Origin of the sequence: Leeuwenhoekiella sp. ZYFB001, from assembly GCF_011784865.1 — a bacterium.
Lineage (GTDB): Bacteria > Bacteroidota > Bacteroidia > Flavobacteriales > Flavobacteriaceae > Leeuwenhoekiella > Leeuwenhoekiella palythoae.
Window position 1 is genome coordinate 1,072,843 of the sequence record NZ_CP050460.1, and the last position, 230,686, is coordinate 1,303,528.

The following is a 230,686-nucleotide window of genomic DNA, read 5'->3' on the forward strand; positions in this document are numbered from 1 at the left end:
AGCAACTCCATGGAATGGTCGCGAGCACTCGATAACTCTAGATTTAGCACCACTTGCGGTTATGGTTTTCGGTCTTAAGTAAAGCGCTTTTTGCGATCTCGCTAATTGTATAGGTATTTACAGATTTTCATCAGGCAAGTCTTGAAAAAGTATGCTGTTTTCGAGTAGCAACAAAAAGCGCGCAGTGTTAACGTTGTAGTTGATATCTTTTAGTTTTGACCCCTAGATTAACTTCGGAAACCTTTAATTTAGTAATCCTAACACCTTACACAGGCTATTATGATTATTAATACTGAGTTAGAACAAAAAGGAAATCAATTTCCAAACGAGATCAAAAGCGTTCGGCAAGAAGTCGACACATTATACTTTACCACCCAAAACAATGTAATCTTAGAATTAACCGTATTGCGTGATAGCGTGATCCGGTTTAGGTATGGGACCCGAGGGATTCTCGAGGATGATTTTTCATATGCGATAGATCCCGAAAATCACATAGGGTACAACCACTTAGAGCTTTCTGAAAACAAGAATTTCTATATTGTAACCACTTCTAAGTTGATCATTAAGATCGAAAAGATCAGCTTGCAATCAAAGATCTTAGACCGGGAAGGCAACCTGATCAATGAAGACGAAATAGGCTTTCATTATGAAGAAAGTTTTACCCTTGGCGGAAATATCGTCAAAATGAGCAAGCGCTCGCATCCGGGGGAAGCTTTTTATGGGATGGGCGATAAACCGGTGCACCTCAATCTACGCGGAAAACGCGTTTCTAATTGGGCGACAGATTCCTATGCTTTTGGGAAAGATACAGATCCCATATACAAATCAGTGCCTTTTTATATTGGTTTGAAGGATAAACAAGCCTACGGAATCTTCTTTGACAACACTTTCAAATCAAGTTTTGATTTCTGTCACGAGCGCCTTGATGTTACTAGCTTTTGGGCTCCTGGCGGGGAAATGAATTACTATTTTCTCTATGGACCTGGAATGAACGAAGTGGTAGAAAATTATACGCATTTAACCGGAAAACCTGAGCTTCCGCCACTATGGACTTTAGGCTTTCAGCAGTGTAAATGGAGCTATTATCCGGAAAGTGCAGTCAAAGGAATCGCTAAAAAGTTTAGAGACCTAAAAATACCGTGTGACGGAATTTACCTGGATATTGATTATATGGATGGGTTTCGATGCTTTACCTGGAATAAAGAATATTTTCCCGATCCTAAACGCATGGTCAAAGAACTTCTTGATGATGGGTTTAAAACCATTGTGATCATTGATCCGGGAATAAAGATCGATCCGGAATATTGGGTGTATAAAGAAGCCTTAGAAAATGATTATTTCTGTAAGCGTGCCGATGGTCCTGATATGGTAGGTAAGGTATGGCCGGGAGAATGTGCATTTCCTGATTTTACCAACCCGGAAGTACGGGAGTGGTGGGCAGATTTATTCAAAGAACTGGTGCACGACATTGGTGTGCGCGGGGTATGGAATGATATGAACGAGCCCGCCGTGATGGAGGTTCCCGGAAAAACCTTTCCTGATGATGTACGTCACGATTATGACGGGCATCCTTGCAGCCACCGCAAGGCTCACAATATTTATGGTACTCAAATGGCACGTGCAACCTATGAAGGTGTAAAACGCTACGTGTACCCTAAACGTCCATTAGTAATCACCCGTTCTGCCTACAGTGGTGCGCAACGTTATACGTCGTCTTGGACCGGCGATAATGTCGCGACTTGGGAACACTTATGGATCGCTAACAATCAAGTGCAGCGTATGTGTCTTTCCGGGATGTCTTTTACAGGAACAGACATTGGCGGATTTGCTGAACAACCTACAGGCGAACTCTTTGTGCGCTGGATTCAACTCGGGGTTTTTCATCCGTTTTGTAGAGTGCATTCTAGCGGACATCACGGGGATCAGGAGCCTTGGTCTTTTGACGATGAGGTTACTAATGTTACCCGAAAATTCATTGAATTACGCTATACCTTACTTCCTTATTTATATACTGCATTTTATGAGTATGCAACCGAAGGTGTTCCTATGCTGAAACCTTTAGTGTATTACGATCAAGAGGATGTGCATACGCATTATCGTACTGATGAATTTATCTTCGGAAACCATATTCTGGTATGTCCTATTTTAGAGCCTAATTCTAAAGGACGTCGCATGTACTTGGCGCGTGGTCGTTGGTATGATTTCTGGAATAATGAAGTTGTAGAAGGTGGGCGCGAACTTTGGGTGGATGCAGATTTTGACACCATCCCGATTTTTGTAAAAGAAGGTGCGATCATTCCGCGTTATCCCGTGCAGCAATATGTAGGTGAAAAGAAAATCGAGGAGCTCAAGCTCGATGTGTATTATGCTGAAGATACCGTTGAATCTCGTGTTTATGAAGATGCGCGTGACGGCTATGATTACAAAAAAGGGCGGTACAGTTTGAGAAATTTCAAGCTAACCGGAAAGGCAAAGGACTTGAGTATTCAACAGTTTAAAACAGGAACCTTTGAAACCGAATATGAGTATATTAAACTCAATCTCATTGGGCTGCCTTTCAGTATCAAAAAGATCACGGTTGATAATGTGGCTTACGACTTAAATAATCTGGATAAAAGGGAAAAATATTTAAAACTGCCTAAAGAATTTTCGGTAGTGCATATGATAGGATAATTTTCACAACTTGTACTAAAGTTAAGCTAATTGTTAAAATAGAATTTGGCAGAATTTGTAATTTCAACCCACTAACCTTTAATAGTTTAAAATGAAAACGAAAAAAATACTCGTCGCACTAGCGATTATATTTCTGATTATAAGTTGTAAAACAAGTCCGTTTACCGGAAAGAAAACACTTAATGCGTACAGCAATGAGACCATTTTTCCAATGGCATTTCAGCAGTATAATGAATTTCTTGCACAAAATACGGTAGTAAAAGGTACCGCCGAAGCACAAATGGTGCAACGCGTAGGAAACAAGATAGCAAAGGCTGCTGAGAGATATATGACGGCTTTAGGTTACCCCAATTATCTAGATGAATATAAATGGGAGTATAATTTAGTTCAAGATGAAGCGATCAATGCTTTTTGTATGCCGGGAGGTAAGATTGTGGTTTACACCGGGATTTTACCGGTAGCTCAAGATGAGACTGGTTTAGCGATGATTCTTGGTCACGAGTTGGCACACGCATTGGCAAATCACGGTGCGCAGCGTATGACCGCACAACAAGGACAATCAATTGTGGGTGCTGTTGGTGGCGTAGCCCTTGGAGATTCTCGTGCTGGGCAATTGTTTAATCAATATTATGGTACAGCAAGTACGGTAGGAGCGATCTTACCTTTTAGCCGTAGTCACGAAAGTGAAGCAGACGAGATCGGGACCATCATTGCCGCAATCGCCGGTTATGACCCTTATGAAGCACCAAAACTTTGGGAGCGTATGAAGGCTCAAGGAAGTTCAGGTACTCCAGAAATCCTAAGTACACACCCTTCGCCAGATACGCGTATTGCAGCGCTTACTCAAATCGCGCCGCGCGCAGAAGCTGAAGCAAAAAAATTCGGAGTTACCACTTTTAAGTAGGATAACGCAAAAATAAAAATGAAAAGCCGCTCTATTGAAGCGGCTTTCTTATTTTAGACGCTTCAATAACAACCTTAAGTTTATGGAAGCTTTACCTAAAGGAAGTAAAAAACTTTTGAATGCCTGGGCATTTTACGACTGGGCGAACTCGGTGTACAGCTTGGTGATCGCCTCTGCTGTTTTTCCTATTTTTTACGGAGCGCTCACGCTTGTAAAAGATGAAGATGGAAAAATACTGGATGACACGGTAAACTTTCTAGGATACGATTTTAATAATGATACGCTCATCAGCTACGTCACGGCCGCTGCTTTTTTGGTCGTTTCTTTTTTGAGTCCGTTTTTGAGCGGAATCGCAGATTATGTAGGGAATAAGAAGAGTTTTATGAAGTTTTTCTGCTATCTGGGTGCGCTTTCTTGTATAGGTCTTTTTTGGTTTAATATGGACTATCTCTGGTTTGGGCTGTTATGTTACTTTCTTGCATTGATAGGATTTTGGGCTAGTTTAGTGTTCTACAATTCGTATTTGCCGGATATCGCTTTTCCTGACCAGCAGGATAAAATAAGTGCAAAAGGCTATTCTTTAGGTTATATAGGGAGCGTGATTTTACTCATCGTTTGTTTAGCGATGATCTTGATGTATGAGACTTTTGGTTTTGAAGATGAAGGCTTGCCAACGCGCTTATCTTTTGTGCTTACGGGATTGTGGTGGATAGGCTTCAGTCAGTATACTTACTATTATTTGCCGAAAGGAAACAAGAAGGAGAAGCTGACCAAAAATGTTATGTTCAACGGTTTTAAAGAGCTTCGGAAAATTTGGAAAAAGCTTAAAGAAGATAAACCGATGCGTACCTACCTGAGTGCATTTTTTGTGTACAGTATGGCGGTTCAAACGATAATGCTTATAGCCACTTATTTTGGGATCGAAGAACTCGACTGGGGAACTACAGACAGCACCACCGGACTTATCGTAAGTATTTTATTGATTCAGTTGGTTGCGGTTCTTGGTGCCTGGCTTACCTCAAAAGCTTCGGCCAAGTTTGGCAATATTCAAACCTTGATCGTAATCAATTGCATTTGGATCGCGATTTGTATTTATGCTTATACGATCACCACGCCGTTTCAGTTTTATTTTACCGCTGCTTTTGTCGGTCTCGTAATGGGAGGGATTCAGTCGTTGTCGCGTTCTACGTATTCTAAATTGATTCCGGAAGGAGAGAAGGACACCGCTTCGTATTTCAGTTTTTATGATGTTTCAGAAAAAATAGGAATTGTGATCGGGATGTCTACTTATGGGTTTATTGCCGACCAATACAACATACGTAATGCGATTTTATTCTTTATTGTATTCTTTATCGTAGGTGTGATTTTACTGTTCTTTGTTCCGCGGAAGCGTATTGTAGAACAAGCGGAATAAGAAAATGGCTGCCCTTTTCGGGACAGCCATTTTCCAGATTTGATTGATGAAAATTTTCTTAATTGCTCACACTTCCTGAGCCTACAACTTTAGAATCTACTTTGTCAGGTTTACCGGTATACACGATATCTCCTGATCCTGCTACGGCTGCCTTTAAGGTCCCGCCATTGCAATTTAAGCTGATGTCACCAGAACCTGCGATGCTGGCATCAGCATCATTGCTTTTCAAATCTGAAGCGTGTAAGTCACCGCTTCCTGCTACTTTTAAATGAGATTTTTGCGTGCTTCCGCTAAGCGAAATATCTCCGCTTCCTGCTACTGATGCGGTTACATCTTGCGCATTAACTTCAAGAATCATATCGCCGCTACCAGAAACCGAACATTTAAAATCCTGTGCATTGATGACATCTTTAGAGGTAACGTCACCGCTTCCGGCTAGGTTTACCGCTTCAAGATCTTTAAAGGGAACTGTAATAATGATATCCTTATTGCGGCTGGTTCTCAAGCTAACGCCATCTTCGGTATAGATTTTAAGCTTATCGCCTTTAACTTCGGTAATAATATACTCCTGAAGATTTTCTTCGGCCTCTACAGTGATTTTTCCTTCGGCTCCTGCCACAAGAATTACATCAAATGAGCCTGCAACGCCTACTTCATCGTAGTCGCTTACGTTGCGGGTGTCAGTAATAGTATTTCCGTTTCCGGTTACTTTTTTGCCGCCCCACCATTGTGCGTTAACCGTTGAAGAAAGAAGCGCAATACCTAAGATTAGAATGATTTTTTTCATTTTTTGATTGATTAGTGATTAATTGACTTTATAAAAACTTACACCCCCGTATTCAGAGTTGATGTTCACGTTATTTTTTGCTGAAGCGCTTCCGTAATAGCCCTCGTAGTATTTATCTGAAGATTCGATCTGGCGTTTGGTGATCTCAAAATCTTCTTCGCCGTTCAGCCCTGCATAATCCAGTTTTATAATAAAATTGAATTGATAAGCAGCATTATAACCAATTTTTACTCCGGCGTATTCTGAGTTGATTCTCACATTACCGGCGCTGGCGGTAAGCTCGTCAATGCGTATCGAACCATAATCCATATTGAGGTCAACCGGGCCGCTGATTTTGCCAAGCTTTACGCTTAAATAGTCTGAACTTCCTTTAATGGCCTCTGCAGCATCCAGATTAAGACCGCCATAATCGCAAGAATACTGCAAGTTCTTAATGCTTCCGAAGGTTGACTTGGTATAATCTGCATTGAGTTCGATATTTCCGCCTTTTTCCAGTGTAAACGCACTGTAATCTGCTCTGATCTTTCCGCTCTTCATATAAGCGATATTGGAGTTGTTAGTGTAATCAAAACTCAGCAGGTTATTGTCTGCAAGCAATTCGCCTAAATCTAAATGTCCGTAATCACAAGATATTTTTGCCTGGCCTTTGATTTTGTCTATTGAAATCCCGCCATAATCGTTGCTAAGATCAACTTTGTTAGTAATAGGAACTTTGATCTTATAATTGATCTCCATATTTACATTGTTTCCTCCTGAGGTCCAGCTGCTCCACCACGAACTACTTGTGCTTTCAATTTCGGTACGTGCCGAAACCATATCTGCAGAGGCTTCAAAGCTTACTTCGATCTGATTAAGTTTTTTGATGACTTTGTCCTCGTCGTTACCGTTGGTTTTAATGTGCACCTCGATAACCACTTGATTTTGATCCCAAGAGATGACATCAACGTTGCCGTAGCTGTTGTTGATTTTAAGCAACGCATTAGCATTCACATTGTATTGCTTGTTGATCTTCTTTTCTTTTGTATACCTGCCTTTAAAGCGGTCAGGATCATTGCCGTTTGCAAAAGTTACCGCGCTGGTAACTAGAAAAAGAAAAAGATATTTATAGTAATTGGTCTTCATATACGTCGTTTTTAATTTTTTTGATTGATTCGATTTCTTCTAAAACTGTATTGAGCAGATCTATACGTGACTGAAAGTTGGCAATCATCGCATAAATCACACGCTTGTCTTCACCGCTAGTAGCGAGATCTTCGGTAAGCTCTTGGTAATCCTTTTCTAAAGCTTCAAGCTGAACAAGAGCATCCTCTACTAGTTCTTGCGTTTCAGGAGTTCGAGCCTCGTTGATATTATACAGTTCTTCTTCAATAGCTTTGGTGAAAAAATCCTGCGTCTTAGCCATTTCCGGGGAAACTGCAGCCAATTCCGCGCCGCTATTTGCAGGCTTAAGGGTTGCGTAACCTGCAAAAACGATCAGTACAATTGCAGCAGCAGAAGCAAGGTGTTTCCACCAGTCTAGCTTTTTGACGGTTTTTTCTTCTACTTGTGTCTCTTTGAGTTTGTTTAAAAAGCGCAGTTCGTGACCATCGCCGGGCTCGGCAATGTCAAAACAGTCGCGCTGTTCTTCAAACCAGTTTTCTAAATTCGGTTTCATAATTATTCGGTGATTAGCTCACTCAATTTTTTTCTTAAACTTTCTTTTGCTCGGGAAACTGTAGTTCTGCAATTGGCATAACTTATTCCTAGAATGTCGCTCATTTCTTCATAATCGTAACCTTCGATCAGATTCAGTGTAAGCGCCATTCTATAATTATCTTTGAGATGATTCATCGTTTGTAAAACGCGTTGCACCTCGAGATGGTTAGTGTCGCATTCAGTAATGCCTTGATCTTCTTCTAACTTGTAAAGCGTATCATCCAAATCGTCTTCTTTGAGTCGGTTACGTTTGTTATAACTGCTGATGCTGTTATTGACGACAATACGTTTTAACCAACTCCCAAAAGTTGCTTCTCCGCTGTACGAATCAAGCTTTGTAAAAGCACTTAAAAACGACTCTTGCATTACATCTTCGGCTTCGGCGCTATCTTTTACAATATGTAGCGAAGTATTGTACATAGCTTTATAATACCTTTTGTAAACCGTAAGCTGCGCGTGCTGATTTCCGTTTTTACATTGCTCTAAAAGCAGATCAATATGATGGTTAGTTGTGTTCAATAGGTTAATGCTTCAGTATAAAGATACGTCGGTAAGCAGTTTGTTACAGTTCTGCGGAATTTTTTTCCATCAACACTAAAAGTTAAGGTGGCATAGGAATTGAATTATAGAAGTAAAGAAAGATACTAAACAGCTTAAAAGCCCATTATTAAAGGGTTTAAATCAAATAAAAAAGATCGCATTGTTTTCAAAAGAATTGAAATCGTGACAATGTGGCGTTAAATAATATGGCTAGAACAAAATTTACAAATCTTGACAATCTGTCATTGCAGGACTTTGAAGGTGATGCTGAGTTAATTCCGTTGATGACTCCTGAGGATGAGGATGAGATCAATAGAGAAGAATTACCTGAAACCTTACCTATACTTCCTTTAAGAAATACCGTGCTATTTCCCGGTGTTGTGATCCCGATTACTGCCGGGCGTGATATGTCTATCGACTTGATCAACGAGGCGAATAAAGGTTCAAAAATTATAGGTGTTGTTTCTCAAAAGGATGGTGAAGTAGAAAATCCATCTGCAGACGATATTAATACCACAGGTGTGGTGGCGCGTATTTTACGTGTGTTGAAAATGCCTGACGGAAATGTTACCGTGATCATTCAGGGTAAAAAGCGCTTCAATATTGCTGAAGTTATCACCGAAAAACCATACTTGGTGGCGACGGTACGTGAAGTTGCTGAAACCAAACCTGAAAAAGATTCTGCTGAATTTAAAGCGATTATCGAGTCGATTAAAGAGCAGGCATTGCAGATCATTAAACAATCCCCTAATATTCCTAGTGAAGCAGGTTTTGCGATCAAAAATATTGAGAGCGAATCGTTTCTCATCAATTTTGTGAGTTCTAATATGAACTTGAGTGTTGAGGAAAAACAAGGCCTTTTGGAGATCAATGACCTTCAAGAACGTGCGTTACAGACGTTGCGCTATATGAATACCGAAATGCAAAAACTGGAGCTGAAAAATGACATTCAGAGCCGTGTGCATAACGATATGAGTCAGCAGCAGCGCGAGTATTTCTTGCATCAGCAAATGAAAACAATTCAAGAAGAATTGGGTGGCGTTTCTCAAGAAGATGAGATCGAAGAAATGCGTCAACGTGCGAAGAAGAAAAAGTGGGATGAAAAAGTGGGTAAGCAATTCAAAAAAGAGCTTGCCAAAATGCAGCGAATGAATCCACAGGTTGCGGAGTACAGCATTCAGCGTAACTATCTGGATCTGTTTCTAGACCTTCCGTGGAATAAATTCAGCAAAGATAAATTCGATTTAAAGCGTGCTAAGAAAATTCTTGACCGCGATCATTACGGATTAGATGATGTTAAGAAGCGAATTATTGAATATCTCGCAGTATTAAAACTGCGAAATGATATGAAGTCTCCTATCTTATGTCTGTACGGACCTCCGGGAGTTGGTAAAACTTCTTTAGGAAAATCGGTTGCCGAGGCGCTTGGACGCGAATATGTGCGTATGAGTTTAGGCGGTTTGCGTGACGAGGCCGAAATCCGCGGACACCGTAAAACCTATATAGGTGCGATGCCAGGTAGAATTCTTCAGAATTTAAAAAAGGCAGGAACCAGCAACCCGGTATTTGTTTTAGATGAGATCGATAAATTGAGCAACAGTAATCAGGGAGATCCTTCTTCGGCTTTGCTTGAAGTGTTAGATCCTGAACAAAATGCAGAGTTTCACGATAATTTCTTAGAACTTGGTTTTGACCTTTCTAAAGTGATGTTTATTGCTACGGCAAACAATTTGGGTAGCATTCAGCCGGCATTGCGTGACCGTATGGAGATTATCAATGTTACCGGTTATACCATTGAAGAAAAAGTTGAAATCGGGAAACGTCACTTACTTCCGAAACAATTAAAAGAACACGGCGTAACCGCAGATCAACTGAAGATTGCAAAACCTCAATTAGAGAAAATTGTGGAAGGGTATACGCGTGAATCCGGTGTGCGCGGCTTAGAAAAGCAAATCGCAAAGATGGTGCGTTATGCAGCTAAAAATATTGCGATGGAAGAAGAGTACAAGATCAAAATAGACAACCAGACGGTTATTGATGTTTTAGGTTCTCCAAAACTAGAGCGCAATAAATATGAAAATAATGAGGTAGCCGGAGTAGTAACCGGACTAGCTTGGACGCAAGTAGGCGGAGATATTCTCTTTATTGAATCTATACTTTCTAAAGGAAAAGGAAACCTAAGCGTTACCGGAAACTTGGGGAAAGTGATGAAAGAGAGCGCTACCCTTGCAATGGAATACATCAAGTCAAACGCCGAATATCTGGAACTAGATCCTAGCGTTTTTGAAAAGTACAATGTACACATTCACGTACCTGAAGGTGCTACGCCAAAAGATGGGCCGAGTGCAGGGATCACGATGTTGACTTCGTTAGTTTCATTATTTACACAGCGAAAAGTAAAACAAAGCATCGCAATGACCGGCGAGATCACGCTGCGTGGAAAAGTATTGCCTGTAGGCGGTATTAAAGAGAAGATTCTTGCAGCAAAACGCGCGCACATTAAAGAAATCATTATGTGTGCAGAGAATGAGCGTGATATTAAAGAGATCAATGAAGATTACCTTAAAGGGCTTACATTCCACTACGTGAATGATATGAGCGAAGTACTTGACATTGCTTTGACCAATGAAAAGGTTAAACGTGCTAAGCAACTTTAAACTCTTAGATACATTTTAATCAAACCCGCTAAGTCACTTAGCGGGTTTTTTAATGGGGTAGAAATAAAGTATACTTGTATACGTTTTGCGATACGGGTTGTTTGATGATTTGATATGATAAAAAAGCTACTTTTAATTTTAGCCTTGTTGACGAGCTTCAGTTTTTGGGCGCAATTGGGAGGTCGCGCGACATATCAATTCCTGAATTTAGTTTCTTCGCCAAAACAAGCTGCGCTAGGCGGAAAACTATTAACCGATTACAGTTACGATCCCACAAGTGGTTTATTCAATCCGGCGACGATCAATCCAGAAATGCATAACCAACTTTCTTTAAACTATGTCAACTATCTTGCTGATGTAAATTATGGGACTGTAGGCTATGCTTATGAATACGATCGGCGGAGTGGCGTTTTTCACGCCGGGGTCACGTATGTAAATTATGGTACTTTTAAAGGCTATGATGAGCGCGGTAATGCCACAGCAGACTTTAGTGGAGGCGAAGTGGCCTTTTCTGCGGGTTATGCTTATAATATTCCGCGAACAGATTTTTTTGTTGGAGCTAATGTTAAATTGATTTCTTCAAAATTGGAGCAGTACACTTCGTTAGGTGGCGCAGTAGATCTGGGATTTATCTACGTTAATGATGAACTGGAACTCAATATTGCCGGAGTGGTGCGCAATATTGGTACGCAGTTTATGGCTTACGATGTTACGCATGAAAGGCTTCCGCTAGAAGTGGATCTTGGTATTTCTCAAAAGTTAGAATACGTTCCGGTGCGATGGCATTTTACTTTAGAGAACCTTCAAAATTGGAATTTAGCCTTTGCTAATCCCGCACGAGCAACTTCAGACCTAAATGGAAATTCTACCCCGGAAAATGTCAATTTCTTTGATGAAGCGCTTCGCCATATGATTTTTGCAGCAGAATTATTTCCAGATAAAGGCTTTAATATTCGGTTGGGATATAGTGTGCGTAGAGCCGAAGAATTGCGTATTGTAGATCAACGTAGTTTTGCAGGTCTTAGTGCCGGTTTCTCTGTGAAGTTTAATAAATTGCGCCTGAGTTACAGCTACGCGCGTTACAACACTGCTGCCAGCTCAGGATTCTTTGGTTTAAATATAGATTTGAACTAAAGTAATTACGATACTATTTAATCTTCAAGCATAAACTTTTGAAAAAAATAACCATTGCCATAGACGGCTATTCTTCTACAGGTAAAAGTACAGTAGCCAAAATGCTGGCTCAAGAATTGGGCTACGTATATGTTGATACCGGTGCGATGTATCGTGCCGTGACACTGTATGCGATGCGTAAATTATTTATCAAAGCCGGGCATTTTGATAAAGAAGCGTTGATCAGGCATTTATTTATGGTTTCAGTAAAGTTTCAAATGAATGCAGAGACCGGGATTGCCGACGTTTATCTTAATGGCGAAAATGTAGAACGGGAGATCAGAACACTAGAAGTATCCAACTTTGTAAGTCAGATCGCTGCGATTCCCGAAGTACGAAAACTGCTCGTGCAAAAGCAACACGAGATGGGCGAAGAAAAAGGCATTGTGATGGATGGTCGTGACATTGGTACCGTGGTTTTCCCTGACGCCGAGTTGAAAGTATTTATGACCGCATCTGCAGACGAGCGTGCGCGCCGTAGATTTGAAGAGCTTAAAGCTAAAGGCGATGCCGTAAGTTATGAAGCAGTTTTAGAGAATGTTCAGAAGCGTGATAAACTTGATACATCAAGAGCCGATTCTCCGCTTGTGCAGGCAGAAGATGCGATTTTGCTAGACAATACGCATACTAATATTGAAGATCAGTTTCATATTCTTTTACAACTCGCAAAGGACCGTATCTTCGGCAGATGCTAATCTTTTGAAATTCCTTTTTTATTAATGAAAGCTACCCAACTTGATCGTGGGCTACTCTACTTGATGGCTGCAGGAGCGGGTCTGGTTGTGGCCAATAATTATTACAACCAACCGCTTCTTAATTTAATGGCCAAAACCTTCTCGGTAACCGAGGCGCAGGTGAGCAATATTCCGCTCGCAACACAATTAGGATATGCGTTTGGTTTGCTTTTCATCATTCCGTTAGGGGACAAATTTTCTAGAAGAACCATCATTTTGATCGATTTTGTGGCGATTATTGGTTCCCTGTTGGTGACTGCAATGGCGCCTTCTCTTACTGTGCTTACAATTTCTAGTTTTTGTGTGGGTTTTTCTTCTGTAGTGCCTCAACTGTTTGTGCCGATGGCTGCCCAACTCGCTTCTGAAGAAAACCGAGGTAAAGCCATTGGGATCGTGATGAGCGGTTTGCTGATCGGGATTTTAGGAAGCCGTTTTCTCAGCGGATTAGTAGGAGAGTATTTTGGTTGGCGTTTTATGTATTACGTAGCTGCCGGAATTATGCTTGTTTATGCAGCACTGCTTTATTTTAAATTACCGGATGTCGCCACCAATTTTAAAGGAACGTATTCTCAACTCATGCAATCGCTTTGGAAATTATTTAAAACCAAGCCCGAAGTGCGTATTGCCGGTTTACGAGGTGCATTGGGCTTTGCAGGATTTAGCGCATTCTGGACCACGCTAGTATTTTTGATGGAAACCAATTTTGGTTACGGTAGTGGTGCAGCCGGACTCTTTGGCGTTTTGGGAATGATAGGAGCTTTAGGCGCTACTATTTCGGGTAAGTTGAATGATAAATATCCGTCTAAGAAGCTCATCTATATTTTTACAGCTATTCTCATTGTGTCTTGGATCGTTTTTCAATTTAGTGGAAATTCTATTTTTGGTCTGGTAATAGGAGTTTTGTCGGTTGATTTTGGATTGCAATGTTTGCACGTAACCAATCAGAATATCATTTTTAATCAAAACCCAGAAGCGCGCAATAGGGTAAATACCATTTATATGGTGCTTTATTTTATAGGCGGAGCGCTAGGTACGGTTACCGGAGCTTACGCATGGCAGCATTATCAGTGGGCGGGCGTGGCGACTTTGGGGTTAGTATATTCCATACTCATTATCATACTCCAGCTTTTATTTCAGTGGAAGCATAAACGCTAATTTCATACTTCAGTCTTTATTTGAAGAATCATATGCTAAATTCCCCATAAGATGTGCTTAAGGCTTTATTAAAACCCCTTGTTTCAGTTAGGCTACTCATTAACTTTAAAATAAAAATTGCGGTTGCTTACTATTTAAGTAATACCGAAAACTATTTAAAAGAACTATTATGAGTACAGACATTTTAGATAAGCCCAATGCCACGCAAAAGGCTACAAGTAAAGATACCATTCAAACTATAAATCCTTCTACCGGTAAACCTCTTGATCGATATAAGATGATGACCGATCAAGAAGCAAGTGATGCGGTTCAAGCGACGCACAATGCTTTTCTAGAGTGGAAGACCTTTCCGTTAGAAAAACGTGCAGCGTTTATTCAGAAAATAGGTAAAAGTCTCGCTGAGCATAAAGAGCAATTGGTTAAATTGATGACTGAAGAAATGGGGAAACTCATCAGTCAGGGGGAACAAGAAGTTGATTTGTGTGTAGGTATCTGCGAATATACTGCGCAAAATGGGCCTAAAGCTTTACAGGATGAAAAGCGCACCCTGCCGCAAGGCGGAAAAGGTGTGATCACTTATGCACCACTAGGCGTGATTTACGGCATTCAACCTTGGAATTTTCCTACCTATCAAGTAATGCGCTATACCATCGCTAATTTAATGGCGGGTAACGGGATATTACTGAAGCACGCCGAAAATGTGACCGGTTCTGCATTGTTGATCGAAAAAATCATCAGGGAGGCAGGTTTACCGGAAAACATATTTACGGTGCTGAGAATTTCGCACGACCAATCTGACGCTATCATTGAAAATGATTTGGTACGCGGAGTTACCTTAACCGGTAGTGGAGCAGCAGGAAAAGTTGTTGGCGAAAAAGCCGGAAAAGCTTTAAAGAAAACCGTATTGGAATTGGGATCTAACGATGCGTATTTAGTACTAGATGACGCTGATGTTGATACCGCAGTAGAATGGAGTATTAAAGGACGAATTTATAATAACGGGGAAACCTGTGTTGCCGCCAAACGCTTTGTTGTAACTGAGAAAGTCTACGATGAATTCAAGCAAAAATTCGTTGCCGGAATGGAAAAAATCAAATTTGGTGATCCTACAGATGACACCGTGGATATTGGACCTATGGCGCGTAAGGATTTACGAGAAAAATTGCACGATCAGGTTCAAGAAAGTATTGCTAATGGAGCCGAAGTATTATGCGGTGGTAATTTGCCCAAAGGTGAAGGCTACTTTTATCCCGCAACGGTTTTAGGTAATGTAAAACCCGGTCAACCGGCTTATGATGATGAGTTGTTTGGTCCTGTTGCCTCGCTGATCAAAGCAAAAGATAATGAGGATGCTATGCGTATCGCAAATGACAGCCGCTTTGGTTTAGGTGGTGGTATATTTTCAAAAGACGAAAAGGCAGCTTTTGAACTTGCCAAAAATCATTTCGACACCGGAATGGTATTTATCAACAGTTTTGGCCTCGCACAACCTAATATGCCTTTTGGTGGTGTAAAAGCTTCAGGATATGGTAGAGAACACGGTGGTTTTGGTATTAAAGAATTTGTAAATGAAAAAGCAATTATGAGTTTAGATAGTTAATTCAAAAATTGCTTAAAGCAAAAATCCCCGTTCAATAGTGAACGGGGATTTTTTTTTAGTTACCAATAGGTGGCGGTCCATCGGGGATCATCGCTTTGTAGACGTCGTCTCCTTTACGTTCTTTAAATTCAGTTTTTACTTCTTCAACAAGTTTTGCATCTTCAAATAAATCATACATAGTCATTGACATAGCTTTTGAAGCCATTACCATTCCTTTATGGCCTATAGACATTCCGCCGCATGCGACAACCGCCCAGGAATGCCAAGGCGTATCTTTAGGAGCAACGGTTACGCCAAGATTGATATTAGGCACATTCCAACTTACGTCACCCACATCTGTAGAGCCGCCGCCGGGATTTTCTCTGGTTTCCTCAAAGGGATAGATCTTGCTGTCCATTCCTACTTGAGGTTTATCGGTCATTTCTTGAATCTTTTTACCAAAAGCGATTTCTTCTTCCGTATATTCTAAAGGGCCTAAAAGCTCCAGATTCTCTTGCATTACGGCTCCGCCGGTTCTGTTTACCAAAGTTTCTCGTATTCCGGAAACTAGCGAATATTTATAATCTACATTCGCCATAATTGCAGCACCTTCTGCCATTTTCTTTACCTGTTCAAAAACCGGAAGCATTCCTTTAGTATCGGTATTGCGCACGCGTACCCACAATTTGCTGTAATCAGGCACCACGTTAACCACTTGACCACCATCTTGAATATGATAGTGAATGCGTACGGTAGGTTTTATATGTTCACGGTAATAATTGATTCCCGTGGTATACAACTCTAACGCATCAGAAGCACTGCGCCCATTCCACGGATCTGCCGCAGCGTGCGCCGCTTGACCGTTAAATTCTACAATAAAGTCAACCATAGCCAGCGAACTTTGCACATCTGCTTTAGTATCTGCAGAAGGGTGCCAGCTTACATTAACATCTACATCATCCCAAACCCCAGCTTCGAGCATCCATAATTTACCAAAGAATTTTTCTTCGGCAGGAGTACCTATGAATTTTACGGTGCCTTTAATTTTTCCGGCTTCGATCATCTCTTTAACCGCAATAGCTGCACCCAGACTTGCGGTCCCAAAAAGGTTATGACCACATCCGTGACCTGCTGCGCCAGCTTCCAGGGGTTCTTTAGTAGGCTGCGCCTTTTGTGAAATACCGGGAAGTGCGTCAAACTCACCCAGAATACTTATTACCGGCTTGCCCTCTCCATAGGTCGCAATAAATGCGGTAGGAATATCAGCAACTCCGCGTTCTACAGCAAAACCATTTGCTTCGGCATAATCGGCAAGTAGTTTTGAAGATTCGGTTTCCTGAAAAGCGATTTCGGCATTTGCCCAAATTTGGTCACTTATCGAAATCAATTCTTCTTTGTGACTTTCAACAGAAGCAATAAGCTGCTTTTTGTCTTTAGGAATTTTTTGCCCGAAAGCAACTAGTCCTATCAGCAGAAATAATAATGTAATTTTTGTATTCATCTAGAAACATTTTAGTTAGTGCATCTAAAGTTAACAAAATCAATTTGAGCTTTTTGTAAAGTAGTTATTTCTAGATAATTCTAAATTATCAGTCTGGAAATTAGTTGAATCTTTAAAAATGTGAATTGAAATTGTTGATAGTGTAATCTGCCTCAAGAATATAAACTTATTGTGTTTAGTTATATTTTAATTAATAGTTTTATATAACTTACTGTAATTATGTGAATTATGCGAATTAGGTGGATTATGAAAATAGGTGTAATATGTTTTTTGGCTTTATTAAGTGTTTCATTTGGTCTATTTGCACAAAGCACACAGGAGGTGACCGGTTATGTTACCAGTTTAGGAACACCTGTGGTTAGTGCTAAAGTTACTGTGGTGGGTACAGAAGTTATGACCGCAACAGATAGTAGGGGATACTATACCATCGATGTGGCGCCACGTCAAGAATTACAATTTTCTTATGTAGGACTAGAAACCGTAACGATCATAATAGAAGATGTTACGAAAACGCTCAATGTAAAAATGCTGCCCGAGGTTAATGATCTTGATGAGGTAACCGTCACTACCAAAAACAAGAATCAAAGCGATTGTCAAGAAGAATTTGGTCCAAATGGTAAACCTAGAAAAATGCCAACAGCGATGGGGTATATCAGTACTGGTGGTTCTTCGGCATATGTAAAAGGAGCTAGTTTAAATCAAGCTGCGGTAGATTTAGCAAGAGCTATAGATGGTAGAGCAGCAGGATTAGAAGTAAATAGTGAAGGCGAAATTTATATTAGAGCGGGTAACTCTATAAATAACAACATACCTGCTATATGGGATATAGATGGAACAATTTATACAGAACCACCATTTATCGATATAGCGAATGTACAGGATATTCTTATTTTAAAATCATTAAGTCAGACTAATAGGTACGGGAGTATGGCTTCAGGTGGCGTAATTGTAGTACGTACTAAAGGTGCTTATTTTTCACAGCGTAAAGAAAAGGTCGGTAAGACTTATGGAAATCAAAGGGTTTACTCTGACGACGCTATTGCCATGGAAAGTCTAATCACAGTAACTCCTCAATATCAGAAGAATTTAGAAAGTTCAAATACTCTGGAAGAAGCTTTTAGTATTTATGAAAAATCGCTTGTTAACAATGCACGAGACGTCGCATTTTATGCTGATGTTGCACAGTACTTTTATGATAAAAATGCTACCGATAAAGCACATTTGGTTTTAAGCGAAATGGAAACCGCTTTTGAAACCAATGCTGAAGCCTTGAAGGTGCTCGCATATACTTATGAAGCAAACGCTGATCGTGAAAAAGCGCTTTCGGTTTATAAGAAGATATTCAGACTGCGTCCGCAATACGCGCAATCGTATCGGGATTTAGGCAATTCGTTTGCTGTTGCTGAAAATTATCAGAAAGCCTGGTTGATGTATATGGGCTATATGAATACCACAGATAGTTTGAGCGGCACAGGAATAGACGCGATTGTTTACCGGGAGATGGAAGCCTTATATTTTCAGCATAAAGATAAGATCGATGCAGATGCTAAATTTTCACTCCCTGAAAATAAAAGCGAACTCGCTTACGATGTTCGTTTAGTTTTTGAATGGAACACCTCTGAAGCCGAATTTGATCTTGAATTTGTAAATCCGCAAAATCAACCTTATGTGGTGAATCACACCTTAGAGCAAAGTCCCGACCGCATCAGAGATGAAAAACTTAAAGGCTATACTTCAGAAGAGTTTTTGATTGATGATCTAGGTTCTGGTGACTGGCTGGTGAATCTCAAATATTATGGGAATAAGCAGTTTCAGCCTACATTTTTAAAAGTCACTGCCTATTATAATTGGCAGCAACCTAATCAACGGGAAATGGTTGAGGTATTCAAATTAACCCGACAAAATATAAAAATGCAATTGCTTAAATTGAATAACCGCAATTTACGCTATTAAGAATTCGCACGATCTAGAATCCAATTGCTATAAAACTCAAGAACTTCTTCTTTGTTGAGTTCGTTGTGCGTTTCGTGTCGTAAACCTTCCCAAGATTTAAAATCCATTTGATCAGGATGACGCGAAGCCAAAGTTTTTGAAGCTTGGTATTTTGTGACGTTGTCTTCGGTCCCGTGTGCTAGAAGAAGTTTGGTTCTAAAATCAAAAGTTTTATCCATTAGGTAAACGCCGTTATCGTTTAGACCAAAAAATAATTTTATTGAAGCCTTACCGTGTACCAGCGGATCGTTTTGGTAAGCTTTTCCTACTTCAGCATTTCTGGAAAGATCCTCTGGGTTGAGTTTAGTTTCCTTAATCGGGTTTAGAGCAAAGGTCAAGGCCATTCTGCCTAGAATAATTTGCAATGCTCCGGGATTGTTGACGAGCTTTAGCCAAGGCGAAGTCACGAGGGCTCCTGCCGGTGGATCTGCTGTTATTAATAAATAGCGTAAAACAATGCCGCCGCCCATACTGTGACCATATAAAAATACCGGTGTTTCCGGGTTTTCTTCAATGGCTTTTTCATAAAGAAAGTCCACTGCTAAAATAAAATCCTGTAAGGAGCGTACAACGCCACGTTCACCGCTAGATTTTCCGTGGCCGGGCAGATCGATTGCATAGCAGGTTATGTTTTTAGTATTGAAATATTCGGCAACGTGAGTGTACCTTGCTAAATGCTCTCCAAAACCGTGAATGATGCAAACCACAGCTTTTTGATCGGGAGCTTTCCAGACCTTTCCAAAGAGTTCATGTCTAGCGGTTTGCCCCTTAAATGTGGTGTTTGATTTTTCTGCTAACATATTTTTTATTTCAGAATAGAAAATTAGAAAAGTTTATGTAATTTTGCACTCCTTTTGACAACGGTTGGAAACCCAAAAGGATGAGGGATTTAAAATGAATCTCTTGAAACCAAACATGTATTTTAAACCTCTTTTACGATTTTGAGTTGTTTAGTTTCCACAAAAGCGTAAAATACAAACTATTAATCAGCAATGGCTGAAGAAAATAAAAAACCAGAAGCTCAGGAAGAAGTTGAGCTTAAGACAAATGTTGCAGCAGCAGAAGAACTTGCTACTCCTGATGCAATTAAAGAACCAAAAGGTTACGAAAGTGCTGCTCAAGCTAATCCTGAGAAATTTCTTAAAGAATTCAACTGGCACAACTACGAAGAAGGAATTGATCCTATCGATGATGATAAGCTAGACGAGTTTGAAAAGCTGGTTGCAGAAAACTTTGTTGACACTCTTGATGACGAAGTTGTTGAAGGTAAAGTAATCAACATCACAGATCGTGATGCTATTATAGACATCAACGCAAAGTCTGAAGGTGTAATCTCTCTTAACGAGTTCCGTTACAACCCAGATCTTAAAGTTGGTGATACTGTAGAGGTATTAATTGACGTGCGTGAAGACGCAACCGGTCAATTAGTATTATCTCACCGTAAAGCACGTGTGATCAAAGCTTGGGAGCGTGTAAACAAAGCTCACGAGGATGGTACAATTGTTACCGGTTTTGTAAAAGCACGTACTAAAGGTGGTATGATCGTAGACGTATTTGGTATTGAAGCATTCTTACCAGGTTCTCAGATCGATGTGAAGCCTATTCGTGATTACGATGCGTATGTAAACAAAACAATGGAATTCAAAGTGGTTAAAATTAACCAAGAATTCAAAAACGTTGTTGTTTCTCACAAAGCGCTTATCGAGGCAGATATCGAAGAGCAGAAAAAAGAAATCATCGGGCAGCTTGAAAAAGGTCAGGTTCTTGAAGGTACCGTTAAAAACATTACTTCTTACGGAGTATTCGTTGACCTTGGTGGCGTAGATGGATTGGTACACATTACAGATCTTTCTTGGTCTCGTATCAACCACCCGAATGAGATCGTTGATCTTGATCAGAAACTTAACGTGGTTATCCTTGACTTTGATGAGGATAAAACACGTATCCAACTTGGTCTTAAGCAGCTTAAGAAGCACCCATGGGATGCTCTTAGCGAGACTTTAAGTGTAGGTGATAAAGTAAAAGGAAAAGTTGTAGTAATCGCAGATTACGGTGCTTTTGTTGAAGTAGAAGAAGGAGTAGAAGGTCTTATCCACGTTAGTGAAATGTCTTGGTCTACGCACTTACGTAGCGCTCAGGATTTCGTAAACGTTGGTGACGAAGTAGAAGCTCAAATTCTTACTATGGATCGTGAAGATCGTAAGATGTCTCTTGGTATCAAGCAATTAACGCAAGATCCTTGGACTGATATTACTTCTAAATATCCTGTAGGTTCTCGTCACACCGGAATTGTACGTAACTTCACTAACTTTGGTGTATTCGTAGAATTAGAAGAAGGTATCGACGGTCTTATCTACATCTCAGACCTTTCTTGGACTAAGAAAATCAAGCACCCATCAGAATTTACAAACATCGGTGATAAACTAGAAGTTGTAGTTCTTGAGCTTGACGTAGAAGGACGCAAATTAAGCTTAGGTCACAAGCAGATTGAAGACAATCCTTGGGACAAATACGAAGCTGATTTTGCAGTAGGAACTAAGCACACCGGTACAATTGGAGAAATTGTAGACAAAGGAGCAACTGTTGAATTCAACGAGGACATCGTGGCATTTATTCCAGGGCGTCACTTAGAGAAAGAAGACGGAAGCAAACTTGGTAAAGGTGATGAGGCAGAATTCCAAATCATTGAGTTTAATAAAGACTTTAAACGTGTAGTTGCTTCACACACTGCATTGTTTAAAGAAGAGGAAGCTAAGATTGTTAAGCAGGCAGCTAAGAAAGCAGCTGATTCTGCAGCAGCTAGCGCACCTACTTTGGGAGACGCAAATGATGCTCTTGCAGCATTGAAAAAGCAAATGGAAAAAGGCGGTAACTAAGCCCTAACATTTTCTAATATTAGAAAGCCCTTTAGCACTTGCTAAAGGGCTTTTTTTATTGGGGTTGAAAGGTTATCAATTCCCAAGTGTATCATTTTAACCTTACGCTATAAGATGGAGCAATAGCTTTTCTCTAAAGATAAATGTTTATTTTCGCTTACCCAGAAACACTACACTTATGAACTATATTCTCTTTGACGGTCCTTCGCGTAAAAAGCTCTTACCCTTTACCTATACTAGACCTGTCGCAGATCTCAGAATCGGAATTTTAACCATTCGGGAGAAGTGGGAAAAACACCTGGGAAGTACAACTTCTACAATCACTGAAGAGTATTTGTCTGAAAAATTCCCTATGGTGGAGTTTGAAGAGAATGTAATGATCAATGCATCGTATATTCCTACGGAAGTTCTGGTAGAACAAGTGCTGGATCTACAGGAAAATCAAGCCCTTTTTGATGGGGATGATATCGTTGCTTTTTATACTAAAGATAACCAGGAAGAAATAGATTTTGATACCTATGAGCAATTAGAAGTTACGGTTGAAGGTGTCTTTAAGATTGAAAATAATTGGGATATTTTCAGTAAAAATCACGAAGCCATTCAGCTGGATTATGATTTGATAACCGAAGGAAGAACTTCTGCAGAAATACCTAAAGGAGTACAAACGCTTCACGCAGAAAATATCTTTATTGAAGAAGGTGCTAAAATTAATTTTTGCACGCTTAATGCCTCAGCAGGTCCTATTTATATAGGTGAAGATGCTGAGATTATGGAAGGTGCACTCATTCGCGGTCCGTTTGCACTTTGCGAACACGCTGCCGTAAAGATGGGAGCAAAAATCTATACAGGAACGACTATTGGTCCGTATTGCAAAGTTGGAGGAGAGGTTACCAATTCGGTATTGATGGCATATTCTAATAAAGGTCACGATGGTTATTTAGGAAATTCTGTGTTGGGTGAATGGTGCAATATTGGTGCGGATTCTAACAACAGCAACCTTAAAAATAATTACGAAGAAGTGCGTCTTTGGGATTACGAGACCGAAGGTTTTGCAAAAACCGGATTGCAATTTTGTGGTTTAATGATGGGAGATCACAGCAAGTGCGGTATTAATACCATGTTCAATACAGGAACGGTTATCGGTGTAAGCGTCAATATTTTTGGAACAGGTTTTCCTCGTAATTTTGTTCCTAGTTTCAGTTGGGGTGGGGCCAGTGGTTTTACCACTTATAAAACCAATAAAGCTTTTCAAACCGCTAAACTAGTGATGGAACGCCGCAACATACCTTTTGATGAGCAGGAAGCGGCGATCTTAGAACATGTCTTTGAGGAGTCAGCTAAATACAGAAGGTATTAATGCGCTCCTGATGCCGGTTTGCCCGAACCATTTTTCATCATTAAAACAAAAGGTACGCAGACTAAAAACAGAATTCCCAAGTATAGAAATACATCCATATACGTGAGTACCGTGCCTTGAAGGCTAATGCTTCCTTCTAATACTTGGTATGCGCGGTCTAAGGCTTCATTAAAACTAAAACCTTTCCCTATAAACATTTGCTGCAAACCGTTTACACGCTGTTGCGTTTGCGGATCAATACTACTTAAGTTAGGAATCAGATCAACCCGATGCTGCTGATTTAAGCGTGAAATCATCGTTGTGATAATAGCAATACCGAACGAGCCTCCTAATTGGCGCATCATTCCGGTAAAGGCGGCGCCTTCACCAATCTCAGCTCCTTTTAACGTAGAAAGTGCTAAGGTAGTAATAGGAACAAATAACAGTCCCAGACCCATTCCGCGGAGCACTAAAGGCCAAAACATAGCCTCTGACGAGGTATCTGGAGTAAGCAGGTTATGCATCCATAGGCTATATAAGAAAAACCCAATAAAACCCAGTGCTACCAGATACTTTGCGGGGATTCCGCGTTCTAGGAGCTTCCCTATTATGGGCATCATTAAACCTGTGGTTATCGAACTCGGGATTAGTAATAAGCCGGCATCGGTTGCTGTCCACCCTAAAATGGACTGGGTGTAAATCGGGATCACGAAGGTAGAGCCGTAAAGACCAAAACCTAGAATAAAGGTCATTATAGTTCCCGTCCATAAATTGGTGTTGCGCAGTACCCTTAGGTTTACAATAGGAAACTCATAAACCAGTTCGCGCCAAATAAATGCCACAAGACCAAATAAAGAAACCACACTTAAAATTACGATCATATGGTCTTCAAACCAGTCGTCTTGTTGCCCGTGTTCAAGTACAAATTGCAACGAACCAATAAAGGAGGCAAGAAATACAATACCCCACCAGTCTACTTGATTTGCGCTCAGTTTTTCACCATATTTTGGACTTCTAACAAAGAGAATTGTCAAAAAGGTCGCAATGATCCCAATCGGAATATTGATATAGAAAATATAAGGCCACGAGAAATTGTCAACCAGATAGCCACCTAAAGGTGGTCCTAGGGTAGGACCAACGATCACACCCATTCCGTAAATGGCTTGCGCCATACCTCGTTTAGCGACCGGGTAACTTTCGGTTATAATAGTTTGTGCAGTAACCAGCAACGCACCACCACCTAGACCTTGAACAAACCTAAAAGCAACGAGCTCCCAAATGTTTGTAGCATTTCCGCAGAGAAAGGAAGAACACGTAAAAATGACGATGGAAACCGCAAAATAATTCCGCCGACCAAACTGTTTTGATAACCAACTCGTCATAGGTATGATGATCACGTTAGCAATGGCATACGCGGTGATTACCCACGCGACATCAGTCAAGGTGGCGCCCAGGCTTCCGCGCATATCATTTAATGCAACGTTTACAATGGTTGTATCTACAATCTCTAAAAGTGCGCAAAGAATCGCGGTGATCGTGATGATCACGCGTCTAAAGCCATACTCAACGAGACTGTCTTCTGCTTCTATAGCCTCAGCCATAGTATTCTAGTTTAGATGTACGTCTATTTCTGCATTCATTCCTGCGCGTAACAAAGCCAAGCGTTCCTGACTGTTAGCGTCAGTAAAATTAATCTTCACAGGTAGGCGTTGTACGGTTTTTACAAAGTTTCCGGTCGCATTATCGGGTGGAAGTAAAGAAAATCGAGCGCCGGTAGCAGGAGAGAAGTTAGCTATGACCCCTTCAAACTCTTCATCTGGATAGGCATCGATAGCAATGCCTACTTTTTGACCAACTTTCATATCGTTTAATTGGGTTTCTTTAAAATTGGCAACAATCCATTTATCTTGAGTATTTACAAGATAAAAGAGCGATTGACCGGGTTGCACAAATTGCCCTTCTTGAATTTCTATCGAAGAAAGTTGGCCGTCGATAGGAGCGATCACCACCGTGTAATCCAGATTAAGTTGTGCGGCATCTACCTGCGCTTGAGCGCTTTTAATATTAGCTTCAGCAACAGCGACTTGTTTTTCGGTCACTTCGTTTTGAGAAGTCGCCGCACGGCTTTGACTTTGCATTGCTTTTTGCTGATTTTCTAAAACCGAAAGACGTGCTTCGGCTTCTTGCTTAGCCGCTAAAGCTTGCTCGTATTGCTGAGTCGTGATGCTCTTATTGTCGTAGAGATTTTTATATCTGGTATAATCATCTGAAGCTCTCCTCAACTGAATTTTGGCCGACTCAATATTGCCGTAAGTTGAAGAAACCTGTGCATAGGATGCGCTGGCATTTGCCTTAGAGGAACCAATAGAGGACTGCGCAACAGCAAGCTGACTTTCGGCGGCTGCTAAACTTGCTTTGGCTTGTTCTAACTGAACAAGATAATCGCGCTGATCTATAGTAAACAATGTGTCTCCAGCTTTTACAATAGCGTTATCTTCAACAAAAATTTGGTCAACATAACCGCCTACGTGCGGTATGATGGCACTCATATTTGCTTCTACCTGAGCATCATCAGTTTCTTCGTGAGAGAGCGAGTGAATGAACTTAATCGTTCCGTAGGTTGCGCCGATGAGCACTAAAACGGCTGTAATGATGATGAATTTTTTATTGGTTTTTTTCTTCTGTTCCATGATTGTAGAAGGGTTAATTTTGAGAAAATTGCTTGGTAAGTACGCCTTCGGCACTTAAAAGTTGATAATAGGTTTGGGTAATGTCTGCCTTAGCGTACGTCAGATTAATGTTGGCTTGCAGTTGCTGCACATCGGCTTCCAGAAGGTCATTAGTATCAGAAAGTCCGTTATCGTATTTATCTTTTACGATGCGGTAGTTTTCTTCAGCTTGCTCCTTAGAAACTTCATAAACTTCAAAAGTGTTTAAAGCGAGATTATATTCAGCAAAAGCATTTTGTGCATTTACTTTAGCTTGGGCAGTAGCTTCGTCAATTTGGTAACGTAACTGCTGAGCCTGACTTTCGGCTAATTTAACGTTAGCCTTAGATTTAAAAAGGGATGCGAGGTTATAAGAAACGCCTACACCTACATTCATCGCATTGGTTACGGTGAGTGCATTATTGAGATCCAACGCGATGTAACCACCCACTAAAGCCAGAGACGGATAATAATCAGCCTTAGCTACTTTAATCTGATCTTGAAGAGCTTCTTCTTGAAAATCTAAAGCTTTAAGATCATTTCTATTTTCGGTGGAAGGAAGTCCGCTTGCGACCGGTGTTACTGCATTTACCTCAGTGCTGATCTGTGTTTCTTCGGGTAATTTTAGAAGGGCATTCAGCCTGTAATTCAAAATTTTGGCGTTCTTTTTTGCTTCCGCCAGAGCGAGCTCAACATTGGCTTGTTGAAGCTGTGCTTTTAATAAATCATTACGTGCTAATAAACCATTTGCTTCCATATTGCTGAAATCGGTCACCCGTTGATTGGCGCTTTTGAGATTATCTTCAAACAGCCCAATGGTCGCATTCGCCTTATACAGATTTAGATAGGTTTGTATCGCACGCAACGCCAGTTCTTCTTGATCATTGGCCGCGTTATAAATTGCAGCCTGTAATTTATTTTCACTTGCAGAAATACTATTCTTAAGCTTAAAGCCCGAAAAAAGCGGCATACTTACATTTGCAGAACCTAACAACAGCCCGTTGACATCAGGAGAAGCCGTTGCCTGCTCTTCACTGTTTTCGCCACTTGTAGTACTCACGGGAATTTGCAGTTTCACATCTGCATTGGTCAGATATCTGTATTGTCCTGAAATATCAACGTCAGGATACTGATTATTTTTTGTGACCTTAAGCGCTTGTTGCGCCTGAGTGACTTGGGCGGCGTTAATTTTTGACGCATCACTTGTGGTTAAAGCCATCTGTACAACATCATCAAGCGAAAGATTTTGGGTCTTTTGCGCTTGACTTACAAACAGGCTAAAAAATAAGGGGATAGCTGTGATTATAAATCTAGTCTTCATAGGTAATTAAAGCATTAAGCATTTTTTGAATATGCTTAGTAAGGGTGGTTTCAATGAATAATTCTTTGCTCTCTGGCGTGTTTAAACCGTAGCTTTCTTCGTAAAACCTCTGGTTGTAATGAAAATGAAAATAAGTGCCGAGAATAGACGGGATCAATAAGGGGATTTCAATATGTTTTTTAAACACGTGGACTTTTTGACCTGCCTCGATAAACTTGGTCACCGAATCAAGGTTTTTCTTTTTCTGAGATAAATAATGTTCAAAGGTGAGGCTACGAGCATTGTTGGTGAGCTCGTTATGCACAATTTTATAAATGCGGTTATTTTTATGAATGCGCTTCACATACAACGCCACAATTTCATTTAAACGATCGGGGTAGGAGCGGTCATCCTGAGCGATAATTTCATCAAGATTCACTTTAAATCCAGACATACGATGCACCACCATATGCTCTAGAAGTTTTTCTTTAGAGCCAAAATAGTAGGAGATCATCGCGATGTTAATCCCAGCTTCTTTTGCGATGAGCCGTACCGAAGTACCGTCAAAACCATATTCAGCAAATAGCTTTTCAGCTACTTGAACAATCTCTTTTTGTTTGTCATTGAGTTCCATGAACGAGTAAAAATTGAGCGCACAAAATTAAACGTTTGTTTAAATTAAACAAACGTTTAATTCCATTCTTAAATTCTTTTAACCTAAAACGATTGAGAAAATGTGCTATCGCAGCCGCTAATGGAGAACAATCGGGATTAAATTAAAGGAGTGCCTGAATCTAGAAATAGCCACAGAATAAGCGCTGCTAGCAGAACCAGACTAATGATCGTTAGCACAGCAACTTTCTTTTTATAAGCGTGTGCATTTTGTTGAATTTGCTTTTTGACTTCTGCTAAATCCTTGTCATTTGATTTTTTGAAAACCAATTTAGAGGAAGCGTTCTGGGAAGCTGTATTCGTTAGATGCTTGCTGTCAAAACGCGAGGTTCTTTCTCGCTTGTTATTTTTAAGCGTAGCCAACATTGCCGCAACCGAACCTCCAAATCCCATAATCAACAGTTTAAAAGTAAATTCTATAAAAGTATGTAGTACCTAAGTGTATTATTGGTTGAGATTTATAGCTTTTTGTTACACCATTTATTGCATTTTAGCGGATTTTCTAACCCTTTTCAATACCAGAAAATCTTGCGGATTGGCTTTAAGTCCGGTGACATTTTTAGGAACAAATTTGATAACCTGATCATAATACAAGGTTACAAATGGCGCGTTTTCTAAAATAATAGAATCCATTTTTTCATATAAGACTTTTCGTTTTTCAATATCTGAAAATTTAAAGCTCGCTTCATACAAACTATCAAAAGTTTGATTTTTAAAATGGGTATAATTGGGGCCGTTTGGCGTGAAATTTTTACTGTAATACAGCGAAAGGTAATTTTCAGCATCCGGGTAATCTGCAATCCAGCTGGCTCTAAATGCATCAAGTTTTCCGGTAGATTTTAATTGCCGAAGGGTAGAAGGAGGCATCACATCTATGATAATATTGAGACCAAGTTTGCCCAACTCGCGTTGAATATATTCGCAAATGTCTAAATATTGACTGTTTGTGCCAATGGTAATGCTAGGCGTTGCGTTGCCGGTTTCTTTAATATATTGATTGATCAAATCTCGGGCTTTTGCCGGATCATACTCAAACCCTGGGGAGCCGTAGCCGGGCAAACCTTTTGGGATAAAGCCTGCATTTGCCGGTGTACCTATGCCATTTCTGAGGTATTTGATCATTTTTACACGATCAAAACCATAGTTAACAGCTTGGCGCAACAATTTAGATCTGACTTCTTCAGATTTGCTGTCTAAAAAGAAACCTAAGTATTCTGTATTTAAAAAAGGGCCGGTTATGGTTTTTACGCGGTCTTTATAATTGTCTTTGAGCTTTCCGGTGGCGGTAAGCAATTCGTCTTTATAGGAAGGATCAAGACTGTTCAACATATCGAGATTTCCTTGTGCAAACTGCAAAAACTCACTTTGTTTATCAGGAAGAAAAGTGATCGCGACGGCTTCTAAGTATGGAAGTTGATTTCCATCGGCATCGTATTCAAAATAGAGTTCGTTTTTCCGAAGCACTAATTTCACGCCTTCTTCCCAACGCTTAAATTTAAAAGGGCCGGTGCCCACAGGATTTCTACGAAATTCATTGCCGTAAAACGCTACGATTTCCTTGGGAACCACAGAGCAGTAGCGCATAGTTAAAAGGCCTAAAAATGCCGGAAATTCTTTTTTCAAGGTAATGCTTAAGGTGGTATCGTTTACCGCACGATACTGCTCAACATTATTTAATACCCAACTTCCCGGTGAGGCTACCGCAGCATTCTTTAAGCGGTTAAAACTGTAAACAAAGTCGCCGGCAACCACGCTTCGGGTACTGTCTATGGTTTTAAACTGTTTGTGTTTATGAAAATAAACATCATCCCGTAAGGTAAATGTGTAGGTTTTAGCATCCTCGCTTACCGTCCAAGATTTAGCAATGTCTGCAACAATATTTAAAGAATCATCTTGTTGCACTAGACCATTAAATAATTGATTTGTAGGCCATATTATTGGCGGATTTCTAGCGAAAGCTGGATCAAGTGTGGCAACATTATAATGCTCATTGTATCTAAAAACGTTTAGGTCATTCTCGGCTTCTGCTTTTGAATTACATGATACAAGACATAAAAACAATATTCCGATAATAAAAAAAGGCGCGTGAGCTAAAGATTTTAAAAAAGAATTAAGCTTCAGAAAGGTTAAAGTCATAAACGAACATTTGGTCAAAGGCTCAGAGCTTTTCAATTTCGAGGGTAGTCTTGAAGGTTATGAATTCCTTCGATGCTGCCAATAAATCTATAAACTTGAGCAAGAGCAAAATTGTAGTTAACTTTGCACTTTTAAATAAACAGGGTACTAGGCGTTTTAAGCAAAACAAAAGTAACCAATTGTGAAGAAGATTGTAATGAACGAAGCAGGGAAAAAAGTAGCGTTTTACACGTTAGGATGTAAACTTAATTTTTCAGAGACGGCGACTATTTCACGCAGCTTTAAAAATGAAGGTTTTGATCGTGTCGATTTTAGTGAGTCGGCTGATATATATGTGATCAATACGTGTAGTGTTACCGAAAATGCAGACAAACGTTTTAAAACAATTGTTAAGCAAGCGCAAAAGGTAAATCCTGATGCTTTTGTAGCGGCAGTAGGTTGTTATGCACAATTAAAACCAGAAGAACTTGCTGATGTTGATGGCGTTGATTTGGTACTCGGAGCCACCGAAAAATTTAAGATCACAGATTACCTCAATGACTTATCTAAAAATGATATGGGTGAGGTACATAGCTGTGAGATCGAAGACGCAGATTTTTATGTAGGTTCTTACTCTATTGGCGATCGTACTCGTGCTTTTTTAAAGGTTCAGGATGGTTGTGACTATAAATGTACGTATTGTACAATTCCGCTTGCACGTGGAATTTCGCGAAGTGATACGCTTGAGAATGTCTTAAATAACGCACGTGAAATTTCGGCTAAAGGGATCAGAGAAATCGTGTTAACCGGGGTAAACATTGGCGATTACGGAAAGGGTGAATTTGGAAACAAAAAACACGAGCATACGTTTTTAGACCTGGTTAAAGCATTAGATCAGGTTGAAGGTATCGAGCGACTACGTATTTCAAGTATTGAACCCAATTTGCTGAAAAATGAGACCATTGTGGTGGTCGCAAATTCAAGAGCTTTTGTGCCACATTTTCATATTCCGCTGCAGAGTGGAAATAATGAGATGCTAGGTAAAATGCGCCGTCGCTATCAACGCGAACTCTATGTAGATCGTGTGGCCCAGATTAAAAAGTTAATGCCTGATGCGTGTATAGGAGTGGATGTTATTGTTGGTTTTCCTGGAGAGACAGATGAACACTTTTTAGATACTTATAACTTCTTAAATGCGTTAGATATTTCTTACCTCCACGTCTTTACGTATTCTGAAAGAGACAATACCTTAGCAGCAGAGATGGACGGAGTTGTTCCTTTAAAAGTAAGAAAAAAGCGCAGTAAAATGTTGAGAGGGCTTTCAGCTAAAAAGAGACGTGCATTTTATGAATCTCAAATAGGTACGCAGCGAACTGTATTATTTGAGGGCGAAAACAAAAAAGGATACATACACGGTTTTACCGAAAATTATGTGAAAGTAAAAGCGCCTTGGGATCCGGCACTTGTAAATACTACTCATAGTATAGAGCTAAAGGAAATAGATGATGATGGTATGGTGCGATTTGAATATTGTACCGAAACTACTGAAGTTCTAGCATAAAGAAAGCCTGTCTAAATAGACAGGCTTTTTACTTTAATGTAGAAGCGACACTTAGATATTTATACCTACCGGCAATAAATTTTTGTACTTTCTACGGTTAGACCTCATGAATTTTGCAATTTCAGGACTGGTAGGAACTAGCCTAATATTGCGATCTTCGACTTCTTTAAATACAGCAACGATAAAATCATTCATTCGATCTTCAGTGCCCTCAGGCATATGAATCTTGGTTAGAAAAATTTTCCGATCCTGAAGCGAATATTCAATTTTTGCCAACTTCTCATCAAAGGTGGTTTCAAATTGTCTTAAAAACTCGTTATCTGTTAATTCAATCGCTGTCATTACATCCATATAAATTGTTTTAAGAAAAATAGTTTACAATGCTCGATAAGGTTGTAGTTGGGGTGAAATAGGGAGCTTTTGTAATAGGCATATCAGTAAATATACAAAAAATAAGCCAAAATTTTTAGCAGTAGTCTGTTAAACCCTTAATTTTGAATGCTATGATACACGTGTATTTAATGCCGGGAATGGCGGCTAATCCTAGTATTTTTGAGCATATAAAACTGCCCGAAAAAAACTATACGCTTCACGCACTTTCTTGGAAGATCCCACAACCTTCAGAAACCTTAGAAGATTACGCTAAGCGAATGCTTGAAGAGGTTAAAGAGGCTAATCCTGTTTTGTTAGGTGTAAGTTTTGGTGGCGTACTGGTACAGGAAATGGCAAAATTTATTACGTATCGTAAACTTATTATCGTGAGCAGTGTAAAATCTAAGTTAGAACTGCCTAAACGTATGCGCTTCTGTCGTGCTCTGGGACTTTATCGCATTGCGCCTGTGAGTCTGGCGCGCAATGTAGACACGCTTGCTAACTATGCGATAGGAGATCGGTTAAAACACAAAGTAGAGCTTTATCAAAAATACCTTTCAATCACAGATCCTGTTTACCTTACTTGGGCGCTAGAGCAAATGCTGTGTTGGGATCAAGTAAAATGCAAAGAAGATCTTGTTCACATTCACGGTACCAGCGATCCTGTTTTTCCGTATAGATATATTGATAATTGCATCCCTATTCCGGGAGGAACACACGCGATGATAATTACTAAGTGTAAGTGGTTTAACAAAAACTTGCCTAAGATTATCGAGAATTAATTGCTAATTTGCGATCAAACTTCAATACAAAAATTTGCTATGATCAATATAAAAAATATACTCGCCGGTGTTGGGCTTGTTGCTACTACTGCAGTGTGTGTACAAGCTGTACAGCAAGATAACACAACAACAAATGCAGATCCTGAAATAAAGAAAACAGATAAACTGGTTAATGACTATAACGTATATGCGATTCCGTTGCCTGACCAGTTAGAGTTTGCAGGTGAGGCGGTGCCTCTTGATAACCCAGATATACGAGAGCGCTTAGATCGTGAACTTTTAGTCAATACTTACTGGCAATCCAATGGGTTGTTGTTGATTAAAAGAGCAGCAAAATATTTCCCGATTATCGAGCCTATTTTAAAAGAAGAAGGTTTGCCTGATGATTTTAAATATTTAGCTGTTATTGAAAGTGGTTTGACACAAGCAGTTTCTCCTGCACGTGCCACCGGATTTTGGCAAATTTTAAGCAGTACCGGAAAAGAACTTGGTCTTGAAGTAAATGATAATGTAGATGAGCGGTATAATGTGGAATTGTCAACGCGCGCAGCTTGTAAATATCTAAAGAAGTCTAAAGCTAGTCTAGGAAGTTGGACGCTTGCAGCAGCGGGTTACAATGCGGGTAATGCCGGAATGAGCAGAAGATTAGACCAGCAGGATGTAAATGGGTATTACGATTTGCTTTTGGGCGAAGAGACCGGAAGATATGTGTTTAGAATTCTGGCGTTAAAACAGATCTTATCAGACCCAGAACGCTATGGATTCAATTATACGCAGGAGGATTTATACAAAGATGTACCGTCATATAAGGTGAAAGTAGATACTGTAGTGACCGATTTTGTAAAGTTTGCACAACAGTTTGGGCTCAACTATAAAATTTTAAAGCTTCACAATCCTTGGTTGCGTGAAGATCATTTGAATAATGCGTCGCGAAAAGAATATCAGATAGAAATTCCTAAGGAAGGTTATTATAATGCCAATATTGGTCAGTAGAAAACCGAAGCGCAGGTGTAATAAAAAAGCGGGAACTTTTTTAAGTTCCCGCTTTTTTATTGGCGCCGCCAAAGCATTTAATATTTCGTTTTGATAGCTGTCAGGGTGCCACAAAATTATTTTTTTGCAATTAATGCCTCACTTGGTTATTAGGTAGTTTGCTGGTGCCATTAAAGTTTATGACAAACAGCGCATTACTTTAATCTAGCTTAGAAGGTTGCTAAAGATTCTGGTAGCTCATTAATGTTGATGTTGTGATCAATATTAATAGCTGCGATCTGCCGGCTTAAAAAAGTGATATTTTGATTGAATAATTGACTCTCCGAAAGATTCATTTTATTTGGAGGTCTGCGATTAATATCAAGAATTTCGCCATCTGCACCCATCACAAAACTTAGAGAAAGCCCTAAAGCGTGCTTTAATAAATTTACAGTTTGCATATGCTTATTCTTGGTTTCATCCACATATACGATGTGTATGTTCTTATCAAAGCTCTTGGCCAGTTTTCTCACAGTATCTTTAGAATCCCAGAAGAGCACAACAAAATCAACAAGATCACTATAGCGTTCAACCATCTTATTTAAAACCGGAATCTCACCCTCACTAGGAATGCACCAAGAGGCATACGTAAGCAGAATTGTAGGTTTATCAAACTCTTCGGTTGAAGCGATACCGCTATTAAAACGTTCAAATTCTAAAGCGTCAATGTAGGACCCTTGTAAATGATCTTTGACCAAAGAATCAAATAAAGATTTTGCATAGTCAAATTCGCCCGATGCTAGAGCAGCATCAACTCTAGAATTATACGTGTTGATCGTTGAATTTAAAGCTTCTGAAAAAAGTATTTTCTCATTTTCCTGAGCGTTTAAATTCCATAGCGATATAAAGAGAAGTATAAGTAAAGTTCTTGGCATATAGTTAGTTTGGTATTTTAACAAAATTAGCTTTTGAAAATACCCTGTAAAAAACTTCTCGTTCAAACGGTGTAAATACTAGATGAAAGTCTAAGGGTTTGGTTTGCAATGTGTTTTGAAACTAAAAAAGCTCCTGATCAGGAGCTTTTTTATGCTTGTGTGTTGATATTAAAATGTATCAACCTATATCAATTGTATATATATTTATGTGTAGCAGTTTTTAAAACAATTAGCGACGGCCACCGCGCCCATATTGTTGGCGTGGCATATTTGCAGCCTGCTTCATTTGCTTTTTCATCATTTTAATCTGCTCGTCAAGCATATTGTGCTTGTCTAATTTTTTAGCTTCTGCTAGCAGTTTATCTGCTTCACGTCTTCTGTTTTTGGTCATTGCGATCCCGGCAAGATTTATTTTTGCCATTGCCAGATCAGCATCCATACTTAAGCCTAGTTGTACGGCTTTTTTGAAGTATTTTTCAGACTGAATCATATTAGTCTGTGAAAGCATTAAACCATTTAGATAGTTATAATAGCCATTTTGTTTACGTACCAACGCGGCTTCAGGATTCTTAATCTTGTCAAGCCATTTTTGAGCACCGGCAAAATCCTGCTTTCTCAGGCGTAAAAATGCCAGAATTAAAATTTCATTTTTGAAATAAAGCAATACAAAAATAGCCGAAAGTAGAATGAGCATTATGCCATTACCTATTGAACGATCTATGATTTGCCATACCGCTAAACCGAAAACGAGAACGGCAAGTACTAATTTTATATTTTTGTTGAACATATTGTAGATTCTAAAAACGGAATAATACTCCGATAAATAGGGTGAAAATTGATGTTTTAATTGAGCGTGCAAATGTAATAAAAACAATCTAAAATATTTTATACTTTCTGTTTGTTGAATTAGAAAGTGTTTGTATATTTGCGCCCAGCTTTTGAGAAGGCTATTCTCAAAATTTAAACAGAGAAAAGTAAAAGGAAGATTAAAGAAGATATAAAATGAAAAGAACGTTTCAACCTTCAAAAAGAAAAAGAAGAAATAAGCACGGTTTCCGCGAGCGTATGGCTAGCGCAAATGGTCGTAAAGTCCTTGCTCGTAGAAGAGCTAAGGGAAGAAAGAAAATATCTGTATCTTCTGAACTAAGACATAAAAAATAATTGGTGATTTACCATTGTTAAAATATTAAGGTGTTACTTTTATTAGTAACACCTTTTTTTATAAATACCCCAACCGTATTTTTACATAATACTTCTAATCTGAGACTATAATGCCAAAAAACGAAAACCTTAAATCTATTTTAATTATTGGTTCTGGACCTATTGTAATAGGCCAGGCGTGTGAATTTGATTATTCGGGCTCTCAAGCTTTGCGCTCCTTGCGTGAAGATGGGATCGAAACGATTCTTATAAACTCTAACCCGGCAACGATAATGACTGATCCTGTTATGGCAGATCACGTTTACTTATTGCCCCTGACTACAAAATCTCTGGTTAAGATCTTAAAAGAACATCCTCAAATTGACGCAGTACTTCCTACAATGGGAGGTCAAACCGCTTTGAACCTTTGTATTGAAGCAGACGAAAAAGGAATTTGGGAAGATTTTGATGTAAAGATCATTGGTGTTGACATTGATGCGATCAATATCACAGAAGACCGCGAGAAATTTCGTGAGTTGATGCTTAAAATAGGTGTTGGTATGGCGCCTCAGGCTACAGCAACATCATTTCTTAAAGGAAAAGAGATCGCGCAAGAATTTGGTTTTCCGTTAGTAATTAGAGCGTCATACACTTTAGGAGGGGCAGGAGCTTCAATCGTATATAAGCCTGAAGATTTTGACAGACAACTTAGTCACGGTCTGGAGATCTCGCCTATACACGAGGTGATGATCGATAAAGCATTAATGGGTTGGAAAGAGTATGAGTTAGAGCTTTTACGTGATAAAAATGATAATGTAGTTATCATTTGTACCATTGAAAATATGGACCCAATGGGTATTCACACCGGTGACTCAATTACTGTGGCTCCGGCTATGACACTAAGTGATAGTACCTTCCAAAGAATGCGTGATATGGCGATCCATATGATGCGATCTATTGGAGATTTTGCAGGTGGATGTAATGTGCAGTTTGCGGTAAGTCCTGATGAGAAAGAAGATATTATTGCGATTGAGATCAATCCACGGGTATCACGTTCTTCTGCTTTGGCGTCTAAAGCAACCGGTTATCCTATTGCAAAAATCGCTTCTAAACTGGCTATTGGCTATACTTTAGACGAGTTAGATAATCAAATTACCAAATCTACTTCGGCTTTATTTGAGCCTACATTAGATTATGTGATCGTTAAAATCCCACGATGGAATTTTGACAAGTTTGAAGGTAGCGACCGCACTTTAGGTCTTCAGATGAAGTCTGTGGGAGAAGTAATGGGTATTGGTCGTTCTTTTCAGGAAGCGCTTCACAAGGCAACACAATCTCTTGAAATTAAACGTAACGGTCTTGGAGCAGATGGTAAGGGTTATACCAACTACGATAAGATCATTGAAAAGCTTACTAATGCAAGTTGGGATCGTGTATTTACCATTTATGACGCGATACAAATGGGTATCCCTCTAAGCCGTATCCACGAGATCACCAAAATTGATATGTGGTTCTTGAAGCAATTTGAAGAACTAGATGCGCTTGAAAAAGAGATTTCAAAATATAAAATAGATACGCTTTCTAGAGATTTATTACTTGAGGCAAAACAAAAAGGTTTTGCAGATCGTCAAATCGCACATATGCTAGATTGTCTAGAGAGCGATGTTTATAACAAGAGAGACGAACTCAAGATCAATAGAGTTTACAAGTTGGTAGACACTTGTGCAGCAGAATTTGTGGCGCAAACGCCTTATTTCTACTCAACTTTTGAAAGTGATATGGAGCTTGCTTCAGGAGAGCGTTTTTCTCAGAATGAAAGTAAGGTTTCAGATAAGAAGAAGGTAGTCGTTTTAGGTTCTGGGCCTAACCGTATAGGTCAAGGGATCGAATTTGATTACTGCTGTGTTCACGGGGTTTTAGCTGCCGCTGAATGTGGTTACGAGACCATTATGATCAACTGTAACCCGGAAACGGTTTCAACTGATTTTGATACTGCAGATAAGCTTTACTTTGAGCCGGTGTTCTGGGAGCATATTTATGACATTATTCGTCACGAAAAGCCAGAAGGTGTAATCGTTCAGTTGGGTGGGCAGACTGCTCTTAAACTTGCTGAAAAATTAGATCGCTATGGAATTAAGATCATCGGAACGAGCTATCAAGCTTTAGACTTGGCTGAAGATCGTGGAAGCTTCTCTAGATTGTTAAAAGAGAACAACATTCCTTATCCAGAGTTTGATACTGCTGAGACTGCTGAAGAAGCACTTGCTGTAGCTGATAGATTAGACTTCCCAATTTTGGTGCGCCCTTCGTACGTATTGGGTGGACAAGGTATGAAGATCGTGATCAATAAGGACGAACTAGAAGAAACTGTAGTAGATCTTCTACGCAAAATACCAAATAACAAGCTACTTCTTGACCACTATCTTGATGGTGCAATTGAGGCTGAAGCAGATGCGATCTGCGATGGTGAAAATGTGTATATCATAGGAATTATGGAGCATATTGAACCTTGTGGAATTCACTCTGGAGATTCAAATGCTACGTTGCCTCCTTTTAACCTCGGAGACTTAGTGATTCAGCAGATCAAAGATCACACGCACAAAATCGCTTTAGCACTGAATACCGTTGGTCTTATAAATATTCAGTTTGCAATTAAAGATGATAAAGTATATATCATTGAAGCTAACCCAAGAGCATCTCGTACTGTTCCGTTTATTGCAAAAGCATATGGCGAACCTTATGTAAATTATGCGACTAAAGTAATGCTGGGCGAGAAAAAGGTTACTGACTTTGATTTCAAACCAAAATTAAATGGATACGCGATCAAGCAGCCTGTTTTCTCTTTCAATAAATTCCCTAATGTGAATAAAGCTTTAGGTCCAGAAATGAAGAGTACCGGTGAAAGTATCTTATTTATAGATAGTTTGAAGGACGATGAGTTCTATGATCTATATGCTAGAAGAAAAATGTATTTAAGTAAATAATTTTTGCAACATTAAACTGCGTTGAACGTCTTTAAGTAAAGAATAGTATAATTATCACATATTTTTAGCATTTTAATGTGAGAGTTGTTATATTTTTACAATGACCTCAAACACAGTGATATGGCATGAAATTTACTTGGTTTTACATTTTTATATTCATAATTGGGACCACAATTTGTGCTCAAGAAACTCACGTAATTCAGTGGGCTTCTGGTTCTCAGGCGTTGCAATCTACACTAGAGGTTGAAGTTGGAGATAAAGTAAAATGGATTTTTGATGAGCCTATTCCTCAAAATTTATTGAACACATCTCTTAAGGCTTCTTCAGATTTTGGAACGCGTGAATTGTTGGGCAAAGGTTCGGTTTATGAATATATTTTTTCAGATAAAGGAATCTACACGTTTCAGAGTGGAATAAATAAGGAGTTGAAAGGAACCATTCGCGTTACTGATAATGCTTCGATCTTAAGTCAGACAAAAGATGGCTTTAAAATTTATCCAAATCCTGTAAAGGATAGGATCTATTTTAAAAATCCTGACTTGTCAAATTCGGTCGAAATTACATTTTACGATGTACTTGGCAAGATGGTAAAGCGAGACGCTATAAACTCCGGGATGATTCAAGGAGGAATGGATGTAAGCCGACTTAAGCGCGGCGTTTATCTGGTTCAAATAGATAACGGGGAACGCTCTTTTACACAGAAACTGATAAAAGATTAAGAATTTATATTTAGATGAAAAGAGGAGCCTTAATGGCTCCTTTTTTTATTGATGCTCCCAAGGGTTTAAATATGCTGTCTAGATAGCGATCAGGATGCCTCTAATCTAATTAGAAAATTTGTTTCCAATTAATGTTTCACAGGCTGGCTCTGAGAAATTTTGCGTTTAATATTCTAGCTGCACTTTATGTGAATTACGCAGAATTTCTAAATCTTCGATACGCAACTCGGTTTTTTTAGAAGTTTCATTGCGATGATTTTTTTTCATTTCCTGCCTGTTTAGACTTTTCAGAAAGCGTCTTACTTGTTTTTCTGTTTTTAAAATCAGCCCGGGTACAGGTACACTTTTTCCGGAGTCATCTTTGGCGACCATTGTAAAATAACTCGAATTGCAATGTTTAATGGTTCCGCTGTGAATATCTTCGGCTTCTACACGTATGCCAACCACCATCGAGGTGCGTCCCACAAAATTTACTGATGCCTTCATCACAACGAGTTCGCCAACTTCAATAGGTCTTAAAAAATCAACAGTATCTACAGACGCAGTCACACAATAATTACCAGAATGCTTAGAGGCGCACGCAAACGCAATTTGATCCATTAGCGATAAAATATAGCCTCCGTGTATCTTTCCGCTGAAATTAGTATGCGAAGGCAACATGAGTTCGCTAATCGTAACCTGCGACGCTTCAATAGTTTTAAATTGATCCAATGCGATGAGTTTTATGGGTTTTTAGTTTCGGTTAAAATGCGGTGAATTTTCTTTGGTTACATCGGTAACAAAGTACTTGGTATCTCCCCAAAAAATAAAGGTCGCATAACGCTCTACATAAGTAAGCTTCACATAATTCCCTTGATAGTCTTTCAGTTTCTGAATCATTTCTTCTTCACCATCCATCACTGAAAAATCAAAGATCTGTGCACCGCTGATCCCTTGACTGATCTGGCCTTCCCAGGTTTTTGAAAGTACACCCTTTCTACTGAATTTTATGAGTTCGCCTGCACGCGTACCTTCACTATAGGGTACAAAATAAATAAAGGAATAATAGAGTATTGCGAGTAGCACAATTCCACCTAAAACAAAACCAAGTAATTTTTTCATAATCTTTTGCTAGCCTTCAAATTTAGTCATTAGCTTTTGCAGTAGCATCGTCTTCTTCAGCAGACTTTAATAATTTTTGATCGAGTTGCTTACTTGTGATAGCTCCTAACTTCTTTAATTTCTCAACACGGTTGATCAGATTCCCCTTACCGGTAAGTTTTACCATGCTTCGGTCGTAAGTGTTGCGTACCGTATCTAGTTGCAGTCCTATTTTAGTCAATTCTTCGGTAAGCAGGGTGAATGAATCATAAAGCCGTCCCGCGTGGGTAGCGATCTCAATTGCATTTTTTTTCTGCCGGTCGTTTTGCCATAAATTTTCAACTAGGCGTAATGCAGCCAGTAGGGTAGAAGGCGTCACAATAATTACATTTTTATTAAAAGCATCTTCATACAATTGCGGGTGATGCGCCGAAGCCAGTGCAAATGCAGGCTCAATTGGGATAAACATAAAAACCGTATCCGGACTTTCTTCAAGCAGCAGTTGATAATTTTTAGCGCTTAACGTAGCTATGTGCTGTTTTACAGATGCGATGTGCTGTTTGAGGTAAACTGCTTTCTGAGTTTCTTCAGTTTCTGAAACGTAGCGCTCAAAGGCCGTTAAAGACACTTTACTGTCTATTATCATTTTTTTGCCATCGGGAAGATGAATCAATACATCGGTTTGCAAGCGTTTTCCTTGTTCATCAAGATGACTGTCCTGTACGGTATATTCTCTGTTTTTTGCAAGACCCGATTTTTCAAGAATGCGGGTTAGAATCAATTCGCCCCAATTTCCTTGCATTTTTGCATCACCTTTTAAAGCTTTGGTCAGGTTGTCTGCATCTTTGCTCATTTGCAGATTAAGTTCTGCCAAGCCTTTAATTTGTTGGCGTAATTCACTGTGTCTTACTAGACTTTCTTTGTTGGTTTCTTCAACTTTTTTCTCAAAACTTGAAATGCGTTCTTGAAGAGGTTTTAAAAGCGTATCAAGGTTTTCTTTATTCTGAAGGGTGAACTTTGAAGATTTTTCATCAAGTATTTTGTTTGCAATGATCTCAAAATCTTTAGTGAATTTTTCTTGCAGCTGCTCAAGTTCGCTCGTCTTCTCTTTAAACTGATGTTGTAAACTTTCAAAAGCTACATTGCGAGCAGTTAATTCGTTCTGAAAAAACTCTTTATCCTCCTGAAGTTGATCCTGTTTTTTGAGTAAGTCGGTTTTAGCTTGATCAAAGGTATTGCGCTGATCTTGCAATAAATTGATGCGCTCTTGAAGAATAGCGGTGTTTGTTTTTTGTTTTAAGGAAGCAATAAAATAGCCTAGCACCGTTCCGCCAAGAAGTGCCACGAAAGTTATTATAAGAAAGAGAAAACTTTCAGTCATATTTGAATTGATATAGAGGAAATTAAGCTAGAAAATCAGCATCTAGAAGTTAGACTTCCATTTGCTCTTAATATCCAAATATACTATTTGAACAGGTATTAAGTGATGCCAAAGCACATAATCCTTGAAGCTTGAAATAAACTATAAAGTAATGTTCAAATTGATTTTTTGTGAGCCAAAAAAGATTTTTTACTTTATAAAAAAATGTCGGGAATTCTGATCAAAGCCAATGCTATTGCTTGGGAATAGTTGGTTAAAAACGCCATCAGCAATGAGCAGTTGGGGAGTGTTTTGCTGTGCTTTTTCATTTTGAATTACGATCATTTCATCGCAAAGCGAAAGAACCAATTCTATATCGTGCGTAGTGCACAATACCGTTTTATGGTGCTTATGCGCGATCTCACTCAGCAACGTAAATATAGAGGCTTTATGGTGTAAATCTAGATGTGTTGTAGGTTCGTCAAGCATAATGATGGGAGTATCTTGAGCTAAAGCTCTTGCAATCAAAGCGCGTTGAAATTGCCCATCGCTCAAAGCATAACAAGGAGTGTGCTGAAGTGCTTCAAGCTGTGTGGACGCAATAGCCTGATCTATATGTGTTTTATCGTGTGCTGAAAGTTTCCCTAGCCAATTGGTATAAGGCTGCCTTCCCAGCGCAACTAATTCTAGAACGCTCAGGTTTTTTGAGATCTGCTGTCCGGTGAGCACAACGCTGATGAACTTTGAACGCGCATCGGTTGAAAGTTTGTTAAGCGGGACATCATTCAATATAATAGAACCATAGAGTGGTTTTTGTAAACCAGCAAGACTACGCATCAAAGTAGACTTTCCGGAACCATTGATACCAACCAAAGTGGTGAACATACCGGGTTTTAATTGAAGATTGGCGTCTTCGACTATTGGTTTTTCTAATGAGGAAGAGGTATAACCCACTGAAAGCGCTTCGCATTTGAGTAAAACTGATTTAGCTTGTTTCATAGGATTAGAATAATAGTTTTTTCTTCCGAACGAGTAGCCAGATTACAATGGGAGCACCTATAAGCGATGTGATCGCATTGATAGGCAGTGTAAATTCAAACCACGGCATCTGAGCGATAATGTCGCAAAAAAGCATCAGCACAGCACCTCCCAAAATACAGGCAGGCATTAAAACCCAATGATTGGAAGCGGTAAACCATTGCCGAATCAAATGCGGAACAGCAAGACCCACAAACGCGATTGGTCCTACAAATGCGGTTAAGCTTCCGGCTAAAATACTTGTAGCGATTAAAATGATGAACCGGCTTTTTTTTAGGGAAACTCCCAAAGTCTGCGCATAATGGTCTCCTAACAATAAACTATTCAGGCTTTTCGTAATGCTCAGCGCGAGTAAAATGCCAATAACATAGCAAACCGAAAGAATGCCCAAAGCGGGCCACGAAATATCTCCTAAGCTACCAAAGGACCAAAACATATAACGCTGTAAATCTTCAGCCGGACTAAAATAAGCGAGAATACTTACCACTGCCGATGTAAGGCTGCCAAACATCAGCCCGATGATGAGTAGCGCCATCGCATCGCGCACTCGGGCAGCCACGAGAATCACGATACTCAGTACGGCAAAACTGCCTAAACTCGCCGCGAGGATGGTTCCCCAGCCGTTTGGAGCAAGAATGGCCGTCAGCCCCAGAGCACTTCCACCTAAAATAAAAAATGCAACACCAAGGCTTGCGCCGCTACTGATCCCCAACACAAACGGGCCGGCAAGTGGATTCTTAAAAAGCGTTTGCATCATCAAACCCGCAACGGCTAGTCCGCTACCGGTCATCACTGCAGCTAAGGCTTTAGGTATGCGGTAATCAAGAATGATGTATTTCCAGGCTTCTTTTACGTTCGCTGGATCAAAAAATATATCAAAAATCGCCTCTATAGGAATCTTTACAGAACCTAAGGCTATATTTGCTAAAAACAGCAACAGCACCATTGCGGTTAGCAAAATAAAACGGGTGCTATGCTTTTTTTTATTAGTCAAGTGGAAAGAAAAAATGAGGTTTACCAGCCTGTTTCAACTCCGGATGAAAAATTCCGATTAAATCTTCTAAAACCCAATCAGGGCGGGAAGGAGCGAGCTCATAATACAGCATTCCGCCGGTAGCACCTTTAGCTTTCGCAAAACTGTAAATGCTTTTGTTCTTGTAGGAATCAAACTGGGTATACACATCATTAGCTTCTGCAAGCGCCTCATAACTCGCAAAAGCATTGGGAGCGATCCAGAATGCTGCGGTCTGACTCTTATCTAAAACCGATTCAACACTTAGTGCTTCGCTTCCGGTTCCCTCGGTATCTGCATATAAATATGCAGCGTTAGCATCGGCAACCAGTTGGGCCGCCCAGCTGTCGCCTTTGGGTAAATACCAGACATCTTTAAACATAGCTCCGCTTAACACAGTGGGTTTATCTTTAGCAGCTAATGCTTTTTCTTTAAGATCAGTATAGCGCGTTTCTATATGCTTAAAAATAGAGTCTGCTTCTCTTTCTTTGTCATAAAGCGCAGCAAAAAATTTGATCCATTCTGCCTGGCCTAGCGGTTGGTGCTCCGTCCAATCTCCATTGTAAAGCACAGGGATTCTGGCTCTTTGCAAAGAACTTAAAGTTTTGTTTTCGCCTTCAACGCCAAAACTTACCACCACATCAGGATCAAGATCAATGGCTTTTTCGGTGTTTATAGATTCGTTTTGGCCTAATTCGGTGATTGCTCCAGAATCAATTAAAGCGCGGGTTTTTTCTGAAGAAATGTAATCGAGATTAGGAAATCCTACCAGAGATTGTTCAACGCCTAAAAGTTCTAAAGCCGGAATATGCGTAGTTGACGTTACCACGATAGATTGAATAGGTACGTGAATCACAGCATCGACTTGAATGCTGTCTGGAACTGTCTGACCTTCTTTCAATAATAAATAATTAAAAGTCTTGTCACTTTCAGGCCAGGCATTGGTAACGCTTAGAATTGTATAGGAATTATAGGTTTTAAGTGTGAACCCTTGAGCATATTCAATCGTATTTTGAGACGCAGTCTGAAGTGTTTCAGCAGAATTTTCGGTATTCTTTTTACAAGACACAACGTTTAAAAACACAATGCAAAGGAATATTGAAAGAAGATTTTTGATCAAAATTTAAAGTTTAAAAGGATCTGGTGTCATTTCTATAAAAATTCAAAAGTAAGATTAATAAAAAAAAGGAATGCAAACTAAGCTATTTGATTAACTTCGCACCACGATTTTTGGTGGCCATTTTCATTGATGAGAATGCCTTAAAAGGGAATCAGGTACACTAAATTTTGAATAGAGAATTCTGAATTCAGAATTAATGGAAGCCTGAGCTGTTCCCGCAACTGTAAGCTTAGTTCTTTTTAGAACGGTAAAGATTGCACTTACACCACTGTCCTTTTTGTGATGGGAAGGTTTAATCTTTATACGCAAGCCAGGAGACCTGCCAGAACGCGTAGTAACAAAAGACTTTCGGGTTAAAGGTCTGGAGCAGTATGAACATAAGAGTTTTCTATTTTTTCTTAGCATTAGGGCTATGCGTTGGTTTTACGTATGGGCAAAACACTACGTTTACCGCCTTAGATTCTGTGTATATCACAGATCTAAAACTAAAGCAATACTCTACCGGGCGCGCAGTCTTACAACTGTCTGATGGCATTACCCGCCTCAACAGACCGCTGCTGACCAATACGTTAAATTTTAATTCTCCCATCTATTTTAAAGAAAACGGACTAGGAATGGTGTCTTCACCATCTTTTAGAGGAACTACTGCATCTCAGACGGCTGTTATCTGGAATGGGATCAACATCAATTCGCAGTTTAATGGGCAATTAGATTTTAATACCGTAAACAGTGGCGCTTATGATGAGATCGCTGTGCGCGGCGGTGGCGGAAGCGTTGTTTATGGAACGGGAGCAATTGGCGGAAGCGTGCACTTGAATACTCAACTGGAGTTTATAAAACAGCAGGAGCATAATTTGTTTTTGCAGTATGGAAGCTTTAATACTCGCGATGCGCGCTATCAATTTAAATTAGGAACAGAGGTTTATAGCTTGAGTATAGCTTTAGCACACAATAGTAGTGACAATGACTACGATTATCCGGATGGCGGGACAAATTTGAACGGAGATTTTCAAAACACAGCACTTAATGTAGGTTTAGGGTTTAAACTCAGTCGTCAACATAGCCTGCGGTTTTTTAGCGAAGTTTTTGACGGCGAGCGGCATTTTTCGCTGATCAGAGCTTCTGAAACCCGAACTAAATACGATGATCTCAACACGAAGAATTTACTAGAGTGGGAGTATGATTTTTCAAATTTCACGTCCATCGCGCGACTGGCCTATTTAGAAGAATATTATAAATACTTCGGAAATTTAGATTCTGATAATTTTTCCTTCGGAAAGGCAAAAACCACGATTGCTAAATACGATCTTACCTATGCTTTTTCTGAAGCGCTCTCGATAAATTCGGTGTTGACCAATACGTATACATCAGGAGAAGGGTCAAGCTTAGGTAATAACTATCGCAATATTTTTTCGGCAGCAGTTTTAATTAAGCATCAGCTAAAAAATGAGCTGGATTATGAATTGGGTTTTAGAAAAGAAATCACCAATAATTACGAAAGTCCGTTTTTGTTCTCGGTGGCTGCCAGCAAAGCATTTTCAAAGCATTTCAGCCTCAATTTAAGCGGTTCGCGCAATTTTAGGATTCCAACTTATAATGACTTGTACTGGTCAGGCGCAGGGAATGCGGAGTTGCTTCCTGAGAAATCGCTGCAAGGTCAGTTAGGAGCGAGCCTCACCATAGCCAATTTTAATCTGAATCTTACCGGATATTACAATTCAGTTACGGATATGATTCGCTGGTTACCCGGTAGCGACGGCGTATGGCGCCCGCGTAATGAAGATGAAGTACGCATTTACGGAGCAGAAGCTATCGCGAATTGGTCACAAAAAATAAATGCGCATTCCCTGAATATTTATGGAACCTATGCTTACACGATTTCTGAAAATGCACAAACGGGAAACCAATTGATCTACGTGCCTTATCATAAAGCTACGGCCGGACTTGACTATGACTTCAAGCGATTCAATACCGGCATACAAGCGATGTACGTTGGCGAAGTGTTTACACGTAGTGATAACAATAGCCGGTATAATCTGGACGCGTATGCTGTGGCCAATTTTAGCTTAGGGTATTCTTTAGGTAAAGAGAAAAATTATGAGTTGGGTGCACGCGTAAATAACGTGTTTAATGCCGAATATCAAAGTGTGGTAAACCGCTGGATGCCCGGGCGAAACTTTAGTCTGTATTTAAATTTAAAACTATAAATCAAGCAACTATGAAAATTAATAAACTAGCACTTTTTGCGCTTTTAGGCGTATTTGTACTGAACTCGTGTTCTAATGATGATGACGCGTCAGAACCACTTCCGGAAGGGGATTACACAGATGGTTTTTTTGTGTTGAATGAGGGAGGAATAGGTACGGTTACCTATATCAGTGATGATCTTAGTACCGTGGAGCAAGACATTTTTGCAAGCGTAAATCCAAATGCAGCTGATTTAGGAGCATATACTCAATCCATATTTTTTGATGATAATGATAGAGCATATATTATCTCTAATGGATCAAATCTAATTACTGTGGTAGATCGTTATACTTTTGAGTTAATTGATGTGATAGATGAAGGTTTAACCGTTCCGAAGTACGGGGTTGTATATAATGGTAAAGCCTATGTAACCAATAATAATACGTTTAATGATTATACTTATGACAATGATAATCCTCCAGCTAGTTATGATGATTTCATTGCGGTAATCAACTTAGAAACATTATCTGTAGAATCAACTATTGAGACAGATAGCTATACCGAACAAATTGAAGAAGAAGATGGACTGATCTATGTAAATGGTTCTTCTTTTGGTTACGGAAATACTATAAATGTGATAAATCCTTCTTCTAACACTGTTGAAAGAACAATTTCTACTGCTTTTGGTGTCAATTCTTTTGATATTGAAGACGGTTCTATTTATGCTCTTTCTAGTAATTCTTATGAAGTGTTTAATAAAGATAATGGAGAGCAAATAAGCGTTTTAGAATTTGCAGATTTGAGCGGAGCATCAAATTTAGTCTTAGAAGATGACCAAGCTTATTTCACCATAGATCGATCTGTTTATGTTATGGAACAAAACAGCATAACTGAGCCTACTACTACACTTCTTACCTACAGTTCAACATCTCAATATGGTGCAATGTATGGTTTTGCAGTGGAAGATGGTCGTATATATATCGCTGACGGAGGAGATTTTTCTTCTGATAGCTTTGTTGAAATCTATTCAACGAATGGAAGTTTATTAAAAAATATAACGGTTGGACTAGGTCCCAACGGTTTCTACTTTAACTAAACATATTAAAGTTTAAAACGCATAGAAAAAAAATCCGCTGAGTTATCAGCGGATTTTTTTTATGCTATATACATCAAACTTTATTTCTTGATTTGCGGCACTTCATTAGCATACATTCTTTGGAATGTAGGCTGGTTCATATCAGTCTCACCTACTAATTCATAAGCAGGACCAGCTTTCCTTTTAGAGCTGGTGTGGCTTCTACCTAGAATTTGATCTAAAGCCAGACTTAGTAATGGTTCGCTTTCTTCACCTAAAGTTCCTAGGTTAGCCAAATCTTCTTCTAACTCAAAATCAGGTACAATTCCAGTTGGAGGACCTACGGTTCCGTTAGCATTAGCATAGGTGTAGATCAAAGGTTGAATTGCATAATTATGATCTGGATTCACGTTTTGTTTAGTAAAGTTATCTCCATCATAAAGTGTTACAGATGCTTGAAACTTACCAACAGTTGTAGTTCCTATCGTTTTTACGTCAATATAAGGACGAAGACCAATAATCGTTAATTCACTCGCAGAAGCGGTACTTCCGGTTCCTATAACATAAAGTCTAGTAAGGTTTAAACTGTTAATCGCTTCGCCAGTTCTTATTTGCCCATCAAAACGGTCGATTAAGCTTTCAGGACTTTCAGACTCAAAATAAGCTTGAGCCTCTGCATTCCATTGTTGTTTAGTAATTACTTCACCTTCAAATTGTCCGGTGATCATAGAAGTCAAATCAATGGCACTTGCAACAGAACCACCACCATTGTAGCGAAGATCTAAAACAAGATCTGTGATTCCATCAGCTTTAAAATCAGCAAAAGCTGCGTTGAGTTCGTCATCATAATCGCCTACATAAGAGTTATACATTAAATACCCAATTTTTTGACCATCAATGTCTAACGTCTTTGCAATTAAAATAGGATTTTCTGAAAAACCTTCTTCTTTAGTAAGTGTAACCGAAGTTCCCGTAGCGCTCACTGTATTATTAGCAATAGTTGCCAAACCTAAAGTATAACTATCTTGAGCAAGTAATGTTTGATAGTTGCTGAGGTTCATTTGTGTTCCATCAATTGTTAAGAATAAATCTCCTCTTTTGATTGCTGTAGCCGAAGCATTAGAATTGGGCGCAACATAGCGCACGTAACCAAAAATATCATTGGAGTTTGAAAAGCGAACTAAACTGTATTTAAGTCCATTACTTTTGCTCACTCCGGAAAAACTGTTCTCTAGAGCTACATAATCATCCGTCATAAAACTAAAACGATCTTGCTCTGCAACGAGGTCGTCATAGTAAAAATCTTCAGGAACTGTATTCTCTGCAAGGTACTCTACATAGGTATCTACATCAGTGAAGTAATCATCAGCAAGCTCTGGGATATCTGCCTTGTAGAGATAATAGAGATTCATCGCCAGATACATAAAATCCTGTATGGGGTAGTCTGCACGATCAAGCGTTTCTTCCTCCTGTTCAGGTTCTTCTGGTGCGGGTTCTTCAGTTTCAGGTTCCTCAACCACTTCTGCTACATCATCATCGTTAGAACACGCAGAAAAAATCAATACACTTAATAGAAATACAAGAAAGTTCTTTTTCATGTTAAGGGGTTTAAATTAAATTATTGCGGAATATAAGATTTATTTTACATAATTAGGCAGGGCTTCAATATACATACGTTGATAGGTCGCCGTTTGGTTTTTACGCTCTCCAAAAGTTTCAAATACTGTACCAGACTTATTCTTAGAAGCATAGCTTCTTCCTAAGATCTGATCAAGCGCCAGGCTCAATAGTGGCTCATCTGCTTCTCCTAGAGTACCCAGATTTGAAATGTCTTCTCGCAACTCAAAATCCGGTGTGATCCCGGCAGGCGGTCCTACTACACCATTCGCATTAGCATATGTATATACCAAAGGTTGAATTGCATAAAAATGTCGCGGATTTAATGTTTCATCGTTTCTGCGGAAAGTCTCAGAGTCGTAAAGCGTTATCGAAGCCTGAAATTTACCTACGGTGGTGGTACCTACGGTTTGCACGTCAATATAAGGTTGCAATCCTATAATCGTCAACTCACTCGCCGAAGCGGTGCTTCCGGTTCCTATAACAAATAAACGGGACAAGTTAAGACTGTTAATCGCGCTTCCGTCAGAGATGGTATTGTCAAAACGATCGATTAAAGATTCAGGATCATCAGCTTCAAACGCCGCTTGAATTTCCGGATTCCATTGCTGTTGAGTGATAATTTTGCCATTAAACTGACCCGTGATCATTGAAGTCAAATCAATCGCAGTTTCTACTGAACCTCCACCGTTATAACGCAAATCTAAAACTAGATCAGTAACACCATCTGCCTGAAATTGTGCAAAGGCGGCATTAAGATCACTATCAAAATTTCGGCGATAGGCATTATACATTAAATACCCTATTTTGCTGCCATCAATGTCTAGTGTTTTGGCGATAAACACCGGATTTTCGGTGTATTCTTCTTGAACAAGATCAATGGAAACACCCGTAGGCTGTAGGTCTTCGTTGCTGTCAAATTCGGCTAAAACAATCGTATAACTGTCAAGATTAAGCAATTCGCGTGATCTGGCGCTTAATGAATAGGTACCATCACCATTTGCAGTAGTGGTAAGTCGCTCAGCATTGATGGTGTTAAATAACATTCCGCGGGTTACGCCATTTTGAGATGCCGAAGTGTTGGGCATTACATAACGCACGTAAGCAAATGCAAAGTTAGAATCGTTGCGATCAAGAGCTAGTCCGTAATCTATTCCTGAAGTTTTAGTCACTCCGGCAAAACTGTTTTCTAAATCACGATAATCGTCACTTAGAAAACTAAAACGGTCAACATCTGCAACCAGACCGTTGTAAAAAAGATCTTCAGGTCCTGCAAAGCCTGACAAATACGTATTAAGGTCAGCAGTGCTTTCAAAAAAAGTATTGCCTAACTGAGGTATTTCAGGTTTATAGAGGTAATACAACTGCATCCCGTTATAGATAAAATTCTCTATTTCGAGTTCAGCTAATGGAGCGAGTTCGTCATCGCGGTCCTTACTACAAGAAGCGAGTATAAGTAGGGTCAGCAATGTAAGCGATAGGGTAATTTTTTTCATTTCAGCAATTTACTAATCAACTCTAAATTTAGCGGTATTATTGTATTTATACTTTTTAATGTAACAAAATTTATAGTGGATCGTCATCCTTGTAACTAACCGCTAGTAAGAATGAATCAAAAAGAGTTTTTAGCACAGGTAACTCCTATTCAGGATCGGCTGTATCGCTTGGCAAAGCGTTTGCTGGTCTCTGAAGATGAGGCACAAGATGCCACTCAAGAGATTCTTATCAAACTGTGGTCTAACCGTAAGAAGATAAAAAAGTTGCGCAGTATTGAAGCTTTTGCGGTAACGATGACTAAAAATTATTGTTACGACAAGCTCAAAGCAAAAAGCAGTAGCAATTTGCAGCTAGTGCATAGCAATTATGAAGATCAGCATTACAATACGGTTAAAGCCAGTGAAAATAATGACAGTGTAAATTGGGTACTGAAATTGATGAAAGAATTACCCGAGCAACAACGATTAATTTTACATATGCGGGATGTTGAACAATATTCTAATAGTGAAATTGCCAAAGAATTAGATTTAAATGAAACAGCGGTACGTGTTACGCTGTCTAGAGCTCGAAAAACAATACGCGAACAATTGTTAAAAAAACACAACTATGGAATTAAATAAAATAGAACAACTGCTTGAGCTTTACTTTGAGGGGGAAACGACCTTAGAGCAAGAAGCACAGTTGCAGGAGTACTTTACTAGTGATAAAGTGGCTCCGCATCTGGCAGAGTACGTGCCCATCTTTGGGGCTTTTGCCAAAGCTAAAGAGGAGGGCTTCGATCGTACCATAGTACTGCCGGAAACAAAAAGATCCTGGCGCTGGGTGCCTGTGGCCGCAAGTATCATCCTATGTGTAGGACTCTTTTTAACCTTTAATCAAAAGCAAGCTTCTGAGAACGACTTGGGTACTTATAAAGATCCTGATGTAGCAGCCTTAAAAACAAAACAAGCGCTGTTTATGATGGGTAACTTTATGAATAAAAGCACCGGTCAGCTTGATAAGCTAGACACTTTTGAAGAAACCGCCAATGAAATTAAAAAATAATCAAAATCAAAAAACGATGAATAAATTAGTAATTACTCTAATGTTAATAGGCTTAAGCCTTAGCACTTATGCTCAAAAGAGCTTTGACAGATTTGAAGATATGAAAGACGTGACCTCATTGGTCATGAATCAAAAGATGTTCAAATTGCTAGGAAAGATGGATCTTGATTCTAACGATCCTGAAATGAAAAATTATATCGATATGGTCAATAGCCTTGAAGATATAAAGTTATTTTCTACTAAGAATGCTAATGCAGCAAAAGCGATGAAAGCAGAATTTAGTTCATATAAAGCAAGCGAAAAGCTAGAGCAACTTATGAGCGTGAAGGACGATGGTAAAAACGTGAATTTTTACTACAAGCCAGGCAAAAGCGATGACTTTGTAAGCGAATTTTTAATGTTTATTGACGGAGAAACTAATGATGACGATACCGTTCTTATCAAGATCACCGGAAATATAGACCTTAAAGAAATCGGCAAAATTGCCAATAGCATCAACTTTAAGGGAAGCGATGAGTTGAAAAACGTAAAAGTCAATTAAGATGAAACTATTCAAATTTAGTTTGCTGATTGTAGTTGTTGCGACGTTGATGAGCTGCAATAACCAGCAGTCTTTGCAAGAATATTACATAGACAGTAAAGAAAACGACGACTTTATTATGGTTGATCTGCCTACCAGTTTGATCAGTCCTAAGAGTGAAACGCTTTCACCTGAACAAAAAAAGGTGATAGCGTCAGTAAAGAAAATTAATTTGTTGGCATATTCGCTTAAGGATACTGCTTTTTATACTTCGGAAACCGGAAAGGTAAAAGCAATTTTAAAAGGAGATCATTACGATGAGTTGATGAAGCTGGGTAGTACCGAACAACGTATGCGTATTTTTATCAAAGGAGACGAGGACGCAATTGACGAGGTGGTGGTTTTTGCTCAGGATAACAATAAAGGTTTTGTTTTAGCTCGTGTTTTAGGAGATGACATGAACGTAGCAGATATGGTACGCTTCGCAGAAACGATGGATACAAGCAGTGCAGGATTAAACACCGGCCAGTTTGAAGGTATAATGGATGTTTTCAATTAGTGAAAATCCAAAGTAGATAGTAAAAAGAGCTCTAAAGGAGCTCTTTTTTTTATTTAGAATTAGTTTAAACAATGACTTAAATCAGGTTCTTCTTTGCTTATGAAATCGTAATTTTACACAAACAATTCTCCTCTCCATGAATAAAGGTATTTATATCGCGACACTCGAACCCAATAGCGGGAAATCTATTATTTCACTAGGTTTGATGCGTACGCTTTTAGGTAAAACTGCAAAGGTGGGTTATTTTAGGCCTATCATTGATGATAGCAAAAGCACGGGTAAAGATAATCACATCAGCACTGTGCTTTCTTTTTTTGATATCAAGCTTGATTATGGAGATGCCTATGCGTTTACCAGCAGCCAACTGATCAAAAAACGGAATAAAGGGAAGTCTGGTGAAATTCTTGACACCATTATTACGAAATATAAAAATCTCGAAGATCGTTTTGATTTTGTGTTGGTAGAGGGTTCAGACTTTACAGGAGAAGGAAGCGTTTTTGAATTTGATACGAATGTTCTTATCGCTAAAAATCTTGGACTGCCGGTGATCCTCGTTGGAAGTGGCGTAAATAAAACCGAAGATGAACTTATGGGCAGTTTGCAGATTGCCTATACTTCTTTTTTAGAGCGTGATGTTTCGGTGTTAGCGGTGGTTGCTAACAAGGTTCAGGAGGAAAATTTAATGGTGGCTAAAAATGGCCTTAGCAACTTTTTGCCGGATTCGGTTGAAGTTTTTGCGATTCCATATACCGAAAAATTAGCGCATCCAACTATTAAAGAGATTGTTGAAGAATTAGATGGTGAAGTTTTATTTGGTGCTGAATTTCTTGATAATCAAACCGGAAATTTCGGTGTGGGAGCGATGCAACTGCGCAACTACTTAACGCATCTTAAACAAGATAGTCTGGTGATTACGCCCGGAGATCGCGCCGATATTATTCTTGGTGCGCTTCAGGCAAATATTTCTACCAATTATCCGCGTATTTCAGGGATCATCTTAACCGGTGGACTCAAGCCAGAAGAACCTATTTTACAACTTATTCAAGGACTGTCGCAAATTGTTCCGATCGTTTCGGTAAATGACGGAACGTTTTCGGTGACCAACAGAGTCGGGAATATTAAATCTAAGATTTACGCCAGTAGTAAACCAAAGATCGAAACCTCGCTAACGGTGTTTTCTAAAGAAGTTTCTTTTGATAAACTCATAGAGCGTTTGATCAATCTTAAACCAAAAGGAATCACGCCAAGAATGTTTCAATACGGACTGATGAAACGCGCGCGTACGGCTAAAAAACATATCGTGATGCCAGAAGGTACTGATGATCGTATTTTAACCGCTGCCATTCAATTGGTAGAGTTAGATATCGTTCAGATTACGTTGCTTGGCGAAATTGAAAAAGTCAAAGAAAAAGCCGTTCAACTAGGTTTAGTCTTAGACTTAGAAAAAATTACAGTTATCAATCCTGTACAATCTGAACAGTTTGATGATTACGTAGAAACTTTTTACGAGCTGCGTAAACATAAAAACGTGAATCGTGATATCGCCCGGGATTGGATGGCTGATGTTTCGTACTACGGTACGATGATGATCTATAAAGGCCACGCCGACGGGATGGTAAGTGGTGCGGCGCATACGACGCAGCATACGATCAGACCGGCGCTTCAGTTTATTAAAACCAAGCCGGGTGTTTCGGTGGTTTCTTCGGTGTTTTTTATGTGTCTTGAGGATCGCGTATCAGTATTTGGAGATTGTGCGATTAACCCGAATCCTTCGGCTACAGAACTGGCTGAGATCGCTATTTCTTCCGCAGAAAGCAGTCTCGCTTTTGGTATAGAACCTAAAATTGCAATGCTCTCGTATTCTTCCGGTACTTCCGGGAAGGGTGCAGATGTTGATCGCGTACGGGAAGCTACCGAAATTGTAAAAAAAGAACGTCCTGATCTTAAAATCGAAGGGCCTATTCAATATGACGCCGCCGTTGATGCTGCTATTGGGAAAAGTAAATTACCCGATTCTGAAGTTGCGGGCCAGGCAAGCGTTTTGATTTTCCCTGATTTGAATACGGGTAACAATACGTATAAAGCGGTACAGCGAGAAACCGGCGCTTTGGCGATCGGTCCAATGTTGCAAGGGCTCAATAAACCGGTGAATGATTTGAGTCGCGGTTGCACTATTGAAGATGTGTTTAACACCGTGATCATCACTGCTATCCAAGCGCAAGGTTTTAACTAATTTCCAATAAAGATTTTTAAATGAATATACTCGTAATCAACTCCGGAAGCTCTTCGATCAAGTTTCAGCTTATTCAAATGCCCGAAACGCATGTCTTGGCTAGTGGAGTGGTAGAGCGCATAGGCATCGAAAACGGAAGCATTTCCTATAAAACCAAGACCGCAGATTTTTCTGAAAAGGTAGATATTAAAGATCACGCTGAAGGACTTCAAAAAGTTGCAAGTCTTTTAATGAGCACAGAAATCGGAGTTATCAAGAGTGCTGATGAAGTGGATGCGGTGGGGCATCGCGTGGTACATGGCGGAAAGCAGTTTACCAAAACCATAAAAGTGAACGATGAGGTTAAAGCTAACATTAAGCGCTTGTTTTCACTGGCTCCTTTACACAACCCTGCGAATTTAACCGGAATAGAAGTCGCAGAGCAGTTATTTAGTAGAGCGCCGCAAGTCTGCGTTTTTGATACCGCCTTTTTTGAGAGCATTCCACAGAAGGCGTATCAATATGCGATTCCGCAACATTTGATGGAAGAATCACGCATTCGCGCTTATGGCTTTCACGGAACCAGTCACAAGTATGTGAGTAATAAAGCCCTTGAATATCTTGATAATCCATACGCTAAGCTGATTAGCATTCATTTAGGAAATGGCTGTAGTATGACCGCGATTAAAGACGGTAAGGCCATTGATACTTCGTTGGGTTTTGGCCCCGCAAACGGACTCATTATGGGTACAAGGGCCGGAGATATTGATCAAAGTGTGGTGTTTTTTATGCAAGAACATTTAGGCTATTCTGTCAAAGAAGTCAGCGATTTGCTTAACAAAAAAAGTGGAATGCTAGGTCTTACAGGCCATAGCGATTTGCGTGATATTGAGGCTGCAGCAGCTTCTGGAGATCGTACTTGTGCGCTTGCTTTAGATATGAACGCGTATCGAATCAAAAAATACATCGGTGCGTATGCGGCTGCTTTAAACGGTCTGGATGCTATAGTATTCACCGCCGGAATAGGAGAGAATAGTAGTACGATACGCAGCAAAGCCTGTAAGGATATGGATTATTTAGGTATTGCTCTAGATGAAAGTTTAAATGGCCAGCGTTCTAAAAATTTACGCGAAATTCAGGCTGAAGCATCTAAAGTGAAAGTACTGGTAATCCCCACAAATGAAGAATTAGAGATCGCCAATCAAGTATATGATTTGATCTAAATAAAAACGAGACGCAGCTTATTTGCGTCTCATTTTTATTAAGTTGATGATCAAAATCAGAAAAATAAGCGCTAAAACTATAAGCACCGGTGTTTTTGTAAGTATTCCGGTGAGTCCTGCGATGAGTATTCCTGCGTAAAGCAGTACTACCAGAACTAGATTTAGCGAAAATTTATACTGCATTAAATACCGGTATAATTAGCCGGAGTAATCGCTTTTAACTCGTCTTTAATTGCGCTACTCACCTCTAAAGTTTCTATAAAAGCATGCATAGAATTCTGGGTAATCGCCTCATTGGTACGTGTAAGTCCTTTTAGAGCCTCATATGGATTTGCGTATCCTTCTCTACGTAAAATAGTCTGGATCGCTTCAGCAACCACCGCCCAGTTATCTTCAAGATCTTCAGCAAACTTACTTTCGTTAAGCAATAATTTGTTCAAGCCTTTTAAGGTGCTTTGTAAACCTATCAAAGTATGCCCGTAAGGCACGCCAATATTTCTTAAAACCGTACTATCTGTAAGATCTCGTTGTAATCTTGATATAGGCAATTTTGCCGAAAGATGTTCTAAGATCGCATTGGCGATTCCTAAGTTTCCTTCGCTATTTTCAAAATCAATAGGATTCACTTTATGCGGCATCGCGGAAGAACCTACTTCACCTTTTTTGATCTTCTGCTTAAAATATTCCATAGAAATATATTGCCAGAAGTCGCGGTTTAGGTCAATCAGAATCGTATTTATACGCTTTACCGAATCAAACAAAGCCGCCATATGATCGTAATGCTCAATTTGTGTAGTAGGGAAGGAGTGATGCAACTTTAGTGTCCCGTTTACAAAAGAATGTCCAAAAGCTTTCCAGTCAATTTGTGGATACGCCACGTGGTGCGCGTTGTAGTTTCCGGTTGCGCCACCAAATTTTGCAGCACTTGGTACTGCTTTTAAAAGTTTTATTTGCTCCTCAAGACGTACGATGAATACTTGAATTTCCTTGCCTAAACGGGTAGGAGAAGCCGGCTGTCCGTGTGTACGCGCAAGCATAGAAATACCATCCCACTCATCTGCAAGTTGTTTGAGATGATCTACAACTTCTAAAAGCTGCGGAAGATAAACGTGATTAGTGGCGTCTTTTAAACTCAGCGGTATAGCCGTGTTATTGATATCCTGAGAGGTCAGACCAAAATGAATAAACTCTTTAGATTCGTTAAGCCCTAAAGCATCAAATTTTTCTTTGATAAAGTATTCTACCGCCTTTACATCATGGTTGGTAACGCCTTCAATTTCTTTTACTTTAAGCGCATCTTCGGTAGTGAAGTCTTCATAGATCGCACGCAGTTTAGGATACGTTTCTTTAGGAAATTCGCTAAGCTGTGGCAGCGGAATTTCGCAAAGCGCGATAAAATATTCTATTTCAACTTTTATGCGGTACTTTATAAGCGCTTTTTCTGAAAAGTATGCGGAGAGCGCTTCGGTTTTACTGGCATATCTACCGTCTATAGGTGATACGGCTTCTAAAGATAAAGACATAATTGCTTTTTGGTTAAAAGCGCAAATATACACAGCTCATTGGTAGCAACAAACGAGAAACTACAAGAATGTAGCCAGAACGCAGCAGCTAGAGTAGCGCCAGGATTTTTGAAGCTCTCGACTTAAAAGCAGCGGTACTGTTTTCAAATTGAAGCGTTAATTGGGCCTTGAGCTCCGGTTTTATCCAAGGTTCGGTGTCCCCCAAATTATAAATGCTTTGCATTGCAAAAACCTTGACAGCGACTTTTTCGTCGTTTATTAGCCAATCAAAGCATCGGGTAATCAGTTGCTGTTGCTCTTTTTTGTTCAATGCTATAGAATTATTTTTTGTGTGAGCAATGGTTAAAAGTTCGCAGCTTTTAGCCAAGATTCTCGAGACCGTTGCGATGGTATTGCGGTCGAGAACCTCAAGAAACTCCTTTAAATAAGGCTTAAGCAAAGTAATATCTTTTCTGAGGGCGATGTCCAGACCGTAAGCGGCGTTGGTGGCTATAAGCGGATCTTGTTGTTGTATCAGTTTTAGCGAAAACTCTATGTAGTTGGGATTGTTGAGTATTCTGTTTCCTAAAGCTTCACGATCCTTCAGTCGGGCAGAAATCAATGCAACTTCATCTTTCCATTGTTTTTCGGTCATAACTTTATAGCCTGATTAGAGTAGTTTAAAAATAACATTATGATTTGGATTAGACGTCTGTTAGTTCTCGCCTTGATTGCTCTTGTATTGATTCAATTTATTCCAATCAACAAAAATGAAGGAGGATACGAATCGCTAGAACCTTTTTTAAAAGAGACAAAACCAACCGCTGAAGTAGCGGTACTTTTAAAACGTGCGTGCTACGATTGCCATAGCGATCAAACGGCCTATCCCTGGTATGCTCACGTGGCGCCTGCAAGTTTTTATCTTGATGAACATATAAAAAATGCTAAACAACGGCTCAATTTTTCAGAATGGGAGCAGTATTCCGCAAAGCGGAAGAACCGGAAATTGAATCAAATTATTGAAGCACTAGCGCATAAAACGATGCCGCTAGAATCTTATACTTTAATTCACACCGAAGCGCAACTAGAAACTGCTCAAACCGAAGTATTGCTCAACTGGGCCACCACGGCCAGACTTAATTATTTAGGAGCTGCGTTACCACAGTAGGAACACCTGTGGAAGCCTTTTCGGCATAGACCTTTAAATTGGATTGTGAGTGAATATTGGGTTTGGGATCTATAAAAAAGATCTGTGCATCAGGCTTGGCATAGTTGATCAAAGATGCAGCAGGGTACACCTGCATTGAAGTTCCTACAATAAGAATATAATCAGCTTGAGCCGTTAACGCAGCAGCGGTATCTAAAAGCGGCACCATCTCACCAAACCAAACAATATGCGGCCGCAGCTGACTTTTTTTAGGACAGAGATCCCCTTCCTTGATATCTTCATGCCAATCGAGAACCAGATGTTCGTCTTGAGTACTTCGGGCTTTTAGAAGTTCGCCGTGCAAATGAATCACAGACGAGCTTCCGGCGCGTTCATGTAAATCGTCAACATTTTGAGTAATGATATCCACTTTAAACGCGTGCTCAAGTTTTACTAAAGCGTGATGCGCAGCATTAGGCTGTACTTCTTTTAACTGCCTTCTACGCTGATTGTAGAAGTCAAGTACAAGAGTTCTGTTTTTATGCCAACCCTCAGGACTTGCCACTTCCATAACATCATGGCCTTCCCAAAGTCCGTTTGCATCTCTAAAAGTTTTGAGACCGCTCTCGGCGCTGATTCCCGCACCAGTAAGTACAACGATTTTTTTCACGATAGCAATTTTCATCAAAAATAATTAACATTTCGGAAAACCCAAAAGTTAAACTATTCGTAATTATTATAGCCTTAAAATGTGTTTTGATAAATTTTAAGGGTTAATAATTAATAAATAATCAAAAAATTCATTTATGAAGAAGTTTTATTTTTTGCTATTTGTCGCGCTAATCGCAGCATCCTGTGATAATGATGACGATAGCCTTGACGTGATTCCCGGAGAATCTACCGGAAACACTACAACCTATGATCTAAGTGCTGTGGCTGACCCAGACGTTAGCGGGACAGTAACGTTTAGTGAGAAAACAGATGGCTCTACAGACATCAGTATTCTGCTCTCAACACCTACCGAAGGTTCCCATCCTGCGCACATTCATTTGAACACGGCAGCAGAAGGAGGTGAGATCGCAATCGATTTAGAAGCCGTAGATGGCCCTACCAGAAGAAGCCTTACCAATGTTACACAAACTAATGCGGGTACTGCGGTTTCGTATGATGATCTGATCGACTTTGACGGTTACGTCAATGTACACGCAAGTGCAGATGATCTGGGTACATTATTGGCCCAGGGAGATATTGGTCAAAATGATCTTACCGGAACTACAAAATCTTATGATCTTGTAACTAAAGATGTCGAAGGAATTAGTGGTACTGCTACATTTTCTGAACGTATAAACGGCGAAGCGCTGTTAGAAGTTATGCTTGATGGAACCCCTGATGGTGGGATGCATCCGGGACATATTCATAAAAATTCTGCTGCCGAGTCAGGTGAAATAGCACTTACCTTAACGACTCTTGACGGCACCACCGGAATGAGTAAGACCAATATTAGTGCACTGAATGACGGGACGCAAATAGGTTATGCCGGGATTTTGGATTACGACGGTTATATCAACTTCCATTTGAGTGCAGATGAGCTGGCGACTTTAGTTGCTCAGGGGGATATTGGTGAAAATGAATTGACCGGAGATACTAAAGAATACGAACTGATGACTAAAGATGTTGATGGCATCAGTGGTACGGCAACGTTTGCTGCGCGTAAAAGTGGAGCAGCATTGGTAACAGTTATGTTAGACGGAACCCCTGATGGCGGAATGCACCCGGGACATATTCATCTTAATTCTGCTGCGGAAAGTGGAGGAATTGCTAAAACCTTAACCACTCTTGACGGAACTACCGGAATGAGTGTTACGCATATCGAAGCCTTAAACGATGGTACCGAAATTGGCTACGACGGACTCTTAAATTTTGACGGTTATATCAACTTCCATTTGAGTGCTGATGATCTGGCGACTTTGGTGGCTCAGGGCGATATAGGTGCTAACGAGTTGACCGGAGATACTAAAGAGTATGAACTGATGACTAAAGATGTACCCGGAATTAGTGGTACGGCAACGTTTGCTGCGCGTAAAAGTGGGGCGGCCTTAGTTACGGTAATGTTGAATGGAACTCCTGATGGCGGAATGCATCCGGGACATATTCATTTAAATTCTGCTGCGGAAGGTGGAGGAATCGCCAAAACCTTAACCACGCTTGACGGAACTACCGGAATGAGTGTTACGCATATCGAAGCCTTAAACGATGGCACCGAAATTGGCTATGAAGGTCTTATAGACTTTGATGGGTATATCAATTTTCATCTGAGCGCAGATGATTTGGCAACTTTAGTGGCTCAAGGCGATATAGGTGCTAACGAGTTGACCGGAGAAACTAAAGAATATGATCTGATAACTAAAGATGTTCCCGGAATTAGTGGTACGGCTACGTTCGCTGCACGTAAAAGTGGAGCAGCTTTGGTAACGGTGATGTTAGACGGAACACCTGACGGTGGAATGCACCCGGGACATATTCATTTTAACTCAGCAGCAGAAACCGGAGGCATTGCTAAAACCTTAACCACGCTAGACGGCACCACCGGAATGAGTGTTACGCATATTGAAGCTTTAAACGATGGTACCGAAATAGGTTATGAAGGTCTTCTAGATTTTGATGGTTATATCAATTTCCATTTAAGTACAGATAATTTGGCTACGCTAGTGGCTCAAGGTGATATAGGTCAAAATGAACTTACCGGAGAAAGTATGAGTTATGATCTAGGAACAAAAGACGTACCCGGTATTAGCGGTACGGCAACTTTTGAAGAGCGCCTAAGCGGTGAAACACTTGTAACTTTAGATATTGAAGGGACACCCGTTGGCGGAATGCATCCTGCGCATATTCACGCAGGTGCCGTAGCAGATGCACCCGGTGATATTCTAATCACTCTGGCTACTGTTGACGGATCGTTAGGAATGAGTCAAACTCATGTTGCAGCTTATAACGCAGCAGACGGAACCGCTAATGGTGGTGCCGCAATTACTTACGATGAATTAATTGACATTGATGGTTATATCAATGTGCATTTAAGTGCAACTGAATTAGCAACTATAGTTGCTCAAGGTAACGTAGGTGCAAACGCGCAGTAAGTAAATTTTTAATTCTTAAATATAAACCCGGCCATTTATTGGTCGGGTTTTTATATTTTCGGCGGTTATGAGTGAGGATTTAATCAACTATTTAGAAACCTTTTTAACCCCACGCAGGCAAGACTTGTTTCAGCAGGTTATAAAAGAACGTACACGCTTTTTAACGGTTGTTATTGAAGATGTTGGGCATCTGCATAATACAAGTGCCGTTATGCGTAGTTGCGATGCTTTTGGTGTTCAGGATGTGCACGTGATCGAAGAATTAAAAGGCAAGCGTATAGATAGAGAAATCGCGATGGGCGCTCAAAAATGGACGAGCGTTAAGCGTTACGATGCTACAAAAGAAGCTTTAGCTCAATTGAAGCAGCAAGGGTATCGCATTGTCGCAACCACGCCGCATCATACGGCTCATAAACTAGAAGATTTTAAACTAGATCAGCCTACTGCACTTTTCTTCGGAAGTGAAAAAGATGGTCTCACAGAAACGGTGATCGAGGTCGCTGATGAATATATTTATATTCCGACTTATGGCTTCACACAAAGTTTGAATATTTCGGTTTGCGCTGCCATTTTACTTCAGGAGTTAACGCATCGTATGCGCAATTCTACTTTGGATTGGCAATTAAAGCCAGAGGATATAAAGGAAATCAAAACACTTTGGCTACATCGTAATCTAAAAGACTATGAAGCTTTAGTAAAGAACTATAAAGCAGAAAAAGAATGAATCTAGTAGATTGGTTAGGTGCTATAGGAGTTTTTCAGATATTACTTGCATACATTTTAAATGTTACAGGCAAGATCACACCAGAAAGTTGGAGTTTTATTCTGCTTAATTTTATAGGAGCAACCATCGCTTGTACTGCAAGCGTTCTGCTAGATTATTTGCCGTTTGTGATTCTTGAAGGCGTATGGGCACTCACTTCACTAATAACGTTGATCAAGAAGATCATTTCTCCAAGAAATAAAAATCTTGAAGTTTAGCGATCCCTATTAAGCACTTTGTATTCTTCGTAGCAGCTGCTTAATGCATCTAAAATCTGAAGGTCATTGGCGGTTTTTACAAAGCTTTCAGAATAATCACAACGTCCTAAGATCGCTTCAATATCCTCGCGTGGGATTTGAAGTAAAGCAGATAGCGTTTCGCGATCAAATTTAGTAACCAGAAGATCTCTAATATTATCATCTTCTTTCATCTGACGCAATTTTCGCATTTGCGAACCTTTGTTTGAAAATACTTTGTTGAGAAAATCAGCCGGATTGAATATTGCACTCATTACCTTGTCAAAAGCTCCGGGTTGCGAGTTCCCCGCTTCATAGACGCTTTCTAAGCCCGAAATACTATACCGCACGTTTTTGTATACCGGTACATTTTTAGCATCGATCTCAAGATATCCTGTAAGCTCAACATCTTTTACAACTACTTCCTCAAGTGCGATACCTGTTTCAGTCATTTTAACTTTAACATCCCCAAAACGCTTCCAGTCATTGGTTACGCGCACTTGAAGACTTTTAAAACCTAAAAACGAAAAATATAAGGTATCTGTTGAAGTTGCTTTGATTCTAAACGTTCCATCAGGTTTGGTGATGGTTCCTTTTACCGTATTTAGGTTAATGATGTTAACGCCTTCCAGCGGTTCTTCGGTAGAAGAGTTTAAAACGGTTCCTTCTATAAATGAGGCTTCTTCCTGTTGCGCTGAGGTAGGGGTGGTTTCCTGAGCAAAAATGTAAACAGGTGCTGCGATTAAAAGCAGTAGAAATAGGATTTTTTTCATAGAGGATGCCAATTTAGAAAAAGAGACGGAAAAATCATACCAAACGTGACAAATCCGTCTCCTTTTTTTCAATTATTATCGGTCTCTTCTTCGGCGTTTGCCTGAAAACGGACTTTTATTCTCTTTTTTGTTCGGTTTGCTTTTTCCGCGACGTTCACCAGAGCTTTTAGACTTACCTCTAAACCCGTTATTGCTATCGCCTTTTTTGCTACGACCACCGCTAAAGCCATCATCGTTTCTTCGGCCTTTGCCTTTTCCGCCCCGTTTGCGTTTACCGCCGCCACCGCCACCGCGTGTGTCTTTGGTGATCTCTACATGAATCTGTCTTCCTTGAAGTTTAAAATCTTCAAACAGCGCAAGAATAGTGTCTTTATGTTCTGTATCTGTATTAAAGAAAGAGAACGAATCTTTACAATCTACTTTATAAATTCCGTCACCAAGACCTGTAGTTTCCTTAAGGAAATCTTTCAGATTCATCCAGTCGAAGCCATCCTTGGAGCCCACATTGATGAAATAGCGCGTAGATTCTCCTGATTCTTCTTTAAGGTCTGCCTGAACGGCAACATTAAGATCTTTAGCTTTCTGATAGTAATTGAAGAAACGCGTAAATTCTACTGAAAATACCTTCTTGATAACCTCTTCACGGCTCAATCCTTCTAATACTTCATTGATGCTGTATAAGTACGGATTGATCTCTTCGTTGATCTTGGTATTACGAATGTCATTCGCCAAGTGCATCAACTGTACTTCGCAAATTTCCATCCCTGTCGGAATTTCTTTCTGTGTGAATTTCTTATTGATGATCTTTTCTAAAGTTCTGATCTTTCGCATCTCACTTTTAGAAACGATAACCATCGAAATTCCGGTTTTACCCGCACGACCGGTACGACCGCTTCGGTGGGTGTAGGTTTCGATCTCGTCAGGCAACTGGTAGTTGATCACGTGAGTTACGTCGTCAACGTCAATTCCACGTGCAGCAACATCCGTAGCAACCAGCATTTGAATTTGACGATTACGGAAACTTTTCATCACCAGATCACGCTGGTTCTGACTAAGATCTCCGTGAAGCGCCGAAGCATTATAACCGTCTTCTATAAGGTTTTCTGCAACTTTCTGCGTGTCTCTTTTGGTACGACAAAAGATCACCGAGAAAATCTCAGGATTCGCATCAGCAAGACGTCTTAATGCTTGATAGCGATCTCTGGCGTTTACCATATAGTATTCGTGAGAAACATTCTCAGCACCCATATTTTTGGTACCTACTGTAATCTCAATAGGTTTTTTCATAAACTGCTTAGCGATCGCAGCTACTTCCTTAGGCATAGTTGCTGAAAACAACCACGTCTTTTTATCTTTTGGGGTGTCAGCAAGAATAGTGGTGATGTCTTCATAAAAACCCATATTAAGCATTTCATCAGCTTCATCAAGCACACAATAATCTATACCGGTAATGTCAACCATATTGCGGCGCATCATATCCTGCATACGCCCCGGAGTTGCAACAATAATCTGAGCACCACGACCTATCTGGCGCGCCTGCTCTTGAATGTTAGCTCCACCGTAAACTGCTACGGTATTTAAGCCTTTAACAAACTTAGAATAGTTTTTAAGTTCGTTGGTGATTTGTAAACAAAGTTCGCGGGTAGGCGAGAGGATCAAGCCTTGGGTATTGCGGTTGTTTACATCAATTCTTTGAATAAGCGGAAAACCAAATGCGGCCGTCTTACCCGTTCCTGTTTGTGCGAGGGCCACGACATCGGTCTCCTCTCTAAGTAGGACCGGGATGGCTTTTTCTTGCACTTCTGAAGGAGCTGTAAAACCCATATCGGTTACAGCTTGCAAGATGGCATCATTAAGTCCTAACGCTTTAAATGTACTCATATAAAAAAATTATCTCAAATCATCGTCGATTTAAGAGGGCGCAAAGATACAGTTAATTGGCGTAAGAATAAGAGATTGACTAAATTGATTTAAATAATTGTAAATCAAAAATTTAGCAACTTGTTTTGGCTTGATTTTAAGAAGTGTTAACTCCTTGTAAATGAGTAAACCGCGAGTTAAGCTTAGTTTTTTAAAAAATTGAGTAAGAGTTGAGTAGCTTTTCCTCGATGTCCGATCTTATTTTTTTCAGAAAGTGGCATTTGAGCAAAGGTTTGCTTGTAACCCACAGGTTTGAAAACCGGATCATAACCAAAGCCGCCCGTTCCGGTCCTTTGTAGTGTAATTTCACCTTTACAAATACCTTCAAAATTGTGCTCCTCTCCATTTAAAATCAAGGTGATTACAGTTTTAAAATGCGCTTTTCTTGTGGGCGCATCTGTGAGTGCTTCTAAGAGTTTGTCAATATTGTCTTCTGCGTTTTTTTGCGGACCCGCATACCTTGCGCTGTACACTCCGGGTGCGCCATCTAAGGCATCAACCTCTAAACCGGTATCATCAGCAAAACAATCAAAACCATAATGTTTTTTTACATAGCGTGCTTTGATCTGCGCATTACCTTCAATAGTTGCGGCATCTTCAATAATATCTTCTGTGCAGCCAATATCAGTTAAACTTTTCAGCTGAATTTCCGAAGGCATAAGCGCCTGAATTTCTTGGAGTTTATTGGCATTATGTGTGGCAAAGACTAAAGTCATGGGCTTTGGTTTTAAACGAAGCAAGTTAAGTAAATGCTTAAATTTTGAAGAAGTTTTCGTGAGCAACTGAAACGCTACGGTTAAAATAAAGTATTTTAGAACTATGAACATCGCTATTCTAATTCTTGCTGGGGGAGCTGCCTCGCGTATGGGAACTGTAAAGCAAAACCTAGATTTTAATGGAACGACCCTGCTAGGAAATGCCATTGATCAGGCGCTGGCTACCGGGATGCAAAATGTATATTGTGTGCTAGGGGCTCATTTTCAAACAGTAGCAAATAGCATTCAAGATACGGCTGTAACCGTAATTGAAAATAAGAATTGGAAAAACGGACTGGGTAGTAGCATCGCTTGCGGAATAAAAAATGTTGAAGTGAATAATTTAGACGCCGTGTTGGTGATGCTTGCTGATCAACCTTTGATTGATGCGGAATATTTAAAGCAGTTAATTCAAACCGCAACTGAACATCCCCAGAGCTGTGTAGCTTCAGACTACGGAAAAAAAAATGGAGTTCCTGCCGTTTTTCCGAAGCAGTATTTTAAAGAATTAGAGAGACTTTCTGGTGATCAAGGAGCAAAAGAACTACTCAATAGCCCTGCCACATCAGTGATCAAAGTTGATGCTCGTGATCGCGTTTGGGATATAGATACTCCTGAAGAATATGCTCGATTGCTAAAAAAATAACCCTATTTTTAAGCTCAAATTTTCATAAGCTAAAACAATGACTGCTGATCAGGAAAAAAAGCAAGCCGCACTTGAGGCGGTAAAACACATTAAAGATAATATGGTTGTAGGTCTGGGTACCGGCTCTACGGCTAAGCATATGATCGAGGCGGTGGGCAAACTGGTCGCCGATGGAATGAACCTTACTTGTGTACCCTCGTCTGATGCTACCGAAAAACTTGCAAAACAGCTGGGGATCAAAATCGTTGCGCTTGACGAAATTGAAAAAATTGACATTACCATTGATGGAGCCGATGAGTTTGACGGCGATTTTCAGCTTATAAAAGGAGGCGGCGGAGCTTTACTACGCGAAAAAATTCTAGCTTGGAATACCAAGTATAATATTATTATCGCAGATAGCAGTAAAGACGTAAAAAAACTAGGAGCCTTTAAACTTCCTGTGGAAGTGATTCCGTTTGCGACGAAGCAAATAGTAAGCTTTTTAAAGGATGAAGGTTTACAGCCTGTTCAGCGAATGAAAGGCAATGACCCATACCGTACTGACGAAAACAATAATATCATTGATATTGATATTTTCAAGGTTGATGATTTAAAAGCCTTAGAAATAAAGCTATTAAAAGTTCCCGGGATTGTAGAAACCGGACTTTTTCTAGATACGACTTCCTTGATCATCGTGGGTAAAGAAGGCGGCCCTGAGATCAAAGAGCGCTAGGTTTAATCATTATGAAATTAAAAGAGCTGTCCTTTTTAAGACAGCTCTTTTGGAATAAGTCCGGTCTAAGCGTACACTTCGCTTAGGAAGCTTTTTAAAGTCTGAGGTTTTCTGCCTAGTAATTTTTCGAGATCTTTTATTTCAGAATCAAATTCGCCTTGCGCGATTCCTAAAGAAAAAGAAAGCATCATACCAATAGCATCTTCGGGAACTCCGTAAGTAGTCATCGTAGTTTTAAACGTCTCAAGATCAGGAGAAACATAACTTATTTCTTCTCTGGTAATCTCGCTCAAGATAGCAGCGATTTTAGTAAAGTCAACTGCTTCTAGACCATCAAGTGTATAGATCTTATTTTGGTGCGCTTTGTGATTTTTTAATACAAACGCACCTGCTTCAGCTAAATCGTTACGAGACGCAAAGGCGGTTTTGCCATCCCCCGTAGGTAAGAATACCGTTTTACTGTTTAGTAAAGATTCTTTGTCGCCTAAAAACATCGGTACTACCTCTGTGTATAAATTGTGTCTCAAAATGGTATATAGCATTTCTGATTCTTGTAACCATTTTTCGGTTTTGATGTGTGCATCCATAACAGCCGCAACAGGAGATTCTGGGCTTTCGACTTTACGACCTGCGCTTGTGTAAATCACGTGTTTGATCTTTGCCTTTTCAGCAGCTTCGATAACATTCTTATGCTGAGCGTCTCTTGAAAAAATATCATTTGCGGATACAAAATATAGAACTTCGATTCCTTGAAATGCTTTGGTCAAAGCATCGGCATCGTTGTAATCTGCTATACGTAAATCGAAGCCCTGAGTTTTATATTCTAGGGCTTTTTCGCTTTGCGCATCTCTTACTAGGACCGCGATCTCGTTTGGGTTGACATCTTTAGAAAGTGCTTTGATAACACTACTTCCTAAACCTCCGGTTGCCCCGGTTATTAAAAACGTACTCATTATTTTTATTTTTGGTTATTAACTAACTTTTGGTAAGCAAAGATAAAACGTATCTTTGACCAATGGAAGAACTTACGCTTGCGTAGTCAACTAACATTAAAGTAAGTAATGTTGAAAATGAACCTGTTATGAGCGAAAAATCTTTAAACTTTTTTAGTGATGCCGAAAATTGCCCGGTACGTAATGTGATGGATCGATTTGGTGACAAATGGTCTACCTTGGTATTATTGCTGCTTGAAGACCAAGGAGTCATGCGGTTTAATGAATTACATAAAACCATAAAATCAGTGTCTCAAAAAATGCTTTCAGTCACTTTGAAAAGCTTGGAAGCAGACGGACTGATTCTTAGAAAACAATACCCCGAAATTCCACCTCGGGTTGAATATCGACTTTCAGAGCGCGGACAATCGCTTATTCCGCATATTCAAAGTTTGGTGGCGTGGGCCAATCAACATATGCCTGAAATAAAAAAATCAAGAGCCTCTTATACTTCTTAATAATATTTTGATCTAAAAGATTTCAGCCTTAGGATCGTAACTAAAAACGGCTCAAAAGCTATTTGCTTTGAGCCGTTTTATATTGGTTATTCTTCTGTTAACAGCTAAAATAAAACGTGATCGTTTACTGATGATTTTTCTCTGTCGCTTTCGTTTCGCTTGATGAAGTCCAATTGAGATAACCACCTTCAAGATCATAAATCGCTTTAAAACCAAGCTCCTGCATAAGCATTGCAGCTTTTCCGCTGCGATTTCCAGAGCGGCAGTAAATGTAAACCGGCTTTGATTTGTCAAGCGTTTCTATTTGCTCTTTAAAGGTTTCAGGTTCCAAGACATTCATATTGACCGCACCTTCGATCTTGCCCGCTTCAAACTCTTCCGGTCTACGTACATCTACCAACTGAATATCTCTTTTTAAGTTTTCGGAATTAGTCTGAATGCTTGCTTCAAACAATTCTTTACTGAGAATAAAGTGATTGCTTTCTTGGGCAAAAACATCAAGACTCATTAAAAACATAGATAGAAAAAGGATGGTTCTCATAACGTTCAGAAATTAGTTGGTTTTAAGTGCTTCTGGGCTCGTCCAGAGGTGATTTATTTCAGCGTTGAAGGACAAACGTAATTGGTTCTTTTCAATTCAGTTTCTTTAATTGCTTTGTAGCCTCCTTTTACATCAATTAAATTATGAATTCCGCGACTTTTTAAAATACTTGCTGCGATCATACTGCGGTAGCCTCCTGCACAATGCACGTAAAAAACTTTATCTGAAGGAAACTCAGTCAAGTGCTTGTTGAGAAAATCCAGAGGAGTGCTTTGGGCAACTTCAAGGTGTTCAGACTCAAATTCGCCCGGTTTGCGTACGTCAAAAATCGGAGTAGCAGCATCAGATTGCACTGCTTCTTCAAGATTTGAGGCTTCAACAGAGGTTACGGTATCAATTTCTTTTCCTGAAGCTTTCCAGGCTTCAAAACCACCCTTTAGATAGCCTAAGGTTTGATCAAAACCTACACGAGATAAACGGGTAACGGTTTCTTCTTCACGTCCTTCTGGTGCTACCAAAAGTATAGGTTGGGCAGTATCTGCAATTAAAGCACCAACCCAAGGAGCAAAACTTCCGTCAATGCCAATAAAAATAGAACGTGGAATGTGGCCCTTTGCAAAATCTGCTGCTTTACGTACATCTAAGATCACGGCGCCGGTCTCATTTGCGGCAGCTTCAAACGCTTCGGGAGTTAGTTGTTGTGTGCCGCGTTCCAGTACCTCGTCAATATGATCGTAGCCCTCTTTGTTCATTTTCACGTTGAGCGGAAAATAGGAGGGAGGCGGAAGCAAACCATCAGTCACTTCTGCGATAAATTCGTCCTTGCTCATATCGGCACGCAGCGCGTAGTTGGTTTTCTTTTGGTTACCCAAAGTGTCCACCGTTTCTTTGCTCATATTTTTACCGCAAGCAGAACCTGCACCGTGCGCAGGATATACGATAACCTCATCAGCCAGTGGCATAATTTTATTGCGAAGGCTGTCGTATAAATAACCGGCAAGATCTTCTTGTGTGAGTTCTTTTGCTTTTTGAGCGAGATCCGGCCGTCCTACATCTCCCAAGAATAGGGTGTCTCCGCTAAAAATCGCGTGATCTTTCCCTTCTTTATCTTTAAGGAGGTAAGTGGTACTTTCCATAGTGTGACCGGGAGTATGAAGTACTTTTATCGTTACTTCACCTAAAGAGAATTCCTGATTGTCTTTAGCGATCACAGCGTCAAAAGCCGGGTTTGCATTTGGCCCGTAAATGATCTGTGCGCCGGTTTCTTTAGCGAGTGTTACGTGACCACTCACAAAATCTGCATGAAAATGAGTTTCAAAAATATATTTGATTTTTGCATCTGCGGCTTCAGCTTTGTCAAGATAGGGTTTTACCTCTCTTAACGGATCTATGATCGCAACTTCACCATTACTTTCTATATAGTAAGCACCTTGGGCTAAGCAGCCGGTATATATTTGTTCAATTTTCATGACTTTATAATTTCAATTATAGAGCAAATATAAGACACCCAAAGCAGTGTTAGGGTAACACGTGTTACATTCCTAAAATGCCTGAATTTTGTTATCGTGCCCCGAGTACAATACTAAACTGAAACCTGCCACCTTCACTACCGGTAAAATAGCCAAAACTACTATTTAAAAATCCGCCCATACTTAAATTAAGTCCGCCCCCAAAACTGTCATGCCATACTTCAGAAGATTCTTGATTGTACCAAACTCGACCTAAATCGTAACCTAGAAAAAGATGAGATTGCAGAGGAAAAATTGCTGTTTTAATTGGTTTTATTTTATAAAGTAAATCTGCAGAACCTCGCAAAGCTTGGTCACCAGAAAATCTATTTAAGCGATAACTTCGCAATCCTGAATTCCCACCTAAAGAAGCCGACTGGTAAAATGGAATTTCATTTCCGAAGCGCAATTGACCTGCAACTTCACTTTTTAAGACTAAATTTCTAGAGGTGTCTATGGCGTTCCAAAAGGTGATTTTTGGGTCGGCGGCGACTACGGTTTCCCGATTTTCCAAATTGTCACTATAATAGCCTGAAGCTTCAAAATGCATCCCGCGTGTAGGAAAATTTAAGTCGTCTATACTTTTGTAGGAATAAATTGATTTTAAAGTGATATAGTTATTGTTATTCAGTGAATTAAATGTATCTATGTAAAGTGATTGTTCGGGTTTAAAATTTTGATATGCTATCGAAGCTTCAAATGAACTACCGTATTCACCGATGTAATACATACCTGTTTCAGCTTCATACTGCTGTAAGAAAATGCGATTTTCATCTAAATTGTTGGCAGAATTCACCGTTTCATTTCCGAAGCCAAAAAAGTTTCTGGTGTAATTATGTGTAGTTGCAAGACCGCCTATTTTTAAATTCCACTGCGGAAAAAAATTGGCTGTGTGATATGCTGTTTTGAAAATTGCCGCTTGGGTTAGCGAAAAATATTGCGCATCTAAAACAAATTGTGAAGTAAACGGATGACGTTCAAAACCTAAATTTTGACTAGCAAATCTTAGATGAGGAGCTACGCCCCAATCTGGATTATAAGGTAATTCTATGTTTATTTTTTTTGCCTTTTCGGGACGACGTTCTGAGTCATAAATATGATTTTCATAAACACTGCTAAAGCGTTTACGAGCGCCTCCTAAATTGTTAATTTTATTTCCGTCCGGCTGATCAAAAATGGTAATTCCTTTTCCGTTTTTAAGATCATATACATCGTCATTTTGACCACCTGCTATGACAATTTTTATTTTTCCGGGGCCAGAACCGGTTGCAGTGAAGATATCGTCATCATCAAGACCGTAAATCCAAATTTCTTCGGTTTCATTTGGAGTAAATTTTCGATCAAATAACTCGTAGCCATCTTCACCATCCTTGATACGATAGGCCTTTACGACGGTGCTTCCATCTGCATTGCGTGTGATGTAGAAGTGATCATCTTTATCGGTTCCTTTCAAGGTTTGAAAACGAATGAAATAATCGTAATAACGTGATACAATGTCTTGAAGGTTCGCTTTTCGTGCCAAAAGATCTTCTTGAAGTTCTAACCAATTTTCATCTTGCACTTCAACAGGCATTTCTTTAAAAGCTTTAGTCACAACCTCTGGAGTAATATTTTGCTGGATATATGCTACAGCTTCAAACCAATCTTCTTTATTTGATTTTTGCAAAAGGGCGCGGTCTAAGTTTATTGCGCTCTCACTAAATTTTTCTATATATTTTATGTCTGGTCCATAGTTACCTAACTCGCGTGTTCCCGGCATAAACTTTTGCAGGAACGCGATCATTTTTCCATCAAATTTTGAAAATACCTGATCACGATCTCGTGGGATCGCGATATAATTGCGTACCTCGTTTGCATCTTCTTGTTCAGCCCAGCGCCATTGATCTTCATGACGGTCCCAATCTCCCACAAGCATATCAAAGACGCGCGCTCTGATATAGTCTTTTTCAACAACTCTGTTTTTCTCATCTTCTCTAATCGCTTCAAATAGATCTGCGGTACTCTCTACATCTTCATTGAAGCCAAACATATGCGTGCCATTGAAGTCATCATCAGGCTTTTCTACAAGCATATACAAACGATTTCCGTGCGTTTTATTAAAGTCACCTAATTCTTTATGCTGAGGGATATAAAAGACCTTAGGATGTGTATGATTGAGATCAGCGGCACCGGCAAGACGTGGAATAGCAAATGCCCCGTAAGGATGCGATGCTGTGTAAAAATCTTCAATGATTCGGGCGGGAATTGTGCCTGAAAAATAGGATTCTGCATCCAGATTATCATAACCTGAAGATTTTAAGAATGCAAAAGGATCCTTTGCAAGAGCACGCATATTATACTCGCGATCGTCCTCGTCCACCAGTCTTAGTGATTGCGTTTGATGTCCGCCGCCTGCACGTTCTACCTGCAATCCGCCGTGTAAAGTGTCTATGGTTGCTACTTGAGCATCAATCTCTAACCCATATAAATCACGATAATGTTTACCCCAAAATTTCTCATAGCGTTCAGTAACTTCAACTTCCTCTTTGGCATAAATACTCGCTTTTTGAGTGGTATTGAATTGTTGCGGCAAACTATCTACCGGAAATGCTTCGGGTTTATCGTAAGCTAATTTTGAAAAGCGTTCTTCTATTTGGCCTTCAGGATTTATTTCGCAATAATGTACCGAAGAAGCGCCGTTTTTGTACAAGCGTAATTCGGCAAATCCCGGTTGTAATGAAGCAAATTTTCCATCTTTCCCTAAGCGTACATATTCGGTTTTGCTACCGGTTCCTGAAATCATCTGGCGTATGTTTTGATTTTCGATGTACTGCATAGAATGCTCGTGAGCAGAGAGTACAAACAATCGAGGTAAATCGATCGCCATTTTTTTGATCTCTCTCATCAGATCATTCATAAGCGGATTGAATTGATCTTGTTTAGAAATACCGCCTTGCGTTCTTGCGAATGCCCACAAAAAGCCGGCAAATGGTACATAAGCATTCTCGGCAGTAGGTCTGTAGAACGCTCTTGTACTCATCTCTCCGCCGTAAATACCATTAGAAAATAGGGGATGATGCATCACAAGCAACACATTTTTGTGTCTGGCCTTGCGCGCTTCATCTTTTAAAAGTGTGAGAAATTGTGCTCTTGTTTTAATTGCACACTTATCATTAAATCCCGGGTGTTTACTCCAATCTTCAATATACCATTGTGAGTCAACAATTATGATTTCGGTTTGAGCATCTACCGTAATGGTTTCTATGGGGCAGCCATTTTCTGGCTGATAATGATTGTCTTTCCCCATTTGTTTTTCTATATAATCTTCTATTTTTTCCAGACCTTCTACACCGTGATCATTCCAATCATTTTCTCCCGGAATGATAAGCGTCTCTCCTTTAAAAGCTTCGGTAAGGCTAACAATGTGCTCCAATTGTTGCTTGTTTTGACCTTCGTTCAGTTTATTAGCATAGACATTATCACCTAAAATTAAAAGGTAATCGTCTTTTTTTGCCATTTGCTTTTGATGCGCATTGAAGGCTTGTAGCAAGGTTTCATTGGGACCGGTTTTTCCGGAGCCTAGATTACCTAAAAGGAAAACGCTTCGATACGTTGAGGTATCCGTTTCGGTGTTAATTATGGTGTTTTTTGGGTCTTTAAATTGCGTGAGTTTACTAGCGCAAGAATGCAGTAGACTTAGTGCTAAAAGTGTTGAAAAACAGTAAACTATTCTGCGAATGAACATAGGTTAGGGTGTAGGTTTTCAGCAAAATTATTAAATACCCTGAGTGCTAAAAGTTTTTATAGGATTGTTAACGCAAATACCTAAAGGATTTCTAATTACAGTTGGTCTTTGAAAATTGACAGTTCGGTATTTTATTCTGTAAAACCTCTTAGCGTTTGTACACTTTTACACTGCTTAATCAAAATACTATAAGGTTATGGTAAAAGTTATTCTCTTAATATTAGAATGGACATTGGCTTCAACCGGAGCACAGGCTAACTCAGAATTGCAATCTATAAAGAACAGTATATCGCAGGAAGTTACCGCAGTGGTTTACGAAGATTGTGATACTTTTAAAAGCGAGAGCACTATAGCTCCATCCATTTTTTTAATTGCAACTGATGAATAATCTGTTATCTGAATTTCTAAAGGCTGTCACCGTTGGCGTTGCCATTTATATCGTGTTTTTACTCATTCACTTGATGGGAGGCAACACTATACAATTTAATAGCGATCTAGCACTGGACTTTGCGATAAGTATGTTGTATTCTGTGGTGTTGTATATGCTCAATATGCAGGTGTTTAAGTTTTTCTTTAAAAAGTATAAGCAGCATTTATATAGTTTCAAACACTTGGTTAAAGCCATTCCGGCGAGTGTTTTCATCACGGTAATTGGGGTGTTTTTCATTCGACTATTCATTATTACCGTGCTTTACGGAAAGACGCTGCAATTCTTTTTCTCCCAGGAAGAAGTGATTAATTACAGCATTCCGCTTGTGGTAGCTTTGGTGTGTAATGCGATTTTTTATTTTTTCTTCTACTATAGATATAAAAAGGAGCGCCAGGTAAAAGAACAAAAAATCATTGCCGGCACGGCTTCGGCACAATTTGACGCCTTAAAAAATCAGTTAGATCCACATTTTTTATTCAACAGTCTAAATGTGCTTACCAGTCTGATAGAAGAAAACCCGCTTCAGGCACAAAAGTTCACCACTTCGTTGTCTAAAGTATATCGCTACGTTCTCGAGCAGAAAAATAAAGAGCTGATTTCTTTAAGCGAAGAGCTTGCTTTTGCTAAAACCTACATGACGCTTTTAAAAATGCGGTATGAGGATAGTATTGTTTTCAAACTGCCCGAAGCTGTTGCAGATCCTGATGCCAAAGTGGTTCCACTGGCGCTGCAGCTCTTGTTAGAGAATGCGGTTAAGCACAATGTGGTGAGCGGAAATCACAAGTTGTATATAAGCATCGAAGAAGAAGCCGGTTATCTGGTGGTGCGTAACAATCTTCAACCCAAAAAAGTAATGGCTAAAAGCAGTGGTGTGGGACTGATCAACATCAAACAGCGCTACGGCTTATTGACCTCAAGAGAAGTCCTTATTCAGCAAACCGAAAGTGAATTTATAATCAAAATACCAAAACTCAAACATCAATTAAAATCAACAGTTATGAATACAGAGCAGTACTTATCAGACAAAAAGTATACAATGGCTAAAAAGCACGTAGAAGAACTTAAAGGCTTCTATATTAATCTTAGTTTATATTGTATCATTATTCCGGGATTGGCGCTTTTAAACTATTATACGACCAGCTTTCCGTGGGCTATTTTCCCGGCTTTGGGTTGGGGTCTGGGAGTATTTTTTCACGGTATGGAAGTCTTTGGCTGGAATCCATTTTTGGGCAAAGACTGGGAAGATCGTAAGATTAGAGAGCTTATGAAAAAGGATCAAGACCGTTAGTTACAATTCAGTATTAAAAAATGACAGTCGGGTAAGTTATAATTCCATTCTTTATGCAATTCCCACAATTTTGAAGAGTAATTAATCATTAAAACGCTTTACAATGGAAAATTTTGACAAAGAAAACAGATACTTGCAAGCCAAAGAAAAGGTTGGGGAGATCAGAAAGTTTTATGGCGGCATCATCAGTTATATCATCGTGATCGGAGCCCTGGCCGGACTGAATTATTGGATTGATGGTTTGCGGCATCCCTGGTTTTTATGGGCTGCGTTAGGCTGGGGAATAGGCTTGATCTTTCAAGCTGCAAAAGCTTTTGACTGGAATCCTTTTATGAGCAGAGATTGGGAAGAGCGTAAAATAAAAGAATTTATGGAGCGCGATAAAAAGTCACAATCTAATATGGGAAGATGGGAATAATCAATATGGAAATTATGGAAAATCAAAAATCTTCTTTTGAACGTGCGCAAAAGCGTGTTAAAGACATCAAAGCTTGGTACAGTCACTTAAGCGTTTACCTAACTATAAATGGAGTCTATTTGCTGTTTTATTTTGGTCTTTTTGACCGTGGAGCCGTCAGCGGCTATATACCTTGGTGGTCACCGGTTTCTATGCTCGTAGGCTGGGGAATAGGTCTTATGATTCATTACATTATGGTGCATAAAGGTAATTTTATCAATAGATCGTATAAAAATTGGGAAGAACGAAAAATTAAAGAATATTTAGATCGGGAAGAAGCGCAGCGCGCAGATCTGAACAAGTGGGAATAAAACATAAAGAAATGAATGTACTGGTCATTGAAGATGAAAAACCGGCAGCACGCCGCTTATCAAGAATGCTTGAAGCTTTAGAATTAAATGTTTTGGCTCAACTCAATTCGGTTGAGGAGGCAGTAGAATGGTTTCAAAAAAATGAGCATCCTGATCTGATATTTTTAGACATTCAGCTGAGCGATGGCTTGTCTTTTGAGATTTTTGATGCCGTAGAGGTGACAAGCGCAATCATTTTTACCACTGCTTACGATGAGTATGCACTTCAGGCATTTAAACTAAATAGTATTGATTATCTCCTGAAACCCATTGATGATGAGGAATTGGAAGCTGCTGTGAAAAAGTTTAAAAAGCAACAACCTCAAAAACAAGATGTCAAACTCAATTTTGATGATATCCGGCAGTTACTCGGGGTTAATCCTGTAGAACGGGAATACAAAAAACGCTTTACAGTTAAAATTGGGCAGCATATTAAAATGATCAATATCGAAGATGTTTGTTGCATCTATAGCGAAAATAAAGGTACCTATGCGCGTACGTTAGATAAACGCGATTATTTATTAGACACCACCTTAGAAACACTCGAAGAAGAATTAGCTCCTGATGTATTCTTTAGAGTAAGCCGAAAATACTACGTCAATGTCAACGCCATTCAGGATATTATAAGCTATACCAACTCGAGACTTCAACTCAAATTAAAAGCAGCGGAAGATCAGGAGATTATTGTAAGCAGAGAGCGTGTTAAGGATTTTAAACTCTGGCTTTCTTAATCGGCTAACTCTACTAAAGCGTTTTGAGTGCCATTTATCGCCTGCATTTTAGAACGAATACTAAAGATTCCTTTTAAATCATCTTTGTTTTCAATCGCAGTTTTGGCATCTTCAAGAATGAGATTGGCTTCGTTGATAAGTATAGTTTCAGCATCATCAAGCACGCTATCGCTCTGTAGCAAAAAGTAAAGTGCGGTAAGCATCTTGTGAAGCATAACCACATCGTGTTTGCAATACGCTCTTAAAGGAGCAAAAACAAAGTAAATAAGTTCCTTGAAGTCTATGGTGCGTAGTTTTATTACCGCTTCGTTGTCTTGATTTGCTATAAAACTGAAATCTTTCTTTTTAAGGCGCAGGGCGAACAATTCTGATAGATAATCAATGCAGGTAATTGCGGTTCCGGGGTCATTGATCCCCGGACTCATAGCTTTGACAGCGATTTCAGTAAGCTGCTTAAATCCTAGAATATAATTGTGGGTGACGATTTCACTTCGCGAAAAACCGAAACACGTCAGTAACTGTTCTTGATGCTCTTCATCGAGCTCTTTACTGCATTTAGCAATGGGAATTCCCTTTAGGATAAACGTACCCTTAGGAACGCTAATTTCTATCTTACAATCTAAATTCTCGCAAAGCTCTAAGAGTGCATCTACGGCGATGGTTTGAAAATATCCCGTGCGATTCACCTCAACTGCATGCCAATTTTCGGTATCTGGAAAATTACTTTGCATCGAATCCTCATCGGTTTGTTTGATGAGTTGCTCAAGCCAGGTTTTCGCCTTTTGATAAATAGATTCAATGATCTTATTGATCTGTATGGCTTCAGAAATGGAATGAATAAAATAGATAAACAGTGCCAAAACCAGCATACTTAAAACAATACCAACAAGCACAGCAAATCCCGGTAACTGATATTTGTTATCCGTTGGTTTAATACTCAACAGAATAAGAATGCAATAAATAAGCGTGGCGATGTAAAAGCCTAAAACATTCTGATGTTTTTTATTGGAAATCAGTCCGGGAAGAATACGAGGCGAATAGTTATTAGAGGCTTGATTGAGCAAAATCATCACCATCGAAAAGCTAAAAACCATAAGCGAAATAATGCCGCCAATAAAGGTGCTTAGAAGTGTTCGCGCAGTATCTGCATCGTTGATCACAAGCTGTGGCGCGTTTTCAATCAAAAACGAACTAACGCCTTTATCTTCGGCATAAAGCATAGCGAAGCCAAAAAGTAAACCGCCAAAAGCAAAGAGTGAAGGGTAGAAGCCTATTTTGCCGGTAAGGTTGGCAATAAAGAGTTTGAATTTGGTTATAAGTTTAAGCATAAGCGAATTTCCTAAATAACTTTAGAAAGCCTTCGCTATTTGATAAACTGTTAACAGTTAGGGCGTATCGCGATCTTTATCAGCAGTGAGATCTATACGGTTATCATTAAAGGCGCTAGGGAGTAATTCCGGAATGAATTTAATGAGAAGCGGTAAAAGAACACCACCGCCCGGAAGCATAAAAATGGCCAGAGAAGGCACGCTTTTACAAATATCTAAAAGCTGTGTTTTTACCCGTTTTTTTTCGGCTTTACTCAGGTCACGCACGGTTGATTGCCCAAGCAATACTACTAAATCTTTACTCTCAGCAAGTTCTTGTAGAAGCCGCTTTTTATTTCGGAGGATCAAGACTTTTACGGTTTGGCTGGTTTGGTTATAAAAATGCTTTACCGGATTGCTGTAGTTGAGGTACGAAATTCGATGCCTGTTGTCTTGAATAAAGTCGTGCACGTAATTGGTCGATTGATCGATAACGGGTTTGGGGAGTTCTAAAATGGTACCAAAGGAATTCAGAAAAAGGAATTCGGTTTTATCCAGTTTGGCATCATCCCAGATCGCCAGGGCCGCGAGATCTAGCGCGTATCGCTTGGCAAATAGCGTATTAAAATGCTCAAGAGGCAGCTCTTGCAAGGTCTGTGCCTCTTGTTTCAAATTGCGATTGTAACGCAGTGATTTCTCAAAAAGTTTAAGCAACAGTTTATCATAATGCTCTTTTTCTTCTTTTTGCAAAAGCGCCATCCAGATCACATTCATCAACGTAGCCTCTAGCTGTATGGCATAAGCATTGAGATCTTCCGGATCTTTAAGAAAATGCTCAAAGCATAGCACATCTAAAAATAACAGCGCGTTTGTAATGAGATTGCTGAAATTTTTCTGATGCGTTGCTTCATTAGTCTGAATGCGTTCTTGAATGATTTTTTCTAAGGAAGCCGCAGTAGGTTTTGGTTTAGAAAATCCTGAAAAGTAGCGATGCGCTCTTGGGTTGAGTTCGCTGTAGAAAGCAGTGATTTTATCAAAAAAACCGGTATCGGATTGATGTTGCTGGTAATAAACGAAATACAGACAGTCAAAAAAGTTGAGTTTGGTACGCTCAATTTCTGTCCAGCGAAGCGGTTCCTTAGCGCCGTAACTCATTGTAGTAACCGAAACGCCGTAGAAAAATCCGGTTTTAAGTATGCGGTCGTACAGCTCTTGCGGTTGCAAATGCTGTTGTGTAATAAGCTGTTTTACAACCGGCTGATGCTTTGCAATCCACCCGGTAGAAGAAGGATTCATAAAAAAATGCCTTAAAAATTCATATTGTATTTGTCAGATAGTCAAAGCGTTAAGTGAATTTAATTTCAAAAATTTAAAAAAAAATCACGTTGCTAAAAACCGTCCCCTTAAATACTTCGTAAATGTAGTAAATAAGTTAAGTTGGGCATTTAACTATTTTAAATTCCAAAGAATCCAAATCTCATTTACTTTGGAGAATTATGGAAAGGAAGATTATCAATTGGTTAGTTGATTAGTTTTTTTGGATTTTTTGTTAGTTGAAGAATCACCTTGTTTTGGAGAAGGCAGGTGATTCTTTTTTTATGCCCTTATTTCAAGATATTCTTAATCGCTAAACTTATCCCTATATAGGTTGAGCGAATTTTATACAAAAAGAAAGCCTCTAGATCGAGAGGCTTTTCAATTTTAATACGCAGTTTCTTTAATTTTCATTGCTCACAATAAAATACTGCAAGACTTACAACATGTTATTATGCATTATTTTCAATTACACCTAATGTATACAATTGCTCCATTGTAGGCGTTGCACTACCACCTGCCGGTTCTAAGGTAATTCCGAAGGCTTGAGATTCATTAGGATTTTCTAGCGTAAATATCTTGTTCTCATCTTCGCTAAAATTATCTAAAAGTCCCATACTTGTTGGCGTAAGCGGGTCAAGGGTTAATGACCATACTTGGTATACCATACCTTCTGGAGGTTCCGGTAAGCCTAAAGCATCTATGTAGGCTTTGTTGTTTTCTTTGTTCCAAAACACGGTAACATAAGCATCGGGTGCAACCTGCTGTCCTGCAAGCGGAACCTTAGTAACCTGCGGATCGCGAATTACCGCAAGGATCTCTTTAGATTCTGTCAATGCTTCTTCAGAATATTGAAGCTTGCTTTCTAACTTGGTATTTTCGATCTGAACAACTTTCAGTTCATCACGCAAATTGTTTGTTCGATTGAGTAAGATAAAAATCCCGATTAGGAATATAACTGAAGCAGCCACACTTATAAAAGAGAGTAAGCGGGTACGTTTGTTTGCTGCTGCCGGCTGTAATTGAACCACACCTTTTGAGTTTAGAAGTTTTGCCTTAATCGCGGCAAGCATTTCTTCTGGATTGTATGGTGCGGCTGCTGTTGCCAGCTGTTGTAAGGCAGCTTCTATTTGTTCTACTTCCTGTTGTATTTCAGGATATTGTTTAAGCACTTTTGAAACCTCTTCACTTTCCTGTGGGGTCAAGGCGCCATAAACATATAGCTCTAGAATTCCTGATTCTATGTATTCTTGAATGTCCATTTATTTTACCAATATAGCTCTAAGTTTATTTATGCAAAGTCTGTTACGGGTTTTAATAGTACCAAGCGGAATATCTAATTCTTCTGAAGCCTCTTTTTGTGTGTACCCTTTGAAAAATAAAAGGTGGATCACATTTTTACAATCTTCGCCCAATTTTTTAATGTACTTCTTGATACCAATCGCATCGACTTTACTCGAAAAACTTGTTTTGTTTTCAAGAATATCTACGAAATATTCTTGAGTAAGGTTTTTCTTTTGATTCTTAAACGATTTCGACCGTGTTTTGTCAATAGCAGCATTTCTTGCGATATTGAGAAGCCAAGTAAAGAATCTTCCTTTATTAGAAGAGTAGGATGCGCAATTATCCCAAACTTTAATAAAAACATCTTGTAATACTTCTTCAGATGCTTCGGTATTGTGAAGAACGCTGTTGATCACACCAAAAATACTTTCAGAATACATGCTGTACAGTTGCTCAAAAGCTTTTTCGTCTTTCTGCTGTAATCTTAAAATTAAATCATCGGGCTGCATAATGGGCTTTTAGTAGATTCTAAATGTATTAAATATAAAAGAAAAAGCAGCCATAAGGCTGCTTTTATTTAATGCTGTAGCTAAGTGATCTTATTGAATAATTCCACCGCAGCTTACACGTGCTCCGGCAGCACCACTAGGCTGACTTGTAAAGTCATCAGCACCTTGGTGTACAATAACGCCTTTGCCTACAATATTTTTAGTAGCATCTTCACAATCTATACACCATTCATCAGTGGCCATGGTGATTGTTCCGTTACCGTTGTCATCTGCTTCAAAGTTACCAATGTCACCTTTGTGATAACCTTCTGCATCTCCCCATTTTCCGTGTTGTTCTTTAGTTGGATTCCAGTGTCCTCCTGCTGAGGTTCCGTCGTCTGCAGAACAGTCTGCATTCTCGTGAATATGAATGGCGTGCATTCCCGGTTCTAATCCTTCAAAAACAGCAGTCATACTAACTTCACCGTCTTCTTCAGTAAATACTACATTACCGGTTGCTGTGCTTCCGCTTTTTGAATCTAAACTAATAGTTAACTTTTTTGATACAGGTGCTTCTTCTTGAACTTCAGTAGCATCGGTAGTCATTGTTTCGTCCGTTTCTTTGTCTTTGTTCTCATTTTTACAAGAGGTAAATCCTAGTGTAAGGGCAAGAGAAAAAAGCAGTGCGTAATTTTTCATAAATGTGTGATTAGTTAATTCGTGGTCTAAATTAAGGTTTTGCTTGGCCGTAGCCAAAGGATTAAAGATAAGCTTAACATTAGTGTTAACTAGCCTCTAAAGCTTTTTGGGATCGCCAAGTTCAATTTATGGGGTGTCATTTTTGCCTCAACACGCTGCTCATCTCCTATAAATTCACCATCGATTTGAAAGGCAATAGGTTTTTTAGATACAATGTTAACATCTTTACACGGAATGACTTTTACAAAGTCAGGATCTAATTCGGCATCGTCATAAAAGGTTTCTAATATGCCTTTAATGCTAAAATTTTTAAACACTAAAACTTCAAAAATACCATCGTCCATTATTCCGGTAGGGTTGATTTGAGCTCCGGTACCAAACTTATTTGCGTTAGCGATTGCAACCAGAATGCCTTCTTCAGAAATAGTTTGATCATCACATTGAATCTCTACTTCAAACGGAAAATCGTTACTAAGCAGCGTAGGAAAAGATTGTATTAAATAGCCTAATTTCCCTCTGATCTCTGACTTTTCATAGTTTTTGATCAGCTGAGCATTAATGCCAAGGTCAGCGATATGCAAGCACGTGTAGCCGTTTATTTCGATCAAATCCATTGCGATGAAGTGATCTCCTAAAGCGATATCAAGTTGCTCTTCTAAATTGTCAGGAATGTCAAAATTAGCAGCAAGACCATTTGCCGAACCTGAGGGTAGTAAGCCAACTTTAATAGATTCTCCTTTTATGGCATCAGCAACTTCGCGTATAGTACCATCTCCGCCGCTCACCACAATGCGATCGGGATTTTGCTCTTTAATAAGCTTTTGAATGGCTTCTTTGTCGCGGTCTCCGGTAGTCTCATAAATAAAACTCTGGTTGCCATCTATCGAGACATGTTTTTCAAAAGCATTTATAATTGGCTGCTTATCTGTGCCGCCTGCAATGGGGTTTATGACCAGTAAAATGGTGTTTTGTGTTTTCATTAAGGCTCTTTCGAGCTAAAATTAGGTAATTTCAAAACCTGTTATAGTTAATAAAATACCAATAGTGAAGTTAGATTTACAACTCTACCGCGGGTACGCTAATGATGAAGAACTTGTAGTTTTTGGACATTTGTTCAAATCCTGGGCGCCTGATAAATTTCAAACCGACCGTAAAGGTTTTAAACATGCATTTTCTGTATTGCATATGTTTAGGATCTCGCCACTAAAAAATGTTGAAGTGCGTTTGCGTTTTAAAGATATTGACGTGACCACGCGTACAATGGATGACGGATTCTTTAGGTTTAATGTACCGTATGAAAACAACCTGGAAAGTGGTTGGCATACGTATGAGATCACGTGCAAACCCAAAGAGGTTGATTATGGGATCATTGAAAAAGCCGAATTTCTTAAACCATTTGAAAGCAAACTGAGTATTATCTCAGATATTGATGACACGTTTTTGATCTCGCATAGCGGAAACATTTTTAAAAAACTCTATGTGATGCTCGCCCGAAACGTAAATCATAGAAAGACCTTTGAAGATGTTGTGAGGCATTATCAGTCTCTCAGTACGAGCGGTCACGACGAAGAAGGCAAACGCAACTCATTCTTTTACGTGTCTAGCAGTGAATGGAATCTTTATGACTTCATCGTACAATTCACAAAGCTTCAAGAATTGCCCAAAGCAGTACTAAAACTTAAAAGTATAAAAACAGGTATTTCAGATTTCTTAAGAACCGGTGGTGGAAATCACGATCATAAATTCATCAAGATCAAAGATATCATTGCCTTTTATCCGCAGCAGCATTATGTTTTGCTGGGCGACGACTCCCAGCAGGATGCTTTTATTTATGAGCGAATTTGTAAAATGTTTCCGGTTAATATTTCTGCGGTTTATTTAAGACAGACTCAAAAGCATCAGCATAAAAAAATCAGCAAGGTTTTAGAGAATATTGAAGAAATGGGCGTAGCAACCTGTTATTTTAAAAAGAGTAGCGAAGCTATTAAACACTCCAAAGAACACGGAATCATAAAAGCAGAGTAATTTATCTCAGAGCAAAACCGCTAGGTTTTCGACTTGAATAACCCGCTAATTTAGTGTCAAAGTATTTGACATTTCAGCATAAAAAAATTCCCGAAAATAACTTCTCGGGAATTTTAAAAAACAGTTTTACAGTTACAGTTTATTCTAGCTGAAAACTTTTAATCTCTTTAAATGGAGATAATTCTACTTGCTTCATTTGTGCTTCGTAAGCAGCCCAATCTTCGGTAAAAAAGGTGTTTACATTTTCTAAAGCGGTTTTAAGTTCCTCTTCAGCGTGTGCTAGAAGTTGGTTTTCTGTCGCAGTCAAACCATTAGGTCTGCTGCTTACATAACTACTAGCCAAATAAATTCTGTTCAGCACGGTTACTTCAGCGTTACGCGTAATACCTTGACGATCATCTTCTCTTCCTAAAAAGGTTGCGATATGTGCATCTAGTTTCTTCACAATGGCTTTAGAGCTATCTATCTGAACTTGATACGCATCTTTATCTTTCTTTTTAAAATCTGCTAGAAAATCTTCGGCGATGGTTTTACTCTCAACCAATTGTTTAACGGCATCTGCAGCAACTTGAGTCATACGCTCAATTTCTTTTTCGGCTTCATAAATTGCGTTAGTCGCAGCTGTAGAAATATCCAATCGTGGATCACTTTTAACCGTTATCGTTTCAGTATCCTCCAGAGTTCCGTAGTTTAATACTACTTTATATGTACCAGGTTTTACGGTTGCACCTCCGGGTTCATAATTGCGATCTCGTACTCTGCGAGAAGGTCTGTCTACACCTTTTTCGTCCAGAAACCATCTAAAATGATACATCCCGGCAGAATCCGGAGCTTTGGTTTTTAAGGTTCTGATCAAGCGGTCGCCATCATAAATGGTCAAAGCTATACTGTCCCACTTAGGAGCATTTTCATCGACTTCGGTATCGGTTTCATTTGTTTCATCTTCAGTTTGCTTTTCAGCTTGCTTCGGATTAAGCATATACTTGATAAAAGCACCGCGATCTCTATTAGCTCCGCCGTAAGTAGCATCTGCGCCAAAACGACCTCCAGTAGGCTGTTGAGAAGCATTCTGATACGCCACCACCGGCGGAATCACTTCTAAGACCGTTCCTTTTTTCATACTTAAATTGATACCCAGATCTGCATTTGCAGCTAAGGCGCGCAACGGCTTGATGTCATCTAATACCCAAATGGAGCGTCCAAATGTTGCAATAGCTAAATCATCCTCTCTTGGGTGAATGATTAAATCTTTAACAGGAACTGTTGGGAATCCGTTGGTCCATTTTTGCCAATTTGTTCCTGCATCTATAGACACGTAAAGGCCATCATCAGTACCCAAAAACATCAAATTAGGTTCTTCTTTATCTTCTAAAATTGCTAAAGCATAGCTGCCAACATCTTCGCTATCTACGATGCTTTTCCAGGTTTTTCCGTAATCTGTTGTACGATATACATACGGTTTAAAGTCAAAGCGTCTGTAATTATTGGCTACAAGCAGCGCTTCTCCTTGATTAGTAGCAGAAGCTTTAATTTGGGCAATCCAGCTGCCTTCTGGTAGACCTTTGATGTTTTTAGAAACATCGGTCCAATCTTCTCCGCCATTTCTGGTATAAAATACTTTTCCGTCGTCAGAGCCTGTCCAGATCATATTTTTTTGAGCCGGGCTGGGTTCAATAACTAGAATCGTGGTATGATTTTCTGCTCCGGTAGCATCCATGGTTAAACCACCGCTTTCACTTTGCTTTTGTTTCTCAGGATTGTTAGTAGTAAGATCAGGCGAAATCACCTCCCAAGTCAGTCCTTTATCAGTTGACTTGTGCACATATTGACTTCCAAAATAAATCGTACTGTTATCAAAAGGATCAATGTTGATCGCAGAATTCCAGTTGAAGCGCAAATCTACCTCAGGGTCTGGATGCGTAGGACGTACGAGGTAATTTGCACCGGTTACCCAGTCATAACGGCTAACATAACCTTGCTGACTCATCGTCCAACCGTATTGTGAATCGTCACGATCTGGAACCACATCAAAACCATCGCCAAAAGAAATCTCTTGCCAGTATGAGTTGCGTATCCCCTGAGCTTTCCAAACATACGCGGGACCGCGCCAGCTTCCGTTGTCTTGCATTCCTCCATACACATTGTACGGAAATTCATTATCAATAGCGATATGATAAAACTGACCTACCGGAATATTCTCAGCAAAACGCCATGTATCGCCGCCATCTCGAGAAAGGTATAAACCACCATCATTTCCATCGATCATAAAGTCAGGATTCTTCGGGTGTATATACATCGCGTGATGATCAGGGTGAACGCCATTATCTGCACCGTAGGCAGGCATCAACTCTTCAAAACTTTTACCACCATCTTCAGACACGTTTACATAAGTGAAGACGCTGTAAACACGGTTTTCATTATCAGGAGCAACATAGATTTCGGCATAATAAAATGGGCGATTGCCTATTTCATTCATATCATCATTTACCAATTTCCAATTTTCTCCGCCATCTTCAGAACGATAGAGGCCGTTCTTATTCGCTTCTACATAGGCATAAACGATGTTGGGTTTGCTGGGAGCGATAGCAAGCCCCATACGCCCAAGATCACCTTTAGGCAATCCGTTTTCTGAAGTGATCTCTTTCCAAGAATCACCACCATCATAGGTGATATACATTCCAGAACCTTTGCCACCACTGGTAAAAAACCAAGGATCGCGTTTGTGTTCCCACATAGCCACAATAAGTTTATTAGGATTTGTAGGATCCATCACCAGTTCTGCAGGACCTGTTTTTTCATTAACGTAAAGAATTTTTTCCCAAGTCTTTCCGCCATTTTTGGTTCGGTACACACCGCGATCTTCATATTCACCCCAAGGCGAACCTATAGCAGCTGCGTACACAATGTCTGGATTTGAAGGGTTGATACGTACCCGATAAATGTGACGGGTATTTTCTAGCCCCATACACTTCCAGGTTTTTCCGCCATCTAAAGATTTGTAGATGCCAAATCCGCCATTAAGACTATTTCGTGGATTTCCTTCGCCGGTACCCACCCAAACAACAGAAGGATTAGACTGCTGAATCGCAACAGCACCAATTGAAGAAGTAGCTTCGTCTTCAAAAACAGGCTTCCAAGTAACACCGCCAGAAGTAGATTTCCATAGTCCGCCCGAAGCAGAACCTGCGTAAATAATGTCAGGATTGTCAGTCACCGCATCTATAGCAGTAATACGGCCGCTCATTCCTGCGGGGCCTACATTACGCGGTTTCATGTCTTTTACTAAGTCAAGATTGAGTTGCTGGGCATTGCCAATAAGGCTAATGCTCAACAAACAGAGAAGTAGAATGTTTTTCATTAAAAAGGATTAAAGTTTTTCTAAAGTTAAGAAAAACTAAAACGTATGCTTGACTATCAGCATTGATTCAACAGATTAACATAATTAAAATACAATTAACAAAAGCTTACCGAAGCTTTTTAATTTGTTTAGGGTTCTGCTGATATCTTTGAACAAAAGAAAAACCAAAAAATTTAATTATGAAAAAGTTAGTTTTAAGTATGGCTGTTCTTGCTTCAATAGCATTTACATCTTGTAAAGACAGTGAGAAGAGCGAATCTGAAGAGCCGATGGCTCAAGAAGAAATGGCAATGGAAACCACAGAAACTTCTGCGGAAGCTACAATGCCAGAAGAACAAACTATTGCAGAAATCGCAATGGCAAATGAAGATTTTAGTACGTTAGTAACTGCAGTAAAAGCTGCCGGCCTTGCGGAAACACTAAACAGTGAGGGGCCTTACACCGTATTTGCACCTACCAACGCGGCTTTTGACAAATTGCCTGAAGGTACTGTAGAAAGCTTAGTTGAGCCAGCAAACAAAGAAAAATTAGCGGGAATATTGACCTATCACGTATTAGAAGGTGAGTATAAAGCGGCTGATATTGTAAAAGCGATTAAAGACAACAACGGTAGTTTTACCGTAGTAACTGTAGAAGGTGAAAGTTTAATTGCCATGTTAGATGGTGAAAACGTAGTCTTGACCGATGCTGCCGGAAATGAATCTACAGTAGTTATGACAGACGTCGAAGCATCAAATGGTGTGATTCACCCAATTGATGCAGTTGTGATGCCTAAATCATAATGACGTAAATGATTATAGATCAAAACCCTTCAGTGATGAAGGGTTTTTTTATACGCTGATTTCTCTGAATCGCGCTTAGCGCAATTCTAAACTTCTTAGTTATAGTAGGCGTTCAGCCCTAAAACTTTTAAGATACTTCCTAAGGTTAGGACTTTAAAATGCTGTAATTTTAATACACTATGAAAAAGGAAACACTACGAAAAGGATTTGTGTTCAAAAGCTATGAAGCACCACAACAATCCTTATTTGACCGACTCTTTGAGATCTTTAAAGAACTGATCACGCATACCTCAGGTGATTTTGATGAGGCGATGGATTGGCTCAAGGAACTTGATAAAGAGTACAACTTGACTACCGAGGATTACACGCTTGATGATTTTGTACAAGAATTAAAAGATAAAGGTTATATCAGAGAAGAGATTGAACCTGACGGTAATGGCGGTATGGCTATTACAGCAAAAACAGAACGTGCGATCAGGCAACGCGCTCTTGACCAGATCTTCGGAAAATTAAAGCGCGGTGGCGCCGGAAATCATAAAACCAATCGCATAGGTCGGGGTGACGAGCATACCGGCGAGTACAGAGAATATCGTTTTGGTGATGCGCTAGAGCGTGTTTCTATGACCGAAAGTTTAAAAAATGCACAGATCAACAACGGTATTGGCAATTTTGACCTAACGGAAAAAGACTTAGTGGTTGAAGAAACTCAGTTCAAAGCACAAATGAGCACGGTTTTGATGATCGATATCAGTCACAGTATGATCTTGTATGGTGAAGATCGCATCACACCAGCTAAAAAGGTAGCGATGGCTCTCGCCGAACTGATCACCACACGCTATCCAAAGGACACACTTGATATTATCGTTTTTGGTAATGATAGTTGGCCGATTGCTATTAAAGACTTGCCGTATTTGCAAGTAGGACCGTACCACACGAATACAGTGGCGGGTTTACAACTTGCAATGGATATCTTACGCCGCAAACGCAATACCAATAAACAGATCTTTATGATCACAGATGGGAAACCAAGTTGCGTGCGTGAACCAGACGGATTTTACTATAAAAATAGCGTTGGGCTAGACGACTACATCGTAAATAAATGTTACAGTATGGCGAGTCAGGCACGCAAAGTTAAAATACCAATTACTACGTTTATGATCGCTCAAGACCCTTATTTGATGAAGTTTGTGCGTCAATTTACGCAAGCCAATCAAGGGAAGGCATTTTACACAGGGCTTCAAGGTCTTGGCGAAATGATCTTTGAGGATTACGAGACCAATAGAAAAAAAAGAATACGCTAGAGAAAGAATAAAACTTACAGTAAACTATGAGTAAACCAGCAATAAAAACCCTAGGTGAACTAAAAAAAACAGATTATAAAAGCCGAAGCATAAAAGAGGAACTTCGCAGCAATCTGGTTAAAAATATTAAAGCAGGAAAAAACTCTTTTAAAGGAATCCACGGTTATGAATACACCGTTATTCCTGAGCTAGAGCGCGCAATACTCTCTAAACACAACATCAATCTTTTAGGATTGCGAGGCCAGGCAAAAACACGCTTGGCGCGCTTGATGGTGCAATTATTAGATGAATGGATTCCGGTGGTTGAGGGTTCAGAACTTAACGATGATCCCCTAAAACCATTATCAAGATATGCGCAGCAATTGATCGCAGAGAAAGGTGATGAAACCCCCATAGGCTGGATGCATCGCGAGGAGCGTTTCGCAGAAAAACTGGCGACGCCTGATGTAACTGTTGCTGATCTTATTGGTGATGTAGATCCTATAAAAGCTGCGAATTTAAAACTGAGCTATGCAGATGATCGCGTCATTCATTTTGGGATGATTCCGCGGGCAAATCGTTGCATTTTTGTAATTAATGAATTGCCTGATTTACAAGCGCGTATTCAGGTGGCCCTATTCAATATCCTACAAGAGGGAGATATACAAATCCGCGGATTTAAATTGAGATTGCCGCTAGATCTTCAATTTGTATTTACGGCAAACCCTGAGGATTATACCAATCGCGGAAGCATAGTTACCCCGTTAAAGGACCGTATCGGTTCTCAGATTTTAACGCATTATCCTGAAAATATTCAGATCGCGAGAACCATTACTGAACAAGAAGCAAAGCGAGACGAGCGTAATGAAGAACAGGTGTATGTGCCTTCTTTAGCAAAAGATCTTTTAGAACAAATAAGTTTTGAAGCTCGCGAGAGTGAATACATTGATGTAAAAAGTGGTGTGAGTGCTCGTATGAGTATTACAGCTTTTGAAAATTTACTAAGTACATCAGAACGTCGTGCGCTAATGGCGGGTGACGAAAAAACCACTGTACGTCTTGGAGATTTTATGGGGATGATCCCGGCGATTACCGGTAAAGTCGAATTGGTTTATGAAGGAGAGCAGGAGGGAGCTGCCACCGTGGCACACACCCTAATAGGGGATGCGATACAGACCTTGTTTATTACCTATTTCCCCGAAATCAAAAAGCTGGAAAAACAGAATGAAAAAAGTCCGTATGATGAGGTGGTCACTTGGTTTTTTGACCAAAGCGACTTTCAATTGTTAGATGATTTAAATGAAGAAGAGTATAAAAAAATGCTTGATTCGGTAACGCCGTTGCAAAATTTGATCAATACGCATCAACCTGATTTACCGAAATCTGATCAATATTTTATGAAAGAGTTTATCCTTTGGGCACTGGTTGAATTCAAGAAATTGAGCAAATACCGAATGACTGACGGAATACGCTTTAAAGACCTCTACGGAAGTTATATAAGTGGCCTGTAAGCTCAGTGCGAATAAATAAAAACCCGTTAGTTTTAAATTAACGGGTTTTTTTATTGGCACCTCCAAAGTGTTTAATTTTCTGTCCCGAAAGCTTTCGGGATGTCTCGAAATTGAAAACTTGTTCCAACTAATGCCTCACGGCCTTGCCCTTAGGTAGTTTACTCGATAAAGGTTTAGTATTATTTCAAGAGTGTAAATTCACTTCTACGATTTTCATCAAATTGCGCTTCGGTACAATCTCCGGAAGGGCAGGCGTGAATAGGATCAGTCTCTCCATAACCTTTAGCTTTTAGCCTGTTACGGTCTATTCCTTTAGACACTACGTAATCAACGGTAGACTGTGCTCTGCGTTGAGAAAGCGCAAGATTGTAACTATCAGAACCGCGCTGATCTGTGTGTGAAGCCACTTCAATATCCATTTCAGGATATTTCTTCATAAGTTCTACTAATTTATCCAAAGTCACCGCTGCGTCAGGACGGATGTTAGCTTTGTCAAAATCAAAATAGATTTTTTCAAGATTCACCTGTGTCAACTGGTTGCGGTCATTTACAGTCACGATCTCTTCAGAATCAGCGTATGCAGACATCTGTAATTTGATAAGCGTTTTAGTATTCTGCGCGTATTCTATTTTAATCTCTTTTTCTACCGGTGCATATAAAGCTTTTGACGCTTTTACTTTGTACGTACTATTAGGATGCACTTCAAACTTAAAGCTCCCGTCTGCTAAAGTGGTCATTTCTTGCGTACTACCGGTTTCTGGGCGATAGAGCGTGACTTCGGCACCTTCAATGGGTTCTAAAGTTTTCTTATCATCTACATTACCAATGATTTGATAATCTAAATTAGGGAATGTAGTAAACTGATAAATCTTGTCTTTTCCGGTTCTGTTTGAAGACATATAACCGCTTGCCTGACGTTCTTTAATGATCAAAGAAAAATCATCTGCATTAGAATTGATTGAGCTTCCTAGGTTATACGCTTCCGCGAAAGCGTCACCCGAAGCATCACTGCTGTAAAGGTCTAGTCCGCCAAGACCTTCAACGCGATTAGAAGCAAAGTAAAGATTTCCATTTTCAGAAACATACGGAAACTGCTCTAGTTTATCTGAGTTGACATTTTCGCCCAAATTAACAGGAGTGCCAAAATTATTGTCCCCGTTGATACTCACTTTATAAATATCAAAACTACCATAACCTCCCGGCATATCGCTAGAGAAATAGAGCGTTTGTTCATCTGCACTCAGTGCGGGGTGTGCTACAGAATAGCTGTCAGAACTTATAGAAAGTAGCTCAATATTTCCCCATTTGCCATTTACCAATTCAGCACTGTAAAGTTGAAGCGGCGCGACTTTGGCACCATCTATTTTCTTGAATTTATTACTGGTTCGGGTGAAATACATTTTTGTACCGTTTGCAAAAAATACGGCGTTGCTTTCGTGTGTGTCAGTATTTATTGAACGCGAAAATGTTTGGTATTCAGAAAGTGTGTCAGCAACAGGTTGCGCGTAATACAGATCTAAAAAAGGTTTTCCCGTCCAAGGGTAGGTGGGGCGTGCAGTATTGCGGTCAGAAGCAAAAACGAGTTGACGGTCGTAATATGACGGCGCAAAATCTGCATAAGCTGATGCAGCATCCATCACTTCGGGCATAAAAAATTGCGATACTTCCATATCGTTTTTTTCCATTGCCTTTAAAATATCAATTGAAGTGCCGCTGTAAGTAGTCAGAATTTCATTAGCCTTGCCATACGCGTTGCTGCGTTTTAATGCATCTGCATATCTAAAATGTGCATCCATAGACCGGCCGGGATTAAGTTCCCAAGCCTTTGCATAAGCTTTAACCGCTTCTTCAGCATTAGCATTGTAATACAGTGCATCTGCCAGATTGAGAGCAGCGTCGCTGTCTAGGTGATCTTCTGCATTATATAAGGCAATAGCTTCGGCATAAGCCTGACTCGCAAAAAGTTTGTTTGCTTTTTCTATTGATTTGTTCTGTGTGAATCCTACTTGACAAACTGCTAGCAGAATAATGAGTAGCGTATAATTTTTCATAGTCGAAGTTGTAGGTTAGAAGAAACGAGGTGATTTGCGATACGATGGAAGCTTGCCAAGCAAGTCGAAGTCAAATAAAACCATGACCTCGTGGCTTCCGTTATTATATTCACCCAGATTAGATGTGGTGTAGTCGTATGCGTAGCCTACGCGAACACCCGGAGTAACTTCAAAATTTACCATTCCGGTTACGGCATCATCCAGGCGATAACCTATACCTGCTTCAAAACGCTGATAAAATCTTACGTTAGCATTTAGGTCAAGGCTCACGGGAGCACCATTTACCCAACGCGCCATAAAAGAAGGCTTGATCTGAAAATCTGCCGAAGGTTCAAAAACATATCCACCGGTTAAAAAATAATGTGTATTCTCGCTTCCTAAACGCTGCACTCCATCTTCGTCCTCAATATGCCGAGAGGCCACGAGATTAGGAGCAGAAAGCCCTATGTAGTAGTTTTCAGAAAAATAATAAGCTCCAATACCAATGGTAGGGTAGGTTTGATTAATATTCTGCGCAAATGAGGGGTCTGTTGCAGGGCCACCGCTTCCTAATTGCAATCTGCTAAAATCTGTGCTAAAAAAGGAAGCACCGGCTTTTAAACCTAGAGCTAAGGTTGCATTTTCTTGAACAGGAAGTTTGTAAGCAAAATCAGCATTTAAATTGGTTTCCTGCACCACATCGCCAATCTCATCATGTACCAGATTGACACCGATTTCTACTCTTTCAGACATTGGTAAATGCCCAAAAAATGTAGCGGTAGTAGGAGCACCGTCTATGCCCACCCATTGTGCACGGTAGAGGCCGCCTAATTTAGCTTGATTCACGGTAGAATACGCCGGGTTTATCACACTCATATTATACATATACTGCGTGTATTCCGGGTCTTGTTGCCCAAAAATGCTTCCACAAAAAAGGACAAAGGCTGCAAAAAACGTAAGTTTTGAAGTTGAATTTTTCATCGGGATTATCCTTTTATCGGTTAAGGTAAACTTTACCTTGTTTTGGGCTAGTCTGGCCATCATTATAATTTATTATGTAGAAATACACACCGTTAGGCAAGGTGTTTCCGCCCAGTCTGCTTCGGTTTGCCTGACCGTTCCAGAATCCTGTTGAAGCGTCGCCTTTAAAGACAACTGCGCCATTTCGGTTAAATATTTCTATCGTGTAGTTGGGGTAAACAATATTGATATTCTGCATTTCAAAAACGTCATTGATTCCGTCACCGTTTGGAGAGAATCCATCAGGAATAAAGACGGAATCACAACCGCTTAGGTCAGCAGTAACTGCTAGTCGTTGTGAACCTTCACAACCGGTTGCGGTATTTTGAGCAGCGATATAATACGTGGTGTTTTCCATAAGTGGTGTGGTAGGGCTAACCACCGAACCACCGCTTGCAGCATCGTAAGTAATGATGTTGAAAGACGAACTCACATTAGCTTCAAGATCTGCTACGGTAGGGTTGTCATTGATACAAAATACTCCGCCATTAGTTGCCAGGCTAGGCATCGCCGGATCTTCTACAGAAAAGTCAGTAAAAGCGGCCCCAAGATTGGTAGCACTACAACCCGAAGTTTCATTTTGAATATCAAGCAAGCTGAATGTGGTTATTCCGCCGCCGGTAAATATGTTAGCGTCAAGAACAAAACTTGCTGCACCATTAGTGATATCTACGTTCTCAGAAATTATATCAGAAGTTGTAGCTCCGGTGATCTGATAGGAGATCAAGTAGGTGTTGTTTTGTAAAGCAGAAGCTCCTGACAGCGTTACAATAACCTGCTCGCCAAAACAAACATCTGTTGCAGTTACAGTTACTCCGGTTGCATTGGGCAACGGATTTACTTCAAAACTGGTAGTAACCGCAAGAGGTAATGAAGTACATCCTGAAGCACTGCTGATTAAAGTCGCAGTGATACTGGTCGTTCCTGTGGCTGCTAAGGTAGTAGCAGGAATGGTAAAACTACCAACGCCATTACTGACTAAAGCTGTTGCGCTTTGAGCTAAAGCAGTGTTTGCTCCTGCAAGCTCGTAATCAATAGTGTACTCCCCATCAGCTAAATCTGATGAAGTAATCGTGACCAAGCCATCTTCGGCTAAGCAAATATCGGAAGCGCTAAGGTCACCGTCCGTCAAATCAGGTATAGGGTTTACGTCAAATGACACAGTAGTAGCGGTATCATTGAAGCAAAGTGATGCGGGATTCGCTATGCTGATTATTGAAACTGTTACTGACCCTGGAGTTATCAGAAGTTCGCTATCAATAGTAATTGATGCTTCGCCTCCAGCGAAAGTTACATTTTCGCTTGGCGCCAGAGTACCTTCACCAACTTGGTAAGTAATGATGTAGCTACCATCGGCAAGATCAGAATTAGTAAAAGAAATTAAAGCATCTTCGCCTAAACAAACAGAATCCACACTAATTGTGGTATTTTCTAAAGTAGGAACAGGCAACACTTCAAAATCAATAGTAATGGGTAAGCCTGTTGCATCACAACTTTGAGAAGCGGTGGTAAGTTCTTCGATCGTGAGACTGGTGGTTCCGGCTTCTGCTAGCGTTTCAGCAGTAAGTTCAAATTCGGCAACACCTGCTGTAAATGTAACATTGGTCGTTGTTTCAGCTAAGGTATTAGCACCGCCTAAGGTGTAGGTAATTACATATTCTCCATCTTGAATAAACGAAGCGTCTGTGGTTAAATTAACCGTAGCACTACGATCTTCACAAGAGTCTGTTACCGTGCCCACGAGGTTAGTAGCATCTGGAGTCGCCACAATATTGAAAGTTGCAGTCGGCATTGTAAAATTCTCTGCTTCACAGCTACTGATTGAGTTCAATAGCGAAGTCAACGTGAGTGTTGAAGAACCATTAACCAGTAAAGTTTGCGAAAGATCAAAAGAGCCTGTTCCATCTACTATGACAACGGTTGCAGTTTGATCAGTCACACTGATAGCACCAGAAATGTCGTAAATGATCTCGTAAGAACCATCAGCTAAATTGGGCGTTTCAGAAGAATCGGTTAAGGTTACTGAAACAATTTCATCTTCACAAGTATCCGCAATAGTTACACCTAGCGTCTGTGCATCAGGTTTGGGAGCTACGGTAAAAGTTGTGCTCAGTTCTACAGCAGTAGCACACCCATTGGCGTTGGTGATGCTACTAAGGCTAAACGTATAGTCGTCTGGCGTAGGTAAGTTTTCAGCAAGTAAATTTAAAGTTGCCGTTCCTGCTGCTACGGTAATAAGCTCTGTATATTCTTGTGAAGAAGTAGTGTTTGAAAGTGTGTAGGTAATGGTATAATCTCCATCGACTAACTCAATTTCCGGGGTATTGGCAGCATCAGAAAAAGTAAGCACTCCATTTTCTTCAAAACACAAGGGTTGGGCTACACTTAATTCGGTGTCTGTTACATCAGGCAGCGCTACGATGGTTAGCGTGTCACTTAGGTCACCTAATTGTGCGTCGCATACGTTTTGCGTGGTTGGATCTATGATTTGCAATACACGAACTTCAGCAACTCCGGCACCAGTGAAAAAGTCAGGATTTATAGGGAAACTACCTATCCCATCGGTCATGGTAATGGTAAGTGTTTCGGTACCGGTATTTGGCGCCGGACTAACTTCATAGGTAAGTGCGTAATCCCCATTAGGAATATCGTCCAGTTCACCGGTTATAGTCGCAATGGCTTCTATAGGAAGCGTGTCTTCACAAATAACATCCTCTTCTTCTGCAGGAACTGTCAACTCAAATGTCGCATTTGAAAAATCAATTACTTCTTCAATAATGATAGTAACAGTAACTTGGCTCAACGTACATAATGGATTGGTAGGCTGAACGGTATAGGTAAAGGGATACGAGCCGGGACCGTAAGTATCCCGTATATTTTCAATATTGATAAAGCTATCGTTGAATGCGGTAATTTCATTAGTTAGAAACCCTTCGCTCCATACTCCATTAGTATCTTCACCAACAATGGCATCTCTAAGATTAAAATTGGTCAAGCTGCTTAGATCATCGGTCTCACAGAAAATAGTAGTTTTAGCAGGATCTACCGTACCTGCTTCAGGTGCTTCGACCACATCAAGATTGACCGTACTCATAGTTGCAGGGCAGCTGCCTTGCGCATCCACCGTGTATGTAAAGGTGTAACTTCCCGGGCCTGCAATCTGGGCATTAAAAGTAGGACCATTTAGCGCTCCTGCGGGACCGCTGGTAATTACCCAAGTTCCAAATAGTGTAGGGTTGGGACCACTACCTATAAATTGAAAGAGGTTTACATTGGTTTCATCTTCACAAGCAACAGCATTGTTGTTGTCTCTACCGGCATAACCAGCAAGGGTCACTGTGACGATTGCATCGGTATCGGTGCATCCTGCTTCTCCTTCAACCGTGTAAGTATAAGTAAAGGTACCACCACGATTAATAAGCCAGGTGTTGAGTTGCCCGGTTACCGTGTTTAAACCACCACTATTGTCCTCGTCAGTCCAAGTGCCCCCGGGAACGGGAGTTCCGCCCAGTGCTGCATAGAGATCGATAAACTGGTTAGTTTCTTTGTCGCAGGAAGTAAGAGAAGCATCTTCGCCGGCACATTGGCCATAACTTTTAGATGAAATTCCCGCATTAAATAAAAGGAAAAATAGACATGCTACTTTCCCTAAAAACGTAATTGTTTTATGCATAGGAGTTGGGTTAGTAAAATTTGATACAAGTATAATCGATTAATTGCAAATAATTACGATTAAATGTAAAAAATTTATTAAAATTATCGTAACACAACTCCCTTTAAATTATGGTTTCTGCAAATTTCCGTCGGGAAAAAGTGCAAATCTACCCCGATCAGCAGCGTGGGTATGCTCGTGAGAATCCCAAGGCCATCCACCAAATTGCGTCTGCTGATAATTCATAAAAGCAGTCTCAATATCTTTTCGGGTATTCCCTACAAAGGGTCCGTGTTTTACAACTGGTTCGTTAATGGGTTTGCCCTCTAGAAGAAGTAGTTGGGCTTTTTGGTTTCCATTTTTTACTACAAGTTCTTCAGTAGGATCTGCTTTAATTTGATGCATCGGCGGAATTTCAAATTCTTCAGCATAAAGCATTTCGCCTTCATAAAAGTAAAGTGAGCGATTGGCTCCGGCAGCACCTTTAGGAAGTGTGAATGTTGCTTCAGGCTCAAGACTGATCAGCCAGATATTGATTCCATTTTCCGGGTTTGCCGCCCAAGAATCAGGTGCCGGTGCTAAAGCTTTAGCGTCTTTATAATTACCGGCAATAAGTTTAATTTGAATATGCTTACCACCATTATCTTGTGTCGATACTACCGGAATTTTTTCATTCCACATCATTCCAAAGTAGGGTTCAACATTTTTACTTGCAGCAGGCAGGTTGAGCCAAATTTGAAAAAGTAACAGCGGATTTTCTTCTTCGGTATTTATAAGAGGAAACATTTCGCTATGCTGAACGCCTTTCCCGGCGGTCATCCATTGCACATCACCTTGACCAAATCTGCCGGCAGCACCTAAAGAATCTGAATGGTCAACAAAACCTTCTTCAGCAATGGTAACCGTTTCAAAACCCACGTGAGGATGCCCCGGAAATCCAGGTACTTTTGAACCGTGATACATTGCCCAACCGTCTTTCTGAACAAAATCTTGTCCCAGATTGCGGCCTGCTAATGAAGTAGCCGGACCAAGTTGACCGTTTCCTTTAGGGTATTTATCGTTGTGAAAAGCACAAAACAAAAAAGGATCTTGTGTATCCCATTGCGCGTGTAATTGTGTGATTTTTTGAATAGCTGCCATTATTAATAATTTAGATGGAATACGAAGATACGAGTCAAAATCGTAATGAGAAAGCTTCTTCTTAGGCCTTTAGAAGCTAAGGAACGCGTAGCGTTTTATAAATTTGTAGGCTCAACAAAAGAATAGCTATGCGATTTTATCAAAAGGAAATACGGTTACAACCCAGAAGCCGTGGATTTCATCTCATTACGCAAGAAATAGAACGCAATCTTGATGATTTGCAAAACATTAAAGTTGGTCAACTGCAGGTTTTTATTAAACATACTTCGGCAAGTTTAACGATCAATGAAAATGCTGACCCTACGGTACGTCAAGATTTTGAAAGTCATATGAACAAAATGGTTCCTGAGAATGCACCGTATTATATTCATACCTATGAAGGCCCAGATGATATGCCCGCGCATATAAAAGCGTCGTTGATGGGGGCTTCGGTAACTATTCCGGTCACTAACGGAAGGTTAAATTTGGGTACTTGGCAAGGAATATATCTTTGCGAGCACCGCAATCACGGCGGAGCCCGCAAAGTTGTGCTTACGCTATTTGGTGAGTAGGGCTTCTTTAGCTGCGATGAGTTGTTCTAGAATATGCTCTACACCGCCTTCATTGTTACTTTTGGTAGTATAATTTGCTGCTTTAGTAACATTAGGATGTGCATTTTGCATTGCAAAACTGTAATCAGCTTGCTCTATCATTTCAAGGTCGTTATTATAATCTCCAAAAACCATAGTTTCGGCTTTAGACACTTTTAATTGATCTTGAAGAATTTTTAGCGCGCGGCCTTTATCAGTATCCAAGTGACTGATGTCTAACCAGTATTCACCGCTAACTTTTACTTTAACTTCTTTTTCTAAAGCTTTTGCAATAGGATAGGTAGTTTCTTCAGAACCGCCAAAGCTGTACACAGCAATTTTAAAGAAATGGTCGTCGTTAATTTCGGTGAGGTCAGGAACGCGCTTGAATTTGGTATAATATTCTTGAAAAATTTCAATAAACGGTTCGTGATCAGATTCAACGTAGGCTTGTTCTTTTCCGCATAAAACAATGTGCGCATCTTCGATCTCACGCATTTGCTTGATAAGATTATGCACGGTTTCGGTATCTACGGTACAGGTATCTAAAACTTCAGTTTTTTTGATCGTGATTCCACCATTTTCTGCAACTACGATGATCTCATCTTTAATTGCGTCAAGCTTGTGAATGATGCTGTAATATTGACGACCGCTGGCCGCGATGAATTGCACATCGTGCTTTTGCAGCTGTTTAAATAGATCAAAAAATTTAGGGCTTACTTTTCCTTCGTCATTAAGAAGGGTGCCGTCCATATCAGAAACGACGAGTTTTACTTGTGTTAAATCCATATTTACAAAAATAACCCATAAACACGAGCCGTGTTTATGGGTCTTATTAATTGATTCTTAAATTATCGCTAAGCGTTAGTGGACCTGCGCTTACTTATACATTGCTCCCTGATCAATACCTTCACTGGCTTTCTCAATGAAATCATGAAGGTCTTGATTGGCGGTTTTTAAATCTTCAGCACGCAGGTACATCATATGGCCGCTGCGGTATCCTTTGAAATCCATTCGGTCTGAAAATTTCCCGTTGATGTTGATCTGGCTCATAATATATTTTGCATTAAAATACGTACACGCCCCGTCATAATAGCCAGACTGAACCATCAAGTGTAAATTAGCGTTCATTCCCATCGCGTCTCTAAGATCTGCACCGGTGTGATTATTAGAGCGGTCCCAAGGATGCACATTACCAAACATATCATAGGTGAGATCCGTTTTAAAGCCTAATTCTTCAGACATATAGTAGTTAATTGCCGGGGTAAAACTGTGCAACCAAGACGTCAATTCACTGTTGTAATCCGGGCGCTCGCCGGCATCTGCGATGTCTAAACCTTTGTAACGCGAATCTAGACGACCTATGGTATAACCTTCTTTATCACGTAGCAAGTCTTTCCAGAAATAATTAAAAGGAACCGCCAGATTATTTTGGCTCACTGTTCTTTCTGAAAGTCCGGAGTAGTAAGCAGTTTTCTCTATTGCTTGTTGTTTTTCGGCTTCGGAAGCATAACCTCCTTTTGCCAGAACAGGAAGTAATTCTTCAACTGCATATTTTTCAACTTCCGGAAGCATTTCTGTTAAATCCTTATTTTGAAGGGCAGGAGGCAAGGCGTTATGATACCAAGCTGCCGCGGCAAAATACGGTAGACGGTTTGCGATCTCTACTGGACCGGCAAAGTCAAAACCTATTTCGGTAGGAGAAACTAAAATCACTCCGTTTAAATACATCCAATTTCCTTGTTGTAAGGCTTTTGCTAAACCTGAAACACGTGTAGTACCGTAGCTTTCGCCAATTATAAATTTAGGAGAACGCCAGCGGTTGTGACGGGTTACAAAAGTATTTACCCAATCTGCGAGATAGGAGATATCTGCATTTACTCCGAAGAACTGATCACGCTTAGGCATTTCACCTGCTGCGTTAGGAACCATTCTGCTGTATCCGGTATTTACCGGATTTACATAAACGATATCCGCCACATCTAAAACCGAATTTGGATTGTCTTTAATTCCATACGGTTGAACCGGATAACCTTCGTCGGTGATTTTTAAAATACGCGGACCGGTATATGCAATATGCATCCAAACCGAAGCAGAACCCGGACCACCATTAAAACTGATCAGCAACGGGCGCGTTTGATTGTCTTTTACATCAGTTCTGGTGTAATAGGTATAATTTAGAGTAGCCACAGGATTCCCGGAATTGTCCCAAACCGGTTGAAAACCAAGCTCTGCCTTATAGGGGATATTCTGACCTTTTATGGTCACACTGTGAGTTGAAGTAATTGTAGTATCAACAGGGGCTTTTACTTGTTGTGCGCGCAGGGCGGAAGCGAAACACACGAGAAGCGCAAGTGCGCTAAGAGTAGTTTTTAGATTCATAGAAGATTAATTATTCGTAATTCTTAAAAATACGGATATGGTTTAGTTTTTTAATAAAAGGCAACGATAAATCCTTTTACTACAATTAAAATTTAGTGCTTAGAAATTTTTGATCTAAATTTTAAAGAATTATCAATTTTTGACGGTTGAATTTAGCAGCTCTGATAATTGGTTACTGTCAAAGGTTTTTCCATTCTTAACTACCATAAAGATATCTTGGGTATTTTCAATATTTTTCAACGGATTCGCATTAAGCAATAGCAAATCAGCCTGCGCACCTGCATGGATTTGTGGCAGTTGCTTTTTGAGAAAAACGGCTCCGTTTTGCGATGAGGTTTGCAAAGCTTCAAGTGGAGATAATCCGGCTTTAACCAAAGCTTGTAATTCTTTATGCAATGAAACCCCGGGATACGTGTAGGAGTTGAATGCACCACTGTCTGATCCGGCAAGTAAACCTACGCCGTTATCAGCTAAAGTACCTGCAAGTTTTACAAATGCCGAATCTAGATTTTTACGCATAACCACAAACTCCGGTGAAGCATTTTTTGCACTGTTGATGCGACCTGCATAGGTTTTTTGAATTCCGTTGCCTATGTATTTTAAATAGTCATCTTGCATATGATCTATTTCGTCTAGATAGCTAAGCGTGTGACCAATATGAAGGGTAGGAACCACAAAAACATTGCGTTCTTTAAGTTTATTGAATGTCTGCGTCGCAACCGAATCTGAATAGGTTTGCATCACACGATCTAGGGAGGTCCAAAAGCCGGCTTCCTCATTCTTTACCGCTTCGGTGATGGCAAGTTCATCAGAAGAACAACCTTTTAAAACATAATACAAATGTTCAATTGCATCGATTCCTGCACTTGTAGTTTCATCAACCGTCACCGAGTAGGGCATATGACCACTTGTGATCATACTGCGTTTTTCAGCTTCTGAAATCACTTTTAAATAATTTTCTCCAGAAATATTACTGTCATAGATCTTAACAAAATCAACGTTCAACGCTTGTAAACTATCTAGCGCCTGCTCGATGTCTTGATCATTTTCTACTTCAAGCGAACCTGCCCAAGTTGCGCCGGGGCCATCAATTTTTGGTCCGCTGGTGTAAATGGTTGGTCCCACAAGCGTATTGGCTGCAATTTCCTTTTGCCACTTTTGAACCGCGGTAGTTAGATCGCCGCCGGCATCACGTACGGTGGTGATTCCGTTTGCGATAAAAAGTTTCAGTAAATCTTTATTTTCTTCAATTAAATCAGCACCACCTCTAAAATGCACGTGATTATCCCAAAGACCAGTCATCAGGTATTTACCGCTTCCGTCAATTTGCTGCTTGGCTGCACTGGTCATCAAATCCCGACTGTTTACAATAGAGTGAATCGTATCACCGGCAATAAAAACTGATTGATCTTGTGCAACTTTTCCATTTTGCAGGTTGATAATGTTCACATTATGAATGGCAATATCAAATTGTGGAGGAGGATTTCCGCAGGAATTTAGAAGAGTTATTAAAATAAGTAGAGGAAGTAAAGTTCTTTTCATAAATAGGGTGTTGTGATGCTTTAAAAATAGGAATAAAAAAAGAGCCTCGTTAAAGGCTCTTTTCAAATTTATTGGCATCGCCAAAGGGTTCATAGGTCTTTGATTATTTTCCCCATTCTGTATGGAAAATACCTGAACGGTCGATACGCTCATAGGTATGTGAACCAAAGTTATCGCGTTGCGCCTGAATCACATTCAATGGAAGTCGGCTTGAAGTATAGGCTTCAAAATAATTTAAAGCACTTGATAAACCGGGAACCGGAATTCCGCTTTGCGCTGCATAAGCTACCGTCTCACGAACTGATTCTAGAGTGCCTTGTACTTTTTCTACAAAAGATGGCGCTAATAATAGGTTAGGCAATTCTTTATCTGCAGTATATGCTTGAGAAATATCTTCTAACAATCCGGCGCGAATGATACATCCTGCTCTCCAAATCTTAGCGATAACAGACATATCAAGATCGTACTCGTATTCTTTAGAAGCGTCTGCCAACTGATGTAAACCTTGAGCGTAAGCGATGATAAATGAGAAATACAACGACTCTTCGGCCATGGCGATGATTTTGTCTTTATCAATAGGTTTTGGTTCTGGACGGCTGTATAATTTATCAGCAACGATGCGCTCTTCTTTTAATGCAGAGATCTCACGCATACTCACTGCGACATCAATGGTAGGAACAGGAATTCCTAAGTCCATTGCATTTTGTGAGGTCCATTTACCGGTACCTTTTTGCTTGGCTTTGTCGAGGATCATATCTACTAATCTTCCATCACCTAGATCATCTTCTTGCTTGAAAATTTCCGCGGTAATTTCAACTAAAAAAGATTGCAAGCGTCCTTTATTCCATAGGTCATAGACTTGATGCAATTCATCATTATCAAGACCAACAGATTTTTTCAAAAGATCATAAATCTCAGAAGTCAACTGCATAAGCCCATACTCGATACCATTATGCACCATTTTTACATAGTTACCGGCAGATTTAGGTCCTAAATGCGCCACACAAGGTTCACCATTAAATTTAGCCGAAACCGCTTCAAATATAGGTTTGATATGGGTATATGCTTCTGCGTTTCCGCCGGGCATAATACTTGGTCCTTTACGAGCACCTTCGGCACCACCGCTAACTCCGGCTCCAAAGAAGTTAATTCCTTTTTCTTTCAAATAAGCTTCACGACGGTCTGTATCTGTGAAGAATGAGTTTCCACCATCTATGATAATATCACCCTGGTCTAGATGAGGTAAAAGTGTCTCAATGACTTGATCAACAATTTTACCGGCAGGTACAAGCAACATGATTTTGCGGGGAGCGGCAAGCGCCTCTACAAAAGTTTCGATTTCGGTAGAAGCGTCAACCTTGTTTAGGTCTCCACCTTCTTTTTTTAGGGCATCTACTTTTTCCTGATCTAAATCGTAACCAAAGGCCTTAAAATCGTTATCTGCGACGTTTAAAATAAAGTTACGTCCCATTACGCCCAGACCTACCAGTCCAAAATCATAATTTTTATGCTCCATAATAATTAGTTATTGTTCTTTTTAATTTGACACCATAATGTTTTTATAAAGACCCCTGTGTGCCGTCAAGATGCCTTATTTTTGTATTGGTTATGGTCAAAATTAAATGATAACATTGACTTTTTACCCCTTTATTCTATAAACTCATGTTATAATTGTAAATAACCACCTAACGAATCAAAAAATAGAAAAATAATTATTCTTATGAATAAAACATCTAATCAGCTCCTGGTCATTTTTGGAGCTTCTGGAGATCTAACTGCCCGTAAACTTATTCCTGCTTTGTACAACTTATATGAGGGAGGACATTTTCCCGAAAATTTTGCAGTGCTAGGAGCGAGTAGGAGTGATATGAGTGATGAAGAATTTAGAAAACGCGTTGTTTACGAGAGTCCGTTTTTAAAAGATAAACTCAAGAAGAAAGATGACGAGTTCATCAAGAAATTTGCAGACATGATGTTTTATTCAGATCTAGGCGATGATTATGATTCTGAATACAGCAAACTCAACAAACGTATTACCTCACTAAACGAGGAGCACGGTCTTGATGGTAATTATTCTTTTTACCTTTCTACGCCACCGAGCTTGTTTGAGCCTATATCAAAAAACCTTTCTGACCAAGGGTTAACAAAAGGTTCAGGGACTGATAAAGGATTTAGACGTATCATTGTTGAGAAACCTTTTGGTTACAGTCTAGAGACTGCTAAAGAGCTTAATGCCGGGTTGCAGAAATATTTTAAAGAAAAGCAGATTTACAGAATAGACCATTACTTAGGTAAAGAAACCGTACAAAACTTAATGGTTACCCGTTTTTCAAACTCTATTTTTGAACCGCTTTGGAACCGTAATTACATTCACCACGTAGAGATCACCAATGCTGAAACTGTAGGTGTAGAAAAGCGCGGAGGCTACTACGACAAGTCTGGAGCTTTACGTGATATGTTTCAGAGTCACTTGCTGCAGATTGTTTCGTTAATAGTAATGGAACCACCCATTAGTGCTGATGCTGACGAGATCCATAATGAAAAGGTAAAAGCGCTGAAGTCTATACGTAGAATGACCGATACACAAACGCTTTTTGATCACACGATGAAAGGACAATATGTTGCTTCTAGCATTGATGGCAAACGCGTAAAAGGCTATCGTGAAGAAGAAGGAGTAGACCCTGATTCTAAAACCGAAACCTATGCAGCGATCAAATTCTTTGTAGATAACTGGCGTTGGAAGGATGTTCCGTTTTATGTTCGTACCGCTAAGCGTATGCCTACTAAGGTTACCGAAGTGGTGATTCATTTTAAAACACCGCACCATCAAGTGTTTAAAGAGCAGGACATCAATAATAAAGACAATAAGCTGGTGATTCGTATTCAGCCGGATGAAGGTATTTTGATCAAATTTGGGGTAAAAGTTCCGGGTCAAGGATTTAAAGTAGAGCGCGCGAATATGGACTTTTACTACAGCAGTCTTGCCGACAAAAATATTATGGATGCTTACGAGCGTCTATTGCTGGATGCGATGCAAGGAGATACAACCCTTTATGCACGTGCCGATGAGGTTGAAGCGGCTTGGGCATTTGTTGATCCTATTTTAGAATACTGGGCAAATGATAAAGATGTACCTACCTACGGTTATCCCGCCGGAACTTGGGGCCCTAAGAATTCTGATGATTTGATCGAAGATAGTAATGGTTGGAGAAATCCGGGAGAGTTGCTTACCGATGAAACCGGATTCTGCATTATTTAAACTGAAATTTTAATTAAAATTATTCCAGAAATGGACTTACATATTAAAGAAACGAAGCAGCTTGTAGCTGAAGAATTTTCTGAATTTTTTAAAGAAAAATGTACCACCGGAGAAGATGTGCATATCGCACTTTCCGGCGGAAGCACTCCAAAGATTGTTTTTGATCATTTAGCCAAAGAATACGGTGCAGATATTGATTGGACCAAAGTGTTCTTGTATTGGGGAGACGAGCGTTGCGTGCCGCCTTCTGATGATGAGAGCAACTACAAAATGACCGTAGAACACCTGATTTCTAAAATTGATATTCCTGAAGAAAATATCTTTAGAATTAAAGGAGAAGATGATCCTGAAGAGGAAGCAAAGCGCTATTCAAAAGTGCTTGATGAGCAATTACCAAAGGCTAACGGTATTCCTTATTTTGATGTTGTCATGTTAGGAATGGGAGATGATGGGCACACCGTTTCTATTTTTCCTTACAATATTGAATTATGGGATATGCCAGAAAATTGTCGTGTGGCTAAACACCCTGATTCTGGTCAAAAGCGCGTGACCTTTACCGGTAAGATCGTGAACAATGCAAAAACCATTGCGTTTTTAGTTACCGGAGCAGGAAAAGAAGAAAAGGTAACTGCGATTCATAAAAAGCACGATGGTTATAAAGAATTTCCTGCGAGTTTAGTAGCGCCTAAACAAGGCCAATTGCATTGGTTTTTAGATCAAGACGCTGCTGCAGGTTTATAACGTCTAGCTACTTCAATAGCTTAAATTTCTGAGGGATTCCCAGGCTCAACGTGTATTAAAATAAAGTTGAGGTTGGGAATTTCTTCTTTTAAATAGTCTTGTAATCGATGGGCGATCTCGTGCCCTTTAGCCACCGAAATGCTTCCGTCTACAATGGCGTGCAAATCTAAGTGATAACTCATTCCGGCTTTTCGAATAAATGCTTTTTCAGTATCTAAAACTCCCGGAACTTCTAATGCTTTGATGCGTACCAATTCGATAATATCATCATAGCGATTTTCGTCCATAATTTCGCCTAAAGCAGGCCTGAAAATGAGATAGGCGTTATACAGAATAATACCCGAAGCAAAGAGGGCAGCCCAATCATCTGCAGTCTCAAAGCCTTCCCCAAAAATCAAAGCAACAGAAATCCCTATAAAGGCCATTACCGATGTTATTGCGTCACTGCGGTGATGCCAGGCGTCAGCTTTAAGTGAAGAACTATTGGTTTCCTTGCTGCGTTTTAGTACAATTCTAAAGGAGATTTCTTTCCATACGATGATTACTGCCAGCACAATGAGTGTCCAGAGTTTTGGTGGTTTTTGAGGCGCTACCAATAAAATATTTTGAACGCTCTCGTAAGCGATCACCGTTGCAGAAGTCACTAAGAAAGCAACGACCATAAAGGTAATGAGCGGTTCAATTTTACCGTGACCGTATGGGTGATTGTCGTCTGCAGGTCTTTCAGCATATTTTAAACCGAATAGTACCAGAAGTGAAGCAAAAATATCTGCGGTAGACTCAATGGCATCAGCGATCAATGCATAAGAATTGCCAAAGATCCCGGCCAAAGCTTTAGCGATCGCCAGCACAGTATTGCCAATAATACTGAAGTACGTAGCGCTTACTGCAGATTCTGTTTTACTCATAATTTAAATCTAAGGGGAGTGCAAAGTTCTGTTATTTAAATTGCCTATCCCGTTAAGATCTCAATTATTTATCTCTGAGTAAATCTGATTTGTCTGGTTCTTTAGTTGCTTTTTCAACCTTATCACTATCCTTACGCGATTGCATTTCTACACGAGTACGCGGTAAACTATGCGGATAATTTTCTTGAATAAAAATGACCAATTTTTCTCTTACGTGTACACGTAGATCCCAGGCAGTAGGGGAGTCAATGGCGCTCATTAGGGCTCGGGTTTCAACCATTTCGTTATTGGTATCAGTCACCTGAAGCACGTTAACTTCACCATCCCATAAGTCAGTATTTTTAAGAATTCTGGTGAGTTCTTCGCGAAGTGCATCAAAAGGCACGTTGTAATCTGTGTAGATAAATACAGTACCTAAAATATCTGAAGAATTGCGTGTCCAGTTTTGAAAAGGTTGTTCGATAAAATAGGTGGTAGGCAGTACCAGACGGCGTTTGTCCCAGATTTTTACAACCACATAGGTAAGATAAATTTCTTCAATACGGCCCCATTCTCCTTCAACGACCACCACATCGTCTAAACGAATAGGCTGCGTAAACGCAATTTGAATCCCCGCCATCAAAGTACCTAAGGCTTTTTGTGCAGCAAAACCAATGATGATCCCTGCGATTCCGGCGGAAGTCAACATACTTACACCTATAGAGCGAATGCTATCAAAACTCATCAAGGCGATACTTACTGCAAAAAGAATGATTAAAAACATAAGCACGCGTTCGAGTACGGTAAATTGCGTATAGACTTTACGCGCGTGAACATTGTCTGAAGCACTCATATCATATTTTAAAAGAATATTTCTTTTAAATGCTTTGAGAATGACGATTAAAATCCAAGTGATGCTTAAAATAAAGAGTAACGTACTTACATGACTCAAAAAGTTCTCCTCTATAAATTCTAAAATACGATCGTTTGTTTTGATGATTTTTAGCACAAGCGCCAACATAAATAGCGCAAGCGGAAGTCTCATTTTTCCGGCGAAATTGACTGGTAGAATATTCTTAGGGCTTTTGCCTAATTTCTTTAGAAAATAGAAAATCAAGCCGAAAAAGACCATTCCTGCAAGAATGGTAATGAGCAAAAATTTTGAGGTTTGCGAGTCAAAATAGTCTAACATAAGCCCAACGTTTTGTAGAATTTACTTTGAAGTTAAGCGGAAGCAGGACATATTTCCGTTAAGGATATTTAAAACTTTTGAGATCAAGCTACTATAACGATAGTAAATTAAAGAGCTGCTATGCTAAACTAGCATTAATAAAAAAAGCGCTGTTTTTACACAGCGCTTCACACAAACAAATTTTAACCCATTGATTAACTCCCAGTATAACCAGGATTCTGAGTTAACTCTGCTTCTTTATTAAGTTGAATCTCGCGAAGAGGTATGGGGAACAACTCGTGAAATTCTTGCAGTCCTTCAATACGCATTGTTTGAGGTAACGGAATACTCTCATCTTGAATGTTAAGTCGTGTAGCACGCTCTACGAGCATTTTGGTTCGCATTAAGGTCATTCTCCGGTTTTCCTCAGCGAGCAATTCACGTACGCGCTCATCGAGTATAAAATCAAGGCTCATTTCTCCTGCAGTTACTTGAGGAGCATTTGCGCGTGTTCTTAAAATATTAATAGTAGTTGCAGCACCACCCGGATTGTTCTGAGCCACTTGCGCTTCTGCCTTTAGTAAATAGGTTTCACCTAAACGCATAATCATGAAATCTTTCCACATCCCAAAACCAAATACATCTGCAGGATCAAAATGCCCCCATTTTAACGAATAAGGTTGAATTCGGGCAAGCGTATCAATCCCTTCATAAGGCACGAGTTCGCCATAAATATCAGAAAAATTAGGATCAGGATTATTGTATCTAAATCGCTTGTGGATGTTATGTTTAGAGTTACGCATGTCTCCTTCATCATATAGATCATAGATGACCCAGTTGTTAAGACGAATACGTGCAATTCCTCTACCACCTAACGAATCTGCCGGGATCATACCATTTACGTTATGGTAGCCAGCACCCCAAATACGACGTTGTTGAGGAGAACCACTTGAACCACCACGCACATCTGCAGGGTTCTCATTTTCTAAGACCCAAATCGCTTCAGTATTTCCTTGTGAACGGCGCTGATTTCCTTTAAAGAACATATCAGAAAAAGGATCTCCTTCTTCACCTGCTTTCACACCATAACGTTCTGTAACTAATTGAAAGGCATTGCTATTTATAATAATATCGGCTTGATCTTCAGCCAGATCAGGTTGTCCAGATCTTAGGTAGAATTCTGCAAATAATTGATGCGCCACATATTTATGCACGCGTGCTTCAAATTGAGGAGCGTTTGTAGGATCTGCAAGATTTGCGGTAGCGTATTGCAAATCTGTTTCAATCTGAGCATTTATTTCTTCCAGAGAATTCCGGGTGTAATCAAAACGAGCTTCAGTAACCGGCTCTGTAATCAAGGGAACTCCACCAAAAAGAGTAGCTAAATTATTATACGCATAAGCTCTAAAAAAGCGAGCTTCGGCATTAATAGCATCTTTTTCTTCTTGAGAAAGTTCTTCTGAAGTGTTGGCCTCGATGCTGGCGATAATACTGTTTGTATTTTCAACCATATTGTACCAAAGCTCCCAGCTTTGATATGCTGCACTATCATCTGTAGTTAATTGATTGTACTTGTAATACGGCACTTCAACTCCTTGCGGTGCTGTAGGCCATACGATATCTGTACCGGCTTGCCATACAGATAACCAACCTTGTTGCCCGCTTCGGGTATAAAAAGTACTCAGCATTTGATAAAGTCCCACGAGCTGGGCTTGATACCCCAATTCATCGTTAAGTGTTTCTGGAGTAAAGTCAGAACGAATTTCTTCTTCTAGAAAGTCATCACCGCAAGAACTAAATATGAAGATATTTAGACTAAGCAGTATAAGTGTAAGTTTAGATATATTTTTCATAAAGTGTATCTTTTTTCGATTAGCCATTTTAAAGCGAAACATTAAGTCCTATAGAGTATGTTCTCACAACAGGGTAGTTGTTGGTCCAATCTCCAGACCCTCTATACGATTGGCTACTTTCTGGATCCCAGCCTATCCAATCTGTCCAGGTATATAAATTTCTTCCTGCAACGTAGATCATTAAATTATCTAGGCCAAAACGTTCAATTTTTTCAATAGGAAATCTATAGCTAAGACGCGCATCTTTTAATCTTACGTAGCTTGCATCTCTAGGATAGCCGTAGCCCAAAGTATTGCGATAAACAAGAGAAGGAAATTCATTGCTTTGGTTTTCAGGTGTCCAGTACCCTACGTTAGAAGGGGTGTTACGTCTTGATAATTCATCCCCATAGTTGATATCAGGGTTACCTTTTAAAACTCCCTGAACGGTCTGAATAAAGAACGATAAATCAAAGTTTTTGTAAGAGAAGGTATTTGTCAAACCGCCGGTCCATTTAGGGAGGCTTGAACCTAAATAGACGCGATCGTTTTCTGGCTCAATCACTCCATCACCATTAATGTCTTCAAATTTTAAATCTCCTGGATTGGCATTAAAGCTACCAGTGTCTTCACCTTCTTGCCAAACACCAACCATTTTGTAATCATAAATAGTACCTAGTGATTTACCAATAAACCATCTACTTGGGATGTCATCTTCGCCATCACCATAAAGATCAAGAATCTCATTTTTATAGGTAGAAAAGTTGATGTTGCTCTCCCATCTAAAATCACCGGTGTCAATATTGGTGCTGTTTATAGTAAATTCAAAACCTCTGTTTTCTACCGCACCTATGTTTTCAATAATACTAGTAGTACCTGTCAGAGCCGGTATGCTTCGGTTAAGAAGAAGATCTTCGGTTTTTGATTTATAGACTTCAAACGATCCGTTAATGCGGTTATTTAGTAAGCCAAAGTCAACACCAAGGTTTCCAGAAACCGTAGTTTCCCACTTTAAGTTTGGGTTACCTAAACCGGCGATGTAAGTCCCGGTATAGGACTGCCCACCAAATGGATAAAGCAATGTACCTGCACGGGTTTGAGTTTGGTTAATTCTTAATCCACGATTACCGGTTTCACCAATAGAAAATCTTAGCTTCAAATTGTTAATGACGTCAGCATTTTCCATAAATGCTTCCTTGTGAATATTCCACCCTAATGCTGCAGATGGAAATACACCATATTTACTGGTATTTGAACCAAAGGCTGAATACCCATCGCGACGTACCGTAAACGTAAGTAGATAACGACTGTCATAATTATAATTAAGTCGTCCCATTTGTGATAAGAGCGTAGATCTAGTGCTATAAGTATCACCGGTGATATTTTCTGCTGCCGAAATATTATTGTACGACAACTGGTCGTTTACAAAACCTGTACCTGTAAGAGACTCTTGGAAAAACTCATTGGCTTGCGCACTATATAAAGCGGTTAAATCAAAATTATGTTTCCCGAAGCTCTTAGAGTATTTTAGGATATTTTCAATAATCCATACTTTTTCTTCATCACCGCCTACATTTGCTGTACCTCTGTTATTATTTGCAGCACGACCGGTATAGTTGCGATATAAATACGGATTGAACGTGTACGAAGCGTTAATTCTATAGCTTAAACCTTCGGCAAATGCCGGAGTAACTTCAGCAAAAACATTACCTGATAAAGTACGCTCGCGCTGTACGCGGTCTGTAGTTAGACCCAACAACGGATTTTCATAAAGCAACTCTGGCAACATTGGGTTGATAATGAGTTCGCCGTTCTCATCATAAGGAACAGAGTAGGGGCTCATAGCGGTTGCCAAAAGTAAATTTGCGCGACCACCATCAAAATTGTTATTAGCAAAAAATGCATTAAGGCCAACCTTTAAATAATCGGTGAGTTGAACGTCTATATTAGAACGCAGAGTGAATTTTTGATAATCATAACCTTCAATAACCCCTTTTTGATCCAAATAACTACCTGATACAAAATATTTGGTTTTCTCGCTTCCACCGCGAATACTTAAGTTATGCTCCTGAATAACACCGCTTCTGGTCGCAATATCAAACCAATCTGTAGTGATCCCGGCATTGTAATTGTCGATTTCAGACTGATTTTCAAGAATACGATCTTGTTCTGCTCCAGGATTATTTTGGCTGAAAAAATCTGCGTATTTCTGCACATAAGCATCAGGACCTAAAGGTTCAAGCACATTTGCAAATTCTTCAATCGCGCCATACGTGCTGTAATTGATCACAGGATCACCGCTGGTTCCTCTTTTAGTTTGAATAAGGATAACTCCGTTAGAACCACGTGTACCATAAATTGCAACGGCAGAAGCATCTTTTAGAATTTGAATAGACTGAATATCTCTAGTGTTGATATCGTTTAAAGTACCTGTAAACGGAACACCATCTAAAACAATAAATGGACTCGTACTTCCTGTGATTGAATTGATACCGCGCACTTGAATAGATCCGGTAGAACCTGGCACCGAAGAACCTTGACTTATATTTAGTCCAGCAGTAGTACCTTGAATAGCTTGGGTTACGTTAGTCACCGGAAGGTTTTCTAGACGTTCTTCAGGAACCGAAGCCACAGAGCCCGTTACATCAGACTTCTTTTGACTACCATACCCAACGACAACGATTTCGTCTAAAACCCCAAGATCTTCTTCTAGTTGGGCATTAATCGTAGATTGACCGTTTACAGGAATATCAATCGTTTTCATTCCTACATAAGAAAAAGAGAGCACAGCGTCTGCAGCAACTTCAAGTTCGTAATTTCCGTCAAAATCAGTTGTGGTACCGTTAGAAGTACCTTTTACAACAACCGTAACTCCGGGAAGTGGCATACCATCTGCCGCTGTTGTAACTGTACCGGAAACAGTCTGTTGTGGTTGCGATATCGTTGTAGCTTTAACATCAAAAGAAAAGCCTAACAACAACATTACAAGACTGCAAATCGCAATTGATTTTAATTGTAACATGTTTTGTTTCATAGAATAAGTATTAGTTGAACATCTAGCTTAATGTGTTTAATTGTTTATAAGCGTTTAATCAGAGTTCAATGTTCTATAAAATGCGTTTTGTGTATCGGGGGCTTATCAATTAATAATAGGGGGTTGATGGTGCAGGATAGGTATAATGGGGACTTTTGGCCCTAATTCTATGCATTTGAAATGCATAATTCATCAAAATGAGCTTTAAGAATTTGTTATTTCAAGCCTAAATTTTTTGTTATAAATAAACTTTTAGAGTCGTTTTGATGAGGAATAAAAAATTGGAAATTTAAATTTTCGCATTATAAATGTATAAAACACATTTATTTTTATTTTATTTGTAAAGTCGATTTTAGAATTTTTGAAAATTGGCTTGAATTTGGTTTCAGAACTTTCTGAGACTTATACAAACACTCTAAATTTTATAACATGTTTAAATTTCGATTGGTCTTTATTCTCGCGCTGCTCGTTTCATCTCAAGTCTTTTATTCTTGCGATACTACAAAGACTGCCGACGATTACACCGCGTATCTTTTTGTTTACTTCACTGGTAATAGGGCTGGGGAAGAAGCCGTGCATTATGCCTTAAGTAGAAATGGCTTTGATTATTACGCCTTAAATAATGACAAACCTATTGTGAGTACAGACAGTATAAGTACTACCGGAGGTGTTCGCGATCCGCATATTTTAAGAGGAGAGGATGGAAATTTCTATATGGTTTTAACCGATTTGAAAACTGATAACGGCTGGAGCAATACCGAAATTATTTTGGCAAAGTCTACAGATCTATTAAACTGGGAAACGTCGCAAATCAATCTTGCTGAAGAATTTTCTGAGTTTAGTGATATTAGCAGAGCCTGGGCTCCGCAGACCATTTACGATGCAGAAGCAGGTAAGTATATGGTGTATTTCTCTATGTTACAACCGGGCGGATATGATATCATTTATTACGCGTACGCCAATGAAGATTTTACAGGGTTAGAGAGCACTCCCAAACAACTTTTTTACAGTCCGGATGAGAAATCCTGTATCGATGCAGACATCATTAAAAAAGACGATAAATACTATATGTTCTATAAAACAGAAGGAACTGCGACTAAAGGAATTCGTGTGGCTGTTTCAGACAGTTTAACTTCTGGTTATGTGCCTGAAGAGGGCTATAAAGATCAAACTGATCGCGCAGTAGAAGGTTCTTCAGTATTTAAAATGATTGATAGTGATAAGTATATTTTGATGTATGATATGTACGTTGATGGGAAATATCAATTCGCAGAGTCAACCGATTTATTAAACTTTAAAGCTTTGGGCGCAGATAAGGTTTCTATGAATTTTCATCCGCGTCACGGTACGATCATTCCGGTGACAGAAGCCGAAGCAACGCAGTTACTAAAAGCGTTTCCATCAGAAAATTTACCGCTTATTGTAGGTTCAAAATCGGGTGCTGTACGCACTCAGAATATGGTAACTAATGCAGAGAATGCTTCGGTATATTTACCGGTTTATACAGATAGTAGCGTAGCAGCTCTTGATCCGCAATTGATCACTTTTCCGGGAGTAAAATTGGTAGATTCCGGAGCTAAAGATTTCTCAGGAGCGGCACAGTCGTATACGCTTGAATTACCTGACGGAACTCAAAAAACCTATTCGGTAGAAGCAGCAGTAGCGAATAATCCGGTTCTTGACGGATATTATGCTGATCCTGAAATCATTTATTCTTCTAAAGATCAAAAATTCTATTTATATCCTACCAGCGATGGTTTTGATGGATGGAGCGGAACTTATTTTAAGACCTTTTCTTCAAAAGATCTGGTACATTGGGAAGACGAAGGTGTCATTGTAGATTTACTTGAGGATGTTTCCTGGGCTACCCGTAACGCGTGGGCGCCTTGTATTGCTGAAAAAGAGATTGATGGGAAGTTGAAATACTTCTACTATTTCTCTGCGGCGCAGAACATAGGTCTTGCTACAGCAGATGACCCGGCCGGCCCATTTACTGATTCTGGAAAAGCTTTTGTAGGGGAGAAGCCCGAGGCGATAAAACGCGGCGGCGGTCAAATCATTGATCCTGATGTTTTTGTAGATCCAAATGATGGGAAAGCTTATTTTTATTGGGGTAACGGCTATATGGCTGGTGCAGAACTCAATGACGATATGATGTCTTACAAAGAAGAAACACTAAAAGAAATGACTCCTGACGGCACTTTTAGAGAGGGGACCGAAGTGTTTTTTAGAAAAGGTAAATACTACTTCCTGTGGTCTGAAGACGATACCCGAAGCCCCAATTATCGTGTGCGTTATGCGACGGGAGATACTCCGTTAGGACCTCTAAATATTCCGGAGGAGAATTTAGTGATCAAAAAAGATGAGGAAAACGAAATTTATGGAACCGGTCATAATTCGGTGATCAATGTGCCGGGTACAGATGACTGGTATATTGTGTACCATCGCTTTACACGTCCACGTGGAATCACGATGGGTGGTCCGGCTGGCTTTCACAGAGAAGTTTGTATAGATAAGCTGACTTTTGCTGAAGATGGTTCAATACTTGAAGTTACCCCTACCGTTGAGGGAATCAATCCCGTGACGATCCCTGCACAATAAATATTTTGATAGTTTAAAATGTAAAAGCGCTCAGTATTGAACAGAGCGCTTTTTTTATAGTGTTATGCTTTAGTTCGGTTTAAAGGCAGAAGGAGTCTTCCCAAATCGTTCTTTAAAGATTTTTCTAAAATACTTTGCATCACCAAAACCTACTTCGTACGCTGCCTGTGAAATAGTAAACTGTTCTTTTTCGATGAGTTGCGCAGCTTTGTCCAGTTTGATATTACGTATATATTCGTTGATGTTTTTGCCGGTGATCGCTTTGATTTTTCGGTAAAGAGAGGAGCGGCTCATACCTATTTCTTGCGCTACAACTTCAACGGTTTTAATACCTTGTTGCATTTGCCCCTCAACTATCTGGTGGAATTCTACTAAAAATTTCTTCTCAACATCAAGCAGTCGTTTTTGATCATCATCTACGGTTTCTAGCGTATTTTCATTTTCAGAATATGCTTTTAAAAGCCGCTTGCGCGAATCTATTAGATTTTCTATCCTGGCTTTCAATAGCTGTAAATTGAAAGGTTTTAAAATATAATCGTCAGCACCTTCAGTATATCCTGTTGCGATCATCTCCGTATTGCTTTTAGCCGAAAGTAAAATAATAGGAATATGCGAAGTTTCTTTTCTGTTCTTGATATAATTACACAGATCTATTCCATTTTTTATGGGCATCATAACGTCGCTAATAATTAAATCAGGAACGTGTTTGCAAGCTTGCGCAATACCTTCTTCACCATTTTCAGCTTGAATCAGATCATAATTCTGAGAAAGCGAGGTATCAAGAAAGTCTAATATATCTGGATTGTCATCAATTACTAAAATGAGTGCGCGCTGACTTTCTGGTTTAATGCGCATAGCTTGCGTCGTCTGCGTTTCAATACCATTCTCGGTGGCACTTTGAATAGAAGCTTCAATGAATTTTTTGTTTTCAGTAGCGTGTATATTTTCTTCGAGATAGGCATCAACTAAGCTATCATCTTTAGGTAGTTTGAGGGTAAATGTACTTCCTGCGCCTAATTTACTTTCTACGGCTAAGGTGCCGTTATGCAGTAAAGCAAACCTTCGGCTGAGGGCCAGCCCAATTCCGCTTCCGTCTTTTTTCAAAGTGGTATTGGCTTGATAGTACCATTCAAAGATGTGCTCGAGATCTTGCCTATTAATACCGCTTCCGTGATCAATAACTTTTAAAAACACCGCTTCTTCATCTTGAGAAAGTTCAATATTAATTGTGCTGTTTTCAGCACTATAATTGATAGCATTACTGATCAGATTGTTTACAATTACCTGAATTTTCTCGAGATCACAGTAGATGTAAACAGGTGTTTGGGACATTTGAATCACCAGGTCTAAATTTTTCTTTTTTAGCAGCGGTTCATAGACCCCAAGCCAATTAGACAAATTTTTAGTTAGGTTATAATTGTTTAAGGTCAATTGACTGAGTCCTTCTTCACTTTTTCTGAATTCTAGAAGTTTGTTGATGAATTGATGAAGATTATGCGCATTACGCTTGATCAGTTTGAGACTTTTACGATGTTGTTTGTGAACAATTTCATCCAGTAGATTTTCTAAGGGCGCGAGAATAAGGGTCAGAGGAGTTTTTAGTTCGTGACTAAAACCCGTGTAAAACCGTACCCGCTCTTCATTCAATTCGTGTTCTAGTTTGCGTTGCTTCTGCTCAAAGTGTAATGAGTTTTTGAGGTAAACGCGTTCTGAATAGTACCTTAATCCGCTGTAAATTAATATAATTAACGTGACGATATAGAAGAGATAAGCAGGCCAGGTTTGCCAAAACGGAGGTAAAATGGTTAAGACTAATTCTTTATACAAAGGAGTTGATGCGAGTGTTTCGGCTTTAATTTTTAGCGTATAATAACCCGGAGAAATATTACTGAAGTTGATGCGGTTGCTATTTTTAAGATCGATCCAGTGGTCGTTATAACCTTCTAAAATATACGAGTATTGGGTATTGTTAGCGATCGGAAAATCTAAACTTGTGAAATCTATAGAGAAGACCGTATTTTCTGCGTTTAATTGTATCGATTCTTGAAAAGGCATTGCCTGATTGAGTATGGCCTTTTTATTCGTGGGTTCTATTGCAACCGACTCATTAAAAACGAGTAAGTCTTTAATTACTAAGGCTTCAGAAGTGGTGTAGTTTTTTAAATTTTCAGGGCGAAATTGATTCAGACCTTTATTACTCCCAAAATAAAGCGCTCCGTTTTCTGCCTTGAGCGCAGCACCGGGATTATACTCACTTTTATGAATATTATTAAAACGGGTTAGATTTTCTATTTTCTGACTGATGGGATCGTATTTACTTATTCCCTTAAAGGTTCCTAGCCAAATAGAATTGCTGTCGTGCGCAATGATGCTGTTGATGGTATTATTACTCAACCCATTATCTTCTCTAAGATTGAGCGCTTCTTTCGATTCCGGATTAAAATGGACAAGGCCTCCGTGCTTAGTACCGGCGATAATCGCATCATCTTCTGTGACCACAATACTAAATACCACATTGGTTGTTAGCCCCTCAAGATTTTCTGAATTATAATGTGTGCTACGTTTATTTTCTAAATTATAATGAATGATCCCATTTCCATAGGTTGCCAACCACAGATTGCCTCGACTATCTTCAGCTATATCACGTATATCAACCTTTCCCAGTTCAGTAATGTATTTGAAGGCGTCCCTCGCGTTGTCATATACAAATAGGCCACCTCTGTTTGTGCCTACCCAAATATGTTCATTTTTAGCCTGGTATAACACGCGAACATCATTCCCGTCTTTTTGCTCTCCTTGTAGATAATGCTGCCATTGTTTAGTGGTCTTATTATAACTGCTTAAACCACCCAGGTAGGTACCAATCCATAATTGATTGTTAGTGTCCTGAAGTAAACTTAAAACGTGGTTACTTTTTAGGGCGTTGGCTTCGTTAAAAACAGCATACGCATAAGTATTAGTTTTAGGATCGTATTGATCCACACCGCCGCCGTCTGTACCTATAAACAATTTTCCGGAAGCATCTTCTGCAATAGCATTAATGCGGTTGTGCGTTATGCGTTCGGTTCCATTTAAACTGTTTGTGATCAATTTCACCGGCTCGCCCCGGGGATTCACATAATTTATACCGGCATACGTGCCCAGCCACATATTCCCACTTCGGTCTTTTTTAATCGAAAAAACGGTTGCGTTAAACACACTGGTACCATCATCTTTCGGTAAATAATTGGTTATACTAAGATCATTGAATCCTCTTAGTGGTTTAGATTTACTTATGATCTTAAGTCCTTCGTCATAAGTACCTACCCAGATTCTTCCATAGGCATCCTCTTCAAAACTTGTAATGTCGCTTCCTGCTAAACCTTCTATAATTGTTGGGTTAAGAGCAGTGGTTTGGGTAAGTATTTTGATTCCTTCATTCGTGCCTAGCCACAAGTGATCATCGCGATCTATAAAAAGTGCATTTACCCTGAAGTTTGTGCGGTCATGTATTGGTATTCTCGCAACCTCCTGAGTTTTTAGGTTTATTTTGTTTAAGCCGTCGTGACGCGTACCTATCCAAAGGGTCGAATCATTTTGCACGTGAAGTGAAATGATTTCATTTGAGGATAAGGAGCGTGAATTTTGAGCTTCGTGTTTAAATACTTTTTGTTGACTTTGATCTTTAAAAACGCGGATGCCAATTCCAAAATCTCCGGCATAAATCGTTCCTGATTTTGTGAAGGCGAATGAATTCACACTGTTAGAAAGAATGGTGTTTGCAGCGTTATAATGCTCAAATGAATTGGTTTTTAAGTTAAAAAGATCAAAACCACCATCACTACCTACAAGAAGATTTCCTGTATTGGTGTGATGTACAATATTCTGAAGATAATTGTTTGCAAGCGCTGAATTTTCTTTTCTAAAAACCGTAAAATCATTACCGTCATATCTGTTGATACCATCGGCGGTGCCAATCCAAATAAAGCCAAGCGTATCTTGTTCTATTACACGCACGAGATTGTTAGAAAGCCCATCTTCGGTATCGAGCTTATAAAAGGTAAGTTGTCTGTCGTGATTATCATTTTGGCCAATGCATACCTGTGTAAGGAGGAGTATAAATAGGCTTATTTTCTTAAACATAAAACTTGAGATTACGTTATACTTGAGATCAGCCGCCGGCTAGTCTTGCTTTGTATTCCAGTGTTTATAGCGGTTTGAACAGTTAACCCCCTATAAAAAATCATTTCCTACCCTTTAATAGCCAAAAGGTTTTAAGAAAATTGTACAATGACTTTAAAACTATTTCGATTTCGTAAAAAATAGTTTTGAGTAATCAAAATCAGTATTTAGATAATATACTATAATTCATGTTTTCTTAAAGAAACTATCTTGGGAAAACAAGTATAGTTAAAATTTATAAATGTTTTCGATACATTTATAAGCCAATATATGAAAAATCAAAGATTTTTAATTGTTCTAGTTTTAGCAAGTGCGCTTGCCCTCAACGGCTGTAATGCCTTAAAACCTAGTACAACTTTACAAGAAAAGGAAATTGGCCTTGGGTGGTCTGCAAATTCTGTAAATACGGTAATTTTTAGACAGAACGCGGTTACTACATTTAATACCACTCAGTTTACAGCATATTACGATCAGGATGCGCACGTAGTTCTGGCCAAGCGTAGCCTGCCTGATGGGGATTGGGAACTCAATAAAACCAAATATACCGGTAAAACTACAGATGCGCACAACGCGATAAGCCTGGCGGTAGACGGTGAAGGCTATCTACACGTAAGTTGGGATCATCACGACAACCCGTTGCGGTATGCAAAAAGTGTTGCTCCACTGAGTCTTGAGTTAGGCGAAAAGCAAGAAATGACAGGTATTGAAGAAGAAAAAGTTTCTTACCCGCAATTTTATAATCTTCCTGATGGGGATGTACTGTTTATGTATCGGTCAGGGCAGTCGGGTAGAGGTACTTTGATTTTAAACAGATATAACGCAGCGCATAAAACGTGGCGACAGCTGCACAATAATTTAATTGATGGGGAAGAGCAGCGTAATGCCTATTGGCAAGCCTATGTAGATGTTCAAGGTACGGTGCATCTTTCTTGGGTCTGGCGCGAGACTTGGGACGTAAGCACCAATCACGACATCGCTTATGCGCGATCTCTTGACGGAGGAGAAACTTGGGAGCTTTCAACAGGTAAAATCTATAACGGACCTATAACTGAAAGCACTGCTGAATATGCCTATAGGATTCCGCAAAACAGCAGTTTGATCAATCAAACCTCGATGACTACTGATAAAGCGGGAAATCCATTTATTGCCAATTACTGGAATGAAGAAGGAAAAACGCAATACCAAGTCGTCTATCTAGAAGATGGAATCTGGAAAAAGGAGAATACGGCATTCCGTAACTCTGGTTTCGAGCTTGGCGGTGGCGGTACTAAGAAAATACCGATCTCTCGCCCCGAACTTTTTATCTATGAGAATCAAGGGAAGAAGATTTTGGGGTTAATTTTTAGAGATGATCTTCGAGGAAGCAAAATTTCTCTGGCCTACAAGGATCTCAAAACCGATACTCAATGGCAGGTAAAAGACCTTTCTGATGAAAACATTGGTGATTGGGAACCCAATTTTGACAAAGAATTATACAAGCACACCAAAGCGCTTCACCTGTTTAAACAAAAAGTTACTCAGATAGATGGAGAAGGCCTCTCTAAAGCGCCTGCAACTCCCGTTTCCATATTAGAAATTATTTTACAAAATATACTCACTAACCCTAAATAAGCCCAATACGTGTTTCAATGAAAAAAACAGTTTTAAGTTTACTAAGCATACTATGTTTGTGGGGAGCTACCGCCCAGCAAGCACAAAATGAATGGGAGAATCCCGAAATTATAGACCGCAATAAAGAAGAAGGTCGAAGCGCTTTTGTGCTTTATGAGTCTACACAAACAGCAAAAACACGCGAAGCCTCAGCGTCTCAACTTTACAAAAGCCTCAACGGTACGTGGAAGTTTGATATTGTAAAAACTCCGGCTGAGCGTCCTACAGATTTCTATGAGGTAGATCTTGATGATAGTGCGTGGAGCAACATTCAAGTACCGTCTAACTGGGAGACCGAAGGTTTTGACATTCCTATTTACACCAATGTAAGCTATCCGTTTCCTAAGAATCCGCCATTTATTGACGATGCGTACAATCCTGTAGGCAGTTATCGTACTACATTCAGCGTTCCTAAAAACTGGGAGGGTAAAGAAGTTTTGTTGAGTTTTGGATCTATTTCAGGATATGCCCGCATTTTTGTGAATGGCGAAGAAGTTGGGATGACCAAAGCTTCTAAAACTCCGGCAGAATTCAATATCACCGAATTTTTAGAGGAAGGCGAAAATCTTCTTGCAGTGCAGGTGTTTCGCTGGCATGATGGTAGTTATCTAGAAGATCAGGATTTCTGGCGTTTAAGCGGAATTGAGCGCGATGTATTCCTTCAGGCGATGCCAAAAACGACGATTTGGGATTATAAGGTTGTTAGTGATCTGACTTCAGATTATAAATCAGGCGAATTTTCAGCGGAAGTTGATCTGCGCACTTTTGAAAAAAGTAAGATCAAAAAAGCACGCGTAGAAGTAGCGCTTTTTGATGCGGAAGATAATTTAGTTTTTGCCGAGAAAAAAGAAGTTCCTAAAGATGGAGGTACACTTTCTTTTGAAAAATCATTGCCTAATATCCAATTATGGAGCGGAGAAACTCCAACTCTGTATACCTACACAATTACGCTAGAAGATAAAAAGGGTAATCCGCTTGCGGCTACTTCAGGCCGCACCGGCTTTAGAAAAGTCGAACTCAAAAACGCGCAACTTCTCGTAAACGGAAAAGCGGTAACGGTACACGGAGTAAACCTTCACGAGCATCACCCTGATAAAGGCCACGTTCCAGATCTTGAAATCACGCGCAAAGATTTTGAGTTGATGGCACGCAATAATATCAATGCGGTGCGTATGAGTCATTATCCACACGGCCAACAGGTTTATGATCTGGCTGATGAGTTTGGTTTTTACATCGTGGATGAAGCGAATATTGAAACGCACGCAATGGGTGCTGAATGGCAAGGAAATTTTGATAAATCAAAACATCCGGCGTATTCAGAAGAATGGGCTGCGGCGCATCTTGACCGCATAAAAAGAATGTATGAGATGGATAAAAACCATACTTCGATCATTTTATGGTCTATGGGTAATGAGTGTGGTAATGGTCCTGTTTTTTATGACGCGTACGATTGGTTGAAGGAAACTGACCCAACCCGTTTGGTAACTTTTGAACAAGCAGGTCAAAACCGAAATACAGACGTGGTTGCACCTATGTATCCGGGAATAAAACATATGAAAGAATATGCGGCACGCACCGATGTGACCCGCCCTTTCATCATGTGCGAGTATTCACACGCGATGGGTAACAGTAGCGGAAACTTTAGAGAATACTGGGACATTATTGATAGCAGTCCGCATATGCAAGGTGGATTTATCTGGGATTGGGTAGATCAAGGACTACGAGCCGAAACCGAAGATGGTCGTGAGTTTTGGGCCTACGGTGGAGATCTTGGCGGTGAAGATCTGCAGAACGATGAGAACTTCAACGCAAACGGACTCATTACAGCAGATCGTGAAGCGCATCCTTCGTTAGCCGAAGTAAAAAAGGTGTATCAAAACATCAATTTTACTTTAGCCGGATCAAATTTAAGAGTGGAAAATAAATACAACTACACCAATCTTGAGGCATTCGATTTTAAATGGGAGCTCCTAGAAAATGGTAATGTGGTTAAAACAGGAACTTTTGATGCCGCTGTTGCGCCCAATTCATATAAGTTGATCAATTTAAATCTTCCGCAAACTGCTGATGCTGAATATTTCTTGAATGTCTATGCAAATACAAAAGCTGCTACAGCTTTAGTTCCGGCAGGTTTTGAGTTGGCTAAAGAACAATTCAAACTAGGAGCAACCGATTATTTTACTGAAGAAACAATTTCATCAACCGAGACTCCACTTAGTTTTAAGAAAGAAGGAGACCAACTCCGTTTTACTGCTGCTGAGGTTTCGGGTGTATTCGATCTGAAAAAAGGAAAATTAAGCCAATACCAATTGACAGACGGTTCTGCGGTGATCGCTCAATTTCCGCAGCCGTATTTCTGGCGTGCGCCAACGGATAACGATTTTGGGAACGGAATGCCAGGTCGTTTAAAAGCTTGGAAAGATGCCACTGCAAATGCTGTGGTGACCAAAAGCCAAGTAAGCGTGCAGACTAAAGAAGGGCTACCTGTTTTAGTAACTTATCAACTTCCGGAAATTGATGCAGCTTATACCGTTGAGTATTTTATAAAAAATTCAGGGGATATAAAAGTTACCGCTTCGATCAAAATTAATGATGATAAAACTCCTGAAATTCCACGATTTGGAATGCGTATGGTTTTAAATAAAGACTTCGATCAATTGCAATATTACGGTCGCGGACCTTGGGAAAATTATTCAGATCGAAAAGAGTCTGCCTTCTTGGGAGTGTATCAAGACGATGTGAAAAATCAATTTACGTGGACGTACATTCGTCCGCAAGAATCAGGTTACCATACAGATACGCGTTGGCTAAGCCTTTCTGACGGAAACAGCAACGGTTTAAAAGTTACCGGAGCACAACCTTTAGGGTTTAGCGCGTTGCATATTTCAACCGAAGATCTTGATCCGGGAGCGACCAAAGATCAGAAGCATCCTACAGATTTAACCGTTGAAGATGAGGTTTATCTGCATATTGATTTAAAGCAACGCGGCTTAGGAGGTCTCAACAGTTGGGGACAATACCCTTTTGAGCAGTATCGCCTGGAAGATAAAGAATATACGTATAGCTACACTTTATCTCTTTTAAACAACTAAAAGCATGCAGAAATTTAGAATAGCAAGTTTAGTAAGTCTTTTTGTTATACTCACGGGTCAAACTGCGTGGTGCCAGCTTCCGGTAAAAGTTAGTAGCCCTGACAAACATATTGCGGTTGAGGTAGGGCTGCAAGATCAAAAGCCGGTATATTCTATTCATTTAGATGATGTACTCTTTATGGAAGACTCACCTTTAGGGTTAAAAACTTCGATAGGTGATTTTTCTGAAGGCTTGTCGTATGCGGCACAGGGTACTTCAGCAATAAAAGAAACGTACGATCTTAAAAAGGCTAAAGTAAGTCACGTAGAATATCAAGCGAATGAGCTGATTGTAAAGTTCGTAAATGCAAACCAAGATACCTTGGCGGTTCAATTTAGAGTGAGCAATAGTGATGTGGCTTTTGCTTACAAACTCACCGCAAAGGAGCGCAATACTAAAGTGAAGATTCTTGAAGAAGCAACCGGTTTCAATTTACCTGATGATGCTACTTCGTTTATCACTCCTCAAGCTTTACCGATGACAGGCTGGGAGCAAACCAAACCTTCGTATGAGGAAGAATACACCTTTGATGAAGCTTTGGGAACTCAATCTCAGTATGGTGTAGGCTATACCTTTCCGGCTTTATTTAAAAATGCTGAAAAGGGATGGATTCTCATTTCAGAAACCAATGTAGATGGAAGCTATCCCGGGGCACGCTTAGGAGAATCTGATAAAAACGGATTGTTTCCGATAGCGTTTCCTCAAGAAGGAGAAAATAATGGATTAGGAGATGCTTTTGCCGCTATGGCGATGCCAGCACAAACACCATGGCGAACGATTACTCTGGGAAAAACTTTAAAACCTATTGTAGAAACAACAGCTTCGTTTGATCTCGTAGAACAACGCTATGAGGCTTCGCAAGATTATACAATGGGAAGAGCGACGTGGAGTTGGATCGTGTGGCAAGATAACAGCATCAATTATGAAGATCAGGTAAAATTCATTGACCTGGCGGAAGCTTTAAATTTTGAATATGTGCTTATTGACAATTGGTGGGATGCTAATATTGGCCGCGAGAAGATGGAAGAATTAGTAGCCTACGCTAATTCAAAAAATGTGGATGTGGTGCTTTGGTACAACTCTAATGGTTTTTGGAACAATGCTCCACAAACGCCGCAAGACTTTATGAACACCGCCTACAAGCGCCAGCAGGAGATGGCGTGGTTACAAGAAATAGGCGTAAAAGGTCTGAAGATCGACTTTTTTGGCGGAGACAAACAGATGACAATGCAGCTGTATGAAGAAATTTTAAATGATGCCAATGATTATGGTTTAGCAATTACATTTCACGGCTGTACACTTCCCCGAGGCTGGGAAAAAATGTATCCCAACTATGTTACTTCAGAAGCAGTTAGAGCTTCAGAAAATTTGATTTTTACGCAGTATGCGTTAGACAAACACGCGTATTACAGCACGATTTTACCCTTTACACGTAACCCTGTGGGAGCGATGGACTTTGCACCGGTGTTTTTAAATAAGCGCTTAAGCAGAGATCAAAAAGGTGGAACTGTGCGTAAAACTACAGATGCTTTTGAATTGGCTACAGCCGTACTTTATTTTTCACCTATTCAGCATTTTGGTTTAACGCCAAACAATCTTGACGAGCAGCCAGAATTTGTTTTAGACTTTTTAAGAGCGGTCCCCACCGTATGGGACGAGACGGTTTATATTGGCGGCGAACCCGGCGATTATGCTGCAATAGCCCGAAGAAAAGGAGATACTTGGTATTTGGCAGTTACTAATGGTGAGCAAGAAAAGAAGACACTTGAACTAGACTTACCAATGTTTAAAAATGCTGAAGCAACGTTGATCTATGATGCAAAAGATAAAACTGCAGCTCAAAAAACAGTTAAAGTCCAATCAAACGGAAAATTGAAAATTGATGTCCTTGGTGAAGGCGGCGCATTATTGATCTCAAAATAAAATGAAGCTACACATCCTATATAGCGCTGGATTAACAAGAGTACTGTTCACTTTGGTGTTAACTGTTTTAGTCAGCAGCTGTAAATCTTCGTCAGAAAAGTCAACCGAAGATCCTAATCAGGCTCCCAGTGGGTATGAGTTGATCTGGCACGATGAATTCGATTCTGGTGATAAGCCAAATGCGGCATATTGGAGTTATGAAGAAGGATTTGTGCGCAATGAAGAATTACAATGGTATCAAAAAGATAATGCGTCGGTAGCGCAGGGTAATTTGGTCATTACGGGAAGAAAGGAAAAAATCCCTAATCCAAATTTTGAGGCGGATGCTACTAACTGGAAAAAGAACCGCCAGCATGCCGAATATACTTCGTCAAGCATCAATACCCGTGGGAAATTTCAGTTTAAATATGGAATTCTAGAAGTGCGTGCAAAAATTGATACGGCAAGCGGAATGTGGCCCGCGATCTGGACTTTAGGTGTCGAAAAAAGCTGGCCTTCTAATGGAGAGATTGACGTGATGGAATTCTATCAAATCAATGGTAAACCTCATATTTTAGCAAATGCCGCTTGGGGAGCGGATTGGAGAAATGTATCGTGGGATAGTGCTAAAATTCCCTTTTCTGAATTTATAGAGAAAGATGCACAATGGTCTGAAAAATTCCATATCTGGAAAATGGATTGGAGCGAAGACGCTATTAAACTCTATCTCGATGATGAATTACTAAACGAAATTGATTTAGCAGAAGCTATTAATCCTGATGGATCTAACGGTTTTCAGCAGCCTCATTATATTTTGCTCAATCTCGCGATTGGTTCTAACGGTGGAGATCCTTCAAACACCCAATTCCCTAAAGAATACCTGGTAGATTATGTTAGGGTATTTCAAAAAACTAAAAAAACTAACTAATAGATTAGCAATGAATAACCAATTTAAAACACTTCTTTTTTCGGCAGTATTAGCCGTTGTGCTCAGTAATTGTAAAAGCAATGGCGACAGTACATCTCAGGCGCAAGATGCTGATGTTGAGGTTACCGCGATACCACAGGAGAAGGATTCGGTTTTAGCCATTATTGAAAAGGTAAACACGCACTGGCAAGAAGCGCATCCCGAGCCTAATTTTGCATTTTGGCATCCCGCAGCCTATCATACAGGAAATATAGAAGCTTATAAGGTGACCGGCAATGACGACTTTTTAGACTACTCTAAAGCTTGGGCTGAACACAACCAATGGATGGGAGCCAAGTCACAGGATAAATCCAAATGGAAATACAACTACGGAGAAACCGACGAGCACGTACTTTTTGGAGATTGGCAAATTGCATTTCAAACCTATATTGACCTCTACACGCTTGAAGGCTCAAAAGATCCTACAAAGATTGCCAGAGCAAAGGAGGTGATGGAGTATGAGATGAGCACTCCTAACAATGATTATTGGTGGTGGGCTGATGGATTATATATGGTGATGCCTGTGATGACCAAATTGTATAAAGTGACCGGAAACGAACAGTATCTAGGAAAACTCAACGAATACTTAGCGTATGCAGACAGCATTATGCTTGATGACGAAACCGGATTATACTTTCGCGATGCGAAATATGTTTACCCTAAGCATAAAAGTCTCAACGGAAAAAAAGATTTCTGGGCACGTGGAGACGGTTGGGTGTTTGCCGGTTTAGCTAAAGTGCTTCAGGATTTGCCGCAAGATGCGCAAAACAGACGGACCTATATTGAACGCTTTAAAAAAATGGCAAAGACACTCAAGAAAGCGCAGCAACCTGAAGGCTATTGGACGCGCAGTATTCTTGACCCTGAGCACGCTCCGGGACCGGAAACCAGTGGTACTGCATTCTTTACCTATGGATATCTATGGGGAATAAACAATGATATCCTAGAGGAAGAAACCTATTTGCCTGTAGTAGAAAAAAGCTGGGAATATCTCACGGAAGTTGCTTTGCAAGATGATGGTAGCGTAGGCTATGTGCAACCCATTGGTGAAAAAGCCATTCCCGGACAAGTGGTAGATGTCAATTCTACTGCAGATTTTGGAGTTGGAGCGTATTTGCTTGCAGCTTCAGAAATGGCACGCTTTGTCGATTCAGAATAAATAACAATTATGATTTTAGTAAAACAAATAAGATACCTCACCGGTTTTTGTGTGGTGCTCTTCACTATGGCTTCTATGGAAGCTCAAGAAATAAAACCTGCAAAGCAAGTTGATGGTGAAATGCCGCTTTTTGAAGTAGAAGCTCCCGATTATGAGTTGAGTCCAATGACGGGAATGACGCGTAAACATTGGGAAGATGCAGCGCGCTATTTGCTAGAAGGAGCTTTTAGTTATATTGATGATCTAGATGACCCGATGAAGTTTCCTAAACTTCCCGGTAAAAGCTATCCGCATTCCGTAGATCGTGTTCCTACCGAAAAACTAGAAGGTCTTGTACGTACCTTATTTGTTGCCGCACCCTTACTTAAAAAGGAACCGGATCTTACCTTAAACGGAATAAAAGTAGCCGAATATTACCAGCATCAAATTCCAAAGTTGGCAAATCCCGAAAGTGAGGCGTTTATCAAACCACGAGGCAATGGCGGCCCAAGTCAGAATCTTGTTGAATACGGTGCTTTGGCGATTTCCTTATTTATTTCTCCGGAAACCCTTTGGGAACCTTTAAGTCAGGAAGATAAAGATGCGCTGGCAGCTTCTATGCTTAGTTATGGTGATGGACCAACGGTAGATTCTAACTGGAAATTCTTCAACATTTTTGTGTTAAGCTTTTTTGATGCGCAAGGATATGAGGTAAACAAACCTTTACTTGAAGAATATCTGAACAAATCACTAGCAGATTATCGCGGCCAAGGCTGGTATAACGATCATCCTGCGTACGATTATTACAGTATGTGGGCATTTCAGGTATATGGACCTATGTGGGCATCGGTTTATGGAAACACGCATTACCCGGAGATCGCTAAGGCTTTTAAGACCAATTTTCAAGATTTGGTGTATCACTATCCGTATATGTTTTCTGAAGACGGCCAAATGATCATGTTCGGGCGAAGTATAAGTTATCGCATCGCGTCTATGAGTCCGTTTCCTTTTGCAGGAACACTTGATGACGACACGATTAATTTGGGCTGGTTGCGTCGTATTTCTTCGGGGGTGTTGCTTCAATTTTTAAAGAATCCTGAGTTTTTAAAAGACCGAATTCCAACTCTTGGTTTTTACGATCATTTTGAACCCGCAGTACAGAATTACAGCACGCGCGGTAGCGTATTCTGGATGGGGAAAGCCTTTTTAGGATTATTACTTCCTGAAGATAATGCGTTCTGGACCGCGACCGAAAATGAAGGACCCTGGGCATCACGCTTTAAAGATGATGCGGTGTATAACAAATTTCAAGCAGCTTCAAACGTTTTGCTAACCGATTATCCCGGGATTGGAGCTTCAGAGATCAGAGCCTGGTGTCACGAGCGAAAAGCAGATGATTGGCAAGGCTTCCGCAGTAGTGAGAACTATAATAAGTTGTCGTATAACTCGGCATTTCCTTGGCAAGCTGATGACGCGGACGGTACCATCTCGATGAATTACGTTTTTAAAAATGCAAAAGAAGAATGGGAGCCGTGGCGTCTATATACTTTCAAAAAATATGAAGACGGAAAATATTACCGCGATGCGGTTTTGGAAACCAATGATCAGGTGCATATGCAGTTGGTTGACATTCCCTTAACTAACGGTATTTTGCGTATAGATAAGCAGACCAGTGAGGTGCCTGTTGCGATGCGCCTTGGTCATTATGCACTTCCTGAGATAGATGGAAAAACCATTGAGCAAAGCACTCAAAAAGTTGGAGATTACACTGCGGCCATCATTGATAATGGGCAATATCAACTTGCTATGGTGCCGCTTTCTGGGTGGGAAGATGTTGATGTAATAGAGAAAACCGACTTGCATCCGGTGGCAGATGACAGCGCTGTGATCAATGTGTCTGCAGAATTTTCGCCGGAGGCTAAAAACAAAATCTATGCAACGCTTATGCTTTGGAAAAAATCAGATGAAGCTTGGAGCGCTGAGGATCTACTTCCCGTGAAAGATTTAAAGACCGAAGGAAATGAGGTTGAGGTAGAAATGATATCGGGTGAATTACATAGTATCAATTTTGATTAATTCTTACGAAGTCAAGCCCTTGCGCAAGTCTTATATTTCAATTCCTTAAAAAATATGATATGCGTATTCTTTCTTTGAGTTTTCTATTAGGCTTGGTTTTTTTGTGCTCGCCAATTTTAAATGCGCAGGAATTGCCCGAATGGCAAAATCTGAGTGTGGTTACGCAAAACACCGAAGCACCGCGATCTACGTTCTACGTTTATGATTCTGAGGAAGAAGCTGTTGAAAATGCATATTACAAATCTAAAAATCTGTTGCTCCTAAACGGAACTTGGAAGTTTAATCTTGCAGATACTCCAGAGCAGCGTCCAAAGGATTTTTATCAGCCAGATTTTAAAACTAACGATTGGGATGATATCAACGTTCCGGGAGATTGGCAGATGCAGGGTTACGATTTTCCGTTGTATGTGAGTGCCGGTTATACGCACGCGATCAATCCGCCTTTTGTAGATACAATTTATAATCCTGTTGGCTCGTATAAGCGAGAATTTATCATTCCGAAGGATTGGAAGGATAAGCAGATCAAACTATATTTTGGAGGAGTTACCAGTGCTTTTTATGTTTGGATCAACGGAAAAAAAGTGGGGTATGACGAAGATGCAAAAACACCTTCTGAGTTTGATATCACATCATTTATAAAACCGGGAAACAATGAGATCGCTGTGGAAGTTTACCGCTGGAGCGATGGCACCTATCTTGAAGATCAGGATTTCTGGCGCCTGAGCGGAATAGAACGCGATGTGTATGTTTATGCGCAATCTAAAGCGCATATTCAGGATTTCTTTTTCAAAGCGGGACTTGATACTGAATATATTGACGGAATTTTTGATGGAAAAATTGCCGTAAAAAATGACGGTGCAACTACTGAAAATCTTCAGCTTGATTTAAAAATCCGCGATGCTAATGAGGAACTGTATAGTGCAACACAAAGCCTAAAACTTGCTTCATCTAAAACTGATACACTTCAGTTTCAAGAAACTTTTTCAAATATAGAGCCTTGGAGTGCTGAACATCCTAAGTTGTTTCAAGTAGTACTTTCCCTGCGAAAAGGAGACGAACTTTTGATGAGTACTTCGTCTAAAATTGGCTTTAGAACCAGCGAGATCAAAAACGGAAATTTACTGGTTAACGGGAAACCTATTCTGCTAAAAGGGGTCAATCGCCACGAACATGACCAGCATACGGGTCACGTGATTTCAAAAGAATCGATGCTGGAGGATATCAGGCTTTTTAAAGAAAATAACATCAATGCGGTGCGCAATTCGCATTATCCTAACGATCCGCTATGGTACAGCCTCTGTGACGAATATGGGATTTATATGGTGGATGAAGCCAATATAGAAACGCACGGCTTTGGTTATGATGAAGATAAAACGCCCGCCAACAAACCGGAGTTTGCCTTGATGCATCAAGACCGACTTGAAGCAATGGTGGAGACCAACAAAAATAACCCGTCGATTATCATATGGTCTATGGGGAACGAAGCCGGTGATGGTCCTGCTTTTATTGATGGCTATCACTGGATCAAAAACCGCGATAACACACGACCGGTGCAATATGAGCGTGCAGAGCGTGGTAAGAGTTTTCAAGAACCGCACACCGATGTCATCCCGTGGATGTACGCGCGTATGGATTATATCGAAGAACATTATTTGGGCAAATATCCCAACCGCCCGTTTATCTGGTGTGAATATGCGCACAGTATGGGGAACAGCACAGGAAATCTGAGCGATCTGTGGGATTTTGTCTATAAACATGACCAAGTGCAAGGCGGCTTTATTTGGGATTGGGTAGATCAAGGTTTTGTGAAAAAGGACAGTACCGGAACTGAATATTGGACGTATGGCGGTGATTACGGTCCCGACCGATATCGCAATGATGGAAATTTTGTGTTGAACGGTTTGGTCAATCCTGACCGCAGTCCGCACCCGGCTTTAGCAGAAGTAAAGCATGTATATCAAAATGTGAAAATTAGTCTAGTCGATACGCTAAAGCGGAAGTTTAAACTGGAAAACCGATTCTTCTTTACCAATTTAAATAACTATACGATCAGTTATGAAGTGTTGAAGGATGGAAAAATTATCGCTGAAGATAACCTTCCTGCTTTTGATGTAGCACCACAGCAGTCGGTAGATTTTTCAATAAAAACACTTGAACTTCCTGAAGATGGAAGCGAGTATTTTATCAATTTCAGTATAAAAACCAAAGACGCATCTGCAATGCTTCCTGCTGGTTTTGTTATTGCACAAGATCAGATTTTACTTCAAAAAGCAGCACCGCTGGTATTTACACTGGATTTAGAAAATAAAAAGCTAAAAACAAAAGATACACGAAATGCGCTGGAAGTTTCTGGTGAAGACTTTAGTTTATATTTTGATAAAACAACCGGAAGCTTAACAAAATGGACGTATAAAGATCAGGATTATCTATTGGAAGCGCCACGAGCGAACTTTTGGCGTGCGCCTACAGACAATGATTTTGGTAATAATTATCAAAGGCGAGGTAAACTCTGGAAAGACGCTTCAGAAAATCAGAAGTTGATCCAATTTGAAACCTTGGCAAAAACTAAAGATTCTGTGATTTTAGAATCGGCATTTGCATTAGACACGCTTCAGGCCAAAACAAAAATACGCTACACGCTTTATAAAGACGGAAGCTTAAAAATCAATGAGAAACTAGAATATTCCGGCGCTGAAGATATTGCTGAGCTTCCACGGTTTGGAATGAATTTGATACTTCCGGCGCAATTTGATCAGGTAAAATGGTATGGCCGTGGACCCTTTGAGAATTATCAAGATCGTAAAGAAGCGGCTTTTGTGGGTATTTATGAAGCTTCAGTAGCAGATTTATATTACCCTTACATTCGGCCACAAGAAAATGGCTATCGCACCGAAAACCGCTGGCTGCAACTTACAGACGGTCAAGGAAATGGTTTTAAAATACTGGGATTACCGGAATTTTCATTCAGTGCGCATCACAATTATACTGCTGATTTTGACCCGGGAACTCGTAAAGCACAGCGTCATACCACAGATATAAAACCTCGAGATTTGATCAGTCTTCATATTGATTATAAGCAAACTGGAGTAGGAGGCGATAACAGCTGGGGTGCAAAACCACTAGAAAAATATCAATTGAAGCCTGAGGATTATGAATTTAGTTTTATCATCAAGCCATTGGAATAAGAAAAGCCTGATTCATTGTGGATCAGCCTTTTTGTTTTTTCTTCAGATTCGAAAAAACTAAGGCAAATCTTCGTCTTTAGAAGCGATATAGATTTTATACCACTGCTCCAGACTTAATTCGATTTTAAGGGCATCAACAGCACTTTTAATTCGGTTGATATGTTGTGATCCCACAATAGGCATAATGCCTGTTGGATGCTTTAAAAGCCACGCATACATCACCTGATCTATATCTGTATTCAATTCGGCAGCGATGCTTTTCAATACGGCAGTTAAAAGCTGATCTTTTTCCGTTTTTGGGTTAAAGATAGCTCCGCCCGCAAGTGGCGACCACGCCATCGGTTTGATTTTATGTTTTAAGAAATATTCGGTATTCTCATTCTCAAAATGCTCTAAACAACTCACAGAAATCTCAACCTGATTGGTGGCTAAGGGCATATCGAGATAACTTTGTAGGGTATCAAATTGCGCCGGACTAAAGTTTGAAACGCCAAAGTTGAGCACTTTGCCACTGCTTCTAAGCTGATCAAAAGCCTTGGCAACTTCTTCCGGATTAAAGAAAGGTGCAGGGCGGTGCAGCAATAAAAGATCAAGACGATCTGTGCCTAAGTTTTTAAGCGAAGTTTCTGCTTGTTTAATAATGTATTCGGTGCTGTAATCATAGATTTTAATATCAAGCTCCGGATTGTAATCTGTAGCCATTTTGATTCCGCACTTGCTTATCAATTCCATCTTTTCACGCAGCTCCGGTCTCTTAGCTAATGCTCGGCCAAAATAGGCTTCACAGGTGTGATTTCCGTAGATATCTGCGTGATCAAAAGAAGTGATTCCTAACTCCAAAACTTGCTCAATAAGCTTTAAAAGGTGGTCATCGCTCAAATTCCAATCGCGCAAACGCCAGTATCCGTGAACGATGCGTGATAAGCTTAAGTTGTCATTAAGTGCTATTCTATTTTCCATAATTATTGAATCAATTTTAGGGTTTCAAAAAGTCCGGCATCCAGGTCTATGCGTCCCTCGTAATCTTCGGGAATCGCAACAGAACCAAGAACCGTGTTGGTAGCTTTGGCATCAGCGTATTCAAAAGCGAGCGCAAAGCCCATTAATTTTTCGGGTTTTAAAGATACGGCTTCGTGCGGAGCGTTGGGATTAAATGTGGAATCAAAATTGGTTATTCTTAATTCCCAATAGGATATAATCCCATAGTTTTTTACAGCGGAATAAACCGCGTGATTAGCAGTTCTTGGCTTCTTATTTTGATCTAGAAAGACTGAAGTGTTAGACGGAGAAATTTGATAGTTAAAAGCATTATAAGAACTTTCATAGCTTCCGGCGCTGTTGTCTTCGTCAACATACACACTTAAGTGATCTTCGCTGTTGAAGTGCTCCATCGGATTGCCAAAAGTAGACTGAATTGTAATGTTTTCTAATCGAAGCAACACGTATAGCGCATCAGGCGTCCACGTAAGTTTGTATTGAATATTGGCATCTGCTGAAGCTTTTCCGCTCCAAATATTGTTCATTTGCTTCCATTCTAAATGCTGCCAAGCGGGATCGTGATGTTTACCATCAACACGTGGAGCGATGATCGCTTTTTGAACCGGCGTAAAAGTTTTTTCAGACTTTTGAAACAATGGCGGCGGGCCCTCATTTTTGCCACACGCTATAAAAATCAGAAATAAACAGCAGTAAAAAATTCTCATAGTTTAGACCGGTACAAACTCAAAATTCCAAAGATAGGCCCCAGACTTAAAACCAAAAAAAGATAATCAATATCAAAATGAATAACCCAATAATTCAGCAGTTGAATACTAACGACGGTAATCGCAAATCCTATGCAATTAACGAGCGTCAGTGCGGTTCCGCGATATTCGGGTGGAGCATTTTGTGCGACCAATGTTGAAAATTGCGGACTGTCAGCAACCACGGCAGCACCCCAGATTAATAGAAAGACACCAAAAATAACCGGTGTAAATTCAATACTAAAAACAGAAATCAAACAGCACATTCCTGAGATCACGAGTGCGTAAAAGGCAACTTTTTTACTGCTTATTTTCTGCGTCAAAATGCCTCCATACGCGCAGGAAATTGTACCGATCGCAATAGCAAAAAAGGACCAAAGCGAAGTGTTGAGATAGACTTGATGTTCTGCTTGATAATAGTTGATAAAAACAGGTAGAAATCCCCAAAAGGCGTACAATTCCCACATATGTCCCCAATAACCAAAAGCTGCTCTTCTGAATTTTTTAGTCTGAAAAATAAAAGGAATCGCTTTTATCGAGAGTTTTTGCTGCGCTTTTCGATACGGACCATCAGCAACCAAAAAACCGATTAATAGTCCGCCAACAGCAGCTAAGCCCGATGTAGCGATGGTAATAACCTTATAATCTACGGAAACTTCAAAGCTGTTCAAAAAGTGGGGGAGTGCGGTGCCAAGAACCAAAGCGCCAACTAAAAAACCAAGAACTTTACCTAAACCTTTTTCAAAATAGTCGGCTGCGATTTTCATACCAACAGGGTAAATTCCTGCTAGGAAAAAACCGGTGCTCAATCGTGAGATTAATAAAGTGCCGCTTTCGGCATGAGGTAAGAGTAAAGCCAGATTTGCGGCTGCTCCCAAAATGGCACTTACGGCAAAAACTTTAGACGGCGAGAAGCGGTCTGCAATCGCGAGCATTGCAAAAACAAGTGTTCCAAGAATGAAACCAAGCTGTACTGCGGCAAGTAAATCTCCTAAGAGATCAGGATTTCCCAAACGGGCGACAGGAAGTTGCGGAACCACGATATTGCCTACAAACCACAACGATGTTCCCAAAAACTGAGCGAGAACAATGAGAATTATGATTTTGGTTTGCTTCGGCACCTATTGAGTTTAGTTTTCTACAGATTCTGCCGCTACTGCCAGATATTTTCCGTCGGGACTCACAGTCATTCTGGTAATATTTTTAAGTCCGTAGCTGTTTAAACTTGCAGCAAACGTCCAGGCAGGTTCTCCAAATAGATCATAGACAAAAAGACTATCGCCGCTACCTACAAGAATCCGGTTTTCATCGAGCCACGTGTAATCTTGCCGACCAATGGGCATCTCGCATACGAAATAGCTTGTAGGTTCGTCACCCGAAAAGTCGAGTGTATAGAGATCCATATTTTTGGTTTCATTTTCCACCGTATAACTCATCGAGTTGCTATTGGGTATTTTTTGTAGTGACCTTCCGGAATTGGTGATGATGCTTTCTGAAGTTCCTTTTTCTGAATTTATAAGGAAGAGATCCATCTGATTTGGCTGTAAAACCGAAGCAATAAAGGTTTGCTGATCGTAAAAGGAAAAATAACCAACTTGACTGCTATCTAAAAGTTTTTTGAAAGCTTTGGTTTGAAAGTCATACTGCGCCAAGCGCTGACGACCTTGAGGATCTTGACGTACCGCAACGATCGTTTCAGTATTTGGAATGCGTTGCGGAGAGAAAAAACCGCTATTCGGTTCGTTAGTGAATACCGAATTTTTAGAAGTAGTTATGTCATAAATCCCAATAGCAGTGAGACTGTCTTGCGTACGACTGTAGAGTAAGGTGTTCTCATTATAAAATGAAGGTTGATTGTCATAACCTGCATTTTGAGAAATGTTTTTACCATTTACTATGTCAATGGTGGTGGGGGTTGTTTTGATCTCAAAAAGAAAAACCTCTGTGTTTTCCTGCGCTTGAAGTGAAAAGCTCATCACAAACGCAAGCAGTATAAATCCTATTTTTTGCATAAACTAAGTTGAAGTTTTAAAGATACAATGTTTCTTATATCACAACCAAAGTAAACAAGATTTGAGCCATTGTTTATCTCATTCTCATCAATCTTAAAAAACAAACCCCAAAGCAAAGCTTCGGGGTTGAATTCAAATCAAAATGTAATAATTAGGGCAAAACCTTAGAACGGATAGGTGTTTTCTTCCGTTACTTTTTCAGCGATGGTGTTGCGTAAAGCAACAACATTAGGCTGATTTTGATATTTAGTGAAACGCTTAAGACCCATAAGCATCATACGCTGCTCATCACCTTCAGCAAAAGACACAATGCCTTCTTTTGCTTTTTGGTTAATAGTATCTACAGCGTGATACAGGTACAATTGCGCCATTGCGATTTGCTCTTTCTGAGTGTCTTCGCCAAAGCGTTTTACGTTCTTTTCTGTACGTAAAATGGCACTTTCTGCCATATAGATCTCAATCAAGATATCTGAAGCTGCCATCAATAATTGCTGGTGCTCTTCTAGTGCTGGCCCATATTTTTGGATTGCACTTCCTGCAACCATCAAGAATACTTTTTTCAGTTTAGCAATCATCGCTTTTTCTTCAGAAAGGACTTCAGAATAATCTGGGGTATCAAAAGAAGGGATTCCGGTTAATTCATCGGCAACTGCCATCGCAGGGTTCAATAGATCTACGTGACCTTTCATCGCTTTTTTCACAAGCATTCCTACTGCCAGCATACGGTTGATCTCGTTGGTACCTTCGTAAATACGCGAAATACGAGCATCTCTCCAGGCAGCTTCCATCGGCGCATCGGCACTGAAGCCCATACCACCATAAATTTGGATACCTTCATCGGCACAATTCTGCATATCTTCTGAAGCGGCAACTTTAAGAATAGAACACTCGATCGCATACTCTTCAACACCTTTCAATTCGGCTTCCTGATGGCTGTTACCATCGGCCATTCTGATTGCGATTCGATCTTCAATATTTTTAGCTGCGCGGTACGAAGCACTTTCGCACACGTAAGCATTCGTAGCCATTTCAGCCAACTTATACTTGATCGCACCAAATTTGGCAATCGGTGTTTTAAACTGAACACGCTCATTTGCATATTTTACGCCCATATCAATGATACGGCGTTGCGCGTCAAGACAGGCAGCAGCAAGTTTGATACGACCTACGTTAAGCGCATTCATCGCGATCTTAAAACCTTCGCCACGACCGGCAAGCATATTTTCTACAGGAACCACGGTATCATTAAAAAATACCTGACGGGTAGAAGAGGAGTGAATACCTAATTTTTTTTCTTCCTCACCCAGTGAAATTCCGTTGGAAGGGTCATTTTCTACAATGAAACCGGTGATGTTTTTGTCATCTTCAATGCGGGCGAAAACAATAAACAGATTACAGAAACCGGCATTGGATATCCACATCTTCTGACCATTGATCTTGTAGCTTTTTCCGTCTGCTGAAAGTTCAGCTTTGGTTTTACCACTGTTGGCGTCAGAACCAGCTCCTGGTTCAGTCAAACAATAAGCACCAAACCACTCTCCGGTAGCCAATTTGGGAACGTACTTTTTCTTTTGCTCTTCGGTACCATAAAGGGTGATCGGCATCGTACCGATCCCGGTGTGTGCACCAAAGGCCGTCGCGATAGAACCGGTAGCTCCTGAAATGTAATCGCAAACAAGCATTGTAGAAACAAAGCCCATTCCCAGACCATCATATTCCTCAGGGACAGCGATACCAAGAAGACCAAGTTCACCCGCTTTACGCATCACTTCTTCGGTAAGCGCATAGTCTTTATGTTCAAAACGTTCTTTGTTAGGAACAATCTCACGGTCAACAAATTCTTTAACCGTTTCCTTCATCATTTTTTGCTCCTCGTTAAAATCTTCGGGAGTAAAAACATCTTCACAAGCGGTTTCTTTCACTAAGAATTGCCCGCCACGTAGAATTTCTTTTTTATCTGCTGTTTCTGCCATTGTATTGTATTTTAAGAATATAGAATAGAGAAAAAAGAGAAGAGATCATCGGTTACAAGCCGTTTTGAAATCCCATTGTCATTTTTTGCCATTCCTGTATTTTGGTTTCTAATTCAACTAATTTTTTATCGTCTATATAACTTTTATGCCTCGCTATCAGTAATTGAGTACCCAATTCAAATGAAGATCCCAGAGCATAATCAATAAAAGTGCTGAAAGCTTTATCTGTTCTAGATGAACCTTCTGAAATATTGCTTGGGATTGATGTACTAGCTCTACTCATTTGTGAAGCGAGATCAAATCTTTCATGTTTAGGAAAAGATTCAATTACATCTGAAATATCACAAGCTATTTCCAATCCTAAAGACCAAATTTTTAAGTTTTTATAATTATGCCTTCTTTTGCTCATAATTAAAACTCTTTTATCTCTGTTCTTTGCTCTCTATTCTAAGATTTCTAATTAAGGAACTCATAAACCCCGGCTGCACCTTGACCGGTACCTACGCACATTGTAACAACGCCGTATTTACTTTTCATTTCGCGTTTGCGCATTTCATCAAAAAGCTGAACGGAAAGTTTGGCTCCTGTACAACCCAGCGGGTGACCTAAAGCGATGGCACCACCGTTTACGTTTACGATATCTGGATTAAGATCTAGTTCTCTGATTACGGCTAAGGATTGCGAAGCAAAAGCTTCATTCAATTCGATAAGATCGATATCCTTCTGCTGCAATCCGGCTTGTTTTAGAGCTTTTGGAATTGCCTTAACCGGACCAATTCCCATTATACGGGGTTCTACACCAACGGCTGCGAAATTCACCAGGCGCGCTATAGGCTCTAATTTGAGTTCTTTCACCATTTCTTCGCTCATCACTAGTACGAATGCTGCACCGTCGCTCATTTGTGAAGAGTTCCCTGCGGTTACGCTTCCGCCTTCGGCGAAAACAGGGCGCAATTTTGCCAGAATCTCAAGCTTGGTATCTGCACGTGGACCTTCATCTTTACTTACCGTATAGGTTTTAGTTTCTTTTTTTCCGGCACCGTTTACAAACGTGTGTTCGACATCAATTGGAACAATTTGCTCTTTAAAACGATCTTCTTTCTGCGCTTTTAAGGCTTTCTGGTGCGAGTTGTAAGCGAACTCATCCTGATCTTCCCGAGAAACATTAAACTGATTGGCCACCGCTTCTGCAGTAAGACCCATTCCCCAGTAATAATCCTCATTTCCGGCTTTTGCCACTTTATAATCTGGAACCGGTTTGTAACCACCCATCGGGATGTAACTCATACTTTCGGCACCCCCGGCGATGATACAATCTGCCATTCCTGCTTGGATTTTAGCCGAAGCCATTGCGATGGTTTCTATTCCTGAAGCGCAATAACGGTTCACCGTTACTCCTGGAACGTCTTCGATCTTTAATCCCATCAAAGAGATCAACCGACCAACGTTAAGGCCTTGCTCTGCCTCAGGCATCGCATTACCCACCATCACATCATCAATGCGCTTCTTGTCAAAGTCAGGAAGCTCCTTCATCATGTAATCGATGGTTTCTGCGGCGAGTTCGTCTGGTCTTTTAAATCGGAACAAACCACGCGGTGCTTTTCCGACGGCTGTTCTGTATGCTTTTACGATATATGCTGTTTTCATTTTTTAGATTTTTTTGAGAGAAAAGAGAAAAGATATAAGAGGATAGATTTTGTAATCTCTTAATCATCTCTGATCTATTATCTTTTTTCTAATTTCTACTTTAGTTTCTTAGCGGTTTCCCTTTCTTGATCATATGCTCTAAGCGCTCTAATGTTTTACGCTCTCCGCAAAGACTTAAGAAGGCTTCACGCTCCAGATCTAGCAAGTAGCGCTCGCTTACATACGAAGCCTCCGATAAATCACCACCAGCCATTACATAGGCTAGTTTATTAGCGATTTTCTGATCGTGATCACTGATGTATTTCCCCGCGTTCATTTGATCGGTTCCTACTAAAAATGCACCCAAAGCTTGTTTACCTAAGACTTTAATGTCAGTACGTTCAATGGGTTTGGTGTAGCCTTGATCTGCCATAAACTTCGCTACTTCTTTAGCTGCAGCGATCTGGCGATCTTTATTGACCACAACAATATCTTTGCCCGGTTTTAAAATCCCTAAGTCGTAAGCTTCATAGGCTGAAGTCGAAACTTTTGCCATACCAATTGTTAGGAAATATTCGCGTAGTCGGTTTAACTCGACGTCGTCTTTTTTATAGGTTTCAGAAGCTCTTAAAGTCATTTCTTTAGAACCACCACCGCCGGGAATTACCCCAACACCAAATTCTACCAAACCAATATAACTTTCAGCAGCGGCCACAACGCGGTCTGCGTGCAAAGTCATCTCACAACCACCACCTAAGGTCATCGCCTGTGGAGCAACTACGGTAGGAATAGAAGAGTAGCGCAAGCGCATACAGGTATCCTGGAAGTACTTTACGGCAGCGTTCAGTTCATCATATTCCTGCTCAACGGCCATCATAAAGATCATCCCGATATTGGCACCCACAGAGAAGTTCTTCCCTTGATTGGCAACTACGAGTCCGGCGAAATCTTTTTCTGCTAAATCGATGGCTTTATTTAAACCGCTCAGAACATCACCGCCAATAGAATTCATTTTAGAACGGAATTCAACATTTAGGATTCCATCGCCGAGGTCTTCAACAACAACGCCGCTGTTTTTAAATACCTCTTTAGATTGACGGATGTTATCGAGAATGATAAAGCCATCCTGACCCGGTTTTTTCAAATATTCTTTCTTCGGAATATCGTAGTAGAAGGTGTTTCCTTCTTTAACGGTATAGAAGGAATCTTTTCCGGAAGAAAGCATTGCAGCAACCCAATCAGCTACTTCATAACCTTCGGCTTTCATCAATTCGATTCCCTTCTCTACACCAACGGCATCCCAAATTTGAAACGGACCGTGCTCCCAGCCATAACCGGCACGCATCGCGTCATCAATTTTATATAATTCATCTGTGATCTCAGGAATACGATTTTGCACGTAAGCGAATAATCCGGCGAAATTTTTTCGGAAGAATTCTCCGGCTTTATCTTTTCCTTTAACTAGAACCGGAAAGCGATCAGCTACATTATCAATAGACTTCGTCATCTCAAGTGTACTGAAAGAGGCGCGCTTGTTAGCTCTATATTCCATAGAATTCAAGTCTAGCGTTAGAATCTCGCTAGAGCCGTCCTCCTTTTTAATTTTCTTATAAAATCCTTGTCCGGTTTTGCTTCCTAACCATTTATTCTCGTGCATCGTGTTGATGTAGTTAGGTAGCGAAAACAACTCAGCACGCTCATCGTTTTCTACGTTTTCACGAATACCATTCGCCACGTGAACTAAGGTGTCAAGTCCTACAACATCAACGGTACGGAAGGTAGCCGATTTTGGACGACCAATTACCGGTCCCGTTAATTTATCAACTTCCTCAACGGTCATCCCGAGTTCTTCCACGGTGTGGAAAAGGCTCATAATACTATACGTACCTACGCGGTTACCGATAAATGCCGGAGTATCTTTAGCAACAACCGAAGTTTTTCCGAGGAATTTTTCGCCGTAGGCATTCAAAAATGCTAAAACTTCTTTATCAGTCTTAGGTCCCGGAATGATCTCAAAAAGATCTAAGTAACGCGCCGGATTGAAGAAATGCGTTCCGCAGAAATGCTTCTGGAAATCATCGCTTCGACCTTCACTCATAAATTTGATTGGAATTCCTGAAGTATTTGAAGTGATCAGTGTTCCCGGGGTACGGTGTTTATCAAGCTTTTCAAAAACTTGTTTTTTGATATCTAAACGCTCGATCACCACCTCGATGATCCAGTCGTAGTCTTTTACTTTAACGATATCATCTTCCATATTACCTGTTGTGATGCGATTTGCAAAATCTTTGTGGTAAATAGGAGAGGGCTTAGATTTTAACGCATTTTGAAGATGGTCATTTACCAGCCTGTTGCGTACCGCTTTATCTTCAAGCGTTAAACCTTTTGCTTTCTCTTTGTCGTTAAGTTCGCGAGGAACTATATCGAGTAACAGCACTTCAACTCCTATGTTTGCAAAATGGCAAGCGATGCCGCTTCCCATAATACCAGAGCCAATTACTGCAACTTTATTTATACGTCTTTTACTCATTGTTTTATAGTAGTTTCAGAAGTGTTATAAATTTTTTTATTCTGTATTAAATCATTGATGACGTGGATCACTTCAAAAAAGTGATCTACTTTTTCTGCATCAATGTTAGCGCGAACCGCTTCGTTAAATTTCAATACACGGTCTTTACTAAAGTCTCTGTTTTCCTTTCCAAATTCCGTCAGGAAAATCAATACGCCCCGACCATCAGCCGGATTGGGTTTACGTTCTATAAGTCCGCGTTCTTCCATCGATTTCAGGGTTCTAGAGAGACTGGTCGCTTCCATTCCCATTCTAGGTCCCAAAGCTGTTGAAGGCGTTCCTTCCTCAGGGTCTATACTCAATAAAGCAAAACCTGTAGCCATCGTACTGTCTAACTTTGCAGCTTGCTCATTATACATTTTAATAACGGCTTGCCAGGTCGCTCTAAGGGCGTGATCTATTGTGATATCTTTTTTACTCATACGTTTTCGTAAAGTTAAAAAAATAATACTATGCACGCATAATAAATTAAGGAAATTTTATAAGATTATTATCTCACAAGGTGATTGCTGGGTATATTCATAAAAAAACTCCTTATTTCTAAGGAGTTTAATAGATTATTCACGCTCGTAAATTTTATTGTAAAGGTCAAGATACTTCTCCTTAACGATACGTCGCTTAAGTTTCATAGTAGGAGTGAGGTGACCTGCTTCAATACTCCACTCGTCGGGAGTAAGCTCAAATTTCTTGACACGTTCCCACTTACCGAATTTCTCATTGTGAATATCAACATCCTCTTGAATGCGTTTCTTCACTTCCTCGTTTGAAGCGATTTCCTTAGGAGTAGTACCTACGTTAATATTTTTGAGTTTTGCCCATTCGGTCACAAATTCAAAATTAGGCTGAATTAGGGCAGCCGGCATTTTCTCACCTTCACCTACCACCATTATATGTTCGATAAAGCGGGATTGCTTCATCATATTTTCAATGATCTGAGGCGCTACATATTTACCACCGCTGGTTTTGAACATTTCCTTTTTACGGTCTGTAATTTTCAGGAAGCCTTCGCTGTCGATCTCACCAATATCTCCCGTGTGGAAATAACCGTTCTCTAAAACCTCATCAGTTTTTTCTTTGTCTTTATAATAGCCGATCATCACCTGCGGACCTTTAATAAGAATCTCACCATCTTCGGCGATCTTGACTTCAGTCTGCGGAATAGGTTTTCCTACGGTACCTATTTTAAAGCCCTTATCACGCATATCATTTACTGAAATTACCGGCGATGTTTCGGTAAGACCGTAACCTTCCATGACGCCGATATCTGCAGCATTAAAAACGCGTGCAAGTCGGGGTTGTAAAGCAGCACTACCCGAAGCGATCACTTTTAAATTTCCGCCTAAAGCTTCCTGCCATTTACTGAAAATAAGTTTACGGGCAATACCTAATTTTTTCTCGTACCACCAGCCGTTTTGACCGTAAGGCTCGTAGTCAAGACCGGTTTCTACAGCCCAGAAGAACAGTTTCTTTTTGATTCCGGTTAAATCTGCACCTTTTGCAATGATCTTATCATATACTTTTTCAAGTAAACGCGGGACAGCTGTCATTACTTCAGGCTGAACTTCTTTAAGGTTTTCACTTATTGTGTCTAGACTTTCAGCAAAATAGATAGAAACTCCAGTATACTGATATAAATACATCAACATGCGTTCGTAGATGTGGCATACCGGTAAGAAACTCAACGCTTTACTTTGCCCCGGCACAATAGGAAAACGCGACGCGCTATTCAATGCATTGGACACCACATTTTTATGGCTCAGCATCACGCCTTTAGGTCTTCCGGTAGTTCCTGATGTATAAATAAGAGTTGCAAGATCATCTTCTTTAACTGCTGCCTTTAATTTTTCAACTTCAGGCTGAAGGCTGTTATCTTTTTCTTTGACCTCCTCCCAACTTTTGCATCCGTTAATCGCATCAAAACTATAAACCTCCTTAAGTGTTGGTACATTTGCTTTTATTGTATTTAGCTTATTAAGTACTTCTTCATCAGAAACAAAGCAGAAAATAGATTCGCTATGGTTTAGTACGTACTCGTATTCTTCTTCCGAAATCGTTGGATAAATAGGAACGTTTTGTGCGCCTAATTGCAGGATACCTATATCCATGATATTCCACTCCGTACGGTTTGTAGAAGAGATCACGGCAATTTTATCATTGGGTTTTACACCTAACTTTAATAGCCCCCGACTTATAGCATTAGCTTGATCAAGATAAGATTGAGTAGTTGTTGCTACCCATTTGCCATCATATTTAGTTACTAAGGCTTCTTTTAAATTATACTGTTCAAGTTGATGGTAGGGGAAGTCAAAAAGACGTTTAATTTCCATAGTTATGAAATAGGTTTACTCGATGCTCGAGAGTGAATAATTAAGGGTTCTGTCCCGATAAACTATATTCTTTATAAGTTTTCTTTAAAGCGTTTCTTCAGAAAATATTCTAAGTGTGAACTAATGCTATTAAGGTACAGACAAAATACAATTTAAGTTATTGATATTTCGGTTTTGAAAGTCCTTTGAGGTATTTGCTTACTGCAAAATAGCGAAATTATAGACTTTTTTATATGATTTTAGAAAAATTTACAACGTTGTATTATTAAAATCAAAATAGCACAGATTTTTTAGTTCTGTGCTATTGGCTATTCAGAATTCTATAATTCCTTAATGCCCGGGCTCATAGATCAAGCGTAAAAACGAACTAAAGCGCTCAGTTTCTCTATTGATCGGAATACCGGTTACAATACCTATTAGTAAGTTTTCGGCTACATCAAGCCGCAACTGCGGTCTTATAGTCATGTCAAAATCACCTTGGTTGAATTCCTTATTAAACTCAAGACCAATAAAATTTCGGGTTCCCGAAATCATATAATGAATATTACTATTGATCTGCCAACTGGTGTGAAGTGCTCCATCACTAAAATGATGAGCAATCGCGGGTCCTGTGTAGATCAAACTATGAAAATTAGAGCCCAATCTTTTAGCAGCAATAAAAAACGGATTATAGACATTACCGGTAAACAATTTCCCTGCGCCGTAGTTATTAAAATTTGTGAGTTCAAACTCTTGAATGTAGCCAAATGCCATACTTGTTTTGTGCTTTTCAGAAACCCAAAATGTGTATTGACCGGCGATCTTGATGCTGTTTAAGCGGTTTCCGGGTGCGTTGCCATTTTCTCCAACCGGGTAATGTAAAGAGAAAGGCACTTCTATTTCTAACCCCAACCGGTCTGCGGGTGCCCATTCATATTCTACAAGGGCCAGATATTCATCATAACGATCGCGATCGGTAAGGCCGAGTCCAATATTCCATTCTTTTTCTCCTTTACGAGCCCCTAAATCACGAATTAGGTCGATGTACAGCGGTTCGGCATGTAGAATTTTTAAAGGCTCTTGGCTTCCTTCAACTTCGGCAATATATAAACTGTCTTTAATAGCATTTTGCTCGGTTTCTTGAGCATAAGTATAGTGTGTGAGTACTGCCATGAGCAGCACTAATGGTAAGTGTTTCATTTTAATTTGTTTAATGAATGTATTGAATATGAGAATGCACCTCAGGCGCTGAGGTGTTCAATAATGTGGTATAAACAAATTAATATTGGGGTGGGGGAGCGTCAACTTCCAGTGATAAAGTGCAGAAATTTGCTAAGGCAAAAAGCGTATTTTGTTTTTTTAAAAGACTGAAATTTTGCTGAAATGCAATTGCCGATTGGTCAACGATAAAGTGATCCAGATTTACCGAAGTTTTAGAAGAAGTGTGCTCTTCGGTGTCATTGTCGTCGTATTCAGGAATAATATCACCAAGATCTAGAACTTGCTCAACAACTAATTCTATAACACTTTCCTGATCATTATAATTTAAATTTTCAGCGCGATTAGGAAACAGGTCTGGGCTGTCTACACAAATATTAAGCATATAGAGCGCAATAAGCCCCCAAAATATGCGAATACTAGTATGTTTACGGTTCAGACCTGTCATTTAATTCTTTGAGTTTACTGCTTCTCAATCCATTTGCGGGCATTTTCAAAAGCTTCGATCCACGGGCTTACTTCATCCTTGCCTTTGTGAGAAAAATTTATATCAAAACTAATAAAATAGAGGTGTAGTATCGGAAAATATTAATCCTTTTTAATTTCTAAAATGCAAGACCAATTTCTTTGCCTAAAACCCAATTATTATTCTTGTTTTCGTAAAGATGAATACCAGATTCAAACTCCATTTCAGAACCTCTATAGTAATATATTAAAGCGTATTTTCTATTTTTAGATATAATAGGTTGTCCTAGGAATAATTTTAATAAGGAGTGATATCTTATTGATTCATTACTATTATTCATTATTTTTTGTTGTAGGGCTTCAAAGTCTTCCATTTGTGATTTATATTCCTTAGGAATAACCTGAATAAGGCTGGATTGATTTTCTAATTGTTTCAATAGAGTTTTTCCTTCATCAATGTCAAATAGTGCTGTATTTTCATCAGGATAAAAATCTTCTAAATACTGTTTAGGGTCATTTACTCTGGTTAATATAAAATTATTGAATTCATCATTTTGAATAAATTCATAGTTTATTCCAAAGTTTTTCGTTCCAAAGTAATCTCTTTGTAGCTTTATTTCCTCATTTAATATATTGCTATAGGCTGATTTTTTAAAACTTTCAACAGATTTACAATTTTGAAAAAATATGCAAAGTTTAATTACAATTGCCAGACGCATTATTAGTCGCAGGTTTGCCTTTTGGCGATGTGGTCGTCTTTGTTCCATTTGGGTAAGTATAATTACGAATTGAATTAGTTAGTTCTGCGTCAATTGCTTCTTTTATCTCAACAAATTCAGGATTTCTATTGTTAGGATTATTGAAAGCATCATTTGCATTTAAGTATTCGGGAAACATTCCTTTGAATGTTGGGGTTAATGAGATTGCCCCTGCATAGCTCAATTTTTCATAGTACGAAAAAGGTAAGTTGTATCCCCTGTTCTGACCATAAACAGATAAAGATGAAGCCATTTCAGCGACTAATTCAGACATTATTTCATGGTGAGCTTTACCATAGTTGCTGGGTTTATTGGCGTTGAAGTTTATAAATGCTTCTACCAGATCTTTAAATTCTGGGTCGGGATTTCCTGTTACCGAAGTAAACTTACCTTCTTCAAGCATATAAACTAAAATCGCGTGAACCGATTCATGTATTGTTGTTCTTGCTATGGATAAATCCGTGGCTGTTGAAAGGTAAGACTCATTTAGCCAGATATTAATATCCATTGTTTTAGTCGCTGGATTAAAAGTATAGGTTTGAGATGTTCTACCATTACCAGGTATCGTAGAAGAGACAGCATAAACAAGGTTAACCTTATCATTAGCTTCAAAAATATCTAATAATAATTGATTTAATGGAGAGCAAACACCATAAGCCTGTTCTACAATGATTTTGGCACATGGATAATTTATAAAGTTTGGATCGGTAATAATATTGTCGTCATTTATCTTTTCAATTGTACGCTCCTCCAAACTCACTTTTCCATCATAGTTAGCACCTATATTAGAGTCATAAGCTCCTCCGCCAGCTTGGAAAGTAGAAAAATTTTGGTAAGAATCATATCCCGGAGTATTTGAAAAAATGACCTCTCTTGTCAACCCTTGGTATGTTGTGTGCGTATAAACTAAACCACCGCTAGTAAATTTATACCAATCCTGAAAGTGTTCAGTTTCAATAAATATATAGCTTCTGTCTAAAGCAAAGCGTTTAGAATTAATTTTAATGATTTCTTTTGCGTCCAAGAGCTTTTCATATATACCTTCAATATAATGAAACGAGTCAGTTTCTCCTGCCGTATTTATAAACCGTACAATAGCTGTATTTTTCTTTTCGCTTAGACGATAGTGGGCATCACCGGGTTTAATATCAATTATCTTTGCTAGTGTTATTTGTTTCTGGTCATCCACCAGAATCGTGAAATGAATGTTGGGATTTATTTGATCTGTAGGATTATACTGAATTAAATACTCGGTGAAAATCTCGTCATTAATTTCTACAATTTTGGCACTAGTGGGTAAAATCTGACTGTTTTGTGGAAGCCATTTCTCAAATCTTGAAAGATTATACAACTTCTGATTTGGTTCCCAACTTGTTATATCTTCATTTTGGCAGCCTAGAAAAAAATGAATACTGTCAGTAAAACCGTAAAATAATTCTTTATCATAAAATTTTTAGTATTAAGATTTAAATTTACTAAAAATTTTATTAGTAATTATAAATTAATTATCATAGATAATCATTTAAGTTAACTGCTTCTCAATCCACTTGCGAGCATTTTCAAAAGCTTCGATCCACGGGCTTACTTCATCTTTGCGACCCTTTGGATAGTTGGCCCAGTTCCATTGAAAAATAGAGCGCTCAATGTGCGGCATTGTTACCAAATGACGTCCGGTTTTATCGGTCATCATTGCGGTGTTGTAGCTACTTCCATTAGGATTTGCAGGGTAGGCATCGTAGCCATATTTAGCCACAATGTTGTATTCTTTTTCGCTAAGCGGAAGTTCAAATTTTCCTTCTCCATGAGAGATCCAAACACCAAGAGTAGCTCCTTCTAAAGTAGAAAGCATTACCGAATCGTTTTTCTGAATCTTCACACTGGTGAAGCCACTTTCGTGCTTGTGCGAATCGTTATGCAGCATTTTTGGCTTTTCGTCGTGTTCCGGGTTGATCAGGTCTAATTCAACAAAAAGTTGACAACCGTTACAGATTCCTACCGAAAGCGTATCAGGGCGTGCGAAGAAATCTTTTAATGCTTTATTGGCTTTCTCATTGTATAAGAAAGCTCCTGCCCAACCTTTTGCCGAACCTAAAACATCGGAGTTTGAGAAACCACCCACAGCACCAATAAACTGAATATCTTCAAGCGTTTCACGACCGGTGATCAAATCGGTCATATGCACATCTTTTACATCAAAACCTGCGAGATACATCGCATTGGCCATTTCGCGTTCTGAGTTACTTCCCTTTTCGCGTAAGATTGCCGCTTTCGGTCTTGGTTTAGAAGCATCAATTGTTGGTTTGATTCCGGTGAAATGCTTCGGAAATTCAAACTTCAAATCTTGCTGATCAAAGTTGTTGTAACGATCTTCAGCCAATCCATTAGCCGTTTGTTTCTGATCTAATAAATAAGAAGTTTCAAACCATTTTCTTCGCAATGACGGAATATTTAAACCAATTTCTACCGAATCTTTTTTGATCAATAATTCGTCTGAAGTATTAGTCGAACCTATTTTAAAGAATTCCACTTTGTTTTCAGTCAAGGCGGCTTCAAAAGCAGCATCATCAGTTGCCTGAACGACCACACCAGCATTTTCAGCAAATAAGATTTTGATAATATCTTGTTCAGCAAATGCAGAAAAATCAACTGAAGCACCCAGTTTATTTTCAGCAAAACACAATTCTAAAAGCGTCGTGATCAATCCGCCCGAAGCTACATCGTGACCGGCTGCAACAAGATCCTTTCTAATTAGGCTTTGTAAGGTATCGAAAGCGGTAGCAAAAGCAGCATCGTCTTTAATGCTTGGTGCTTCCATTCCCACTTTATTCTGAATTTGGGCAAACGAAGAACCTCCCAATTTAAAGTTATCTTGAGATAAATTTAGGTAGTAGATCGATCCTGCTTCAGCATCTAGCACTGGTTCAACCACGCGGTTGATATCATCACAGCTTCCTGCCGCAGAAATAATAACCGTTCCAGGAGCAAGCACATCACCTTCAGGGTATTTTTGCTTCATCGATAAGGAATCTTTTCCGGTAGGAACATTGATTCCTAAAGCGATCGCAAATTCTGAAACAGCTTCAACCGCCTCATACAAACGCGCATCTTCACCTGCATTATTACAGGGCCACATCCAATTTGCAGAAAGCGAAACCGATTTTAAACCCTTTTCCAGCGGCGCCCACACAATGTTGGTAAGGGCTTCTGCGATACTGTTCTTACTTCCTGCAACGGGGTCGATCAATCCGCTTACGGGAGAATGCCCAATAGAAGTAGCAATTCCGTTTGAAGATTTAAAATCAAGTGCCATCACACCCACGTTATTCAGCGGAAGTTGCAGCGAACCAACACATTGTTGTTTTGCCACACGACCACCTACACAACGGTCCACCTTATTGGTCAACCAGTCTTTACAAGCAACGGCTTCCAGCTGCAATACGTTCTCTAAATACTCGTGGAAGTTTTCTAAAGAATAAGAAACATCGCTATAAATACGATGGATTTTAGTATCAACCATGACCGTTTTTGGCGAGCTGCCAAACATATCGTTCATAGCCAAATCCATTGGCGCAGCACCGGTAGTGGCCGACTTGAACGTGAAACGGTGATCGCCGGTCACGTCGCCCACTTCGTACATTGGAGAGCGCTCGCGATCTGCGATGGTTTTTAAAGTTTTAATTTGTTCGGCACCTATCACAAGACCCATACGTTCTTGCGACTCGTTACCGATTATTTCTTTAGCCGAAAGGGTAGGATCACCCACCGGCAATTTATCAAGATCGATCAATCCGCCAGTTTCTTCAACCAATTCAGAAAGACAGTTCAAGTGACCACCGGCACCGTGATCGTGAATAGAAACGATGGTATTCTCATCGCTTTCTACCATTCCGCGGATGGCGTTAGCCGCACGTTTTTGCATTTCAGGATTAGAACGTTGAATCGCATTCAACTCAATTCCTGAGCTAAATGCACCCGTATCTGCCGAAGATACCGCAGCACCGCCCATACCAATACGGTAGTTGTCACCACCGAGAATTACAATTTTATCTCCGGTTTCCGGTTTTTCTTTTAAAGCTTGTTGTTTCTTGCCATAACCAATTCCACCGGCTTGCATAATCACTTTATCAAAACCCAGTTTTCTTCCGGCTTCATCGTGCTCAAAAGTAAGCACCGAACCTGCGATAAGCGGTTGGCCAAATTTGTTTCCAAAATCTGAAGCTCCATTTGAGGCTTTGATCAAAATATCAATAGGCGTCTGGTATAACCATTTACGCGCCGGCATCGCATCTTCCCAAGGACGTTCTTCCTTGAGGCGAGAATAGGCAGTCATATAAACAGCGGTCCCTGCCAGCGGAAGCGAACCTTGACCACCTGCCAGACGGTCGCGTATTTCACCACCGGCTCCCGTTGCAGCACCGTTAAAAGGCTCAACAGTGGTAGGGAAGTTGTGGGTTTCCGCCTTAAGCGAGAGCACACTGTCAAATTCCTTTTCGGTATAAAAATCGGGTTTATCTGCAGTTGCAGGAGCAAACTGTGTCGCTTTAGGACCTTTTACAAATGCAACATTGTCTTTGTAAGCCGAAACAATCTCATTTGGATTTGCTTCGGAAGTTTTACGAATCATTTTGAATAGGGAAGAGGGCATCGTTTTCCCGTCGATCACAAAGGTTCCGTTAAAGATCTTGTGGCGGCAATGTTCAGAATTCACTTGGCTGAAACCAAACACTTCAGAGTCGGTAAGGGGGCGGCCTATGCGTTCTGCAACACTTTCCAGATAAGTGACTTCTTCTTCGCTTAAGGCTAAACCTTCCTGCTCGTTATAGGTTTGAATATCTTCAATAGCCTTAATGTCTTCAGGCTCGATGTCGATGGTATAAATTTCCTGATCGAGCTTGCTGTATTCCTGAGAAAGCATCGGGTCAAAGTCGGCCTTTCCGGCAACAAATTCTTCAATTCTAATAATGCCTTCAATTCCCATATTTTGGGTGATCTCAACAGCATTGGTACTCCAGGGTGTGATCATCGTCGCACGCGGACCAATAAAAAAAGCGTCGATTGCAGACGCTTCTATTTTAGGCTGGTTGCCAAAAAGCCAGATGAGCTTGTTTGTAGTTTCTTCTGAAAGTTCAGCTTTAGCTTGAACTGCGTAAATTTTGGTGTCTTGTGAACCGAAAAAATGAATCATAGTGCTTTTACTAAGGAGCCACAAATTTAAGGATTTTTAACGGTTAGAAACACGCTTGGATTGAAACAAAATTCAACAGAAAAATGACTGTTTTTGTTGATAACTGAAAAATGGATGATGCCTATTGCCACAAAAAAGAAAAGCCTTAAAAGAGTGAACTTTTAAGGCTTTAAAATGCTATTGTTTTCAGTAGCTAGGCTTTGTCTTTTTTGACCATTAAGCACATATAAAAGCCGTCATAACCGCTTTCGCTAGATAATACTGTTTTCTGCTTTTCTATGCTGAAGTCGCTTCCTTCCTCAGTTTTTAGGAACTTTTTGATCTGTTCTTGATTTTCTGAAGGTAGAATAGAGCAAGTAGCATAAACCATTTTTCCACCAGGCTTAACGATCTTAGAATAGTCTTTTAAAATGCTTTGCTGCGTAGCCTGGATTTTTTCAACGAAATCCGGTTGTAGTTTCCATTTTGCATCCGGGTTACGGCTTAAAACACCAAGTCCCGTACACGGCGCATCAATAAGCACGCGGTCTGCCGAATTGTGAAGCTTCTTAATTACTTTAGTTGAATCGATCACTCGGGTTTCAATATTAAAAGCTCCTGCACGGCGCGCACGACGCTTGAGCTCTTTTAGTTTATTTCCGTAGATGTCAAGTGCGATTAACTGACCTTTGTTATCCATTTGTGCAGCGAGATGCAAGGTTTTACCCCCAGCACCTGCGCAAGTATCCACCACACGCATTCCCGGCTCTACGTCAAGATATGGAGCGACCAATTGTGAAGAAGCATCCTGTACTTCAAAGAGTCCGTTTTTGAAGGCTTCAGTAGTAAAAACATTGCCGCGTTCTTGAAGTTGAAGCGCGTCTTTATAAGGTTTGATATTTTCGGTCTCGTGACCTTCTTCGGCTAAAGCGGTTTGCAACGCACCGATATCAGATTTTAACCGGTTTACGCGCAATACTACCGGAGCTTGCTTGTTTAACGCAGCGAGTTCTGCATCCCATTTATCACCTAGTTCCTTTTCGCCAAGAGCATCCAACCAGTCAGGAATAGATTCTCTAAATTTTCGAGTGTTCGATAATTCGTCAAAACGTCCTTTGATTCTTCGGGTAGGCGTTTCTTCAAACTGAGGCCAGTCTGGTAGTTTAATTCCGCGTAGCGTACACCAAACAGCAAAGAGACGCCAAAGGTCTTTACGCTCAAAAGGTTCTTTTACATCAGCGATTTCTGCATATAGTCTTTTCCAGCGTACAATATCGTATGTGGTTTCGGCGATAAAACTGCGGTCGCGAGAGCCCCAGCGTTTGTCACGTTTCAGTTGTTTAGCGATCACTTTATCAGCATAGCCGCCTTCATTAAAAATTTCGATTAAGCCATCAATAACAGCAAAAACCAGATTGCGATGTAAACGCATAACAAATGTTTTTAAAATGCGCGCAAAGGTACAGGATTAAAAAGGAATAGTTTTAAATTCGAGAAAATTTTAAATCTATGAGATATTTATTAGGAGTGGCGCTCAGTTTAGCAGTTTTTGGTTGTAAAAATACTCCAGAACCTAAAGAATTGACTGCGATTCAAGCCGTTGAAATAGAACGTATTTATGAAGATTCGGTAAGTGTGAGAGCGCTCGAAATTCTTGATGATGGCAGCCTGGCTTTTGCAGGTTCTAACGGAAAATACGGTTTGTATAATCCTGCTACTAAAGTTTGGAATACAGCGGTAATGAAAAGGGATAGTATTACGCCTAGCTTTAGAGCGGTAGCACATACTGCAGAAGATTTTTTTATGCTCAGTATTGAAAGTCCGGCGTTGTTGTACAAAACAGGAGATTCCGGTGCTATGGAATTGGTTTATGAAGAAAATGATCCTAAAGCTTTTTTCGACTCTATGACCTTCTGGAATGATCAAGAAGGAATAGCTATGGGAGACCCTACCGAAAATTGTATCTCAATAATTATCACCCGAGATGGAGGGAATACGTGGACTAAAGTTTCTTGCGAGAATTTACCTGAAGCAGCAGAAGGGGAGGCGGCGTTTGCAGCAAGCAATTCTAATATCGCTGTGTATGAAAATAACGCGTGGATCATCACCGGCGGAATGAAATCAAGGGTTTTGCATACCGGTGACAAAGGAAAAACTTGGGAAGTATTTGACACCCCATTAAAACAAGGAACTTCAACTACCGGTGGATATTCAATTGATTTTTATGACGAAAATACCGGGGTGGTAATCGGCGGGGATTACACTAACGCAGAAGGTAACGAGGCAAACAAAGCGATCACGCAAGACGGAGGAAAAACTTGGGCGTTGCTAGCAGATAAGGCAGCACCGGGCTACCGTAGCTGCATTCAGTTTATTCCAAATTCTGAAGGCAAAGAATTGTTGGCGATAGGCTTTGAAGGGATCGACTATTCTAGTGATCAAGGAGCCACTTGGAAAAACTTGAGTAGTGAAGGCTTTTTTACGGTACGCTTCTTAAATGATTCAACAGCTTACGCAGCAGGAAGCAATAGGATAGCAAAGCTTAAGTTTAAGCGCTAGGCCAAAAAAAATGCGACTCTTTTGAGTCGCATTTTTCGTTTTAACGCTAATAAAACTAAATATATAAATCAATAGGTAAATCGTTTTGAAACGGAATCAAAGGTTTAATCTTTCCCTTTTCGTTTTTTGTATTCCTCCCAAAGTTTTCTGCCAAATTTATGCTCGGCTTCCGGAAGGAAAACCATTTTAGAAGCAGGAAGCTTTTGCGTAAGATCAGTCATCAACTGACTTTCAATCTCATACTTACTTCTTTGAATGTCATTATACTCAGCCATTAATTTATTGGCTTCTTTTTCCGTCAGATTTTTTTTAGAGCCTGATTGAAAGAATTTTTCTTCAAACAAAGCACGTTCTCTAGAGCGTAAATCCACCATCTTACAATCGTAAGTGTTATAAATAGGCCAGAATTTTTCGGCTTCAGCAGGAGTCAGATTCAGCTCTTCTGTTAAAAACGGAACCCGAAGCGCCTTAATTTGCTCGTGTCTATCTTTCTTTTGTGCCTGGCCACTAAGACCCAAACACAACACGAAAATGATTATTAAATTTTTCATAGTTTTTTGTTTATTGATCAAGTAAAGAACTCTGAACAATGTCTTGATCTACATACTCATAGATCAGTTCTTCGCTCACAGTTTCGTTATCAAATATCGAGGTGCTATTCTCGATGGTGCTCAACTCTTCAGCAGAAAGGTAGTCTTGAACACGCTCTTCTTCTTCAAAGTAGTTTTCAAGACTGGTTATGCTAAGGGAGTCAAACTGCATTTCTTTTTCTATGGGATTCACCACATTAAAGAGTACAAGCAACACCGCTGCAATCGCCGCAACTGTAGCTGCTATAGTTTTAAAATTATATTCAACAAGCTTTCCTTTAGGCTTATTTTGATTAAGAATAACCTGTTCTACTTTTTCAAAGTATTGTGCAGGTACGCTAAATCCATCATTTTTATTAGGGAAAAGCTCTTGAAATTTGAGTTCAGTAAGCAGCCTATTCTCAAAAGACTCAAAGTAGCCTAGAGGAATATTAAACTGCTGCTTGTTATTTTCTTTTTTGCTTTTCATCGTTTTTTAGACTTTATTGGTCTTAAAAGGTTTAATGTGCTGTCACGTATTCTGTTATCTTTTTTACCGCGTGATGGTAGCTCGCTTTGAGTGCTCCTTCTGAAGTTCCTAATATTTCAGAAATTTCATTGTATTGCAATTCATCAAAATACTTCATCACAAAAACCTGCTTTTGTTTTGTAGGTAGCGTGTCTATCGCCTGTTGTAATTTAAGCTGCGCATCATCACCATTAAAATACGGGTCACTCGTAAGATTAGTAACTAAACTCTCTTGCACCTCTTCATTACTTATATGCGTTGTACGTTTTCTCTTTTTAATAAACGTTAGGCTCTCATTAGTTGCAATACGGTAAAGCCAGGTGTATACTTGACTCTCTCCATTAAAATTATGCAGGTTTTTGTAAACCTTTATAAAGGTGTTTTGCAGCACGTCATCTGCGTCATCATGAGAAATCACCATGCGACGTATGTGCCAATACAAACGCTCTTTGTATTCAGAGACTAAGTCCTCAAATTTTAAACTTTCGATGGTATGGATTTCTAAATTATTCAATGCTGCTCTTTAGTGACCTTTGTATGACTATTTATTTATCCAATGGTTTAAAAGCAAAACGATAAAAAATAGTTAAAGCCTCGAGATCTTGAAATTTACAGATTATTCCTTTAAGAATTACAAGTAATAAAACTTATTAGAATCGATTAAAAGCATAAAAACGAGATTAAATACATTAATTTTTTGTTTGAACGAAAAAATGAATCTATATTTGGAAGGTTAATAATAGTAAATGAGTTAATTGATATTGTTGTAAAGGCCCAAAACATTGAAATCCTTTTTTGCCCCAAGTATTAAAGTTGATTTTAAACTGCGTTTAAAAAACCCAACAAAAGCATTCACAGCAATAAAAAAATCCGCATCATCTGATGCGGATTTTTTAGTTTAGTAACATATTGTATTAAAACGGTTATGAATTGCAATACCATAAACCAATTACTCAAAAGACTGCATTTCTACCAGCTTTTTATAGGTTCCGTTTAAGGCGAGCAATTCTTGATGCTTACCTTGTTCTACAATTTTACCTTTTTGCATTACAATGATTTGATCTGCATTTTGAATGGTCGAAAGACGATGCGCAATCACAATAGAGGTACGATTCATCATCATATTTTCGAGTGCTTTTTGAACCAGACGCTCGCTTTCGGTATCTAATGCCGAAGTTGCTTCGTCAAGGATCATAATTGGCGGATTCTTCAATACAGCGCGGGCTATTGACAAACGTTGTTTTTGACCACCACTTAGTTTGTTTCCACTGTCCCCAATATTGGTGTCTAGTTGTAGCGGAAGCTCACTTACAAATTCCCAAGCATTGGCAACTTTAAGTGCAGCGATCACCTCGTCATCGCTGGCATCAGGTTTACCTAGTAAAATGTTGTTGCGTACCGTATCATTAAAAAGAATAGAGTCTTGGGTGACTAAGCCCATTTGCGCCCGTACCGAAGCTTTAGTGAGCTCTTTAATATTTTTTCCGTCGAGCTTTATGGCACCTTCGTTTACATCATAAAAGCGGGTAACCAAGTTTGCGATGGTACTTTTACCGCTACCGCTTTGTCCAACCAATGCAATGGTTTTTCCTTTAGGAACCACTGCGTTAAAGTTAGTAAGTACATTCTCATCTTCATATTTAAAGGAAACATTTTCAATATGTACTGCATCTTGAAACTCTTGCGCAGTTTGTGCATCAGGAGCATCTTTGATAGTCGTTTCTGTATTTAAGACCGAAAGAATGCGTTCTGCTGCGGCGTTTCCTTTTTTAACGCTATAAGAGGCTTTACTAATTTGTTTTGCTGGAGTTAGGATTTGGTAAGATAATCCTAAAAATGCGATGAATTGGGAAGCTTCAAGCGAACCTTCTACAAGTACCATCTGGCCTCCAAACCATAGGATCACAACGATCACAAAAATTCCTAAGAACTCACTTGTGGGAGAAGCTAAATTTTGACGATTGACCAAGCTGTTTAAAATACCGTTCAGTCGTGTAGTACTTGCTCTAAATTTCGCTCTAAATTGATCTTCTCCATTAAAGCCTTTAATGATTTTAAGGCTCGAAAGCGTTTCTTCAACAATAGATAAAAACGCACCATTTTCTTCCTGCGCCTGATTAGATTGTTTTTTAAGCGATTTCCCAATACGTGAGATAATGATCCCGGAAATTGGTAAAAACACAAACACAAACAACGTGAGTTTACCACTGATCACCACCATCGCAAGAATGGTAAAAATGATGGTAAGCGGCTCGCGGACCACCATTTCTAAAATAGATAGAAAAGAAACTTCAACTTCTTGCACATCTGCTGTGATTCTTGATATGGTGTCGCCTTTGCGCTTTTCAGAGAAATAAGCGACCGGCAATTCTAAGAGTTTATCATAGATCGCATCGCGCACATCACGCATCACACCATTACGTAAAAAAGTGATGAAAAACGTAGCGAGATAGCCAAAGATATTCTTCAGAAAAAACAATACTACCACAATGGCACAGATAAAAACAAGTGCCGAAAGTTCGTTGTCTGCAACTTGCTGACTTACATAATAATAAAAGGAATTGAACACGTAGTCTTTTACACCGCTCCAGCCTTCCCATACCGGTAATTCGTTGATACGCTTATTTTTATCAAATAAAATATCAATAACTGGAATGAGCGCAAGAAAAGACAACGTGCTAAAAATTGCATATAGAATGTTGCAAACAATATTTAAGACCGCATACTTTTTATAGGGTCTTGCAAATTGCATGATTTGTTTAAAGTAATTCATAAAGTAAAGTTCCCTGAAAGGGGTTTAAAAAAATTCGCCTCATTGATTTCTGGTGAAACAGAAATAATGAGGCGAATTTACTTCAATTCTTCTGGAATCGATATTTGTTTAGCTTAAGATTCCTTCAGAAGAATATTTATAGGTAAAAAAACCGACTTTTAAAGGCCAAGTTCTTTACGTATTCCGGCGATTTTAGCGTCTAACTTTTCTTCGGTTTTATCAAGTGCGTCAAGACTTTCAACAGACTCGTTTACGCTGATGTAAAACTTGATCTTTGGTTCTGTACCACTAGGACGCGCAGCGATGCGAGATCCTTCTTTAGTGTGGTATATTAAAACATTAGATTTAGGAATAGTAATATCTACAGATTCTCCGGTAGTTGTTTTCAGCGATTTTGAAGATGCATAATCATCAATTTGCACAACTTGCTCCCCGTTGATCGTCGTTAACGGATTTTCACGAAGATCGATCATCGTTTGTTTAATTTCTTCGGCACCAGAGATTCCTTTTTTAACTAATGAAGTCAAATCTTCTTTGTAGAAACCGTGTTTTACATAAAGTTCCTGCAGTTTTTTATAGAACGAAGATCCCTCGCTTTTAGCTTTAGTTACGATCTCGCAGGCGAGTAGAGTAGCGGTAACCGCATCTTTATCACGCACAAAATCACCTACCATATACCCAAAACTTTCTTCACCACCACCAATGAAATTTTGATTAGGATAGTCTTTGATCATTTTAGCGATCCATTTAAAACCGGTTAGGCCTAATTTACATTCTACATTGTAAGACTCTGCCAAAACATCCATCATAGGCGTAGAAACAATCGTAGAACCAATGAATTCGTTTCCTTTAGCTTTATTCTTAGAGAAATACAGGTCTAGTAAGAAATCGGTCATCACGACCATGGTTTGATTTCCGTTAAGGAGTTGAAGTTTGCCTTCGTTGTTACGTACGGCAATACCCAGACGGTCACAGTCAGGATCTGTACCAATTACAATATCTGCATTTTTTTCTTCGGCTAGTTCCAGCGCCATTTTAAGCGCTTCAGGCTCTTCCGGGTTGGGAGATTTAACCGTTGGGAAATTTCCATTTGGAGTGCGCTGTTCTTCAACAACATAAACATTTTTATATCCAGCGTCCTTCAGTACATCAGGAATTATGGTTACTGAAGTTCCGTGTAACGGAGTAAACACAATAGTCACGTCATCGCGATGCTTGTCAAGTTCAGCGAAGCTTCCATTTTTCAGCGAAGCTTCAATAAAAGCCTGATCAACATCTTTGTCAATGTAGGTTATATGTTCTTTTTTAGCCGAAAAGTTCACAGCGTCGTAATCTAGACTTTCAATCTCAGCAACAATCTCAGAATCTTGTGGTGGCACTAACTGCCCACCATCTTGCCAATACACTTTATAACCATTATACTCGGGAGGATTATGGCTTGCTGTTAATACGATTCCGCAGTGACATTCCAAGTGTTTTACCGCAAAACTCAACTCTGGAGTTGGTCTCAAATCACTAAATAAATAAACCTGAATATCATTTGCAGAAAATACATCTGCTACCACCTGAGCCAGCTCTTTACTATTGTTTCGGCAATCATAAGCAATGGCCACTTTAGGTGTTTCGCCTTTAAATGTTGCTTTTAAATAATTAGATAAGCCTTGTGTGTTTTTGCCTAATGTATATTTATTAATCCGATTGGTGCCCACACCCATAATACCGCGCATTCCACCGGTACCAAATTCTAGGTTTTTGTAAAAACTCTCGTTGAGTTCGTCACCATTAGCATCGATTAATTGTTGTACTTTTTCTTGAGTTGTCGTATCAAAAGTAGAAGAAAGCCAAGATTTGGCTTTAGCTATAATTTCAGAGTTCATAGATTATAAAAAGTTGATTGAACCAAAAATAGGGATTTCAAACGGAGTATGCTTTAGTTAAAACCCTTTTTGTCTTTTATTAAATATCGAGGCCGTTCATGCTTGGTGCGTTGCACGAGTTCGCCAAGAAATCCTGCAATAAATAGTTGCATTCCAATGATCATACTGGTGAGTGCTAAGTAAAATTGCGGACGCTGCGTTAACAGCCGAGCGGTTGGGTTGATGAATAATTTATCAATGCCTAAATAAGCTGCGAGGCCAAAACCAATGATAAACATGATTGCGCCTAACGTGCCAAATAAATGCATGGGGCGCTTCACAAAATGCGTCGTAAACCAAATGGTTAAGAGATCAAGAAATCCTTTAATAAAGCGGTCTGCACCAAATTTTGTCTGACCGTATTTGCGTGCCTGATGCTGTACCGGTTTTTCAGTAATGTTGATGAATCCTGCATTTTTTGCGAGTAGTGGAATGTAGCGATGCATATCACCATAAACATCAATATTTTTAACTACCTCATTGCGATAAGCTTTAAGACCGCAATTAAAATCGTGTAGTTGTAGTCCGCTGGTTTTACGCGCGGCAGCGTTAAATAATTTAGATGGAAGGTTTTTAGTAAGCACTGCGTCGTAGCGCTTTTTCTTCCAGCCGGAAACAATATCGTAACCTTCTTCAGAAATAAGACGGTATAGTTCAGGGATTTCGTCAGGACTATCTTGTAAGTCGGCGTCCATTGTGATAACCACATCTCCTTCAACAGCTAGAAAACCTGCGTTGAGCGCCTGGCTTTTTCCGTAGTTGCGATTAAAGCAAATACCTTTAACATTAGGATTGTGAAGTGCTAATGCCTCTATTTTCTGCCACGAACCATCGGTACTGCCATCATCTACAAAGAGAAGCTCATACGCATAACCTTCTTTTGAGATCACACGTATGAGCCAGTCATATAATTCTTGTAAAGATTCTTTTTCGTTAAGTAAGGGTATAACTACCGATAGCTGCATATATAATTTATTGGTGCGGATTGTTGCGCTTCAAAATTAAGCCACTTATAAGAGAAATGATAAAGCCAAAGAAAATTCCTGCAACGATCTGAAATGAAGATTGTACCCAAGGTTGTGCAAATTTCCCTGCAAATTCTACCGCTTGGTCTATTTGAGCTTCGGTCATATTGGGTTGCGTGGTAATCATAGCTTCTCTTTGTTTTTCGATGATCAATTCCGTAAACCCGGGCTCAATTACTGTCAAGAAGATATAATTGTAAAGCGCTCCTATGATAGCACCAATTAGAGCAATACCTACACCAACTTTTAAGGCATCTTTAAGGTCCATGTAACCTCCGTTACCATTTCTAAAAACTTTCTGTCCATAAGAAATACAACCTATCATAATTAGAAAACTTACCACAGCAGTGATCCAGCTTTGCTCGAGTAAGTTATTGGTTACATAAAGTACTACTGCTAAAATAATAGTAAGAAGTCCTAGTAGTCCGCCATAGGTTAGGGCTACTTTTCCGGTGGTTAGTTTTTGATCTTCCATAAATAAAGGATTAAGTTTGTAAATGTACATATAAGGGTCCTATAGACCTACGTTTTTATAACTGCTGATAAGTAATCTTCACGGTAAAATTGTTACAGAAAAATTCTTTTAGAATAAAAATGTAATTTATTATTTAAAACCCCTTGTCAGATTATAATTTATTTCTAAATTTGCACCTCAAAATTGAGCAGATTTTAAAGCATTTACGATGAAAAAAGAGATACATCCAGAAAATTATAGAGTAGTAGCATTTAAAGACATGTCTAATGACGAGGTTTTTTTAACTAAATCTACTGCTAATACAAAAGAAACTATTGAGGTTGATGGTGAGACTTATCCTTTGGTAAAATTGGAGATCTCTAGAACTTCACACCCATTTTACACCGGTAAATCTAAATTGGTTGATACTGCTGGTCGTATTGACAAGTTCAAAAACAAATACAAGAAATTCGCTAAATAAGCGATTTGAATATACTTTAAAAAGCCTTTGCAAATGCAAAGGCTTTTTTTATGCCGAATAGTGAGGTATTTTAGTTTTTATCAAACAAGGCGTTCATTATGCGGTTAATTCCTTTAAAGCCAAAGTAGATGGCTAACGCCGCCGCTACAAAACCTAAAATAAGCACGGGGATGTACAGCGGATGCTCACTATTTTTAAACGCTTGATATATAATACTCGGACCTAAAAACATAAATAGGAGTGAGGTGGCCATTGTGCGTACGCCTCTGGCTAAGGCTTCTTTATTGGTTGCCATTTAAATAGGTATTTACTGCGGCTCTAACTGAACCATTTTCTTTTAAAAGTTGCGCTGCTTGTTCAGCGTTTACCGGAATTTCAGACTGAATCATGCGTATACCGCGATCTACAAGTTTGTCGTTGCTGAGTTGCATATCTACCATTTTATTGCCTTTTACTTTTCCCAGCTGAATCATCGCCGTAGTCGAAATCATATTCAATGCCAACTTCTGTGCGGTTCCTGCTTTCATTCGGCTGCTGCCGGTTACAAATTCTGGCCCCACGACAATCTCTACCGGATATTTTGATTCAATTGCAATTGGGCATCCTTTGTTGCAGGTAATGCTTCCGGTGGTGATATTATTTTTATTACAAGCTTCTAAAGCGTGTAAAACATAAGGTGTCGTACCCGAAGCTGCAATACCAATAACCACATCTTGTTCAGAAATGTTATGTGCCTTAAGATCTTCCCAACCTTGCGTGGTGCTGTCTTCAGCGTTTTCAACAGCTTTTCTGATGGCCGTTTCGCCTCCTGCGATTAAACCTATGACCAGATCGTGTGATACACCAAATGTGGGCGGACATTCAGAAGCATCCACGACTCCTAGTCTTCCGCTGGTGCCTGCACCCATATAAAAAAGCCTACCACCTTCTTTCATTTGAGCAACCAATTGATTGACCAAAAGTTCTATTTGTGGAATCGCTTTTTCAACTGCTTGAGGTACGGTTTTATCTTCAGTATTGATACTATGGAGCAGCGTAGTGACGCTCATCTTTTCTAAGTCTGAATACTTAGAGTCTTGTTCTGTAGTTTTTGTAAAGCTCATAATGCTTTTCAGTAGAAATTAATGGATACGCAAGTTACATTATTCAATAATTATCGAAGCAGTGTAGACTTGGCTTATCGAAAAATAACCGATGGGATAATGCGCATCATTTGTTTCGTTGACAATATTTCCGCGAATGACCGAAGGAGCCGGAACAAACGGATTTCCTGAAGCCTGGCCTGATTGATTTATAGTCACAGTCATAAAATCTGAGAAGGCTTTATTGACGCCTAGCAATTCTATATTCAGCGTGTCGTTGGGTTTCAAATCTTCATAGAAAAAGGAAAATGAAAACTGCTGATTTTGATAAAATGTATCTTCGCTGGTAAGATATTGCCCTTTATCAAGGTCAAAAAGATAGTAATTGGTTTGATTAGGAGCATCGGTATAGGTGATGATCACTTCGGTCTCATCACCAGCAAAAAGACTTCCGTCACCTTGTTCAACTTGATCTATAGGCACAGCATTTACAAATTGAGTAGTGGCGCTGTAAAACTCTTCTTCATATTCAATTGCTAAGGAAACAGGCCCTTGCGTTAACTCTTTTCGCGGAAGAACAGTGCTGTAAAATCCGTTTTCTTCTGCTTGCAATGTATAAGTTTGATTGCTGGTTGTTAAGCTAACCAAAGCATCATTTACTTTAGGAATGCTGTCGGCATAGTAATCTGTGGTTTTAGAAAGTTTTAGATAGGCTTCTACAAGAAATGTATCAGTATCCGGTATGCGCATAACGGCGTCAATTACCAGCCGCTCTTGGGTGGGCGGAAGATCTACCTCAATGGTGTCTTGACAACTTACTAGAAGAGTCATCAAGAGCAAAAAGATATAGCAATTTTTAAGGCGTTTCATCAAAATTTAAAATTATAGGTTACTGAAGGCAGAATACCGAAAATGGTCGTTCGTACCGCTTCATTAGCGCCGGTATCGTCGTTGGTTCTAAACGTGATCGAAGCTGCATTCATACGATTATAAGCATTGTAAATACTAAAAACCCACGAGCCTTTAAACTTCTTGTTTTGATTTTTTGGCGTTAGCGTAGCAGAAAGATCTAGTCGATGATAGGCCGGCAAGCGCTGTTGATTGCGCCCGTCATAATTAGTGATGTTTAGCCCTTGAAATTGCGACTGACTCACCGGAAAATTTGTAGGTTGTCCTGTTTGAAAAATGAAATTGGCATTAAAGGTCCATTTTTTATTGGCCTCGTAGCTTAAATACGCGCTAATGTCGTGGGTTTTGTCATACGCTGAAGGATACCAGTTACCGTCGTTGATACCGGTTTCTTGCGGTGTTCTGCCCGGTGTTTGTTGTTCGCTTCGGGATAACGTATAGGCTAGCCAACCTGTAAATTGCCCCTTGTTCTTTTTAGCCAAAAACTCCAGACCATAAGCACGTCCTTTTCCTGCCAGTACTTCGGTTTCTATGTTTTCATTGGCGATAAGTTGAGCGCCGTTGCGATAATCCAGTCGGTTTTGTACATCCTTATAGAATACTTCAGTTTCTATTGAAAACTCATTATTTTTTATTTTTCTGAAATACCCCAAGGCATATTGATCTAAAATTTGTGGTTTTAAATACGGGCCGCTAGGTGCATAAACATCTAATGGAGTAGGAGCATTGGTATTTGATATAAGGTGTAAATACTGCGCCATTCTGTTATAGCTGGCTTTTACAGAACTGTTATCATTCAGCAAATAAGACAAGGATGCTCTGGGCTCAATATTGGTAAAATCAGCTAATCGACCGGTATTAGACTGAATTTCTACAGGTTCAGCAGGCTGGTAAATACTAAGTGAAGCATTATAAGTAAGCGGTTGATCGTTTTGATAGACTGCGAAAGAATCTTGCCCCAAACGGGTAAAATGGCTCAATCGGGCGCCGTATTTTAAAATCAATTTATCGCTGAGATCTTGTTCAGCTTCGATATAAGCCGAAAATTCATTAGCGTATTTATGCGTCAGCTGCGATGGAATGATTCCGCTGTCTGGGCGGTTTGGCGTGATCGTCGCTGGGTTAAAACGGTAATAGATGTTGTTGACACCATAGCTAAGCTTGATTTCGCTATTTAAATAATGCTGAAAATCGTACTTCAAGTTAAAATTGCGAATGCCCGAATCGTACTGAAAGCCCACGAAATCCAGCAATAAACCGTAGTAATAATCAGAATAGATCAAAGAAAGATTAGAAAAAATCTTGTCTGAGAAAATATGATTCCATCTTAGGTTAAGAGTTGAGTTTCCGTAGGTGTTGACAAAACTTTCGCTTACGCCAAAGAGATCACGACCAAAATAGCCGGAAAGAAAAAGACTGTTCTTTTCGTCGAGATTGTAATTGAGTTTTGCGTTTAGATCGTAAAAATAGGCTTTGTTATCTATGTCAAACAACGGAAGAAAAAGATGCGCATAAGAAGCTCTTCCACCAATAAGAAAAGCTGATTTATTCTTTACAATGGGGCCTTCTACAAGCAATCTGCTGGCTACTGCGCCGATGCCGCCATTTGCATGAAATTCTTTGCTGTTACCTTCTTTCTGATAAATATCAAGCACCGAAGACACCCGCCCGCCATACCGCGCGGGGATTCCTCCTTTATAGAGTTTGAGATCTTTTATCGCATCTGGGTTAAAGACAGAGAAAAACCCAAAGAGATGCGAAGAATTAAATATGATAGCTTCATCAAGAAGGATCAGGTTTTGGTCAACAGCTCCGCCGCGTACATTAAACCCGGAAGCGCCTTCGCCGGCGCTGGTGACTCCGGGAAGAAGCAAAATTGATTTGATCACATCTGCCTCGCCCAGAACTACAGGAATCTGTTTTATAGTTTGAGCAGTTAGCGTATTCACACTCATTTGCGGCTTTCTAATGCTCAGTTGTTCTACATCCTCTTCAATCACGACTTCGTCTAAAGTCTCAGTACTCGCATTAAGCGAAAAATTAAGTTTTTGATTGGCGTCAAGTACCAAAGGTTGCGAAATGTTTTCAAATCCTAAAAAGCTAATTTGAAGCGTGTATGTTCCTTCGGGCAGGGTAATGGAGTAGAAGCCGTATTCATTAGTAACAGCACCTTTATTGAGTTCGGGGATGATGATATTAACTCCAATTAGGGTCTCGTTAGATTCCGCAGATGTTATGACACCGCTGAGCGTATGATTTCTTTGTCCTGAAACCAGATGGCACATCAAGAGGAAGAAAACCAAAAAGTATGTTTTTCTCAAGCTTTTTTTCTCAAAAATAAGAGACTTAGTGCATTGAAGCACAACTTTGTGAAAATAAAAATGGGTTACCGTCAAGTAACCCATTTTAAAATTCTAAATATTAAAAACGCTAAGAGTTGATGATTGCATTTAGCGTTGCACTAGGTCGCATTGCAGATGAAGATTTGTCTTCATCCGGGAAATAATACCCACCAAGTTCTACCTCAGATCCTTGTGCATCTAATAATTCTTGAAGTATTTTTTCTTCATTGGTTTCCATTTCGCTAGAAATTTCAGCAAAGTGTACTTGCAATTCTTTATCCTTATCCTGCGCAGCTAAAGCTTGAGCCCAGTAAAGAGCCAAATAAAAATGACTTCCGCGGTTGTCTAATTCATTTACCGCACGAGAAGGTGATTTCTTATTGTCCAAAAATTTAATGGTTGCTTCATCTAAAGTTTCCGCTAATACTAAAGCTTTAGGATTGTCATTGGTAGTACCCTCGTGTTCGAGAGAAACCGCCAAGGCTAAAAATTCACCTAAAGAGTCCCAGCGTAAATGACCTTCTTCAACAAATTGCTGTACGTGCTTAGGGGCAGAACCTCCTGCACCGGTTTCAAATAAACCACCACCATTCATTAAAGGAACAATTGAAAGCATTTTTGCACTCGTACCAACTTCAAGGATAGGGAAGAGGTCTGTGTTGTAGTCACGCAATACATTTCCGGTAACTGAGATCGTATCTTTGCCTTCTTTCATACGCTTTAAGCTGAAGCGCGTTGCTTCAACAGGTGACATAATCTGAATGTCTAAACCTGCAGTATCGTGGTCTTTAAGATACACATTTACTTTTTTGATCAACTCTGCATCGTGTGCACGATTTTTATCTAACCAAAAGATCGCAGGAACACCGGTAGCTTTAGCGCGATTTACCGCTAATTTTACCCAGTCTTGTACCGGAGCATCTTTCGTTTGGCACATTCTCCAGATATCACCTTCTTCAACGCTATGCTCAATAAGAACTTTGCCCGAAGCATCAACTACCTGAACTTTTCCGGCAGTAGCAATCTCAAAAGTTTTGTCGTGAGAACCATATTCTTCAGCTTTCTGAGCCATTAGCCCCACGTTAGGAACCGTACCCATTGTAGTTGGGTCAAAAGCACCATGTTCTTTACAGAAATCGATTGTTTCTTGATAAATACCGGCATAGCTACTATCTGGAATAACTGCTTTTGTATCCTGAGATTTACCTTCAGCATTCCACATCTGACCGCTATTTCTAATCATTGCCGGCATAGAAGCATCAATGATCACGTCACTAGGTACGTGTAGGTTGGTAATCCCTTTATCAGAATTTACCATAGCAAGATCAGCACGTGTTTCAAGAGTGTCTAAAATCGCTTTTTCAACTTCGTTTTTCTTCGCTTCCGGCAGTTTATTGATGTCATTTAATAAATCTCCAAGACCGTTTCTAGTGTCTACACCTATTGATTTTAAATCCTCACCGTACTTCTCAAAAACCTCTTTGAAATATACTTTCACTGCGTGACCAAAAATGATAGGATCAGAGACCTTCATCATTGTCGCTTTCATGTGAATAGAGAATAGAATCCCCTGTGCTTTAGCGTCTTCGATCTGCTCGCTTAAAAATTTAAGCAAAGCCGCTTTGCTCATTAAGGTAGCATCAATAATCTCACCTTCTTTAAGAGCTAATTTTTCTTTTAATGTTTTCTTGGTTCCGTTGTTGTCAACGTGTATGATGTCAACCGAAGTAGCTTCAGGTAAAGTAACAGACTTTTCATTTGATCTAAAATCTCCGCTAGCCATAGTCGCAACGTGCGATTTGCTGTCTTTAGACCAAGCTCCCATACTGTGCGGATTCTTACGCGCATATTCCTTAACCGGTTTTGGAGCACGTCTATCTGAATTACCTTCACGCAAAACAGGGTTTACAGCACTACCTAAAACCTTAGCATAACGTTGTTTTATTGCCTTTTCTTCGTCGGTTTTTGCTTCTTCTGGGTAATTAGGAACTGCAAAACCTTTTGCTTGCAATTCTTTAATCACAGCAGTAAGCTGTGGTACAGAAGCACTAATGTTAGGAAGTTTAATAATGTTTGCTTCCGGACTTTTAGCTAATTCTCCTAGTTCAGCCAAGGCGTCGCTCACTTTCTGATCTTCTTTAAGAAAGTCAGAGAAGTTTGCGAGTAAACGCGCAGCTAAAGAGATGTCTTTTACTTCAAATTCTATATTTGCCGGTTTAGCAAACTTGCTTATAATAGGAAGAAAAGAGTGCGTAGCTAACGCCGGAGCTTCATCAGTTTTGGTGTAAGCTATTTTAGATGTTTTGGTTGACATAAAAATGAGTTCGTTTAATAAGTCTTGATTTTAATTCCGTCATTAAAAAAGGGGTAAATTCTTTTAATAAAAATAATTTCAAGAATAATTTAGTGGATTGCAAATATAGAATTTTCGGGTAGATTTTAACACTTAAATTCTTCTTAAAGCCTGTGAAATTGGGAGTAAGCTTCATTTTGAAGAATATTTCTAAATTATCTAATAAAAAAGCTCTGTTGTGATATTTGCTATCGCAACAGAGCTTCTAATGTATTGATTTTTTACCAGTGAACCCTTGAAGTTCCAAAGGCAAGAATATTAGTACTTGCACCGTAAATCAAAACATAGAGATTACAGTCTTTTGTAATCCCGCCCAATACCTTTACTTGTTTAAAAAAACTACTGCTATACAGTGGTAATGATATTGGAAACAAAGTGAATATTTAAATTCACTTTTAAACGTTTGACTACTTCAAATATAGTAAATATTCTATATCGTTATCGTAAAATATGAAATTTTTATTATTAACTGTTGATTAACAGGGGTTATCAACAATTGTTGATGGTGTACGTAGCAAAAAAAATGCTCTCAATTGAGAGCATTTTTACTATATCTTGAAAGATCAAATTATTTTCTAACTTCTTTAATTCTAGCTTTCTTACCAGTAAGACCTCTAAAGTAGTAGATACGTGATCTACGCACTTTACCTCTCTTATTGATTTCAATTTTTTGAAGTGCAGGCATATTGATTGGGAAAATACGCTCAACACCTACAGTACCAGACATTTTTCTGATAGTAAAAGTTCTAGTTACTCCAGTACCGCGTACTTGGATTACAACACCTCTAAAGAACTGAGTACGTACTTTTTCACCTTCACGAATTTCATAGTAAACAGTGATTGTATCACCAGCACTAAATTCTGGGAATTCTTTTTTCTCTACAAATTCGTTTTGTACAAAACTGATTAAATCTTCCATTTTTAAGATTTTTTAAAATTGAATAAAAGCAACATGCACGTATCTCGCCAGAGGTTGGTTCTATGAGCGTGCAAATTTACTATAAAAAATAGATTAGACAATTCTCTAAACTATTTTTTTTGAAGAATTTATCCGTTACTCGTTAAGTAGATCAGGACGGCGATTTTTTGTGTGTTTATAGGCCTGCTCTTCACGCCAAGCCTCAATTTTAGGAGTGTTTCCTGAAGTAAGTATTTCAGGGACTTTCCAGCCTTTATAGTCAGCAGGTCGGGTATACACCGGTGGAGCTAGCAAATCGTCCTGAAAAGAATCAGTTAATGCTGAAGTTTCATTGCCTAGAACCCCGGGAATTAATCTTATGACCGCGTCACACAAAATTAAGGCTCCCAATTCGCCACCACTCAAAACATAATCTCCAATAGAAATCTCTCGGGTTATAAATTGATCGCGTACACGCTGGTCAACACCCTTATAGTGCCCGCAAAGGATAATGATATTCTTCTGTAACGAAACGGTATTTGCAATTCCCTGATTAAGCGTTTCTCCATCAGGGGTCATATAAATGACTTCGTCATAATCACGTGCTGCTTTTAGCTCACTAATGCACTTGTCAATAGGTTCAATCATCATAACCATTCCGGCTCCTCCACCATATTGATAGTCATCAACCTGTTTATAAGCGTTGGTAGTGTAATCTCTAAGGTTATGAAAATGTACTTCAACAAGACCTTTTGCGATCGACCGTTGCATTATAGAAGCCTCAAACGGACTCTTTAAAAGCTCTGGGACAACCGTAATTATATCAATGCGCATAAAAAGCTGCGTTATTTTTTGTTGTTCTTAACCGCTTTGTTGCGCTCGTCCTGTAGTAATCGTCCCATTTTTTGTTCCTTCTCTAAGGCTTTTTTACGATACTCTTCGTATTCGTGCTCAGTGTCGGCTAGCTTTTGTCTGGCCTCTTGAGTATGGGCGTTACTTCCTTTAAATTTAAAGATAAAGAATACAAGAGCCAGTGCTAAAACAGCAACGATACCCCACATCATTCCCATATAACCACCTTTACTCATAGGGATTCCTAAGAAAAAGATAGAGTCTTTTTCTTCTCGGGTTTTGTCAAGAGTGCTTTGTGTATCTTCTAGCGATTTGTTCAACTCGCTGATCTTTGAATCTTGTGTTTGAATCTCATTTTGAAGATTTACAATCTGACCTTTTAAATCATTAATACTATCTGCAGCATTACTTTTAAGTTTAGCTAATGCATTTTGCTTCACTACTTTGTATTCTTGATAATTATTAGAATTTTCAAGTAGATCTTCAAACTGCTGAGAGATTGTATTTACTTTTGGCTCAGCAGGCTGCTCAGTTGTTTGTGTTTCTTGAGCAGAAACTGCTGTAATTGCAAAAAATAGGAGTAAAAAGTTGATTTTTATAGTATTCATTTCAGGCTAGTCATTTTTCTGTTTGTGGGAAAACGGAACGTAATCCTTCTTAGTATATCAAAGGGGCAAAAATAATCAATTCTACGTGTTCTGCTTCCTTTAACTTGATAAAAATCAACTTTTTACTTTAGTGGTAAACTTCTGAAAAACAGAATTTTAATAATACGTAAACCTTCTTACTTTTGAAATGTACTTGGCAAGCCTGATTACTTGGTGACTGTATCCATATTCATTATCATACCAAATATACAACACCACATTTTCTGAATCTGATGAGACCAATGTGGCCTGACTGTCATAAATAGAAGGGGCAGAAGAACCCACGATATCACTAGACACAAGTTCGTTATTGATAGAATATTTAATCTGCTCTACTAAATCACCTTCTAGCGCATACTTTTTTAAAGTGGCGTTGATCGTTTCAACTGTGGTTTTTTGGTTTAACTTGAGGTTTAGAATAGCCAAAGAACCATTGGGAACAGGCACGCGAATCGCATTAGAGGTAAGTTTTCCTTCCAGTTCAGGTAAGGCTTTAGCCACGGCTTTACCGGCGCCTGTTTCGGTGATTACCATATTGAGTGCTGCAGCTCGACCTCTACGGTATTTAGAGTGCATATTATCTACAAGATTCTGATCATTGGTATACGCATGAATGGTTTCTAAATGGCCGGTTACGATCCCAAAACTTTCCTCAATAACTTTTAATACTGGAGTAATCGCATTGGTAGTGCAAGAAGCAGCCGAGACAATTGCCGTTTCATCCGGGTTAACTTGATTATGGTTTACCCCGTGCACAATATTTGGAATTCCTTTTCCGGGAGCGGTGAGCAGTACTTTAGCAACACCTTTTGCGATTAAATGCCTGCTCAATTGCTCTTGGTCTCTGAACGCACCCGTATTGTCGATAACTAAAGCTTCGTCAATGCCGTATTGCGTATAATCAATTTCTTCAGGAGTATTGGCTGAAATTAGTCTTACGGTGGTTCCGTTGATAATTAAGGCTTCTCTTTCAACATTAACATCAATAGTTCCGGGAAAATCACCGTGAATACTGTCACTCTTTAAAAGCGAAGCTCGTTTTTGTAATACCGCTTTGTTGATGGGACCACGCACAACAATCGCGCGAAGTCTTAATTGATTTCCGCTACCGGTGCGCGTCATCAGTTCGCGAGCGACCAAGCGACCAATGCGGCCAAAACCATAAAGCACAACATCTTTGGGCGTAATGGTTTCAGCTGAATGCGCTTCTTTTAATTTATGATGAATGAATGCCGTAGCGTCTGCATACTCATTATCTTCAATGTGATATTCATACGTGAGTTTACCAATGTCGAGTTTAGCAGGAGGGAGGTTCACCTGCTGAATTGCTTTTGCCAGTTCAACGCTATCAAAAATTGAAATGGGCTTTTGTACAAATGCTCCGGCGTAAGCGTGTAAATTGAGGATTTCACTTACATTACGATCAATAAGCTGATTTCTAAAAAGTACGAGTTCAATATTATTATCGTACCAGAGATCACTTATAATCTTAATGAATTCAATAGTGGCGCGGCGTCTGTCGGCTTGAAAAGCAAGCTCTTTTTCATAAGTTGAAGACGTTGTCATAAAATAAAGTGTGTGTTTAAATTTTCGGCAAAGATACTCAACTATATCGTTTGCGTAACGTTTAAATGAAGTAAATTCTCCAGTAATGAAATAATTGAGATTAGGAGGGAATAGGTAATTGATTTTGACTACGGTCTGTTATTGCCAAAAAAAAGCCTTTCCGAAGAAAGGCTTGAAATCATTGATATATTCAGTATCATTTATTGAAAAATGATCTGTTTTTTCTCTCCTCCTTTACCTACAAAGCTTAAGCTTACCGGTTCGTTAGGATTTTTAGCATTCATAATACGCTTAACATCAGCAACCGATTTTACCGGTTCTTCATCAATTTCTGTAATAACGATGCCGTTAAGTCCATAGCGTTTTAATTTATCATTAGTCGCTTGAGCAATAACTACTCCGTTTTTAACACCATATTCTTTTAATAATTCTGAAGAAGCTTCACGCACTTCTAGACCAGGTTTGTCAATTACATACGCTTCATATTTTAGTAAAGTAACCGGTACGGTTATGCTTTCACCATCTCGCGTATATGTAACCTGCACCACATCGTTAGGTCTTTTTGCACCTAAGTAACCTGAAAGGTCAGAGAACTTGCTCACTTTTACATTATCTATTTGAGTGATGATATCACCTTCTTCGAGACCGGCCTTTTTAGCGCCACTTTCAAGTTCTACATTAGCTACATAAACACCTTCAACAGCATCCACATCAAGCTGACTGGCTATACTTGGATTAAGACTGGTTCCGCTAACACCTAATATCCCACGTTGCACATCACCATATTCTAAAATATCTTCAACGATTTTACGTGCATTATTAGAAGGTACTGCAAATGCATAACCTACGTAACTACCGGTTTGCGAAGTAATAGCCGTGTTAATTCCTATAAGTTCCCCATTAATATTGACCAAAGCGCCGCCACTATTACCCGGGTTGATCGCAGCATCTGTTTGTATAAAAGATTGCGGATTAGAATCATACTCGTTGATATCTCTAGCTTTAGCCGAAATAATTCCGGCAGTAACTGTACTTGTTAGGTTAAATGGATTCCCTACTGCAAGTGCCCATTCACCCAGGCGCACATTATCTGAATCTCCAAAAGGTAAGTAAGGTAAATCTTCATCAGCATCAATTTTAATGAGTGCTATGTCAGCTTGAGGATCTGTACCAATAACTTCGGCTTTAAAAGTTCGGTTATCATTTAAAGAGACATCTAATTCTGTTGCTCCATCGATCACGTGATTATTCGTAACGATATAACCGTCAGCAGAGATGATCACACCACTACCTGCACCTACGAGACCTTTGCGGGTTTCTCCGCCGCCATAAAAGAACTCTTGTAAATTACGCGGCTGTCTTGAAGTTTGCACATTTTTTACGTGTACTACCGCGTGAACCGTACGATCTGCAGCTTCGGTAAAGTCAGCATTTGTACTGCTTATAGGTCGCCCCTCATAAGCTACAGTATTAAAATTAGGACTTGTAGTTAGGTTAGAAACTTCAGTTTTAGACTCATCTTCCAGCAGCTTATATGCTCCCAGAGTAACACCACCACCTACGATGGCAACAAACAATAGGCTTGCAAATTTTTTCATAATACGTTTCTATTTTTTATATAACACTTTAAATACGAGTGACAGTATATCGTGTTGCAGGATTTAACTCGGTCTTAACAAGGTGTAGATTATTCGCTTTATGTATTTTTGCGAAGCTTTTAAAAAACCAGCTATGTCTATACCTTTTTATAAATACCAAGGCACCGGCAACGATTTTGTAATGATCGATAACCGTCAGAACATATTTTCCAAAAATGATACCAAACTGGTAAAGAAGCTTTGTGACCGTAAATTTGGCATAGGCGCAGACGGCTTGATTTTGCTTGAAAACCACGATACACTAGATTTTACGATGGTGTATTATAATGCAGATGGAAATCCTAGCTCTATGTGCGGTAATGGCGGTCGATGCATTGTGGCTTTTGCTAATGAACTTGGTGTAATAAACAATACAACCACTTTTGAAGCGGTAGATGGACTGCACGAAGCGCATATAGAAAACGGACTTGTGCATCTTAAAATGCAGGATGTAGCTGAGATCAAGGAATTTGATACACATTTGTTTTTAAATACCGGTAGTCCGCATCACGTGCAATGGGTTTCTCAAATTGAAGACTTTGATGTTAAATCGGAAGGTGCAACGTTGCGGTATAGTGAGTTATACGGCAAAGCCGGAAGTAATATTAATTTTGTTGAAGTGACTACCGATGGATTTCGCTTGCGCACGTATGAGCGTGGAGTAGAGGATGAGACGTTGAGTTGTGGTACAGGAGCAACTGCTGTTGCTTTGGCCATACATAAGCAAGGTAAAGTAGATCAAACAAGCGTACCTCTTCAGGTTGAAGGTGGTAAGTTGACCATAAGTTTTGAGCCGGAAGATGAAGGATATAAAAACATTTTTCTCATTGGTCCTGCGCAAAAGGTATTTCAAGGAGTATGGACGGACTAACCCTAAAAGGAGAACTTGTTTATTTAAGAGCATTAGAGCCTGAAGATCTCGATCTCATTTTTAAGATTGAAAATGATGAGGATCTTTGGGAGTTGAGTACCACGCTAACTCCGTTTTCTAAGTTTTTACTTAAGCATTATCTAAAAAACGCACATAAAGATATTTATGAAGCTAAGCAGTTGCGATTGGTAGTCTGTAAAGCCGCAAATGATGAAGCTTTGGGAATGATAGACCTTTTTGATTTTGATCCCAGAAATCATCGAGCCGGACTGGGAATCTTGATTTTCAGCAAGGTTGAACGCGGAAAAGGTTATGGCGCCGAAGCGCTTAAACTTATTACCAAGTATGCATTTAAGCGTTTAGAGCTGCATCAATTGTACGCTAATATTTTAGAAGAAAATGCACCCAGTATTAAGCTTTTTGAGAAACAAGGGTTTGAACGTGTGGGTCTAAAAAAAGATTGGACGCGCGTGGGCGGAAGCTTTAAAAATGAATATTTATATCAATTAATACATAACGATGTACATTAAAAAAATTATTGCCGCTACCGCAGTGATTGGGATGATCGTAGGCGGCATCTTTGCTTATACCATTTACGGTAAGTTTTTTTCACCAAATACTGCATTCAATAATGAAGAGGCGCACCTCTACGTAAAAACTGATGCTACTTATAGTGATGTACGGGCAGATTTAGAGCCTTTAATAGACGATATCGAGTCTTTTGATCAAGTTGCTGAGCGCAAAGGATATGTGTCGAATATCAAACCTGGGCATTTTATAATTGAGAAGGGAAGCAATAATAACGAAATCGTCAATGCTATTCGTAGCGGTAATATTCCAGTTAAGATTTCTTTCAATAATCAAGAGCGTTTAGAAAATCTAGCAGGGCGCATAAGTCAGCAGATTGAAGCAGACAGTACAGCACTTCTTGAAGCTTTCACAGATGCTGAATTTTTAAAGGCAAATGGTTTTTCAGAAGAAACAGCCTTGACTATGTATTTACCCAATACCTATGAATTGTATTGGAATACAACCGCCGAAGAATACCGTAAGCGTATGTTGACTGAATATAATAGATTTTGGACAGATGCGCGCAAAGCGAAAGCTGAAGCGCAAGGCTTAACACCTACTGAAGTTTATGTTTTAGCGTCTATTGTACAAAAAGAAACAGCTAAAAATGATGAGCGTCCCCGCGTTGCCGGTGTCTATTTAAACAGACTTCACAACGGCTGGAAACTTGATGCAGATCCCACCGTTATCTATGCTGTTAAAAAACAACAAGGAGATTTTGATCAAGTAATTAAACGTGTTTTATATAAAGATCTGGAAACAGATTCCCCTTACAACACCTATAAATATGGTGGTTTGCCACCGGGTCCGATCTTTATGCCTGACCTTTCGGCGATCAATGCCGTATTAAATCCTGAATCGCATCAATACTATTTCTTTGTCGCAGACGTTTCTAATCCCGGCTATCATCTTTTTGCAAAGACTGTAGCTCAGCATAATGCAAACAGAAAGCAATATATAGACTGGATCAATAAGCAGGGGATAACCCGATAATTTAACAAATGTTAAATGTTTACATAATCTTCAAAAAGCAGATTTGTAAATGTTAAAATCGGTAATAAAATGTAGCAATCGCTTGAGAATAGCGGGTATTTTGCGAGTTTTATTGACTTTGGGAAAAGCTTAACCAATTCATTATCAATCGCTTGAATTCTTATCGTATATTTGCGCGGTAATATAGGCAGGTATTTCAGTAGCGCGTTACTACCGGTCTGAAAATTATTTTATGACGAAAAACATCGTAAAACTAGCGGCGCTTCCTTCTGTATTCGGGCTTGTGGCATTAAGTATGTCAGTTAAAGATGCAGATAAGCCACGCGAAAATTCTACAGAAGGTTTAGAGTTATTTTATACAGTTCCACAATTTGACGAAGCTGATGCTTCGGTCTTGGACAACACTTCAAATTTAAATCTGGCAACTACCGGTAAATCGTTTACCGGATTTAAAGAAGCCTTAGGATTTAAAGAATCTCAAAACGATTACAAGCGTATTAATCAATTGGGTTATCTAGGAAAATATCAATTTGGTAGAAGTACCTTATTGCTTTTGGGGATAACCGATACTGATGAATTTTTAAATAATCCGGTGTGGCAGGAGGAGGCTTTTGTAGCCAATGCTTCTCGCAATAAGTGGGTTTTAAGAAAAGACATCAAACGCTTCAATGGAAAGGTGATCAACGGCGTAAAAGTTACCGAATCCGGTATTCTTGCTGCGGCTCATTTAGCCGGTCCCGGTAGTGTAAAGAGCTATTTACGCTCAGGTGGAGTGGAAGGTTTTAGAGATGCATTTGGAACTTCCATACGCAGTTATATGAAGAAATTTGGTGGATATGATGTTTCATTCATTGAACCCAACCGAACAGCAAAAGTTAAGCTAGATAGTTAGAAAACCGATTCAAAATAAAAATCAAAAAGCGACCAAACGGTCGCTTTTTTAATGTTGTATTATAAATAGTGCCGGGCGCTTATGTAAATCAGGTTTATTTGATTTCCATGCCGATATGGGTTTGGTCACTATAAATTCTGTAGGTAGTGTAATATCGCAAGCAATACATAATCTGGTGTTCCCGTTAAGCGTATTGCACAATTCATCAAGCATTTTGTTGTTGCGGTACGGGGTTTCAATAAAAAGCTGCGCCTGATTATAATCCTTAGAAAGGCGTTCTAAGCGTTTGAGTTCATTGCGTTTTTCTTTTTGATCAATGGGTAAATATCCGGTGAAGGCAAAATTTTGACCATTCATACCGCTGCTCATCATAGCCATTAATATCGAAGAGGGCCCCACTAAAGGAACCACTTGAATGCCTTTTTCGTGAGCGATACGCACCACTTCGGCACCGGGATCTGCGACACCCGGAACTCCTGCTTCAGACATCAACCCCATAGAAGTACCCGACAGGCAGGCATCCAGAAAATTTGGGATTTCTGTAGGATCAGTATGTTTATTTAATGCGTGAAGTTTTAGCGAAGGTTGCGGCTTCTTGGGGCAAATTTGTTTAATAAAACGTCTTGCCGTTTTTTCATTTTCTACGACGTACTGGTCAAGCGTTGCTATGATGTTCTGTACCATTCCCGGCATAACCTCTAAAGGCGGCGTGTCCCCTAAAGTCACCGGAATGAGATAGAGTTTTCCAAATTCAGATTTAATATGCATAGTAGCGGGAGTAAAATTTAGCTAAGACGTTCAGCGATCTTAGTGGTGGCTTCGTCAAGCATTTCATAAACGCGGTCAAACCCACGCTGACTATCATTATAAGGATCAGGAACATCAACACGTTCTCCCGGAAAAATTTCATCTAAAATCAGCTGTACTTTAGCTTTATCTTCTTCCTTAGGCGCCTGCGCTACCACATCCTCATAATTGTAATTATCCATCACAAAAATGTAATCATAACGCTCAAAAAAAGCAGGTTTAAATTGCATCCCGCGTTGATCTGTGATGTCTAAACCATTCTTTTGTGCAACGGCAATGCTTCTAGAGTCTGGCAGATTTCCTACGTGCCAATGCCCCGTACCGGCAGAATCTACCTGAAATTTTTCAGCATCTAACTTTGATTTGAGTAATCCTTCGGCAAGTGGTGATCTGCAAATATTCCCTAAGCAAACCATTAAAATGTGCGTTTTCATACTGTAATAGTTAAGAGATTTTCGACTTCTTTAATACTGTTCAGCAGCTTTAGGGAAGCAATAAAAAGCTTTACATCGTAAGCTTTTTATTGAGGTCTTCAACATACTTCCTGAACTGTTTGTCAGTAGCAGAAAGATTGTCAACGGTCTTGCAGGCGTGAAGTACGGTCGCGTGATCGCGTTTACCTATTTGCGAGCCAATACTTGCCAGAGAAGCTTTGGTAAGTTTTTTAGCAAAGAACATAGCCAGCTGACGCGCTTGTACAATATGACGCTTACGGGTTTTAGACTGTAAGGTATCAACATCCATCTGGAAGTAATCGCTCACCACTTTCTGAATGTAATCAATAGAAACCTCGCGCTTAGTGTGCTTAACGTAGTTGTCAACAATCTTTTTAGCAAGCTCTAGGTTGATTTCTTTTCGGTTGAAAGAGGAATGGGCGATAAGTGAAATAATAGCACCTTCTAGTTCGCGAATGTTTGTCTTGATATTATTGGCTAAAAACTCAACAATATCTTCAGGCATTTCTACACCGTCTTGGTATAGTTTGTTTCGGATGATAGAAACGCGGGTTTCAAAACCTGGCGATTGCAATTCTGCTGAAAGTCCCCATTTAAAACGAGACAATAAACGCTGCTCAATGTCTTGCATATCAACAGGAGCTTTATCACTAGTCAAAACAACCTGTTTTCCGTTTTGATGCAGGTGGTTGAAGATGTGGAAAAATACATCTTGTGTACCAGCCTTTCCTGAAAGTAACTGAATGTCATCAACAATTAAAACATCAATCACTTGATAGAAATGAATAAAGTCATTTCTGTTATTCTTTTTAACCGACTCTATATATTGCTGCGTAAATTTTTCTGCTGAAATATAAAGTACTGTTTTGTCTGGATAACGGTCTTTGATCTGAACACCAATAGCGTGTGCTAAATGCGTTTTTCCTAATCCAACACCTCCAAAAATCAATAAAGGATTAAAGGATGTTCCTCCGGGTTTGTTGGCAACTGCCATTCCTGCCGAACGAGCAAGGCGGTTAGAATCTCCTTCTAAAAAGTTGTCAAAATTGTAATTAGGATTGAGCTGCGACTCGATTTCCAGATTGCGAATCCCGGGAATCACAAACGGATTTTTAAGCTCAGGATTTTTATTCTTTAAAGGAGCATCAACTTCCTGCGATTTCATCGTATTAGGACGGTTGGTACTCGGTATTTTTTCGGTAAAAGGTTGTTTGTTTCCGTAGGTGTTTTCCATACGGATCACATAGACCAATTTTGCTTGTTCACCAAGCTCTTTTGTAAGAGAAACTTTAAGCAGTTTTACATAGTGTTCCTCGAGCCATTCATAGAAGAATTTACTGGGTACCTGTATGCTTAATGCGTTATCTGTAAGTTTAACCGCTCGTATAGGTTCAAACCAGGTTTTGTAGGCCTGCGGGGTTATATTGTCCTGAATAAATGAGAGACAATTATCCCATACTGTTTGCGCAGTCATACTCATTCTTGTGGTGAAGTTTTTAGTTATTTTTGGTTTAGGACGACCGAAAAGTGAGAAAATAAAGAGATCTTCGTTTCATTCAGTGCGGGGCAAATATGTGAACAAAAATTGTAATAAAAAAAGAAAATTAGATTGCTTTTTTAGAATTTTTTCCGCATAATCTTTTCCTTCTTGAAAGTATAAATTTATTTGTTAATAACTGTATGAAAACGCATAATAGTTCTGTTAAAGTTAGGTATGGAGAAACCGATCAAATGGGAGTGGTTTACCATGGTAATTACGCTAAATATCTGGAAGTTGCGCGTATAGAATGGTTGTCTGATTTAGGGGTTTCTTATAAAAAAATGGAAGAAAATGGCGTGATGCTCCCTGTTTATGACATGCGATATTCTTTTTTAAAGCCTGCTTTTTTTGATGATCTTCTAACGGTTAAAACAACGTTGCGAAAAATACCCCGAGCGAGTATAGTTTTTGACTATGAAATTTATAACCAAAATCAAGAATTATTAACAAGAGCCGAAACAACTTTAGTCTTTGTTGATATGAAAACCAACAGGCCCACGCGTTGTCCACAATATATATTAGATCTACTTTTAAATCAAGATGCTAAAGAATAGTAGTTTGGATTCCGAAGACGGCATCAAAACGTTCTTGAATGCGTTCTAAATCATTTTTTCGAACCGAAACAGTTACCGCACAGCTCAGTTCCATTTTTTGATTAGCAATAGTTAGTTGCTCTTCTTTAATGATGCGCATCACGGTATGTAGCAACGCATATTCAAATTTTAACTGAAGTTCTTCAGTAATAGTTTTGACTACAATCTTCGCGGTCTCTAAAGCGAGTTGCGCTGCAGTTTTATACGCTTGAATCAAGCCGCCAACGCCTAGATTGGTTCCGCCGTAATAGCGAATCACGGTTACCAGCGTGTTGGTTACTTCAAAAGATTGCAATTGCCCGTAAATGGGCGGTCCGGCAGAGTTTCCCGGTTCGCCATCATCATTAGCTCTGTAGTGTTCATAATTTTTGCCCAATTGCCAGGCGTAACAAATATGTGATGCTTTGTTGTGTTGTTGATGCAAAGAAGTCAGGATTTCTTCTATTTCTTCCTCAGTGCGTACGGGATGCGCTTGACCTATAAATTTGCTTCCACGGTCTTTAAACAAGGATTCTGCACTTGTTTTGGTGATGGTTTTGTAAGTGTTTCTTTGAGATTCTTCCTGCATAGTTATGATTTTACTACGGCTATAAGTATAATACTTACAACAGCGATTGCAATCCCGATCCAGTTTTTTGTTGAAAGCTTTTCCTTAAAAAATAAAATGCCAATCAAGGTCGCGACCATAACAATACCCACATTGTTTAGCGTGAAAACCGTACTGCTTTCTAGGGAAGGGTGGCGCAACGCCTGAACCAAAAAGTAGATAGAATAGTAATTAGGGATTCCTAAAGCAATGCCTCCAACTAAATTCTTGAAGGCTAGAGGTTGTTTGTTTTTGATGATTTGATAAAATAATACGGCAATTCCTAATACAAACGCGGTAAGAAAAATCATCGCAGAGAACAAGGGTACGTCCAGTTCTGCTACAAAGCTGTCTTCGAGAAATTTTATGCTGGTATCAATGATTCCGCTGCCTAGAAATACCAAAATAGGTAAGAGCAGACCATTATTTTTTACTTTTGAAATTTCGCTTGAATTTTTCAACGAAACCAAATACACTGCAATCAAAGCCAGCACGATTCCCAGAATTTTAAGCGGGCCCGAACTTTCTTTGTAATAGATTAATCCAAAAAGTATAGGGAGAACGACACTCATTTTGGTCGCGACAGAAACCACAGATAGACCATTGCGTTGCGTGGTGATCGCCATAAGATTAAAGATCACAATAAAAAGCACTCCAAGAAAAAGCGTTCCCGGAAACCAATCATACGATGGAATTATTGTTAAGTCAATAGACTTACCATACGCTATAAAACCACAAGTGGTTGCGATCAAATAGTTGACCACAATGGCTTGAAAAGTGTTGACTTTAAATGTATCATACAATTTAAAGACTAAAAAGATGATACTTGAAGATGCTATGCTGAGCAGAAGGTAGATCAAAACAGCTGCTTCTTGATTTCAAAAAGTTGGGTAATATCTTCTTTGCCGGGTTCTAAATGCCAAGTGTGAATTCCCATTGAGGATGCTGCAGCCGTATTTAAGATGGTGTCGTCTATAAAAAGTGTTTCTTGGGCAATCAATTGATCTTGTTGTAAAACAAAATCATAGATCTCGAGATCAGGTTTGCGCATATGTATTTGCTGCGAAAGATAAAAGCGCTCAAAACAGTTTTGAAATTGAGAATACCGCATCGCATCCATGTTTTTGATTACCTGCTCGATGTGCAGATCATTAGTGTTGCTCAATAGAAAAAGCCTATACTTTTTAGATTTAGCCAGCTGGATGATCCAGTCTAAACGGTGTTGCGGAAAATCTAAAATGATGCTGTTCCAAGCCTGTTTAAAAGAAAGCGCAGTAAGTGAAGGAAATTTATTCAGGTAGTGTTCAGTAAGCGCTTCACTACTCATTAGCCCTTTCTCATAAGTGTTATGCCAATTCACCATTTCATCATCAATTTGACGAATTCCCATTTTAGCGAGGGCTTGTTCAGGGGCTTTTTTGTCCAGGTTGATAAAGACATCTCCAAAATCAAAAACAATGTTCTTAATCATGTTTGCGGGTATAATAGACCAGTAGGTCTCCGGTTAGTTTTTCGGTTTTTAGGGTCTTAGCTCTTTTAAGTTTCGGAGCGTGTATTCCACTAGTAAAACTTGTAGTTCCTTTAAACACGCGGGCTTCGTCCCAAGCTTCGGCATCAATAAACTGTTGTAAGGTAGCGCTTCCGCCTTCAATAATTACAGATTGTAAACCTTCTTTATAAAGAGAAGCTAATATCTGCTGGATCGTATTTTTTGTAAAATCGATCGTTAGGTATTTGAGATTATCGCTGTTAGACTGCTCCTTTTCAGTAAAAACAAGTGTCGGAACAGTGTGATCAAAAACAGTGCTTTCAAGATCTATTTTAAGCTTGCGATCTATAACAATACGCGTTGGAGAAGCACCACTCCAATCTCTGGTCGTAAGTGAAGGATTGTCTGCTTCCACAGTTCTTCGACCTACAAGAATACTTTGTTCTTCTGCACGCCATTTGTGTACGAGTTGCTTGCTATATTTATTAGTGATCCAAACCGGCTCTCGTGTAGAGCGCCTTTCAGCATTGGGAGCGATAAATCCGTCAAGGCTTTCGGCCCATTTGAGAATTATATACGGGCGTTTTTGTTGATGAAAGGTAAAAAAGCGTTTGTTCAGATCTATACATTCCTGCTCCAGAACACCTACTAAAACTTCGCAGCCAGCGTCCATTAATTTTTTAATTCCGCGACCGGCAACTTCAATAAATGGGTCAACCGTGCCAATCACTACCTTTTTAATCCCTTTTGCAATGATCATATCACTACACGGCGGCGTTTTCCCAAAATGACTGCAAGGTTCAAGGCTTACATAAATGGTTGCTTTTTCAAGAAGTGAGGTGTCCTTCACACTATTTACGGCGTTGACTTCGGCGTGGGGTTGTCCTGCTTGATGATGCCAGCCTTCACCAATTATTCGGTCATTATAAACGATTACGCTCCCCACCATTGGATTGGGGTAGGTGTTCCCAAGGCCGTTTTTGGCCAGTTGCAGGCAGCGCGCCATGTATTTTTCATGTATCTTCACAGCCTCAAAAATACCATTTAAAAGTAAGAATATCTATGTTGCACATTAGGGCAGTTGAAGCCGCTGATAATAAAGAGTTGGCGAACCTTTTAAGATCAATTTTGATCGAAATGGGCGTGCCAAAAGTGGGTACCGCTTATGCAGATACCGCTTTAGATTGTATGTACGAGACTTATGATGTAGATCAAGCGGAATATTTTGTTATTGAAGAAGATGGAACACTTTTAGGAGGTGCCGGTATTGCGCCTTTGGCCAATTATGAGGGACCGGTTTGCGAACTTCAAAAAATGTATATTTCTGCTTCGCTACGCGGAAAAGGAGTAGGGCAGCGCCTCATGAACACCTGTCTTGAATTTGCTGAAAACCAGGGCTTTGAGCAGGTTTATATTGAGACGATGCCATATATGGAAGCGGCACAAAAACTCTATAAGAAATCAGGTTTTGAGTATATTGATGGGCCGATGGGCTGCACCGGTCATAGTGCGTGTCCCGTGCATATGCTAAAGACGTTTTAAATGGTTTTAAAGGAATATCGTCAACAATTTTACGACGCCTTAGACGCACTTTACCCACAAGAAGAGTCTGAGACTTTTTTTAAAATTCTCTCTCAAGAATATCTCAAGTTGGCAGCATTTGAAATTCCTTTGAATTTTCAATTGGAGCTTACTGAAGCGCAGCAAACTCGTTTTGATCACGCTTTAAACAGACTTAAAAAGTTTGAGCCGCTGCAATATATTGTAGGTACTACAGAATTCTACGGATTCCCATTTGTACTTTCTCCTGATGTGCTCATCCCCAGACCAGAAACTGAAGAACTTGTCGAGTGGATTTATACAGACTTTAAAGATCAAGAATGTACAGTCTTAGATATTGGTACGGGTAGCGGCGCAATTGCGGTAAGTTTAGCTAAAGTATTGCCTAAAGCTTCGGTTACTGCGCTGGATGTTTCAGCAAAAGCTTTAAAGATTGCGGCTGAAAATGCCACGGCCAATGCTGTGAAAGTTCGGTTTATTGAACAGGATATTTTGGCCTGTGAGACGTTAGAGAAATCGTATGATGTGATCGTTTCCAATCCGCCTTATGTGCGTGATTTAGAAAAAGCAGAGATCAAGCCCAATGTAATAAATTATGAACCGCATTTGGCTTTATTCGTACCTGATGACAACGCTTTACTTTTTTATCGAAAAATTGCAGAATTAGCACTGAAAGCACTTCAGCCTAATGGAATTTTGTATTTTGAGATCAATCAATATTTGGGTGAGCAAACGGTATCACTTTTAAAAAACATAGGATTTTCAAAAGTAGAATTGCGCAGCGATTTTGCCGGAAATCCCAGAATGATAAAAGCACAACGCTAATGAATACTTTAAAATCAATTTGTGTTTTCTGCGGAAGCAGTGAAGGAAATGATCCTGCAATTCTAGAACAAGCTAAAGTTTTAGGAAACCAACTTGCAGCGCATAACATCACGCTTGTTTACGGGGGCTCTCAGTTAGGAATTATGGGGGCTGTTGCCAAAGCTAGTCTGACTCAAGGAGGTAAGGGGATTGGGATTATTCCTGAATTTCTTAAAACAAAAGAAATTGTCTACACAGATCTTGACGAAGTGATTACCACGCAAAATATGCACGAGCGCAAATTAAAAATGCAAGAAGTAAGCGATGGTTTTATAACGCTTCCGGGCGGTTTCGGTACGTTTGAAGAGCTTTTTGAGATCATTACTTGGAGTCAATTGGGTTTACATCACAAACCCATTGGTTTGCTGAATATCAATGGTTTTTATGACCACTTGATTGCAATGCTCGATGAGATGGTCAACCGGGGTTTTCTAAGTTCAAAGAATAGGCAGTTGCTCATCGTGGATGATGAGGTAGACGGACTTCTTGATAAAATGAAGCATTTTATACCAGACTTCACTTCAAAATTTCTTAAACCCGAAAACACATAGATTTTGATTCGGGTTTTTGGGATGGTATTGTTGTTAATGCTTACTTCGTGTCTTACGCGCGATGAGCGCATTAGCGAATTTCAAGATAAATTGGGTTTAGAAAAGGCTCAGGTTTTGAATGAAATGGTAGACCATTTTGAAAGGAGTTTACAAGTCGGGTACTCGAAACTCGAATTGAAGGATGCGTATCTTCAGCTGTTGGAGGATTTAGAACATCAAGCTTCGGATAATACCGAAATGTTATTTCAATGGCCCGAAGCACTTCTTTTGAAATATAAAAATTCAGGCCTGCAAGATGATTTTTATAAACAGAAGTCCAATTCGAAAACTTTGAACGAGAAAGGTGTATTTTTTAAAGCAATGCGTTCCCAAAGCTATTATGATGAACTCATCGCTGAATATTTTTGGGTTTTAAAACAAACGGGGAGAATAACTCCGTCGCAGTTTGCTTCCGGAATGCTTCGGTTTGATTTTGATCCCAATAATTTTTTTCACAAACGCATACTTGTTTTTCAGTTTTCGCCTTAATAAGCCTTTTAATCTTAAGCGCTAAAACCCGAACTTTACCAACTTTGACAAACTACTAGCTATGACCACTCAAGATAAAATTGAAGCTTTACGCGCAGAACTGCGACAGCATAATTATAATTATTACGTGCTAGATCAGCCACAGATTGATGATTATACTTTTGATCAAAAATTAAAGGAGCTGCAAGAATTAGAGTCAAAGCATCCTGAGTATCACGATCCAAACTCTCCAACCTTGAGAGTAGGTGGGCAAGTGACTAAAAACTTTGCTACGGTCAAGCATCAATATAGAATGTATTCGCTAGACAATAGCTATTCTCAAGAAGATCTTGAAGATTGGGAGCAACGCATTAAAAAGTTGGTTGATGGAAAAGTAGAATACGTGTGCGAACTTAAATACGATGGTGCTTCTATAAGTTTAACTTATGAAAACGGAGCTCTTGTACGCGCGGTTACGCGAGGAGACGGTACGCAGGGAGATGATGTTACCAATAATGTAAAAACCATACGCAGTGTTCCTTTAAAACTGAAAGGAGATTACCCTGATAAATTTGATATTCGTGGGGAGATCGTGTTGCCATTGGCCGGTTTTGCTGCAATGAATGCAGAACGGGTAGAAGCCGGTGATGAGCCGTATAGCAATCCAAGAAATACAGCTTCCGGAAGTTTGAAACTTCAGGATAGTGCTGAGGTGGCTAAGCGTCCGCTAGAATGTTTGTTGTATAGTATCGTAGGTGAAAATCTCAATTTTGACTCACAGTTTGAAAGTCTTGAAAAAGCCCGAAGCTGGGGTTTTAAAGTGCCTGATGTCGCTAAAAAAACCGCATCAACTGCGGAGACTTTTGAATTCTTGAATTATTGGGATGAGCATCGTCATGATTTGCCTTATGAGACTGACGGTGTGGTGATCAAAGTAAACAGTTTTAGACAACAGGAAGAATTAGGTTTTACTGCAAAAGCGCCGAGATGGGCGATGGCGTATAAATTTAAAACGGAACAAGCAGAAACCGTTCTTGAGAAAATAACTTATCAAGTGGGGCGTACGGGAGCAATCACTCCGGTAGCGAATTTAGTTCCGGTGCAATTGGCGGGGACTATCGTAAAACGTGCCTCGCTGCACAATGCCGATCAGATTGAAAAATTAGACGTGCGTGAGGGAGATAGAGTTTATGTTGAAAAAGGAGGGGAGATCATTCCTAAAATTGTTGGGGTTGATTTTGAAAAACGTGATGCTGATTCTGCACCCACAACCTATATTGATACCTGTCCTGAGTGTGGAACGCCGTTAGTGCGTCAAGAAGGGGAAGCGCAGCACTATTGCCCGAATGATATGGGGTGTCCACCGCAAATAATAGGTAGAATTCAGCATTTTATTTCGCGTAAAGCTATGGATATTGAAGGGCTTGGCGGGGAAACGGTTGCTTTGTTGGTAAAAGAAGGTTTGATTAAAAATTACGCTGATTTATATGCCTTAAAAAAAGAGCATATCCTGCCTTTAGAGCGAATGGCTGAAAAATCTGCCGATAATCTTATTAAAGGTATCGAAGCTTCAAAACAAGTGCCTTTTGAGCGCGTGCTTTTTGGATTGGGAATACGCTATGTGGGAGAAACCGTTGCGCGAAAACTGGCAAAACAATTTAAAAACATAGATGCGCTTGCGGCTGCTACTGAAGAAACTTTAATTGCGGTTGATGAAATTGGTAATCGCATTGCGCACAGTGTTGTCGCATTCTTTTCAGATGCGTATGCGCAAGAGTTAATTGATAGATTAAAAGCGTATGGTTTGCAGTTGGAGCTTGATGCTGCGGTGTTAGAAAATCAAACGGAAAAGCTTAAAGGTCAAACTTTTGTGATTTCAGGTGTTTTTTCAAAAGTGTCACGTACCGAACTGAAAAAAATGATTGAAGATAATGGGGGAAAGGCTTCAGGTAGTATTTCTTCAAAAACAAACTATTTAGTTGCCGGTGAAAATATGGGTCCTAGTAAATTGCAAAAAGCCGAGTCTTTAAATGTGCCTATTATCTCAGAGGATGACTTTTTAGAAATGTTAGAACAATAAATTAGGTGTGAATTTAAACTTTTTCGAGAGCGCAATTAAGCTAGCCTTGTACTTGTACTTTTATATTAAAACTGTTTGAATTTACAATTTTGTCGGTCATATTGAAACAAATACTTTGTGAGTAAGACAGATTCCTTAATTTTTAAATTAAAAAGCGATTGAATCCAAATCGGCTTCTAAACATTGTAAATGAAATACAAACACCTTCTGCTTGCATATCTCTTACTGGGGTTTTTAGAAGTTTTTTTACCTGATCGCTTTTTCAATCTTGCGGTGTCTTTGCGACCGATTAATGTAGCGATAATCTACTGTTTTTATGTTGGCAATACGAAACAGCATAATTATTTGTTGCTTTTTTATTTAGTATGTGAACTGTTAAATGAAATTTTCTTCTTAATTGATTTTACAAAGTATTTTACGCTTGTGCTTAGTTGTTACAGTATCGCGACTTTTACGATGATCTATCATTTATGGCCGATTTTAAAAAGTGCAGCAAATAAAGCTGATGCTGTAGATTGGTTGCGCCCCAGTTTAGGTTTGCTTGCTATATTTTATATGTTCTGGAAGTTGAGTCTGATGGTGTTTGATGAATTGCCCAATAATTCTATATTTTTTGTCGGGGTACTAGCTTTGGTCTGCTGGTCTGTCTTTTGTTTTCTGGTTCCGGTTAAAAACAAGCATCCAGACAATTTTGCTCTGTATTTTATGGGTGGAGCTATGGCAGTAATGGCGCCTTCAATGTTTATCTATGAATTTATCTGGACTTTTGAAGTGATTTTGTATTTCTCCTTGCTGTCTATGTTGCTTTTTAAAATTTTCTTAGTTTGGTATCTAATTCAATTTAAATATATTCTAAGTTCTCAAGAAGAGTATTTCTAGTCATAACATGCATTTAAAATAGTATGGAATTACAACCTCTAAAATCGAATACTGTTCTTGTGAGTAGCGGTTTGGCTTGCGTGTTATTTATTCTGTTATCCAGCGTTACCTCAAAAGTTGGGTATTATATTCAGCCCTTATTTTATATAGGATTTTATCTGTATTATTTTTTGTCGTTACAACGTCATAATTACGTTTTTGCGATTTTTTTAATTTCGGCGTATATCGGGGAAGCTTTTTTGATCACAGATGTTCATCGCTATTTTGTTGAGATCGTGAGCATGTTTATTATCGCTGCCGCAGCTTTGCTTTATACCTTTTGGCCTATTCTCAAATTAAAGCCTCGAAAAATTACTAAAGCCATGCTTGTAGAGCCGGGCATTGGTACCCTATTTTGTATTTACACTATCATTTATCTAATGACGATGTATTACGATTTGATACCGAATAAATTTCTATTTGTATCTGGCACAATTTTACTTTTGGTATTTACGATCGTTTGCTTTTTAATACCCTTACGCAATAGACACCCCAGTAATGTGTATTTGTATTTAATAGGAGGAGGCTTGTTAATCGAAGCGATTTTGGCTTTTGTTTTTACCTACAGTATTTCTATTCCCATAATAGCTATTGGAGCCAAAATAGCAATTTGTGTGCATAAGGCTTGTGTGACCTTATACTGCGTTAGTATAGATCACGTACGAACTGATATGAGCTACGACGAATATTAGACCGTGATCGTCTTTGAAGTTGTTTTTACGGTTCCTGAGGTGTCAAATTCAAAATCTATTCGACCTAGATTAATTCCGGCCCAACCCACTTGATTTACCAAAACATCTTCATCCTTAGCATTAGAAACAACCACTGGTTTGTCTAAAAAGGTATGAGTGTGTCCGCCAATAATCAAGTCGATCCCACTGGTTTTTTCAGCAAGTTTTAAGTCCGAAATTTTATCATAACGATATTCGTAGCCCAAATGTGAAAGGCAGATTACCAAATCACAAGCTTCTTCTTCTCTTAAAATTCGGCTCATATCTTGCGCAGCTTCAACCGGATCTAGATACTGCGTTTCTTTACTTAATGCTTTAGTGACTAAACCTTCAAGCTGAATACCAACTCCAAAAACACCTATTTTAATTCCATCTTTAATAAAAACCTCATAAGGCTTGGTAAGCCCTTCCATAGCTGTATTGGTGAAATCATAATTGGCGCTAAGCATTTTAAAAGTTGCATTAGGCATTTGTGCTGCTAAGCCGCCAACGCCATTGTCAAAATCGTGATTACCTATCGTTGCCGCGTCATATTTTAAAAGGCTCATAAGTTTAAATTCTAACTCGCCACCATAAAAATTGAAGTACGGCGTACCTTGAAAAATGTCCCCGGCATCTAGAAGTAATGTATTCGGATTTTCCTTACGAATAGCTTCAATAAGAGTCAATCGTCGGGCTACTCCGCCTTGATTAGGGAAGGAAGCATCCTCAGGAGAAAAAGGGTCTATATGACTATGCACATCGTTCGTGTGCAAAATGGTGATCTTTTTTGATTTTTCCGAAGCACCAAACAAGTCTAAACTTGGCATACCAGCAACTGCTGCCGTTGCGATCCCGGTTTGTTTTATAAATTTTCTTCTCTCCATAATTATTCCTTTGTAAATCTGTTATCTCTTACCGGTGCAATGGTATCCTGAGTTTTAAAATAGTCTACTAAAATGCTGCGTATTTTATAATCCAGAACCTCCATACTCACAGGATCGCTGAAAAAAGTCATACCATCACCACCTTGCTGTAGATAATCATTGGTGGCTATAAAATAGGTCTGACCTTCTTTGACAGGTTCACCATCAATAGACGCCTTGACTAAATTATTATTATCGTCAATACTGATTTGCATTCCGGCGATAGGATGCGCTTTACCAGATTTAAGATACTCAAACATTTCGTTTACTTTATCGCTTGTAAGTTCTACGACCACAACGCTGTTTTCAAATGGCATCAAGTCAAAAGCGGTGCGCATCGTTACATCACCTGCATTCAGCGTAGAGCGAATTCCCCCGTGATTGAGTAAAACCGCATCGATGGTGTTACCGGTACGTTTTTCAAAAACAGGATTGCTCAATTCTAAAACGGCATCAGCCATCATATTCCCCAAAGCGGTATTAAACGGTCCGTCGTTTTTAGATAAGCTTTGAGGTGCATAGGCTAGCACCGCACTCATTTCTGCATCAATGCGCGCTTTAAAAGGAGCGACATATTCTACAATAGCCGGATCACTTTTGATACTATCTGTAATTGGAATTTGCTTCCCGTCTATATGGGTTAAAGTCGCTTGAGAATCTTTGCAGCTAAACACGTGTAGCGCAAGGAAAAGGAGAATAAAATTTCTAAGCATTGAGGAATGAAATAAAAGATTTGCTTTGCGCTTTAATTAATTACATTTGCGCCAAAACAAATTTAGATGTTTTTAGACGGATTGAAGCACAATTTGGTTAAAACTAAGGTTAACAATTGGCTTGCTCAACCCACGACACATAAGGAAGTGGGGCCTATAGCTAATGTGGTGATTTTGGTTGAAGCGCGTTTTGTAAATGAAGGAAAAAACCTTCTGAAGCGCCTGGGTAAGTTGACTCAATCTTCTGAAAATAAACTTGTTGTTTTTGCTGAAAAGCGTGCAGATCAGAGTGCTGAAGATTTGCTCTATATGAGTAAAACGGACTTCAGCCTCTTTGGAAATTTGAAAAATGAAGCGGTAAAAAACCTAATAGACCAACCTTTTGGTTTACTTATAAGTTATTACACTTCAGAAAATGTATTTTTGAATTTCGTTGCAACGCAATCCAAAGCAGCTTTTAAAGTAGGCATTGATCACAAAAACACAGCGATTAATGCGCTTACAATTCAAGTAGAACCTACTGATGTAGCTGCGTTTGAAACCGAATTAGTAAAGTATTTAAAATTATTAAAACGCATAGAATAGCATGCAGGAATTGAAAGGTACCGGTGTAGCACTAGCCACTCCATTTAAAAGTGATCTAAGTGTGGACTTTGACGGTCTGGCAAAACTGGTAGAATATAATATAAACGGAGGTATAGATTATCTTGTGGTTATGGGGACTACTGCTGAGAACGCAACCTTAACCGCAGAAGAAAAAGATGCAGTGATCGCAAAGGTTATTGAGGTGAATGCAGGGCGTCTTCCGTTAGTGCTTGGAGTAGGAGGGAACAATACTTCGGCCATCGTAGCAGAATTAAAGGCGAGAGACTTATCTGCTTTTAAAGCTATTCTTTCGGTTTCACCGTATTATAATAAACCTACTCAAGCCGGGATCTATGCGCATTATGAAGCAGTTGCCGCTGCTAGTGAAGTTCCGGTAATTCTTTATAATGTTCCGGGAAGAACAGGAAGCAACATGTTACCAGAAACCGTATTGAAACTTGCAAACCAGGTAGAAAACGTCATAGGGATCAAAGAGGCTGCCGGTGATATGGCGCAAATGATGCGTATAATAAAAGATCGTCCTGAAGGATTTTTAGTGATTTCAGGAGATGATTTACTGGCGTTACCTACGGTGACAGCTGGTGGAGATGGAGTGATCTCCGTTTTAGCTCAAGGTATTCCTAATCTTTTTTCACTTATGATTAAAGAAGGTTTGCGCGACAATTATACCGAAGCTTATGAAAAGCATTACACGCTTATGCCGGCTACAGATTTAATATTTGCTGAAGGCAATCCCGCAGGAATTAAGGCGTTATTGGCATTAAAAGGCGTTTGTTCGCCGGAGGTAAGACTACCTTTAATGCAGGCCACCGAAACTTTACAGCAAAATATTGCAACATACTTGAGCGAGACTGGTCTTTAAGTTTTGTAATCCCTAGAAAAACCTTATTTTTGCCCGATGTTTTTAAGCTTAATGAAGAAAACAATTTTAGTCGTATTAGCAGTAATCACACTTGCATCTTGCAGTGAATATCAAGAAGCCCTGAAATCTGAGGATATGGGGCTTAAATATGCATTTGCAGATTCACTTTATGATGTAGGTAAATACCGTAAATCATTAAAACTGTGGGAGCAAATTGTGCCTGCATATCGCGGTAAGCCACAGGCAGAACGTGTGATGTACTTATATGCTGATGCTCATTTTCAAGTAGAAGATTATTATCTGGCCGGTTATCAATTTGACCGTTTTGTTTCGGCGTATCCTGATTCAGATAAGGCTGAAGAAGCGCAGTACAAAGCTGCTGTAAGTTATGCAGAGCTTTCGCCTAACTATCAGTTAGATCAATCTGAAACAGAAAAAGGACTTGACTATTTACAGCAGTTCATCACCGCATATCCAGATTCAGAATATGCTGCTGATGCTAACGAGCGTATTAAAGATTTAAGCGTAAAGCTTCAGAAAAAGTCATATGAAGTAGCAAAAGGATGGCACAAGATTATGGAGTATCCTGCTGCAATTGCTTCGTTTGATGACTTTTTATCAGATTATCCCGGTTCTCCTTTTCGTGAAGCTGCGTTTTTCTATAAATTAGATTCGCAGTATCAGTATGGTTCTAAAAGTATTAACGTGCTTGTAAAGCCAAGATTAGAAGAAGCGATTGAAATGTATGAGACCTTAATACGTTATTTTCCTGAAGGAGAATATCGCACTGAGGCAGATGCTATAAAAGCAGATATTGACCAAATTTTAGAAAATTATTCCTAATTAAATAAAGCGAATATTATGGATGTTAAAAATCTAGATGCACCTGTAAATACTATTACTCACAACCGTAGTGAGATCGATGCTCCTACCGGAAACATCTATGAAGCGATTTCTATCATCGCCAAGCGTGCGACTCAGATCAATACAGAGATCAAAAGAGAGCTTTTAGAGAAATTAGACGAGTTTGCTACGTATAGCGACAGTCTAGAGGAGATCTTTGAAAATAAAGAACAAATTGAAGTTTCTAAATTCTATGAGCGTTTGCCTAAGCCACACGCTATGGCCGTTCAAGAATGGTTAGAGGATAAAATTTACTTCCGCGATACGACTACAAAAGAGTAGTTCATGTCAATATTAAGCGGTAAAAAGGTTTTACTTGGAGTAACCGCCGGGATAGCTGCTTATAAAGCGGCTTTTTTGGTTAGGGGCTTTATCAAAGCCGGCGCAGAAGTGCGTGTGGTTATGACGCCTGAGGCTAAGGAGTTTGTTACTCCATTGACCCTTTCTACCCTTTCAAAGAATGAAGTGCTTTCTACATTTACCCAAGAGGAAAATGAGAATGCCGTATGGAATAATCACGTAGAACTCGGCCTTTGGGCCGATTTCTTTGTTATTGCTCCGGCCACAGCAAATACGCTTGCTAAAATGGCTTCGGGTACTTCAGATAATTTATTATTGGCGACTTATCTTTCGGCAAAATGTCCGGTCTATTTTGCTCCTGCGATGGACCTGGATATGTACAAGCATCCCAGTACCCATAACTCCTTTGAGAAGCTGCAATCTTTTGGAAATGTAATGATCCCGGCTACAAGCGGGGAATTGGCAAGTGGTCTTGAGGGTCAAGGCAGAATGGCAGAACCTGAAGATATCGTGGCCTTTATAGAGGCCGATATACTTAGCCGCCTTCCGCTAAAAGAAAAAAAAGTATTGATCACAGCCGGCCCCACTTATGAGGCTATAGATCCTGTGCGTTTTATAGGGAATCATAGCAGTGGGAAAATGGGGTATGCACTCGCTGAAGCCGCAGCCAATTTGGGTGCTCAGGTTACCTTGATTTCGGGTCCTACACATTTACAGCTTAAACACAATTTAATCAATCGAATCAACGTTACTTCAGCAGCAGAGATGTTTGAAGAAGTAAAGAAGCATTACAAAAACGTTGACGTTGCTATTGCTTCAGCTGCGGTTGCCGATTACAGGCCTGCTCTAGTGGCAGACCAAAAAATTAAAAAGAAAGAAGCTGCTTTAAAAATTGATCTGGAGCCTACAGCAGATATTCTCGCGTACATGGGCGCTGAAAAAAAGAAGCAGCTGTTAGTAGGTTTTGCTTTGGAGACGGAAAATGAAGTGGCTAATGCTCAGGGAAAATTGCAGCGTAAAAATCTGGATTTGATCGTGCTGAATTCCTTAAATGATAAAGGCGCAGGTTTTAAAACCGAAACAAATAAAGTAACTTTCATCACAAAGTCTGGAGCAGTGCTTCCGCAGGAATTGAAACCTAAAGCAGAAGTCGCTCAAGATGTATTTGAACTCATACAACAATTACTTCATGCTTAGATCACTCGTTGTATTTTGCGCTTGCCTTTTAGCTGTTGCCGTGCAAGGGCAGGAGCTTAATTGTTCGGTGGTTATTAATGCAGAACAAACGGGGCAAAGCAACCGTCAGGTTTTTAGAACATTAAAAACGGAGTTGACGGAGTTTATGAACAATACAACCTGGACTGATCTAAATGTCAAGCAACAGGAGAAAATAGATTGTAGCTTAGTCATTATCGTTTCAAATATTGATTCTGATTATTTTACAGCCTCGCTGCAAGTGCAGTCTTCGAGACCCGTATTCAACAGCACGTATACGACTCCAATTTTAAATTTTAATGACAAGCAATTCAATTTTAGATATACCGAATTTCAGCCTTTAAACTACAATCCTAATGGGTTTGATTCTAATTTGATCTCGGTGTTGGCATTTTATGCGTATACTATTATTGGTCTTGATGCTGCTTCGTATCAACTCAACGGCGGTGAACCTTATTTTCAAGAGGCGACTCGAATAGTAAACACAGCACAACAACAGGTTACCGAAGGCTGGTCGCCACAAAGCGGAACGCAAACGCGTTTCAGATTAAATAACGATTTGCTTTCTCCCAACTTTAGAACGTTTTCAGATATTATGTATGCATACCATCGCAACGGTTTGGATTATATGGCAGATAATCCGCGTGAAGCAAAGCAGGGTATCGCAGCAACTTTAGAACTGTTTAATCAAATGTATGCCAGCCGTCCTAATAATTTTTTAACGCGGGTATTTTTTGATACGAAAGCAGAAGAAGTTTCTAAAATGTTTTCGAGCGGTCCTCAGGTTAATGTAAGCAATCTTATCTCTGTGCTTAACAAAGTGGCACCTACCAAATCTACGTTCTGGCAACAAATAAAATTGTAGGTAACACGTAACTATTCAGTGTGGTAAGTTGGTTTTTTTTTGATGTGAAGAAATCATTATGAAAGAGCAAAACTCTCAATACGTTTAAGCTAGATTTTCGATTAAACTCTTTTTATATTTGTCCTAGCACAGCAGATCATACAATGGTGACAAGTGTGCATTAAACCTTAAAAAATTGCTTTAGTTGCTAACCCATTTACAGATTAAAAATTACGCTTTGATCGAAGCGGTAAGTCTAAATTTCAATGATGGATTTACGGTGATCACCGGGGAAACCGGCGCCGGGAAGTCTATACTTTTAGGGGCTTTAGGCTTGATTTTAGGCAAACGCGCAGATATCAGTAGCATCGGTAATCCTGATGAGAAATGCGTTATTGAGGCAACTTTTGATATTCATAATTACCAACTTCAAAGCCTTTTTACAGCAGAGGATCTAGATTATGAGTCGCAAACCATCATAAGACGTGAAATTCTTGCTAGCGGAAAAAGTCGTGCTTTTGTAAATGATACGCCTGTAACGCTAAGTCAATTATCTGCTTTAGGAGCGCGTTTGGTTGATATTCATAGTCAACATCAGACTTTAGAAGTTACCGATGTAGATTTTCAATTTCAGGTGTTGGATGCTTTTGCTGAAAATACTGAAACACTTCGATCCTATACACAACTTTATAAAGACTTTAGAGGAAAAGAAAATCAGCTTAAAAAACTGATTAAGCAGAAGGATGAAGCGCAGAAGGAAGAAGAGTACAAAAACTTTTTATTAGAAGAATTGCTCGCTGCCAATTTGAAGTCCGGCGAACAGGAGCAGCTTGAAAGCGCACACGATGCGTTGAATAATGTGGAGCAAATCACCGAAGGTTTGGCCGAAGCTTATCAAATTCTGAGCAGGGAAGAAGTTGGGGTTAATGAGATGTTGCTTTCAGCGAAATTACGCCTGTCTAAACTTTCTGGTTTTGGTCCAAAACTTAATGAACTGAGCGAGCGATTAGACGCCGTGACCATTGAACTGGATGATATTTCCGAAGCGATAAATGACTTAGCTTCTGAAACAGAAGGTAATCCCGAAGAGCTAACCCGATTAGAGAACAGACTTAAATTACTTTTTGATCTTCAGAAAAAGCATCAGGTAGATTCTGTAGATGCTTTGATAGCTATACGCGATGGTTTAGATGATGAAGTGCAATCATTAAATAATTTAGAAGAGTCTATTGCACGATTAGAACGAGAAATCAGCGAGGCACAAACCCAGCTAGACGTATTGGCGGGGAAACTGTCTAAAGAGCGGTCCAAAGCCATTAAACCTTTAACTTCAAAACTAGAGGCTATCCTAAGCAATTTGGGGATGCCCAACGCGCGTTTTGAAGTAAGTCTGGAGTCCAGTACTACATTTTTAGACAACGGTAAAGATGTACTTCAATTTTTATTTACAGCCAATAAAGGTATGCGTGCTCAAGAATTGAAAAAGGCAGCTTCCGGGGGAGAATTGTCACGTATCATGCTGGCTATAAAATCGGTATTAAGTGATTATGCCCAATTGCCTACGCTTATTTTTGATGAGATCGATACAGGGGTGAGCGGTGAAGTCGCCTTAAAAATGGGGCATATTATGCAAGCTATGGGCAACCGTATGCAGCTGATAAGCATTACGCATTTGCCACAAATTGCAGGTAAAGGAGCACACCACTTTAAAGTGTATAAAGAAGATGTCGCGCAAAAAACCACCACAGGAATACGAGTGCTTCCCAAAGAAGAGCGCATCGCTGAGTTGGCAGAAATGTTAGGCGGTAAGGCTTCTTCTGATGCAGCTTTTGATCACGCGAGACAACTTCTCAATGAATAAAACAGTATATTTGACCACTTAAATTAAACAACTATTATGTCCTATAATTTATTAAAAGGAAAACGAGGTATCATCTTTGGAGCACTTGATGAAAATTCAATCGCCTGGAAAACTGCAGAGCGCGTTCACGAAGAAGGAGGAACCTTTGTTTTGACCAACGCGCCAATTGCAATGCGTATGGGAAGCATTAATAAACTTGCTGAAAAAACAGGTTCAAAAATTATTCCTGCTGATGCAACTTCAGTTGAAGATCTTGAAAATTTGGTAGCAGGAGCTGTTGAAGAATTAGGTGGGAAAATTGATTTTGTACTGCACAGTATCGGGATGTCTATCAACGTGCGTAAAGGCCGTCACTATACAGATCAAAAATATGACTGGACGCAAAAAGGTACAGATGTAAGCGCGATGTCTTTTCATAAAACAATGCAGGTGCTTTATCAAAAAGATGCGATGAATGAGTGGGGGAGCATTGTAGCCTTGACATATATGGCAGCTCAGCGTGTTTTTCCCGACTATAATGATATGGCAGATAATAAAGCATATTTAGAAAGTATAGCGCGTAGTTTTGGATATTTCTTCGGAAGAGATAAAAAGGTACGTGTAAACACCATTTCTCAATCACCAACACCTACTACTGCCGGTCAAGGGGTTAAAGGATTTGATGGTTTCATCGCTTATGCAGATAAAATGAGTCCGTTAGGTAATGCAACCGCTCAGGATTGTGCAGACTATACGGTAAGTTTATTTTCAGACTTGACTAAAAAAGTTACACTTCAGAACTTATTCCACGACGGTGGATTTAGTAATATGGGAGTTAGTGATGCTGTTATGGAAGCTTTTGTTGAAAAAGAAGAGCAATAATAGCTTAACTAACTAAGAAATTAAGATGTCCGTAAGTCTTTGACTTCGGGCATTTTTTTTAAAAGGGAATTTGGCTTTGAAGTTTTAATTGATTCAGATGAATGTACATTTTTCAACTATTGTACCTGTTTATAACAGACCGCAAGAAGTTTACGAACTTCTTGAAAGTTTGAAACATCAGGATTATAGCAAACCTTATGAGATTGTTATAGTTGAAGATGGTTCCACCGAAACTTCAGAAGCAATCGTTAAGCAATTTCCTGAACTCAATTGCAGTTATTTTTTTAAAGAGAATTCCGGTCCCGGGGCGTCGAGAAACTATGGAATGCAACGCGCACAAGGCAATTATTTTTTAATCTTAGATAGTGATTGTGTGTTGCCGCCAGATTATTTGCAGGCTGTTGAAACCGGATTAAAAGCAAAATTCACTGACTTTTTTGGTGGACCAGATGCTGCGCATCTTGATTTTACTAATCTCCAAAAAGCGATTAATTATGCGATGACTTCGTTACTTACTACAGGTGGAATTAGAGGCAGAAAGGAAGCGTCTAAAAAATTTGAACCGCGTAGTTTTAATATGGGAATTTCGAAAAAAGCTTTTGAAGCCTCTCAAGGTTTTGGTACCATTCACCCTGGTGAAGATCCTGACCTCACCCTTAGATTGTGGAAGTTAGGTTTTGAATCTCAATTGCTTTCTGATGCTTATGTGTATCACAAACGCCGTATTTCATGGTCTAAGTTTTATACACAGGTAAAAAAGTTTGGCACCGTGAGACCTATTTTGACGCAGTGGCATCCAGAATCGGCACGATTGACTTTTTGGTTTCCCAGTTTTTTTGTGCTGGGTTTAGTTGTTGCAATCCTTTTTGCATTAGCTGATATCGGCTTGCCTATATTGATGTATGCATTCTATTTTGCAGCCATTGCGATTCACGCTTCAATTGTCAATAAAAGTATTTTGATCGGGCTATTGAGCGTGTGGGCAGTTTTGGTTCAGTTTGCCGGCTACGGAAAAGCTTTTTTAGTATCGAAGATAAAAATCGGTTGGTTTAAAAAGGACCCGCGTACAGAATATCCTCATTTATTTTTTGAGTAATTTTGAATCAAAAGCCTTGCGATGTCAGATAAAAAGAAGAAAAATAAAAATTCTAACCTAAGGGTTTTTCTTACCATTTTATTGGTAGTGGCTACGATTTCTGTGATGATTAAACTCAACCGAAACTTTAGTTTTTCGGTTAAAGTGCCGCTGACTTTTCAAAACTTAAGCGATGATCAGATTCTTAAATCGGCCTCCGCAAATGAGGTCAAAGTGACGGGCAAAGCAAGCGGTTATGACTACTTTAAATACCGATTTTTCTCTCAGCAATTTCCTATAGATCTTTCTCAACTTCAGAAAGCAAAAGGTAAATCTTTTTATGTTTTCAATCCGGAAGACGATGCGTTACAAGGCAGTTTGACCGGAAGCGATATTACGGCGTTTCAGCCCGATACGGTATTTTTTGATTTGGATCGAAATTATGAAAAGCAGGTTGCTGTGATTCCGGATTATCAAGTAGACTTTGCGGCAGGATACGGTAGTCTTGAAGGTTTTAAAATTAAACCAGACACGGTCACAATACGTGGGCCACAGTCTGAAGTTGATACCATTACGCGTGTGTACACTGATGCGGTGCGTTTTGAAGAAGTGCGCAATTCGGTGGCAGATAGTTTAAACCTGCGTTTTGCATCAAACATTCCAATGGTAGAAATTCAGCCTAAAAAAGTGCTGTACTCGCTTTCGGTTGATAAGTTTACTGAAGGTAGCGTTTCAGTTCCCCTTCAGCTAATAAACGTTCCGGCTAATGTTACTGCAAAAGTGTTTCCGAAGCGTATAAATGTGATCTTTAATGTGAATCTGATTAACTACGAACTGGTTAAGTCTTCAGACTTTAAGGTGGTGGTAGATTTTGATCAGGTAGATGATTCTTCAACTTCGTTGACACCTGAAGTAAAAGAAGCTCCCGTTTATGTCCGTGATATTCGATTGAGCGAAAGCACGGTGCAATATTTATTAGTAAAATAAAATGAAAACAGTAGGAATCACCGGTGGAATAGGAAGTGGCAAAAGTACCATTGCCTCTTTTTTTAATTCTGAATTTAATATTCCAGTGTATTATGCTGATGCCGAAGCCAAGGCTTTAATGCACACCGAAGCACTCAAGGAAAAAATCATATCACTCTTTGGTGCTGAAGCTTATCAAGCTCAGAAACTCAATAGAAAATTCATTTCAGAGTTAGTTTTTAAAGATGAGCACTTACTAGAGCAACTTAATAAAATTGTTCATCCTGCGGTAGGAGAACATTTCAAACAATGGAAAGAAGTGCAACACGCACCTTATGTGCTTAAAGAAGCTGCTATTCTTTTTGAAAATGGTACAGCGCAATCCTGCGATGCCATAATCCTCATAACTGCTCCGAAAGAAGTGCGTATTCAACGTGTTTTAAAAAGAGATGAAATTTCTGTATCGGCGATCAAAGACCGCATGAATAAGCAATGGCCAGACGCTAAAAAGATTCCTTTGGCAGACTTTTTGATCGAGAACATAGACCTCGAAGAATCGAAAAAACAGGCAAGAGAAATACATCTTCAACTCTTGGGAGACCGCGTAAACACATAGCTTATTCTTGTTAACATTTGGTTAAACCACCAAAGTCCTAAATGTTAAAATCATACATTTGGGCTATGAATAAAAATCTATTTGTACTCCTCGTTGTGCTGATGAGCTTGTCTCTTATAGGCATCATATTTGTGCAGGGTTACTGGATCTCAAATAGTATTGAAGCAAAACGCGGTCAATTTGCTTTTAGTGCCAAACAAGTACTCAAAGAAGTTGCTCGGGATATACAAATGAAAGAGGTAAACACCTGGTATAATCCTGTACTGCGTATGCGCGATAGTTTAGGAGTGCCTGATGATGTGAGTTTGTATGATCTGATCTACAAACAAGACGACTCGTTATCTAACGAATCGTATATTTTTAGAAACAGCATTGTTGAGCAAGATTACAAGTTGAGTGCGCCGGTTTTAGATTATGAGGTAGACAGCATCAAGTTTAAGCGCTACTTGCAGCGACAATATACACAGATCATTGATAAGAATGACCTTGACCGTTCTGAAGTTGATCGTACCACGGTGCTGACCAGAATGTCTGATCTAAGTGAGATAGAACGCTACAATATCGAGCAAGCGGTGATGTATATCACGCGGAAGATTCCTATTCATAAACGTGTTGAAGAAGCAGATTTGCAGCGGTTATTAACGATGGAATTGGCAGAGCGCGATATGGATACCAATTTTGAATATGCGGTATACAGTAACAATTTAGTCACCAGCGTGCGCTCAAAGGATTTTGATTTGCAATCTCCGGAGCAAAACTTCAGCGTACCACTCTTTACTGATGTGGAAGGAAATAGCGACTATCAATTGGTTGCTAATTTTCCCGGAGAGAAGAAATTTGTTGTTTCTTCAGTAATAGGAATGGGAGGTTTGAGTATTCTGTTTACGTTGATCATTGTCATCGCTTACAGTAGTGCCTTACAGCAATTGGTAAAGCAACGTCAAATTTCAGAAATCAAGACCGATTTCATCAACAATATGACGCACGAGTTTAAAACGCCTATTGCAACGATCAACCTTGCTCTAGACGCTATAAAAAACCCAAAAATCAGCAGTAACCCTGAGGCCTTGACACGCTATATGGGTATGATCAGGGAAGAAAATAAGCGAATGCACGCGCAGGTAGAAAATGTATTGCGCATCTCTAAGCTTGAGAAAAATGAGCTTGATATTAAGAAGGAACGCTTAAATCTTCACGATATCATCGAGGATGCGATTACGCATATTGAGTTGATTGTAGAAGACCGTCAGGGATATATCAATACGCATTTAGGAGCAGTAAAAACTTCGGTGTTGGCAAACGAGTCGCACTTTACAAATGTGCTGGTGAACATTTTAGATAATGCGGTGAAGTATTCTACAGATGTTCCTAAGATTGATGTATATACAGAGAACTTAAAAACGTTTATCCTGATTAAAATCAAAGATCAGGGCGATGGAATGACCAAACAAGTTCAGAAAAAAATATTTGATAAGTTTTATCGCGAGCATACCGGCGATATTCATAATGTAAAAGGACACGGCCTTGGTCTGGCTTATGCAAAACGCATCGTAGAGGATCACGCAGGTGAGATCTGGGTACAAAGCGATAAGGGCAAAGGCAGTACATTCATAATTAAATTACCACTAATATCTTAAACATATGGAAACTGAAAACAAAAAAATCCTACTCGTAGAAGACGATCCAAACTTCGGGACGGTGTTGAAAGATTATCTTTCAATGAATGATTATGACGTAACGCATGCCAAAAATGGTATGGAAGGTTTTGAGAAGTTTAAAAAAGACGACTTTGATCTTTGTATTCTTGACGTAATGATGCCGTATAAAGATGGCTTTACTTTAGCGAAAGAAATACGTGAGAAAAACGAGGATGTGCCTATTATTTTCTTAACCGCAAAAGCGATGAAAGAAGATGTACTTAAAGGGTACAAAGTAGGTGCAGATGACTATTTGAACAAGCCATTTGACAGTGAAGTATTGCTTATGAAGATCAAAGCAATTATGCTGCGCAAGGCTACAGATTCTGTTGCAGATAGTAAGCAATTTGAATTTCAGATCGGAAATTTCTTTCTGAATTCTAAACTGCGCTTTTTAACCTATAAAGACGAAGAGCCTAATAAACTTTCTCCCAAAGAAAACGAATTATTACGTCTTTTAGCCTTACACGAAAATGATTTGATGCCCCGTGAATTGGCACTTACTAAAATATGGCGAGATGATAACTATTTTACTTCTCGTAGTATGGATGTGTACATCGCTAAACTGCGTAAATATCTTAAACGTGATGATACTGTAGAAATACTTAACATTCACGGAGAAGGTTTCCGTTTGGTTGTAAAAACCGAAGAAGAAAAATAAATACTAGTGGTAAAGAAAGTGCCTCTGCTAAAGAGGCACTTTTTCTTTTATCCTTTGTACGATTTCTTCAAAAGGTGTGTTGTAGTCAAACCAGACAATCGTTTCATCTTTGCGGTACCAAGTCAGTTGGCGTTTAGCAAATCTTCTGGTATTCTTTTTAATTTCTTCAATGGCAGTATCTAAGTCAAATTCTTCTGCAAAATAGCTGAACAATTCCCGGTATCCCACCGTTTGTAAAGCATTCAGTTCGCGCTTAGCATATAAGCCTTTAGCTTCTTCAATCAAGCCTTTTTCAATCATCACATCTACACGCTTGTTGATGCGGTCATAAATAAGTTGACGCCCTGCATTAAGACCGATTTTTAAAGTGTTAAAAGGTCTTTGAACAGTATTTCTTGCTAAAAATGAGGAATATGGTTTTCCTGTACCCAAACAAATTTCTAGCGCCCGAATAAGGCGTTGCTTATTGTGTAGATCAATTCTTTGATAATGGTTAGGGTCTAAAATTTGAAGTTGGTCTTGTAGGCTTTCAATACCTTCAGATTCTAAACGTTGGGTAAGTGTATTTCGAATTTCTGGATCAACATCAGGAAATTTGTCTAAACCATTGATCACAGCATCTACATAAAGTCCTGAGCCGCCTACTATAATTACCACATCGTGTTCTGTAAAAAGCGCTTCGATCTTCGCAAGTGCTTCCTGTTCAAAAAGCCCCACATTATATTCTTCCTCAACCGAAATATGCTGAATAAAATGGTGTTTGGCTGCCGCTAGTTCGTCTTCATCAGGTACAGCTGTACCTATGCTCATTTCTTTAAAAAACTGTCTGGAATCTGCCGAAATGATTTCCGTATCAAAATGATTTGCAAGCTTTATTCCTAAGGCTGTTTTACCAATAGCAGTAGGTCCTACCACAGCAATAAGTAGTTTATTCATAATGCAAACTGTTTCCGCAGTTATGACAATATTTAGCCGAATCTTGATGTTTTCTCGCGCCGCAGTGATGACAAACCTGCGTGTTCATATGCAATTTTTGCGGTTCAGGTTCTTTGCGTTCTCCTTTGGCCATCTCGGCGCTTACGATGCCTGTAGGTACAGCGATAATTCCGTAACCCACCACCATAATGACGGTAGCGATAAACTGCCCTAAAGCTGTCACCGGGGCAATATCACCAAAACCCACCGTTGTCAGGGTCACAATACACCAGTAAATACTTACCGGAATACTTTTAAAACCGTGTTCTGGCCCTTCTACAATATACATCAAGGTGCCTGCAATAATTGAAAGAATCATTACCGCAAAAAGGAATACCAGTATTTTAGGTCTGCTGTCTCGCAAAGCACGCGCAAGCTTATTGCCTTCCCCAATGTATCGGGTAACTTTTAAAATTCTGAACACACGTAGCAAGCGCAGTGCCCGTATCGTGAGTAAGGCATTTGTACCCACAATAAAAAATGATAGATACAGTGGGATGGTAGAGATCAAATCGATCAAACCATAAAAGCTAAAAACGTAGGAAGAAGGCTTTTTGATGGAAATCACGCGTAAAATATATTCTATCGTAAAAAATATGGTGATGATCCATTCGCCTAAATAGAAATAATCGCCGTATTGCGCCTGCATAGGAGCAACACTTTCTAGCATGACCAGAATGATACTCACAAAAATGAGAATGAGCAGCACTACATCAAAGGTCTTTCCGGCAGGAGTATCTGCTTCATAGATCACTTCATGTAGTCGTGTTTTCCAGGTATGTTTTTGGGGTTGTGTCAAAGGGTTACAGTTAATTCTTCAAGATTTTTAGCCAAGAGTTGCTTTCTGAATGCTGGTTTATATTCTAGTTCAATAGCGCCGTAAGAAGCACTAGCACCATATTTTGCAGTAGCTTTTTTCCCTTTTAAAATTGATACTTTCGCTAGGGCTGTAATAGGAATATCTTTAAAAAAATCATCTATTTTATAGTATTTACCCTCAAGAAGCAACGCATATAAGGGGTCGGTTTTTTCAGTGGAAACTGAAACTTGACAAATAAGCTTTATTTGCTGCGTATCTGTATAATAATCCAGATCGTTGTCTTGAACAGAGCAACTTCCGAAAAGAAGAATTACCGAAAACAATAGTAGGCTTTTAATCATATCCTAATTTTCTAGTTCAGTCAGTTCCATAATTTTGATCACTTTTCGCGTACGCAAATAACTTTGAATTAAATGTCTGGCATCGCGGTTATCCTGCATCGGTGTGATGATGCGCTCTAAAATATCTAAGTTATTGATCTGAAAGTTCAAGTTATAAAAACCATAACCTTTAAATTTTCCTTCTTCAATTAAAATCACACTTCGCTCATCAACAGAACGCCCGCGATCAATGATTAAAAAGTTCTTATTTTCAAAACTATGCTTGCTGATAAACTCAGTAACTCTGGCATTATAATCTGCTGCCGATTCTTCTCCCACGCAGGCGCCATCACAGGCTTTAATGGTATAGTTAAAGCAATTGCTATCGGTAGTATGAAGCCCCATTTTGCTTTGGCACAAGTTATATTCCACAAGCATTTTTTCTAAATATTGCTTAGCAGAATGACTAGTGGCAAAAGTCGTGATGTGTTCTTTTCTGGGGTCTGCTTTTTCCAACCGAAGATTGATATACCCGGCTTCATCCCTGAATTGAACCAACTGACTTTTAAATTTTGTCCGCCGGAGCGCCCGGTTATGTTTGGGTTTTATGCTCTTGATCTCCTCATTCTCCTTAAGAAGCGCTACAAGTTCGCTACCGGTCTCCTCATAGCTAACGGCCTCAACTTCTTCTTGAATCTTTTTAGACTTGCGGTTATCGCTTGTAAAATGCTGATTCACCCGCTTTTTGATGTTGCGGCTCTTGCCGATATAAATAACCGAGCCATTTGCGTTATGCATATAATACACGCCGGTGCTGCTGGGCAGGTCTGCAATTATATCCCGAAGCTTTGTATCTATTTGCTTTTTGGGATTCAGTTTGATCGCTTCTTGTATAATGGTCTTTTTGCTGTCTTTTGCTAGCAGTAATTTGAACAACTTTACCGTAGCTAAAGCATCACCATTAGCCCGATGCCGATCGGTAATAGGGATGCCTAAGTTTCTTACGAGTTTACCTAAACTGTAACTTTCCTGCCCCGGAAGCAATTCTTGCGCAAGTTCTACCGTACATAAACTTTTACGCTGATAATCATATCCCAGTCGGTCAAACTCTAATTGTAAAATGCGGTAATCAAACTGCGCATTATGCGCTACAATGATACAATCTTGAGTGATCTCGATGATGCGTTTGGCCACCTCGTAAAACTTTGGGGCATTACGCAACATCGCATTATTAATACCTGTAAGCCCAACAACAAAAGCTTGTATAGGCCGCTCAGGATTTACCAGACTGATAAATTGATCAACTACTTTATGACCGTCGAATTTGTAGATAGCAACCTCGGTAACTCCTTCTTCATTGTATTTTCCTCCGGTAGTTTCTAGATCGAGAATTGCATACATAGGCCGTGTAGCGCTAGTTTTATAATTAGTATTTAGTTGTAGTTGCGGGCGCCAAAGATCGCGCTTCCCACACGTATCATAGTGCTGCCATGTTCAAGAGCAAGTTTGTAATCACCGCTCATTCCCATAGAAAGCACGCTAAAAGCATACTGCTCTTTAAAGGTATTGTAAATTTTCTCAAGTTGGGCAAATTCACGCTTAATCTGCACTTCATCGTCAACAAATGAGGCCATTCCCATCAGTCCTATAATATTGACGTTAGGATACTGGGCAGCCTTATTTTCTTCTAAAAACGCTTTGGCTTCTTCAGGCGGCATCCCAAACTTACTATCCTCTTCGGCAATTTTTACCTGAAGTAATACATCAATGACGCGTTCATTCTTTTTCGCTTCTTTATTGATCTCTTTAAAGAGTTTGAGTCGGTCTGCACTGTGAATCAAGTTGACGTAGGGCGCCATATACTTAACCTTATTGGTCTGTACGTGACCTATCATGTGCCATTGAATATCTTTAGGAAGCGCTTCCCACTTGTCGGTCATTTCCTGTATTTTGTTCTCACCAAAAATACGTTGACCGGCATCGTAAGCTTCTTGTAGATCCTCGTTAGGTTTGGTTTTAGAAACCGCTACGAGGGTGACTTCTTTCGGTAATTCAGATTTGAATTGTTTTAAGTTCTGCGTTATATCAGCCATAAATCACTGTGCTTTCACAATGACGTAAAGGTACATATTTGTAACGGGCTATGCTAGCTAGAGAAACTCATAAATCGTCACTCCGCTGCGCAGTTTAGGCTGAATAAAAGTAGATTTAGGAGGCATAGTAAGTCCTTCATCAGATATGTCTTTGATTTGTTGTACCGTAGCCGGAAACAAGCCAAAAGCGACAGCATATTTACCGCGATCTACTTTTTCTTTAGCGCCAAGCATGTCATTTTTACCCTTTCCGTAAGCTAAACGTGCATCTTGTCGCGGGTCTTGTATTTTTAAAATAGGGTTAAGTACCAGATCGTAAAGTATCTGAGCATCTAAACCTTCTAAAGCATCTTTAAAATTTCGATAGTGTTTGCGCAATTCTAAAGTGTAAAAGTCACCGTCGAGATACATGCTAAAGTGATGCACTTTTGAAGGCTGAATATATTCATCGCCACGATTTTCAATTTTAAAGATTGAATCCAATTTGATCAGGAACATATCTTTATCCATACCACAAAGATCGGTGATCATCCTGCTAAACGCGTGGATACGCAAGTGCGACTCGGGAATGATATACGTCATAAAATAGTTGTGTGCATCACCTGCTAAATCCGAAGCATTCAAGTCGTCTGCTAAGAGTGAAGACGAACTCGACCTATGATGTCCGTCTGCAATGTACAGTTCGGGCATATCGGCATAAATGGTCTTTATTTTTTCTATGAGATGTTCCTCGGTTACCGGCCACAGATAGTGTGTATCACGGTAGGTTGTGGTAAATTCATACTCCGCACGAGAACGCATAACTTCTTCAAAAATAGCGTTCAACGGAATATAATCAGGATGGGTGAGTAGCACCGCTTCGGCATTGAATCCTGTGGTTTTCAGGTATTCTTTAAAGACTTCTTCACGCGCTTTAATCGTGTTTTCGTGTCGCTTGATTTGATTGTTCTTATAATCAGCAACACTAGCAGCGCCGATGATCCCGGTAAAACTTTCAGCATCCCGATTTACGATCTTATACACATAAAACACCGGTTGTTCCTCTTTGATAAAAATACCTTCTTCCTTAAACTCCAGATACCGGTTGCGCACGAGTTGAAAGCGCTCTTGACCGCTCAATTCTTTGTGGTATTTATACCCGGGATTCACAATGTGCAAAAAAGAATACGGATTGTTGTCTAAACGGGCTTTACGCTCGGCTTTAGTATACGTGTCATAGGAGCGCGAGGCGATTAAACTCACTTTGTCTCGGGTAGGGCGTACGGCTCTAAAAGGAATGATCTTTGGCATTACAAAATATTTAGCTGAAAGGCTTTAGCTCAAAGTTCTTTATAATTTTAGTAAATACACAGCTTCGGCTTTTATTGAATAATGCTCTTCCCCTAAAAATATTAAAGTATCCCCTAAAGCCTTCTTCACTTCGTCATAATTACGCATATAAAAGTTGCAGCAACAAGCCACGCGTTTTCCGTTTTTGATAAGATGTATATACTTTTTAGAATAGTATTCCATTTCGGTAAAGCCGTCTAATTCTTCTAAATCGAAATGTAGCGCATAACCAATGCCGAAAAACGAACGCTTTTCGATTTGATTCTCAGACAGAATAAATACATCTGCACGTTTTCTGAATTCCGTTAGAAGAAAAAGCAAACAGAAAAAAAGCAAACCCAACATTCCATAATCACTGAAGGGGCTTAATGTTTGAAATTGCTCAATTAAAACCAATATACAGACTGCCATTAAATAAATAATGGTTACAAAACAAAACACGCCCAGCCAGGCTAATTTAGATTTTACCACAGATTATTGAAATTGAGTAGATACAGTCTCTGCTTTTCTACTTTCACTGTAATCATAAAAACCTTCACCTGATTTAACGCCGAGTTTTCCGGCTCTTACCATATTTACGAGTAACGGACAAGGCGCATACTTCGGATTTTTAAAACCTTCATACATTACCTCTAGAATAGACAAACACACATCCAGACCAATAAAATCTGCCAACTGCAAGGGCCCCATAGGGTGCGCCATTCCTAATTTCATCACCGTGTCGATCTCACGCACGCCGGCAACACCATTGTATAAGGTTTCAATGGCTTCGTTAAGCATCGGCATCAGGATACGGTTGGCCACAAAGCCCGGATAATCATTAACAGGAACAGGAGTTTTGCCCAACTGTTCGGCGAGTTTGGTCACAGTCGCTAAAGTTTCCGGCGAAGTATTGTACCCGCTAATGATCTCCACGAGTTTCATCACCGGCACCGGATTCATAAAATGCATCCCGATCACTTTATCAGCGCGTTTGGTGGCAGCAGCGATCTGTGTGATGGAAATCGAACTCGTGTTACTTGCCAAAATGGTATTGGGCTTGCACAGCTCTTCAAGCTTTTTAAAAATATCGAGTTTGATGTTTAGATTCTCGCTAGCAGCTTCAACGACCAGATCAGCTTTGGCAACACCTTCTTTAAGATCGGTAAGCAAAGCAATATTGAGCAGGGTTTCGTTTTTTTGCGCTTCGGTAAGCACTTCTTTAGCCACCTGACGATCCAGATTTTTGGTAACGTTGGCGATTCCGTTTTTCAGCGCCGTTTCAGAAATATCAATAAGGCTTACTTTAAAACCGTGTTGCGCAAACGTATGTGCAATGCCATTACCCATAGTTCCTGCACCAATAACTGCAATATTTTTCATGAATTCGTTGTATTGTGAGAATTCCGTTATTCTTATGGAATTCTTTGATTTATAATAAAATACTTAAAAAGGTTGCGATACTTAGCATCCCAACCCTCGTAAATTTACGAATTTTATAATTGAAGCTGTGCGTGTCTTTTACTCAAAAGTAATACTAACGGCATCGCGATAATCCAGTCCAAATAGGGTAGAGGCACTGCCCACTGTACTCGGATTGCTTTTGTAAATCGCGAGTTCGAGATAGCCCGACGAATTGAACAAGGCGATCTTTTTACCATCTTCTTCCCGTTTACTTTTTTCGATCTCAAAATTGATCGCATCGCTATAATGCTGGTGGATCTTTTTAAACATCGCACGCCGTGCCTGAATGGTAAACTTGCGGCCTTTACCAACATCTTCAAAAAGTCTTTTGGTGATATTGGTGATCACATTTCCGTAGTTATCAACATAGATCACATTCCCTATAATGCCTTTTTGATCGCTGTTGATCACCGGCATAATCCCGGTGATTTCTTTGATCTCTTTGATGGGTTTTCCAATCACACCCAACGTACCTCCACGGGCGATATGACACGCTACCTGAACAAAAACATCAAGCTCGGTAAAATTGGTTTTAATACGATCGTGAATGTTGATCTCGACGACTTCTTCAGGATTGATGGTCTTGGTGATCATAGACATAATCCCGTTGTTAGCACAAATAAAATACTGGCCTTCAAGCTTTACAGCAATATGCTTATTCTCGGGATTTTGCTCAGAGTCGATCCCGATGATATGGATGGTACCCGGAGGAAAGTTTTTATACGCGTTCTGAATGATGTACGCCGCTTCGGTGATATGAAAAGGCGATACATTGTGCGAGATATCAACAATTCTGGCATCAGCCATTTCGCTATAAATAGCCCCTTTAACCGCGCCGGCAAAATGATCTTTTAAGCCGAAATCTGTGGTTAATGTGAGTATAGGCATAGGTGGTATTGTTGATATTTTTAGGGAGGATAGTTACTAAATTTGGTTACATTTGTTAGAGCACAAAACTAAAGATAATTAACTAGTTTTTTTATAAAATTCTTCCGCTTTTGAACGAACTTATCATCGAACTTTCAGAGATCACACCAAGGGAATTCTTTGGTCAAAACAACGCCAATATAGAACTTCTTAAGAAGTACTTTCCTAAATTAAAACTGGTCGCCCGGGGTAATCATATTAAGGCCTATGGCGACGAAGATCTGCTGGAAGAGTTTGATAAACGCATCACGATGTTGCTGGAGCATTTTGCCAAATACAATAAGCTTGACGAAAATATGATCGAGCGGGTGCTTACCAGCGATAGCCGTGAAGATTATGAGACTTCTCCCCAAAGCGGTGAAATTCTCGTACACGGCGTTGGCGGAAAACTCATCAAAGCACAAACGGCAAACCAGCGTAAACTGGTAGATATGGCACGCAAGAACGATATGGTATTTGCCATTGGCCCAGCGGGAACCGGAAAAACCTATACCGGTGTAGCTCTTGCTGTAAAAGCCTTAAAAGAAAAACAAGTAAAGCGCATCATTCTTACCCGTCCTGCAGTAGAAGCAGGCGAGAATCTGGGCTTCTTACCGGGAGATCTCAAAGAAAAATTAGATCCGTATATGCAGCCGTTGTACGATGCGTTGCGTGATATGATTCCGCATGAGAAGTTAGAAAGCTTTATTGAGAAAGGCGTGATCCAGATCGCTCCTATGGCGTTTATGCGTGGGCGTACTTTAGACAATGCCTTTGTGATCCTTGATGAAGCGCAAAACACCACCCACGCCCAGATGAAGATGTTCTTAACCCGTATGGGGAAACACGCCAAATTCTTGATCACCGGTGACCCGGGACAGATAGACCTTCCGCGTCGCGTGATTAGCGGACTTAAAGAAGCGCTTTTGGTACTTAAAGATGTTGACGGAGTAGGGATGATCTATCTGGATGATAAAGATGTGATACGTCACCGTCTCGTGAAGAAAGTGATCGCTGCCTACAAAGCCATAGAAAACAGAGATTAAACCTAGAATACATACAATGTCAAATAAAACCATAACGGATACAAATTATACATTTCCGGGGCAAACTGATGTTTATAAGGGTAAAGTGCGCGAGGTGTACAGCCTTGACAACGACCTTTTGGTAATGATCGCTACCGACCGCTTGAGCGCGTTTGATGTGGTGATGCCTAAGGGAATCCCTTACAAAGGACAGATCCTCAATCAGATCGCGACTAAAATGATGCGCGATACCGAAGACCTGGTCCCTAACTGGCTGGCAGCGACGCCAGATCCTAATGTGGCGGTAGGGAAGAAGTGCGAACCCTTTAAAGTAGAGATGGTGATTCGTGGCTATATGAGCGGGCACGCGGCTCGAGAATATAAAGCCGGAAAGCGTATGCTGTGTGGTGTGCCGTTACCGGAAGGAATGAAGGAAAACGATAAGTTTCCGCAGCCTATCATTACTCCGGCGACCAAAGCTGAAATGGGCGATCACGATGAGGATATCTCTAAAGAAGATATTTTAAAACGCGGAATTGTTTCTGCGGAAGACTATGCGGTATTAGAAGATTATACCCATAAGCTTTTTCAGCGTGGGACGGAGATCGCTGCCGAGCGCGGACTTATCCTTGTCGACACCAAATATGAGTTTGGTAAAACTGCTGATGGGCAGATCGTACTCATTGATGAGATTCATACCCCAGATTCGTCACGCTACTTTTATGCAGACGGTTATGCGGAGCGTCAGGAAAAAGGCGAAGCGCAAAAGCAATTGTCTAAAGAGTTTGTACGCCAATGGCTTATCAGCAACGGTTTTCAGGGCTTAGAAGGGCAAACCTTACCTGAGATGACTGATGCGTACATTGAGACTGTTTCTGAGCGTTATATCGAGTTGTATGAGAATATCACCGGCGAAACTTTTGTAAAGGCAGACCTTTCGGATATTGACAAGCGTATTGAAACCAATGTGTTGAACTACTTGAACGCATAAGGTTGAGAGCAATCTAAATATTTACAAACCGAAAAGAGGTAGTACTCTTTTCGGTTTTTTTTGGTGCAATCAAATAGGAGTAACCTATCCCGATAGCTATCGGGATGCCTCGAAACTAGTATTTGTTTTTAACGCGTTCCTGAACGTTTTGTCGTGAGGTAGCTCATTGGCACCGTCAAATCGGAGTAATTTGCTGAGCCTTTCCTATTTTTAACGAAACAATCTAAACGTGTATGGACGTATTGAATCAATGGATCGCTGAAGCTGCCTCATTTGTATGGGGTTTGCCGCTTTTATTTTTATTAATTGGCGGCGGACTGTTTTTGTTAGTGTATTCGCGATTTCTTCCCTTCAAATACTTTGGGCACGCCATTCAGGTGTTGCGCGGCAAGTATGATAATCCTGACGATCCCGGGGAGATCAGTCACTTTCAGGCGTTGATGACGGCCTTGTCATCTACCGTGGGGATGGGCAATATTGCCGGTGTTGCTGTTGCTATTGCGGTAGGTGGTCCCGGTGCGGTGTTCTGGATGTGGATCAGCGCTCTAGTAGGGATGAGCACCAAATTCTTTACTTGTACCTTGGCTATTTTGTTCCGTGGGAAAGATGACTCTGGAACCCTGCAAGGCGGACCCATGTATTTTATTACCGAAGGTCTGGGCAAAGCCTGGAAACCGCTTGCGGTATTTTTCAGTATTGCCGGACTTGTGGGCGCTTTGCCGGTGTTTAACGTAAACCAACTCACGCAAGCCGTCAATGATATTTTACTGGTGCCTAATGGAATTGAAAAAGGCTTTGCTACTGATCTGAGCATCGGTATTGTACTGGCAGTCATAACCGGGATTGTGATCCTGGGCGGACTCAATCGCATCAGTAAAACGGCGAGTAAAATGGTGCCTGCGATGGTGGTCCTGTATTTTGTTGCGGTGCTGGCAATTCTATTTATAAATGCCGCTGAGGTACCGCGCTACCTGCAGCTTATTTTTACCGATGCGTTTGCAGCGAACAATTACACTGGTGATCCTATGTTTGGCGGAATGTTAGGCGCTTTGATCGTTTTGGGTATTCGGCGCGGTGCATTTTCTAATGAAGCGGGTATTGGTACCGCACCTATGGCACACGGCGCCGCAAAGACGGAAGAACCCATTCGTGAAGGACTTGTGGCGATGCTGGGTCCGTTTATAGATACCGTGATCGTGTGTACCCTGACAGCCTTGTGCATTTTGGTGACCGGGGTTTGGCAAACCAGTGAAGCCAATGGGGTAACCCTTACTGCTAAAGCCTTTAGCGACAGTATTCCCGGCTACGGACCCTATGTGTTATTGGTATGTATTGCGGTGTTCAGTATCAGTTCGTTATTTAGTTATTCATACTACGGCTCTAAATGTTTGGCCTTTATCTTCGGAACGCGCCACAAACACTGGTACAATTATTTTTACATCGCCAGTATTTTAATCGGTGCCACCACTTCGCTAGATCTAATGATCAACCTGATCGATACTTTTTTTGCATTAATGGCGATCCCAACGATGTTGGCCACGCTTATCCTCGCTCCTAAAGTGATGCAGCGGGCACGAGTGTATTTTAATAGCTTGAACTAAGCTTAGAAGGGGAATGCGACGTCATTATGTACTATTCTTGAGTCTCTAATCAAAGTAGTATATACTGAAACAGGCAAACACTAGTACAAGCGCAAAGTAAAATAAGAATCCAAAAATTCTCATCTCATTTGCTTGTTTGATTTTTCGATCAAAACCGTACTCTTTGAAGCGTTCCATTTCCGACTCATTATGATTGGTATTTTGTAATTTATTCCATTTAGCAAATCCGCTAGGGATAAAGAAAAACCAAGCAGCTTCGGAATTACTTAGTGCAGCATTTTTACGTTTTTCGGTATTTTTCTGTTCAAGACTCATGTACTAAAGGAACCAAAGATTTTGATAACCGAGGTAATTTATTTCTATTTTGGATGATTAAATATACGAGAACTTTCAAGATCATTTGGTAGGACTGTATTTTTACTAGTTTTAGTAAAACTTGAAAGAGGTACGCGATGCAATCGCGCACCAACACTAAATTAGAGCGCCATACCATCGCTCACCAACTTATGGTTTCGATTTATATACTAAATACGCTTCTTAAAAGTCTTTGTGTAAAAAGGTTGAGAGGTTTAGGACTTTTCTAGATCTTTTCTTCCAACAAAAGTTCCCTAATCTGCGTCAGCACTTCCTCATTTTTGATGATATTCAAATGATTGGCGTTAGGGATGCATTGCACCTCAGTAAATGCAGCGGCAGGTTGAAAGACTTCCTGAAAACGCTCCGGGTAGAAGCTTTCATCAGCATTACCTACGAGAAGCAGAGTTGGCGTTTTCAGTTTTATGATATCGTGTTTGTAATGAGTAGGTGCAAAGTTCACCGCCATTCGGTAGGAGTAGGAAGCTGCTTGTAAAGGATCTTCGTAAGCTTTTGGCCGATTGAAAAAGAGCACAGGTTTATCGTTGTATGCCGTAACTCCGATGCCATTAAGCATCGCCAGACCCACCCAACGTTTTACGCCTACACTTACCCAGCCACCGCTGTTGGCTTTTACCGTAGGAGCATCGTGCCCCAAGTAGGGAGCAAGTAAGATAGCTTGATCCACTTGAGGGTGTTTTGCGCTTGCAAGATACCGTAAGACCAGACCACCACCGGAAGAGTGCCCTGCGAGCACAATTTTCTCAGCTTGCAGTTCTTGCTGCGCATAGGTGATGAGGTCTTCCAGATCTTCTTCGAGTTGACCTATATGATTAATATCAGAGTGTTGTTGTAGATTACGGCCGTGGCCTCTAAGGTCAGGCGTAAGTACCGTGGCTAGATCTTCTTGTGCAAGCCTGCCGGCTAAGCTTTTCAAATACCTGCTTTCAGAACCACTGCCGTGTAGTAAAAGCAGCACCGTTTTAGAATTTGCAGCATAGCGTCGGCTGAACAAGGCAGCACCATCACGCATGCTAATCCATTATTCCTGATGCGAATAGGTCTTTACCGCTACGGTATCTATAGAAGTATAATCGTAATTCTTGGCGGGTACTTTTTGCGGAATAGGCCAGTTGATCAATACCACTACCGCGATCAGATACAAACAAACATTAACTCCTAAAAATACGAGTATACGCTTTACTATTTTCTTCATTCTTTCCTGTTTTAGAAGTGACGAAGCTAGCACGCGAACCCTGCTCCAGGGAATAAAAGATCCTCAATTGTACAGTGGTTATGCTGAACCGTGTTTTTTAGCGCTTCAGAAGGATTTTACATAATGCTAGCTTTAATCGTTTCGCACGATGGTTCCGCCTTTCATTACAAAGTGTACGCTTTTGAGATTTTTGATATCTTCAGGAAGCTTACAAGAGCTAGACTAGTGGAATAGAAAATTTTATAACACTTAAAACAGTTTTACCTTTGCATTTGCTAAGCTTTGATTCTGATGAATACATTAAAACCGCAAGAAATAGTTCATCTTGAAACCTTAAAGGATTTCAGAAGGCATTATTTACCTTTTGATAAACGGGTATATTGTGAAGGAATTCATTCTTCAGAAACAGAACAGTCAACGGGCTTTTTTGAGATCACACGGTTAGAGCAAATGGCGCTTAAGGAAACAGGGGCTTCCGGAATATTAGAACGCCGCAAGTTCTACTCGGTGATCGTGCTTACACACGGCGAACTTTGCGCGCAAATAGGGGAACACACCTATGACATAAAATTCCACAGTCTTTATTTTGTGGCGGCAAATCAATTACACGGAATTCAAAAGTGCTCCCAAGATGCTAAGGGTTATCATCTCATTTTTGACGAAGAATATTATTTGCTGTGCTTGCGCAACCAGATCAAGTTGAGCAATTTTATATTTTTTATGACAACCAAGAGTCCCATAATGTCATTAAACAAAGGGGCGTGTACAACCATTTTACCGCTTATTGAAAAGATGGAATTAGACTATTGCAGGCGCAGTACGTTTAAAGATGATCTACTGGTAAAACTCTATCTCAATGTATTCTTGGTTGAGGTTGAGCGGCTGTATGAGTTTAAGCAGGATCAAGAGACCAAGCCGCAATCTAAAGCGGCGCTATTGGTAGCTCAATTTCAAAATCTGGTAAAACAACACTATTTAAAAGTCCGCCAAGTATCAGATTATGCCGGTACGCTTTATGTCACTCCGCATTATTTAAACGATGCTATGCGGGAGCAGACGGGGCATAGTGCCAGCGCGTTTATCAATGCACAGCTAAGTACTGCCGCTAAAGCGCTCATTATTCAAACCGATTTAAGCTTTGCAGAAATCGCTGCCCAACTGTTGTTCTCTAATCCCAGTTACTTTGGCAGGTTCTTCAAGAAACAAACGGGTTTTACCCCGTTGCAATACCGTAAGCGATACCTAAACGATCAGTTGCTTTCTTAGGCTAATCTAATTTAATTCGTTTTTAAACGTATCAGTATTCCCACGATTTGTGTCATATTTTGAGCCTACCGGCGTGGTAGTTTTGGCTTGTAAAACAAAATCAAAATAAGATGACACCTGCAACACTACTAGCAAGTACCACTCCGGTACTGCTTCATTTTTACAAGGAAGGCTGCGCCGCAAGCCGATTGATGTCTCGCAGCTTACAACAATTGAATGCAGAAGAAGACCTTCGGTATCAATTGCTCAAAGTGAATTATACCGAAGAAGAAGCTTTTGCAAAAGCCTTTGAGGTGAGCGATGCTCCGGAAACTTTACTTGTGATGAATGGAGCGGTAGTTTATCGGCAGTTTGGTATTGTTAAAGCCGATGTGCTTCAAGAACAAATAGACATTCATTTAAACTCCTAAAACTATGTCGTATACAGATCGTTTTAAAGACCAAGAAAAACCAACCCTACTTCAGTTTTATGCCGACTGGTGTCCACCGTGTCGTATGCTGAGCCCAATTGTACAAGAACTTTCAGAAGAATTTGAATCACAATTGCACGTAGAGCAAATAAATGTGGATAATCATCAGGATATTGCTGCTGAGTTTGGCGTACGCAGCGTACCGGTGATGTTTCTTTTAAAAGAAGATAACATTGTTTGGGAGCACGTGGGCTATATGCCAAAAGCACAATTAACGCAAGAATTAGAACAGGCTACAGACCTTCAACTAACCCAATCTTAACCCCTTAAATAATTATAAAAAGCAATTAGATTATGAGTATCAAATTAGATTATAACAAAGGTTTAGCTCAATTAAATGAGGTTTATCCTCACTTGATCAACAATGCACCAGATGTTTTTAAAGCCTTTGCATGTTTGCAAAAAGCAAGTTTAAAAGATAGTGCCCTTGATAGAAAAACCAAAGAGCTTATCGCGTCTGCACTGGCCATAGCTGCACGTTGCGAAGGTTGTATTACCGTTCACGTTAACGACTGTGTGAAATTAGGGTGTACGCTTGAAGAATTTTCAGAAATGGTAGGTGTGGCTATCCTAATGGGAGGCGGACCTTCTCACTTTTACGCAGCAAAGGCCTTACAAGCTTTTGAAACCTTTAAAAAAGCACAAGAATAGTTTCACCCCTAAATACTTGTTGTTTTTAGTGGCTCCCAGAGGAGCTTAGCACAGGAGTCTTGTTTAAAGCAGGACGCTATTAAAAAAGAGGATAGCTTTTGGCGATCCTCTTTTTGACTTTACAATACGTTTATTTCACTAGGTACGTATATCTTAATACGTATCATTCACTAATCCTAGCAGGCTTTTCCAGCGAACTCATTTTAACCACAATAGTTTTGGCCCAAAGATCTCCAAAGCGTTGACATTTTTCAGTTCGTTTAATTAAGAGGATCGCAGGCAATCCTAAAAAAGACATATCAACCAGGTCTAAGAAATGCCTTTTAAAGGACTCTGAAAAGCTAAGCTTGCGATTACGACCATTTTGAGGAAGAACTTTTAAACCTACAATGGAGTTGCCTAAAGTGCCGCCCAATCCACTTTCTAAGCCAACGGTCATCAACAACCAAAACGCTATAGGAATAAGCATAGGAAGCCCCGTGATGCTATAGCCACCCAGAGGCGTAGGTGTACCAAAACTCATCAAAAATACATAGATAAACGTGTAGATTAGGCCATAATCAATAAGCGCTGCCAGAATACGTCTAACAATATGAGGTTGGTGATTAAATTTTTGCTGCATTATTTGAATATTAGTTTATATCGCCAAATAGCGGTTTTTAAAACCTTGTCTCCGTAGCTTCCCCAGCACCCAATTCTTCAACACCCAATTGGGGGGGCTTACTTTCCCAGCTTCGTTTAAAATAGTAATACAATAAATACGTGCCGGCAATACCAAAAGGAAGCAGCATCAAACCGAATAAAAACTCATTGATAGTATCTACGGCGCCCGGCCAGATCAGCTCTATAAAGATACCCATCAAGAAACCTGAAACTACTGCACACGCATAATAGGTAACGATTCCCAGAATCGCATAGCCCCATTTGCTTTTACCGTGGGCTTCTGCGAGTTTATAATAGTATTTTCCGATCCAATAGAGTAGTAGTATTCCGAGCATAAGAAGAGTAATTTAAATGTTGTGGTAAGTTTTTTATTTTCAATAATCTTTTCTAGAACCTTCTATGACTTCTCCTTTTTCATCGTACTCCCAAGACCTTAATAATTTCCCTTGCTCATCCCAATCTTTATAAACGCCAGTATTTAAACCATTTTCTTTAAACAATTCCGAGCGTAATGTGCCATTCTTGTAGTAATATCTGATATGCTCTTTTTTTTGATCAGGAAAATACAAGTGCTCGTCATTTTTAATTCCGTTTTGGTAATAGGTAATGTTAGAAAGGAGTTCTCCCTGTTCATTAAATATACGTTGAATCCAGAGGCTTTGCTTAGCTAGTATGCTTTTGGCTTCTTCCATAACTACGTTGTTTAGGCCTGAATATATTTTTAAACTCATATAAGACGTGTCGATTTCGTGCCAAATGAGTGTGGTGTCAACAGGAATATTATTTTTAAACGTTTCAATTTTGGTCAGCTGCTCTTTATCAGAATACCATTTAAATTTTCCGGTTTTTGCGCCATTGCTATACTGTTGAATGCTTTGAAGCGTTTCATTAGGATAATATAACAACCGCTTACCGTTTAGCACACCATTTTCATAATGCTCTTCCACTTGTTTGTTCCCATTAGGATAATACACAATGTGCGCTCCTTCGTAGGTAGGTTTATTTATTTTTTTATCAAAAACCTGTTGTAATTTTTTCTTTAAAGTGGGCTGATTAGGGTACTTCAGATCCTCAAAGCCATTGGCTCGTTTGATTCTTTTTGAACGTGTACAATACCCTGTAATTAGCTTTTTTTTATGTTCATCATAATACCCGAAAATGATCCATTCTTCATCAGCACGTTCAACCAGATCGCAAGAGGTCCAACCCCCAAGGGATGGATGAGAACCTGAAACAAGAATCTCTTTTATTGGTGCACCTTTATAAAGTTCTAAAAGTTCAAAGTTCATTTGGTGAATAGGCCATTCTGAATCAATACCGGCTGCGGCTTCTACACCCTTAACCTTTACGTGAGCTATAAAGCGATATTCTTCTAGATCTTTTTTCGTTTGGAAGTCAGGTTCATAGGCGCATTCACACGCAAGCATTTTAGCCCAACAAATAATCAAAAAGGGAAGTGTTAGTTTTAGTTTCATGGATTTTTAGTATTGTGTAGCCGCTTCTTTTGAAAGCGCTAAAGCGATCTTATCTTTAAAAGCACTCTTAACCTCAATAGCAAGATCATCTGAAAAAAGTGCTGGTCCCCAAGTGCCCATAGTTTGTGTTTTGCTAGAAGTAATTATTTATTTTAGAGAGTTGGACTATGCGTTTTTATAGGATAAACTGTTGCAGTAGTGTTTATTTCATTTTACTAACCAATAAATTAAAATCGGTGGTAGAATTATTAAAACATGATATAAAAATTGTGTGCTCCAATAATATCTTAATCTGATAATTCCGAAATTCAGCAAGTTAAGTTTGAAATAGTCATTTTTAGTAGTTTGAAACACCAAAAAATCTATGTATTTGTGATTTTCATATTTTTTCAAAACATTTGAGTATTCAATTGATAATTCTTCCGAAAGTTTATTTATATCGTCCTGTTTCATTGAACTTGTTTTCAAATAACGCAGTTTATTATAAAGTTCACTTATTTCTAAAGCGCAATCGTGAAATTTTTCTGCTCGTAAACGATAATCATTTGAACCTTCCAATTGACTAAATACGAGTATTAAAATCGAAAGACTTGTTGAGATAAGAGCAAAATGTTTTGTTGAAATCAGTAATTCTGGTCCAATTTCAAATACACTTAAAAGTCCAAGAATTATTAAGTAAGCAGACAAAAAACCTAATGAATATGAAGAAAGTTTATTTATGGATTTAAGTCTATGACTAGCAACAAATCTAGCTCCTTTTGTTGTCCAAAATTTAAAATTCAGTTCAACACTAAAATCTTTATCCAAATATTGTTGTCCTGAAGTCGTTTCTAATTCTTCGCTCATTTAATAATTATGGTTTTTGTTGGTTTATTTTACGGGCAACTGTTTTGGCTATGATTTCATTGCGGAAAACATCCGCAGGACTTTTCCGCCAGACTTAAATATAGTAAAGTTGCCCAAATAAACTGAGAGGATTATTGAAGCAATAAATTTGAGACGCTGTTATAACTGTTTTTTGTTATTAAAATGGTAAATCATCATAATCCTCTTCATTCTCTTTTTCGAAAGATTTTAAACTCAAACCTTCAAGTTCGTATTGCCAAGCTATTTTATTAAATGGGTTTAAAAATCTTGTTTCTTTTAGATTCTCGTTATCCACTATTTTATCTTGTAAATATTCCACTTTTTCTTTGGGCAAATCTTTAATCTTTTCTAACGCATTAAGTCTTTCTATCGCCTGATTTGAAGTGTTTGAAAGTAAAATTAATTCAACCAGAGTATTTAAATATTTAGTTTTTGTCTTAATGTTGGTTGATATTATCTCAAAAATTCCTTCGGCAACTTGTCCAACATTCTTACCCACAGCTTGAAATCCCTGAAATTTCCCAATAAATCCATAAGGATCAAGTTCTTTTCGAATTGGAATGATTAAAACATTTCTTCCAATTGCAACTCCAACTTCTTGGTCAGTCCAATTACTATCCTTAAATCCAGGCATAAGAACTGCACAAAGTGCATCCATCGAGAATAATCCCTTTTCGATTTCGTCTTGCCATTCTTTTGTCGGCTCGATGTCTTCGTGAGCAACAAAAGAAGAAATCCCATATTTCTCCAGTTCTTTCTTTAGAATTCCAATTGTTTTTTTAAAACTAGCTAGATGACTAATAAAGAGTTTAAAATGTCCGGGTTTCCAAAATGTAGCTTCATTTTCTTTTATAATTGGAATTTGGGAGACAGCTGGATGTTCAAGACCTAATTCCGATGCCATTTCTAATATAATCTCATCTTTTACTTTAGGTAGAACTTCTTGAACATAAACATATTTGCTGTTGTATGTTGGTTGGTGATTAGTTGGAATTCCATAACTTTCAAAATAGCCATCAATTTCTACAAACTTCATTCGGTCTTGAAGTTCTCTTCCAATCAAATTGATAATTTCTATCTTTTGTAATTTTTTCATCAAATGTGCTTCAACTTTTTCGGCTATGAGTAGTTGCGTTGGTTAGCAATTAACTTTGCAAGTACACACCAAGCTGAAAATCCGCGAGGATTTTCAGAAGTAGGCGAGAACAAGCAATTACTTATAGGCATGTTGGCAATAGTGTTTCTTTAATAAATTAATAATCTAATGTCTAAATTTTTGTCAAAAGTCATAAAGGTTTTTAATTCTAAATTTAAATTAATTAAATCCTTTTCTGCTTCGAGAAGTTCTTTAATCAATTCATTTTCAGATTGGTCAATTATTTCAACTTCGTAGCCTTTATTACTAACTAAAGACAACTTTCCATTCAGTTCTGGAATTTTCTCATTATCTGAGCTAATTTTAAAATCAATCGTTCTTTTTTTACTTGATGTTTTAGTTGAATTGACTTCTGATATTGTTATTTTTCCCTCAATTAGTCCAAACCAATTTTCAAGTATATCTTTTATCGTTTTATATTTTTGTCTTTCCTCTAATTGCCATAATAATTCTTGATAAAGGTTTTTTAATAGTTCAAAAAAGTCTTTATTGAAGTTAGAACTTACAATTCTTAAAAATTCTTTTTCTTGGTCATATAAAAAATTCGGTGAATACTTTTCTATGGTTTTTAAAATCGAAATGTCTTTAATTTCAGAGCCTTCGTGAATTATTTTATTTCTTATGGATTGAATATCTTTTAGTTTGGATATATACTTTTCAAATGGTTCAATTGGTATATCTATAACTAATTCTAAATAATTAAATGATGATATTAGATAATCTCTCTGACTAAAATGTGAAAGCTTTATTTTTTTTGTAAATGTTTGCGAAGACAACTCACATATTTTACTTAAAAAATTTTCATTTAATGAGTAAAGTCCAATTAAGGTAGACTTACTAAAAAGGTCTAAAAAATCTGAATATTTAGCTTTTATCTCTTCAATATCCTCTTGTTTTTTGTGTGCTAAATAGTCTATTCCTGAAATATGAGTAGCGTAAGCAATGTTGTTTTGGTCTTTAGGATCACTATCACCAATTGTTTCATCATATTTTTGTTGAGCACTTTTTTCCGATTTTTTATACCGTTCAGTTAAAGCGTCTAATTCTTCTTGCCAACTTTTTAAATAATTTTTAATTGTACTAGAATGTTGTTTTTCAAATAACTCAAGCTGTTCATCTATTGCTATAAATGATTTCTCGAGTTGTTCAATCTTACGTTGATTGTTCAAAAAGTGTAATGTAATTTGAAATGGTGTCATTGAGTTTTTTTAGACATTATTACCAACTCGTAATATCAAGTTAAATATACCTATTATACCCTTATAAGTTTCTTAATAACAGGAACTTTTATTATTTATAGCAATATCAGTATAAATCTTCAACCTTGCTTACGGGATTCTGTAAATTGGGTAAAAGGCACGTTCTTCGGGTCAGGGTGCAGTGTGGGTCGTATTTGGTTCGGTAATTTCCCATTTTTTAAGAACAGGCTGCTCTAAGACTCCAAACCTGCCGTTTGTCGCCCCGTTTTTGACCCGAACCAGTACCGAAGGAATACCGAACCAATACCGAAGGAAACCCCCGGGAATTTCGAACTTGCCT

The 230,686-nt window shown here is 39.6% G+C and carries 200 protein-coding genes and 1 riboswitch (1 of these 201 cut by a window edge); of the genes, 87 read left to right on the forward strand and 113 right to left on the reverse strand.

What is annotated here, in order from left to right; genetic code table 11:
- The 4 genes from glgB to HCN54_RS04760 all read left to right on the forward strand — a co-directional run.
- Positions 1-82 carry the end of a 1,4-alpha-glucan branching protein GlgB gene (glgB, locus tag HCN54_RS04745; RefSeq protein WP_167596758.1) on the forward strand. The gene continues 1,841 nt to the left of window position 1, outside the view, so the window shows 82 of its 1,923 coding nt (coding positions 1,842-1,923); its start codon lies off the left edge, out of view; it ends in the stop codon at positions 80-82.
- A gap of 197 nt (positions 83-279) precedes the next feature.
- Positions 280-2,673 (forward strand): glycoside hydrolase family 31 protein, encoded by a 2,394-nt coding sequence (locus HCN54_RS04750; RefSeq protein WP_167596759.1) that lies wholly within the window; start codon positions 280-282, stop codon positions 2,671-2,673.
- A 91-nt stretch (positions 2,674-2,764) separates the two neighbouring features.
- On the forward strand, positions 2,765-3,577 hold the full coding sequence (locus HCN54_RS04755) for a M48 family metallopeptidase (RefSeq protein WP_167596760.1): 813 nt from the start codon (positions 2,765-2,767) through the stop codon (positions 3,575-3,577).
- Between the two features lie 82 nt (positions 3,578-3,659).
- Positions 3,660-4,991, forward strand: coding sequence for an MFS transporter (locus HCN54_RS04760; protein ID WP_167596761.1), 1,332 nt, complete (start codon positions 3,660-3,662; stop codon positions 4,989-4,991).
- Positions 4,992-5,049: 58 nt separating this feature from the next.
- Here HCN54_RS04760 and HCN54_RS04765 read toward each other — a convergent pair whose 3' ends face one another.
- The 4 genes from HCN54_RS04765 to HCN54_RS04780 are packed head-to-tail and all read right to left on the reverse strand — an operon-like array spanning position 5,050 to position 7,992.
- Complete coding sequence (locus HCN54_RS04765; RefSeq protein ID WP_167596762.1) at positions 5,050-5,778, reverse strand: head GIN domain-containing protein; 729 nt, start codon at positions 5,776-5,778, stop codon at positions 5,050-5,052.
- Positions 5,779-5,796: 18 nt separating this feature from the next.
- Positions 5,797-6,900: a hypothetical protein gene (locus HCN54_RS04770; RefSeq protein ID WP_167596763.1), complete on the reverse strand. Its 1,104-nt coding sequence runs from the start codon at positions 6,898-6,900 to the stop codon at positions 5,797-5,799.
- A complete protein-coding gene (locus tag HCN54_RS04775; protein ID WP_167596764.1) occupies positions 6,881-7,432 on the reverse strand; it encodes a hypothetical protein in 552 nt (183 codons plus the stop codon). The genes HCN54_RS04770 and HCN54_RS04775 overlap by 20 nt, the downstream gene beginning before the upstream one ends.
- A gap of 2 nt (positions 7,433-7,434) precedes the next feature.
- Positions 7,435-7,992 carry an RNA polymerase sigma factor gene (locus HCN54_RS04780; RefSeq protein ID WP_167596765.1) on the reverse strand — a complete coding sequence of 186 codons (558 nt, stop codon included), beginning with the start codon at positions 7,990-7,992 and terminating at the stop codon, positions 7,435-7,437.
- 227 nt (positions 7,993-8,219) lie between these two features.
- Between HCN54_RS04780 and lon the strand changes: the two genes are divergently transcribed.
- From lon to HCN54_RS04805, 5 genes are all read left to right on the forward strand, one after another.
- Positions 8,220-10,670 carry an endopeptidase La gene (gene lon, locus HCN54_RS04785; protein ID WP_167596766.1) on the forward strand — a complete coding sequence of 817 codons (2,451 nt, stop codon included), beginning with the start codon at positions 8,220-8,222 and terminating at the stop codon, positions 10,668-10,670.
- 114 nt (positions 10,671-10,784) lie between these two features.
- Complete coding sequence (porQ, locus tag HCN54_RS04790; protein ID WP_167596767.1) at positions 10,785-11,804, forward strand: type IX secretion system protein PorQ; 1,020 nt, start codon at positions 10,785-10,787, stop codon at positions 11,802-11,804.
- A 38-nt stretch (positions 11,805-11,842) separates the two neighbouring features.
- The gene (cmk, locus tag HCN54_RS04795) at positions 11,843-12,538 is read left to right on the forward strand and encodes a (d)CMP kinase (protein WP_167596768.1); all 696 of its coding nucleotides are present in this window, start codon (positions 11,843-11,845) and stop codon (positions 12,536-12,538) included.
- A gap of 24 nt (positions 12,539-12,562) precedes the next feature.
- A complete protein-coding gene (locus HCN54_RS04800) occupies positions 12,563-13,732 on the forward strand; it encodes an MFS transporter (protein ID WP_167596769.1) in 1,170 nt (389 codons plus the stop codon).
- Positions 13,733-13,901: 169 nt separating this feature from the next.
- The gene (locus HCN54_RS04805) at positions 13,902-15,332 is read left to right on the forward strand and encodes an NAD-dependent succinate-semialdehyde dehydrogenase (protein ID WP_167596770.1); all 1,431 of its coding nucleotides are present in this window, start codon (positions 13,902-13,904) and stop codon (positions 15,330-15,332) included.
- A gap of 55 nt (positions 15,333-15,387) precedes the next feature.
- On the opposite strand, the gene HCN54_RS04810 is transcribed toward HCN54_RS04805, so the two are convergent.
- Entirely contained in the window at positions 15,388-16,812 is a 1,425-nt protein-coding gene (locus HCN54_RS04810) for an amidohydrolase (RefSeq protein ID WP_167596771.1), read from the reverse strand.
- A 270-nt stretch (positions 16,813-17,082) separates the two neighbouring features.
- On the opposite strand from HCN54_RS04810, the gene HCN54_RS04815 reads away from it, so the two are divergent.
- Positions 17,083-18,765 (forward strand): carboxypeptidase-like regulatory domain-containing protein, encoded by a 1,683-nt coding sequence (locus tag HCN54_RS04815; protein ID WP_240924946.1) that lies wholly within the window; start codon positions 17,083-17,085, stop codon positions 18,763-18,765.
- On the opposite strand, the gene HCN54_RS04820 is transcribed toward HCN54_RS04815, so the two are convergent.
- Entirely contained in the window at positions 18,762-19,604 is an 843-nt protein-coding gene (locus tag HCN54_RS04820) for an alpha/beta hydrolase (protein ID WP_167596773.1), read from the reverse strand. The genes HCN54_RS04815 and HCN54_RS04820 overlap by 4 nt on opposite strands.
- 192 nt (positions 19,605-19,796) lie before the next feature.
- Between HCN54_RS04820 and rpsA the strand changes: the two genes are divergently transcribed.
- Positions 19,797-21,680: a 30S ribosomal protein S1 gene (rpsA, locus tag HCN54_RS04825; protein WP_072982601.1), complete on the forward strand. Its 1,884-nt coding sequence runs from the start codon at positions 19,797-19,799 to the stop codon at positions 21,678-21,680.
- A gap of 178 nt (positions 21,681-21,858) precedes the next feature.
- Positions 21,859-23,037: a GlmU family protein gene (locus HCN54_RS04830; RefSeq protein WP_167596774.1), complete on the forward strand. Its 1,179-nt coding sequence runs from the start codon at positions 21,859-21,861 to the stop codon at positions 23,035-23,037.
- Here the strand turns inward: HCN54_RS04830 and HCN54_RS04835 are convergent.
- The 6 genes from HCN54_RS04835 to HCN54_RS04860 form a co-directional block, all read right to left on the reverse strand.
- On the reverse strand, positions 23,034-24,617 hold the full coding sequence (locus HCN54_RS04835) for a DHA2 family efflux MFS transporter permease subunit (RefSeq protein ID WP_072982598.1): 1,584 nt from the start codon (positions 24,615-24,617) through the stop codon (positions 23,034-23,036). The two genes, HCN54_RS04830 and HCN54_RS04835, sit on opposite strands and share 4 nt — an antisense overlap.
- A 6-nt stretch (positions 24,618-24,623) precedes the next feature.
- On the reverse strand, positions 24,624-25,706 hold the full coding sequence (locus HCN54_RS04840; protein ID WP_167596775.1) for an HlyD family secretion protein: 1,083 nt from the start codon (positions 25,704-25,706) through the stop codon (positions 24,624-24,626).
- Between the two features lie 13 nt (positions 25,707-25,719).
- Positions 25,720-27,045 carry a TolC family protein gene (locus HCN54_RS04845; protein ID WP_167596776.1) on the reverse strand — a complete coding sequence of 442 codons (1,326 nt, stop codon included), beginning with the start codon at positions 27,043-27,045 and terminating at the stop codon, positions 25,720-25,722.
- A complete protein-coding gene (locus tag HCN54_RS04850; RefSeq protein ID WP_167596777.1) occupies positions 27,035-27,658 on the reverse strand; it encodes a TetR/AcrR family transcriptional regulator in 624 nt (207 codons plus the stop codon). The genes HCN54_RS04845 and HCN54_RS04850 overlap by 11 nt, the downstream gene beginning before the upstream one ends.
- Positions 27,659-27,795: 137 nt before the next feature.
- The gene (locus HCN54_RS04855) at positions 27,796-28,089 is read right to left on the reverse strand and encodes a hypothetical protein (protein ID WP_167596778.1); all 294 of its coding nucleotides are present in this window, start codon (positions 28,087-28,089) and stop codon (positions 27,796-27,798) included.
- An 87-nt stretch (positions 28,090-28,176) separates the two neighbouring features.
- On the reverse strand, positions 28,177-29,832 hold the full coding sequence (locus tag HCN54_RS04860) for an ABC transporter substrate-binding protein (RefSeq protein ID WP_167596779.1): 1,656 nt from the start codon (positions 29,830-29,832) through the stop codon (positions 28,177-28,179).
- A 196-nt stretch (positions 29,833-30,028) separates the two neighbouring features.
- Between HCN54_RS04860 and mtaB the strand changes: the two genes are divergently transcribed.
- A complete protein-coding gene (gene mtaB, locus HCN54_RS04865; protein WP_167598836.1) occupies positions 30,029-31,372 on the forward strand; it encodes a tRNA (N(6)-L-threonylcarbamoyladenosine(37)-C(2))-methylthiotransferase MtaB in 1,344 nt (447 codons plus the stop codon).
- A gap of 51 nt (positions 31,373-31,423) precedes the next feature.
- Here mtaB and HCN54_RS04870 read toward each other — a convergent pair whose 3' ends face one another.
- On the reverse strand, positions 31,424-31,723 hold the full coding sequence (locus HCN54_RS04870; protein ID WP_084673114.1) for an N-acetyltransferase: 300 nt from the start codon (positions 31,721-31,723) through the stop codon (positions 31,424-31,426).
- Positions 31,724-31,875: 152 nt separating this feature from the next.
- Here HCN54_RS04870 and HCN54_RS04875 point away from each other — a divergent pair, with 152 nt between their 5' ends.
- Positions 31,876-32,526 (forward strand): alpha/beta fold hydrolase, encoded by a 651-nt coding sequence (locus HCN54_RS04875; protein ID WP_167598837.1) that lies wholly within the window; start codon positions 31,876-31,878, stop codon positions 32,524-32,526.
- Positions 32,527-32,565: 39 nt separating this feature from the next.
- The gene (locus HCN54_RS04880) at positions 32,566-33,519 is read left to right on the forward strand and encodes a lytic transglycosylase domain-containing protein (RefSeq protein WP_167596780.1); all 954 of its coding nucleotides are present in this window, start codon (positions 32,566-32,568) and stop codon (positions 33,517-33,519) included.
- 209 nt (positions 33,520-33,728) lie between these two features.
- Here the strand turns inward: HCN54_RS04880 and HCN54_RS04885 are convergent, their stop codons facing one another.
- The gene (locus HCN54_RS04885) at positions 33,729-34,433 is read right to left on the reverse strand and encodes a TlpA family protein disulfide reductase (RefSeq protein ID WP_072982585.1); all 705 of its coding nucleotides are present in this window, start codon (positions 34,431-34,433) and stop codon (positions 33,729-33,731) included.
- A 229-nt stretch (positions 34,434-34,662) separates the two neighbouring features.
- Entirely contained in the window at positions 34,663-35,220 is a 558-nt protein-coding gene (locus tag HCN54_RS04890) for a hypothetical protein (protein WP_072982584.1), read from the reverse strand.
- A gap of 215 nt (positions 35,221-35,435) precedes the next feature.
- On the opposite strand from HCN54_RS04890, the gene rpmH reads away from it, so the two are divergent.
- From rpmH to HCN54_RS04905, 3 genes are all read left to right on the forward strand, one after another.
- On the forward strand, positions 35,436-35,594 hold the full coding sequence (rpmH, locus tag HCN54_RS04895; protein WP_072982582.1) for a 50S ribosomal protein L34: 159 nt from the start codon (positions 35,436-35,438) through the stop codon (positions 35,592-35,594).
- 110 nt (positions 35,595-35,704) lie between these two features.
- Entirely contained in the window at positions 35,705-38,557 is a 2,853-nt protein-coding gene (carB, locus tag HCN54_RS04900; RefSeq protein ID WP_167596781.1) for a carbamoyl-phosphate synthase large subunit, read from the forward strand.
- 125 nt (positions 38,558-38,682) lie between these two features.
- Entirely contained in the window at positions 38,683-39,276 is a 594-nt protein-coding gene (locus tag HCN54_RS04905) for a T9SS type A sorting domain-containing protein (protein ID WP_167596782.1), read from the forward strand.
- Between the two features lie 165 nt (positions 39,277-39,441).
- On the opposite strand, the gene HCN54_RS04910 is transcribed toward HCN54_RS04905, so the two are convergent.
- The 6 genes from HCN54_RS04910 to HCN54_RS04935 all read right to left on the reverse strand — a co-directional run bounded on the left by HCN54_RS04910 (position 39,442) and on the right by HCN54_RS04935 (position 44,835).
- The gene (locus HCN54_RS04910) at positions 39,442-39,936 is read right to left on the reverse strand and encodes an acyl-CoA thioesterase (RefSeq protein WP_072982881.1); all 495 of its coding nucleotides are present in this window, start codon (positions 39,934-39,936) and stop codon (positions 39,442-39,444) included.
- A gap of 72 nt (positions 39,937-40,008) precedes the next feature.
- Positions 40,009-40,377 carry a 6-phosphogluconate dehydrogenase gene (locus HCN54_RS04915; protein WP_167596783.1) on the reverse strand — a complete coding sequence of 123 codons (369 nt, stop codon included), beginning with the start codon at positions 40,375-40,377 and terminating at the stop codon, positions 40,009-40,011.
- A gap of 22 nt (positions 40,378-40,399) precedes the next feature.
- Positions 40,400-41,737, reverse strand: a complete 1,338-nt coding sequence (locus tag HCN54_RS04920) for a DNA recombination protein RmuC (protein ID WP_167596784.1) — start codon at positions 41,735-41,737, stop codon at positions 40,400-40,402.
- Between the two features lie 189 nt (positions 41,738-41,926).
- On the reverse strand, positions 41,927-42,715 hold the full coding sequence (locus tag HCN54_RS04925; RefSeq protein WP_167596785.1) for an ABC transporter ATP-binding protein: 789 nt from the start codon (positions 42,713-42,715) through the stop codon (positions 41,927-41,929).
- A gap of 4 nt (positions 42,716-42,719) precedes the next feature.
- Complete coding sequence (locus HCN54_RS04930; protein ID WP_167596786.1) at positions 42,720-43,748, reverse strand: FecCD family ABC transporter permease; 1,029 nt, start codon at positions 43,746-43,748, stop codon at positions 42,720-42,722.
- The gene (locus HCN54_RS04935; protein WP_240924947.1) at positions 43,741-44,835 is read right to left on the reverse strand and encodes an ABC transporter substrate-binding protein; all 1,095 of its coding nucleotides are present in this window, start codon (positions 44,833-44,835) and stop codon (positions 43,741-43,743) included. The genes HCN54_RS04930 and HCN54_RS04935 overlap by 8 nt, the downstream gene beginning before the upstream one ends.
- Before the next feature lie 145 nt (positions 44,836-44,980).
- Positions 44,981-45,228: riboswitch (cobalamin riboswitch) on the forward strand.
- A 29-nt stretch (positions 45,229-45,257) separates the two neighbouring features.
- Between HCN54_RS04935 and HCN54_RS04940 the strand changes: the two genes are divergently transcribed.
- Positions 45,258-47,093 carry a TonB-dependent receptor plug domain-containing protein gene (locus tag HCN54_RS04940; protein WP_167596787.1) on the forward strand — a complete coding sequence of 612 codons (1,836 nt, stop codon included), beginning with the start codon at positions 45,258-45,260 and terminating at the stop codon, positions 47,091-47,093.
- 11 nt (positions 47,094-47,104) lie between these two features.
- Positions 47,105-48,169 (forward strand): YncE family protein, encoded by a 1,065-nt coding sequence (locus HCN54_RS04945; RefSeq protein WP_240924948.1) that lies wholly within the window; start codon positions 47,105-47,107, stop codon positions 48,167-48,169.
- Positions 48,170-48,249: 80 nt separating this feature from the next.
- Here HCN54_RS04945 and HCN54_RS04950 read toward each other — a convergent pair whose 3' ends face one another.
- Complete coding sequence (locus HCN54_RS04950; RefSeq protein WP_167596788.1) at positions 48,250-49,746, reverse strand: S41 family peptidase; 1,497 nt, start codon at positions 49,744-49,746, stop codon at positions 48,250-48,252.
- A 39-nt stretch (positions 49,747-49,785) separates the two neighbouring features.
- The gene (locus HCN54_RS04955) at positions 49,786-51,261 is read right to left on the reverse strand and encodes a S41 family peptidase (RefSeq protein WP_167596789.1); all 1,476 of its coding nucleotides are present in this window, start codon (positions 51,259-51,261) and stop codon (positions 49,786-49,788) included.
- Positions 51,262-51,372: 111 nt separating this feature from the next.
- Between HCN54_RS04955 and HCN54_RS04960 the strand changes: the two genes are divergently transcribed.
- The 6 genes from HCN54_RS04960 (at position 51,373) to HCN54_RS04985 (ending at position 56,820) form a co-directional block, all read left to right on the forward strand.
- Positions 51,373-51,882, forward strand: a complete 510-nt coding sequence (locus HCN54_RS04960) for an RNA polymerase sigma factor (protein WP_167596790.1) — start codon at positions 51,373-51,375, stop codon at positions 51,880-51,882.
- The gene (locus HCN54_RS04965) at positions 51,869-52,306 is read left to right on the forward strand and encodes a hypothetical protein (protein WP_167596791.1); all 438 of its coding nucleotides are present in this window, start codon (positions 51,869-51,871) and stop codon (positions 52,304-52,306) included. The genes HCN54_RS04960 and HCN54_RS04965 overlap by 14 nt, the downstream gene beginning before the upstream one ends.
- Positions 52,307-52,322: 16 nt before the next feature.
- Positions 52,323-52,847, forward strand: coding sequence for a DUF4252 domain-containing protein (locus tag HCN54_RS04970; RefSeq protein WP_240924949.1), 525 nt, complete (start codon positions 52,323-52,325; stop codon positions 52,845-52,847).
- Between the two features lies 1 nt (position 52,848).
- Positions 52,849-53,385: a DUF4252 domain-containing protein gene (locus HCN54_RS04975; RefSeq protein ID WP_167596793.1), complete on the forward strand. Its 537-nt coding sequence runs from the start codon at positions 52,849-52,851 to the stop codon at positions 53,383-53,385.
- 136 nt (positions 53,386-53,521) lie between these two features.
- Entirely contained in the window at positions 53,522-55,618 is a 2,097-nt protein-coding gene (gene pta, locus HCN54_RS04980; RefSeq protein WP_167596794.1) for a phosphate acetyltransferase, read from the forward strand.
- A 20-nt stretch (positions 55,619-55,638) separates the two neighbouring features.
- Positions 55,639-56,820 (forward strand): acetate/propionate family kinase, encoded by a 1,182-nt coding sequence (locus HCN54_RS04985; protein WP_167596795.1) that lies wholly within the window; start codon positions 55,639-55,641, stop codon positions 56,818-56,820.
- 182 nt (positions 56,821-57,002) lie between these two features.
- Here HCN54_RS04985 and purB read toward each other — a convergent pair whose 3' ends face one another.
- Positions 57,003-58,343: an adenylosuccinate lyase gene (purB, locus tag HCN54_RS04990; RefSeq protein WP_167596796.1), complete on the reverse strand. Its 1,341-nt coding sequence runs from the start codon at positions 58,341-58,343 to the stop codon at positions 57,003-57,005.
- An 88-nt stretch (positions 58,344-58,431) separates the two neighbouring features.
- Complete coding sequence (locus HCN54_RS04995; RefSeq protein ID WP_167596797.1) at positions 58,432-58,977, reverse strand: hypothetical protein; 546 nt, start codon at positions 58,975-58,977, stop codon at positions 58,432-58,434.
- 39 nt (positions 58,978-59,016) lie between these two features.
- On the opposite strand from HCN54_RS04995, the gene HCN54_RS05000 reads away from it, so the two are divergent.
- Positions 59,017-59,490: a heme-binding domain-containing protein gene (locus tag HCN54_RS05000; RefSeq protein ID WP_167596798.1), complete on the forward strand. Its 474-nt coding sequence runs from the start codon at positions 59,017-59,019 to the stop codon at positions 59,488-59,490.
- Here the strand turns inward: HCN54_RS05000 and HCN54_RS05005 are convergent.
- Complete coding sequence (locus HCN54_RS05005) at positions 59,459-60,139, reverse strand: SIR2 family NAD-dependent protein deacylase (protein WP_167598840.1); 681 nt, start codon at positions 60,137-60,139, stop codon at positions 59,459-59,461. The two genes, HCN54_RS05000 and HCN54_RS05005, sit on opposite strands and share 32 nt — an antisense overlap.
- A gap of 136 nt (positions 60,140-60,275) precedes the next feature.
- Here HCN54_RS05005 and HCN54_RS05010 point away from each other — a divergent pair, with 136 nt between their 5' ends.
- The 3 genes from HCN54_RS05010 (at position 60,276) to HCN54_RS05020 (ending at position 63,587) form a co-directional block, all read left to right on the forward strand.
- Complete coding sequence (locus tag HCN54_RS05010) at positions 60,276-62,606, forward strand: hypothetical protein (RefSeq protein WP_205881698.1); 2,331 nt, start codon at positions 60,276-60,278, stop codon at positions 62,604-62,606.
- A gap of 67 nt (positions 62,607-62,673) precedes the next feature.
- Positions 62,674-63,330: a TrmH family RNA methyltransferase gene (locus HCN54_RS05015; protein WP_167596799.1), complete on the forward strand. Its 657-nt coding sequence runs from the start codon at positions 62,674-62,676 to the stop codon at positions 63,328-63,330.
- Positions 63,327-63,587, forward strand: a complete 261-nt coding sequence (locus tag HCN54_RS05020; protein ID WP_167596800.1) for a CBU_0592 family membrane protein — start codon at positions 63,327-63,329, stop codon at positions 63,585-63,587. Before HCN54_RS05015 ends, HCN54_RS05020 begins: the two co-directional genes overlap by 4 nt.
- On the opposite strand, the gene HCN54_RS05025 is transcribed toward HCN54_RS05020, so the two are convergent.
- From HCN54_RS05025 to HCN54_RS05035, 3 genes are all read right to left on the reverse strand, one after another.
- Positions 63,584-64,378: a carboxypeptidase-like regulatory domain-containing protein gene (locus HCN54_RS05025; protein ID WP_167596801.1), complete on the reverse strand. Its 795-nt coding sequence runs from the start codon at positions 64,376-64,378 to the stop codon at positions 63,584-63,586. The genes HCN54_RS05020 and HCN54_RS05025 overlap by 4 nt on opposite strands.
- A gap of 75 nt (positions 64,379-64,453) precedes the next feature.
- On the reverse strand, positions 64,454-66,259 hold the full coding sequence (locus HCN54_RS05030; RefSeq protein ID WP_167596802.1) for a DEAD/DEAH box helicase: 1,806 nt from the start codon (positions 66,257-66,259) through the stop codon (positions 64,454-64,456).
- A gap of 182 nt (positions 66,260-66,441) precedes the next feature.
- Positions 66,442-67,014 carry a non-canonical purine NTP diphosphatase gene (locus HCN54_RS05035; protein ID WP_167596803.1) on the reverse strand — a complete coding sequence of 191 codons (573 nt, stop codon included), beginning with the start codon at positions 67,012-67,014 and terminating at the stop codon, positions 66,442-66,444.
- A 103-nt stretch (positions 67,015-67,117) separates the two neighbouring features.
- Between HCN54_RS05035 and HCN54_RS05040 the strand changes: the two genes are divergently transcribed.
- On the forward strand, positions 67,118-67,699 hold the full coding sequence (locus HCN54_RS05040) for an NTP transferase domain-containing protein (protein WP_167596804.1): 582 nt from the start codon (positions 67,118-67,120) through the stop codon (positions 67,697-67,699).
- Positions 67,700-67,736: 37 nt separating this feature from the next.
- Positions 67,737-68,411 (forward strand): ribose-5-phosphate isomerase RpiA, encoded by a 675-nt coding sequence (rpiA, locus tag HCN54_RS05045; protein WP_167596805.1) that lies wholly within the window; start codon positions 67,737-67,739, stop codon positions 68,409-68,411.
- 65 nt (positions 68,412-68,476) lie between these two features.
- On the opposite strand, the gene HCN54_RS05050 is transcribed toward rpiA, so the two are convergent.
- Positions 68,477-69,364: an SDR family oxidoreductase gene (locus HCN54_RS05050; RefSeq protein ID WP_167596806.1), complete on the reverse strand. Its 888-nt coding sequence runs from the start codon at positions 69,362-69,364 to the stop codon at positions 68,477-68,479.
- A 128-nt stretch (positions 69,365-69,492) separates the two neighbouring features.
- Here HCN54_RS05050 and HCN54_RS05055 point away from each other — a divergent pair, with 128 nt between their 5' ends.
- Positions 69,493-69,861 carry a winged helix-turn-helix transcriptional regulator gene (locus tag HCN54_RS05055; protein WP_167596807.1) on the forward strand — a complete coding sequence of 123 codons (369 nt, stop codon included), beginning with the start codon at positions 69,493-69,495 and terminating at the stop codon, positions 69,859-69,861.
- Positions 69,862-69,985: 124 nt separating this feature from the next.
- Here the strand turns inward: HCN54_RS05055 and HCN54_RS05060 are convergent, their stop codons facing one another.
- The 3 genes from HCN54_RS05060 to HCN54_RS05070 all read right to left on the reverse strand — a co-directional run bounded on the left by HCN54_RS05060 (position 69,986) and on the right by HCN54_RS05070 (position 75,634).
- Entirely contained in the window at positions 69,986-70,402 is a 417-nt protein-coding gene (locus HCN54_RS05060) for a rhodanese-like domain-containing protein (protein ID WP_167596808.1), read from the reverse strand.
- 53 nt (positions 70,403-70,455) lie between these two features.
- Positions 70,456-71,871: an MBL fold metallo-hydrolase gene (locus tag HCN54_RS05065; protein WP_167596809.1), complete on the reverse strand. Its 1,416-nt coding sequence runs from the start codon at positions 71,869-71,871 to the stop codon at positions 70,456-70,458.
- Positions 71,872-71,962: 91 nt separating this feature from the next.
- Entirely contained in the window at positions 71,963-75,634 is a 3,672-nt protein-coding gene (locus tag HCN54_RS05070) for a hypothetical protein (protein ID WP_167596810.1), read from the reverse strand.
- Positions 75,635-75,830: 196 nt separating this feature from the next.
- Here HCN54_RS05070 and HCN54_RS05075 point away from each other — a divergent pair, with 196 nt between their 5' ends.
- The 5 genes from HCN54_RS05075 (at position 75,831) to HCN54_RS05095 (ending at position 78,890) form a co-directional block, all read left to right on the forward strand.
- The gene (locus HCN54_RS05075; RefSeq protein ID WP_167596811.1) at positions 75,831-76,022 is read left to right on the forward strand and encodes a hypothetical protein; all 192 of its coding nucleotides are present in this window, start codon (positions 75,831-75,833) and stop codon (positions 76,020-76,022) included.
- Positions 76,015-77,352: a 2TM domain-containing protein gene (locus HCN54_RS05080; RefSeq protein ID WP_167596812.1), complete on the forward strand. Its 1,338-nt coding sequence runs from the start codon at positions 76,015-76,017 to the stop codon at positions 77,350-77,352. Before HCN54_RS05075 ends, HCN54_RS05080 begins: the two co-directional genes overlap by 8 nt.
- A gap of 103 nt (positions 77,353-77,455) precedes the next feature.
- The gene (locus tag HCN54_RS05085) at positions 77,456-77,770 is read left to right on the forward strand and encodes a 2TM domain-containing protein (protein ID WP_072982529.1); all 315 of its coding nucleotides are present in this window, start codon (positions 77,456-77,458) and stop codon (positions 77,768-77,770) included.
- Entirely contained in the window at positions 77,761-78,120 is a 360-nt protein-coding gene (locus HCN54_RS05090; RefSeq protein ID WP_072982527.1) for a 2TM domain-containing protein, read from the forward strand. The genes HCN54_RS05085 and HCN54_RS05090 overlap by 10 nt, the downstream gene beginning before the upstream one ends.
- Positions 78,121-78,131: 11 nt before the next feature.
- Positions 78,132-78,890, forward strand: coding sequence for a LytR/AlgR family response regulator transcription factor (locus HCN54_RS05095; RefSeq protein ID WP_167596813.1), 759 nt, complete (start codon positions 78,132-78,134; stop codon positions 78,888-78,890).
- Here the strand turns inward: HCN54_RS05095 and HCN54_RS05100 are convergent.
- The 6 genes from HCN54_RS05100 to HCN54_RS05125 all read right to left on the reverse strand — a co-directional run bounded on the left by HCN54_RS05100 (position 78,887) and on the right by HCN54_RS05125 (position 84,962).
- The gene (locus tag HCN54_RS05100; RefSeq protein ID WP_167596814.1) at positions 78,887-80,218 is read right to left on the reverse strand and encodes a DUF2254 domain-containing protein; all 1,332 of its coding nucleotides are present in this window, start codon (positions 80,216-80,218) and stop codon (positions 78,887-78,889) included. The two genes, HCN54_RS05095 and HCN54_RS05100, sit on opposite strands and share 4 nt — an antisense overlap.
- Before the next feature lie 57 nt (positions 80,219-80,275).
- Complete coding sequence (locus HCN54_RS05105) at positions 80,276-81,493, reverse strand: LETM1-related biofilm-associated protein (RefSeq protein ID WP_167596815.1); 1,218 nt, start codon at positions 81,491-81,493, stop codon at positions 80,276-80,278.
- Positions 81,494-81,963: 470 nt separating this feature from the next.
- Positions 81,964-82,773: an anti-sigma factor domain-containing protein gene (locus tag HCN54_RS05110; RefSeq protein ID WP_167596816.1), complete on the reverse strand. Its 810-nt coding sequence runs from the start codon at positions 82,771-82,773 to the stop codon at positions 81,964-81,966.
- A complete protein-coding gene (locus HCN54_RS05115) occupies positions 82,774-83,304 on the reverse strand; it encodes an RNA polymerase sigma factor (RefSeq protein ID WP_167596817.1) in 531 nt (176 codons plus the stop codon).
- 90 nt (positions 83,305-83,394) lie between these two features.
- Positions 83,395-83,982 carry a superoxide dismutase family protein gene (locus HCN54_RS05120; RefSeq protein WP_072982874.1) on the reverse strand — a complete coding sequence of 196 codons (588 nt, stop codon included), beginning with the start codon at positions 83,980-83,982 and terminating at the stop codon, positions 83,395-83,397.
- A gap of 89 nt (positions 83,983-84,071) precedes the next feature.
- On the reverse strand, positions 84,072-84,962 hold the full coding sequence (locus HCN54_RS05125; protein ID WP_167596818.1) for a diacylglycerol/lipid kinase family protein: 891 nt from the start codon (positions 84,960-84,962) through the stop codon (positions 84,072-84,074).
- A 64-nt stretch (positions 84,963-85,026) separates the two neighbouring features.
- Between HCN54_RS05125 and HCN54_RS05130 the strand changes: the two genes are divergently transcribed.
- Complete coding sequence (locus HCN54_RS05130) at positions 85,027-86,007, forward strand: App1 family protein (protein WP_167596819.1); 981 nt, start codon at positions 85,027-85,029, stop codon at positions 86,005-86,007.
- Between the two features lie 139 nt (positions 86,008-86,146).
- Here the strand turns inward: HCN54_RS05130 and HCN54_RS05135 are convergent, their stop codons facing one another.
- Positions 86,147-89,365: a WD40/YVTN/BNR-like repeat-containing protein gene (locus tag HCN54_RS05135; protein WP_167596820.1), complete on the reverse strand. Its 3,219-nt coding sequence runs from the start codon at positions 89,363-89,365 to the stop codon at positions 86,147-86,149.
- Positions 89,366-89,544: 179 nt separating this feature from the next.
- On the opposite strand from HCN54_RS05135, the gene HCN54_RS05140 reads away from it, so the two are divergent.
- The 3 genes from HCN54_RS05140 to HCN54_RS05150 all read left to right on the forward strand — a co-directional run bounded on the left by HCN54_RS05140 (position 89,545) and on the right by HCN54_RS05150 (position 92,938).
- Positions 89,545-90,147 (forward strand): fasciclin domain-containing protein, encoded by a 603-nt coding sequence (locus HCN54_RS05140; RefSeq protein ID WP_167596821.1) that lies wholly within the window; start codon positions 89,545-89,547, stop codon positions 90,145-90,147.
- Positions 90,148-90,326: 179 nt separating this feature from the next.
- A complete protein-coding gene (locus tag HCN54_RS05145) occupies positions 90,327-91,448 on the forward strand; it encodes a vWA domain-containing protein (RefSeq protein WP_072982508.1) in 1,122 nt (373 codons plus the stop codon).
- Positions 91,449-91,474: 26 nt separating this feature from the next.
- Positions 91,475-92,938, forward strand: a complete 1,464-nt coding sequence (locus HCN54_RS05150; protein ID WP_167596822.1) for a magnesium chelatase — start codon at positions 91,475-91,477, stop codon at positions 92,936-92,938.
- Between the two features lie 179 nt (positions 92,939-93,117).
- Here the strand turns inward: HCN54_RS05150 and HCN54_RS05155 are convergent, their stop codons facing one another.
- The 4 genes from HCN54_RS05155 to HCN54_RS05170 form a co-directional block, all read right to left on the reverse strand.
- Complete coding sequence (locus HCN54_RS05155) at positions 93,118-94,989, reverse strand: OmpA family protein (RefSeq protein WP_167596823.1); 1,872 nt, start codon at positions 94,987-94,989, stop codon at positions 93,118-93,120.
- Between the two features lie 15 nt (positions 94,990-95,004).
- A complete protein-coding gene (locus tag HCN54_RS05160; protein WP_167596824.1) occupies positions 95,005-95,949 on the reverse strand; it encodes a type IX secretion system membrane protein PorP/SprF in 945 nt (314 codons plus the stop codon).
- Between the two features lie 13 nt (positions 95,950-95,962).
- Complete coding sequence (locus tag HCN54_RS05165) at positions 95,963-99,661, reverse strand: gliding motility-associated C-terminal domain-containing protein (RefSeq protein ID WP_167596825.1); 3,699 nt, start codon at positions 99,659-99,661, stop codon at positions 95,963-95,965.
- A gap of 108 nt (positions 99,662-99,769) precedes the next feature.
- Positions 99,770-100,780: a pirin family protein gene (locus HCN54_RS05170; protein ID WP_167596826.1), complete on the reverse strand. Its 1,011-nt coding sequence runs from the start codon at positions 100,778-100,780 to the stop codon at positions 99,770-99,772.
- Positions 100,781-100,908: 128 nt separating this feature from the next.
- Between HCN54_RS05170 and HCN54_RS05175 the strand changes: the two genes are divergently transcribed.
- Positions 100,909-101,331 (forward strand): secondary thiamine-phosphate synthase enzyme YjbQ, encoded by a 423-nt coding sequence (locus HCN54_RS05175; RefSeq protein ID WP_167596827.1) that lies wholly within the window; start codon positions 100,909-100,911, stop codon positions 101,329-101,331.
- Here the strand turns inward: HCN54_RS05175 and HCN54_RS05180 are convergent.
- The 4 genes from HCN54_RS05180 to gndA all read right to left on the reverse strand — a co-directional run bounded on the left by HCN54_RS05180 (position 101,317) and on the right by gndA (position 106,789).
- Positions 101,317-102,138, reverse strand: a complete 822-nt coding sequence (locus HCN54_RS05180) for a Cof-type HAD-IIB family hydrolase (protein WP_072982497.1) — start codon at positions 102,136-102,138, stop codon at positions 101,317-101,319. The two genes, HCN54_RS05175 and HCN54_RS05180, sit on opposite strands and share 15 nt — an antisense overlap.
- A 90-nt stretch (positions 102,139-102,228) precedes the next feature.
- Positions 102,229-103,731: a S10 family peptidase gene (locus HCN54_RS05185; protein ID WP_167596828.1), complete on the reverse strand. Its 1,503-nt coding sequence runs from the start codon at positions 103,729-103,731 to the stop codon at positions 102,229-102,231.
- 132 nt (positions 103,732-103,863) lie between these two features.
- Positions 103,864-105,273 carry an amidohydrolase family protein gene (locus tag HCN54_RS05190; protein WP_167596829.1) on the reverse strand — a complete coding sequence of 470 codons (1,410 nt, stop codon included), beginning with the start codon at positions 105,271-105,273 and terminating at the stop codon, positions 103,864-103,866.
- 103 nt (positions 105,274-105,376) lie between these two features.
- A complete protein-coding gene (gene gndA / locus HCN54_RS05195) occupies positions 105,377-106,789 on the reverse strand; it encodes an NADP-dependent phosphogluconate dehydrogenase (RefSeq protein WP_167596830.1) in 1,413 nt (470 codons plus the stop codon).
- A 204-nt stretch (positions 106,790-106,993) separates the two neighbouring features.
- Here gndA and zwf point away from each other — a divergent pair, with 204 nt between their 5' ends.
- Together zwf and pgl are read left to right on the forward strand one after the other, a co-directional pair.
- Positions 106,994-108,532: a glucose-6-phosphate dehydrogenase gene (gene zwf / locus HCN54_RS05200; protein ID WP_072982490.1), complete on the forward strand. Its 1,539-nt coding sequence runs from the start codon at positions 106,994-106,996 to the stop codon at positions 108,530-108,532.
- A 30-nt stretch (positions 108,533-108,562) separates the two neighbouring features.
- Complete coding sequence (gene pgl / locus HCN54_RS05205) at positions 108,563-109,273, forward strand: 6-phosphogluconolactonase (protein WP_167596831.1); 711 nt, start codon at positions 108,563-108,565, stop codon at positions 109,271-109,273.
- A gap of 20 nt (positions 109,274-109,293) precedes the next feature.
- Here pgl and HCN54_RS05210 read toward each other — a convergent pair whose 3' ends face one another.
- The 4 genes from HCN54_RS05210 to HCN54_RS05225 all read right to left on the reverse strand — a co-directional run bounded on the left by HCN54_RS05210 (position 109,294) and on the right by HCN54_RS05225 (position 116,197).
- Positions 109,294-110,181 carry a cation diffusion facilitator family transporter gene (locus HCN54_RS05210; RefSeq protein WP_167596832.1) on the reverse strand — a complete coding sequence of 296 codons (888 nt, stop codon included), beginning with the start codon at positions 110,179-110,181 and terminating at the stop codon, positions 109,294-109,296.
- A 64-nt stretch (positions 110,182-110,245) separates the two neighbouring features.
- The gene (locus HCN54_RS05215) at positions 110,246-111,352 is read right to left on the reverse strand and encodes a mechanosensitive ion channel family protein (protein ID WP_167596833.1); all 1,107 of its coding nucleotides are present in this window, start codon (positions 111,350-111,352) and stop codon (positions 110,246-110,248) included.
- A 194-nt stretch (positions 111,353-111,546) separates the two neighbouring features.
- A complete protein-coding gene (locus HCN54_RS05220; protein WP_072982872.1) occupies positions 111,547-113,184 on the reverse strand; it encodes a RagB/SusD family nutrient uptake outer membrane protein in 1,638 nt (545 codons plus the stop codon).
- A 28-nt stretch (positions 113,185-113,212) separates the two neighbouring features.
- The gene (locus HCN54_RS05225; RefSeq protein WP_240924950.1) at positions 113,213-116,197 is read right to left on the reverse strand and encodes a SusC/RagA family TonB-linked outer membrane protein; all 2,985 of its coding nucleotides are present in this window, start codon (positions 116,195-116,197) and stop codon (positions 113,213-113,215) included.
- A gap of 429 nt (positions 116,198-116,626) precedes the next feature.
- On the opposite strand from HCN54_RS05225, the gene HCN54_RS05230 reads away from it, so the two are divergent.
- A complete protein-coding gene (locus HCN54_RS05230; RefSeq protein ID WP_167596834.1) occupies positions 116,627-118,798 on the forward strand; it encodes a family 43 glycosylhydrolase in 2,172 nt (723 codons plus the stop codon).
- 69 nt (positions 118,799-118,867) lie between these two features.
- Here the strand turns inward: HCN54_RS05230 and HCN54_RS05235 are convergent, their stop codons facing one another.
- Complete coding sequence (locus HCN54_RS05235) at positions 118,868-122,920, reverse strand: two-component regulator propeller domain-containing protein (protein ID WP_167596835.1); 4,053 nt, start codon at positions 122,918-122,920, stop codon at positions 118,868-118,870.
- A 309-nt stretch (positions 122,921-123,229) separates the two neighbouring features.
- Between HCN54_RS05235 and HCN54_RS05240 the strand changes: the two genes are divergently transcribed.
- Genes HCN54_RS05240 through HCN54_RS05270 form a run of 7 tightly spaced genes read left to right on the forward strand, consistent with a single transcriptional unit; the run spans position 123,230 to position 137,009 of the window.
- A complete protein-coding gene (locus tag HCN54_RS05240) occupies positions 123,230-124,570 on the forward strand; it encodes a BNR repeat-containing protein (protein ID WP_167596836.1) in 1,341 nt (446 codons plus the stop codon).
- A 17-nt stretch (positions 124,571-124,587) separates the two neighbouring features.
- Positions 124,588-127,701 carry a glycoside hydrolase family 2 TIM barrel-domain containing protein gene (locus HCN54_RS05245; protein ID WP_167596837.1) on the forward strand — a complete coding sequence of 1,038 codons (3,114 nt, stop codon included), beginning with the start codon at positions 124,588-124,590 and terminating at the stop codon, positions 127,699-127,701.
- A gap of 4 nt (positions 127,702-127,705) precedes the next feature.
- Complete coding sequence (locus HCN54_RS05250) at positions 127,706-129,664, forward strand: glycoside hydrolase family 97 protein (protein ID WP_167596838.1); 1,959 nt, start codon at positions 127,706-127,708, stop codon at positions 129,662-129,664.
- 1 nt (position 129,665) lies between these two features.
- The gene (locus HCN54_RS05255; RefSeq protein WP_167596839.1) at positions 129,666-130,571 is read left to right on the forward strand and encodes a family 16 glycosylhydrolase; all 906 of its coding nucleotides are present in this window, start codon (positions 129,666-129,668) and stop codon (positions 130,569-130,571) included.
- Between the two features lie 10 nt (positions 130,572-130,581).
- Complete coding sequence (locus HCN54_RS05260) at positions 130,582-131,769, forward strand: glycoside hydrolase family 88 protein (protein WP_167596840.1); 1,188 nt, start codon at positions 130,582-130,584, stop codon at positions 131,767-131,769.
- Between the two features lie 9 nt (positions 131,770-131,778).
- A complete protein-coding gene (locus HCN54_RS05265) occupies positions 131,779-133,824 on the forward strand; it encodes a DUF2264 domain-containing protein (protein WP_167596841.1) in 2,046 nt (681 codons plus the stop codon).
- A gap of 59 nt (positions 133,825-133,883) precedes the next feature.
- On the forward strand, positions 133,884-137,009 hold the full coding sequence (locus tag HCN54_RS05270; protein WP_240924951.1) for a glycoside hydrolase family 2 TIM barrel-domain containing protein: 3,126 nt from the start codon (positions 133,884-133,886) through the stop codon (positions 137,007-137,009).
- A gap of 57 nt (positions 137,010-137,066) precedes the next feature.
- Here the strand turns inward: HCN54_RS05270 and HCN54_RS05275 are convergent, their stop codons facing one another.
- The 16 genes from HCN54_RS05275 to HCN54_RS05350 form a co-directional block, all read right to left on the reverse strand.
- On the reverse strand, positions 137,067-137,969 hold the full coding sequence (locus HCN54_RS05275) for an aldo/keto reductase family oxidoreductase (RefSeq protein WP_167596842.1): 903 nt from the start codon (positions 137,967-137,969) through the stop codon (positions 137,067-137,069).
- 2 nt (positions 137,970-137,971) lie between these two features.
- A complete protein-coding gene (locus HCN54_RS05280; RefSeq protein ID WP_167596843.1) occupies positions 137,972-138,712 on the reverse strand; it encodes a sugar-binding protein in 741 nt (246 codons plus the stop codon).
- Positions 138,709-139,872: an MFS transporter gene (locus tag HCN54_RS05285; RefSeq protein WP_167596844.1), complete on the reverse strand. Its 1,164-nt coding sequence runs from the start codon at positions 139,870-139,872 to the stop codon at positions 138,709-138,711. The genes HCN54_RS05280 and HCN54_RS05285 overlap by 4 nt, the downstream gene beginning before the upstream one ends.
- Before the next feature lie 9 nt (positions 139,873-139,881).
- Positions 139,882-140,763 (reverse strand): hypothetical protein, encoded by an 882-nt coding sequence (locus tag HCN54_RS05290; RefSeq protein ID WP_167596845.1) that lies wholly within the window; start codon positions 140,761-140,763, stop codon positions 139,882-139,884.
- 164 nt (positions 140,764-140,927) lie between these two features.
- Positions 140,928-142,736 carry an acyl-CoA dehydrogenase family protein gene (locus tag HCN54_RS05295; protein WP_167596846.1) on the reverse strand — a complete coding sequence of 603 codons (1,809 nt, stop codon included), beginning with the start codon at positions 142,734-142,736 and terminating at the stop codon, positions 140,928-140,930.
- 52 nt (positions 142,737-142,788) lie between these two features.
- Entirely contained in the window at positions 142,789-143,145 is a 357-nt protein-coding gene (locus HCN54_RS05300; RefSeq protein WP_167596847.1) for a four helix bundle protein, read from the reverse strand.
- Positions 143,146-143,192: 47 nt separating this feature from the next.
- Complete coding sequence (locus HCN54_RS05305) at positions 143,193-144,383, reverse strand: acetyl-CoA C-acyltransferase (protein WP_167596848.1); 1,191 nt, start codon at positions 144,381-144,383, stop codon at positions 143,193-143,195.
- A gap of 100 nt (positions 144,384-144,483) precedes the next feature.
- Positions 144,484-146,892: a 3-hydroxyacyl-CoA dehydrogenase/enoyl-CoA hydratase family protein gene (locus HCN54_RS05310; RefSeq protein ID WP_167596849.1), complete on the reverse strand. Its 2,409-nt coding sequence runs from the start codon at positions 146,890-146,892 to the stop codon at positions 144,484-144,486.
- Positions 146,889-147,353 carry a MarR family winged helix-turn-helix transcriptional regulator gene (locus HCN54_RS05315; protein ID WP_072982451.1) on the reverse strand — a complete coding sequence of 155 codons (465 nt, stop codon included), beginning with the start codon at positions 147,351-147,353 and terminating at the stop codon, positions 146,889-146,891. The genes HCN54_RS05310 and HCN54_RS05315 overlap by 4 nt, the downstream gene beginning before the upstream one ends.
- Before the next feature lie 135 nt (positions 147,354-147,488).
- Positions 147,489-149,258, reverse strand: a complete 1,770-nt coding sequence (locus tag HCN54_RS05320) for an AMP-dependent synthetase/ligase (RefSeq protein WP_167596850.1) — start codon at positions 149,256-149,258, stop codon at positions 147,489-147,491.
- 330 nt (positions 149,259-149,588) lie between these two features.
- Complete coding sequence (locus HCN54_RS05325) at positions 149,589-150,437, reverse strand: HAEPLYID family protein (RefSeq protein ID WP_167596851.1); 849 nt, start codon at positions 150,435-150,437, stop codon at positions 149,589-149,591.
- A 79-nt stretch (positions 150,438-150,516) separates the two neighbouring features.
- Entirely contained in the window at positions 150,517-150,903 is a 387-nt protein-coding gene (locus HCN54_RS05330) for a hypothetical protein (protein WP_167596852.1), read from the reverse strand.
- 157 nt (positions 150,904-151,060) lie between these two features.
- Complete coding sequence (locus tag HCN54_RS05335) at positions 151,061-151,639, reverse strand: hypothetical protein (protein WP_167596853.1); 579 nt, start codon at positions 151,637-151,639, stop codon at positions 151,061-151,063.
- The gene (locus tag HCN54_RS05340) at positions 151,617-153,029 is read right to left on the reverse strand and encodes a hypothetical protein (RefSeq protein ID WP_167596854.1); all 1,413 of its coding nucleotides are present in this window, start codon (positions 153,027-153,029) and stop codon (positions 151,617-151,619) included. Before HCN54_RS05340 ends, HCN54_RS05335 begins: the two co-directional genes overlap by 23 nt.
- A gap of 171 nt (positions 153,030-153,200) precedes the next feature.
- Positions 153,201-156,863, reverse strand: a complete 3,663-nt coding sequence (purL, locus tag HCN54_RS05345) for a phosphoribosylformylglycinamidine synthase (protein ID WP_167596855.1) — start codon at positions 156,861-156,863, stop codon at positions 153,201-153,203.
- A 193-nt stretch (positions 156,864-157,056) separates the two neighbouring features.
- Entirely contained in the window at positions 157,057-158,274 is a 1,218-nt protein-coding gene (locus HCN54_RS05350) for an RsmB/NOP family class I SAM-dependent RNA methyltransferase (protein ID WP_167596856.1), read from the reverse strand.
- Positions 158,275-158,351: 77 nt separating this feature from the next.
- On the opposite strand from HCN54_RS05350, the gene HCN54_RS05355 reads away from it, so the two are divergent.
- Positions 158,352-159,401, forward strand: a complete 1,050-nt coding sequence (locus HCN54_RS05355; RefSeq protein WP_167596857.1) for a WD40/YVTN/BNR-like repeat-containing protein — start codon at positions 158,352-158,354, stop codon at positions 159,399-159,401.
- A 104-nt stretch (positions 159,402-159,505) separates the two neighbouring features.
- Here HCN54_RS05355 and HCN54_RS05360 read toward each other — a convergent pair whose 3' ends face one another.
- The 7 genes from HCN54_RS05360 to HCN54_RS05390 all read right to left on the reverse strand — a co-directional run bounded on the left by HCN54_RS05360 (position 159,506) and on the right by HCN54_RS05390 (position 166,688).
- Positions 159,506-159,952 carry a hypothetical protein gene (locus tag HCN54_RS05360; RefSeq protein ID WP_167596858.1) on the reverse strand — a complete coding sequence of 149 codons (447 nt, stop codon included), beginning with the start codon at positions 159,950-159,952 and terminating at the stop codon, positions 159,506-159,508.
- A 10-nt stretch (positions 159,953-159,962) separates the two neighbouring features.
- Positions 159,963-160,460: a hypothetical protein gene (locus HCN54_RS05365; protein WP_072982436.1), complete on the reverse strand. Its 498-nt coding sequence runs from the start codon at positions 160,458-160,460 to the stop codon at positions 159,963-159,965.
- A gap of 31 nt (positions 160,461-160,491) precedes the next feature.
- On the reverse strand, positions 160,492-161,013 hold the full coding sequence (locus HCN54_RS05370) for an RNA polymerase sigma factor (protein WP_072982434.1): 522 nt from the start codon (positions 161,011-161,013) through the stop codon (positions 160,492-160,494).
- A 435-nt stretch (positions 161,014-161,448) separates the two neighbouring features.
- Positions 161,449-163,272 carry an ABC transporter ATP-binding protein gene (locus tag HCN54_RS05375; protein WP_167596859.1) on the reverse strand — a complete coding sequence of 608 codons (1,824 nt, stop codon included), beginning with the start codon at positions 163,270-163,272 and terminating at the stop codon, positions 161,449-161,451.
- A gap of 158 nt (positions 163,273-163,430) precedes the next feature.
- Positions 163,431-165,149 carry a phospho-sugar mutase gene (locus HCN54_RS05380; RefSeq protein ID WP_167596860.1) on the reverse strand — a complete coding sequence of 573 codons (1,719 nt, stop codon included), beginning with the start codon at positions 165,147-165,149 and terminating at the stop codon, positions 163,431-163,433.
- 53 nt (positions 165,150-165,202) lie between these two features.
- Positions 165,203-166,153 carry a glycosyltransferase family 2 protein gene (locus HCN54_RS05385; protein WP_167596861.1) on the reverse strand — a complete coding sequence of 317 codons (951 nt, stop codon included), beginning with the start codon at positions 166,151-166,153 and terminating at the stop codon, positions 165,203-165,205.
- 7 nt (positions 166,154-166,160) lie between these two features.
- Complete coding sequence (locus tag HCN54_RS05390; RefSeq protein ID WP_167596862.1) at positions 166,161-166,688, reverse strand: DUF4199 domain-containing protein; 528 nt, start codon at positions 166,686-166,688, stop codon at positions 166,161-166,163.
- Between the two features lie 208 nt (positions 166,689-166,896).
- On the opposite strand from HCN54_RS05390, the gene HCN54_RS05395 reads away from it, so the two are divergent.
- Positions 166,897-167,148, forward strand: coding sequence for a type B 50S ribosomal protein L31 (locus HCN54_RS05395; RefSeq protein ID WP_072982425.1), 252 nt, complete (start codon positions 166,897-166,899; stop codon positions 167,146-167,148).
- Positions 167,149-167,218: 70 nt separating this feature from the next.
- Here the strand turns inward: HCN54_RS05395 and HCN54_RS05400 are convergent, their stop codons facing one another.
- The 10 genes from HCN54_RS05400 to HCN54_RS05445 all read right to left on the reverse strand — a co-directional run bounded on the left by HCN54_RS05400 (position 167,219) and on the right by HCN54_RS05445 (position 179,395).
- Positions 167,219-167,443: a DUF6095 family protein gene (locus HCN54_RS05400; protein ID WP_167596863.1), complete on the reverse strand. Its 225-nt coding sequence runs from the start codon at positions 167,441-167,443 to the stop codon at positions 167,219-167,221.
- Complete coding sequence (gene murQ / locus HCN54_RS05405) at positions 167,430-168,251, reverse strand: N-acetylmuramic acid 6-phosphate etherase (protein ID WP_167596864.1); 822 nt, start codon at positions 168,249-168,251, stop codon at positions 167,430-167,432. Before murQ ends, HCN54_RS05400 begins: the two co-directional genes overlap by 14 nt.
- Positions 168,252-168,290: 39 nt before the next feature.
- On the reverse strand, positions 168,291-169,061 hold the full coding sequence (locus tag HCN54_RS05410; protein ID WP_167596865.1) for a DUF4249 family protein: 771 nt from the start codon (positions 169,059-169,061) through the stop codon (positions 168,291-168,293).
- A gap of 38 nt (positions 169,062-169,099) precedes the next feature.
- Positions 169,100-171,424: a TonB-dependent receptor gene (locus tag HCN54_RS05415; RefSeq protein WP_167598843.1), complete on the reverse strand. Its 2,325-nt coding sequence runs from the start codon at positions 171,422-171,424 to the stop codon at positions 169,100-169,102.
- 145 nt (positions 171,425-171,569) lie between these two features.
- Positions 171,570-173,795 (reverse strand): NADP-dependent isocitrate dehydrogenase, encoded by a 2,226-nt coding sequence (locus tag HCN54_RS05420; RefSeq protein WP_167596866.1) that lies wholly within the window; start codon positions 173,793-173,795, stop codon positions 171,570-171,572.
- Between the two features lie 607 nt (positions 173,796-174,402).
- Positions 174,403-174,753 (reverse strand): 50S ribosomal protein L19, encoded by a 351-nt coding sequence (rplS, locus tag HCN54_RS05425; RefSeq protein WP_009779972.1) that lies wholly within the window; start codon positions 174,751-174,753, stop codon positions 174,403-174,405.
- A 135-nt stretch (positions 174,754-174,888) separates the two neighbouring features.
- The gene (gene trmD, locus HCN54_RS05430) at positions 174,889-175,566 is read right to left on the reverse strand and encodes a tRNA (guanosine(37)-N1)-methyltransferase TrmD (RefSeq protein ID WP_167596867.1); all 678 of its coding nucleotides are present in this window, start codon (positions 175,564-175,566) and stop codon (positions 174,889-174,891) included.
- 11 nt (positions 175,567-175,577) lie between these two features.
- Positions 175,578-176,192 carry a hypothetical protein gene (locus HCN54_RS05435; RefSeq protein ID WP_167596868.1) on the reverse strand — a complete coding sequence of 205 codons (615 nt, stop codon included), beginning with the start codon at positions 176,190-176,192 and terminating at the stop codon, positions 175,578-175,580.
- A gap of 156 nt (positions 176,193-176,348) precedes the next feature.
- Entirely contained in the window at positions 176,349-177,797 is a 1,449-nt protein-coding gene (locus HCN54_RS05440; protein WP_167596869.1) for a glyceraldehyde-3-phosphate dehydrogenase, read from the reverse strand.
- A gap of 200 nt (positions 177,798-177,997) precedes the next feature.
- Positions 177,998-179,395, reverse strand: a complete 1,398-nt coding sequence (locus HCN54_RS05445; protein ID WP_167596870.1) for a Do family serine endopeptidase — start codon at positions 179,393-179,395, stop codon at positions 177,998-178,000.
- Positions 179,396-179,528: 133 nt separating this feature from the next.
- Between HCN54_RS05445 and dapF the strand changes: the two genes are divergently transcribed.
- The 4 genes from dapF to HCN54_RS05465 all read left to right on the forward strand — a co-directional run bounded on the left by dapF (position 179,529) and on the right by HCN54_RS05465 (position 182,760).
- Positions 179,529-180,305, forward strand: a complete 777-nt coding sequence (dapF, locus tag HCN54_RS05450) for a diaminopimelate epimerase (RefSeq protein ID WP_167596871.1) — start codon at positions 179,529-179,531, stop codon at positions 180,303-180,305.
- Complete coding sequence (locus HCN54_RS05455) at positions 180,293-180,835, forward strand: GNAT family N-acetyltransferase (protein ID WP_167596872.1); 543 nt, start codon at positions 180,293-180,295, stop codon at positions 180,833-180,835. The genes dapF and HCN54_RS05455 overlap by 13 nt, the downstream gene beginning before the upstream one ends.
- A complete protein-coding gene (mltG, locus tag HCN54_RS05460) occupies positions 180,825-181,868 on the forward strand; it encodes an endolytic transglycosylase MltG (protein WP_167596873.1) in 1,044 nt (347 codons plus the stop codon). The genes HCN54_RS05455 and mltG overlap by 11 nt, the downstream gene beginning before the upstream one ends.
- Before the next feature lie 232 nt (positions 181,869-182,100).
- Complete coding sequence (locus HCN54_RS05465; protein WP_167596874.1) at positions 182,101-182,760, forward strand: peptidoglycan-binding protein LysM; 660 nt, start codon at positions 182,101-182,103, stop codon at positions 182,758-182,760.
- A 48-nt stretch (positions 182,761-182,808) separates the two neighbouring features.
- Here the strand turns inward: HCN54_RS05465 and HCN54_RS05470 are convergent, their stop codons facing one another.
- The 3 genes from HCN54_RS05470 to dnaA all read right to left on the reverse strand — a co-directional run bounded on the left by HCN54_RS05470 (position 182,809) and on the right by dnaA (position 185,502).
- Positions 182,809-183,528, reverse strand: coding sequence for an SAM-dependent methyltransferase (locus tag HCN54_RS05470; protein ID WP_167596875.1), 720 nt, complete (start codon positions 183,526-183,528; stop codon positions 182,809-182,811).
- Positions 183,529-183,545: 17 nt separating this feature from the next.
- Entirely contained in the window at positions 183,546-184,001 is a 456-nt protein-coding gene (locus tag HCN54_RS05475; RefSeq protein ID WP_072982402.1) for a low molecular weight protein-tyrosine-phosphatase, read from the reverse strand.
- A 70-nt stretch (positions 184,002-184,071) separates the two neighbouring features.
- A complete protein-coding gene (gene dnaA, locus HCN54_RS05480) occupies positions 184,072-185,502 on the reverse strand; it encodes a chromosomal replication initiator protein DnaA (RefSeq protein ID WP_072982400.1) in 1,431 nt (476 codons plus the stop codon).
- 200 nt (positions 185,503-185,702) lie between these two features.
- Here dnaA and HCN54_RS05485 point away from each other — a divergent pair, with 200 nt between their 5' ends.
- Positions 185,703-186,116, forward strand: a complete 414-nt coding sequence (locus tag HCN54_RS05485; RefSeq protein ID WP_167596876.1) for an acyl-CoA thioesterase — start codon at positions 185,703-185,705, stop codon at positions 186,114-186,116.
- Here the strand turns inward: HCN54_RS05485 and HCN54_RS05490 are convergent.
- From HCN54_RS05490 to ribD, 4 genes are read right to left on the reverse strand one after another with little or no spacing between them, the layout of a single operon-like run.
- Positions 186,106-186,723 (reverse strand): IMPACT family protein, encoded by a 618-nt coding sequence (locus HCN54_RS05490; protein WP_167596877.1) that lies wholly within the window; start codon positions 186,721-186,723, stop codon positions 186,106-186,108. The genes HCN54_RS05485 and HCN54_RS05490 overlap by 11 nt on opposite strands.
- Positions 186,724-186,725: 2 nt before the next feature.
- Positions 186,726-187,601, reverse strand: a complete 876-nt coding sequence (locus HCN54_RS05495; protein ID WP_167596878.1) for an EamA family transporter — start codon at positions 187,599-187,601, stop codon at positions 186,726-186,728.
- Positions 187,598-188,212 carry an HAD family hydrolase gene (locus tag HCN54_RS05500; protein ID WP_167596879.1) on the reverse strand — a complete coding sequence of 205 codons (615 nt, stop codon included), beginning with the start codon at positions 188,210-188,212 and terminating at the stop codon, positions 187,598-187,600. The genes HCN54_RS05495 and HCN54_RS05500 overlap by 4 nt, the downstream gene beginning before the upstream one ends.
- On the reverse strand, positions 188,205-189,257 hold the full coding sequence (ribD, locus tag HCN54_RS05505; RefSeq protein ID WP_240924952.1) for a bifunctional diaminohydroxyphosphoribosylaminopyrimidine deaminase/5-amino-6-(5-phosphoribosylamino)uracil reductase RibD: 1,053 nt from the start codon (positions 189,255-189,257) through the stop codon (positions 188,205-188,207). Before ribD ends, HCN54_RS05500 begins: the two co-directional genes overlap by 8 nt.
- Before the next feature lie 35 nt (positions 189,258-189,292).
- Here ribD and HCN54_RS05510 point away from each other — a divergent pair, with 35 nt between their 5' ends.
- From HCN54_RS05510 to HCN54_RS05540, 7 genes are all read left to right on the forward strand, one after another.
- Positions 189,293-189,772, forward strand: coding sequence for a GNAT family N-acetyltransferase (locus tag HCN54_RS05510; RefSeq protein ID WP_167596880.1), 480 nt, complete (start codon positions 189,293-189,295; stop codon positions 189,770-189,772).
- The gene (prmC, locus tag HCN54_RS05515) at positions 189,773-190,615 is read left to right on the forward strand and encodes a peptide chain release factor N(5)-glutamine methyltransferase (RefSeq protein ID WP_167596881.1); all 843 of its coding nucleotides are present in this window, start codon (positions 189,773-189,775) and stop codon (positions 190,613-190,615) included. It abuts the gene before it with no gap.
- Positions 190,615-191,205, forward strand: coding sequence for a TIGR00730 family Rossman fold protein (locus tag HCN54_RS05520; protein ID WP_167596882.1), 591 nt, complete (start codon positions 190,615-190,617; stop codon positions 191,203-191,205). Before prmC ends, HCN54_RS05520 begins: the two co-directional genes overlap by 1 nt.
- 3 nt (positions 191,206-191,208) lie before the next feature.
- A complete protein-coding gene (locus HCN54_RS05525) occupies positions 191,209-191,733 on the forward strand; it encodes a hypothetical protein (protein ID WP_167596883.1) in 525 nt (174 codons plus the stop codon).
- Positions 191,734-191,794: 61 nt separating this feature from the next.
- A complete protein-coding gene (gene ligA, locus HCN54_RS05530) occupies positions 191,795-193,792 on the forward strand; it encodes an NAD-dependent DNA ligase LigA (RefSeq protein ID WP_167596884.1) in 1,998 nt (665 codons plus the stop codon).
- 189 nt (positions 193,793-193,981) lie between these two features.
- Positions 193,982-194,671 carry a hypothetical protein gene (locus HCN54_RS05535; protein WP_167596885.1) on the forward strand — a complete coding sequence of 230 codons (690 nt, stop codon included), beginning with the start codon at positions 193,982-193,984 and terminating at the stop codon, positions 194,669-194,671.
- Between the two features lie 23 nt (positions 194,672-194,694).
- Positions 194,695-195,402: a hypothetical protein gene (locus tag HCN54_RS05540; protein ID WP_167596886.1), complete on the forward strand. Its 708-nt coding sequence runs from the start codon at positions 194,695-194,697 to the stop codon at positions 195,400-195,402.
- Here the strand turns inward: HCN54_RS05540 and HCN54_RS05545 are convergent.
- Both HCN54_RS05545 and HCN54_RS05550 read right to left on the reverse strand, forming a co-directional pair.
- Positions 195,399-196,307, reverse strand: coding sequence for a bifunctional metallophosphatase/5'-nucleotidase (locus tag HCN54_RS05545; protein ID WP_167596887.1), 909 nt, complete (start codon positions 196,305-196,307; stop codon positions 195,399-195,401). The two genes, HCN54_RS05540 and HCN54_RS05545, sit on opposite strands and share 4 nt — an antisense overlap.
- Positions 196,308-196,309: 2 nt before the next feature.
- A complete protein-coding gene (locus HCN54_RS05550; protein ID WP_167596888.1) occupies positions 196,310-197,059 on the reverse strand; it encodes a 5'-nucleotidase C-terminal domain-containing protein in 750 nt (249 codons plus the stop codon).
- Positions 197,060-197,125: 66 nt separating this feature from the next.
- On the opposite strand from HCN54_RS05550, the gene HCN54_RS05555 reads away from it, so the two are divergent.
- From HCN54_RS05555 to HCN54_RS05615, 13 genes are all read left to right on the forward strand, one after another.
- Positions 197,126-197,644, forward strand: a complete 519-nt coding sequence (locus tag HCN54_RS05555; RefSeq protein ID WP_167596889.1) for a DUF6913 domain-containing protein — start codon at positions 197,126-197,128, stop codon at positions 197,642-197,644.
- 1 nt (position 197,645) lies between these two features.
- The gene (dapA, locus tag HCN54_RS05560) at positions 197,646-198,527 is read left to right on the forward strand and encodes a 4-hydroxy-tetrahydrodipicolinate synthase (RefSeq protein ID WP_167596890.1); all 882 of its coding nucleotides are present in this window, start codon (positions 197,646-197,648) and stop codon (positions 198,525-198,527) included.
- A 51-nt stretch (positions 198,528-198,578) separates the two neighbouring features.
- A complete protein-coding gene (locus HCN54_RS05565) occupies positions 198,579-199,370 on the forward strand; it encodes an outer membrane protein assembly factor BamD (RefSeq protein WP_072982867.1) in 792 nt (263 codons plus the stop codon).
- 18 nt (positions 199,371-199,388) lie between these two features.
- The gene (locus tag HCN54_RS05570; protein WP_072982370.1) at positions 199,389-199,712 is read left to right on the forward strand and encodes a DNA-directed RNA polymerase subunit omega; all 324 of its coding nucleotides are present in this window, start codon (positions 199,389-199,391) and stop codon (positions 199,710-199,712) included.
- 3 nt (positions 199,713-199,715) lie between these two features.
- Entirely contained in the window at positions 199,716-200,927 is a 1,212-nt protein-coding gene (coaBC, locus tag HCN54_RS05575) for a bifunctional phosphopantothenoylcysteine decarboxylase/phosphopantothenate--cysteine ligase CoaBC (RefSeq protein WP_167596891.1), read from the forward strand.
- Positions 200,920-201,810 (forward strand): DUF4835 family protein, encoded by an 891-nt coding sequence (locus tag HCN54_RS05580; protein WP_167596892.1) that lies wholly within the window; start codon positions 200,920-200,922, stop codon positions 201,808-201,810. The genes coaBC and HCN54_RS05580 overlap by 8 nt, the downstream gene beginning before the upstream one ends.
- Positions 201,811-201,994: 184 nt before the next feature.
- Positions 201,995-203,650, forward strand: a complete 1,656-nt coding sequence (gene recN, locus HCN54_RS05585) for a DNA repair protein RecN (RefSeq protein ID WP_167596893.1) — start codon at positions 201,995-201,997, stop codon at positions 203,648-203,650.
- A gap of 36 nt (positions 203,651-203,686) precedes the next feature.
- On the forward strand, positions 203,687-204,511 hold the full coding sequence (locus HCN54_RS05590) for an enoyl-ACP reductase (protein WP_167596894.1): 825 nt from the start codon (positions 203,687-203,689) through the stop codon (positions 204,509-204,511).
- 97 nt (positions 204,512-204,608) lie between these two features.
- Positions 204,609-205,607, forward strand: a complete 999-nt coding sequence (locus HCN54_RS05595) for a glycosyltransferase (protein WP_167596895.1) — start codon at positions 204,609-204,611, stop codon at positions 205,605-205,607.
- Positions 205,608-205,628: 21 nt separating this feature from the next.
- Positions 205,629-206,573 carry a CdaR family protein gene (locus HCN54_RS05600; protein WP_167596896.1) on the forward strand — a complete coding sequence of 315 codons (945 nt, stop codon included), beginning with the start codon at positions 205,629-205,631 and terminating at the stop codon, positions 206,571-206,573.
- Between the two features lies 1 nt (position 206,574).
- Positions 206,575-207,168, forward strand: a complete 594-nt coding sequence (gene coaE, locus HCN54_RS05605) for a dephospho-CoA kinase (protein WP_167596897.1) — start codon at positions 206,575-206,577, stop codon at positions 207,166-207,168.
- 65 nt (positions 207,169-207,233) lie between these two features.
- A complete protein-coding gene (locus tag HCN54_RS05610; protein ID WP_072982362.1) occupies positions 207,234-208,805 on the forward strand; it encodes a sensor histidine kinase in 1,572 nt (523 codons plus the stop codon).
- A gap of 4 nt (positions 208,806-208,809) precedes the next feature.
- A complete protein-coding gene (locus HCN54_RS05615; protein ID WP_009780011.1) occupies positions 208,810-209,526 on the forward strand; it encodes a response regulator transcription factor in 717 nt (238 codons plus the stop codon).
- 27 nt (positions 209,527-209,553) lie between these two features.
- Here the strand turns inward: HCN54_RS05615 and miaA are convergent, their stop codons facing one another.
- From miaA to HCN54_RS05660, 9 genes are all read right to left on the reverse strand, one after another.
- Positions 209,554-210,462 (reverse strand): tRNA (adenosine(37)-N6)-dimethylallyltransferase MiaA, encoded by a 909-nt coding sequence (miaA, locus tag HCN54_RS05620; protein WP_167596898.1) that lies wholly within the window; start codon positions 210,460-210,462, stop codon positions 209,554-209,556.
- Positions 210,455-211,300: an ion transporter gene (locus HCN54_RS05625; protein ID WP_167596899.1), complete on the reverse strand. Its 846-nt coding sequence runs from the start codon at positions 211,298-211,300 to the stop codon at positions 210,455-210,457. The genes miaA and HCN54_RS05625 overlap by 8 nt, the downstream gene beginning before the upstream one ends.
- Positions 211,297-211,662, reverse strand: coding sequence for a hypothetical protein (locus HCN54_RS05630; RefSeq protein WP_167596900.1), 366 nt, complete (start codon positions 211,660-211,662; stop codon positions 211,297-211,299). The genes HCN54_RS05625 and HCN54_RS05630 overlap by 4 nt, the downstream gene beginning before the upstream one ends.
- A gap of 3 nt (positions 211,663-211,665) precedes the next feature.
- On the reverse strand, positions 211,666-213,042 hold the full coding sequence (locus HCN54_RS05635; protein WP_167596901.1) for an exonuclease domain-containing protein: 1,377 nt from the start codon (positions 213,040-213,042) through the stop codon (positions 211,666-211,668).
- A gap of 32 nt (positions 213,043-213,074) precedes the next feature.
- Positions 213,075-213,734 carry a YggS family pyridoxal phosphate-dependent enzyme gene (locus tag HCN54_RS05640; RefSeq protein ID WP_167596902.1) on the reverse strand — a complete coding sequence of 220 codons (660 nt, stop codon included), beginning with the start codon at positions 213,732-213,734 and terminating at the stop codon, positions 213,075-213,077.
- A gap of 57 nt (positions 213,735-213,791) precedes the next feature.
- Positions 213,792-215,024 (reverse strand): DUF1015 domain-containing protein, encoded by a 1,233-nt coding sequence (locus HCN54_RS05645; protein ID WP_167596903.1) that lies wholly within the window; start codon positions 215,022-215,024, stop codon positions 213,792-213,794.
- A 39-nt stretch (positions 215,025-215,063) separates the two neighbouring features.
- Complete coding sequence (locus tag HCN54_RS05650; RefSeq protein WP_167596904.1) at positions 215,064-215,474, reverse strand: hypothetical protein; 411 nt, start codon at positions 215,472-215,474, stop codon at positions 215,064-215,066.
- 63 nt (positions 215,475-215,537) lie between these two features.
- On the reverse strand, positions 215,538-216,425 hold the full coding sequence (locus tag HCN54_RS05655; protein ID WP_167596905.1) for a 3-hydroxyacyl-CoA dehydrogenase family protein: 888 nt from the start codon (positions 216,423-216,425) through the stop codon (positions 215,538-215,540).
- A gap of 138 nt (positions 216,426-216,563) precedes the next feature.
- Positions 216,564-217,394 carry an S-adenosyl-l-methionine hydroxide adenosyltransferase family protein gene (locus HCN54_RS05660; protein WP_072982349.1) on the reverse strand — a complete coding sequence of 277 codons (831 nt, stop codon included), beginning with the start codon at positions 217,392-217,394 and terminating at the stop codon, positions 216,564-216,566.
- A 110-nt stretch (positions 217,395-217,504) separates the two neighbouring features.
- On the opposite strand from HCN54_RS05660, the gene HCN54_RS05665 reads away from it, so the two are divergent.
- From HCN54_RS05665 to HCN54_RS05675, 3 genes are all read left to right on the forward strand, one after another.
- Positions 217,505-218,458, forward strand: coding sequence for a PhoH family protein (locus tag HCN54_RS05665; protein WP_072982347.1), 954 nt, complete (start codon positions 217,505-217,507; stop codon positions 218,456-218,458).
- Between the two features lie 16 nt (positions 218,459-218,474).
- Positions 218,475-219,428 carry a phosphoribosylaminoimidazolesuccinocarboxamide synthase gene (locus tag HCN54_RS05670; protein ID WP_167596906.1) on the forward strand — a complete coding sequence of 318 codons (954 nt, stop codon included), beginning with the start codon at positions 218,475-218,477 and terminating at the stop codon, positions 219,426-219,428.
- A 233-nt stretch (positions 219,429-219,661) separates the two neighbouring features.
- On the forward strand, positions 219,662-221,029 hold the full coding sequence (locus HCN54_RS05675; protein ID WP_167596907.1) for an alanine/glycine:cation symporter family protein: 1,368 nt from the start codon (positions 219,662-219,664) through the stop codon (positions 221,027-221,029).
- Positions 221,030-221,074: 45 nt separating this feature from the next.
- Here the strand turns inward: HCN54_RS05675 and HCN54_RS05680 are convergent, their stop codons facing one another.
- The 3 genes from HCN54_RS05680 to HCN54_RS17445 form a co-directional block, all read right to left on the reverse strand.
- Positions 221,075-221,344 carry a hypothetical protein gene (locus HCN54_RS05680; protein ID WP_167596908.1) on the reverse strand — a complete coding sequence of 90 codons (270 nt, stop codon included), beginning with the start codon at positions 221,342-221,344 and terminating at the stop codon, positions 221,075-221,077.
- Positions 221,345-221,609: 265 nt separating this feature from the next.
- The gene (locus HCN54_RS05685; RefSeq protein WP_205881701.1) at positions 221,610-222,416 is read right to left on the reverse strand and encodes an alpha/beta hydrolase; all 807 of its coding nucleotides are present in this window, start codon (positions 222,414-222,416) and stop codon (positions 221,610-221,612) included.
- A 9-nt stretch (positions 222,417-222,425) separates the two neighbouring features.
- Positions 222,426-222,599, reverse strand: coding sequence for a hypothetical protein (locus HCN54_RS17445; RefSeq protein WP_205881702.1), 174 nt, complete (start codon positions 222,597-222,599; stop codon positions 222,426-222,428).
- A 291-nt stretch (positions 222,600-222,890) separates the two neighbouring features.
- Between HCN54_RS17445 and HCN54_RS05690 the strand changes: the two genes are divergently transcribed.
- From HCN54_RS05690 to HCN54_RS05705, 4 genes are all read left to right on the forward strand, one after another.
- Positions 222,891-223,865: a helix-turn-helix domain-containing protein gene (locus tag HCN54_RS05690; protein ID WP_167596909.1), complete on the forward strand. Its 975-nt coding sequence runs from the start codon at positions 222,891-222,893 to the stop codon at positions 223,863-223,865.
- A gap of 110 nt (positions 223,866-223,975) precedes the next feature.
- A complete protein-coding gene (locus tag HCN54_RS05695; protein WP_167596910.1) occupies positions 223,976-224,275 on the forward strand; it encodes a thioredoxin family protein in 300 nt (99 codons plus the stop codon).
- A 4-nt stretch (positions 224,276-224,279) separates the two neighbouring features.
- Positions 224,280-224,597, forward strand: a complete 318-nt coding sequence (gene trxA / locus HCN54_RS05700; RefSeq protein ID WP_167596911.1) for a thioredoxin — start codon at positions 224,280-224,282, stop codon at positions 224,595-224,597.
- Between the two features lie 32 nt (positions 224,598-224,629).
- Entirely contained in the window at positions 224,630-224,986 is a 357-nt protein-coding gene (locus tag HCN54_RS05705) for a carboxymuconolactone decarboxylase family protein (RefSeq protein ID WP_167596912.1), read from the forward strand.
- Between the two features lie 163 nt (positions 224,987-225,149).
- Here the strand turns inward: HCN54_RS05705 and HCN54_RS05710 are convergent, their stop codons facing one another.
- The 6 genes from HCN54_RS05710 to HCN54_RS05735 form a co-directional block, all read right to left on the reverse strand.
- A complete protein-coding gene (locus HCN54_RS05710; RefSeq protein WP_167596913.1) occupies positions 225,150-225,608 on the reverse strand; it encodes an RDD family protein in 459 nt (152 codons plus the stop codon).
- A 37-nt stretch (positions 225,609-225,645) separates the two neighbouring features.
- The gene (locus HCN54_RS05715) at positions 225,646-225,984 is read right to left on the reverse strand and encodes a hypothetical protein (protein ID WP_167596914.1); all 339 of its coding nucleotides are present in this window, start codon (positions 225,982-225,984) and stop codon (positions 225,646-225,648) included.
- Positions 225,985-226,023: 39 nt separating this feature from the next.
- The gene (locus HCN54_RS05720) at positions 226,024-227,124 is read right to left on the reverse strand and encodes a toxin-antitoxin system YwqK family antitoxin (RefSeq protein ID WP_167596915.1); all 1,101 of its coding nucleotides are present in this window, start codon (positions 227,122-227,124) and stop codon (positions 226,024-226,026) included.
- 207 nt (positions 227,125-227,331) lie between these two features.
- Positions 227,332-227,970, reverse strand: coding sequence for an SLATT domain-containing protein (locus HCN54_RS05725; protein ID WP_167596916.1), 639 nt, complete (start codon positions 227,968-227,970; stop codon positions 227,332-227,334).
- 178 nt (positions 227,971-228,148) lie between these two features.
- Complete coding sequence (locus tag HCN54_RS05730; RefSeq protein WP_167596917.1) at positions 228,149-229,087, reverse strand: toll/interleukin-1 receptor domain-containing protein; 939 nt, start codon at positions 229,085-229,087, stop codon at positions 228,149-228,151.
- Positions 229,088-229,236: 149 nt separating this feature from the next.
- Entirely contained in the window at positions 229,237-230,346 is a 1,110-nt protein-coding gene (locus HCN54_RS05735) for a hypothetical protein (protein WP_167596918.1), read from the reverse strand.
- Between the last annotated feature and the right edge of the window lie 340 nt (positions 230,347-230,686).

What these genes read in the sequence shown, in the direction of transcription:
- HCN54_RS04750 (WP_167596759.1), top strand. Translation starts at nt 280, where the DNA reads ATGATTATTAATACTGAGTTAGAACAAAAAGGAAATCAATTTCCAAAC.
- HCN54_RS04755 (WP_167596760.1), top strand. Translation starts at nt 2,765, where the DNA reads ATGAAAACGAAAAAAATACTCGTCGCACTAGCGATTATATTTCTGATT.
- HCN54_RS04760 (WP_167596761.1), top strand. Translation starts at nt 3,660, where the DNA reads ATGGAAGCTTTACCTAAAGGAAGTAAAAAACTTTTGAATGCCTGGGCA.
- HCN54_RS04765 (WP_167596762.1), bottom strand. Translation starts at nt 5,778, where the DNA reads ATGAAAAAAATCATTCTAATCTTAGGTATTGCGCTTCTTTCTTCAACG.
- HCN54_RS04770 (WP_167596763.1), bottom strand. Translation starts at nt 6,900, where the DNA reads ATGAAGACCAATTACTATAAATATCTTTTTCTTTTTCTAGTTACCAGC.
- HCN54_RS04775 (WP_167596764.1), bottom strand. Translation starts at nt 7,432, where the DNA reads ATGAAACCGAATTTAGAAAACTGGTTTGAAGAACAGCGCGACTGTTTT.
- lon (WP_167596766.1), top strand. Translation starts at nt 8,220, where the DNA reads ATGGCTAGAACAAAATTTACAAATCTTGACAATCTGTCATTGCAGGAC.
- porQ (WP_167596767.1), top strand. Translation starts at nt 10,785, where the DNA reads ATGATAAAAAAGCTACTTTTAATTTTAGCCTTGTTGACGAGCTTCAGT.
- HCN54_RS04800 (WP_167596769.1), top strand. Translation starts at nt 12,563, where the DNA reads ATGAAAGCTACCCAACTTGATCGTGGGCTACTCTACTTGATGGCTGCA.
- HCN54_RS04805 (WP_167596770.1), top strand. Translation starts at nt 13,902, where the DNA reads ATGAGTACAGACATTTTAGATAAGCCCAATGCCACGCAAAAGGCTACA.
- HCN54_RS04810 (WP_167596771.1), bottom strand. Translation starts at nt 16,812, where the DNA reads ATGAATACAAAAATTACATTATTATTTCTGCTGATAGGACTAGTTGCT.
- HCN54_RS04820 (WP_167596773.1), bottom strand. Translation starts at nt 19,604, where the DNA reads ATGTTAGCAGAAAAATCAAACACCACATTTAAGGGGCAAACCGCTAGA.
- rpsA (WP_072982601.1), top strand. Translation starts at nt 19,797, where the DNA reads ATGGCTGAAGAAAATAAAAAACCAGAAGCTCAGGAAGAAGTTGAGCTT.
- HCN54_RS04830 (WP_167596774.1), top strand. Translation starts at nt 21,859, where the DNA reads ATGAACTATATTCTCTTTGACGGTCCTTCGCGTAAAAAGCTCTTACCC.
- HCN54_RS04835 (WP_072982598.1), bottom strand. Translation starts at nt 24,617, where the DNA reads ATGGCTGAGGCTATAGAAGCAGAAGACAGTCTCGTTGAGTATGGCTTT.
- HCN54_RS04840 (WP_167596775.1), bottom strand. Translation starts at nt 25,706, where the DNA reads ATGGAACAGAAGAAAAAAACCAATAAAAAATTCATCATCATTACAGCC.
- HCN54_RS04845 (WP_167596776.1), bottom strand. Translation starts at nt 27,045, where the DNA reads ATGAAGACTAGATTTATAATCACAGCTATCCCCTTATTTTTTAGCCTG.
- HCN54_RS04850 (WP_167596777.1), bottom strand. Translation starts at nt 27,658, where the DNA reads ATGGAACTCAATGACAAACAAAAAGAGATTGTTCAAGTAGCTGAAAAG.
- HCN54_RS04855 (WP_167596778.1), bottom strand. Translation starts at nt 28,089, where the DNA reads ATGGGATTTGGAGGTTCGGTTGCGGCAATGTTGGCTACGCTTAAAAAT.
- HCN54_RS04860 (WP_167596779.1), bottom strand. Translation starts at nt 29,832, where the DNA reads ATGACTTTAACCTTTCTGAAGCTTAATTCTTTTTTAAAATCTTTAGCT.
- mtaB (WP_167598836.1), top strand. Translation starts at nt 30,029, where the DNA reads ATGAACGAAGCAGGGAAAAAAGTAGCGTTTTACACGTTAGGATGTAAA.
- HCN54_RS04870 (WP_084673114.1), bottom strand. Translation starts at nt 31,723, where the DNA reads ATGGATGTAATGACAGCGATTGAATTAACAGATAACGAGTTTTTAAGA.
- HCN54_RS04875 (WP_167598837.1), top strand. Translation starts at nt 31,876, where the DNA reads ATGATACACGTGTATTTAATGCCGGGAATGGCGGCTAATCCTAGTATT.
- HCN54_RS04880 (WP_167596780.1), top strand. Translation starts at nt 32,566, where the DNA reads ATGATCAATATAAAAAATATACTCGCCGGTGTTGGGCTTGTTGCTACT.
- HCN54_RS04885 (WP_072982585.1), bottom strand. Translation starts at nt 34,433, where the DNA reads ATGCCAAGAACTTTACTTATACTTCTCTTTATATCGCTATGGAATTTA.
- HCN54_RS04890 (WP_072982584.1), bottom strand. Translation starts at nt 35,220, where the DNA reads ATGTTCAACAAAAATATAAAATTAGTACTTGCCGTTCTCGTTTTCGGT.
- rpmH (WP_072982582.1), top strand. Translation starts at nt 35,436, where the DNA reads ATGAAAAGAACGTTTCAACCTTCAAAAAGAAAAAGAAGAAATAAGCAC.
- carB (WP_167596781.1), top strand. Translation starts at nt 35,705, where the DNA reads ATGCCAAAAAACGAAAACCTTAAATCTATTTTAATTATTGGTTCTGGA.
- HCN54_RS04905 (WP_167596782.1), top strand. Translation starts at nt 38,683, where the DNA reads ATGAAATTTACTTGGTTTTACATTTTTATATTCATAATTGGGACCACA.
- HCN54_RS04910 (WP_072982881.1), bottom strand. Translation starts at nt 39,936, where the DNA reads ATGTTGCCTTCGCATACTAATTTCAGCGGAAAGATACACGGAGGCTAT.
- HCN54_RS04915 (WP_167596783.1), bottom strand. Translation starts at nt 40,377, where the DNA reads ATGAAAAAATTACTTGGTTTTGTTTTAGGTGGAATTGTGCTACTCGCA.
- HCN54_RS04920 (WP_167596784.1), bottom strand. Translation starts at nt 41,737, where the DNA reads ATGACTGAAAGTTTTCTCTTTCTTATAATAACTTTCGTGGCACTTCTT.
- HCN54_RS04925 (WP_167596785.1), bottom strand. Translation starts at nt 42,715, where the DNA reads ATGAAACAAGCTAAATCAGTTTTACTCAAATGCGAAGCGCTTTCAGTG.
- HCN54_RS04940 (WP_167596787.1), top strand. Translation starts at nt 45,258, where the DNA reads ATGAACATAAGAGTTTTCTATTTTTTCTTAGCATTAGGGCTATGCGTT.
- HCN54_RS04945 (WP_240924948.1), top strand. Translation starts at nt 47,105, where the DNA reads ATGAAAATTAATAAACTAGCACTTTTTGCGCTTTTAGGCGTATTTGTA.
- HCN54_RS04950 (WP_167596788.1), bottom strand. Translation starts at nt 49,746, where the DNA reads ATGAAAAAGAACTTTCTTGTATTTCTATTAAGTGTATTGATTTTTTCT.
- HCN54_RS04955 (WP_167596789.1), bottom strand. Translation starts at nt 51,261, where the DNA reads ATGAAAAAAATTACCCTATCGCTTACATTGCTGACCCTACTTATACTC.
- HCN54_RS04960 (WP_167596790.1), top strand. Translation starts at nt 51,373, where the DNA reads ATGAATCAAAAAGAGTTTTTAGCACAGGTAACTCCTATTCAGGATCGG.
- HCN54_RS04965 (WP_167596791.1), top strand. Translation starts at nt 51,869, where the DNA reads ATGGAATTAAATAAAATAGAACAACTGCTTGAGCTTTACTTTGAGGGG.
- HCN54_RS04970 (WP_240924949.1), top strand. Translation starts at nt 52,323, where the DNA reads ATGAATAAATTAGTAATTACTCTAATGTTAATAGGCTTAAGCCTTAGC.
- HCN54_RS04975 (WP_167596793.1), top strand. Translation starts at nt 52,849, where the DNA reads ATGAAACTATTCAAATTTAGTTTGCTGATTGTAGTTGTTGCGACGTTG.
- pta (WP_167596794.1), top strand. Translation starts at nt 53,522, where the DNA reads ATGAATAAAGGTATTTATATCGCGACACTCGAACCCAATAGCGGGAAA.
- HCN54_RS04985 (WP_167596795.1), top strand. Translation starts at nt 55,639, where the DNA reads ATGAATATACTCGTAATCAACTCCGGAAGCTCTTCGATCAAGTTTCAG.
- purB (WP_167596796.1), bottom strand. Translation starts at nt 58,343, where the DNA reads ATGTCTTTATCTTTAGAAGCCGTATCACCTATAGACGGTAGATATGCC.
- HCN54_RS04995 (WP_167596797.1), bottom strand. Translation starts at nt 58,977, where the DNA reads ATGACCGAAAAACAATGGAAAGATGAAGTTGCATTGATTTCTGCCCGA.
- HCN54_RS05000 (WP_167596798.1), top strand. Translation starts at nt 59,017, where the DNA reads ATGATTTGGATTAGACGTCTGTTAGTTCTCGCCTTGATTGCTCTTGTA.
- HCN54_RS05010 (WP_205881698.1), top strand. Translation starts at nt 60,276, where the DNA reads ATGAAGAAGTTTTATTTTTTGCTATTTGTCGCGCTAATCGCAGCATCC.
- HCN54_RS05015 (WP_167596799.1), top strand. Translation starts at nt 62,674, where the DNA reads ATGAGTGAGGATTTAATCAACTATTTAGAAACCTTTTTAACCCCACGC.
- HCN54_RS05020 (WP_167596800.1), top strand. Translation starts at nt 63,327, where the DNA reads ATGAATCTAGTAGATTGGTTAGGTGCTATAGGAGTTTTTCAGATATTA.
- HCN54_RS05025 (WP_167596801.1), bottom strand. Translation starts at nt 64,378, where the DNA reads ATGAAAAAAATCCTATTTCTACTGCTTTTAATCGCAGCACCTGTTTAC.
- HCN54_RS05030 (WP_167596802.1), bottom strand. Translation starts at nt 66,259, where the DNA reads ATGAGTACATTTAAAGCGTTAGGACTTAATGATGCCATCTTGCAAGCT.
- HCN54_RS05035 (WP_167596803.1), bottom strand. Translation starts at nt 67,014, where the DNA reads ATGACTTTAGTCTTTGCCACACATAATGCCAATAAACTCCAAGAAATT.
- HCN54_RS05040 (WP_167596804.1), top strand. Translation starts at nt 67,118, where the DNA reads ATGAACATCGCTATTCTAATTCTTGCTGGGGGAGCTGCCTCGCGTATG.
- rpiA (WP_167596805.1), top strand. Translation starts at nt 67,737, where the DNA reads ATGACTGCTGATCAGGAAAAAAAGCAAGCCGCACTTGAGGCGGTAAAA.
- HCN54_RS05050 (WP_167596806.1), bottom strand. Translation starts at nt 69,364, where the DNA reads ATGAGTACGTTTTTAATAACCGGGGCAACCGGAGGTTTAGGAAGTAGT.
- HCN54_RS05055 (WP_167596807.1), top strand. Translation starts at nt 69,493, where the DNA reads ATGAGCGAAAAATCTTTAAACTTTTTTAGTGATGCCGAAAATTGCCCG.
- HCN54_RS05060 (WP_167596808.1), bottom strand. Translation starts at nt 70,402, where the DNA reads ATGAGAACCATCCTTTTTCTATCTATGTTTTTAATGAGTCTTGATGTT.
- HCN54_RS05065 (WP_167596809.1), bottom strand. Translation starts at nt 71,871, where the DNA reads ATGAAAATTGAACAAATATATACCGGCTGCTTAGCCCAAGGTGCTTAC.
- HCN54_RS05070 (WP_167596810.1), bottom strand. Translation starts at nt 75,634, where the DNA reads ATGTTCATTCGCAGAATAGTTTACTGTTTTTCAACACTTTTAGCACTA.
- HCN54_RS05075 (WP_167596811.1), top strand. Translation starts at nt 75,831, where the DNA reads ATGGTAAAAGTTATTCTCTTAATATTAGAATGGACATTGGCTTCAACC.
- HCN54_RS05080 (WP_167596812.1), top strand. Translation starts at nt 76,015, where the DNA reads ATGAATAATCTGTTATCTGAATTTCTAAAGGCTGTCACCGTTGGCGTT.
- HCN54_RS05085 (WP_072982529.1), top strand. Translation starts at nt 77,456, where the DNA reads ATGGAAAATTTTGACAAAGAAAACAGATACTTGCAAGCCAAAGAAAAG.
- HCN54_RS05090 (WP_072982527.1), top strand. Translation starts at nt 77,761, where the DNA reads ATGGGAATAATCAATATGGAAATTATGGAAAATCAAAAATCTTCTTTT.
- HCN54_RS05095 (WP_167596813.1), top strand. Translation starts at nt 78,132, where the DNA reads ATGAATGTACTGGTCATTGAAGATGAAAAACCGGCAGCACGCCGCTTA.
- HCN54_RS05100 (WP_167596814.1), bottom strand. Translation starts at nt 80,218, where the DNA reads ATGCTTAAACTTATAACCAAATTCAAACTCTTTATTGCCAACCTTACC.
- HCN54_RS05105 (WP_167596815.1), bottom strand. Translation starts at nt 81,493, where the DNA reads ATGAATCCTTCTTCTACCGGGTGGATTGCAAAGCATCAGCCGGTTGTA.
- HCN54_RS05110 (WP_167596816.1), bottom strand. Translation starts at nt 82,773, where the DNA reads ATGGACATTCAAGAATACATAGAATCAGGAATTCTAGAGCTATATGTT.
- HCN54_RS05115 (WP_167596817.1), bottom strand. Translation starts at nt 83,304, where the DNA reads ATGCAGCCCGATGATTTAATTTTAAGATTACAGCAGAAAGACGAAAAA.
- HCN54_RS05120 (WP_072982874.1), bottom strand. Translation starts at nt 83,982, where the DNA reads ATGAAAAATTACGCACTGCTTTTTTCTCTTGCCCTTACACTAGGATTT.
- HCN54_RS05125 (WP_167596818.1), bottom strand. Translation starts at nt 84,962, where the DNA reads ATGAAAACACAAAACACCATTTTACTGGTCATAAACCCCATTGCAGGC.
- HCN54_RS05135 (WP_167596820.1), bottom strand. Translation starts at nt 89,365, where the DNA reads ATGAAAAACATTCTACTTCTCTGTTTGTTGAGCATTAGCCTTATTGGC.
- HCN54_RS05140 (WP_167596821.1), top strand. Translation starts at nt 89,545, where the DNA reads ATGAAAAAGTTAGTTTTAAGTATGGCTGTTCTTGCTTCAATAGCATTT.
- HCN54_RS05145 (WP_072982508.1), top strand. Translation starts at nt 90,327, where the DNA reads ATGAAAAAGGAAACACTACGAAAAGGATTTGTGTTCAAAAGCTATGAA.
- HCN54_RS05150 (WP_167596822.1), top strand. Translation starts at nt 91,475, where the DNA reads ATGAGTAAACCAGCAATAAAAACCCTAGGTGAACTAAAAAAAACAGAT.
- HCN54_RS05155 (WP_167596823.1), bottom strand. Translation starts at nt 94,989, where the DNA reads ATGAAAAATTATACGCTACTCATTATTCTGCTAGCAGTTTGTCAAGTA.
- HCN54_RS05160 (WP_167596824.1), bottom strand. Translation starts at nt 95,949, where the DNA reads ATGAAAAATTCAACTTCAAAACTTACGTTTTTTGCAGCCTTTGTCCTT.
- HCN54_RS05165 (WP_167596825.1), bottom strand. Translation starts at nt 99,661, where the DNA reads ATGCATAAAACAATTACGTTTTTAGGGAAAGTAGCATGTCTATTTTTC.
- HCN54_RS05170 (WP_167596826.1), bottom strand. Translation starts at nt 100,780, where the DNA reads ATGGCAGCTATTCAAAAAATCACACAATTACACGCGCAATGGGATACA.
- HCN54_RS05175 (WP_167596827.1), top strand. Translation starts at nt 100,909, where the DNA reads ATGCGATTTTATCAAAAGGAAATACGGTTACAACCCAGAAGCCGTGGA.
- HCN54_RS05180 (WP_072982497.1), bottom strand. Translation starts at nt 102,138, where the DNA reads ATGGATTTAACACAAGTAAAACTCGTCGTTTCTGATATGGACGGCACC.
- HCN54_RS05185 (WP_167596828.1), bottom strand. Translation starts at nt 103,731, where the DNA reads ATGAATCTAAAAACTACTCTTAGCGCACTTGCGCTTCTCGTGTGTTTC.
- HCN54_RS05190 (WP_167596829.1), bottom strand. Translation starts at nt 105,273, where the DNA reads ATGAAAAGAACTTTACTTCCTCTACTTATTTTAATAACTCTTCTAAAT.
- gndA (WP_167596830.1), bottom strand. Translation starts at nt 106,789, where the DNA reads ATGGAGCATAAAAATTATGATTTTGGACTGGTAGGTCTGGGCGTAATG.
- zwf (WP_072982490.1), top strand. Translation starts at nt 106,994, where the DNA reads ATGAATAAAACATCTAATCAGCTCCTGGTCATTTTTGGAGCTTCTGGA.
- pgl (WP_167596831.1), top strand. Translation starts at nt 108,563, where the DNA reads ATGGACTTACATATTAAAGAAACGAAGCAGCTTGTAGCTGAAGAATTT.
- HCN54_RS05210 (WP_167596832.1), bottom strand. Translation starts at nt 110,181, where the DNA reads ATGAGTAAAACAGAATCTGCAGTAAGCGCTACGTACTTCAGTATTATT.
- HCN54_RS05215 (WP_167596833.1), bottom strand. Translation starts at nt 111,352, where the DNA reads ATGTTAGACTATTTTGACTCGCAAACCTCAAAATTTTTGCTCATTACC.
- HCN54_RS05220 (WP_072982872.1), bottom strand. Translation starts at nt 113,184, where the DNA reads ATGAAAAATATATCTAAACTTACACTTATACTGCTTAGTCTAAATATC.
- HCN54_RS05225 (WP_240924950.1), bottom strand. Translation starts at nt 116,197, where the DNA reads ATGAAACAAAACATGTTACAATTAAAATCAATTGCGATTTGCAGTCTT.
- HCN54_RS05230 (WP_167596834.1), top strand. Translation starts at nt 116,627, where the DNA reads ATGTTTAAATTTCGATTGGTCTTTATTCTCGCGCTGCTCGTTTCATCT.
- HCN54_RS05235 (WP_167596835.1), bottom strand. Translation starts at nt 122,920, where the DNA reads ATGTTTAAGAAAATAAGCCTATTTATACTCCTCCTTACACAGGTATGC.
- HCN54_RS05240 (WP_167596836.1), top strand. Translation starts at nt 123,230, where the DNA reads ATGAAAAATCAAAGATTTTTAATTGTTCTAGTTTTAGCAAGTGCGCTT.
- HCN54_RS05245 (WP_167596837.1), top strand. Translation starts at nt 124,588, where the DNA reads ATGAAAAAAACAGTTTTAAGTTTACTAAGCATACTATGTTTGTGGGGA.
- HCN54_RS05250 (WP_167596838.1), top strand. Translation starts at nt 127,706, where the DNA reads ATGCAGAAATTTAGAATAGCAAGTTTAGTAAGTCTTTTTGTTATACTC.
- HCN54_RS05255 (WP_167596839.1), top strand. Translation starts at nt 129,666, where the DNA reads ATGAAGCTACACATCCTATATAGCGCTGGATTAACAAGAGTACTGTTC.
- HCN54_RS05260 (WP_167596840.1), top strand. Translation starts at nt 130,582, where the DNA reads ATGAATAACCAATTTAAAACACTTCTTTTTTCGGCAGTATTAGCCGTT.
- HCN54_RS05265 (WP_167596841.1), top strand. Translation starts at nt 131,779, where the DNA reads ATGATTTTAGTAAAACAAATAAGATACCTCACCGGTTTTTGTGTGGTG.
- HCN54_RS05270 (WP_240924951.1), top strand. Translation starts at nt 133,884, where the DNA reads ATGCGTATTCTTTCTTTGAGTTTTCTATTAGGCTTGGTTTTTTTGTGC.
- HCN54_RS05275 (WP_167596842.1), bottom strand. Translation starts at nt 137,969, where the DNA reads ATGGAAAATAGAATAGCACTTAATGACAACTTAAGCTTATCACGCATC.
- HCN54_RS05280 (WP_167596843.1), bottom strand. Translation starts at nt 138,712, where the DNA reads ATGAGAATTTTTTACTGCTGTTTATTTCTGATTTTTATAGCGTGTGGC.
- HCN54_RS05290 (WP_167596845.1), bottom strand. Translation starts at nt 140,763, where the DNA reads ATGCAAAAAATAGGATTTATACTGCTTGCGTTTGTGATGAGCTTTTCA.
- HCN54_RS05295 (WP_167596846.1), bottom strand. Translation starts at nt 142,736, where the DNA reads ATGGCAGAAACAGCAGATAAAAAAGAAATTCTACGTGGCGGGCAATTC.
- HCN54_RS05300 (WP_167596847.1), bottom strand. Translation starts at nt 143,145, where the DNA reads ATGAGCAAAAGAAGGCATAATTATAAAAACTTAAAAATTTGGTCTTTA.
- HCN54_RS05305 (WP_167596848.1), bottom strand. Translation starts at nt 144,383, where the DNA reads ATGAAAACAGCATATATCGTAAAAGCATACAGAACAGCCGTCGGAAAA.
- HCN54_RS05310 (WP_167596849.1), bottom strand. Translation starts at nt 146,892, where the DNA reads ATGAGTAAAAGACGTATAAATAAAGTTGCAGTAATTGGCTCTGGTATT.
- HCN54_RS05315 (WP_072982451.1), bottom strand. Translation starts at nt 147,353, where the DNA reads ATGAGTAAAAAAGATATCACAATAGATCACGCCCTTAGAGCGACCTGG.
- HCN54_RS05320 (WP_167596850.1), bottom strand. Translation starts at nt 149,258, where the DNA reads ATGGAAATTAAACGTCTTTTTGACTTCCCCTACCATCAACTTGAACAG.
- HCN54_RS05325 (WP_167596851.1), bottom strand. Translation starts at nt 150,437, where the DNA reads ATGAAACACTTACCATTAGTGCTGCTCATGGCAGTACTCACACACTAT.
- HCN54_RS05330 (WP_167596852.1), bottom strand. Translation starts at nt 150,903, where the DNA reads ATGACAGGTCTGAACCGTAAACATACTAGTATTCGCATATTTTGGGGG.
- HCN54_RS05335 (WP_167596853.1), bottom strand. Translation starts at nt 151,639, where the DNA reads ATGCGTCTGGCAATTGTAATTAAACTTTGCATATTTTTTCAAAATTGT.
- purL (WP_167596855.1), bottom strand. Translation starts at nt 156,863, where the DNA reads ATGATTCATTTTTTCGGTTCACAAGACACCAAAATTTACGCAGTTCAA.
- HCN54_RS05350 (WP_167596856.1), bottom strand. Translation starts at nt 158,274, where the DNA reads ATGCGTTTACATCGCAATCTGGTTTTTGCTGTTATTGATGGCTTAATC.
- HCN54_RS05355 (WP_167596857.1), top strand. Translation starts at nt 158,352, where the DNA reads ATGAGATATTTATTAGGAGTGGCGCTCAGTTTAGCAGTTTTTGGTTGT.
- HCN54_RS05360 (WP_167596858.1), bottom strand. Translation starts at nt 159,952, where the DNA reads ATGAAAAATTTAATAATCATTTTCGTGTTGTGTTTGGGTCTTAGTGGC.
- HCN54_RS05365 (WP_072982436.1), bottom strand. Translation starts at nt 160,460, where the DNA reads ATGAAAAGCAAAAAAGAAAATAACAAGCAGCAGTTTAATATTCCTCTA.
- HCN54_RS05375 (WP_167596859.1), bottom strand. Translation starts at nt 163,272, where the DNA reads ATGAATTACTTTAAACAAATCATGCAATTTGCAAGACCCTATAAAAAG.
- HCN54_RS05380 (WP_167596860.1), bottom strand. Translation starts at nt 165,149, where the DNA reads ATGAACTCTGAAATTATAGCTAAAGCCAAATCTTGGCTTTCTTCTACT.
- HCN54_RS05385 (WP_167596861.1), bottom strand. Translation starts at nt 166,153, where the DNA reads ATGCAGCTATCGGTAGTTATACCCTTACTTAACGAAAAAGAATCTTTA.
- HCN54_RS05390 (WP_167596862.1), bottom strand. Translation starts at nt 166,688, where the DNA reads ATGGAAGATCAAAAACTAACCACCGGAAAAGTAGCCCTAACCTATGGC.
- HCN54_RS05395 (WP_072982425.1), top strand. Translation starts at nt 166,897, where the DNA reads ATGAAAAAAGAGATACATCCAGAAAATTATAGAGTAGTAGCATTTAAA.
- HCN54_RS05400 (WP_167596863.1), bottom strand. Translation starts at nt 167,443, where the DNA reads ATGGCAACCAATAAAGAAGCCTTAGCCAGAGGCGTACGCACAATGGCC.
- murQ (WP_167596864.1), bottom strand. Translation starts at nt 168,251, where the DNA reads ATGAGCTTTACAAAAACTACAGAACAAGACTCTAAGTATTCAGACTTA.
- HCN54_RS05410 (WP_167596865.1), bottom strand. Translation starts at nt 169,061, where the DNA reads ATGACTCTTCTAGTAAGTTGTCAAGACACCATTGAGGTAGATCTTCCG.
- HCN54_RS05415 (WP_167598843.1), bottom strand. Translation starts at nt 171,424, where the DNA reads ATGTGCCATCTGGTTTCAGGACAAAGAAATCATACGCTCAGCGGTGTC.
- HCN54_RS05420 (WP_167596866.1), bottom strand. Translation starts at nt 173,795, where the DNA reads ATGTCAACCAAAACATCTAAAATAGCTTACACCAAAACTGATGAAGCT.
- rplS (WP_009779972.1), bottom strand. Translation starts at nt 174,753, where the DNA reads ATGGAAGATTTAATCAGTTTTGTACAAAACGAATTTGTAGAGAAAAAA.
- trmD (WP_167596867.1), bottom strand. Translation starts at nt 175,566, where the DNA reads ATGCGCATTGATATAATTACGGTTGTCCCAGAGCTTTTAAAGAGTCCG.
- HCN54_RS05435 (WP_167596868.1), bottom strand. Translation starts at nt 176,192, where the DNA reads ATGAATACTATAAAAATCAACTTTTTACTCCTATTTTTTGCAATTACA.
- HCN54_RS05440 (WP_167596869.1), bottom strand. Translation starts at nt 177,797, where the DNA reads ATGACAACGTCTTCAACTTATGAAAAAGAGCTTGCTTTTCAAGCCGAC.
- HCN54_RS05445 (WP_167596870.1), bottom strand. Translation starts at nt 179,395, where the DNA reads ATGAAAAAATTTGCAAGCCTATTGTTTGTTGCCATCGTAGGTGGTGGT.
- dapF (WP_167596871.1), top strand. Translation starts at nt 179,529, where the DNA reads ATGTCTATACCTTTTTATAAATACCAAGGCACCGGCAACGATTTTGTA.
- HCN54_RS05455 (WP_167596872.1), top strand. Translation starts at nt 180,293, where the DNA reads ATGGACGGACTAACCCTAAAAGGAGAACTTGTTTATTTAAGAGCATTA.
- mltG (WP_167596873.1), top strand. Translation starts at nt 180,825, where the DNA reads ATGTACATTAAAAAAATTATTGCCGCTACCGCAGTGATTGGGATGATC.
- HCN54_RS05465 (WP_167596874.1), top strand. Translation starts at nt 182,101, where the DNA reads ATGACGAAAAACATCGTAAAACTAGCGGCGCTTCCTTCTGTATTCGGG.
- HCN54_RS05470 (WP_167596875.1), bottom strand. Translation starts at nt 183,528, where the DNA reads ATGCATATTAAATCTGAATTTGGAAAACTCTATCTCATTCCGGTGACT.
- HCN54_RS05475 (WP_072982402.1), bottom strand. Translation starts at nt 184,001, where the DNA reads ATGAAAACGCACATTTTAATGGTTTGCTTAGGGAATATTTGCAGATCA.
- dnaA (WP_072982400.1), bottom strand. Translation starts at nt 185,502, where the DNA reads ATGAGTATGACTGCGCAAACAGTATGGGATAATTGTCTCTCATTTATT.
- HCN54_RS05485 (WP_167596876.1), top strand. Translation starts at nt 185,703, where the DNA reads ATGAAAACGCATAATAGTTCTGTTAAAGTTAGGTATGGAGAAACCGAT.
- HCN54_RS05490 (WP_167596877.1), bottom strand. Translation starts at nt 186,723, where the DNA reads ATGCAGGAAGAATCTCAAAGAAACACTTACAAAACCATCACCAAAACA.
- HCN54_RS05500 (WP_167596879.1), bottom strand. Translation starts at nt 188,212, where the DNA reads ATGATTAAGAACATTGTTTTTGATTTTGGAGATGTCTTTATCAACCTG.
- HCN54_RS05510 (WP_167596880.1), top strand. Translation starts at nt 189,293, where the DNA reads ATGTTGCACATTAGGGCAGTTGAAGCCGCTGATAATAAAGAGTTGGCG.
- prmC (WP_167596881.1), top strand. Translation starts at nt 189,773, where the DNA reads ATGGTTTTAAAGGAATATCGTCAACAATTTTACGACGCCTTAGACGCA.
- HCN54_RS05520 (WP_167596882.1), top strand. Translation starts at nt 190,615, where the DNA reads ATGAATACTTTAAAATCAATTTGTGTTTTCTGCGGAAGCAGTGAAGGA.
- ligA (WP_167596884.1), top strand. Translation starts at nt 191,795, where the DNA reads ATGACCACTCAAGATAAAATTGAAGCTTTACGCGCAGAACTGCGACAG.
- HCN54_RS05535 (WP_167596885.1), top strand. Translation starts at nt 193,982, where the DNA reads ATGAAATACAAACACCTTCTGCTTGCATATCTCTTACTGGGGTTTTTA.
- HCN54_RS05540 (WP_167596886.1), top strand. Translation starts at nt 194,695, where the DNA reads ATGGAATTACAACCTCTAAAATCGAATACTGTTCTTGTGAGTAGCGGT.
- HCN54_RS05545 (WP_167596887.1), bottom strand. Translation starts at nt 196,307, where the DNA reads ATGGAGAGAAGAAAATTTATAAAACAAACCGGGATCGCAACGGCAGCA.
- HCN54_RS05550 (WP_167596888.1), bottom strand. Translation starts at nt 197,059, where the DNA reads ATGCTTAGAAATTTTATTCTCCTTTTCCTTGCGCTACACGTGTTTAGC.
- HCN54_RS05555 (WP_167596889.1), top strand. Translation starts at nt 197,126, where the DNA reads ATGTTTTTAGACGGATTGAAGCACAATTTGGTTAAAACTAAGGTTAAC.
- dapA (WP_167596890.1), top strand. Translation starts at nt 197,646, where the DNA reads ATGCAGGAATTGAAAGGTACCGGTGTAGCACTAGCCACTCCATTTAAA.
- HCN54_RS05565 (WP_072982867.1), top strand. Translation starts at nt 198,579, where the DNA reads ATGAAGAAAACAATTTTAGTCGTATTAGCAGTAATCACACTTGCATCT.
- HCN54_RS05570 (WP_072982370.1), top strand. Translation starts at nt 199,389, where the DNA reads ATGGATGTTAAAAATCTAGATGCACCTGTAAATACTATTACTCACAAC.
- coaBC (WP_167596891.1), top strand. Translation starts at nt 199,716, where the DNA reads ATGTCAATATTAAGCGGTAAAAAGGTTTTACTTGGAGTAACCGCCGGG.
- HCN54_RS05580 (WP_167596892.1), top strand. Translation starts at nt 200,920, where the DNA reads ATGCTTAGATCACTCGTTGTATTTTGCGCTTGCCTTTTAGCTGTTGCC.
- HCN54_RS05590 (WP_167596894.1), top strand. Translation starts at nt 203,687, where the DNA reads ATGTCCTATAATTTATTAAAAGGAAAACGAGGTATCATCTTTGGAGCA.
- HCN54_RS05595 (WP_167596895.1), top strand. Translation starts at nt 204,609, where the DNA reads ATGAATGTACATTTTTCAACTATTGTACCTGTTTATAACAGACCGCAA.
- HCN54_RS05600 (WP_167596896.1), top strand. Translation starts at nt 205,629, where the DNA reads ATGTCAGATAAAAAGAAGAAAAATAAAAATTCTAACCTAAGGGTTTTT.
- coaE (WP_167596897.1), top strand. Translation starts at nt 206,575, where the DNA reads ATGAAAACAGTAGGAATCACCGGTGGAATAGGAAGTGGCAAAAGTACC.
- HCN54_RS05610 (WP_072982362.1), top strand. Translation starts at nt 207,234, where the DNA reads ATGAATAAAAATCTATTTGTACTCCTCGTTGTGCTGATGAGCTTGTCT.
- HCN54_RS05615 (WP_009780011.1), top strand. Translation starts at nt 208,810, where the DNA reads ATGGAAACTGAAAACAAAAAAATCCTACTCGTAGAAGACGATCCAAAC.
- miaA (WP_167596898.1), bottom strand. Translation starts at nt 210,462, where the DNA reads ATGAATAAACTACTTATTGCTGTGGTAGGACCTACTGCTATTGGTAAA.
- HCN54_RS05630 (WP_167596900.1), bottom strand. Translation starts at nt 211,662, where the DNA reads ATGATTAAAAGCCTACTATTGTTTTCGGTAATTCTTCTTTTCGGAAGT.
- HCN54_RS05635 (WP_167596901.1), bottom strand. Translation starts at nt 213,042, where the DNA reads ATGTATGCAATTCTCGATCTAGAAACTACCGGAGGAAAATACAATGAA.
- HCN54_RS05640 (WP_167596902.1), bottom strand. Translation starts at nt 213,734, where the DNA reads ATGGCTGATATAACGCAGAACTTAAAACAATTCAAATCTGAATTACCG.
- HCN54_RS05645 (WP_167596903.1), bottom strand. Translation starts at nt 215,024, where the DNA reads ATGCCAAAGATCATTCCTTTTAGAGCCGTACGCCCTACCCGAGACAAA.
- HCN54_RS05650 (WP_167596904.1), bottom strand. Translation starts at nt 215,474, where the DNA reads ATGGCAGTCTGTATATTGGTTTTAATTGAGCAATTTCAAACATTAAGC.
- HCN54_RS05655 (WP_167596905.1), bottom strand. Translation starts at nt 216,425, where the DNA reads ATGAAAAATATTGCAGTTATTGGTGCAGGAACTATGGGTAATGGCATT.
- HCN54_RS05660 (WP_072982349.1), bottom strand. Translation starts at nt 217,394, where the DNA reads ATGCCTATACTCACATTAACCACAGATTTCGGCTTAAAAGATCATTTT.
- HCN54_RS05670 (WP_167596906.1), top strand. Translation starts at nt 218,475, where the DNA reads ATGTCAAATAAAACCATAACGGATACAAATTATACATTTCCGGGGCAA.
- HCN54_RS05675 (WP_167596907.1), top strand. Translation starts at nt 219,662, where the DNA reads ATGGACGTATTGAATCAATGGATCGCTGAAGCTGCCTCATTTGTATGG.
- HCN54_RS05680 (WP_167596908.1), bottom strand. Translation starts at nt 221,344, where the DNA reads ATGAGTCTTGAACAGAAAAATACCGAAAAACGTAAAAATGCTGCACTA.
- HCN54_RS05685 (WP_205881701.1), bottom strand. Translation starts at nt 222,416, where the DNA reads ATGCGTGATGGTGCTGCCTTGTTCAGCCGACGCTATGCTGCAAATTCT.
- HCN54_RS17445 (WP_205881702.1), bottom strand. Translation starts at nt 222,599, where the DNA reads ATGAAGAAAATAGTAAAGCGTATACTCGTATTTTTAGGAGTTAATGTT.
- HCN54_RS05690 (WP_167596909.1), top strand. Translation starts at nt 222,891, where the DNA reads ATGAATACATTAAAACCGCAAGAAATAGTTCATCTTGAAACCTTAAAG.
- HCN54_RS05695 (WP_167596910.1), top strand. Translation starts at nt 223,976, where the DNA reads ATGACACCTGCAACACTACTAGCAAGTACCACTCCGGTACTGCTTCAT.
- trxA (WP_167596911.1), top strand. Translation starts at nt 224,280, where the DNA reads ATGTCGTATACAGATCGTTTTAAAGACCAAGAAAAACCAACCCTACTT.
- HCN54_RS05705 (WP_167596912.1), top strand. Translation starts at nt 224,630, where the DNA reads ATGAGTATCAAATTAGATTATAACAAAGGTTTAGCTCAATTAAATGAG.
- HCN54_RS05710 (WP_167596913.1), bottom strand. Translation starts at nt 225,608, where the DNA reads ATGCAGCAAAAATTTAATCACCAACCTCATATTGTTAGACGTATTCTG.
- HCN54_RS05715 (WP_167596914.1), bottom strand. Translation starts at nt 225,984, where the DNA reads ATGCTCGGAATACTACTACTCTATTGGATCGGAAAATACTATTATAAA.
- HCN54_RS05720 (WP_167596915.1), bottom strand. Translation starts at nt 227,124, where the DNA reads ATGAAACTAAAACTAACACTTCCCTTTTTGATTATTTGTTGGGCTAAA.
- HCN54_RS05725 (WP_167596916.1), bottom strand. Translation starts at nt 227,970, where the DNA reads ATGAGCGAAGAATTAGAAACGACTTCAGGACAACAATATTTGGATAAA.
- HCN54_RS05730 (WP_167596917.1), bottom strand. Translation starts at nt 229,087, where the DNA reads ATGAAAAAATTACAAAAGATAGAAATTATCAATTTGATTGGAAGAGAA.
- HCN54_RS05735 (WP_167596918.1), bottom strand. Translation starts at nt 230,346, where the DNA reads ATGACACCATTTCAAATTACATTACACTTTTTGAACAATCAACGTAAG.